Annotated in this window: 203 protein-coding genes, 5 pseudogenes and 1 riboswitch (2 of these 209 cut by a window edge); of the genes and pseudogenes, 117 read left to right on the top strand and 91 right to left on the bottom strand. The window is 73.5% G+C overall.

Annotated elements, in window-relative coordinates:
* The 5 genes from ACH414_RS03785 to ACH414_RS03765 all read left to right on the top strand — a co-directional run.
* Positions 1–310 carry the 3' portion of a pyridoxamine 5'-phosphate oxidase family protein gene (locus ACH414_RS03785; RefSeq protein WP_382544054.1) on the top strand. Its footprint begins 110 nt before the window's first position, so the window shows 310 of its 420 coding nt (coding positions 111–420); its start codon lies beyond the left edge, outside the window; it ends in the stop codon at positions 308–310.
* Positions 307–726, top strand: coding sequence for an ATP-binding protein (locus tag ACH414_RS03780; RefSeq protein WP_386566891.1), 420 nt, complete (start codon positions 307–309; stop codon positions 724–726). Before ACH414_RS03785 ends, ACH414_RS03780 begins: the two co-directional genes overlap by 4 nt.
* 154 nt (positions 727–880) lie before the next feature.
* Entirely contained in the window at positions 881–1,225 is a 345-nt protein-coding gene (locus tag ACH414_RS03775) for an ArsR/SmtB family transcription factor (RefSeq protein WP_382544048.1), read from the top strand.
* A 64-nt stretch (positions 1,226–1,289) separates the two neighbouring features.
* On the top strand, positions 1,290–1,661 hold the full coding sequence (locus tag ACH414_RS03770) for a PadR family transcriptional regulator (protein ID WP_398940727.1): 372 nt from the start codon (positions 1,290–1,292) through the stop codon (positions 1,659–1,661).
* Positions 1,658–2,212 carry an HAAS signaling domain-containing protein gene (locus ACH414_RS03765; RefSeq protein ID WP_398940726.1) on the top strand — a complete coding sequence of 185 codons (555 nt, stop codon included), beginning with the start codon at positions 1,658–1,660 and terminating at the stop codon, positions 2,210–2,212. The genes ACH414_RS03770 and ACH414_RS03765 overlap by 4 nt, the downstream gene beginning before the upstream one ends.
* Before the next feature lie 60 nt (positions 2,213–2,272).
* Here ACH414_RS03765 and ACH414_RS03760 read toward each other — a convergent pair whose 3' ends face one another.
* Positions 2,273–3,463 carry an alginate lyase family protein gene (locus tag ACH414_RS03760; RefSeq protein ID WP_398940725.1) on the bottom strand — a complete coding sequence of 397 codons (1,191 nt, stop codon included), beginning with the start codon at positions 3,461–3,463 and terminating at the stop codon, positions 2,273–2,275.
* 1,116 nt (positions 3,464–4,579) lie between these two features.
* Between ACH414_RS03760 and ACH414_RS03755 the strand changes: the two genes are divergently transcribed.
* The 5 genes from ACH414_RS03755 (at position 4,580) to ACH414_RS03735 (ending at position 7,403) form a co-directional block, all read left to right on the top strand.
* Complete coding sequence (locus ACH414_RS03755; RefSeq protein ID WP_398940724.1) at positions 4,580–5,770, top strand: cytochrome P450; 1,191 nt, start codon at positions 4,580–4,582, stop codon at positions 5,768–5,770.
* Positions 5,771–5,784: 14 nt separating this feature from the next.
* Positions 5,785–5,991, top strand: a complete 207-nt coding sequence (locus tag ACH414_RS03750) for a ferredoxin (RefSeq protein ID WP_382544035.1) — start codon at positions 5,785–5,787, stop codon at positions 5,989–5,991.
* Between the two features lie 84 nt (positions 5,992–6,075).
* Positions 6,076–6,390, top strand: a complete 315-nt coding sequence (locus tag ACH414_RS03745; RefSeq protein ID WP_382544033.1) for an ArsR/SmtB family transcription factor — start codon at positions 6,076–6,078, stop codon at positions 6,388–6,390.
* Entirely contained in the window at positions 6,387–6,803 is a 417-nt protein-coding gene (locus tag ACH414_RS03740; protein WP_382544030.1) for an SRPBCC domain-containing protein, read from the top strand. The genes ACH414_RS03745 and ACH414_RS03740 overlap by 4 nt, the downstream gene beginning before the upstream one ends.
* A gap of 141 nt (positions 6,804–6,944) precedes the next feature.
* On the top strand, positions 6,945–7,403 hold the full coding sequence (locus ACH414_RS03735) for a GNAT family N-acetyltransferase (protein ID WP_386566887.1): 459 nt from the start codon (positions 6,945–6,947) through the stop codon (positions 7,401–7,403).
* A gap of 10 nt (positions 7,404–7,413) precedes the next feature.
* On the opposite strand, the gene ACH414_RS03730 is transcribed toward ACH414_RS03735, so the two are convergent.
* Positions 7,414–7,563, bottom strand: a complete 150-nt coding sequence (locus ACH414_RS03730; RefSeq protein ID WP_398940723.1) for a hypothetical protein — start codon at positions 7,561–7,563, stop codon at positions 7,414–7,416.
* Positions 7,564–7,645: 82 nt separating this feature from the next.
* Positions 7,646–8,857 (bottom strand): MFS transporter, encoded by a 1,212-nt coding sequence (locus ACH414_RS03725; protein ID WP_382544024.1) that lies wholly within the window; start codon positions 8,855–8,857, stop codon positions 7,646–7,648.
* A 78-nt stretch (positions 8,858–8,935) separates the two neighbouring features.
* Between ACH414_RS03725 and ACH414_RS03720 the strand changes: the two genes are divergently transcribed.
* Positions 8,936–9,514: a CGNR zinc finger domain-containing protein gene (locus ACH414_RS03720; protein WP_382544626.1), complete on the top strand. Its 579-nt coding sequence runs from the start codon at positions 8,936–8,938 to the stop codon at positions 9,512–9,514.
* A 151-nt stretch (positions 9,515–9,665) separates the two neighbouring features.
* Here the strand turns inward: ACH414_RS03720 and ACH414_RS03715 are convergent, their stop codons facing one another.
* Positions 9,666–10,130, bottom strand: a complete 465-nt coding sequence (locus ACH414_RS03715; RefSeq protein ID WP_398940722.1) for a hypothetical protein — start codon at positions 10,128–10,130, stop codon at positions 9,666–9,668.
* 545 nt (positions 10,131–10,675) lie between these two features.
* Here ACH414_RS03715 and ectA point away from each other — a divergent pair.
* The 8 genes from ectA to ehuA all read left to right on the top strand — a co-directional run bounded on the left by ectA (position 10,676) and on the right by ehuA (position 17,157).
* The gene (gene ectA, locus ACH414_RS03710; RefSeq protein WP_382544018.1) at positions 10,676–11,203 is read left to right on the top strand and encodes a diaminobutyrate acetyltransferase; all 528 of its coding nucleotides are present in this window, start codon (positions 10,676–10,678) and stop codon (positions 11,201–11,203) included.
* A gap of 92 nt (positions 11,204–11,295) precedes the next feature.
* Positions 11,296–12,585, top strand: a complete 1,290-nt coding sequence (ectB, locus tag ACH414_RS03705) for a diaminobutyrate--2-oxoglutarate transaminase (protein WP_382544015.1) — start codon at positions 11,296–11,298, stop codon at positions 12,583–12,585.
* Between the two features lie 51 nt (positions 12,586–12,636).
* On the top strand, positions 12,637–13,041 hold the full coding sequence (locus ACH414_RS03700; protein ID WP_382544013.1) for an ectoine synthase: 405 nt from the start codon (positions 12,637–12,639) through the stop codon (positions 13,039–13,041).
* Positions 13,042–13,097: 56 nt separating this feature from the next.
* Complete coding sequence (gene thpD, locus ACH414_RS03695) at positions 13,098–13,997, top strand: ectoine hydroxylase (protein ID WP_382544010.1); 900 nt, start codon at positions 13,098–13,100, stop codon at positions 13,995–13,997.
* A 57-nt stretch (positions 13,998–14,054) separates the two neighbouring features.
* The gene (ehuB, locus tag ACH414_RS03690) at positions 14,055–14,975 is read left to right on the top strand and encodes an ectoine/hydroxyectoine ABC transporter substrate-binding protein EhuB (protein ID WP_398940721.1); all 921 of its coding nucleotides are present in this window, start codon (positions 14,055–14,057) and stop codon (positions 14,973–14,975) included.
* Positions 14,976–14,988: 13 nt separating this feature from the next.
* On the top strand, positions 14,989–15,711 hold the full coding sequence (gene ehuC, locus ACH414_RS03685; protein WP_398940720.1) for an ectoine/hydroxyectoine ABC transporter permease subunit EhuC: 723 nt from the start codon (positions 14,989–14,991) through the stop codon (positions 15,709–15,711).
* A complete protein-coding gene (ehuD, locus tag ACH414_RS03680; RefSeq protein WP_382544623.1) occupies positions 15,711–16,346 on the top strand; it encodes an ectoine/hydroxyectoine ABC transporter permease subunit EhuD in 636 nt (211 codons plus the stop codon). The genes ehuC and ehuD overlap by 1 nt, the downstream gene beginning before the upstream one ends.
* On the top strand, positions 16,336–17,157 hold the full coding sequence (ehuA, locus tag ACH414_RS03675) for an ectoine/hydroxyectoine ABC transporter ATP-binding protein EhuA (RefSeq protein WP_398940719.1): 822 nt from the start codon (positions 16,336–16,338) through the stop codon (positions 17,155–17,157). Before ehuD ends, ehuA begins: the two co-directional genes overlap by 11 nt.
* A gap of 105 nt (positions 17,158–17,262) precedes the next feature.
* Here the strand turns inward: ehuA and ACH414_RS03670 are convergent, their stop codons facing one another.
* Both ACH414_RS03670 and ACH414_RS03665 read right to left on the bottom strand, forming a co-directional pair.
* The gene (locus tag ACH414_RS03670; RefSeq protein ID WP_398940755.1) at positions 17,263–18,120 is read right to left on the bottom strand and encodes a SigB/SigF/SigG family RNA polymerase sigma factor; all 858 of its coding nucleotides are present in this window, start codon (positions 18,118–18,120) and stop codon (positions 17,263–17,265) included.
* 348 nt (positions 18,121–18,468) lie between these two features.
* Positions 18,469–19,062 carry a TetR/AcrR family transcriptional regulator gene (locus ACH414_RS03665; RefSeq protein WP_382543997.1) on the bottom strand — a complete coding sequence of 198 codons (594 nt, stop codon included), beginning with the start codon at positions 19,060–19,062 and terminating at the stop codon, positions 18,469–18,471.
* 47 nt (positions 19,063–19,109) lie between these two features.
* On the opposite strand from ACH414_RS03665, the gene ACH414_RS03660 reads away from it, so the two are divergent.
* Positions 19,110–19,664 carry a GNAT family N-acetyltransferase gene (locus ACH414_RS03660; RefSeq protein ID WP_386567164.1) on the top strand — a complete coding sequence of 185 codons (555 nt, stop codon included), beginning with the start codon at positions 19,110–19,112 and terminating at the stop codon, positions 19,662–19,664.
* Positions 19,665–19,730: 66 nt separating this feature from the next.
* Here the strand turns inward: ACH414_RS03660 and ACH414_RS03655 are convergent.
* From ACH414_RS03655 to rpmG, 3 genes and pseudogenes are all read right to left on the bottom strand, one after another.
* Positions 19,731–20,478 (bottom strand): annotated as a pseudogene (locus ACH414_RS03655) (chitosanase).
* Positions 20,479–20,528: 50 nt separating this feature from the next.
* Positions 20,529–20,954: pseudogene (locus tag ACH414_RS03650) on the bottom strand (discoidin domain-containing protein); the annotation flags it as partial.
* A gap of 244 nt (positions 20,955–21,198) precedes the next feature.
* Positions 21,199–21,363, bottom strand: coding sequence for a 50S ribosomal protein L33 (rpmG, locus tag ACH414_RS03645; RefSeq protein ID WP_382543994.1), 165 nt, complete (start codon positions 21,361–21,363; stop codon positions 21,199–21,201).
* Between the two features lie 173 nt (positions 21,364–21,536).
* Between rpmG and ACH414_RS03640 the strand changes: the two genes are divergently transcribed.
* Positions 21,537–22,781, top strand: coding sequence for an MFS transporter (locus tag ACH414_RS03640; protein ID WP_382543991.1), 1,245 nt, complete (start codon positions 21,537–21,539; stop codon positions 22,779–22,781).
* On the opposite strand, the gene ACH414_RS03635 is transcribed toward ACH414_RS03640, so the two are convergent.
* Together ACH414_RS03635 and ACH414_RS03630 are read right to left on the bottom strand one after the other, a co-directional pair.
* On the bottom strand, positions 22,738–23,799 hold the full coding sequence (locus tag ACH414_RS03635; protein WP_398940718.1) for a CU044_5270 family protein: 1,062 nt from the start codon (positions 23,797–23,799) through the stop codon (positions 22,738–22,740). The genes ACH414_RS03640 and ACH414_RS03635 overlap by 44 nt on opposite strands.
* The gene (locus ACH414_RS03630) at positions 23,796–24,557 is read right to left on the bottom strand and encodes an RNA polymerase sigma factor (protein WP_398940717.1); all 762 of its coding nucleotides are present in this window, start codon (positions 24,555–24,557) and stop codon (positions 23,796–23,798) included. Before ACH414_RS03630 ends, ACH414_RS03635 begins: the two co-directional genes overlap by 4 nt.
* Positions 24,558–24,677: 120 nt before the next feature.
* On the opposite strand from ACH414_RS03630, the gene ACH414_RS03625 reads away from it, so the two are divergent.
* A complete protein-coding gene (locus tag ACH414_RS03625) occupies positions 24,678–26,285 on the top strand; it encodes a serine protease (protein ID WP_398940716.1) in 1,608 nt (535 codons plus the stop codon).
* A gap of 86 nt (positions 26,286–26,371) precedes the next feature.
* Here ACH414_RS03625 and ACH414_RS03620 read toward each other — a convergent pair whose 3' ends face one another.
* Entirely contained in the window at positions 26,372–27,358 is a 987-nt protein-coding gene (locus ACH414_RS03620; protein WP_398940715.1) for a sigma-70 family RNA polymerase sigma factor, read from the bottom strand.
* 328 nt (positions 27,359–27,686) lie between these two features.
* On the opposite strand from ACH414_RS03620, the gene ACH414_RS03615 reads away from it, so the two are divergent.
* Positions 27,687–28,613 (top strand): diiron oxygenase, encoded by a 927-nt coding sequence (locus ACH414_RS03615; protein ID WP_382543978.1) that lies wholly within the window; start codon positions 27,687–27,689, stop codon positions 28,611–28,613.
* Between the two features lie 37 nt (positions 28,614–28,650).
* Complete coding sequence (locus ACH414_RS03610) at positions 28,651–30,291, top strand: FAD-dependent oxidoreductase (RefSeq protein ID WP_398940714.1); 1,641 nt, start codon at positions 28,651–28,653, stop codon at positions 30,289–30,291.
* Positions 30,292–30,297: 6 nt separating this feature from the next.
* Here ACH414_RS03610 and ACH414_RS03605 read toward each other — a convergent pair whose 3' ends face one another.
* The 6 genes from ACH414_RS03605 to ACH414_RS03580 all read right to left on the bottom strand — a co-directional run bounded on the left by ACH414_RS03605 (position 30,298) and on the right by ACH414_RS03580 (position 37,145).
* Positions 30,298–31,266: an anchored repeat-type ABC transporter permease subunit gene (locus ACH414_RS03605; protein ID WP_398940713.1), complete on the bottom strand. Its 969-nt coding sequence runs from the start codon at positions 31,264–31,266 to the stop codon at positions 30,298–30,300.
* Positions 31,263–32,009 (bottom strand): anchored repeat-type ABC transporter ATP-binding subunit, encoded by a 747-nt coding sequence (locus ACH414_RS03600; RefSeq protein ID WP_382543969.1) that lies wholly within the window; start codon positions 32,007–32,009, stop codon positions 31,263–31,265. The genes ACH414_RS03605 and ACH414_RS03600 overlap by 4 nt, the downstream gene beginning before the upstream one ends.
* The gene (locus ACH414_RS03595) at positions 32,006–33,619 is read right to left on the bottom strand and encodes a choice-of-anchor M domain-containing protein (RefSeq protein WP_398940712.1); all 1,614 of its coding nucleotides are present in this window, start codon (positions 33,617–33,619) and stop codon (positions 32,006–32,008) included. The genes ACH414_RS03600 and ACH414_RS03595 overlap by 4 nt, the downstream gene beginning before the upstream one ends.
* A complete protein-coding gene (locus ACH414_RS03590; protein ID WP_398940711.1) occupies positions 33,616–35,181 on the bottom strand; it encodes an anchored repeat ABC transporter, substrate-binding protein in 1,566 nt (521 codons plus the stop codon). The genes ACH414_RS03595 and ACH414_RS03590 overlap by 4 nt, the downstream gene beginning before the upstream one ends.
* The gene (locus ACH414_RS03585) at positions 35,178–36,299 is read right to left on the bottom strand and encodes a choice-of-anchor M domain-containing protein (protein WP_398940710.1); all 1,122 of its coding nucleotides are present in this window, start codon (positions 36,297–36,299) and stop codon (positions 35,178–35,180) included. Before ACH414_RS03585 ends, ACH414_RS03590 begins: the two co-directional genes overlap by 4 nt.
* 171 nt (positions 36,300–36,470) lie before the next feature.
* Positions 36,471–37,145 carry a choice-of-anchor M domain-containing protein gene (locus ACH414_RS03580; RefSeq protein ID WP_398940709.1) on the bottom strand — a complete coding sequence of 225 codons (675 nt, stop codon included), beginning with the start codon at positions 37,143–37,145 and terminating at the stop codon, positions 36,471–36,473.
* 133 nt (positions 37,146–37,278) lie between these two features.
* Between ACH414_RS03580 and ACH414_RS03575 the strand changes: the two genes are divergently transcribed.
* Together ACH414_RS03575 and ACH414_RS03570 are read left to right on the top strand one after the other, a co-directional pair.
* Positions 37,279–38,205: a universal stress protein gene (locus tag ACH414_RS03575; RefSeq protein ID WP_382543954.1), complete on the top strand. Its 927-nt coding sequence runs from the start codon at positions 37,279–37,281 to the stop codon at positions 38,203–38,205.
* Between the two features lie 144 nt (positions 38,206–38,349).
* Complete coding sequence (locus ACH414_RS03570; protein ID WP_382543951.1) at positions 38,350–38,772, top strand: STAS domain-containing protein; 423 nt, start codon at positions 38,350–38,352, stop codon at positions 38,770–38,772.
* A 319-nt stretch (positions 38,773–39,091) separates the two neighbouring features.
* On the opposite strand, the gene ACH414_RS03565 is transcribed toward ACH414_RS03570, so the two are convergent.
* The 6 genes from ACH414_RS03565 to ACH414_RS03540 form a co-directional block, all read right to left on the bottom strand.
* On the bottom strand, positions 39,092–39,817 hold the full coding sequence (locus tag ACH414_RS03565; protein ID WP_382543948.1) for a GNAT family N-acetyltransferase: 726 nt from the start codon (positions 39,815–39,817) through the stop codon (positions 39,092–39,094).
* 262 nt (positions 39,818–40,079) lie between these two features.
* Entirely contained in the window at positions 40,080–40,781 is a 702-nt protein-coding gene (locus ACH414_RS03560; RefSeq protein WP_382543945.1) for a ribonuclease H, read from the bottom strand.
* A gap of 29 nt (positions 40,782–40,810) precedes the next feature.
* On the bottom strand, positions 40,811–41,743 hold the full coding sequence (locus ACH414_RS03555) for a PfkB family carbohydrate kinase (protein ID WP_382543942.1): 933 nt from the start codon (positions 41,741–41,743) through the stop codon (positions 40,811–40,813).
* Between the two features lie 119 nt (positions 41,744–41,862).
* Positions 41,863–43,179 (bottom strand): radical SAM protein, encoded by a 1,317-nt coding sequence (locus tag ACH414_RS03550; protein WP_382543939.1) that lies wholly within the window; start codon positions 43,177–43,179, stop codon positions 41,863–41,865.
* 223 nt (positions 43,180–43,402) lie between these two features.
* Entirely contained in the window at positions 43,403–44,317 is a 915-nt protein-coding gene (locus ACH414_RS03545; RefSeq protein ID WP_382543936.1) for an AAA family ATPase, read from the bottom strand.
* A 2-nt stretch (positions 44,318–44,319) separates the two neighbouring features.
* A complete protein-coding gene (locus ACH414_RS03540) occupies positions 44,320–45,537 on the bottom strand; it encodes an RNA ligase (RefSeq protein ID WP_391768293.1) in 1,218 nt (405 codons plus the stop codon).
* 301 nt (positions 45,538–45,838) lie between these two features.
* Between ACH414_RS03540 and ACH414_RS03535 the strand changes: the two genes are divergently transcribed.
* From ACH414_RS03535 to ACH414_RS03525, 3 genes are all read left to right on the top strand, one after another.
* On the top strand, positions 45,839–46,030 hold the full coding sequence (locus tag ACH414_RS03535; RefSeq protein ID WP_382543930.1) for a hypothetical protein: 192 nt from the start codon (positions 45,839–45,841) through the stop codon (positions 46,028–46,030).
* Between the two features lie 50 nt (positions 46,031–46,080).
* Complete coding sequence (locus ACH414_RS03530; protein ID WP_398940708.1) at positions 46,081–46,767, top strand: class I SAM-dependent methyltransferase; 687 nt, start codon at positions 46,081–46,083, stop codon at positions 46,765–46,767.
* A gap of 100 nt (positions 46,768–46,867) precedes the next feature.
* A complete protein-coding gene (locus ACH414_RS03525) occupies positions 46,868–47,050 on the top strand; it encodes a hypothetical protein (RefSeq protein ID WP_386567185.1) in 183 nt (60 codons plus the stop codon).
* Between the two features lie 69 nt (positions 47,051–47,119).
* On the opposite strand, the gene ACH414_RS03520 is transcribed toward ACH414_RS03525, so the two are convergent.
* Together ACH414_RS03520 and ACH414_RS03515 are read right to left on the bottom strand one after the other, a co-directional pair.
* Positions 47,120–49,150 carry a prolyl oligopeptidase family protein gene (locus tag ACH414_RS03520; protein ID WP_398940707.1) on the bottom strand — a complete coding sequence of 677 codons (2,031 nt, stop codon included), beginning with the start codon at positions 49,148–49,150 and terminating at the stop codon, positions 47,120–47,122.
* A gap of 59 nt (positions 49,151–49,209) precedes the next feature.
* Positions 49,210–49,635 (bottom strand): ester cyclase, encoded by a 426-nt coding sequence (locus tag ACH414_RS03515; RefSeq protein ID WP_382543918.1) that lies wholly within the window; start codon positions 49,633–49,635, stop codon positions 49,210–49,212.
* 229 nt (positions 49,636–49,864) lie between these two features.
* On the opposite strand from ACH414_RS03515, the gene ACH414_RS03510 reads away from it, so the two are divergent.
* Positions 49,865–51,910, top strand: coding sequence for a phosphocholine-specific phospholipase C (locus ACH414_RS03510; protein ID WP_382543915.1), 2,046 nt, complete (start codon positions 49,865–49,867; stop codon positions 51,908–51,910).
* A gap of 24 nt (positions 51,911–51,934) precedes the next feature.
* Here the strand turns inward: ACH414_RS03510 and ACH414_RS03505 are convergent, their stop codons facing one another.
* Positions 51,935–53,515 (bottom strand): aspartate:alanine exchanger family transporter, encoded by a 1,581-nt coding sequence (locus ACH414_RS03505; RefSeq protein WP_382543912.1) that lies wholly within the window; start codon positions 53,513–53,515, stop codon positions 51,935–51,937.
* Positions 53,516–53,692: 177 nt separating this feature from the next.
* Here ACH414_RS03505 and ACH414_RS03500 point away from each other — a divergent pair, with 177 nt between their 5' ends.
* Positions 53,693–55,060, top strand: a complete 1,368-nt coding sequence (locus ACH414_RS03500) for an NAD(P)/FAD-dependent oxidoreductase (RefSeq protein WP_382543910.1) — start codon at positions 53,693–53,695, stop codon at positions 55,058–55,060.
* A gap of 57 nt (positions 55,061–55,117) precedes the next feature.
* Here the strand turns inward: ACH414_RS03500 and ACH414_RS03495 are convergent, their stop codons facing one another.
* Positions 55,118–55,945 carry a L,D-transpeptidase family protein gene (locus ACH414_RS03495; RefSeq protein WP_382543907.1) on the bottom strand — a complete coding sequence of 276 codons (828 nt, stop codon included), beginning with the start codon at positions 55,943–55,945 and terminating at the stop codon, positions 55,118–55,120.
* Positions 55,946–56,091: 146 nt separating this feature from the next.
* Between ACH414_RS03495 and ACH414_RS03490 the strand changes: the two genes are divergently transcribed.
* The 5 genes from ACH414_RS03490 (at position 56,092) to ACH414_RS03470 (ending at position 60,659) form a co-directional block, all read left to right on the top strand.
* Entirely contained in the window at positions 56,092–56,553 is a 462-nt protein-coding gene (locus ACH414_RS03490; RefSeq protein WP_398940706.1) for a GNAT family N-acetyltransferase, read from the top strand.
* 73 nt (positions 56,554–56,626) lie between these two features.
* A complete protein-coding gene (locus tag ACH414_RS03485) occupies positions 56,627–57,088 on the top strand; it encodes a hypothetical protein (RefSeq protein ID WP_398940705.1) in 462 nt (153 codons plus the stop codon).
* Positions 57,089–57,184: 96 nt separating this feature from the next.
* Entirely contained in the window at positions 57,185–59,038 is a 1,854-nt protein-coding gene (locus ACH414_RS03480) for a hypothetical protein (RefSeq protein WP_398940704.1), read from the top strand.
* A gap of 65 nt (positions 59,039–59,103) precedes the next feature.
* Positions 59,104–60,183, top strand: a complete 1,080-nt coding sequence (locus ACH414_RS03475) for a dihydrodipicolinate reductase (protein ID WP_382543896.1) — start codon at positions 59,104–59,106, stop codon at positions 60,181–60,183.
* On the top strand, positions 60,180–60,659 hold the full coding sequence (locus ACH414_RS03470; protein WP_398940703.1) for a carboxymuconolactone decarboxylase family protein: 480 nt from the start codon (positions 60,180–60,182) through the stop codon (positions 60,657–60,659). The genes ACH414_RS03475 and ACH414_RS03470 overlap by 4 nt, the downstream gene beginning before the upstream one ends.
* A gap of 58 nt (positions 60,660–60,717) precedes the next feature.
* On the opposite strand, the gene ACH414_RS03465 is transcribed toward ACH414_RS03470, so the two are convergent.
* Positions 60,718–62,340, bottom strand: a complete 1,623-nt coding sequence (locus ACH414_RS03465; protein ID WP_391768286.1) for a GMC oxidoreductase — start codon at positions 62,338–62,340, stop codon at positions 60,718–60,720.
* 385 nt (positions 62,341–62,725) lie between these two features.
* On the opposite strand from ACH414_RS03465, the gene ACH414_RS03460 reads away from it, so the two are divergent.
* Positions 62,726–65,749: a protease pro-enzyme activation domain-containing protein gene (locus ACH414_RS03460; protein ID WP_382535027.1), complete on the top strand. Its 3,024-nt coding sequence runs from the start codon at positions 62,726–62,728 to the stop codon at positions 65,747–65,749.
* Here ACH414_RS03460 and ACH414_RS03455 read toward each other — a convergent pair.
* Positions 65,740–66,054 (bottom strand): hypothetical protein, encoded by a 315-nt coding sequence (locus ACH414_RS03455; protein ID WP_382535025.1) that lies wholly within the window; start codon positions 66,052–66,054, stop codon positions 65,740–65,742. The two genes, ACH414_RS03460 and ACH414_RS03455, sit on opposite strands and share 10 nt — an antisense overlap.
* A gap of 76 nt (positions 66,055–66,130) precedes the next feature.
* A complete protein-coding gene (locus ACH414_RS03450; protein WP_398940754.1) occupies positions 66,131–66,895 on the bottom strand; it encodes an alpha/beta fold hydrolase in 765 nt (254 codons plus the stop codon).
* 160 nt (positions 66,896–67,055) lie between these two features.
* Between ACH414_RS03450 and ACH414_RS03445 the strand changes: the two genes are divergently transcribed.
* Entirely contained in the window at positions 67,056–69,569 is a 2,514-nt protein-coding gene (locus ACH414_RS03445) for a SpoIIE family protein phosphatase (RefSeq protein ID WP_391768285.1), read from the top strand.
* Positions 69,570–69,576: 7 nt separating this feature from the next.
* Here the strand turns inward: ACH414_RS03445 and ACH414_RS03440 are convergent, their stop codons facing one another.
* Positions 69,577–69,798, bottom strand: a complete 222-nt coding sequence (locus tag ACH414_RS03440) for a hypothetical protein (RefSeq protein ID WP_382535021.1) — start codon at positions 69,796–69,798, stop codon at positions 69,577–69,579.
* 195 nt (positions 69,799–69,993) lie between these two features.
* Here ACH414_RS03440 and ACH414_RS03435 point away from each other — a divergent pair, with 195 nt between their 5' ends.
* The 3 genes from ACH414_RS03435 to ACH414_RS03425 all read left to right on the top strand — a co-directional run bounded on the left by ACH414_RS03435 (position 69,994) and on the right by ACH414_RS03425 (position 72,052).
* The gene (locus ACH414_RS03435; protein WP_382535019.1) at positions 69,994–70,242 is read left to right on the top strand and encodes a type B 50S ribosomal protein L31; all 249 of its coding nucleotides are present in this window, start codon (positions 69,994–69,996) and stop codon (positions 70,240–70,242) included.
* A gap of 133 nt (positions 70,243–70,375) precedes the next feature.
* On the top strand, positions 70,376–71,215 hold the full coding sequence (locus ACH414_RS03430) for an NAD(P)H-binding protein (protein ID WP_398940702.1): 840 nt from the start codon (positions 70,376–70,378) through the stop codon (positions 71,213–71,215).
* A gap of 81 nt (positions 71,216–71,296) precedes the next feature.
* On the top strand, positions 71,297–72,052 hold the full coding sequence (locus tag ACH414_RS03425) for an alpha/beta fold hydrolase (RefSeq protein WP_398940701.1): 756 nt from the start codon (positions 71,297–71,299) through the stop codon (positions 72,050–72,052).
* Positions 72,053–72,145: 93 nt separating this feature from the next.
* Here the strand turns inward: ACH414_RS03425 and ACH414_RS03420 are convergent, their stop codons facing one another.
* Both ACH414_RS03420 and ACH414_RS03415 read right to left on the bottom strand, forming a co-directional pair.
* The gene (locus tag ACH414_RS03420; protein ID WP_382535014.1) at positions 72,146–72,643 is read right to left on the bottom strand and encodes a peptidylprolyl isomerase; all 498 of its coding nucleotides are present in this window, start codon (positions 72,641–72,643) and stop codon (positions 72,146–72,148) included.
* A 75-nt stretch (positions 72,644–72,718) separates the two neighbouring features.
* Complete coding sequence (locus ACH414_RS03415; protein WP_382535012.1) at positions 72,719–72,955, bottom strand: hypothetical protein; 237 nt, start codon at positions 72,953–72,955, stop codon at positions 72,719–72,721.
* 171 nt (positions 72,956–73,126) lie between these two features.
* Here ACH414_RS03415 and ACH414_RS03410 point away from each other — a divergent pair, with 171 nt between their 5' ends.
* Complete coding sequence (locus ACH414_RS03410) at positions 73,127–73,648, top strand: hypothetical protein (protein WP_398940700.1); 522 nt, start codon at positions 73,127–73,129, stop codon at positions 73,646–73,648.
* A 72-nt stretch (positions 73,649–73,720) separates the two neighbouring features.
* On the opposite strand, the gene ACH414_RS03405 is transcribed toward ACH414_RS03410, so the two are convergent.
* Positions 73,721–74,221 (bottom strand): NUDIX domain-containing protein, encoded by a 501-nt coding sequence (locus tag ACH414_RS03405; RefSeq protein ID WP_382535009.1) that lies wholly within the window; start codon positions 74,219–74,221, stop codon positions 73,721–73,723.
* 209 nt (positions 74,222–74,430) lie between these two features.
* Between ACH414_RS03405 and ACH414_RS03400 the strand changes: the two genes are divergently transcribed.
* Both ACH414_RS03400 and ACH414_RS03395 read left to right on the top strand, forming a co-directional pair.
* The gene (locus ACH414_RS03400) at positions 74,431–75,342 is read left to right on the top strand and encodes an ABC transporter ATP-binding protein (protein ID WP_398940699.1); all 912 of its coding nucleotides are present in this window, start codon (positions 74,431–74,433) and stop codon (positions 75,340–75,342) included.
* Positions 75,339–76,169, top strand: a complete 831-nt coding sequence (locus ACH414_RS03395; RefSeq protein WP_398940698.1) for an ABC transporter permease — start codon at positions 75,339–75,341, stop codon at positions 76,167–76,169. Before ACH414_RS03400 ends, ACH414_RS03395 begins: the two co-directional genes overlap by 4 nt.
* A 2-nt stretch (positions 76,170–76,171) precedes the next feature.
* Here ACH414_RS03395 and ACH414_RS03390 read toward each other — a convergent pair whose 3' ends face one another.
* Positions 76,172–77,062 carry a YhjD/YihY/BrkB family envelope integrity protein gene (locus tag ACH414_RS03390; RefSeq protein WP_382535003.1) on the bottom strand — a complete coding sequence of 297 codons (891 nt, stop codon included), beginning with the start codon at positions 77,060–77,062 and terminating at the stop codon, positions 76,172–76,174.
* Positions 77,063–77,144: 82 nt separating this feature from the next.
* The gene (locus ACH414_RS03385; RefSeq protein ID WP_382535000.1) at positions 77,145–77,618 is read right to left on the bottom strand and encodes a winged helix-turn-helix transcriptional regulator; all 474 of its coding nucleotides are present in this window, start codon (positions 77,616–77,618) and stop codon (positions 77,145–77,147) included.
* 126 nt (positions 77,619–77,744) lie between these two features.
* On the opposite strand from ACH414_RS03385, the gene ACH414_RS03380 reads away from it, so the two are divergent.
* The gene (locus ACH414_RS03380) at positions 77,745–78,233 is read left to right on the top strand and encodes a PaaI family thioesterase (protein ID WP_391768281.1); all 489 of its coding nucleotides are present in this window, start codon (positions 77,745–77,747) and stop codon (positions 78,231–78,233) included.
* A gap of 30 nt (positions 78,234–78,263) precedes the next feature.
* Here ACH414_RS03380 and ACH414_RS03375 read toward each other — a convergent pair whose 3' ends face one another.
* Together ACH414_RS03375 and ACH414_RS03370 are read right to left on the bottom strand one after the other, a co-directional pair.
* The gene (locus ACH414_RS03375; RefSeq protein WP_382534996.1) at positions 78,264–78,632 is read right to left on the bottom strand and encodes a luciferase family protein; all 369 of its coding nucleotides are present in this window, start codon (positions 78,630–78,632) and stop codon (positions 78,264–78,266) included.
* Between the two features lie 83 nt (positions 78,633–78,715).
* Complete coding sequence (locus ACH414_RS03370; protein ID WP_398940697.1) at positions 78,716–79,852, bottom strand: PP2C family protein-serine/threonine phosphatase; 1,137 nt, start codon at positions 79,850–79,852, stop codon at positions 78,716–78,718.
* Positions 79,853–80,046: 194 nt separating this feature from the next.
* On the opposite strand from ACH414_RS03370, the gene ACH414_RS03365 reads away from it, so the two are divergent.
* The 7 genes from ACH414_RS03365 to ACH414_RS03335 all read left to right on the top strand — a co-directional run bounded on the left by ACH414_RS03365 (position 80,047) and on the right by ACH414_RS03335 (position 86,279).
* A complete protein-coding gene (locus tag ACH414_RS03365; protein ID WP_382534992.1) occupies positions 80,047–80,916 on the top strand; it encodes an AAA family ATPase in 870 nt (289 codons plus the stop codon).
* On the top strand, positions 80,913–82,307 hold the full coding sequence (locus ACH414_RS03360; protein WP_398940696.1) for a VWA domain-containing protein: 1,395 nt from the start codon (positions 80,913–80,915) through the stop codon (positions 82,305–82,307). Before ACH414_RS03365 ends, ACH414_RS03360 begins: the two co-directional genes overlap by 4 nt.
* Before the next feature lie 48 nt (positions 82,308–82,355).
* Positions 82,356–82,940: a nucleosidase gene (locus tag ACH414_RS03355; protein WP_391768279.1), complete on the top strand. Its 585-nt coding sequence runs from the start codon at positions 82,356–82,358 to the stop codon at positions 82,938–82,940.
* A 235-nt stretch (positions 82,941–83,175) separates the two neighbouring features.
* Complete coding sequence (locus tag ACH414_RS03350) at positions 83,176–83,304, top strand: hypothetical protein (RefSeq protein ID WP_382534986.1); 129 nt, start codon at positions 83,176–83,178, stop codon at positions 83,302–83,304.
* 131 nt (positions 83,305–83,435) lie between these two features.
* Positions 83,436–84,566 (top strand): LLM class flavin-dependent oxidoreductase, encoded by a 1,131-nt coding sequence (locus ACH414_RS03345; RefSeq protein WP_398940695.1) that lies wholly within the window; start codon positions 83,436–83,438, stop codon positions 84,564–84,566.
* Positions 84,563–85,927 (top strand): NtaA/DmoA family FMN-dependent monooxygenase, encoded by a 1,365-nt coding sequence (locus ACH414_RS03340; protein ID WP_382534982.1) that lies wholly within the window; start codon positions 84,563–84,565, stop codon positions 85,925–85,927. Before ACH414_RS03345 ends, ACH414_RS03340 begins: the two co-directional genes overlap by 4 nt.
* A gap of 133 nt (positions 85,928–86,060) precedes the next feature.
* Positions 86,061–86,279, top strand: coding sequence for a heavy-metal-associated domain-containing protein (locus ACH414_RS03335; RefSeq protein ID WP_382534980.1), 219 nt, complete (start codon positions 86,061–86,063; stop codon positions 86,277–86,279).
* Between the two features lie 54 nt (positions 86,280–86,333).
* Here the strand turns inward: ACH414_RS03335 and ACH414_RS03330 are convergent, their stop codons facing one another.
* The 4 genes from ACH414_RS03330 to ACH414_RS03315 form a co-directional block, all read right to left on the bottom strand.
* Positions 86,334–88,196: an alpha/beta fold hydrolase gene (locus ACH414_RS03330; RefSeq protein WP_398940694.1), complete on the bottom strand. Its 1,863-nt coding sequence runs from the start codon at positions 88,194–88,196 to the stop codon at positions 86,334–86,336.
* A 199-nt stretch (positions 88,197–88,395) separates the two neighbouring features.
* The gene (locus ACH414_RS03325; protein ID WP_382534976.1) at positions 88,396–89,541 is read right to left on the bottom strand and encodes a PP2C family protein-serine/threonine phosphatase; all 1,146 of its coding nucleotides are present in this window, start codon (positions 89,539–89,541) and stop codon (positions 88,396–88,398) included.
* 39 nt (positions 89,542–89,580) lie between these two features.
* Positions 89,581–91,101, bottom strand: a complete 1,521-nt coding sequence (locus tag ACH414_RS03320; RefSeq protein WP_398940693.1) for an MFS transporter — start codon at positions 91,099–91,101, stop codon at positions 89,581–89,583.
* Entirely contained in the window at positions 91,098–91,715 is a 618-nt protein-coding gene (locus ACH414_RS03315) for a TetR/AcrR family transcriptional regulator (protein WP_382534972.1), read from the bottom strand. Before ACH414_RS03315 ends, ACH414_RS03320 begins: the two co-directional genes overlap by 4 nt.
* 330 nt (positions 91,716–92,045) lie before the next feature.
* Between ACH414_RS03315 and ACH414_RS03310 the strand changes: the two genes are divergently transcribed.
* The 8 genes from ACH414_RS03310 (at position 92,046) to ACH414_RS03275 (ending at position 99,769) form a co-directional block, all read left to right on the top strand.
* A complete protein-coding gene (locus tag ACH414_RS03310; protein WP_398940692.1) occupies positions 92,046–92,630 on the top strand; it encodes a TMEM165/GDT1 family protein in 585 nt (194 codons plus the stop codon).
* Between the two features lie 143 nt (positions 92,631–92,773).
* A complete protein-coding gene (locus tag ACH414_RS03305; protein ID WP_398940691.1) occupies positions 92,774–93,298 on the top strand; it encodes a hemerythrin domain-containing protein in 525 nt (174 codons plus the stop codon).
* A gap of 43 nt (positions 93,299–93,341) precedes the next feature.
* Positions 93,342–93,983 carry a TetR/AcrR family transcriptional regulator gene (locus ACH414_RS03300; RefSeq protein ID WP_391768273.1) on the top strand — a complete coding sequence of 214 codons (642 nt, stop codon included), beginning with the start codon at positions 93,342–93,344 and terminating at the stop codon, positions 93,981–93,983.
* On the top strand, positions 93,967–95,619 hold the full coding sequence (locus tag ACH414_RS03295; protein ID WP_398940690.1) for an acyl-CoA dehydrogenase family protein: 1,653 nt from the start codon (positions 93,967–93,969) through the stop codon (positions 95,617–95,619). Before ACH414_RS03300 ends, ACH414_RS03295 begins: the two co-directional genes overlap by 17 nt.
* Positions 95,620–95,712: 93 nt before the next feature.
* Complete coding sequence (locus ACH414_RS03290; RefSeq protein WP_386562673.1) at positions 95,713–97,083, top strand: M20 family metallopeptidase; 1,371 nt, start codon at positions 95,713–95,715, stop codon at positions 97,081–97,083.
* 94 nt (positions 97,084–97,177) lie between these two features.
* Positions 97,178–97,456, top strand: a complete 279-nt coding sequence (locus ACH414_RS03285) for a polyprenyl synthetase (RefSeq protein ID WP_398940689.1) — start codon at positions 97,178–97,180, stop codon at positions 97,454–97,456.
* Positions 97,449–98,519, top strand: a complete 1,071-nt coding sequence (locus ACH414_RS03280) for a polyprenyl synthetase family protein (RefSeq protein WP_398940688.1) — start codon at positions 97,449–97,451, stop codon at positions 98,517–98,519. The genes ACH414_RS03285 and ACH414_RS03280 overlap by 8 nt, the downstream gene beginning before the upstream one ends.
* 83 nt (positions 98,520–98,602) lie before the next feature.
* Positions 98,603–99,769 carry an oxygenase MpaB family protein gene (locus ACH414_RS03275; RefSeq protein ID WP_386562667.1) on the top strand — a complete coding sequence of 389 codons (1,167 nt, stop codon included), beginning with the start codon at positions 98,603–98,605 and terminating at the stop codon, positions 99,767–99,769.
* A gap of 17 nt (positions 99,770–99,786) precedes the next feature.
* Here ACH414_RS03275 and ACH414_RS03270 read toward each other — a convergent pair whose 3' ends face one another.
* Both ACH414_RS03270 and ACH414_RS03265 read right to left on the bottom strand, forming a co-directional pair.
* The gene (locus ACH414_RS03270; RefSeq protein WP_382534955.1) at positions 99,787–100,677 is read right to left on the bottom strand and encodes a DMT family transporter; all 891 of its coding nucleotides are present in this window, start codon (positions 100,675–100,677) and stop codon (positions 99,787–99,789) included.
* A 4-nt stretch (positions 100,678–100,681) separates the two neighbouring features.
* Positions 100,682–101,596: a LysR family transcriptional regulator gene (locus ACH414_RS03265; protein ID WP_386562662.1), complete on the bottom strand. Its 915-nt coding sequence runs from the start codon at positions 101,594–101,596 to the stop codon at positions 100,682–100,684.
* 89 nt (positions 101,597–101,685) lie between these two features.
* On the opposite strand from ACH414_RS03265, the gene ACH414_RS03260 reads away from it, so the two are divergent.
* Both ACH414_RS03260 and ACH414_RS03255 read left to right on the top strand, forming a co-directional pair.
* Positions 101,686–102,924, top strand: a complete 1,239-nt coding sequence (locus ACH414_RS03260) for an MFS transporter (RefSeq protein WP_398940687.1) — start codon at positions 101,686–101,688, stop codon at positions 102,922–102,924.
* Positions 102,925–102,994: 70 nt separating this feature from the next.
* On the top strand, positions 102,995–103,327 hold the full coding sequence (locus ACH414_RS03255) for a cupin (protein ID WP_382534950.1): 333 nt from the start codon (positions 102,995–102,997) through the stop codon (positions 103,325–103,327).
* A 107-nt stretch (positions 103,328–103,434) separates the two neighbouring features.
* On the opposite strand, the gene ACH414_RS03250 is transcribed toward ACH414_RS03255, so the two are convergent.
* Complete coding sequence (locus tag ACH414_RS03250) at positions 103,435–103,746, bottom strand: hypothetical protein (protein ID WP_382534948.1); 312 nt, start codon at positions 103,744–103,746, stop codon at positions 103,435–103,437.
* A 216-nt stretch (positions 103,747–103,962) separates the two neighbouring features.
* On the opposite strand from ACH414_RS03250, the gene ACH414_RS03245 reads away from it, so the two are divergent.
* Together ACH414_RS03245 and ACH414_RS03240 are read left to right on the top strand one after the other, a co-directional pair.
* Complete coding sequence (locus ACH414_RS03245; protein ID WP_398940686.1) at positions 103,963–104,448, top strand: DUF2975 domain-containing protein; 486 nt, start codon at positions 103,963–103,965, stop codon at positions 104,446–104,448.
* The gene (locus ACH414_RS03240) at positions 104,448–104,684 is read left to right on the top strand and encodes a helix-turn-helix domain-containing protein (RefSeq protein ID WP_382534945.1); all 237 of its coding nucleotides are present in this window, start codon (positions 104,448–104,450) and stop codon (positions 104,682–104,684) included. Before ACH414_RS03245 ends, ACH414_RS03240 begins: the two co-directional genes overlap by 1 nt.
* Positions 104,685–105,072: 388 nt before the next feature.
* Here the strand turns inward: ACH414_RS03240 and ACH414_RS03235 are convergent, their stop codons facing one another.
* Together ACH414_RS03235 and ACH414_RS03230 are read right to left on the bottom strand one after the other, a co-directional pair.
* Entirely contained in the window at positions 105,073–105,792 is a 720-nt protein-coding gene (locus tag ACH414_RS03235) for a cache domain-containing protein (RefSeq protein ID WP_386562807.1), read from the bottom strand.
* Between the two features lie 196 nt (positions 105,793–105,988).
* A complete protein-coding gene (locus ACH414_RS03230; protein WP_398940685.1) occupies positions 105,989–106,828 on the bottom strand; it encodes a FadR/GntR family transcriptional regulator in 840 nt (279 codons plus the stop codon).
* A gap of 125 nt (positions 106,829–106,953) precedes the next feature.
* Between ACH414_RS03230 and ACH414_RS03225 the strand changes: the two genes are divergently transcribed.
* From ACH414_RS03225 to ACH414_RS03195, 7 genes are all read left to right on the top strand, one after another.
* Positions 106,954–108,039 carry an ABC transporter ATP-binding protein gene (locus ACH414_RS03225; protein ID WP_391768267.1) on the top strand — a complete coding sequence of 362 codons (1,086 nt, stop codon included), beginning with the start codon at positions 106,954–106,956 and terminating at the stop codon, positions 108,037–108,039.
* Between the two features lie 95 nt (positions 108,040–108,134).
* Positions 108,135–109,334 (top strand): ABC transporter substrate-binding protein, encoded by a 1,200-nt coding sequence (locus ACH414_RS03220; RefSeq protein ID WP_398940684.1) that lies wholly within the window; start codon positions 108,135–108,137, stop codon positions 109,332–109,334.
* 10 nt (positions 109,335–109,344) lie between these two features.
* Entirely contained in the window at positions 109,345–110,238 is an 894-nt protein-coding gene (locus tag ACH414_RS03215) for an ABC transporter permease (protein ID WP_382534937.1), read from the top strand.
* 40 nt (positions 110,239–110,278) lie between these two features.
* Positions 110,279–111,094, top strand: a complete 816-nt coding sequence (locus tag ACH414_RS03210) for an ABC transporter permease (RefSeq protein ID WP_382534935.1) — start codon at positions 110,279–110,281, stop codon at positions 111,092–111,094.
* A 90-nt stretch (positions 111,095–111,184) separates the two neighbouring features.
* Positions 111,185–112,597: a threonine/serine exporter family protein gene (locus ACH414_RS03205; RefSeq protein WP_386562646.1), complete on the top strand. Its 1,413-nt coding sequence runs from the start codon at positions 111,185–111,187 to the stop codon at positions 112,595–112,597.
* 157 nt (positions 112,598–112,754) lie between these two features.
* The gene (locus ACH414_RS03200) at positions 112,755–115,277 is read left to right on the top strand and encodes an ATP-dependent Clp protease ATP-binding subunit (RefSeq protein ID WP_398940683.1); all 2,523 of its coding nucleotides are present in this window, start codon (positions 112,755–112,757) and stop codon (positions 115,275–115,277) included.
* Positions 115,278–115,397: 120 nt separating this feature from the next.
* On the top strand, positions 115,398–115,895 hold the full coding sequence (locus ACH414_RS03195) for a DUF6069 family protein (protein WP_386562640.1): 498 nt from the start codon (positions 115,398–115,400) through the stop codon (positions 115,893–115,895).
* A gap of 9 nt (positions 115,896–115,904) precedes the next feature.
* Here ACH414_RS03195 and ACH414_RS03190 read toward each other — a convergent pair whose 3' ends face one another.
* The 5 genes from ACH414_RS03190 to ACH414_RS03170 all read right to left on the bottom strand — a co-directional run bounded on the left by ACH414_RS03190 (position 115,905) and on the right by ACH414_RS03170 (position 119,616).
* Entirely contained in the window at positions 115,905–116,240 is a 336-nt protein-coding gene (locus tag ACH414_RS03190; RefSeq protein ID WP_382534927.1) for a CU044_2847 family protein, read from the bottom strand.
* 51 nt (positions 116,241–116,291) lie between these two features.
* The gene (locus ACH414_RS03185) at positions 116,292–117,662 is read right to left on the bottom strand and encodes an Ig-like domain-containing protein (protein WP_398940682.1); all 1,371 of its coding nucleotides are present in this window, start codon (positions 117,660–117,662) and stop codon (positions 116,292–116,294) included.
* 153 nt (positions 117,663–117,815) lie between these two features.
* Complete coding sequence (locus tag ACH414_RS03180; protein ID WP_382534923.1) at positions 117,816–118,379, bottom strand: MBL fold metallo-hydrolase; 564 nt, start codon at positions 118,377–118,379, stop codon at positions 117,816–117,818.
* Positions 118,380–118,461: 82 nt separating this feature from the next.
* The gene (locus ACH414_RS03175) at positions 118,462–118,947 is read right to left on the bottom strand and encodes an SRPBCC family protein (RefSeq protein ID WP_382534921.1); all 486 of its coding nucleotides are present in this window, start codon (positions 118,945–118,947) and stop codon (positions 118,462–118,464) included.
* 123 nt (positions 118,948–119,070) lie between these two features.
* On the bottom strand, positions 119,071–119,616 hold the full coding sequence (locus ACH414_RS03170; protein WP_398940753.1) for a TetR/AcrR family transcriptional regulator: 546 nt from the start codon (positions 119,614–119,616) through the stop codon (positions 119,071–119,073).
* A gap of 197 nt (positions 119,617–119,813) precedes the next feature.
* Here ACH414_RS03170 and ACH414_RS03165 point away from each other — a divergent pair, with 197 nt between their 5' ends.
* The 3 genes from ACH414_RS03165 to ACH414_RS03155 are packed head-to-tail and all read left to right on the top strand — an operon-like array spanning position 119,814 to position 122,122.
* A complete protein-coding gene (locus ACH414_RS03165; protein WP_398940681.1) occupies positions 119,814–121,013 on the top strand; it encodes an FAD-dependent monooxygenase in 1,200 nt (399 codons plus the stop codon).
* Positions 121,014–121,053: 40 nt separating this feature from the next.
* The gene (locus ACH414_RS03160) at positions 121,054–121,632 is read left to right on the top strand and encodes a PadR family transcriptional regulator (RefSeq protein WP_382534917.1); all 579 of its coding nucleotides are present in this window, start codon (positions 121,054–121,056) and stop codon (positions 121,630–121,632) included.
* A gap of 34 nt (positions 121,633–121,666) precedes the next feature.
* A complete protein-coding gene (locus ACH414_RS03155; RefSeq protein WP_382534915.1) occupies positions 121,667–122,122 on the top strand; it encodes a peroxiredoxin in 456 nt (151 codons plus the stop codon).
* A 6-nt stretch (positions 122,123–122,128) separates the two neighbouring features.
* Here the strand turns inward: ACH414_RS03155 and ACH414_RS03150 are convergent, their stop codons facing one another.
* Together ACH414_RS03150 and ACH414_RS03145 are read right to left on the bottom strand one after the other, a co-directional pair.
* Positions 122,129–122,503 carry an SHOCT domain-containing protein gene (locus tag ACH414_RS03150; protein ID WP_398940680.1) on the bottom strand — a complete coding sequence of 125 codons (375 nt, stop codon included), beginning with the start codon at positions 122,501–122,503 and terminating at the stop codon, positions 122,129–122,131.
* Between the two features lie 5 nt (positions 122,504–122,508).
* On the bottom strand, positions 122,509–122,955 hold the full coding sequence (locus ACH414_RS03145) for a DUF6325 family protein (RefSeq protein WP_382534911.1): 447 nt from the start codon (positions 122,953–122,955) through the stop codon (positions 122,509–122,511).
* Positions 122,956–123,139: 184 nt separating this feature from the next.
* Here ACH414_RS03145 and ACH414_RS03140 point away from each other — a divergent pair, with 184 nt between their 5' ends.
* From ACH414_RS03140 to ACH414_RS03125, 4 genes are all read left to right on the top strand, one after another.
* A complete protein-coding gene (locus tag ACH414_RS03140) occupies positions 123,140–123,544 on the top strand; it encodes an SHOCT domain-containing protein (protein WP_382534909.1) in 405 nt (134 codons plus the stop codon).
* Between the two features lie 59 nt (positions 123,545–123,603).
* Positions 123,604–124,494, top strand: a complete 891-nt coding sequence (locus tag ACH414_RS03135) for a hypothetical protein (RefSeq protein WP_382534907.1) — start codon at positions 123,604–123,606, stop codon at positions 124,492–124,494.
* A 36-nt stretch (positions 124,495–124,530) separates the two neighbouring features.
* Positions 124,531–124,977, top strand: coding sequence for an RrF2 family transcriptional regulator (locus tag ACH414_RS03130; RefSeq protein ID WP_382534906.1), 447 nt, complete (start codon positions 124,531–124,533; stop codon positions 124,975–124,977).
* A gap of 93 nt (positions 124,978–125,070) precedes the next feature.
* Positions 125,071–126,258, top strand: coding sequence for a globin domain-containing protein (locus tag ACH414_RS03125; protein ID WP_398940679.1), 1,188 nt, complete (start codon positions 125,071–125,073; stop codon positions 126,256–126,258).
* Positions 126,259–126,334: 76 nt separating this feature from the next.
* On the opposite strand, the gene ACH414_RS03120 is transcribed toward ACH414_RS03125, so the two are convergent.
* From ACH414_RS03120 to ACH414_RS03105, 4 genes are all read right to left on the bottom strand, one after another.
* A complete protein-coding gene (locus tag ACH414_RS03120) occupies positions 126,335–126,703 on the bottom strand; it encodes a peptidase inhibitor family I36 protein (RefSeq protein ID WP_382534902.1) in 369 nt (122 codons plus the stop codon).
* On the bottom strand, positions 126,700–127,395 hold the full coding sequence (locus ACH414_RS03115; protein WP_382534901.1) for a hypothetical protein: 696 nt from the start codon (positions 127,393–127,395) through the stop codon (positions 126,700–126,702). The genes ACH414_RS03120 and ACH414_RS03115 overlap by 4 nt, the downstream gene beginning before the upstream one ends.
* Before the next feature lie 399 nt (positions 127,396–127,794).
* Entirely contained in the window at positions 127,795–128,580 is a 786-nt protein-coding gene (locus ACH414_RS03110; protein ID WP_382534899.1) for a polysaccharide deacetylase family protein, read from the bottom strand.
* A 195-nt stretch (positions 128,581–128,775) separates the two neighbouring features.
* Positions 128,776–129,177: a hypothetical protein gene (locus ACH414_RS03105; RefSeq protein WP_382534897.1), complete on the bottom strand. Its 402-nt coding sequence runs from the start codon at positions 129,175–129,177 to the stop codon at positions 128,776–128,778.
* A 119-nt stretch (positions 129,178–129,296) separates the two neighbouring features.
* Between ACH414_RS03105 and ACH414_RS03100 the strand changes: the two genes are divergently transcribed.
* The gene (locus ACH414_RS03100; RefSeq protein WP_382535074.1) at positions 129,297–129,773 is read left to right on the top strand and encodes a DUF6328 family protein; all 477 of its coding nucleotides are present in this window, start codon (positions 129,297–129,299) and stop codon (positions 129,771–129,773) included.
* Between the two features lie 20 nt (positions 129,774–129,793).
* Here ACH414_RS03100 and ACH414_RS03095 read toward each other — a convergent pair whose 3' ends face one another.
* From ACH414_RS03095 to ACH414_RS03060, 8 genes are all read right to left on the bottom strand, one after another.
* Positions 129,794–131,341, bottom strand: coding sequence for an ATP-dependent DNA ligase (locus ACH414_RS03095; protein ID WP_382534895.1), 1,548 nt, complete (start codon positions 131,339–131,341; stop codon positions 129,794–129,796).
* A gap of 260 nt (positions 131,342–131,601) precedes the next feature.
* Positions 131,602–132,741: a DUF6397 family protein gene (locus tag ACH414_RS03090; RefSeq protein WP_398940678.1), complete on the bottom strand. Its 1,140-nt coding sequence runs from the start codon at positions 132,739–132,741 to the stop codon at positions 131,602–131,604.
* Positions 132,742–132,799: 58 nt separating this feature from the next.
* Positions 132,800–133,222 (bottom strand): roadblock/LC7 domain-containing protein, encoded by a 423-nt coding sequence (locus tag ACH414_RS03085; RefSeq protein ID WP_382534891.1) that lies wholly within the window; start codon positions 133,220–133,222, stop codon positions 132,800–132,802.
* A gap of 117 nt (positions 133,223–133,339) precedes the next feature.
* Positions 133,340–133,954 (bottom strand): ATP/GTP-binding protein, encoded by a 615-nt coding sequence (locus ACH414_RS03080; RefSeq protein ID WP_382534889.1) that lies wholly within the window; start codon positions 133,952–133,954, stop codon positions 133,340–133,342.
* On the bottom strand, positions 133,935–134,351 hold the full coding sequence (locus ACH414_RS03075) for a DUF742 domain-containing protein (RefSeq protein ID WP_382534887.1): 417 nt from the start codon (positions 134,349–134,351) through the stop codon (positions 133,935–133,937). The genes ACH414_RS03080 and ACH414_RS03075 overlap by 20 nt, the downstream gene beginning before the upstream one ends.
* A gap of 13 nt (positions 134,352–134,364) precedes the next feature.
* Positions 134,365–134,799: a roadblock/LC7 domain-containing protein gene (locus ACH414_RS03070; RefSeq protein ID WP_382534886.1), complete on the bottom strand. Its 435-nt coding sequence runs from the start codon at positions 134,797–134,799 to the stop codon at positions 134,365–134,367.
* Positions 134,796–137,621, bottom strand: a complete 2,826-nt coding sequence (locus ACH414_RS03065) for a nitrate- and nitrite sensing domain-containing protein (protein ID WP_398940677.1) — start codon at positions 137,619–137,621, stop codon at positions 134,796–134,798. Before ACH414_RS03065 ends, ACH414_RS03070 begins: the two co-directional genes overlap by 4 nt.
* Positions 137,622–137,739: 118 nt before the next feature.
* Positions 137,740–138,642, bottom strand: a complete 903-nt coding sequence (locus tag ACH414_RS03060; RefSeq protein ID WP_382534882.1) for an MHYT domain-containing protein — start codon at positions 138,640–138,642, stop codon at positions 137,740–137,742.
* 193 nt (positions 138,643–138,835) lie between these two features.
* On the opposite strand from ACH414_RS03060, the gene ACH414_RS03055 reads away from it, so the two are divergent.
* The 5 genes from ACH414_RS03055 to ACH414_RS03035 all read left to right on the top strand — a co-directional run bounded on the left by ACH414_RS03055 (position 138,836) and on the right by ACH414_RS03035 (position 144,449).
* The gene (locus tag ACH414_RS03055) at positions 138,836–139,438 is read left to right on the top strand and encodes a class I SAM-dependent methyltransferase (RefSeq protein WP_391768250.1); all 603 of its coding nucleotides are present in this window, start codon (positions 138,836–138,838) and stop codon (positions 139,436–139,438) included.
* 122 nt (positions 139,439–139,560) lie between these two features.
* On the top strand, positions 139,561–141,720 hold the full coding sequence (locus tag ACH414_RS03050; protein ID WP_398940676.1) for a zinc-dependent metalloprotease family protein: 2,160 nt from the start codon (positions 139,561–139,563) through the stop codon (positions 141,718–141,720).
* Between the two features lie 119 nt (positions 141,721–141,839).
* Positions 141,840–142,712 carry a hypothetical protein gene (locus tag ACH414_RS03045; protein ID WP_382534876.1) on the top strand — a complete coding sequence of 291 codons (873 nt, stop codon included), beginning with the start codon at positions 141,840–141,842 and terminating at the stop codon, positions 142,710–142,712.
* Positions 142,713–142,811: 99 nt separating this feature from the next.
* Positions 142,812–143,729 carry a MurR/RpiR family transcriptional regulator gene (locus ACH414_RS03040; RefSeq protein ID WP_382534874.1) on the top strand — a complete coding sequence of 306 codons (918 nt, stop codon included), beginning with the start codon at positions 142,812–142,814 and terminating at the stop codon, positions 143,727–143,729.
* Positions 143,730–144,062: 333 nt separating this feature from the next.
* Complete coding sequence (locus ACH414_RS03035; RefSeq protein ID WP_382534873.1) at positions 144,063–144,449, top strand: hypothetical protein; 387 nt, start codon at positions 144,063–144,065, stop codon at positions 144,447–144,449.
* Positions 144,450–144,494: 45 nt separating this feature from the next.
* On the opposite strand, the gene ACH414_RS03030 is transcribed toward ACH414_RS03035, so the two are convergent.
* Together ACH414_RS03030 and ACH414_RS03025 are read right to left on the bottom strand one after the other, a co-directional pair.
* Positions 144,495–146,087 carry a phospholipase D-like domain-containing protein gene (locus tag ACH414_RS03030; protein WP_386562593.1) on the bottom strand — a complete coding sequence of 531 codons (1,593 nt, stop codon included), beginning with the start codon at positions 146,085–146,087 and terminating at the stop codon, positions 144,495–144,497.
* Positions 146,088–146,243: 156 nt separating this feature from the next.
* Positions 146,244–147,347: a fatty acid desaturase family protein gene (locus ACH414_RS03025; protein WP_398940675.1), complete on the bottom strand. Its 1,104-nt coding sequence runs from the start codon at positions 147,345–147,347 to the stop codon at positions 146,244–146,246.
* A 256-nt stretch (positions 147,348–147,603) separates the two neighbouring features.
* On the opposite strand from ACH414_RS03025, the gene ACH414_RS03020 reads away from it, so the two are divergent.
* Together ACH414_RS03020 and ACH414_RS03015 are read left to right on the top strand one after the other, a co-directional pair.
* Complete coding sequence (locus tag ACH414_RS03020) at positions 147,604–150,660, top strand: SNF2-related protein (protein WP_398940674.1); 3,057 nt, start codon at positions 147,604–147,606, stop codon at positions 150,658–150,660.
* Positions 150,657–152,099, top strand: a complete 1,443-nt coding sequence (locus tag ACH414_RS03015) for an SWF or SNF family helicase (RefSeq protein ID WP_398940673.1) — start codon at positions 150,657–150,659, stop codon at positions 152,097–152,099. Before ACH414_RS03020 ends, ACH414_RS03015 begins: the two co-directional genes overlap by 4 nt.
* Before the next feature lie 16 nt (positions 152,100–152,115).
* Here ACH414_RS03015 and ACH414_RS03010 read toward each other — a convergent pair whose 3' ends face one another.
* Both ACH414_RS03010 and ACH414_RS03005 read right to left on the bottom strand, forming a co-directional pair.
* On the bottom strand, positions 152,116–152,904 hold the full coding sequence (locus ACH414_RS03010) for a hypothetical protein (protein ID WP_391768243.1): 789 nt from the start codon (positions 152,902–152,904) through the stop codon (positions 152,116–152,118).
* A 212-nt stretch (positions 152,905–153,116) separates the two neighbouring features.
* The gene (locus tag ACH414_RS03005) at positions 153,117–153,971 is read right to left on the bottom strand and encodes a bifunctional 5,10-methylenetetrahydrofolate dehydrogenase/5,10-methenyltetrahydrofolate cyclohydrolase (RefSeq protein ID WP_382534861.1); all 855 of its coding nucleotides are present in this window, start codon (positions 153,969–153,971) and stop codon (positions 153,117–153,119) included.
* Positions 153,972–153,999: 28 nt separating this feature from the next.
* Positions 154,000–154,106: riboswitch (ZMP/ZTP riboswitch) on the bottom strand.
* Between the two features lie 132 nt (positions 154,107–154,238).
* Here ACH414_RS03005 and ACH414_RS03000 point away from each other — a divergent pair.
* Complete coding sequence (locus ACH414_RS03000) at positions 154,239–155,564, top strand: GAF domain-containing protein (RefSeq protein ID WP_398940672.1); 1,326 nt, start codon at positions 154,239–154,241, stop codon at positions 155,562–155,564.
* Positions 155,565–155,610: 46 nt separating this feature from the next.
* Positions 155,611–157,134: an aldehyde dehydrogenase family protein gene (locus ACH414_RS02995; protein ID WP_382535071.1), complete on the top strand. Its 1,524-nt coding sequence runs from the start codon at positions 155,611–155,613 to the stop codon at positions 157,132–157,134.
* Positions 157,135–157,370: 236 nt separating this feature from the next.
* On the opposite strand, the gene ACH414_RS02990 is transcribed toward ACH414_RS02995, so the two are convergent.
* On the bottom strand, positions 157,371–158,159 hold the full coding sequence (locus tag ACH414_RS02990; RefSeq protein ID WP_398940671.1) for a YqjF family protein: 789 nt from the start codon (positions 158,157–158,159) through the stop codon (positions 157,371–157,373).
* A 740-nt stretch (positions 158,160–158,899) separates the two neighbouring features.
* On the opposite strand from ACH414_RS02990, the gene ACH414_RS02985 reads away from it, so the two are divergent.
* The 7 genes from ACH414_RS02985 (at position 158,900) to ACH414_RS02955 (ending at position 168,863) form a co-directional block, all read left to right on the top strand.
* Complete coding sequence (locus ACH414_RS02985) at positions 158,900–160,885, top strand: ABC transporter ATP-binding protein (RefSeq protein WP_398940670.1); 1,986 nt, start codon at positions 158,900–158,902, stop codon at positions 160,883–160,885.
* A gap of 357 nt (positions 160,886–161,242) precedes the next feature.
* A complete protein-coding gene (locus ACH414_RS02980; RefSeq protein ID WP_398940669.1) occupies positions 161,243–162,715 on the top strand; it encodes an NUDIX domain-containing protein in 1,473 nt (490 codons plus the stop codon).
* Complete coding sequence (locus ACH414_RS02975; RefSeq protein WP_398940668.1) at positions 162,703–163,494, top strand: class I SAM-dependent methyltransferase; 792 nt, start codon at positions 162,703–162,705, stop codon at positions 163,492–163,494. The genes ACH414_RS02980 and ACH414_RS02975 overlap by 13 nt, the downstream gene beginning before the upstream one ends.
* 779 nt (positions 163,495–164,273) lie before the next feature.
* The gene (gene cseB / locus ACH414_RS02970) at positions 164,274–164,996 is read left to right on the top strand and encodes a two-component system response regulator CseB (protein WP_382534849.1); all 723 of its coding nucleotides are present in this window, start codon (positions 164,274–164,276) and stop codon (positions 164,994–164,996) included.
* Positions 164,997–165,019: 23 nt separating this feature from the next.
* Complete coding sequence (locus tag ACH414_RS02965; protein ID WP_398940667.1) at positions 165,020–166,252, top strand: ATP-binding protein; 1,233 nt, start codon at positions 165,020–165,022, stop codon at positions 166,250–166,252.
* 557 nt (positions 166,253–166,809) lie between these two features.
* The gene (locus tag ACH414_RS02960) at positions 166,810–167,763 is read left to right on the top strand and encodes a D-alanyl-D-alanine carboxypeptidase family protein (RefSeq protein ID WP_398940666.1); all 954 of its coding nucleotides are present in this window, start codon (positions 166,810–166,812) and stop codon (positions 167,761–167,763) included.
* Positions 167,760–168,863: an endonuclease/exonuclease/phosphatase family protein gene (locus tag ACH414_RS02955; RefSeq protein ID WP_398940665.1), complete on the top strand. Its 1,104-nt coding sequence runs from the start codon at positions 167,760–167,762 to the stop codon at positions 168,861–168,863. The genes ACH414_RS02960 and ACH414_RS02955 overlap by 4 nt, the downstream gene beginning before the upstream one ends.
* Positions 168,864–169,109: 246 nt before the next feature.
* Here ACH414_RS02955 and ACH414_RS02950 read toward each other — a convergent pair whose 3' ends face one another.
* The gene (locus ACH414_RS02950; protein WP_382534843.1) at positions 169,110–169,424 is read right to left on the bottom strand and encodes a TraR/DksA family transcriptional regulator; all 315 of its coding nucleotides are present in this window, start codon (positions 169,422–169,424) and stop codon (positions 169,110–169,112) included.
* 324 nt (positions 169,425–169,748) lie between these two features.
* Between ACH414_RS02950 and ACH414_RS02945 the strand changes: the two genes are divergently transcribed.
* On the top strand, positions 169,749–170,168 hold the full coding sequence (locus ACH414_RS02945) for a hypothetical protein (protein WP_398940664.1): 420 nt from the start codon (positions 169,749–169,751) through the stop codon (positions 170,166–170,168).
* Positions 170,169–170,342: 174 nt separating this feature from the next.
* On the top strand, positions 170,343–171,560 hold the full coding sequence (locus ACH414_RS02940) for a phosphatidylserine/phosphatidylglycerophosphate/cardiolipin synthase family protein (protein WP_382534839.1): 1,218 nt from the start codon (positions 170,343–170,345) through the stop codon (positions 171,558–171,560).
* On the opposite strand, the gene ACH414_RS02935 is transcribed toward ACH414_RS02940, so the two are convergent.
* Entirely contained in the window at positions 171,551–172,474 is a 924-nt protein-coding gene (locus ACH414_RS02935; RefSeq protein WP_398940663.1) for a YihY/virulence factor BrkB family protein, read from the bottom strand. The two genes, ACH414_RS02940 and ACH414_RS02935, sit on opposite strands and share 10 nt — an antisense overlap.
* 217 nt (positions 172,475–172,691) lie before the next feature.
* Positions 172,692–173,210 carry a peptidylprolyl isomerase gene (locus ACH414_RS02930; RefSeq protein ID WP_382534836.1) on the bottom strand — a complete coding sequence of 173 codons (519 nt, stop codon included), beginning with the start codon at positions 173,208–173,210 and terminating at the stop codon, positions 172,692–172,694.
* A 463-nt stretch (positions 173,211–173,673) separates the two neighbouring features.
* On the opposite strand from ACH414_RS02930, the gene ACH414_RS02925 reads away from it, so the two are divergent.
* The gene (locus ACH414_RS02925) at positions 173,674–174,279 is read left to right on the top strand and encodes a dihydrofolate reductase family protein (RefSeq protein ID WP_382534834.1); all 606 of its coding nucleotides are present in this window, start codon (positions 173,674–173,676) and stop codon (positions 174,277–174,279) included.
* 152 nt (positions 174,280–174,431) lie between these two features.
* On the opposite strand, the pseudogene ACH414_RS02920 reads toward ACH414_RS02925, so the two are convergent.
* The 10 genes and pseudogenes from ACH414_RS02920 to dnaK form a co-directional block, all read right to left on the bottom strand.
* A pseudogene (locus tag ACH414_RS02920) lies at positions 174,432–176,658 on the bottom strand (FUSC family protein).
* Positions 176,639–177,772 (bottom strand): hypothetical protein, encoded by a 1,134-nt coding sequence (locus ACH414_RS02915; RefSeq protein ID WP_398940662.1) that lies wholly within the window; start codon positions 177,770–177,772, stop codon positions 176,639–176,641. Before ACH414_RS02915 ends, ACH414_RS02920 begins: the two are co-directional and overlap by 20 nt.
* Before the next feature lie 32 nt (positions 177,773–177,804).
* Positions 177,805–179,559: an FAD-dependent oxidoreductase gene (locus ACH414_RS02910; RefSeq protein WP_398940661.1), complete on the bottom strand. Its 1,755-nt coding sequence runs from the start codon at positions 179,557–179,559 to the stop codon at positions 177,805–177,807.
* Positions 179,559–179,822 carry a UBP-type zinc finger domain-containing protein gene (locus ACH414_RS02905; RefSeq protein ID WP_386562305.1) on the bottom strand — a complete coding sequence of 88 codons (264 nt, stop codon included), beginning with the start codon at positions 179,820–179,822 and terminating at the stop codon, positions 179,559–179,561. Before ACH414_RS02905 ends, ACH414_RS02910 begins: the two co-directional genes overlap by 1 nt.
* A gap of 34 nt (positions 179,823–179,856) precedes the next feature.
* Positions 179,857–180,297 (bottom strand): thioredoxin, encoded by a 441-nt coding sequence (gene trxA, locus ACH414_RS02900; protein WP_398940660.1) that lies wholly within the window; start codon positions 180,295–180,297, stop codon positions 179,857–179,859.
* Positions 180,294–182,933: an ATP-dependent chaperone ClpB gene (gene clpB, locus ACH414_RS02895; protein WP_398940659.1), complete on the bottom strand. Its 2,640-nt coding sequence runs from the start codon at positions 182,931–182,933 to the stop codon at positions 180,294–180,296. Before clpB ends, trxA begins: the two co-directional genes overlap by 4 nt.
* Entirely contained in the window at positions 182,924–183,331 is a 408-nt protein-coding gene (locus ACH414_RS02890; RefSeq protein WP_398940658.1) for a chaperone modulator CbpM, read from the bottom strand. Before ACH414_RS02890 ends, clpB begins: the two co-directional genes overlap by 10 nt.
* Positions 183,328–184,281: a DnaJ C-terminal domain-containing protein gene (locus ACH414_RS02885; RefSeq protein ID WP_386562290.1), complete on the bottom strand. Its 954-nt coding sequence runs from the start codon at positions 184,279–184,281 to the stop codon at positions 183,328–183,330. Before ACH414_RS02885 ends, ACH414_RS02890 begins: the two co-directional genes overlap by 4 nt.
* 6 nt (positions 184,282–184,287) lie before the next feature.
* A complete protein-coding gene (locus tag ACH414_RS02880; RefSeq protein ID WP_386562288.1) occupies positions 184,288–184,905 on the bottom strand; it encodes a nucleotide exchange factor GrpE in 618 nt (205 codons plus the stop codon).
* A gap of 8 nt (positions 184,906–184,913) precedes the next feature.
* A complete protein-coding gene (gene dnaK, locus ACH414_RS02875; protein ID WP_386562285.1) occupies positions 184,914–186,812 on the bottom strand; it encodes a molecular chaperone DnaK in 1,899 nt (632 codons plus the stop codon).
* Positions 186,813–187,140: 328 nt separating this feature from the next.
* Between dnaK and ACH414_RS02870 the strand changes: the two genes are divergently transcribed.
* The 4 genes from ACH414_RS02870 to ACH414_RS02855 all read left to right on the top strand — a co-directional run bounded on the left by ACH414_RS02870 (position 187,141) and on the right by ACH414_RS02855 (position 196,914).
* Positions 187,141–188,925, top strand: a complete 1,785-nt coding sequence (locus tag ACH414_RS02870) for a PucR family transcriptional regulator (RefSeq protein ID WP_398940657.1) — start codon at positions 187,141–187,143, stop codon at positions 188,923–188,925.
* A 307-nt stretch (positions 188,926–189,232) separates the two neighbouring features.
* Positions 189,233–195,694 carry an amino acid adenylation domain-containing protein gene (locus ACH414_RS02865; RefSeq protein ID WP_398940656.1) on the top strand — a complete coding sequence of 2,154 codons (6,462 nt, stop codon included), beginning with the start codon at positions 189,233–189,235 and terminating at the stop codon, positions 195,692–195,694.
* Positions 195,695–195,820: 126 nt separating this feature from the next.
* On the top strand, positions 195,821–196,030 hold the full coding sequence (locus tag ACH414_RS02860; protein ID WP_382534794.1) for an MbtH family protein: 210 nt from the start codon (positions 195,821–195,823) through the stop codon (positions 196,028–196,030).
* The gene (locus tag ACH414_RS02855) at positions 196,027–196,914 is read left to right on the top strand and encodes a methionyl-tRNA formyltransferase (protein ID WP_382534792.1); all 888 of its coding nucleotides are present in this window, start codon (positions 196,027–196,029) and stop codon (positions 196,912–196,914) included. The genes ACH414_RS02860 and ACH414_RS02855 overlap by 4 nt, the downstream gene beginning before the upstream one ends.
* Before the next feature lie 67 nt (positions 196,915–196,981).
* Here the strand turns inward: ACH414_RS02855 and ACH414_RS02850 are convergent, their stop codons facing one another.
* Positions 196,982–199,030 carry a protein kinase gene (locus ACH414_RS02850; RefSeq protein ID WP_398940655.1) on the bottom strand — a complete coding sequence of 683 codons (2,049 nt, stop codon included), beginning with the start codon at positions 199,028–199,030 and terminating at the stop codon, positions 196,982–196,984.
* Positions 199,031–199,286: 256 nt separating this feature from the next.
* On the opposite strand from ACH414_RS02850, the gene ACH414_RS02845 reads away from it, so the two are divergent.
* The 9 genes from ACH414_RS02845 to ACH414_RS02805 all read left to right on the top strand — a co-directional run bounded on the left by ACH414_RS02845 (position 199,287) and on the right by ACH414_RS02805 (position 210,895).
* Positions 199,287–200,441, top strand: a complete 1,155-nt coding sequence (locus ACH414_RS02845; RefSeq protein ID WP_398940654.1) for a PP2C family protein-serine/threonine phosphatase — start codon at positions 199,287–199,289, stop codon at positions 200,439–200,441.
* Positions 200,442–200,729: 288 nt separating this feature from the next.
* Positions 200,730–201,263 carry a (2Fe-2S)-binding protein gene (locus ACH414_RS02840; RefSeq protein WP_382534786.1) on the top strand — a complete coding sequence of 178 codons (534 nt, stop codon included), beginning with the start codon at positions 200,730–200,732 and terminating at the stop codon, positions 201,261–201,263.
* Positions 201,260–202,261: an FAD binding domain-containing protein gene (locus ACH414_RS02835; RefSeq protein ID WP_386562270.1), complete on the top strand. Its 1,002-nt coding sequence runs from the start codon at positions 201,260–201,262 to the stop codon at positions 202,259–202,261. The genes ACH414_RS02840 and ACH414_RS02835 overlap by 4 nt, the downstream gene beginning before the upstream one ends.
* Before the next feature lie 205 nt (positions 202,262–202,466).
* Positions 202,467–204,590 (top strand): xanthine dehydrogenase family protein molybdopterin-binding subunit, encoded by a 2,124-nt coding sequence (locus ACH414_RS02830; protein WP_398940653.1) that lies wholly within the window; start codon positions 202,467–202,469, stop codon positions 204,588–204,590.
* A 377-nt stretch (positions 204,591–204,967) separates the two neighbouring features.
* A complete protein-coding gene (locus tag ACH414_RS02825) occupies positions 204,968–206,083 on the top strand; it encodes an LLM class flavin-dependent oxidoreductase (protein ID WP_382534780.1) in 1,116 nt (371 codons plus the stop codon).
* Positions 206,080–206,991, top strand: coding sequence for an ABC transporter permease (locus ACH414_RS02820; protein ID WP_398940652.1), 912 nt, complete (start codon positions 206,080–206,082; stop codon positions 206,989–206,991). The genes ACH414_RS02825 and ACH414_RS02820 overlap by 4 nt, the downstream gene beginning before the upstream one ends.
* 226 nt (positions 206,992–207,217) lie before the next feature.
* Complete coding sequence (locus tag ACH414_RS02815) at positions 207,218–208,261, top strand: glycine betaine ABC transporter substrate-binding protein (RefSeq protein ID WP_382534776.1); 1,044 nt, start codon at positions 207,218–207,220, stop codon at positions 208,259–208,261.
* Positions 208,248–209,054, top strand: a complete 807-nt coding sequence (locus ACH414_RS02810; protein WP_382534774.1) for an ABC transporter ATP-binding protein — start codon at positions 208,248–208,250, stop codon at positions 209,052–209,054. The genes ACH414_RS02815 and ACH414_RS02810 overlap by 14 nt, the downstream gene beginning before the upstream one ends.
* A gap of 395 nt (positions 209,055–209,449) precedes the next feature.
* Positions 209,450–210,895, top strand: coding sequence for a hypothetical protein (locus ACH414_RS02805; RefSeq protein ID WP_398940651.1), 1,446 nt, complete (start codon positions 209,450–209,452; stop codon positions 210,893–210,895).
* Between the two features lie 69 nt (positions 210,896–210,964).
* Here the strand turns inward: ACH414_RS02805 and ACH414_RS02800 are convergent, their stop codons facing one another.
* The 3 genes and pseudogenes from ACH414_RS02800 to ACH414_RS02790 all read right to left on the bottom strand — a co-directional run.
* Positions 210,965–212,938 (bottom strand): acetoacetate--CoA ligase, encoded by a 1,974-nt coding sequence (locus tag ACH414_RS02800; RefSeq protein WP_398940650.1) that lies wholly within the window; start codon positions 212,936–212,938, stop codon positions 210,965–210,967.
* A pseudogene (locus ACH414_RS02795) lies at positions 212,935–214,446 on the bottom strand (bifunctional 3-(3-hydroxy-phenyl)propionate/3-hydroxycinnamic acid hydroxylase); the annotation flags it as partial. The gene ACH414_RS02800 and the pseudogene ACH414_RS02795, both read right to left, overlap by 4 nt.
* Positions 214,442–214,687 (bottom strand): annotated as a pseudogene (locus tag ACH414_RS02790) (EamA family transporter); the annotation flags it as partial. The pseudogenes ACH414_RS02795 and ACH414_RS02790, both read right to left, overlap by 5 nt.
* Positions 214,688–214,794: 107 nt before the next feature.
* Here ACH414_RS02790 and ACH414_RS02785 point away from each other — a divergent pair.
* A complete protein-coding gene (locus tag ACH414_RS02785; protein WP_398940649.1) occupies positions 214,795–215,745 on the top strand; it encodes a LysR family transcriptional regulator in 951 nt (316 codons plus the stop codon).
* A gap of 75 nt (positions 215,746–215,820) precedes the next feature.
* Here ACH414_RS02785 and ACH414_RS02780 read toward each other — a convergent pair whose 3' ends face one another.
* Positions 215,821–217,488, bottom strand: coding sequence for a M4 family metallopeptidase (locus ACH414_RS02780; RefSeq protein WP_398940648.1), 1,668 nt, complete (start codon positions 217,486–217,488; stop codon positions 215,821–215,823).
* Positions 217,489–218,028: 540 nt separating this feature from the next.
* On the opposite strand from ACH414_RS02780, the gene ACH414_RS02775 reads away from it, so the two are divergent.
* From ACH414_RS02775 to ACH414_RS02760, 4 genes are read left to right on the top strand one after another with little or no spacing between them, the layout of a single operon-like run.
* Positions 218,029–218,955 carry an ABC transporter permease gene (locus ACH414_RS02775; protein ID WP_398940647.1) on the top strand — a complete coding sequence of 309 codons (927 nt, stop codon included), beginning with the start codon at positions 218,029–218,031 and terminating at the stop codon, positions 218,953–218,955.
* 58 nt (positions 218,956–219,013) lie between these two features.
* The gene (locus tag ACH414_RS02770) at positions 219,014–220,804 is read left to right on the top strand and encodes an ABC transporter substrate-binding protein (RefSeq protein WP_398940646.1); all 1,791 of its coding nucleotides are present in this window, start codon (positions 219,014–219,016) and stop codon (positions 220,802–220,804) included.
* Positions 220,805–220,816: 12 nt separating this feature from the next.
* The gene (locus tag ACH414_RS02765; RefSeq protein ID WP_382534747.1) at positions 220,817–221,809 is read left to right on the top strand and encodes an ABC transporter permease; all 993 of its coding nucleotides are present in this window, start codon (positions 220,817–220,819) and stop codon (positions 221,807–221,809) included.
* Positions 221,806–223,563 carry a dipeptide ABC transporter ATP-binding protein gene (locus ACH414_RS02760; RefSeq protein ID WP_398940645.1) on the top strand — a complete coding sequence of 586 codons (1,758 nt, stop codon included), beginning with the start codon at positions 221,806–221,808 and terminating at the stop codon, positions 223,561–223,563. The genes ACH414_RS02765 and ACH414_RS02760 overlap by 4 nt, the downstream gene beginning before the upstream one ends.
* Before the next feature lie 37 nt (positions 223,564–223,600).
* On the opposite strand, the gene ACH414_RS02755 is transcribed toward ACH414_RS02760, so the two are convergent.
* Entirely contained in the window at positions 223,601–224,299 is a 699-nt protein-coding gene (locus tag ACH414_RS02755; protein ID WP_398940644.1) for a RimK family alpha-L-glutamate ligase, read from the bottom strand.
* 489 nt (positions 224,300–224,788) lie between these two features.
* Here ACH414_RS02755 and ACH414_RS02750 point away from each other — a divergent pair, with 489 nt between their 5' ends.
* Positions 224,789–225,734, top strand: the 5' portion of a protein-coding gene (locus ACH414_RS02750) for a catalase (RefSeq protein ID WP_398940643.1). It continues 515 nt past the right edge of the window; the window shows 946 of its 1,461 coding nt (coding positions 1–946); its start codon is at positions 224,789–224,791; its stop codon lies off the right edge, out of view.

Here is a 225,734-nt window from a genome sequence, read left to right as displayed (position 1 = left end):
CCAGGCCGTCGTACGGCCCGCCCTCCACGTCCTGGAGTACGGGCGGCTGATCGTCCGCGCGCCCGTGCAGGCCGACGTACTCGCGGACCGGCCGGTGCTCACGTACCAGGCCGACGCCGTCCGACTGCCCGCCGGGAGCGGCTGGAGCGTCACCGTCTCGGGGCCCGCGGAGGCGATCGCCGACCCCGCGGAGGCCGCTCACCACGCGCGCACTCTGCCCGGCTGGGCGTACGGTCCGCACGACACGCTGCTGCGCATCCAGCCGCGGTCGGTCGCCGGGCACCGGCTCGGAAATGACCCGGCCCCGTGAGCAGCGCCCCCGAGCCCCTCCCGCACCGGCACGTGCTCACGCTGCCGACGCTCCCCGCTTCGGTGCGGCTCGCGCGCCGGACCGCCGAGATGACGTACGCCTCGTGGGGCATCGACGGCTCGCACCCCACGATGGGCCCGGCGCTGCTCGTCCTGGCCGAGCTCGTGACCAACAGCGTCCGGCACGCGGCCGCCCTCTCGCCCTCCCTGACGGTCACGTTCGTCGCCGGGGAGTACGCGCTCGCCTTCGGCGTCCATGACCGGCACCCGGACCACCCGGGGCTCATCGGCGTGCCGGCCTCCTCCCGCGGACTGGCCCTGGTGGCACAGGTGACCGCGGAGAGCGGCGGGACCTGCGTGCTGCGGCGGGACGCGGACGGCGGGGGCAAGAGCGTCTGGGTCACCCTCCCCCTGTGACGACCGCTCCCGCCCGGCGCCGGGGACTTTCCGGATTGCTAATGTGAGAAATTCCCGATGTCGTCATGTCGATGTCAGGGGGCGAGGATGGAGTCATGGCGATGACAGCACGACGGACAGGGTGCACGACCGGGGCGCGGCGGGGGTGGCGCGGGTGAGTGCGCCGCTGTACCAGCTGAAGGCCGAGTTCTTCAAGACGCTCGGGCATCCGGTGCGGATCCGCGTGCTGGAACTGCTCAGTGAACGCGAGCACGCCGTCGGCGAGATGCTGCCCGAGGTCGGCGTGGAGCCCGCGCACCTGTCGCAGCAGCTCGCGGTGCTGCGCCGGGCCAATCTGGTGGTCGCGCGCCGCGACGGCGCGACCGTGCACTACTCGCTGGTGGACCCGAAGATCGTGGATCTGCTGGCGGTGGCCAGGTCGATCCTCTCCGGGGTGCTGGCCGGCCAGGCCGAACTCCTCGCCGACCTGCGGGCCACGGCGACGCCGTCCCGCGACTGAACACGCCCCTCCGAGGCACGGACCGTCCTTGCGGGGGACGCGCCGCCGCACTATCTTGCATTGCATGGTTCCTGGTAACGCAAAGAACGACGCGGGGGGCAGGGTCCCCAGCCAGCTCCGCAAGGGGGTGCTGGAGCACTGCGTGCTCGCGCTGCTCAGGGACGGGCCGCGATACGGCGTCGAACTCCTCTCGGAGCTCGCCGAGGTCAGCGTCATGACCACCAGTCAGGGCACGATCTACCCGCTGCTGTCACGACTGCGCCGGGAAGGGCTCGTCGACACCGAGCTGCGCGAGTCCCCGAGCGGGCCGCCGCGCCGCTACTACACGCTCACACCCGTCGGCCGCGCGGCCCTCACCGAGTTCACCCAGGCGTGGCCGCTGTTCCGGGACGCCGTCGACCACTTTCTCAACGACCCACAGGGGGAAACCGCATGAACGCCACCGACCATCCGCTGGTGACCGCCTATCTCGACGCCGTCGCGCGCGAGACCGCCGAACTCCCCGCCGAGCGCCGGGCCGAGCTGCTCGCCGACCTGCGCGAGCACGTCGAGGTCAGCGGCGCCGTGGAGGACGACCAGGTCCGCGAGGTCCTGGCCGCCCTCGGCGAGCCCCGTACCGTCGCCGCCTCGGCGCTGGCCGAGGAGCCCGCCGCGGCGGCGCCGGCCCCGGCCGGCCACCCCTGGCGCGCCCGCCTCACGGTGGTGCTGCTGGCCCTGGCGGGCCTGCTCGTCCTCTTCAACGCGTTCCTCGGGACGGCGGCCCTGATCGCGGGCCTGGCGCTGCTGTGGTCCTCCCCGCTGTGGGACACGCGCCGCAAGGTGATCGGGACGCTGGCCTGCGCGGCCGCCCCGTTCGTCGTGGTCGTCGGCGCCCTGACCCTGTCCGGCTCCCGGATCGGCCCCACGGAGCTGCTGCTGATCGCGACCCTGTCGCTGGCCGTGCCGGTCGCCGGCGCGCTGGCCCTGCTCCGCGCCGTACGCCGCTGACGCGGGCACGGGAATCCCGCCGGGCCGCCCGCGGGCCCGGCGGGATCTCCACGCCCGCGGTCAGCGGGGGTTGGCGGCGTGGGTGAGGGTCTCCCAGGCGACGAAGAGGTTGTTGGAACCGGCGGGACGGTTCCGCTCGGTGAGCGCCTGGGTGTTGCTCATCGCGTAGCCCATGCGCTGGTGCAGCGCGTTGAAGCCGACCTCGGTGACGGGGCCGAGGTGGTCCTTCAGGGTGCCGCCGCAGAGCCAGCCGGGCGGGGTCTCGCCCAGCTCGTAGCGCGACTGGAGACCGAGGGCGTGGCGCAGCCGGTCGGCGACCTCGGGGTAGAGGTCCTGGCCCTGGATGCGGCTGGTCTCGGCGATGTGGGAGATGGCCGAGAGGCCGTATCCGGTGTGGGTGAGGTCCCGGCAGGTCTCCTGGGTGAGGCCGTCGACGAAGGTGGTCTGCCCCTGCCAGTAGCGGACGATCTCGTCCCGGGTGTCCAGGCCGCTGCCCGGCGCGGTCTTCGGCAGGCTGCCGTCGCTGCTGAGGTAGATGTACGCGGGGACGCGCCCGCGGAACTTCGCGACCGCCTTGTCGTACGCGGCCCGGTCCTCCAGGAAGACCGCGATGCCGATCGCGGCCTCGGTCATGCTCAGCTCCCAGTTGCCGTTGGACTGGGAGCCGCCTGCGACCTCGGGGAGGTACACGGTGCGCAGCATGTTCTTGAACCGGTCCACCCGGTCCTGCGGCCAGCCGCCGTAGGTGTAACGGATGATCTCCGCCGCCCGGGGCCACGAGGAGCCGGCCCAGCCGGTCTGGAGCGGGGCGTTGGAGTTGGTGTGGTCGGTGATGACGCCCGACCAGGCGTCCATGATCTCGATCGCCTTCTGCGCGTAACGGCTGTCCCGGGTGACGTACCAGGCCAGGGAGAGCGTGTACGCGGCGATGGCGTCCTCGCGCTCGTCGGTGCACCCGTGGTTGGGGTTGGAGTACGAGCCGCACTCGACGACGGAACGGGGCTTGGGCGTCCGCGCCAGGGAGGCGTAGGGGCTCGCCATCATCCGGTCGTAGGCCCCCTTCCACGGCTGGGCACCGGCCTGGACCCGCTCCCGGGTGAAGTCCAGTTGGCCTCGGGAGACCAGCACGCCGGGATGCACGAACACGGCGGGCGCCGCCTCGGCGCGGCCGGCGGAGGGCAGGCCGGCGAGGGCGACGAGGAGGGCGAGCAGCAGGGCGGATATGAGGGCCCGGTGGGGGTTGGTTCGCATCGGGACTCCGTTCGAGTATGTGAACTCTGGTCGGGGTTCTCGCGCTGCGAAGGTAAAGGTCTGAACCAGCACCGTCAACCGTTGTCGGCTAACTACCCTGCGATGGAGCAGCCCTGAGTCGACAAGGAGGCTGCAGGTCCCCACATGAGTCCCGTTCATGGATATGAACAGGACTCATGTTCACGGCTCAGCCTGCGACGATGCAGAAGGGGTGCCCCGCCGGGTCGGCGAGAACCCGCCACCTCTCGCCTGCGATGCGAGTTCTTTCCGCAGTGGCTCTACGTACCCGTGGGCTCCCTGCTGCACCTCGCCACGCTCCTTCTCGGCGGCGGCGCCTCGGCGCCCTTCGGCGGGCACCCCAGGGGTGCACAGAAGGGGGCGGTGTTCCTGACGCCGCGCCAGTACGAGCTCGGAGTTGCGCGGGACACCCGAACAATTTCGGGAGCGCGCCGAGTTCGCCCTGCGGAAGGCCATCGGGAGGGGCCCCGCGGGGCCGGGCGAACCGGTCGTCGTCGGCGCCCACACCTGTCGCGGCCCGGTACTTGACGGTCTGGACGAGCCGGCCCGGCCCCTAGGGTGGCGGGTCGACCGGGCCCGACTGCGGTACACGCCGGGGAACGACGCTCCCCCTCGTTCCGATGAGCTCGTAGCGGCACGGGGGCGGCGGGCAAGGAGCAGACCGTAGCGTCGGTTTCCGGAAGGGTGAGGGCGATTTGCCGCCAACGCACCACGAAAGGGAGATTCGACGGTACTGTGGTCTCAGGCCCGGCCCCGTACCTCCCCCGTGTACGAGGCCGGGCCGTTGTCATGCCCCGACGCGCGGCGCCGGCAGGGCGCGGACGCGGTCGGCCGCCAGGTGGAGTCCGCACGGGCAGCAGCGGTCGGAGGAGAGCGTCGCCACCAGGGCACCGCAGGCCGCACGCGAAGACCGTGCGGCCCTGGTGGGAGTGGTCACTCACCGGGGGCGGGAGCGCACCTTCCCGGGGCGGCCGCCGAATGGACGCCCCCGTTCCGGTGGATTGGCCGAACTGTGCGTAGACCAGATAGGTGCCTGAGGCATGTAGTGGAGACGGCAACCAACGTCAGAGCCACCGATTCGCCCTTGCGAGGCCCCCCATGACGGAAGCCGTGGCGTTCCCCCAGGACCGAACCTGCCCCTACCACCCGCCCACCGCCTACGCCCCGTTGCGCGAGGAACGCCCGCTGTCGCGGGTGACCCTGTGGGACGGGCGCCCCGTGTGGATCGTCACCGGGCACTCGACCGCCCGGGCGCTCCTCTCCGACCAACGCCTGTCCACCGACTCCACCCGACCCGACTTCCCCCTCCCGACCGAGCGGGCCACGAATCTGCGCCGGCGCCGCCGCGCCGCGCTGCTCGGCTGGGACGATCCCGAGCACAACGCCCAGCGCCGGATGCTGATCCCCAGCTTCACCCTGAAGCGCGCCGAACGGCTCCGCCCCCGGATCCAGGAGACGGTGGACCGGCTCCTCGACGCGATGGAGGCAGCGGGTCCGCCGGCCGAGCTGGTGAGCGCGTTCGCGCTGCCGGTGCCGTCGATCGTGATCTGCGAGCTGCTGGGCGTGCCGTACGAGGACCACGAGTTCTTCGAGGAGCAGTCCCGGAGGCTGCTGCGCGGCCCGACGGGCGCGGACACCGAGGACGCGCTCGCCCAGCTGGAGGGCTACCTCGGCGACCTCATCGAGCGCAAGCGGGTCAAGCCGGGTGAAGGGGTGCTCGACGACCTGGTGGCCCGACAGCAGGAGGACGGCGGGCCCAAGCCCGCCGAACTGGTCCAGCTCGCCACGATCCTGCTGGTCGCGGGACACGAGACCACCGCGAACATGATCTCCCTCGGTACGTACACGCTGCTGCGCCACCCCGAGCGCCTGGCCGAACTCCGCGCCGACCCCGGCCTCGTACCGACCGCCGTGGAGGAGCTGCTGCGGTTCCTGTCGATCGCGGACGGCCTGCTGCGGGTGGCACGCGAGGACGTGGAGATCGACGGGGTGGTCATCCGCGCGGGCGAGGGCGTCGTCTTCTCCACCTCCGTCATCAACCGGGACGAGGCCGCCTACGCCGACCCGGACAGCCTGGACTGGGCCCGACCGGCCCGGCACCACCTGGCGTTCGGTTTCGGGATCCACCAGTGCCTGGGGCAGAACCTGGCCCGGGCGGAGATGGAGATCGCCCTCGGCTCGCTGCTGCGGCGGCTGCCCGGGCTCCGGCTGGCCGCGCCGGCCGAGGAGATCCCGTTCAAGCCGGGCGACACGATCCAGGGGATGCTCGAACTCCCCGTCACGTGGTGAAAGGACCAGCACGGATGCGCATCTCGATCGACGGGGACGTCTGTATCGGCGCCGGGCAGTGCGCCCTGACCTCCCCGGACTTCTTCACCCAGGACGACGACGGCTTCGGCACGGTCGTCCCGGGGCGCGCGGAGGGCGCCTCGGGGCCCTTGGTGCGCGAGGCGGCGCGGGCCTGCCCCGTACAGGCGATCACGGTGGAGGAGGAACAGGCGCAGGCGTAGCGCGGGGCGGCGGAGCGGGGGACATGCCACGCGATGCGTCGGGAAAGTTTGACGCGTCGGATTTTCCCGACGTAACGTGGTGGCATGCCTACCGACGTGTTCGGCGTACTGGCCAATCCGGTGCGCCGCCGACTGCTCGACAGCCTGCGCGAGGGGCCTCGCTCCACGGGTGAGCTGGCCGGAATGTTCGAGCTCGGCAGGCCGGCGGTCTCCGAGCACCTCGCGGTGCTCAAGACCGCCGGGCTGGTGCGCGAGGAACCACGGGGCCGGCACCGCTTCTACCACCTCCAGCCGGCGCCGCTGGCGGAGGTGAGCCGGTGGCTGCACCCGTTCGAGCACTACTGGAACCAGCGCATGAACGCCCTGGCCGACCTTCTGGACGAGGAGAACCCCACATGACCGGGACCGCACACGACACGATCCACCTGGACACGTTCCTGCCCCACCCCCCGGCGGCGGTCTGGCGGGCCCTGACCGATCCCGAACTGCACGCCCGCTGGTGGGCCGCCGGCGACGTCAAGCCGGTCGTCGGCCATCGCTTCACCCTGGACATGGGCAACTTCGGCAGCCAGCCCTGCGAGGTCACCGAGGCGGAGGAGGAGCGGGTGCTGGCCTACCGCTTCGCCGAGGGCACGCTCGACACCACGATCACCTGGCGGCTCCAGGCGGAGGGGACCGGCACCCGCCTCTTCCTCACCCACGCGGGGTTCGACCTCGACTCGCCGATGGGACGACAGGCCTTCCAGGGCATGGGCCACGGCTGGCCGCGCGTCCTGGACCGCCTCGCCACGACGCTGGACGAAACGGCCTGATCAGCCGGCCCGCACCTGTCCACTCGGTAGTGCGTCGGTCGCGGGTTTGGACGTGGCGTCGAAAGTCGTACGGTCGGTGGACCCGCATGATCGACTCTGTGCCGTAGCGGTCACCCCAGCAGAGCCAGAAAGTGTGAGTCCATGTCTGCCGACATCAAGGTCCGTGCCGTCACCGCCGACGACTTCCCGCAGTGGCGGGCCCTCTACCGCGGCTACGCCGACTTCTACCGGGTCGAGCAGACCGAGGAGGCCGCGGCGCTGGTCTGGTCGTGGGTCAACGACCCCGCCCACGAGGTGAACGCCCTCGTCGCCGAGGACTTCGACGGCCGGCTCGTCGGTCTCGCGCACTACCGCCCCTTCGCCCGCCCGCTGTCGGCGACCACCGGCTGCTTCCTGGACGACCTGTTCGTCGCCCCGGAGAGCCGCGGCTCCGGCGCCGCCGACGCCCTCCTCGCGGCACTGCGCGAGACCGCCGCCGAGCGCGGCTGGAGCGTGGTGCGGTGGATCACCGCCGACGACAACCATCGCGCCCGCGCCAAGTACGACCAGGTGGCGACACGCACGATGTGGGTGACGTACGACATGACGCCGGGGGTTTAGGAGCCTGCCCCTAGCCGAAGAAGCGCCTGAGGCCCGAGGGGGCCGCCTGGCCGCCCTCGCCCTCGGCCTCCTCCTGCGAGGCGACCAGCTCGCCCACGCTTACCCGGAAGTGGGCCTCTCGGTGGCGTTCCACTCGGACCAGCAGGGCGCCGTCGGGCATGCGGTAGACCTGGCGCCCCGGTCGTCCCCCGGGATTCAGGAGTCGGGCGATGTGCTCGGGGCCCTGGCCGGCCCGGCTCGGCCTAGCCCGCCCCCGACCGGCTGGCGTCGCGGAGCCGGGGTCGGGTGGCCGCGTCCGGTGCGGGGCGGGCGAGGAGGGGTGCGACCAGGAGGGGCTGGGCGGCGGCGAGGGCCAGGCAGAGGGCCGCCGTGGCCGTCCAGAGGGTCGTCGGGCCGAAGTGTTCGAGGAGTTGGGTGGCGGTGACGGGGGCGGCGGTCGTGGCGATGCCCCAACTGATGCCGTACGAGGCGAGATAGCGGTCGGATCCGCCCGGCGGGGCCAGGGCCGCCACGACGCCGAACACGCGGCCCAGGACGAGCACTTCGCCCAGGCTCCACAGCGCGGTGCCGACGAGGAACGCGGGCAGCGAGGAGGCCAGCGCGTATCCGGCCAGACCGAGTGCGAGGAGGCCGTAGCCGAGGGCCAGCGCCGCGGTGTCGGAGAGCGCGGCGAGGCGGGGCAGGCGCAGCGCGGGCTGGGCCGCGACGACGGTGACGGCGGAGGCGGTGAACAGCAGCCCCGCGTCGGCCGGTTCGAGCCCGCGGCGGGCGAGGGTCAGCGGCAGGCCCATCGCGACCTGCATGGCCACGAGCGCGAAGCCCGTGCCGCACACGAACATGGCCCACAACGCACGGTCCCGCCAGGGGTGCACCCCGTGCTCGCTCTGCCCGCCGCCCTCGCCACCGGCCGTCCGGTCGGCGGGGAGCACGAGACGCAGGGCCACGGCGCAGCCCAGGCAGGTGAGTGCGTCGACGACGAAGAGCCAGCGCAGGTCCCAGCGGCCCACCGCCGCCGCGATCAGGCCCGCGACCGTCCCCGCCACCGCCAGCGCGGCGTTGAGCAGGCCGAACGCGCGGACCCGCTCGGTGGGACCGACGGCTTCGGCGATCAGTGCCTGGCTCGGCGGCTCGTACAGCTCGTAGGCGAGCCCGAGGAGGATCGCGAACACCGCCACCTGGAGCAGGGAGTCGGCTGCGGCGATCGCCAGTTGCGCGACGGCGCAGCCCATGAGGCCGAGCACGATCGTCGGGCGGCGTCCGATGCGCCCCGCGAGGCGGCCGCCGGCCAGTCGCGAGGGGATCGTCGCGAGGCCGAAGGCGGCCGAGACCAGCCCGGCCGTGGTGACGCCCGCCCCGAAGTCGGTGCTGATCAGGACGGTCAGGAAGGGAAGGGAGAAGGCCCCGAGACGGTTGATCGCCCGCGCGACCACCAGCGCCCACACGATCCTCGGCATCGCCGCTCCCTCGCGTAACCGTCGAATCAAGTAATGTCAGTCACGTATCAGACCATCGAAGGGGTGACTGGTCAAGTGATGTTCGACAGTCACGTGGCGGTGCTGCTGGATCAGGCGGTGGCGCTCGTCAACACGTTGACCGCAGGGGAAGCGCGCGGACGCGACTACGCGGCGCCGCGCGGAGCGGAGCTGGCCGCGGCCGTCGACGCGGCGATGCCGCCCGCCTCGTTCTCACTCCCGCGCACCCTGGACGCCGCGGAGGCCGAGTACCTCGCGGCGGCGGCCCGGCGCATGCGGGCGGTGTTCCAGGCCGTGCAGGACGAGGATCTGGACGCGGCCGCCACCACCGTGAACGACCTGCTCCGGGACAGCGGCGCCCGCCCGCACCTGGACCGGCGCGAGGGCGAGCCCTGGCGGCTGCACTTCCACGGCGCGGACGACTCCTTCGCCGCGGGCAGCACCGCGAGCTGCGCCACGGCACTCGCGCTGGCGGTGGGCGGCAGCCTCGCCGGGCGACTGGGGGTCTGCCGGGCCGAGCGCTGCGACCGGGTCTACGTCGACACCTCCCGCAACGCCGCCCGCCAGTTCTGCTCCACCGCCTGCCAGAACCGCACCAAGGCGGCGGCCTTCCGCGCCCGGAAGGGCGCGGGGGGATGACGGGGCGCCGGGGACAGTAGACCCCGAGGCCCCCGGCGCCGCTCCCGCGCCGACACCTACACCGGCACCGGCACCGACACCGACACCGACACCGGCACCGACACCGACACCGACACCGACACCGACACCGACACCGACACCGACACCGACGTCAGAACGAGCCGCGGCCCGGGCGGTTTCCGCGGGGGCGGCCGCGGCCGGTGCGGCGGCGGCCCGACGGCGGGGTGGGGACCTCTCCCCCGGCAGCGCCCGGCGACGAGAAGCCGACCGCCACCGGCGGCGGGCCCGCGGGCGCGGCGGGGGCGGTCCGGGTGGTGCCCGCACCGGGCTGGGCGGTCACGGTGCGGCCGCCCGCGAGGACGGTGGCGTGGGTGATGAGGGGGGCGCAGGCCTGGCAGATCTCGGCGAGCGTCCAGACCTCGGCGACGGCCGGGTTGTGGATGAGGACCAGCAGGGTGGTCCCCGTGCAGGTGGCGCGGGCCGTGTGGTGGCGGCAGGCGGAGGCTCCGCACGCGCAGGCCGCGTTAGGGCGCGGGGTGGCGAGGCGGGCGTGGGCGCGGGCGTGCTCGCCGGCGAAGGCGCGCAGGGCCGCGATGTCCCTGGACCGGGCGGGCATGCGGCAGCCCTCGGTCGTGCAGGTGACCGTGGCGGAGTGGTCCGGGTGGCCGGTGAGTCGGACGGTCCAGGTTCTGCCTGGGACACGGGATCCGGGAAGCATGCTCAACGCGCGCGTGTCCGTTCGAATGAGAGGGGTGTTGGTCATGGTTTTACCCCGAAGGCGGCGCGGGTTCACATCCGGGGCCGGGTCAAGCGCGCCTGAATGGCCCGGTCGGCCGAGTCCGGACGGGTCGAGGGGGAGGAACGGCGAGGCGGTGCGCGGTGGCGGACCGTGCCGCCGAACCCGTACGCCTCACCCCGTCAGCGGCGCCCAAACCCGGATCGCGGGATTTTGCCACACCCTTGGCGGGCTCCGATCGAGACCGCAGAGCCGTTACCCAGCCGTTATAAACGGGTAGTTCGTGCATCTATGGGGGCTTTTCAACCGGCGGCCGACGTGCATTCCCGCCGCCGGGAACCGTCGCGCGGCTATCACACCGTCCTGGCCCGCACAAGCCCTCAGGTCGAGGCAGTTCGCTGATCATCTCGGTAGCTTCGGCGCCCATGACCACTGCCTACGCGACATCACCGATCAAGGGCCTCACCTTCGGACGCGCCGAGGCGGCGGACGGTGCCGAGCTCTGGCGCATCGCCCGTGGCACGGCGGAACTCGACCTCAATTCGCCCTACACCTACCTCCTGTGGTGCCGGGACTTCGCCGACACGACCACCGTCGCCCGTGACGCGTCCGGGCGGCCGGTCGGCTTCGTCACCGGATACCTGCGGCCCGGGGCGCCTCGCACCCTCTTCGTCTGGCAGGTCGCCGTCGAGGATTCGCACCGCGGATCGGGGGTAGCCGGAGCCCTGCTCGACGCCCTGTCCGCCCGCGTGGCGCAGGAGCACGGGCTGAGCCTGGTCGAGGCGACCGTCACTCCGGGGAACGTGGCCTCCGACCGGCTGTTCCGTTCGTATGCGCGCCGGCACGGCGCGGCCGTGACCCGGGAGGTCCTGTTCCCGTCCGCCGCGTTTCCGCCCGCCGACGTTCCCCACGAGCCCGAAGTCCTCTACCGCATCGCCTCGCCCGCGCTCTGACGCGCCCGGGCAGCCGCGCCCCGGCGCCATGGCGCCGGGCGGCACCGACACACGCCGCCTACCCGCACCGCACCACCACCTACGGGAGAACCGTGACCACCCTCACCGACATCGCCGCCCCGTCCGTCTTCGAGACCGTCGAATCGGAGGTGCGCAGCTACTGCCGTGCCTGGCCCGTGGTCTTCGAGCGGGCCCGCGGCAGCCGGTTGTACGACGAGCACGGGCGGCCCTTCCTCGACTTCTTCGCCGGCGCCGGCTCGCTGAACTACGGCCACAACAACCCGGTCCTCAAGCGGGCCCTGCTCGACTACCTCGCGGGTGACGGGGTCACCCACGGCCTCGACATGTCGACGACAGCCAAACGCGACTTCCTGGAGGCCTTCCGTACGACGGTCCTGGAGCCCCGCGCCCTCCCGTACAAGGTGATGTTCCCGGGGCCCACCGGCACGAACGCCGTGGAGGCCGCCCTGAAGCTGGCCCGGAAGGTCACCGGCCGCGAGCAGGTCGTGTCGTTCACCAACGCCTTCCACGGCATGTCGCTCGGCTCGCTCGCGCTGACCGGCAACGCCGCCAAGCGGGCCGGGGCGGGGGTGCCCCTGAACCACGCCACCCCCATGCCCTTCGACCACTACCTCGGCGGCCGGGTGCCGGACTTCCTCTGGTTCGAGCGGCTCCTCGAGGACCCGGGCTCCGGCCTCGACCACCCGGCGGCGGTGATCGTCGAGACGGTGCAGGGCGAGGGCGGCATCAACGTGGCCCGGGCCGAGTGGCTGCGCAAGCTCGCCGACCTGTGCCGGCGCCGCGACATGCTGCTGATCGTCGACGACATCCAGATGGGCTGCGGCCGCACCGGCGACTTCTTCTCCTTCGAGGAGGCCGGCATCACGCCCGACATCGTCACCCTCTCCAAGTCCATCAGCGGCTACGGCCTGCCCATGGCGCTCTGCCTCTTCCGTCCCGAACTCGACCTGTGGCAGCCGGGCGAGCACAACGGCACGTTCCGCGGCAACAATCCCGCCTTCGTGACCGCGACGGCCGCCCTCGGCGCGTACTGGGCCGACGGCGCCCTGCGCGAGCGCACCCTGAGCCGCGCCGGGCGCGTCGAGAGCGCCCTGCTCGACCTGTGCGGCGAGGACGGGCGGGCGGCGCTCTCCTGCCGGGGCCGCGGTCTCGTGTGGGGGCTGGAGTTCGCCGACGGGGAGCGCGCCGAGGCGGTGTGCCGGCGCGCCTTCGAACTGGGGCTCCTCCTGGAGACCTCGGGCCCGCGCGGCGAGGTGGTCAAGCTGCTGCCGCCGCTGACCGCGACCGACGACGAGCTCGACGAGGGCCTCGGCATCCTGGCCCGTTCCGTACGGCACACGGCCGGCCGCCACACCGTCTGACTCCGTCCGCCCCTTCCCGACCAGAAACGTTCCCTCACCGAAAGGCGACCGATGATCGTCCGTACCTTCGACGAGCTCGACGGCACCGACCGGCACGTGAAGGCCGCGTCCGGCACCTGGGAGAGCCGGCGCATCGTCCTGGCCCGCGAGCGCGTCGGCTTCTCCCTCCACGAGACCGTGCTCTACGCCGGCACCGAGACCTCCATGTGGTACGCGAACCACGTCGAGGCCGTGGTCTGCACCGCCGGAGAGGCCGAGCTCACCGACCACGAGACGGGCCGCACGTACACGATCGTGCCCGGAACCATGTACCTGCTCGACGGGCACGAGCGGCACAGCCTCCGGGTCAAGCACGACTTCCGCTGCCTGTGCGTCTTCAACCCGCCCGTCACCGGCCGCGAGGACCACGACGAGAACGGCGTCTACCCGCTCCTCACCGAGCCCGGCCTGGACTGATCCCGGCCGCCCCGCACACCCCGTACAAGAGCCGCGAAAGGAAGGCACCCGCCCTCATGACCTCCGCACCCACGCGCCCCGTCGACCTCTACCCCACCCGCGGCCCCAAGGAGGTGCTGGTCGGCCGCAAGGACCCGGTCGTCTGGTCCTCGCCCGGCACCCCCGGCCCCTTCTGGGCGCGCGAGCTGGACGCCTACGAGCGCGACGGCTTCGTCACGGTCGACGAGCTCGTCTCGCCGGACGAGGTCGTGGAGCTCCGCGACGAGCTCGACCGGCTCCTGGCCGACCCGGGGGTCCGCCAGGACGAGCGGGCCGTCGTCGAACCCCGCTCGCAGGAGATCCGCTCCGTCTTCGAGGTGCACAGGATCAGCCCGGTCTTCGCCCGGCTCGCCGCCGATCCGCGGGTCGTCGGACGCGCCCGGCAGATCCTCGGTTCCGATGTGTACGTCCACCAGTCGCGGGTCAACGTCAAGCCCGGCTTCGGCGCCAGCGGCTTCTACTGGCACTCCGACTTCGAGACCTGGCACGCCGAGGACGGCCTGCCGCGCATGCGGACCGTCTCGGTCTCGATCGCGCTCACCCCGAACCACACCACCAACGGCAGTCTCATGATCATGCCGGGTTCACACCGGACCTTCCTCGGCTGCGCGGGCGAGACACCCCGCGACAACTACAAGAAGTCGCTGCGGATGCAGGACGCCGGCACGCCGTCCCAGTCCTCCCTCACCACCTTCGCCGACGCCTGCGGCATCCGTCAGTTCACGGGCCCGGCGGGGTCGGCGACCTGGTTCGACTGCAACGCGCTGCACGGCTCGGGCGACAACATCACCCCGTATCCGCGCAGCAACGTGTTCCTGGTGTTCAACAGCGTCGAGAACGCGCCGGAGGCTCCGTTCGCCGCCCCGGTCCGGCGGCCCTCCTTCATCGCGGCGCGGGACCTCACCCCCGTCGGCTGACGCCCCGCGCCCTCACGACCGCACACCGCTCCCCCGCCACCGAAGAAGAGGACGTCCATGCCCAGTCCCGCGCCGCTCGACCGCCGCGGCTTTCTCACCAGGTCCGTGCAGTTCGGCTCCCTCGCCCTGGCCTCCGGGCTCGCCGTGGCGGCCTGCAGCCGCACCGAGGCCGGGACGGGCGCGCCCAAGGACGACGGCGAACTCCTGGCGCGGCTGCGCGAGCGGGGCTTCGTCCGGGTGGGGTTCGCCGGCGAGGCGCCGTACGGGTTCCAGGACGGCGACACGCTGGCCGGCGAGGCCCCGACGCTCCACCGGGAGGTCTTCAAGGCGCTCGGCGTGGCCGAACTGCGTCCCACCCTCACGGAGTTCGGCACGCTGATACCCGGGCTGCTCGCCGACCGGTTCGACGTGGTGAGCGCGGGCATGTCGATCACGCCCGAGCGCTGCGCCAAGGTGCTCTTCTCCGAGCCGGAGTTCGTCTCCGCCACCGCGCTGATGGTCCCCGAGGGCAATCCGAAGGGGCTGACCGACTTCCGGTCCTGCGCGGCGAAGGGCGCCACGGTGGGCGTGCTCACCGCCGCGGTGGAGGCCTCGTACGCGAAGGCGGCCGGCGTGCCGGAGGGGGCGGTGAAGACGCTGGCCAAGCAGCAGGACGGCCTGGACGCGCTGCTCGCCGGCCGGATCGACGCCTTCGCGCTGACCGCCATCTCGCTGCGGTGGCTCGCGCGGACCAACCGGCGCGCCGCGGTCGAGGTGGGTGCGCCGTTCACCCCGGAGATCGACGGCGTACGCCAGTTCAGCGCGGGCGGCGCCGTGTTCCGGCCGGGGGCGGCGGCGCTGCGGGACGCGTTCGACCGCGAGCTCGCGAAGATCACCGGCAGTCCGGCCCGCTACGTGCGGCTCATCGGCCGGTACGGCTTCACCGAGCGCGAGGTGCCGCCCCGGACCCTGCGCACGGCCGGCCTGTGCGCGGCCTGAGCGGGTGACCGGCATGACCGAGTTCCCCACCCGTCTCGTCGCGGTGCTGCCCGACGGCTTCGCCGCGGACTTCCTGCCGCAGCTCCGACAGGCCCTGCCCCGCCTCGGCGAGGGACTCCTCGTCACCGTGGAGGCCACGGTGCTGGGCGCGGCGCTCGCCCTCGTCCTCGCCTACGCGCTCGGGCTGCTGTCGCGCTCCGCCCGGTGGCCGGTGCGCGGCGGGGCGCGGGTGGTCGTCGAGTTCTTCCGCGGCACCTCGTTGTACGTACAGCTGTTCTGGCTGTTCTTCGCGCTGCCCATTCTCGGCTTCCGCCTGGAGCCGCTGGCCTGCGCGGTCCTCGCGCTGGGACTCAACTACGGTGCGTACGGCGCCGAGGTGGTGCGCGGGGCGATCGCGGCGGTGCCCCGGGCGCAGAGCGAGGCGGCCGTGGCGCTGGGCATGGGGCCGGGGCTGCGGCTGCGCCGGGTGGTCCTGCCGCAGGCACACGCACTCATGGTGGCGCCGTTCAAGAACCTGCTGGTCCAGCTCCTGAAGGCGACACCGCTGCTGTCGCTGGTCACGGTGCCTGATCTCACCTTCGCCGTCGACCAGCTGAGGTCCGCGACGGGCGACACGGCGGCGGCGTATCTGCTGCTCCTGGTGGTGTACGGCTTGCTCGCCATGGTCCTGAGCCTGCTGATGAACGCGCTGGAGCGGGCCGCGAAGGCCCGGCTCGGGCAGGGTGGGGGTGCGTGATGTGGGACGGGGAAGCGGCATGGGCCGCACTGCCCGCCGTGCTGAAGGGCTTCGGCGTCACACTGGCCGCGACCGTGCTCGCCTTCGGCGTGGCGGCGCTGCTCGGGCTGGTCATCGCCCTCGTCCAGCGGGCCGGCCCCCGGTGGCTGGCGCTGCCCGTGAGCGGGGCGAGCGCGTTCGTCCGGTCGACCCCGCTCCTGGTGCAGCTGTTCGCCGCCTGGGTGCTGGTGCCCGCCCTGGACGCCCTTGCGCTGGGCGTCCTGGTGCTCGGCGTCCACTACGCGACCTATCTCTCCGAGGTGTACCGGACGGGCATCGACGCCGTGCCCCGGGGCCAGTGGGAGGCGTGCACGGCGCTGTCGCTGCCGCGCCGGAGGGTGTGGCGCGCGGTCGTGCTGCCGCAGGCGGTCCGCAACGTGCTGCCGCCGCTCGGCAACTACGCCGTCTCGATGTTCAAGGAGACGCCCCTGCTCTCGGTGATCACGGTGCACGAGATGGTGCACGAGGCGAACACCTTCGGCAGCACCCACTTCGCCTACCTGGAGAGCCTCACCCTGGCCGCCGCGGTGTTCCTGCTCGCGAGCTGGCCCACGTCCCTGCTGGTACGCCGACTGGAGGCACGCCTTGCCCGCTGAGACATCCGTCCCCGACGCACCCGCCCCGGACCGCTCCGCCGTCCCCGACGCCGTCCGGTTCGACCGGGTGACGAAACGGTACGGGGAGCAGACCGTGCTCGACGGGCTCGACCTGACGGTCGGGCGCGGGGAACGCGTGACCCTGATCGGGCCCAGCGGTTCGGGCAAGACGACGATCCTGCGGCTGCTCATGACCCTGGAGCGGGTGACCGACGGCGTCATCCACGTCGACGGCGAGCCCTACTCCCACATGCCGGGCGGACCGGGCGGGAAGCTGGTGCCCGCCAGCGAGCGGCATCTGGCGGCGCGGCGGCGGCACATCGGCATGGTCTTCCAGCAGTTCAACCTCTTCCCCCATATGAGCGTGCTCGAGAACGTCGTCGAGGCGCCGGTGCACGTGCTCGGCGAGAGCAGGGAGGCGGCGCGGGCCCGGGCCCGGGACCTGCTCGACCTGGTCGGGCTCGCCGACCGGGCGGACGCGCGGCCGACCCGGCTCTCCGGCGGGCAGCAGCAGCGGGTGGCCATCGCCCGCGCGCTCGCGATGCGCCCCGGGATCCTGCTCCTCGACGAGGTGACGTCGGCGCTCGACCCGGAGCTGGTGGCGGAGGTGCTCGACGTGCTGCGGGACATCGCGCACGGCAGCGACATCACCCTGCTGTGCGTGACGCACGAGATGGGTTTCGCGCGGGACGTCTCGGACCGGATCCTGATGTTCGACCGGGGCCGGATCGTGGAGTCGGGGCGGGCCGACCAGCTCCTCGACTCGCCCGAGCACGAACGGACCCGGGCGTTCCTGCGGACCGTGCGGTGAGGTGGTCGTGTCGGGGCGGGGGCGGCGGTCCGGAGCACCTCCGGCCGGCCGCCCCTGGCCCTGCGGCCCGGCCTGGCCCGGTCTGACCCTGCGGTCCGCACCGGATCAGGCCGGGCCGTCGACGAGCATGCCCGCGCGCAGTCGGGCGAGGCTGCGGGCGAGCAGCCGGGAGACGTGCATCTGGGAGACGCCGACCCGCCTGCCGATCTCCGCCTGGGTCAGCTCCTCCACGAACCGCAGGTGCAGCAGGAGCCGTTCGCGGTCGTCGAGGAGTTCCATCAGCGGGGCGAGGGTGTGGAAGTCCTCGAACAGTTCCAGGGCCGGGTCCTCCTCACCGAGGAAGTCGGCGAGGGAGGCGTCCGCGTCGGAGTCCTCGCCGTCGACCACGGCGTCGAGGGACGCCGAGTGGTAGCCGTTCGAGGCGATCTGGGCCTCGACCACCTCGTCCTCCGACACCCGCATCGCCTCCGCGAGTTCCGCGACCCGCGGCGACCGGCCGAGCCGTGAGCCGAGCTCCTCGTTCGCCTTGGCGAGTTCGACCCGTGCCTCCTGGAGCCGGCGCGGGACGTGGACGGCCCACGTGGAGTCGCGGAAGAAACGCTTGATCTCGCCCACGATGTACGGCACGGCGAAGGTGGAGAACTCCACCTCGCGGCTCAGGTCGAAGCGGTCGATCGCCTTGATCAGCCCGATGGTGCCGACCTGGACGATGTCCTCCCGCTCGTCGCTGCGGGTCTTGAACCGGCCGGCCGCGTACCGGACCAGCGAGCCGTTCATCTCGATCAGGGTGTTGCGGGCGTACTGGTACTCCTCCGTGCCCTCCTCCCGCTCCGCCAGCGCGCGCAGGAACAGCATCGACAGGGCTCGCGCGTCGCGGGGCGCGACCTCGCTCGGGGTCTCGATCAGGGGCAGCCCACTCCCCGCGCTCTCCTCGTACGTCGTCGTCACCTTGGCCACATCGATCCGCACGGGAACAACCTCCTGCCGCTCGCGGAACGTTCGCCTGCTCGTGCCTGTGCCTGTGCCTGTGCCTGTATGCGCCTACCCTCGCTTCGCGTGCGCACGCGGCACCGGTGCGTCCGCCCGGGCGCGGCGGGGCGGCGGGGGCGCAGCCCGCCCGCGCCGGAACGTAGGACGAAGCATCGGCCCCGGGACAAATCGGCGTTCTTCGTTGGGAGTTACGCGGGCTCGTGAGAGCGCGGGTCCTCCCCGACTTCTTCGGCCAGGCGGTCCCGCTGACGCGGCTGCGCCGGCAGGGCCTGCGGCCGCGCCTCTTCCTTGGTTACGCAAGGGGGCGCGGACGTCGTGCCGTCAGGGGCGCGGGGCGAGGCCGTGCAGATAGGCGTCCAGGAGCTCGACCTGCCGCTCGGGGGTGAACTCCGCGGGCGCGAAGAGTGCCTGCACGACCAGACCGAGGACGAAGGACTGGGCGCCGGCGGCGAGGGGCGCCGGGTCTCCCGGCGGGAGTTCGCCGCGTTCCTGGGCCGTCGCGACGAGTGCGGTGAGCCGGGCGCGGCTGCGGCCGTACTTTCCCGCGTAGTCGTCGGTGAGGGCGGGGTCGGCGAGGGCGGTGTCCCAGGAGGAGACCCAGATCCGGTTGCTCGCGGTGGCCTGCGGGGTCAGCGGCAGGATGTCGAGCAGGGCGGCCCGCAGGGCGGCGAGGCCCTCGCCCCCGGGGGCGCGCCGGGGGCGGGCGGCGGTGCGTTCCTCCAGGAGGTCGAGGGCGTGTGCCACCAGGTCGCGCTTGGCCGGGAAGTAGTGGGTGAGCAGGCCGGTGGTGGCGCCGAGCTCCGCGGCGACGGCGCGCATGGTCAGACCGCCGAAGCCGTGCGCGGCGAGGACGCGCCAGACGGCCTCGGAGACGTCGCGGCGGCGGGCTTCGTGGTCGCCCTTGGTACGTGGCATGCTGCTACGGTAATAGCCATAACGCTTGTTGTGTGAATGGGGTCACCATGTTCTCCCTCCCGTTGCGGGACGGCGCCGCGCTCCGTCCGCTCGAGGTCCGGCACGCCGAGGAGTTCGCCGCCCACATGGACCGGGCGCGCGAGCACATCCGGCCGTGGGTGGGGGCCGGCTTCATCACGACCGACGTGGAGGGCGCCCGCGGCACGCTGGGCCGCTACGCCGAGCGGCAGGCCGCGGACGGCGGCCGCCTGTTCGGCATCTGGCTCGACGGCACGCTGGCCGGCGGCGTGATGTTCACGGACTTCTCGGCGGCGGCGGAGTCCTGCGAGCTCGGCTGCTGGCTGGAGCCGGCCGCGGAGGGCAAGGGCCTGATCACCCCGGCCTGCGAGGTCCTGCTCGACTGGGCGCTCGTCGAGCGGGGCGCGCACCGCGCCGAGTGGCACTGCCGGGCCGACAACGAGCGCAGCTCCGCGGTGGCGCGGCGGCTCGGGATGACGATGGAGGGCGTGCGGCGCGAGGCCTGGGCCTACGGCGGCACCCGGCACGACAAGCAGGTGTGGGCGGTGCTGGCGCCGGAGTGGCGGGCGCGCCGGGGCCTGTAGCGAGCTCCGGCGACGCGGACGGGACCGCTCGCGAGGGAGCGGTCCCGTCCCTGTGCGGGGGCGGGGTCAGTTGGTGATGGAGAAGGCCTCGCCGTAGACGCTCCAGTAGAGCGGGGTGTTGAGGTCGAGGTTGTTCTCGTTGAGGAAGCGGCGCTGGGCGGTGCTGACCCGGGTGGTGTCGCTGTGCGCCTCCTCCTTGCGCATCTCCTCCTCGCGGGCGTCGAGGAAGGCGTTGAGGTACGTCTTCTCGTTGCCGCCGCGGGACGGCGGAAGGGCGCGGGAGAGGGCGACCGAGCGGATGCTGCGGAAGCCGTCCTCGCCGTGCATCACGGCCGCGTCGTAGTAGGCGAACTGGCCGAGCGCCCGCAGCCCGTCCTGCTTCGCCTGGGAGACCGCGGGGTTGAAGTAGACCCGGTCGCGCTCCTCCTCCTGCGTCTGCTGGAACACCGAGTCCTGGGCGGCCTGGCGCCAGGCGTTCGGGAAGCCCGGGTCGAGGCCCTGGTGGGAGTCGGTGCCGTTCACCGCGCGGAGCGCGTTGAGGTAGGGGGCGAGCGGGTTGCCGGGCTTCTTGGCGGTGTAGCGCTCGACGAGGTCCAGCATGTCGCCGGTGCCGGAACAGAAGCCGATGATGCCCGCGGTGTAGCCGCGGCCGTCGTCGATGTCCTCGATGTAGGCGAACTGGGCGCGCCAGTCGAGGGAGGAGTTCTCGAAGGAGGAGACCAGCTTCATGGCGACCTCCTTCTTCGCCGGGTCGTCGAGGTTGGTCCCGGTGGACGGCGGGGTGGTGCCGGAGCCGTACGCCTCGACCTCCCAGAGCGAGTAGCCGTACGGGGTGGCGCGCTGGGTGCCGAAGACCCGCAGGTAGCGGCCCGTGCCGTTGACGGCGAGGTCGTCGGTGCCGCCGTCGCCGGTGCTGGTGGCGAAGACCTGCCGCCAGGTGGAGCCGTCGTCGGACAACTCGACGCGGTACGCCTTGGCGTAGGCGGCCTCCCACTTGAGGACGACGCGCTTCACGGCGGTCGAGGAGCCGAGGTCGACGCGTATCCACTGGTTGTCCACGCCTTCGGCGCTGGCCCAGCGGGTGGAGGTGGAACCGTCGACGGCCTTGGCGCCGGCGAGCGTGCTGCTCTCGACGGACGAGGTGGTGACCGGCCGCCCCTGCGCCAGATTGCCCGCGGCGGCGGAAGCCGGCGTGAGACCGGACAGGACGGGGACCAGGACACCGGTGGCCACGGCGACGACGAGCGCGGCCGTGCGGCGGCGCCGAAGCGCGTTGATCGTGGGGGGCATGTCACTCCAGTTCTCTGCGCGGACTAATAGGAAAGCTTCCTAACTTTCGGTGAGGCGAGAGTAGGGGGCCGCTTCCGGTGGCGCAAGGGGGCGGGCGGCAAAGGGAGTTGGAGGAGCGAGGGGAGGAGGACGGCGCAGCGGGGAGGGGCGAGGAGTGAGGGGGATCGCCCGGAAGCCGGAACAAGGGAAGGGCACGACCACCGAGGTGATCGCGCCCTTCCCTGACCGGGGGCTTCGCGCTTCGTCAGCGGACCTCGCGGAACTCCACGTGGGCCGCCACGACCGGGTCGTACTTGCGCAGGACCAGACGGTCGGGGTCGTTCTGACGGTTCTTGCGGGTCACATAGGTGACGCCGGTGCCGGCGGTGGACCGGAGGGTGACCACCGGGCGCTGGGTGATGCGGGCCATGCTGTGCTCCTTCCGGCCGACAGCCCGAGATCGTTTGAGTCGGGCATGTCAGCTTCGGTCGGTGTAACAGAGACCTCGCGCCCCCCATTCCCGCACACCTCTTGCTCTTGCGAGTAATAAGCAACAAGCTATGCGAGTCCTTACGCCGCACCGCCCTGGACTCGGAGCCCGCCATGCCCAAGCTCGTGCCCGACACCGCGCCGCAACGCGTCATCGCCGCCTCCAACCTCGTCAACACGATGGGCAGCGGGCTCTATCTGACCGCCGGCGTCCTGTACTTCACCCAGGCCGTGCACCTCCCCGCCGCGCAGGTCGGGCTCGGGCTCGGGGCCGCCGGCCTGGTGTCGCTGGTCGTGGGGATCGCCGTCGGGCACCTCGCGGACCGGCGCGAGGCGCGGGGGGTGTACGCGGTGACGCTCGTGGTCAGGGCGGCGGCGACCGGGGGCTTCCTGCTCGCGGACCGGCTCTGGCTCTTCGTCCTGACCGTCTGCGCCGCCTCCGCCGCACAGGCCGCCGGTCTCGCGGCGCGCAGCCCGATCATCCGGCGACACGGCGGTGAGCGCCCGCAGGAGTTCCGGGCCTATCTGCGGGCGGTCACCAACGTGGGCATCTCCCTGGGCGCGCTGCTCGCGGGCTGGGTGGTCCAGGTCGGCACCCTGACCGCGTACCAGCTGCTGATCGTCGGCACCACCGTCGCCTTCGCCGCCTCGGCCGTCGTGCTCCTCCCGCTGCCGCCGGTGCCGCCCGTGCCCGCCGCGGGCGGTCCCCGCCGACTCGCCCTCAAGGACCGGCCGTATCTGCTGATCACCGCCATCGACGGCGTCATGGCCGTCCAGTTCAAGGTGCTCACCGTGGCGATCCCGCTGTGGCTGGTGGAGGCGACGAGCGCGCCGCGCTGGCTCATCGGCGGCAGCATGCTCGTCAACACCCTGATCGTCGTCGCCCTGCAGGTACGGGCCAGCCGCGGCATCGACTCCCCCGCGGCCGGCGCACGGGCCTACCGTCGGGCCGGAGCCGCCTTCCTGGTGTCCTGCGCGCTCGTCTCCCTCGCCGCGGGCACGCCCGCGTGGGCGGCGGCCGTGCTCGTCCTCACCGCCGTGGTCATCCACACCGTCGGCGAACTGTGGCACGCCGCCGCGGGCTTCGAGCTCTCCTTCGCGCTCGCCCCCGAACAGGCCACCGGCCAGTATCTCGGCGTCTTCGGCCTCGGCGCCGGGCTCGCCGAGGGCTTCGGCCCCGCCCTGCTCATCGCCCTGTGCATCGGCTGGGGCCGCCCCGGCTGGTACGTCGCCGGGGCGATGTTCGCCCTCACCGGCCTCGCCGCCCCGCTCGCCGTCCGCTGGGCGCGACGGACCCGGCTCACCGCGGGCGCGCTCACGCCCCCGGTGCCGGCGGGAGCTCCCCTGGGCGGTTCGTGACCGCCCTGGCCAGCACGGCCGAGCTGCCGAGGACGGTCCCGGCGGCGCCCGCGTCCGTCGAGCGGGTCAGGACCGAGCGGGCGCCGAGGAACGCCGAGCTCTTCCGGTCGAAGATCCACTGGGTCTGTTCGCCGTGGGCGGTGCGGGCCACGGCGACGCCCTCGCGGCCCGCGGCGTCCTTCGCGGACGGCAGCACGACCGTTCCCGGGATCCGCGCCGCGGCCTCGTACAGCGCGGCCGTGACCCGCGGGGGCGCCCAGGTCTCGGTGAGCAGGGTGCCGATGGCGTCGAAGGCCCGCTGGTCGGGGTCGCCGTCGCCGTGGCCGCGCTTCGTCTCGGCGTAGACGAGGCCCAGCAGGGTCTCCGGGTCGGTCGGCAGGGACGCGACGTAGGTGTGGGTCGGGTCCGTGACCGACGCGGACGGCGCACCCCCGGGCGCCCGGCGGGGCGTGGCGCCCGGGTGGTCGAGGGTGTACACGGGCGCCCGGACGCCGAGCGGGCTGTCCGGGGCGCCCGCTTCGCGCAGCAGGCCCTCGCGGCTGCCGTCGGCGGAGAGCCAGACCTGGCGGCGGTGGGCCGGCGGCAGCACGGCGGGGCCGCCGGAAGCGCTGCGGGCGGCGTGGGCGACCAGGCTCTCGATGTAGACGAACTGCTCCGGGCGCGCCTCGGCCCGCGGACTCGCCGCCGCCGCGAGCGCGGCACGGGCCAGGATCCGACCGGGCTCCGTCCCGGTCCCGGTCGCCTCGACCCCGGCGTGCGGGGCGGGGGCGGGTGGTGCGGGCGACTCGCCGGCGATCACGGTGACCGCGACGAGGGCGACGGCCGCGGTGCAGGCCGCTGCCGGAATCGCGAAACGCGGGAGACGGAGCGGGCTACGGCCGCCCCTGCGCCCCTCGGCGGCGTTCAGGGTCCGGTGCTTCAGCGCCTGGTGACGCGACGCAGGCAGCTCCGGCACCTCGGGCGGCGGCAGCAGACCCGCCAGCTCGGCGTGGAGGGCGTCGTCGGCAGGGGTGTTCACAGCGAGTTCTCCGGGGTGGGTCGGCGCAGCAGGGCGGGGCGGACGGCGGGGGCGGAGACGTGGAGGGCAGGGGGTGCGGAGGCCTGGAGGGGGGCAGGGGCCGGGGCCGCGCGGGAGGTGGGGATGCGGGCGGGGGCCAGACTCCCGGCGGCGCGGGCCGGGGCGGCGGCCGCGACCCCGGCACCGGCCATCACGGTCGCGCGCCCGCCCCGCGCCTTCCGCAGCGCCCGCAGTTCCGCGTCCGCCAGCGTCCGCAGCCGGTCCCGGGCGCGGGAGAGGCGGGAGCGGACCGTGCCGACCGGGATGCCCAGGGCCTGGCCGGCCGCCGCGTAGTCGAGCCCTGCCCACACCACCAGGGCGAACACCTCGCGATCGCGGCGGCGCAGGCGCTTCAGCGCGGCGCGGGCCGCGTTCAGCTGCTCGGTGTCGTACAGGCGGGTCACGACGTCGTCGGCGAAGTCCGGGAGCACTCCGCGATCCGCGAGCCGGGCCAGGGCCGTGTCGCGGCGGCGCGCCTCACGGGTGGTGCTGCGCAGGATGTTGGTCGCGATGCCGAGCAGCCAGGGGCGCAGGCCGTCGCCCTCGGGGCGCAGCCGCTCGCGGCAGCGCCAGGCCTCCAGGAAGGTGGCCGAGACGACGTCCTCGGCGGCCGCCCAGTCGCCGCAGACGCGCAGCGCGTACCGGAACAGGATGTGCGCGTGCTCGTCGTAGGCCTCGCCGAGCGCCGTGGTGTCCCCGGCACGGAAACGATTCCTCATAGGTGATTCCACATGGAGTACTGGGCGCCGGTTCGCCCTGGTTCCCGTGACCCGCACCACATTCGCCCCCTGTGGCGCAGGTCACGGGAACGGAGCCGGCCGTTTCGCCCAGTGCTGGTCATGAACAACCCCGCCACGAACCGCACCACCCGCCGCACCCTGCTGCGCGGGCTCACCCTCGCCGCCGCCGGCGCCTGCCTCCCGACCGCCGTCGCCCACGCCGCCGCCCCCACCGCCCCGGCCCCGGCCTCCGACGACACCGAGACGTACGCGGTGACGCTCACTCACCTCGGCCGCGACGGCGCCCCGACCACCGCCTACTTCACCCATCTGGTCGGCGTCTCCGGTGCCGCCGCCGCGGTCAAGGAGGCGTTCCAAGACGGAGCCGCGAGCGTCACCCTCCGCGTGCCCAGGGGCCGCTATCTGCTGGACTCCCAGATCACCACCTACGCCGCCGAGCCGGAGACGGACTGGCTCGTCCAGCCGCGGCTGGACGTCGACGGCGACACGACCGTCGTCCTGGACGCCCGGCTCGCCGCGCCGGTCGACATCCGCCCGCCGGAGGCCGGGGCCGAACACCGGCTCGGCGGCGTGTTCGTCGAGGTCGAGCACGAGGGCGGCACCGCGTTCGCGAACGTGGTCAAGGCCAATCGGCACCTGCGGGTGGGCCATCTCGGCCCCGCGGCCGAGCCCGGGTCGGTGCGGCAGTGGATCGACACGTTCTGGAAGGGGGAGCGGCAGGGGTACGCGCTGGGCTACACCTTCACCTCCGACCGTGCGCTGACCGGACTCGTCCGGCACCCCGCACCCGCCGAGCTCGGCACCCTCACGGTCCGCGCCGTCGCGCCGGACTCCGGTGCGGGGTACGGCTCCCTCGACCTGATGCCGACCGGCCCGTCCGCGGTCTCGCTGCCCCACCCGTTCCGGGTCCCGGGCGCCACCACCTTCCTCATGACGCCCGAGCGCGGCTCCTGGGACCTGCTGTACACCGCCCCGGTCGCGTCGGACGAGGCGACGCCCAATCGCTACCCCGCGTCCGGCGTCTCGGTGCGGGCCGGCGCCACCACCACCGTCACCTTCGACGGACCGGCCTTCGGCCCCGCCCTCGACCCGGCCCCCGGCGCCCGGCCCGCCGGTCTGCGCTCCGGCAACACGCTGAGCCTCGCCCTGGCCCTGCTCGCGGACGGCGAGGGCCACCTGCCGAGCGCGCCGCCGCACGAGGGCGCGACCACCACCCTCCACCGCAACGGCGCCCTCGTCGGCACCCGGCGGGGCGCGCCCGGGCACGCCGAGTTCACCGTGCCGCCCGCGCGGGCCGACTACCGGCTCTCCACGACGGCGGCCCGCCCCGGCGGCCGGGTCACGGCGGCCTGGACCTTCACCTCCTGCGTGAGCTCCCGCCCCGTGGAACTCCCGCTCAGCGTGGTCCGCTTCGTCCCGGCCGGCCCGGCGCCGGGCCCGGACGGCACGCTCCCGCCGGGCACCACCTCCCAGGTGCAGGTGACCGTGCAGGGGGCAGCCGCGGCGTCGGGCATCCGGAGCCTTGCCGTCTCGGTGTCGACCGACGCGGGTGCCACCTGGAGCCGGGTGCCCGTGGTCGCGGGGCGGGCGGCCGTCCGCACGCCCGGGCCGGGCGGAACGGTCTCCTTGCGCACCGAACTCACGGACACCGCCGGCAACACCCTCACCCAGACCCAGATCGGCGCCTATCGCGTGGCCGCCGCCTGATCCCCGGGCGGGGACCCGGGCAGGCGTACGGAGGCGGCGAGGGAGCGGCCGTCCACGGACGGCGACCGGCCCCTCGCCGCCCCCGCTCACGCTCCGGCGGGCAGGTCGGGCGCCTCGTCGTCCGCGTGACCGTCCTCGTCCGCGTGACCCTCGTCGTCCGCGTAGCCGTCGTCGTCGACGTAGCCGAGGACGTCCAGCCGCATCTCCGCCAGCCGGTCCCGCTCCGCGATGACCTCGATCCCGGTGATCAGACCGTCCGTCACGGCGAACCTCAGCACCAGGGCGAGGCGGCCCATGGGCGCCATCGCGAGGCCGACGGTGCCGTCGATGAGCGCCACCCCGGTGAAGCGGGCGCGGCCCATCGCGGCCATCGCACCCTCGGCGACGGTGCGGCCGCCCTGGACGACGATCGGCTCGGGGGTCGGGATGACCATCCGGTCGGCGTGCAGCACGACGTCCGGGTGGAGCAGGGAGACCAGGGCCGCGAAGTCGCCGCCCCGGGTCGCGGCGAGGAAGGCGTCGACGACGCTCCGCCGGCGCGCCAGGTCGGCCGCCCCCGTCGGACCCGCTGCCGCGCCGCCCTTGACCCGGCGGCGGGCGCGGCTCGCGAGTTGCCGTACGGCGGCGGTGTTGCGCTCCAGCAGGGGCGCGATGTCCTCGAAGGGGACGGCGAACATGTCGTGCAGGACGAAGGCGAGCCGCTCGGCCGGGGCGAGCGTGTCGAGGACGACCAGGAGGGCGACGCCGACGGAGTCGGCCATCAGGGCCTCCTCCTCGGGGTCGTGTCCGGGCCGGTCGGGCTCCGTCTCGCGCAGCAGGTCGTCCAGGGCGTCCTCGCGGCGCCGGTCGCGGGACCTCAGCATGTTGAGGCAGACCCGGGACACGACGGTCGTGAGCCAGCCGCCGAGGTTCTCGACGCCCTCGATGCCGGCGTTGTTCGCCCGCAGCCAGGCCTCCTGGAGGGCGTCGTCGGCCTCGGCGAGCGAGCCCAGCATGCGGTAGGCCACCGACCTGAGGTGGCTCCGATCCTGCTCGAAGCGCTTGGTCAGCAGCTCGCTGGCGTCCTTGTTCATCGTCCCCCGCTCGGTCGTGCACCGCGATGCCCGCGCAGTCCGCGACGGCCGCGGTCTCCGCGATTCCCGTGATTCCCCGTCAGGCGTTCATGATCACGCCCGTCCGGCAGAACGCATCATGACAGTGGGGGCGTCCGGTCGCTGCGAGCGGGGTGCCCGGGCGGAGCGGTCGCGGAGCGTCGACCGGCCCCCTCCCGAGGGAATTTCGTACCGATGGGTAGGCGGGCGGACGCTCTTGCTATACCTTCCGTCTAATAGCTTGCTAGACGAGACGTCTAATAAGCGCGCGTTCCCGCCCCCTCCCCCGAGGTCACGAAGGAGCAGCACCATGGCGAGCAGCACTGTCCGGCCGGCGGACCAGGCCGTGCCCTCCGAGTCCCCCGCCGAGCGCGAAGCGGCCCGGCGGCTGCTCGAGTCCTCGGCGAAGCTGTCCTACGACCCCGCCACCGAAGTGGACTGGGACACCCCGCTCGACGAGGACTTCCACGGGATGAGCCCCGAGTGGAGCACCCTCTACGGCACCCGCTACTGGCAGGAGCTGACGGAGGCCCAGCGCCGGGAGCTCACCCGGCAGGAGTCGGCCTCGGTGGCCAGCACGGGCATCTGGTTCGAGATGATCCTGCAGCAGATGGTGCTGCGGGACATGTACGCCAAGGACCCGACCGACCCCCGGTTCCAGTGGGCGCTGACGGAGATCGCCGACGAGTGCCGGCACTCGATCATGTTCGGCCGCGGCGCGGCCAAGCTCGGTGCCCCCGCCTACCGGCCGGCCCGCTTCGTCCTGGAACTCGGCCGGGCGTTCAAGACCCTCGCGGTCGGCGAGGCCGCCTATGCCTCGATCCTGGTCGCCGAGGAGGTACTCGACGTCATGCAGCGCGACTGGATGCGCGACGAGCGGGTCGCCCCCTTCGTGCGGACGATCAACAACATCCATGTCGTCGAGGAGTCGCGGCACATGAAGTTCGCCCGCGAGGAGACCCGCGCGCGACTGCGGAACGCCGGGCCGCTGCGCCGCCACGTCCAGGCGCTGGTCGTCTCCATCGCGTCGTACTTCATCGTCACGAGCATGGTCAACCGCGAGGTGTACGCGAACGCCGGGCTCGACACCGAGCGGGCCCTCGCCGAGGCCCGTGCCAACGAGCACCACAAGTCGCTGATGCGGTCGAGCTGTTCGGGTCTGATGGAGTTCCTGGCCTCGTGCCGTCTGCTCACCCGCCCCGCACTCGCCTTCTACAAGCGCGCCCACCTCATCTGACCTGCCCCAGCCGACGAGCGGACGAGCCGACGACGACATGACGTACGCCATCACCCAGACCTGCTGCAACGACGCCACCTGCATCGCCGTCTGCCCGGTCAACTGCATCCATCCCACGCCCGACGAGCCGGACTTCGGCCGCACGGAGATGCTGTACATCGATCCCCGGTCGTGCATCGACTGCGGGGCGTGCGCCGACGCCTGCCCCGTCGACGCGATCTTCCCGGCGGACGCCCTGGCCCCCGGTCAGCAGGAGTACGCCGCCGTCAACGCCGCCTACTTCGAGCAGCGCGCTCCGCGCACCGCGCCCACCGGGGGACCCACCTTCCACGCCTGGGGGCAGCCGTCGTTCCCGCGCAGCCTGCCGTCCGACTTCGCGCCCCTCCGGGTCGCCGTCGTCGGCACCGGGCCCGCGGGGATGTACGCCGCCGAGGACCTGCTCCTGCACACCAACGCGGAGGTGACCCTGGTCGACCGGCTGCCGGTGGCGGGCGGTCTCGTCCGGTACGGAGTCGCGCCCGACCACCCCGCGACCAAGCGGATCGGCGACACCTTCGCCCGGTTCCACACCCACCCGCGGGTACGCATGTACCTCGGCGTGGACATCGGTACGGACGTGTCGGCGGAGGAACTGGCCGCGCACCACGACGCCGTCGTCTACGCGGTGGGCGCGGCGAGCGACCGGCGGCTCGGCATACCCGGCGAGGACCTTCCGGGCAGCCTCTCGGCGAGCACGTTCGTCGCCTGGTACAACGCCCACCCGGAGGTCGCCCCGGACGCGATCGACCTCTCGGGCACCGAGCGCGTCGTGGTGGTGGGTTCCGGCAACGTCGCGCTCGACGTCGCCCGCATCCTCGTGACCGACCCCGAGACCCTCGCGGGCACCGACATCGCCGAGCACGCGCTGGCCGCCCTGCGCGCCTCCTCCGTAAGGGAGGTCGTGCTGCTCGCCCGGCGCGGCCCCGAGGACGCCTCCTGCACGGCGCCCGAACTGCTCGCCCTCGGCAAGCTCCCCGGGGTCAGGCTCGTCGTCGACGCCCACGACCCGCGGGCCTGGGCCGCCGTCGAATCCGCCGCACCGCACGAGAAGGCGGGCCTGCTGCGCGACGCGCTCCGCGAGCGCGTGGACTGGGCGGCGCCTCCGGGCCCGGAGCGCCGGATCGTCTTCCGCTTCCACTCCGCACCCGAGGAGATCCTGGCCGGCGCGGTGCGGGTGACGGGTCCTGCGACCAGCACCGACATCCCCGCCGGCACGGTGCTGCGCGCCGTCGGCTACCGGGGCATGCCGGTGGCCGGGCTCCCCTTCGACGAGGCGACGGGCACCGTGCCGCACGAGAACGGACGGGTGGCGGGGCGCCCCGGCACGTACGTCGTCGGCTGGATCAAGCGCGGCCCCTCGGGCGGCATCGGCGCCAACCGCACCTGCGCGGCGGAGACCGTGGGCACCCTCCTCGCCGACGCCGTCGACGGCGCCCTGCCCGCGCCCACCGGCAGCGCCCGCGCCTTCGACCGGCTGGCCCGCAGCCGGACCGGGACGGTCGTCGACGCGCGGGGACTCGCCGCCATCGAGCGGGCCGAACTCGCCCTGGGCGGGGCGTCCGGACGCCCTCGGATCAAGCTGGGCACGGTCCACGAGCTGGTCGCGGCGGCGCGGGGCCGCCGCCGGCTGCTGCGCTGAGCGCCCTCACGCCGCCGCGCCTCCGCCCGCTCCGCCTCCGCCCGTTCCGCCTCCGCCCGCCACTCCTGCGGCCGCTCCGGCTCCTGCCGTTCCGGTCGCCGGGGTGCGCAGGGGGCGGCGGAGGGATCGGCGGAAGCGGAGCCCCGTGGCCAGGCCGTGGCGCGGGGCGAGCAGCCAGGTCAGCACGAACAGTGCGGTCAGCACGACCACGACCGAGCCGCCGGCCGCGAGGTCGTACGCGTAACTGACGTACAGACCGGCCACACTGCCCGCGCAGCCGAGCAGCGAGGCCAGCAGGGTCATCGCCCACAGCCGCTCGGTCAGCAGCCGCGCGGTGGCCGCGGGCGTGATGAGCAGGGCCAGCACCAGGATGTTGCCGACGGCCTCCAGCGACATCACGATCGTCGCGGTCACGACCACGTACAGCGTGAGGTCGAGCGGCAGGACCGGCAGTCCGGCCGCCCTGGCCGTCTCCCGGTCGAGGGCGACGGCCATGAGCTCCTTGCGCAGGGCCAGCAGGACGGCGACGAGGACCGCGCCGACGCAGGCGACCCGCCGGATGTCGGCGCCGTCGACGGCCAGGACCTGTCCGAAGAGGAACGAGGACAGGTCGGTGGTCCAGCTGTCCCGGGTGGAGACCAGAACGATGCCGAGGCCGAAGGCGAAGGCGAAGAAGACCCCGATGACGGTGTCCTCCTTCAGCCGCCGGTTCTGCGACACGAACGCGATCAGGACCGCCGTGGTGACACCGGCCGCGGCACCGCCGAGCAGCAGGTTGCCCTCGAAGGCGTACGCGAGGGCGACGCCGGGGAACGCCGAGTGCGCGACGGCGTCGCCGATGAACGCCATGCCGCGCAGGACGACGTGGACGCCGACGACTCCGCAGACCAGCCCGACGATCGCGGCGACCGCGAACGCACGCCGCATGAACGGCAGTTGCCAGGGTTCGGCGAGCAGGGCCAGGAGCTCGCTCATGCCGCCACCTCCAGGCCGAAGGCGCGCAGCATCCGCTCGGCGTCCGCGAGCAGCTCCGGGCCGCCTTCGGCGACGACCGTACGGTTGAGCAGGACGACCCGCGAGCAGCTGCGGGCCGCCGCCGCGAGGTCGTGGGTCGTCATCAGCAGGCCCCGCCCCTCGGCCGCGAGCCGCCCGAACAGCTCGCCCAGCAGGTCCTGCGTGGGGACGTCCACCCCGGTGAACGGCTCGTCCAGGAGCAGCAGTCGCGGCTCGGCCGCGAGGGCGCGGGCCACCAGCACCCGCTGGCGCTGCCCGCCGGAGAGCTCGCCGACCGGCCGGCGACGCAGGGCCGTCAGCCCGGCCCGCTCCATCGCCTCCTCCGCCGCCGCCCGGTCCTGGGCGCGCGGGCGACGCAGCCAGCCGACGGTGCGGGTGCGCCCGCTGAGGACCGCTCCGGCGACGTCGACGGGGAAGTCCCAGGCGAACTCGTGCCGTTGGGGCACATAGCCGACGGGGCCAACCGTCTCGACGGAGCCGGTGGTCGCGGCGGTGCCGGTGAGACCCAGCACGGCGCGCAGGAGGGTGGTCTTGCCCGCGCCGTTCGGCCCGAGCAGACCCACGAGTTCGCCGGGCGCGACGGTGAGCGAGGCGTCCTGGACCGCCTGCCGGCCGCCGAGGACGACGGACAGGGAGGACGCGCGCAGGAGAGGCCCCGTGGGGGTGGGGACCGGCACGGGGGCCGCGGTGGAGTCGCTGGTCATGCCGAGCGCCTCCGGGCGACCCGGACGGCCGCCGCACCGGCGGCTGCGAGGGCCACCGCCGCACCGCCGAGGAGCAGCGGGGTGCCGGCGCCCGTGGAGGCCATGGCGCCTCGCGAGGCCGGGTCACTGCCGGACGTGGGCGTCCCGGTCGTGCTCGTCGGCGCCGGCGCACCGGCCGAAGGCCCCGCGTCCGCCCGTCCGCCGCTCGCGGTCCCGCCCGTCGAGGTGCCGTCCGTGGCGCTTCCTGTGGCGCCGCCGGTGGCGCCGGGCGTACCTCCCGACGTCTCCCCCACCGCGAACGCCAGCGTCTCCGTGTCGCTGACCCGGGCCCCGTCCGCGCGGGTCCCGGACATCGTCACCGTCAGCCGGTAGGCACCCTCCTTCCCGAACGCCCAGCCACCGTGCGCATGGGTGTTCTGCGGCACTCCGAACGCGTCCGGGACGCCGTCCGCGCTGTTGAAGCGGACGGTCGCGCCCGACAGGCCGTCGTAGTTGTAGAGCGCGAAGCCACCGGGGCCTTCCGCCTTCACCAGCTTGAACTCCACGTCCCCGCGCAGGGCCCCCGCGGGCACGTTGTCCGTGGACCAGCCGGGCCACAGCAGGCCCGGTTGCTGGACCTGGTCGAGCAGCCAGACGGGCCCGCCCGCCCGGCCGAGGAACGCGAAGTCCTTGTGGGCCGGGATCGTCTTCCTGGCCTGCGGCTTGACCCGGAGCACGACGGAGGAGGGCTCGCGCCAGACGCTCTTCCCGGGGACGGTGCCGTCCTTGACGTGGATCTGCAGCCTGCCCCCGACGAGCCGGGCGGCGATGTCGACATGACCCTCGTCGAGCACCTTCCGCGACGTCTCCACGGGCTCGTCGGCCGCGAGGGCGCGCGCCGTACGGCGCCCCTGGGCGGGGCGCGCGGTGGGAGCGGGAGCGGGTGGGGCGGCGACCGCATCCGGCAGCTCCGGCCCCGTCTCCGGCCCAGGCCCCGGTCCCGTCTCCGGTCCCGTCTCCGGCTCCCCGCCGACGACCACGGTGTGGTGGACCTCCGCGGTGGCGGGGCTCCCGTCCACCGCGCCGCGTGCGGCGAACGTCAGCCGGTAGGTGCCGGGCGCGTCGAACTCCCAGCGGGTGGCGCCCCTGCTGCCGGCGGGCAGCTCGCGCCCGTCGGGCAGCCCGTCGCCGCTGTCGAACCGTACGAGGGACTCCGCTGCCCCGGCGGGCACCTCCAGGACCCGGACGGCCCCCGGGCCCTCTACCGCGGTCAGCGCCCAGTGGACGGGGGCACCGGTTCCGACACCGGTCGTGTCCCAGGCGGCATCGGTCTCCCAGCGCGTGACGCCGTCGGGTCCGGTGACGCGGTGACTGTCGTCGAGGTCCAGGGTGACGTCCGGGCCGAGGTTTAGGGCGTTCCCGGTGACGGTCACGGGCGCCAGGACGGGGATCGCGGCGGGACCCGCGGCGGGACCCGCGGCGGGACTCGCGGCGGGACTCGCGGCGGGACTCGCGGCGGGCGGCACCGTAGCGGAGGCGCTCGCCGGCGGGATGGCCGCCGCGGTGCCCGCGAGGGCCAGGGCGCTCGCGGCGGCGAGGGCGGTCGTCGTGCCGTGGTGGACGGGCCTCATCGGGCTCCACTCCCCTTCCGGCCCAGGCAGCGGGCCAGTTCGTTCGCGTTGTGGCGCATCATCGCGACGTAGTCGTGGACCTTGTCGTCGAAGGAGTCGCCGTAGACGGTGCAGATGCCGATGCCCTCGTCCTCGGCGACCCGGCGCAGGACGTCGGCGCGGGCGGCGAGGTTCGGTTCGAGGAACACGGCCGGGATGCGCTGCTCGCGGATCGTGGCGCGCAGCCTTCTGACCTCGGCGGCGCTGGGCTCGCGGCTGGGCACGGGCACGACGAACCCGGCGACCTCCATTCCGTAGGCGTGCGCGAGATAGCCGAAGGCGTCGTGGGTCGTGACGAGTCGCCGCCGCGCGGCGGGAATGCCGCCGAGGGTACGGGCGACCTCCTCGTCGAGGCGGCCGAGGCGCCCCAGGTAGGCGGCCGCGTTGCGCTCGTAGGCGGCGCGGCCGGCCGGGTCCGCCGCGGTGAGTTCGGCCTGGATCCGGCGTACGTACGCCTCGGCGTTGCCCACGTCCTGCCAGGTGTGCGGGTCGAGGTCGCCGTGGACGTGCTTGCCGACGACGGCCTGCGGGAGGAGCCAGAGCGGTGCCCCCGGGGAGCCGAGGAAGCGGTAGGCGCCTTCGGCGGGCACCGTCTCCCTCGCCCGGTCGGGCACGGACAGGACGACGGAGTCGAGCGGGTGGTGGGTGCGCCGCCCGGTCGCGGGGTCGTCGGCGCGCACCCGGACGGTCCGGGTCCGCGCGTCGAGGGCGATGTCGGCGTGTCCCCCGTCGAGCAGGGTCCGCCCGCCCGCGCCCTCGGCCGCCGCCGCGCCCACGGCGAAGGTGACGGTGCCGCCGCCGATCGGCGCACCGGTCCCGTCGAGCGCCTCGGTGCGTCCGGTCACGGTGAGCCGGTACGTACCGGGGGCGCTGAACGCCCAGTTGACGTGGGTGTGGGCCTCGGGCGGCAGAGCAAAGGAGTCGCGGGCGTCGAAGCCGTCGGCGGAGTCGACGGTGACGGTCGGGGTGCCGAGGGTGTCGGTGAGATAGACGCGCAGGTCTCCGGGGCCCTCCAGGCCGGTCACGGTCGTCCGCACCTGACTGCCGTCGCCCGCCACCTCGCCCTCCACGGCCCAGCCGAGCCAGAGCACGTCGAGCCCGAGGTCCTCCTTCAGCTCGATGACCGATCCGCCGTACGGTTCGAGCTTCTCGCCGAGGGCGACCTTGGGCGTGCCCTCGGGAGCGTTGGTGTGGATCATCTTCAGGATGCCGGGCTCTTCGAGGAGCAGTCCGTTGCTGAAGACGAGGTCGGAGCGGGCGACGCGGGCGGCGTCGCCGGGGCTCGGCTCGTACGAGTGGGGGTCGCCGTGCGGCGGGACGACGGAGGTGACGTCGACGCGGTCGCCGCCGACGTTGCGGACGAGGTCGGCGATGACGGCGGTGGTCGTGGAGACGTGGAGAGCGGCGTCGCCCGAGCGTCCGCCCGCGGGGGCCGAGCATCCGGTGCCGACGGCGGCGAGCAGCAGTCCGGCGAGTCCCGCGGCCGCCCCCGCCGTACGCACGCGGCGTGCGGTCCGGCTCATCCCGTGGCCTTCTTCCGGCGTACGAGGAGGAGCGCGACCCCGCCGGCGAGCAGTGCGGCGCCCGCGAGCCCGGCGGGCAGCGCGAGGCCCGCGCCGGTGGCGGCGAGCCGTCCGCCGCCACCGGACGGGGCGGAGGCGGAAGGGGTCGGGGAGGGCGTTCCGGTGGGCGCCGCGGCGGAGGTTCCGCCGGGCACGGAAGAGGGGGCGGAACCGGCACTGGCGCTGGCACCGGAGGTGGAGGTGGAGGTGGGCGTGGCCGGAGGAGCCGGAGGAGCGGTGGGGGAAGGCGATGGGGGCGAGGGGGTCGGCCTGGTCGTGCTCGTCGGGGAGGCGGAGCCGGTGGGCGTCGGCGTCCCCGGGGTCCCGTCGCCCGGGACCACCGTGGACGCGTCGACGTGCCCGACGGCCACGGCGAGCGTTTCGCGGTCGGAGACGCGCGCGCCCGAGGGCAGGGTGGCGCTCATCTCCAGGGTCACGCGGTAGACGCCCTCGGCGTCGAGGATCCACAGCGGGTGGGAGTGGCTGAAGGGCCGCAACTCGACGCCGCCCGGGTCGGGGTGCTTGGCTCCGTCCACGGTGACGCCGATGCGGACGCCGAGTTCGGGGTCGTCGGCCCACTGCCCGAGGACGAGACGCCCGGGCCCCTCGATCTTCGGGAAGGTCACCTTCACGTTCCCGCCGAGCTCGGCCGGGAGGATGTCCATCGTGCTCCAGCCGGGCCACAGGAGCCCTTCCTCGGAGGCGAAGTCCTTGTCGACCCAGAGGCTTTCGCCCGGCTCGCCGAAGCCCTCGAACTGCGGGACCTCCTCGCGCGGGGGGATGACGATCTCGTGGCGCGGGTCGAAGTGCAGGATCACGTCGGCGGGTTGACGCCAGACGGTCCGGCCGGCGACGGTGCCGTCCTTGATCATGAAGTCGAGGCGGCCGTTCCGCAGCCGGGCCGCGAGGTCGAGGTGGCCGGCGTGGAGGACGGCCCGCTCGCCCGCGGGTGCCTCGACGGCCGGTGCGTCGGCGGCGAGCGCGTGCGGGGGTGCGGCGAGCGGGACGAGGGTGGCGGCCGCCAGGACGGCGGCCGAAGCGGCGGTCCTGGCGGGGCGTGGGGCGAGTGGGGCCCGCATGGCGGGGCGGCTCCTTCGGGCGGTGGGCGGCGAGCGGGTACGGGCGGGCGAGGCGGCCGGGACCGCGCCGGGGGCGGGCGGGAGCGGCGGGCGGGGCCGCCCCCGGCGCGGGACTCAGGGCACCTCTGCGGTGGTGGCGGAGGTGGTACGGGAGGCGGTACGGGTCCCGGGTCAGCCGACCTGGAAGGTGTAGGTGGCCGAGGCGGGACCGACCTGGGTGCCGTTCGCGAGCGTGCCGCTCACCTGGAACGTGGCGGTGTACGTACCGGCCTTCGTGAAGGCCCAGTTGGCGTGGTCGTGCTCGCCGGCGGCGACGTCCCGCGTGTTGGCGAACGTGGCGTCGCCGCTGTCGTAGGAGCGGTTGCTCTTCGGGCAGAGCCCGTTCTTGTAGACGGTGATCTTGCCCGGGCCGCTCACCGAGGCGAGCTTGACCTTGACCTTGTCGCCCTGGAACACGCCCGCGGCGAGGTGCTCGCCGGAGATTCCGGGCCAGAGCAGTCCGGCGGCCTCGACCTGCGGGAGCCGGTAGACCGTCGAGCCGGCGGTCCCGAGGTGGCTGTAGCAGGTGCCGCTGGGGACCGTGTACGCGGAGGCGGGCAGGGCCCGCAGCACGACGTCGGCGGGGGCGTACTCGACGGCCGGGGCCGCGGAGTGGTCGTGGACGTGGAGCTGGAGCGCGGTGCCGTCGTACTCGACGTCGAGGGCGTCGACGTGCCCCTGGGACAGGGTGGTTCCGGCGGCGTGGGCCGCGGTGAGCCCGCCGAGCGACAGGGCCGCGGCGACGGCGCCGGCGACGGTCAGGGAACGCGTGAGGGTGCGCGTGGAAGGACGCGTGGAGGTACGCAAGAGAAAGCCCCCCTTGGGCTGCATGGAGTGTGCGCGAACAATCGAGACGATAATCATTTTCATTAAGAACACGCAAGGCGCTTCCGGCGTGGCACCCGAAAGCCGGTGAATGATCCCGATATGAGTGCGAAGTATGAGTGAGAAGACAGCTGTTGTGGTGGGTGTGGACGGTTCCGAGCACAGCCTGCGCGCACTGGACTGGGCGCTGGCGACCGCCCACAGCCTGGAGGCGCCGCTGACCGTCGCCCACGTCCGCCCGGAGGCGCTCCAGCTCGGCAGCGCCCGCATCGCCTCCCTGGGCAAGGCCCCGGACATCCCCGACACCGTCGTGGACGCGCTCGCGGCGCACGTCGGGATGAGGGCCGAGGGACTCGACGTGCGCTACGCCTCGCTCGACGGCTCGGTGGTGGACGCGCTGACCGCCGCGGCGCGTGACGCCCGGCTCCTCGTGGTCGGCTCCCGGGGACGCGGCGGCTTCGCGAGCCTGCTCCTCGGGTCCACCGGCCGCACCCTGGCCGCGTCGGCGCCCTGCCCGGTCGTGGTCGTGCCGCACGAGGCACGGGCCGCGTCGCTGGAGGGCGGAGCCGAGGCGGGGCGCGTGCTGCTCGGACTGCACCCCGACGAAACCCCGGACGAGGTCCTCGCGTTCGCCTTCGAGGCGGCCGAGCGGCGCGGGGTGCCGCTGGAGGTCGTGACGGCCTATCCGGTGCCGCCCTCCCCCGCCCTGCTCATCGGCGCTCCGGCGCCCGCACTCCAGGTGCCACCGCCCCTGCCGGACGAGACCCCGGAGCTCGTGGACACGACCACCCGCCGCCAGGAGGAGCGGCTGCGCCCCTTCGCCGAGCGCCATCCGCAGGTCGAGGTCATCCCCGCCGTCACCCCCGTGGACGCGGCGGCCCGGCTGGTGGAGGACTCCGAGGAAGCCGGGCTCCTGGTGGTGGGCCGGCACCGCAAGCACCGGGTCGAGACGCTTCTCGTCGGGTCCGTCGCGCACGCCGTCCTGCACCACGCGGCCTGCCCGGTCGCCGTCGTGCCACCCGCGGAGGCGGAGTCCGCCTGACCGGCGCGCCCGCCGACGGAGCACCGGCGGGCCGAAATGATCCGGATTCACCTCTTCGGGTGATGGCGGATGTGGAGAAACGTGTCTGCCTCAGCTAGGGCCGCGACCCTCGTCTCACGGGGGCCGATCCACTGGAGCGTGTCCATGCATCTGATCCGACGCCGCGAACCGGACATCGCCGTCCGGGCGGGCGAGGGCCTGACCACCGTCGAGCTCTACGGCGAGCTCGACCTGGTCCTGGTGCAGCGCGTCCGGCCCGAGCTGGACGTCCTCACCCGCGAGGCGCTCGCGCTCACGGTCGACCTGCGCCATCTCGGCTTCTGCGACGCGTCCGGGCTCGGACTCCTGGTGCGGTGCGCGCAGCGCGTACGGGAGCGGGGCGCGGCCTGGCGGCTCGTGTGCGAGCAGCCGACGCTCCTGCGACTGATCCGGCTGGCCGCCCTCGACGACGTACTGCGCCCGGAGCCCTCCGTCCCGCCGCAGAACGGGCCGGAGCCCGGCGGCCCCACGGGTCCCGCCGGCCCTCCGCCGCCCCGCACGGAGCGGCCGGGGCGACTGCCGGTGTGACCCCGACGCCCCGCTCGCGCACGTCACCGCGAGGCACCCGGGCGCCGGGCGCCGGACTCGGGGGCACCGATGCCGGGAGCCGGCCTCGGGGGGACCGGCGCCGGGCGCCGGCCTCGGCGGTCACCGGCGCGAGGCACCGGACGCAGGGCTTCGGACTCCGGTGCTCCCGGACCCCCGGAAGCCGGCCTCGGCGGTCACCGGCGCCCGGCACCGGACGCAGGGCTTCGAACTCCGGGGCCCCCAGGCGCCGGGCTCACGGCTCCGGACCGAGTTCCGGAGCTCGGGGCTCCGGGGCTCGGGGCTCCGGATCGCGCCTGCGCTACGCCGGCAGCAGCTCGCCCGCGCCGCCGTGTTCCCGCGTCTCGCCCGGGAAGGAGTGCCCGAGGACGCCCTGCGGGCGCAGCCCCGGTAGCCGGAGCTCGATGATGCCCCGTACGGCCGACCACTCCTCGTCGAGGATGGAGTAGAACGCGGTGTCGCGGACCACCCCGTCCAGGCCGCGGGAGTGGGCCCGGCGCACCCCCTCGCAGGTCGCGCCCAGGCGTTCGATCGCGGCCCGGGAGCGGCTGTTGCGGGCGTCGGCGCGCATCGAGATCCGGCGCACGCCCCAGGTCTCGAACGCGTGCCTGAGCATGAGGTACTTGGCCTCGGTGTTGACGCCGGTGCCGCGCGCCTCGGTGGAGATCCAGGTGTTGCCGATCTCCACCGCGTCGGGCACGGCCGTCAGCGGGTCGCCGTGGGGCGTGCCGGTGGTCGGCGGCCACACGAGGGGCCCGCGCCAGTAGTCGAGTTCGAGGAACCTGGTGGATCCGAGAACCCGGCCGTTGCGGGGATTGACCAGGGCGAAGGGCAACGCCCTGCCCGCCGCCTGATCGGCTAGGGCACGGGCGATGTAGTCGCAGGAGGCGTCAAGGCCGTGGGGCACGGCGGTGTAGGCATAGGCCGCACGATCCAGTGCGCCCGCCCAGGCGATGCCCTCGGCGTGGCGCATGGCCAGCGGCTCCAGGCGCACGGTGCGCCCGGCAAGGACTACAGGTACTGGCACGGAACCTCGGGTCTTTCACGGGCAGGGGACATCCCACGCCGGATCACGGCGGGAATGACGGGGTGAGGTTCGCGCCGGATGCCGACCACTTCGCCGGATGGGCAAAACGGACAGTGAAACGGTTCGTCACCGGTGCGAGGAGGACAGTATGCAGCCCCGAGCGCCTCGTGAACAGAACCCCACACGAACCCGAGCGCACAGCTGGGTGAATGTCCGGTTCACCCCGATCCCTCACACGGCCCAAACAGGCCTCCGACCCCCGCTAGGAAACGGCTTCCGCGCAGGTCGGATGCCCCCATCCGTCGGGGTTCTTGGTGATCGTCTCGCCCTTGCCGTACGGCTTGCCGCAGCGGCACCGCCCGGGGAACCGGGCCTTGAGCGTGGGGCTGCCGGAGGAGCCCGCCTTCCGGGGCCCGCGGGCGGCACCACCGGCTGCCTTGGGGGCACGCTTCGCGGCCGGGCGGGCGGAGCCCGGCTCCGGGGGCGGCAGGGGGGAGCCGGCGGCGGATCCGGCCGGCTCCTGGGTGCGTGCGGTGTGGCTGGCGGCGCGGTCGGCGGCGTCGTTGAGCGGGTCGCCGTCGACCTGGTGGGCGGGGGTGTACACGAACTCCACGCGTCGGTCGGCGAGCAGCTCGTCGATCCGCACCACGAGGTCCTTGTTGGCGACCGGGGTGCCGGCGGAGGTCTTCCAGCCCTTGCGGCGCCAGCCCGGCAGCCAGGTGGTGACGGCCTTCATCGCGTACTGCGAGTCCATCCGCACCTCCGCGGGCACGGCCGGGTCCATGTGCTCCAGGAGCCTGAGCAGCGCGGTGAGTTCGGCCACGTTGTTGGTCGCGGTGCCGAGCGGTCCGGCCTCCCAGTGGGCGACCCCACCGTCCCCGTTGCCGATGACCCAGGCCCAGGCCGCGGGTCCGGGATTGCCCTTGGACGCGCCGTCGCACGCCGCGATGATCTTGTCTGTCATCCTTCGATCCTGACATGTCCCCCGACGGTTCAGTGACCATCGGGGGCGGTCGCGCGCAGCCGTGCCACCTCCGCCCGCAGTGCGTCGCGCCCGATGGCGTCGGCACGGGTCGCGGGCACGGTGCAGGCGTAGGCGCCGGCCACCGAGCCGTGCAGCGCGCACTCCCGTACGGGCGCCCCGGAGAGCCAGGCGGCCAGGAAGCCCGCCGCGAAGGCGTCGCCCGCGCCGTTGCTGTCGACGACGGGGGCGGGCGGGGTGACGGCGGGCACATGGACGAGTTCGTCATCGGCCCCGGTCAGGAGGTAGGCGCCGGCGGCGCCCGCGGTGGCGACGACGACGGAGGCCCGCCCGCGTGCGGCGATGCCGCGCATCGTGCGCTCGGGGTCGTCCAGGGCCACGGTGGAGAGGAAGACGACGTCGGCCTCGTACGCGAACGCCTCGTGGTACGCCGCGGTGCCGTCCCAGTCGTGCAGGTCCGTCGAGAGCGTCACGCCGGCCTCGCGCAGCGCGGGCAGGGCGTGGGCGCAGGGCTGGGTCAGCGAGACATGGGCGTGGCCGCTGCGCGCGGCGAGCGCCTTGACGGTCTCCTCCGGCAGCCGGTCGTCGTCGTGGCCGCGGGTGGCGTCGTACAGCGAGAGCCTGCGTCCGTCGGGGCCCACGAGGTTGACGGCCCGCTTGGTCCCCGCGGGGTGCGGCACCTCGGTGAACGGGATGCCCTGCTCGTGGTGGAACCTGCGCACGAGGTCGCCCTCGGGGTCGGCCCCGACCAGGTCCAGGTGGTGGGTCCGCAGTCCCAGCCGGTGCAGCCCGAGGGAGACGAAGTCGCCGGTCTGCCCGGCGCGGGTCTCGATCCCGGGCCGGATCATATGGCTGTCGGCGAAGGGCAGGGGCAGTTCGGGGACGTACACGATGGTGTCGACCCCGGCCCCGCCGAGGACGAGGACGTCGATGTCGCTGCTCATGCGCGCAGTCAAACAGCGGCCGACGCGCGCCTGCAAGATCCTGCAAGGACTTTCCGCAAGAGGCGGCGAGGGGGTGGGGCCGGAGAGGGTCCGGCCCCACCGCCCCTGCGGGGTGGACGTCAGTCGGCGGCCGGGAGGCTGTCCATGAAGGAGCTGACGGAGAAGACCGCATTGCCGGGGCCCGCCGGGCCGTAGCCGGGGGGCGAGCTGAGGCCGTGGGCCTCCATGGTCGCGCGGTAGGCCTCCAGCAGCCGGATGTGGTACTCCAGCGGCGCGCCCTCGGGGTTGGCCTTGCCGAGCGGGGTGGTGGGCTCCGGGCACCAGGTGGTGAAGCGGGGCGTGATGCCGCGCGACATGAAGTACTCCAGGCCCTCCGTGGTGGAGTCGATCGCCTCGCCGACCGTCGTGAAGCCGAAGGGCTCGGCCATCTCCACGCCGGCCACGAAGTTGGGGATGACGTTGCGCGGGCCGAAGACCTCGGCCGAGTCCAGGATCCGGCGGTGCCACTCGTCGCGGCCCACGTAGCGCTCCTTGCCGGGGCAGTACAGCTCGAACAGCCGGCGGTCCCACACCTCGTAGTTGGGGTGGTAGATCTGGATGCCGTAGTCCTTGAAGCGCTGGACGTCGGCCTTGGGCAGGGCCTGGGCGACGACCTTGCCGATCCAGCGCCCGGGGAAGCGGTCCTCGATGGCCTGCGCGTACTGGCCGTAGAAGTCCGCCTCGTCCTTGCCGCCGACCTGCGAGGTGACCGCGCCGCCGGTGAGGGTGTACGCGGTCGAGGCGCCGGTCGTGTCGTACTTGTCGATGATCGCCAGCGCCTCCAGGACCTCCTCCACGTCCTTGACGCCGGTGTAGGGACGTCCGGCGGCCTTGTGCTGGCGCCAGTTGTGGTTGATGTCGCAGTACTGGCACTCCTCCTTGGCGCCGAAGTACTGGCAGACGCGGAAGACCGTGAGGTAGATCAGGTAGCCCCACTGGATGGTGGGCGCCACCTCCATCACGGACTTCCCGCTGGAGAGGGTGTGCCGGTAGTACTCCGGCATGGGAGGCAGGCCGACGTCCGAGATGCGGCGCCCGTCGAGGTAGAGCCCGAGCATGCCGTCCTCGCCCGCGGCGACGCGGTACGGCGACGACGGGTTGACGCGGACGGAGACGACGGTGCGGCGCAGCTCGTAGGGGCCGCCGGTGAGCACGATCTCCTCCGGCGGGCGGCGCAGCGCGGCCTCGCCGAGCTCCGGCAGGGTGCGGTGGTCGAACGAGAAGATGAAGTACGACTTGGGCTTGACCTCGCCGGACGCCTCGTTGGCGCTGTCGGTGAGGGCCGAGTCGTCGAAGGCGATGCCGCCGCGCAGCAGATCTTCCTTGATCACCGCCTCCCGGGGGACGTGCGGGAAGCGGTGCATGAGGTCTTCGACCTCGTCGGTGCGGCGGATCATGCGCGGGTACATCTCCTCGGTCGTTGCGGTCGCGAGCCGTGAGGGCCACCTGCCACCCTAGGACGGCACGACCGGGCGCGGCATCCGACCCCGGGCGCGAGCCGTCTAGGTCTCGGGGCGGAGGCCGGCGGCGGCCTTCGTCCCCTTCTCCTTCCGGCCTCCTGCCGGTCTCCTTCCTGCCTCCTGCCGGCCCCCTGCCGGCCTCCTGCCGGTCTCCTGCCGGTCAGAAGTTGCCGTAGTTGACCTGCCAGGTGGGCAGTCCCATCCGGCGCCACACCGCGACCACCCGGTCCCGGTCGTCCAGCGAGACGCGGACCGCGTAGCGGTCGCGGACGTGCGCGTCGAAGAGCTCGGCCTTGACGAGGTCGTCGGAGCGGCCGTCGTCGGAGGCGCGCATCCACAGCTCGTCGTAGGGCACTTCGTACCGCTCGAGCCAGGCCTCGGTGAGCGCCCTGTGGTCCTCGCTGCGGCCGGACAGCAGCACGATCCGGTCCTGGTGGGCGCGCTGGAAGGCGCGCAGGGCCTCGCGGACCGAGACGTTGAGCAGGTCGAGGTCGCAGCGGCTGAAGTCGTACGGGCCGCGGTCGCCGCGCAGCGCGAGGGTGCCGTCGATGTCGCACATCACGGCGGAGGGCAGCGCGGGGTCGGCGACGTACGGGGTGACGGCGGGCCGGTCGTTGAGCCAGTCGTCGGTGAGCCGCCAGCCGCCGCGGGTGGCCTTGGTGTGCTTGTCGGCGAGGATCCGGATGATCTCCTCGCCGACGGGCCGCCGGCGGGCGGCGTCGCGGCGGACGCACTCCTCGACGGGCACGTGGGTGAAGTCGTGCACGACGAAGGTTGCTTCGCGGCCCGCGACGGCGGCCTTGAGGCGCTTGGGGATGTGCGGGGTGAGGTGGGTGTTGTCGACGACCACGTCGAAGCCGTCGTCGACGGCGGCGCGGACGGCCGCGTCCTGGATGCCGAGGACGGTCTGCTCGTGGGCGGGCGAGCGGCCGTCGCCGCCCGGCAGGTCGAGCATGGTACGCAGGTCGTCGAGGTTGACCCGGCGCATCCGGCCCTCGGACCGCTCCTGGAGTTCGCGGGCGGCGGTCGTCTTGCCCGAGGCGGGCAGTCCGGTCATGACGTGGACCACGGGCACGGTCAGTTCTCCTCGTCGGTGGTGAAGGGGTCGGCGGTCTCGGGGCGCAGCGACCGCCAGGTGAACAGCTCGGTGGAGCGCCCGTCGAGGCGCAGGAAGAGGGCGGAGCGCAGGCTGGGGTCGGGCAGCCGCTTGGCCGCCCGGGCGAACGCGCCCCGGTCGTGGGCGAGCGGGGCGAGCGCGGCGTACGCCTCGTCGATGGCGCGCTCGCGCTCGGCGAAGGCGTCCTCGAGGCGGGCGATGACGGACCGCACCCAGGCGTCGAACTCGTCCGGCACCTGCTCCAGGAGGGCGTCCAGCGGCCGTCCGCCCTGGGCGCGCACACCGCCGAGCTCGGCCATGGACAGGCCGAGGCCCTGGGCGAGCCGCTTGGCGGAGGTGCCGGCGAAGCGCTGGATGCCGTGCCCGCGCCAGATGTCCCGCTCGGTGACGCCGGTGAGCACCTTGTGGAGGCGCACGTACTCGGCGATCTTCGCCTTGGCGCGTACGCCGGAGGCGAAGCGGAGCACGAAGCCCTCGGCGTCGGTGCCGGTCGCGGGGGCGCCGTCGGGCAGCGTGCTCGACTCCGTGAGCTTGACGAGGGCGTCGAGCGGCATCGGCGGGTGGAGCGTGACGACGGACCCGATGCCCGTCCAGGCGTCCGCGGCCTCGGCGAGGGCGAGTTCGGTGCCGTCCGGGCCGAAGGCGGCGAGCAGGACGAGGTCGCGGCGGTCGCCGTAGTCGACGACGATCCGGTTCTGCGGGTAGACGATCTCCGCGAGGTACGTCACGCCGGGGACCAGCGCCGAGGTGTCGGCGGAGTCGAGGCGGCGCTGCGCCCACGTGGCCTGGGTGCTGATGAAGGAGCCCTTGGAGGCGACCCGCCACCGGCCCTCGTAGTGGAAGACCACGCCGAGGCTGCCGTCGACCTTCTCGTACACCTCGAACGGCTCTTCGGGCAGAGCGGGCGCGTAGGGGCGGCCGGTCTCGTGCTCGGAGACGTTGAAGAACTTGGGCAGCGGCAGGGCCACGATCCGGCCGGTGGTGTCGTCGGCGACGAGGCCCCGGCAGCGGACGGTGACCTCGTTCCAGACGCCTTCGTACTGACAGACCCGCGTGTACGTGTAGATCGACAGCGGCAGCTCGGGGTGCGACTTCCGGGTCACATGCCCGGCTTCGACGGCCGCCGCGAGCTCCTGCGCCGGCAGCAGCGCGTCGAGAGTCAGGTACGCCTGGCTCATGGGTTCCCTCCCGGTTTCAAGGAGCCTCATTCTTCCGGCCCGCGACGGGGCTGACCAGCGATTTCCACGGCGTTCCCCGCGTCCGGCGGGCCTGCCGGGCACCGCCGGCCTCCGCGTGGTCCGGAGCGCGGGGCCCGGTCCGAGGGGTGAGCCCCTACCACGGGGCGCGACCGGGGCCCCGTAGACTCGCCGTCTTGTGGCCGCCGTCGGGGCCCCGGCGCCGGCCGGCCACGCCTGCACCGCCCCGTACGAGTCCCCAGCACGCCCGAGCACGTCCGAGCACCCCGAGGAAGCGAACCCGATGAACCACGCGGACACCACCGCCCCCATCTACTCCGAGCTGATACGCGAGCAGGGGGACGTGCCCGGTGACGTGCGCCGGACCGCCGAAGAGGTGCTGCGCGACCTCAGCCGGGTGATCCAGATGCCGCCGGCCGGGATCGCCCCGGCGCGCGGGCCGATGCAGCAGCCGATGCAGCACCCCATGCAGTAGCGGGCAGGACCACGAAGACCGCGGACCGTACGACGGAGGGGGCCGGAGAGATGACGGGTGCGAATGGTGCGACGGGGGCCGGGGAGCCGGGCCACGAGCGGGTGCGGCGCAGCTACGACGCCGTGGCCGGCGAGTACCTCGCGCGGATCGGCGACGAGCTCGACGGGAAGCCGCTCGACCGGGCCCTGATCGGCGCGCTCGTGGAGCAGGCGGGCGAGGGCGCGGTCGTCGCGGACCTGGGCTGCGGGCCCGGGCATGTCGCCGCCTGGATCGCCGGCCGGGCCGAGGCGCCCCGCGTGGTGGGTGTGGACCTGTCCCCCGCCATGGTGGCCCTCGGCCGCGAGCGGCACCCCGAGGCCGAGTTCCGCGAGGGCGACCTGCTGCGGCTTCCGGCGCGCGACGGCGAGTTCGACGCGGCCGTCGCCCTCTACTCGCTGATCCACCTGGCGCCCGGCGAACTGGCTCCGGCCCTCGCCGAGATCCGGCGGACGCTGCGGCCCGGCGGCCGGCTCTTGGTCTCCTTCCACATCGGCGCCGAGGTGCGGAACATGACCGAGTGGTGGGGGCACGAGGTGGACGTCGACTTCCACTTCCTGCGGCCCCCCGACGTCGCCGAGGCCCTGCGCGCGGCCGGTTTCGGCATCGAGGCCGAGCTGGTGCGGGGACCCTATCCGCACGAGGCCGAGACCCGGCGGTGCTGCCTGCTGGCGCGGCGCGAGGACGGACAGCTCGCCTGAGTCTCGTCTCGCCCCTCCGCGCGCCCGTGCGTGGTACACCAACCGGCTGGTATACCGAGCGGCGTCCGTTCGTTCGCCGTACGAGCCCCGGTGACCCGCCGTGTCCTCACCGCGGACCGCCGCGCCCGCCGCGCCGTCCGCCGTCGTCTTCCGGGAGCTGCGCCTCCTTCGCGCGCACAGCGCCCAGGGCGAGTGCGTGCCGCAGGCCGTGGTCGACGTGCCGCGCCGGGAGCTCGTGGTGCGGGCGGGCCGGGTCGTGGCCCGCGACGGCGCCCTGGTCTGAGCCGCCGGGACCGTGGCCCGCCGGAGGCCACGGTCCCGGCGGGGCTCAGCGGCTCAGGGGCTCAGCGGCTCAGGGGCTCAGGGTCCGCCAGAGGAAGGTGTGCTCCAAGGCGCTGTTGTACGCGGTCTGCTCGTGGTCGGTGGCACCTGCGTGGCCGCCGGCGAGGGTCTCGTGGAGCAGCACCCGGTGGCCGAGCTCCCGCAGCCGGGCGGCGGCCTTGCGGGCGTGCCCGGGGTGGACGCGGTCGTCGCGGGTGGAGGTGGTGAGCAGCACGGGCGGGTAGGCCGGACCGGCTTCCAGGTGGTGGTAGGGGGAGAGCGCCGCCAGGTGCGGCCGGTCGGCCGGGTCATCGGGGTCGCCGTACTCCGCGATCCAGCTGGCGCCGGCCAGCAGGGTGTGGAAGCGCAGCATGTCGAGCAGCGGGACGTGGCCGACGATCGCGCCGAACAGCTCGGGGCTGCGGACCAGCATCGCGCCCATCAGCAGGCCGCCGTTGCTGCCTCCGGTGATGCCCAGCCGGTCGGGGGTGGTGATGCCGCGGGCGACCAGGTCGCGGGCCACGGCCTCGAAGTCCTCGTAGGCGCGGGGCCGGTCGGCCTTGAGGGCGCTGCGGTGCCAGCGCGGGCCGTACTCGCCGCCTCCTCGGATGCCGGCGACCACGTAGGTGCCGCCGCGGGCGAGCCAGGCGCGGCCGCGGACGGCGTTGTAGGACGGGGTGAGGGAGACCTCGAAGCCGCCGTAGCCGGTGAGCAGGGTGGGACCGGGGAGTGCTCCGTGGCGGCCGACGACGGTGTAGGGGACGCGGGTGCCGTCGGCGGAGGTCGCGAAGTACTGGCGGGCGTCGAGGCCGGTCGCGTCGAAGCGCGCGGGGGCCTGCTTGATCGGCTCGCCGGGGCCGCCGATCTCGCCGCGGTGCAGGGAGGGCGGGATGAGGTGGCCGGTGACGGAGAGGAAGTATTCGTCGCCGGAGTCGGGGTCGGTGTCGATGAGGCCGGCCGAGGCCAGCGGCGGGATGTCGGCCAGCTCCTCGCGCTTCCAGTCGCCCGGGCCGGTGGGCGGGGTGAGGACGTGGATCCGGGTGGCGACGTCCTGGAGGGTCTCGACGACCAGGTGGTGGCGGGTCCAGGAGTGGCCGGCGAGGGCGGTGCGCTCGTCGGGCGTGAAGAGGACGTCGGGCTCGCGCCGTCCGGCGAGGAAGGCGTCGAAGCGGAAGGCGAGCAGGGTGCCCGCGGGCTGTCCGAGCCAGGGCGCCTTGGGGGTGACGAGGAGCCACTCGCGGTACACGGAGCGCTCGGCGTCGTCGGGGACGTCGATGCGGCGCAGCTCGCCGTTCTCGGTGAGGAGGTGGGTCTCGTGGTGCCAGAAGTCCCGGTAGCGGGCGACGAAGTCGCGCTCGTAGCCCTCGGTCGCGTCGTGCCAGGCCGAGACGACGAGGTCGGACTCGGCTCCCTCGTGGACGAGTTCGGCCTGGTCGAGCGGGGTGCCGCGGCGCCAGCGGCGCACCGTGCGCGGGTAGCCCGAGGCGGTCATGGAGCCGGGGCCGTGGTCGGTGCCGACGTAGACGTGGTCCTCGTCGATCCAGCCGATGTCGGTCTTGGCCTCGGGCAGCCGGAAGCCGTCCTCGACGAAGGCCCGCTCCACCAGGTCGTACTCCCGCACCACGACGGCGTCGCCGCCGCCGCGGGCGAGGCTCACGAGGGCGCGCCGGTAGGCGGGCCTGAGCACCTGGGCGCCGGCCCAGGTCCAGTCCTCGCCCTCGGCGGCGGCGAGCGCGTCGAGGTCGAGCAGCACGTCCCAGTCGGGCTCGTCGGTGCGGTACTCCTCCAGGGTGGTGCGGCGCCAGACGCCGCGGGTGTGCTCGGCGTCCTGCCAGAAGTTGTAGAGGTGGGCGCCGCGCCGGCGGGTGTACGGGATGCGGTCGGGGGCGTCGAGCACTTCGCGCAGCTCGGCGACGAGCGCGTCGAAGCCCTCGCCGCCGGCGAGCTCGGCGCGCGTCTCGGCGTTCCGCTCGCGCACCCAGTCGAGGGCGCGCTCGCCTTCGACCTCCTCCAGCCAGAGGTAGGGGTCGGTGGTGCCGGTGTCCGCGCTCGTCTCGGTCATGCCGACGATTGTGGACCACGCGACCGACAGCGCGCGGCCCGCCCCGGCTCGGCGGCGGTTCAGTCCTGCGGCAGCAGGCCGAGCTGGTCCAGGAACTCCCACTGGTCGAAGTAGAGCCGGTAGCTCCGGATGCGGCCGTCCGCGACCTGCGCGAGGTCGATCCCGCGGAGGGTGACGGTCTTGCCCGTCGGCGGCAGGGTCTCCCCGTCGGGCATGGGGATGGGGCCGGTGTTCCTGCCGCTGAAGATGCCTTCGTCGATGGCGGTGTCGCCGATCTCGAAGCGATTGCGGTAGGTGAACGTGGCCTCGGGTATCGACGTGGTCATCGAGCGCCAGTACTCGACGATCGCGTCGCGTCCCCGGATCTCGCCTTCGTCGGGTGTGAGGGCGACGGCGTCCTCGGTGTAGAGGGCGCCGATCGCGTCGAGGTCCCCGTGGGTCACTGCTTCGGTGAGACGGTCCATGACGTCGCGTGCCTCGCCCATGATCCACCTCCATGGTGGTCCGGATCCGGGTGCGTGTCGTCTCTCATTCTTCCACCGCATCGCATTGGTCCGTATCCGGACCAATCGGAGGCGGGTACCAGCCGGAGATCTGAGCATCCCTCGTAAGTTCACCAATCGATTACTGCACGGCCGTATACCTTTGGCTCCCGTTCCCCCATCCTGTCCATCGGCGCGCCACCGGGGCCGCCAGTGACGTGAGGGGCGGGGCATGCTTCCCATCAGCCGCAGAGGGTTCGTCGGGATAGGCGCGGGGCTCGCCGCCGGAGCGGCGCTGCCGGCCGGGCGGGCCGCCGCCGCGGGGGAGACCGTCTCGGCGGCCGCCGCCGCGGCGACCGGGACCCTGACCGACGTGAAGCACGTGGTGATCCTCATGCAGGAGAACCGCAGCTTCGACCACTACTTCGGGCGCCTGCGCGGGGTGCGCGGCTTCCGCGACCGCGCCGCGGGCAACATCCCGGGCGGCTGGGGCACGTTCAACCAGCCCAACTGGGGCGGTCGGCAGTACCCGTGGAAGCTCAGCTCCACTCCCCCGGCCGGCGGGGTCGACGGCGAGACCCTGGCCCAGTGCAACGGCGACCTGCCGCACAGCTGGACCTCGCAGCACGCCGCCTGGAACAAGGGACGGATGGACAACTGGGTCACCGGTGTGGGCAACACCCGCACCCTGGGCCACCTGGACCGCGGCGACATCCCGTTCCACTACGCCCTCGCCGACGCGTACACCATCTGCGACGCGTACTTCTGCTCGACGCTCAGCGCCACCGGTCCCAACCGCACCTTCCTGTGGAGCGGGAAGGTCGACGCCTCCAGCAAGGACGGCGGCGACGAGTCCGGGCTGACCTGGGAGACCTACGCGGAGGCCCTGCAGCGCGCCGGGATGAGCTGGAAGGTCTACCAGAACGCCCAGGACAACTACGGCGACAACGGCCTCGCGTACTTCAAGAAGTTCACCGACGCCAAGCCCGGCGACCCGCTGTACGACCGGGGCATGGCATCGGTGCCCAAGGTCACCGGCTCGACCCCGGACGACATCGCCGCGGCGATCCGCGCCGACGTCGTGGCCGGCACCCTGCCGCAGGTCTCCTGGGTGGTGGCCAGCGAGGCGTTCTCCGAGCACCCCTACGCCCCGCCCGGCGACGGCGCCCACTTCGTCGACCTGGTCTACCGGGCGCTGGCCGCCAACCCCGAGGTCTTCGACTCGACCGTGCTCTTCCTCAACTACGACGAGAACGACGGCTTCTTCGACCACGTGCCGCCGCCGGTCGCGCCGCCCGGGACGCCCGGCGAGTACATCGACGGGGTGCCGATCGGCCTCGGCTTCCGCGTCCCGATGATCGTCATGTCCCCGTGGACCCGCGGCGGCTGGGTCAGCTCCGAGGTCTTCGACCACACCTCCGTCCTGCGCTTCATGGAGACCTGGACGGCGGCGCTCGGCACCCCCGCCTCCTGCCCCAACATCAGCGCGTGGCGCCGCAAGGTGGTCGGCGACCTGACCGGTGTCTTCGACTTCGCCCACCCGGTGTACGGCGTCCCCGCGGGCCTGCCCTCCACCGCCAAGGTCATCGGCCAGGCCACCTGCGGCCCGCTGCCCAACCCGGTCCCCCAGGACAACGCCCTGCCCCCGCAGGAGCCGGGGACGCGTCCCGCGCGGGCCGTCCCGTACCAGGTGAACGGCAACCTGGACCGCTTCGAGTTCGGTGCCGCCGGGAAGATCCTCGCCTGGTTCTCGATGACCAACCAGGGCACGGAGGCGCGCCGTCCCGCACACTTCTCGATCCATCCGCACCAGTACCGGGACACCGCGGCCTGGCAGTACACGGTCGACCCGGGCGGCACCGCGAGCGACTACTTCAACATCGGGCTCGGCTCGGGCTCGGGGAAGTACGACATCTCGATGATGGGACCCAACCGCTTCCTGCGCCGTTTCATCGGCGACGCCTCCAAGGCGGGCAAGGACATCGAGGTGGCGGCGCGGTTCGCGACGGAGCCCGGCACCGGCAAGACGGCGATCTGGTTCAAGATGACCAACGCCTCGGCCTCCGCGGTCACCTTCACCATCCGCTCCGACGCCTACCGCACCGACGGCCCGTGGACGTACACGGTGCCGGCCGGCTCCTCCCGCGAGGACTACTTCAACGCCGTGGCGTACAGCGGCGGCTGGTACGACTTCACGATCCTCGCCGACCTCGACGGCACCTGGTCGCGCCGCTACACCGGCCACATCGAGACCGGAGCGCCCAGCGTCACGGGGTGACGGGACGGGTCCGCCGGGCGCCGGTCACAGCCCGACGATGAGCTGGATGCAGACGATCTTCACCAGGATGGCGAGGGCGAAGAGCGTCGCGTAGCCGGTGTTCACCCTGCTGTCGGAGACCCTGCTGTTCGCGTACGCCGTGATGGCGGGGTTTCCGACGTAGCCGGCCAGCAGGCCCATCGTCCGGGGACGGCTCTGGCCCAGGAGCCGGGCCACCAGGACCATCAGGGCGTAGCTGAGGACGGCGCTCGCCAGCAGGACGAGGGCGAGTTTCAGGCCGAAGACGGAGAAGGCCTCGCGGCGGAAGGCGTAGCCCGAGGTCAGCCCGACGCAGGCGAGGAAGACGAGCAGGCCGATCTGGCGCAGGGTCAGGTTGGCGCGGGTGGGCAGCACCCACACCAGCGGGCCGGTGCGGCGGAGGCGGCCGAGGACCATCGCCATGACGAGGGGGCCTGCCGCGGTGCCGAGGGAGAGGGTGGTGGCGCCGAGGGTGAGCTTGGGGATGCCGATGAGGAAGCCGGCGGCCAGGCCGAGCCCCATGCTGACGGCACTGACCTCGCTCACCTTGGCCTCCGTGTCGCCGAGGTAGGCGGTGACCTCGGCGGTACGGGCCCGTGGCATGACGACCCGGATCCGGTCGTCGAGCTGGAGCAGCAGGTCGTCGTGGGCGAGGAGGTCCTGGTCGCCGCGGCGGACCCGGGTGGCCATGGCCCCGTACCGGTCGGACAGCGCGAGCTCGCCGAGGGTGCGCCCGGCCAGGTCGGGGTTGGTGAGCAGGATGCGCCGGTAGTCGACGGTGTCGCGCCGGTCGAGCAGATGGTCGGCGTCCTCCCGGCCGAGCGCGGCGGCGCCCTCGGCGACGGCTTCGGGTCCGCCGACGAGGACGACCCGGTCGCCCGGGGCGAGGGCGCCGAGTCCGCGGGCGACCCGCGGGGCCGCGCCGACGGCCTGGTGGACGCTGGCGAGCAGGCGCCCGTCGGCGACGCCGGGGACCTCGCCCCACTTCTGGGCGCGGTCGACGGTCACGGTGCGGGTGACCAGCCGGTCGGGCAGGCCGCTACCGGGGTCGCGGCGGCCGGGCCAGGCGCGGACGGCGGCGATGGCCGAGACGAAGAGGATGGTGAGGACGACGGCGAGCGGATAGCCGATGGCGTACCCGGTGGCCGGTTCCGTGGGGTTCGCGGCGGAGGCCTGGGCGGCGGCGAGGCCGGGGGTGGTGGTGCCGATGCCGGCGTAGCCGCCGGCCAGGTAGGTGCCGGGGATCCCGAGGACCTTGTTCCCGAGGAGCCCGACGGCCACGGCGGTCACGACGAGCGCGGCGACCGCGCCGAGCATCACGCCGAGCTGGGGGCGCAGCTCGCGGAAGAAGGCGGGTCCGGCCTCCAGGCCGACGGTGTACACGTACAGGGCGAGGCCGAAGACGGCGAGCCCGGCGGGGACGGCGGGGCCGATGTCCTGGTCGAGGGCACCGAGCAGCAGACCGACGAAGAGCACCCCGGCGGCGCCGAGTTTGACCGGTCCGAAACGGACCATGCCGAAGAGGGAGCCGGCCGCGATGACGAGGAACAGCGTCAACCAGGGGTTGTCCGCGAAGAACTGCCACATGCTCCCACTGAGCCACAGCCGGGGGCGGGCCGCATGCCGTCGGCGTCCCCGGCCGGCCGAGCCTCACCCCTCCCTTCGCCCATTCGGCGCATATGAATGGTTTCAGGATGATGCGCACGGTTAGTCAGCCTTCAAGGGCCGTCGACGGCCAGGAACGTGGAAGGGCGGGCTGACACCGTGTCTCGACCGAGGATCCTCGTGGTGGGCGCCGGTTTCGCAGGGATCGGGTGCGTACGGCGCCTGGAACGGCGGCTGACCGCACGGGAGGCGGCGATCTCGCTCCTGTCGCCCTTCTCGTACCAGCTGTACCTGCCACTGCTGCCCCAGGTCGCCTCCGGCGTGCTGACCCCGCAGTCGGTCGCGCTGTCGCTGCGCCGCAGCGAACGGCACCGCACCCGGATCATCCCGGGCGGCGCGGTCGGCGTGGACACCGCCGCCAAGGTCGCCGTGGTGCGCACCATCACGGGCGAGCTGGAGACCGAACCGTACGACCACCTGGTCCTGGCCCCGGGCAGCGTCACCCGCACCTTCGACATCCCGGGGCTCGCCGAGCACGCCCGGGGCATGAAGACGCTCGCCGAGGCGGTGTACATCCGCGACCACGTGATCGCCCAGCTGGACCTCGCCGACGCCAGTCAGGACGAGGCGGAGCGGGCGGCACGCCTGCAGTTCGTGGTGGTCGGCGGCGGATACGCCGGCACGGAGACGGCGGCCTGCCTGCAGCTGCTCACCCACAACGCGGTCAAGCGCTATCCGCGTCTCGACCCGAAGCTCATCAAGTGGCACCTGGTGGACATCGCACCGACGCTCATGCCCGAGCTCGGCCCCAAGCTGGGCGCGTCGGCCCTCGAAGTGCTGCGCAAGCGCGGGATCGAGGTCTCCCTCGGGGTGTCGGTGGCCTCGGTGGACGAGGAGAACGTGACCCTCACCGACGGGCGGGTACTGCCCTGCCGGACGCTGATCTGGACGGCGGGGGTCGCGGCGAGCCCGCTGATCGGCACGCTGGGCGCCGAGACCGTCCGCGGCCGGCTCGTGGTCTCCTCGCACATGTCGGTGCCCGGTCTCGACGGGGTGTGGGCCATGGGCGACGCGGCGGCGGTGCCGGACCTCGCCAAGGGCGAGGAGGGCGCGATCTGCCCGCCCACCGCCCAGCACGCGATGCGCCAGGGCAAGGCGCTCGCCGACAACCTCGTGGCCGCGCTCAGGGGCGAACCGACCCGGCCGTACGTCCACAAGGACCTGGGCCTGGTCGTCGACCTGGGCGGCCTGGAGGGCGTGTCGAAGCCGCTGGGCGTCGAGCTGCACGGCATGCCGGCCCAGGCGGTGGCCCGCGCCTACCACTGGGCGGCGCTGCGCACGAACGTGGCGAAGACCCGGGTGATGACCAACTGGCTGCTGAACGCGGTGGCGGGCGACGACTTCGTGCGCACCGGCTTCCTCGCGTCGAAGTCCGGCACCCTGCGGGACTTCGAGTACACGGACGCCTACCTCACCGCGGAGCAGGTCCGCTCCCACACCGCCTCCCTGCGGGCCGCCGGCTCCTGACCGGCGGCGCCGCGCAGCGGCGCGCGGGGGCGCGCGGACGGCACGCGGGGGGCCCGCTCAGCGGGCGAGCTCCCCCGCGGGTCCCATCACGACGACGGGCTCGCGCGCCGGGTCGAGGGCGCGCAGCAGCTCGGCCATGTCCTCGCGGGGCAGCGAGACGCAGGCCTGGGTGGGGCCGCCGTGGTCGACGTGGATCCAGACCCCGCCGCCCCTCTCCGAGCCGAGCGGGCGCTCCTTGTTCAGCGGCGTCGTCCCCGGGATCCGGTTGTAGTCGATGGCGACGACGTAGTCGAAGGAGCCTTCCAGCGACTCGCCGAGGAAGCCGGTGCCCGAGACCGCGAACTCCTCGTCCTGGTCGTACGGGATCCGCGCCCCGGGGTCGGGGAGCCGACCGCCCGCGTCGCCGATCCGGAAGACGCCGGTGGGCGAGCGCAGATCGCCGGCGACGTGGTCGCCCGTCCAGCCGCGCAGGGCGTTGTGGCCGCTCCAGGGACCCGCGACCGGCCGCCAGCGCCCGTCGGGGCCCCGCTCGTGGAGCACGGCCGTCACCACGTTGTCGTCGGCGCCCTTGCCGCTGACCACGAGTGCCTGGCTCGTTCCGTCGGGGACGCGGGCGTACGTCAGCGGCCCGATGCCGGGCAGCCGTCCGGCGGTCCGCAGCGGCTGCTGCCGCGGGGCGGGGCGGGCCCCTTCGCGCCGATCCCGCCCGTCCTGGCCGTCGTGGCCGCTCTGGCCGTCCCGCCCGCCCCGCCCGTCGGCTGCGTCCTGGACGGACGGCGGCGCGGTCCCCGAGGACGGGCGGGCGAGGGTCGTGCAGCCGCTCAGCGCCAGGGCCGCGGTCAGGGCACAGGTCAGCACCGTTGCGGTGCCCTTGCGGACGGGCATGGTTCGGCCACCTCCGAGGCTCGGGGCAATGCCGGGATCCGTACCCGGTCGCGCGCGGCCCTGTCGCACCGCCCCGGCCTCCTCACCCGTCCGGGCCACGAGGCAAAGGAGTTGACGCCCCGACACCCACCCGCTTTCCTGCCCCCATGAACGATCTTCGTATCGAGACGGCCGGACCGGACCTCCTGGAGGACTGGCGCCTGATCCACAACGCGATCATCCCCACCGCCCCGCTCTCCCCCGGGGGCGTCCGCGAGCGCGCGACCCGCAACCGCCTCGACGTCGCCTACGCCGACGGCGTCGCCGTCGGCTGCTCCACCGTCCGCCCGCCCGACGAGGACACCCCCGCCGCCACGGTCATCGCCCGCGTGCTCCCCGAATATCGGGGACGCGGCTACGGCACGGCCCTGTACGAACACGGCCTCGCCCACGCCCGCACCCTGAGCGACGAGGGAGTGGAGACCGTCGTCCTCGCGAGCAACACCGAGGGCCTCCGCTTCGCCCTGTCCCACGGCTTCGTGGAGACCGAGCGCTACGTCCTGCCGGGCGACACGGTGCCGTTCGTGACGCTGCGCCTGGACGAGGAGGGACGGGCACCCGCCGCGTAGGGCCCGCGCGCGACCGCGCCGCCCTGCGTCGTTACGCTGGGCGCGGGCGCGACCGGGAGAACAGGGGGCGACGATGGGACGAAGGACGCAACGGGCCGCGGGGACAAAGTCCTTCACGGATCTGCTCCGGCATCCGGGCCGGCTCGTCGGACAGCTCACCGGGTCCGCCCGGCAGCGCGCCGAGGCGGATGTCGCCGCGTGGCGCGCCGGGCAGGCGCGCGAGGTCACCGCCTTCGTCCGCGACGGCGACCGCTTCCGCCAGGGCTCGCTGATCCTCGATCCCGCGGCGGCGTCGCCCGTGGTGTGGCGGCCGTTCCGGGTCCTCGCCGGACCGGGCGCCGAGGTCACCCTGGTCGCTCCGTTCCACGTGCACGGCGCGGGCCCCGTCACCGGAGCGGGAAGCGCGGCGGTGGCCAGGGGAACGTTCCGCCTGCTGTCCCTGCAAGCCGCCGACCGCTACTGGGAACTCGCCGTCCCCGCCACGGACGTCCCGCTGGTCCGTGCCGCCCTGGCCGGGCGGATCGCCGGACGCTAGCCGGCAGCCTGACGCGGGCGCCGTCCCCTGGACGGGCCGCCCCTCCGTGGGGCAGCATCGGGGCATGATCGACGGAATCGAGTACACCCCCGCCCGGTGAGCGCCCCGGAAGAGCGCCAGACGCTCGCCTCCCGGCCCTCCTTGTACGCCTATGCCCGTGCCAGGCTCGACGCCGAGCCGGACGGGCGGACGCCCGCGGGCTGCTACCCCGCCCCGGAACACACCCGCTCCCAGGACACGGCGGATCCGCCGGACGACTCCGAGCCGCTGCGGTATCACGAGGCCCTCGCCGCCGCCCGGGACGCCCTGGCGCCGCTGCTCGCCGCTCCCGGCGACGCACCCGGGTCGACCGCCGAGTCCCTTCGGCGCCGTCTTGCCGAACTGCCCGTGAGCCGGCGCGTGGTGGCCGCCGCCGTCGCCGGACTGGCCCTTCCCGACGAGCCGGCCGCCCGGGCCCTCGGGCGCCATCTGGTGCGTACGGGGACGGAGACGGGGCCCGTCACCGTAGGGCTCGCGCTGCTGCTGCGGCTCGGCGAGCCCGCGGACGTGCCGGACCTGCGGGTGGTGGGCCTGGTGCGCGGGCTCACCACCCCGGCGGTCTCCGCCCTGGAGCGCCTCGACCGGCGTGCCGCCGCCCTGTTGCAGCTCACCTCCCAGGCCGACCGGTACGGAGTGCGGGCCCTCGTGGACGCCTTCTCCTGCGGCGACCGGCGCGCCGCGGCGACCGCCCTGATCGAGGCGCCGCTGGACATCGGGCACGTCCGCCCCGCCCGGGCCCGGCTCCTGGCCGAGGCGTCCGGACTGGCCGCGCTCGTGCGGCGCGACCGGGTCGACCCGCGGCTGCTCGACCAGACGGGGCGGCTGCTCGTCCGGATGGCCAACCGGCAGGACTACCGCTCCGAGATCCTGCGCTACGCGGACGCGGTGGAGGTCTACGAGGCCCTGGTGCGGCGCGCCTGCGCCCTGGAGCCGACGGGCCGGCGGGGCGCCGTGCTGCTCTCGCTCGCCCTGGACCTGCACAGCGGGTCCTCCCACCTCCTGCCCTGGCAGGAGGGGCAGCGTGAGCAACTCCTCGACGCGCTGGGCGGCTTGCTCACCTCACCCGAGTGGGCCACCCTGCCGGACCGGGTCGACGCCACGGCGCCGCCCGCCGTGCGGCACCGGGCGGCCTGGGTGCGCGGCACCACGGATCGGCTCTTCGCCTCGCGGGCACGGCCGGCGGGACGGCTGCGGATCGAGGTGGTCGCGACGGACCCCGTCGAACGGGAGCCGGTCGAGACCCGCTTCCTGCTCGACGGGCGACCCCTCGTGCCCGAGGCGTTCGGGCGCGGCTTTGGCCACTCCCCCGAGCACCTGCTCGACAGCGGCGAGCTGAGGGCGACCGAGGAGCCGCGGGAGGTGCAGCTCGCGGAGGCCTGGTGCACCGAGGGCTGCTGCGGTGCGCTGTGGGTGACGGTCGTACGGGAGGGCGACGAGGTGGTGTGGCGTGACTGGCGCCGCCCGCCCCGGCTGCCCGACGGCACGGAGCCGCCCCGGCTCCCCGCGTACCGCTTCGACGCCACCGCGTACGACGCGGAGCTCGACCGCGCGGGCCGCGAGACCGGCTGGTCGTGGCCGGCCAGGGAGACCGGGCGGCTGCTCGCCGGGGAGCTGCGCCGCAGGCCCGAGCTGCTCGCCCGCTGGGACGCGCGGCTCACCCACGCCGGGGTGGACACCCGCGACCCGTACACGACGGTGCTCTGGTTCCTCTACCGGCCGGGGATCTTCGAGGGCGAGGCGGACGAGGACGGGCCGTGGCTCCAGTTCGCCTGGCGGCTGCCCGACGGCGACGGCGACCCGCGCGAGCGGGTGGCGGCGGCACTGCGCCGGCTGGCCGAGGACGACCCGCGGGGGTACGCGGAGTGTCGCGGCGGCAGCAGGCCTCCCGTGCCCCCGGACACCGCAATCTGAAAGACCGTCAGCAAATTGGCGTCACGGCTCTGGGAACCTCACATCCCCGGCGCTACCCTCCGCGCATGATTCCGACGGTGGTGTGGGGAACCGGAAATGTCGGGCGCGCGGCCATCCGCGCCGTCGCGGCCCACCCGGAGCTCGAACTCTCGGCCGTCCTCGTCGCCAACCCGGACAAGGTCGGCCGCGACGCCGGCCGGCTCGCCGGGCTCGGGCACGACCTGGGCGTCCTCGCCCGGGACGACGTCGAGGCGGTCCTCGCGCAGTCACCGGGCGCCGTGGTGTACGCGGCCTCCGGTGACCTGCGCCCCGACGAGGCGCTCGCCGACGTCGTGCGCGCGGTGCGCGCGGGCGCGGTGGTCGTGACGCCGGCGCTGTATCCGCTGTACGACCAGCGGGGCGCGCCCGACGAGTTCCGTGAGCCGGTGCTGGCGGCGGTGAAGGAGGGCGGCGGCTCGCTGTTCGCCTCCGGGGTGGACCCGGGCTGGGGCAACGACGTGCTGCCGCTGCTCGTCAGCGGGCTGGGCAGCACGGTGGAGGCGATCCGCTGCCAGGAGATCTTCGACTACTCGACGTACGAGCAGGAGGAGTCGGTCCGCTATCTCGTCGGCATGGGGCAGCCCATGGAGTACGAGCCGCCGATGCTGCTGCCCTCGGTGCCGACCATGGTGTGGGGCGGCCAGCTGCGGCTGATGGCGCGGGCGCTCGGGGTCGAGCTGGAGGAGATCCGCGAGACGCTCGACCGGCGCCCCCTGGAGGCGACGGTGCGCACGAGGACGATGGGCGAGTTCGCGGCCGGCACCCAGGGCGCGGTGCGCTTCGAGGTGCAGGGCATCGTCGACGGCGAGCCGAGGCTGGTGATCGAGCACGTGACCCGGATCCACCCGGACTGCGCCCCGGACTGGCCGGTCCCGCCCGACGGCTCGGGGGCGCACCGGGTGATCGTCGAGGGGCGCCCGCGGATCGAGGTCACGGTCGAGGCGACGGACGAGGGTGAGAACCGGTCCGCGGGTGGCAACGCCACCGCCGTGGGCCGGCTGGTGGGGGCGATCGACTGGCTCGTGGCGGCCGAGCCGGGTCTGTACGACGCGCTGGACGTGCCGCTCAGGCCGGCGGTCGGGAAGCTGGGAAGGAGACTGCGGTGATCATCGACATTCCCGGGGGGCAGGAGCCGATCGGGTACGTGTGGGGCGACATGGTGCCCGGCATCGGGATGGCGGCGGCGAACTTCTCGCTGTCCGTGTACTCCCATACGACTCTCGGACTGCGGGAGTTCGAGGCGGCGCGGCTGCGGATCGCGCAGATCAACGGCTGCCGGTTCTGCCTGGACTGGCGGACCGACCGGGACGGGGAGAAGGTCGAGGAGGAGTTCTCCGAGGCGGTGCTGGCCTGGCGGACGACGGACGCCTTCGACGAGCGCACCCGGCTGGCCGCGGAGTACGCGGAGCGGTACGCGCTGGACCACCACAACCTGGACGAGGAGTTCTGGGCGCGGATGACGGCCGCGTACAGCCAGGTGGAGATCGTGGAGCTGACGATGAGCCTGGGCTCGTGGCTGGCCTTCGGCCGGCTCAACCGGGTGCTGGGCCTCGACACGGTGTGCGTGCTGCCCACCCACTGAGCGCCGGAGGGGGCCGGCCGGGCTGCTGCCCGGCCGGCCCCCTCCTTTCGGCGCCCCGTCACAGGTCGGTGGCGATGATCTTCTCGATATTGCGTTCGGCGAGCGCGGTGATGGTGACGAACGGGTTGACGGTGGTGCTGCCCGGGATGAGCGCCCCGTCGATGACGTACAGGCCGTCGTAGCCGTGCAGGCGGCCGTAGTTGTCGGTGGCCTCGCCGAGGACGGCGCCGCCGAGCGGGTGGTACGTGAGGTGGTCGCCCCAGATCTTGTAGGAGCCGAAGAGGTCGGTGCGGTAGATCGTCCCCTCCTTGGCGTTGATCTTGTCGAAGATGGTCTTCGCCGCGTCGATGGAGGTCTGCTTCCAGGCCCGGTCCCAGGTGAGGTCGACGCTCCCGGTGGCCGCGTTCCAGCGGAACTCGGCGCGGTGCGGGGTCTTGGTGATGGAGAGGTAGAACGAGGCGTAGGTCTCGATGCCGGTCGGCAGGGGCGCGACCTCGGCGAAGGCTCCGCCGGCGTCCCAGTTGTCGATGCCGGCGGTGGGCATCGACGACTGGAGCTTTCCGGTGGCGTCCCACATGTGGTTGGCGCGCCCGCACATGACGTTGCCGTTGTCGCCCCAGTTCTTTCCGATCCGGTCGTTGAGGGCGGGCAGCGCGCCGGTGGCCTTGAGACGGGTGAGCAGCTTGCTGGTGCCGACGCTGCCGGCTGCGAAGAAGACCCGGTCGGCGGTGACGGTCTTGGTCTCGACGGTGGCGCCGGTGTTGTCGAGCCGGTCCATGGCGACCGTGTAGCCGCCGCCGGACGCGGGGGTGACGGTGGTGACCCGGTGCAGCGGCGAGACGCAGACCCGGCCGGTCTCGGCGGCCCGGGCCAGATAGGTCTTCTGGAGGCTCTTCTTGCCGTGGTTGTTGCCGTAGATGACCTCGCCGGTCAGCGCGGACTTGGGGACGGTGCCGATGGCCTCCTGCTTCATGTACTCCCAGTCGTAGACGTTGGGCACGAAGACGAAGGGGAACCCGGAGCGTTCGGCGTGCTTGCGGCCGACCCGCGCGTACTGGTAGCAGTCGGCGCTCTCCCACCACGACTTGTCGACCTGGGTGACGCCGAGCCCGGCGTTGGCACGCGGGTAGTAGGTGCCGTACATCTCGGCCGGGTCGACGGTGGGCAGGATGCCCGGAAAGAGCTCCCTGCGGGGGGTGACGGCCATGCCGCCGTTGACGAGCGAGCCGCCGCCGACGCCGCGGCCCTGGTAGACGGTGATGCCGGCGAAGTCCTCGGCGTCGAGGATGCCGGTGTACCGGGGGACGTCCTTGTCGAGCGGGAAGCCCAGGAAGTTGCTGAGGGGCTGCTTGGTGCGGGTGCGCAGCCAGAAGGAGCGGTAGTCCGGACTGGTGGTGTTGGCGAAGATGTTGCCGTCCGGTCCCGCGGTGTCCCAGGCCATCCCCATTTCGACCAGATGGACGTCGACGCCGGCGAGGGCGAGACGGAGGGCGGCGACGGAACCTCCGTAGCCGGAGCCGACGATGAGGACGGGGACGTGGGCGCCGGGCGGGATGGACGCGGCGGCCGCGAGTCCGACGGGGGCGGGGGGCGTGGCGGCGCTCGCCGCCGAGACCTGTCCGGCGAGGGCGAGGCCGCCGAGAAGAGAACCGGTTCCACTGACGAACCGACGACGGGTCATGCCTCCGGAGGGGGAGGCCGAAACGGGTGTGTCACTCACGTGATGTTCCTCACTCTTGAGCGAATGGGAACATGTTCTACTGGCGCGTTCTCGCGAAGTCACGAGAAACCGCCCGGTAACTTACGGCCGAAAACCACCTTTGTGATCACGGTCGGGTAAAGAAGACCACCCCGCCGCGCCGCACACACGTACGGCCCTGATAAATCTTCACTTCTGGTCGTCGTACCACCGCGTGCACGCGCGGGGACGGCACCGGGGGGGTTCACGCATGTCGGGCCGCGGCGTCACCACGCCGCGCCCTGAGATCTGCCTTTTCACGTCTCCTTCCCGGGCTGCTCCCTGCCCGCGCGGCCGCGCGACGCGGAACGTGAAAGGGAGCGTGTGCATGGGCCGAACCGCCCGTGAGAAGGCATTCAAATGGGGTGCGGCCACCGTGGCCGCCCTGGCCGTCGCCACGGCCGCCGTCCCGGCGACCGCCGTCGCGGCGCCGGTCGCGGACGACCCGGGCCCGCAGCGGGTCGGCGCGGCGCCGCGGATCCCGCAGGGCGCCGTCCGCACGGCGGACCCGGCCGCCGGCAAGACGCTCGAACTGAGCGTCGTCCTCGAGCCCCGTGACCCGGCCGCGCTCAAGCGCTTCGTCGCCGACGTCTCGACGCCCGGATCCCCGCGCTACCGCCAGTACCTCGGTACCGGCGAGTTCGCGAAGGTCTTCGGCGCCGAGCCGGCGACCGTCGAGCGCGTGCGCGCCGAGCTGGAGGCGAAGGGCCTGACCGTCGGCGCGCTGGAGGCCGACGGCCTCACGCTGCCGGTCACCACCACCGTCGCCAAGGCGGCCAAGGCGTTCAGCACCGAGTTCGACGGCTACCGCCTGACGGACGGCTCCACCGGTCTCACCAACACCGCCGCCCCCGCCTTCGACGGCCGGGTCGCGGACGAGGTGCGCACGGTCGTCGGTCTGAGCACGCTGGGCTCCTACAAGCCGCGCAACACCGGTGCGAAGGGTGCCGCGCGCAAGAAGGGCACCGCCGAGACCGGCGCCGCCCTGACCGGCCCGCAGCCGCGCCTGACCGGCACCACGCCGGCGATGTGCGCCGACGTCAAGGACCTGTACGCGACGGAGTTCCCGGGCTCCCCGGCCATGTACGACACGCAGGACTACTGGTCCCCGCGCTCGCTGGCCACGCAGTACAACATGGCGAACCAGCCGAACGTGCAGACCGGCACCACCATCGCGGTCTACTCCCTGGAGAACTACGACTACCGGGACAACGCGGAGTTCCAGCGCTGCTTCGGCACCAAGGTTCCCGTGACCCCGGTCAAGGTCAACGGCGGCCCGACCGAGCCGGTCACCGAGACCAACGGCGTCGGTCTGGAGACCGCGCTGGACGTCCAGACCATCATCGGCCAGGCCCCGCAGTCCAAGATCCTCGTCTACCAGGGCCCCAACACCTGGAACGACAGCACGGCCGTCTACCGCCAGATCGTCAACGAGAACCGCGCCAAGGTCATCTCGGTGAGCTGGGGCCTGTGCGAGCTGAACACCCCGACGTCGACGCAGGACGCCGAGAACCTCGTGTTCCAACAGGCCGCCGCCCAGGGCCAGACGATCGTCGTCGCCTCCGGTGACAGCGGCTCCACCGGCTGCTTCGTGCCGGACGAGAACGGCAACCCGACCTCGGGCGTGCCGAACCAGAACCAGCTGGCCGTGGACTTCCCGTCCTCCTCGCCGTACGTCCTGAGCGTCGGCGGCACCACGATGAAGGGCTCCGTCTCCGCCCAGACCACCTGGGTGGGCTCCGGCGGCGGCGTCTCCAAGCGCTTCACCGTCGCGGCCGACGGCTTCCAGGCCGGCACCACCGGCGCCGGCTACTCCAACGTCTGCAACACGGCCTCCGGCAGCTGCCGCCAGGTCCCGGACGTCGCCGGCGTCGCCGACTACTACACCGGCTACCCGGTCGCCTACGGCGCCGGCCAGAGCTGGATGGTCATCGGCGGCACCAGCGGCGCCGCCCCGGTCTGGGCCGCCCTGATGGGCCAGGCCGACCAGGACCTCGCCTGCCAGGCCAACGGCTCCGTCGGCTACGTCCACTCGGCGCTGTACAAGCTGCCCTCGACGGCCTTCAAGGACGTCACCACCGGCCACAACAACATGACGCAGTCCGGCTACTCGGGCGGCCTCTACAAGGCGGGCGCCGGCTACGACCTCGCCACCGGCCTCGGCGCGCCGAACGGGCGCGAGATCGTCGCCGGCCTGTGCAAGGCCGTCGCGCCCTCGCCCGCCGCCACGTTCAACGCGCTCACCCCGGCCCGTGTCCTCGACACGCGCTACGGCATCGGCCGCGCCGGCACCTCCCCGGTCGCCGCGAACGGCACGGTCAAGCTGAAGGTGACCGGCGTGGGCGGTGTCCCGACCACCGGCGTGACCTCGGTCGTCATGAACGTCACGGCCGCCTCGCCGACCGCGACCGGCCACCTGATCGCGTACCCGAGCGGCACCACCCGCCCGTCCTCGTCGAACATGAACTGGCTCAAGGGCGAGATCGTCCCGAACCTGGTGACCGTCCCGGTCGGCAAGGACGGAACGGTCTCCCTGTTCAACGCCGGCAGCGGCACGGTCCACTTCATCGCCGACATCTCGGGCTACTTCTCCACCGAGACCGGCGGCGGCACCTACGTGCCGACCGGCCCGGCCCGCATCCTCGACACCCGCTACGGCGTGGGCCGCGCCGGCACCTCCCCGGTCGCCGGCCAGGGCACGGTCTCCCTGGCCGTCGCCGGCCAGGGCGGCGTCCCGGCCACGGGTGCCACCGCGGTGGTGCTCAACGTCACGGCCACCGCGCCGAAGTCGACCGGTCACCTCATCGCGTACCCGGGCGGCGCCACCCGTCCGACCTCGTCGAACATCAACTGGCTGACCGGCCAGACCCGGCCGAACATGGTCGTCCTGCCGATCGGCCCCGACGGCACGGTGAACCTGTACAACGCCGGTCTCGGCACCGTGCACTTCATCGCCGACGTCTTCGGCTACTACACGGCCGGCGCGGAGGGCGCGACCTTCCACTCGGCCGGTCCGGCCCGACTGCTCGACACCCGCTACGCCCTCGGCGCGGCCTCGGCCACCCCGATGAAGGGCGGCGTCACCCAGGTCCTGAACCTGAACGACGGCCACACCCTCTCGAACGCCAAGGCGGTCGTGCTCAACGTCACCGTCACCGCCCCGACCTCGGGCGGCTTCCTGACGGTCTGGCCCGACGGCACCTCGCTGCCCAACGCGTCCAACCTCAACTGGACCTCCGGGCAGACGGTGGCCAACCTCGTGACCGTTCCCGTCGTCAACGGAAAGATCGACTTCCGTCCGAACGCCGGAAACGTGCACGTCATCGCCGACCTCTTCGGCTACTACTCCTGATTCCGGGACCCTTCGGGCCCCGTCCCCGGCGCGCGAGCGCCAGGGGCGGGGCCCTTCCCGTTGCCGTACAACGCGGCCACCAGGACTCCGACGAGCAGCGCCCAGGCCAGGGCCCCGGGTCCCGCGGCCCGCCAGCCGAGGCCGGCCAGCAGCACGCCCGCCACGAGCCCCGCGGACCAGGAGCGCCGGTCCCGGGCGAAGGCCAGGGTGCGGCGGGCGGTGCCGGGCTCACGCAGTTCGAGCAGGGCGAGACGGCAGACCAGGGCCGCCGCCGCGACCGCCGCCGTCAGGATCATCAAGGTCACGTCCGCCTCCGAGCCGCGTTCGCCTCGTCCGCCGTACGTCCCCATGGTCCCCCCGCGGACGGCGGACCGCCCCCGGTCAGGCCGCCAGGAACGCCTCGATGGCGTCGGCGAGGGCCTTCGGGGTCTCCTCGGGGGCGTAGTGTCCGGCGTCGGGCAGCACTTCGAGCCGGGCGTTCGGATACCAGCGCAGCCAGGTGGCCTCCATCGCCTCCGCGCCGAGCGCCGGGTCGTGGGCGCCGACGACGAGGAGGACGGGGGCCGGGTTGTCGCGCACCCGCTCGTGGAAGTCGGTGCGGGACCAGGAGTCCAGGTAGGCGCGGAAGGCCGTCGCCGAGGAGCGCCGCACGGAGCGGTCGACGAGGCCGCCGAGCCACTCGTCGCCGTGGCGGCCGCCGGTGGTGTTGTCGATGATCGCCCGGCGGTTGCCGTGGTTCTCGGCGGCCCCGGCGAAGAGCTCCCAGGTCTCGGGGTCCAGCGGGAAACCGGCCGCGGAGACCGGCGAGATCCCGATGATCGAGCGCACCCGCTGGGGTGCCTCCAGCAGCATGAGCTGGGCCGCCTTGCCGCCCATGGAGTGGCCGATGACCGAGAAGGAGTCCCAGCCGAGGTCGTCCGCGACGGCCAGGGCGTCCGCCGCCACCTCCTCCATGGTGAACGCGCCCTCGGCGTCGATCGCCTCGCCGTAGCCGCGGTAGTCGAGGAAGGCGTAGGAGCCGGCGTCGTCGTCGAGCTCGGCCCGCAGCGGGGCGAAGCTGGTGCGGTCGCCGAACCAGTTGTGCAGCACGAGCGCGCGGTGCGGACCGCTGCCCTGTACGTCGTACGGAAGAACCCGGCCGGTCATCATGCCCCCTGGTGACGAGGTGGTCACGCTGCGCGTCCGCCGCGGCAGCCGAGGACCGAGTCTGGCGAGCCCCGGTGGAGGGGTCAATGGGTCCGGTGGGCGGTTCACACGTTCGCACCTCCGGATGCGTCGCGCTTCCGGGCAGGAGCATGCTGGCTGTGTGACCTCGTACGGCGCGGCCGGCTCCGCCCCGTCGGCCGAGACCGGAGCCTCTTCCCGGGACCCCGGTGGCGACGGGTCGACTCCTGACGCCCTGGCTCTGGTGCTCGCGGAATCCGCGCTGCGCGCGGTGGAGGCCGTCGGCGGGTACGCGGGCGGGGTCTACCTCCAGTCGGGGACACCGGGGCTGCTGCGGCTTGCGATGCTCGCGGGGCTGCCGGGACCGCTGTTCCGCCCATGGTGGCGGATGCATGTGAACCGTCCCTTCCCGGTGGCGGAGGCTCACCGGTCCGGGCAGCCGGTGCACCTGGGGGACGTCGAGGAGGCCATGCGCCTCTTCCCCCAGCTGGTGGCGAGCCTGCCGTTCCCCTTCGCCTCGATGTACGCGCCGGTCGTCGGCGGCCGGGAGCGGTACGGGGTCCTGGTGGTGCTCCGGGCGCCGACGCCGGGAGTGCCGGTGACCGCGACGGACCGGAGCCGGATGCTCGCCGAGGCCCGCCGCCTCGGGACGGAGCTGGCCGGGCTGGAATCGGGCGGGACGCCCGTCGCGTGGCACGGCGAGCCGGTGTGCGTGCAGCTGCCGGCCAAGACCTCGCCACCGGTGCGGATCGGCTACTTCGACTGGGACCTGGAGACCGGTACGGTCACGGCCGACGAGGGGCTGCGGGCGATCCTGGGCGAGACCACCCCCTTCCCGTGGACCGTCGACGCGCTGACCGCACGGCTCAGGACGGAGGACGCGTACGCGCTGTGGGCGCTGGCCCGGCAGGCGGCCGGCTCGGGCGGCGCGGCGGCGCGGCGGATCCGGCTGAAGGGCCCGGACGGCGGGCTGCACCTGCTGGAGGTGACCGCGCGCACGGTGCCCGGCGGCGGGGGCGGGAAGGTTCTCACGGGCTCGCTGGTCGACCTCGGCACCGGCCTCGTCGGCTCGGACGCGACCGACCGGCTGCCCCGGGCGATCCTGGCCATCGACCGCCTTGGCCGGATCACCTACCTCAACGACCGCACCGAGACCCTGCTCGGCATCCCGCGCCACGCCTTGGCGGGCAGACCGCTGTGGGAGGCCCTGCCCTGGTTCTCGCACCCCTACCACGAGGACCAGCTGCGCGGCGCGCTCCTGTCCGACCAGCCGACGCACTTCCTGGCCCACCCCGGGCACGGCGAGTGGCTCTCGGTCTCGCTCTACCCGGGGCACGACGGGGTCACCATGGTGCTGGTCCCGGAGAGCGATCCGGCCCGCCTGCCGGCCGGCGCGGAGGCCGGCGACGCCGACGGGCTGGCCCCCGAGGGGCGCGCCGACGCCCTCTACCGTCCGGTGGCGCTCGCCATCGCCCTGTCGGAGGCGGTGACGGCCCGCCAGGTGTCGGCGGTGGTCACCGAGGAGCTCCTGCCCGCCTTCGGCGGCCGGCAACTGGCGATCTACCTGCTCAGCGAGCGCCACCTCTACCTGGCCTGGGAGACGGGTTTCCCGACGGGCTTCCTGGAACCCTTCGACGGGGTACGGCTGGACGCGCGGTTGCCCGGCGTGGAGACGCTGACCACCGGCCGCCCCCTCTTCTTCGAGTCGATGGAGCAGTTGGGCGCGGCCTACCCGGGGGTGCCGCTGGACGCCGAATCGGGCGCGCGGGCGTTCCTGCCGCTGATCGCCTCGGGGCGCCCGGTGGGCTCGTGCATCCTCGGCTTCGACCGGCCGCGGGGCTTCACCGCCGAGGAGCGGACCGTGCTCACCGCCCTCGCCGGTCTGATCGCCCAGGCCCTCGAACGGGCCCAGCGCTACGACTCGGAGTCCGCGCTCGCCCGGGGCCTGCAGGACGCGCTGCTCCCCCACCGGTTGCCGGTGCACGAGGGCGTGGACACGGTCGGCCGCTATCTGCCGGGCACCGAGGGCATGGACGTGGGCGGCGACTGGTACGACGTGATCGAGACGGGCCGCGGGCAACTCGCCCTGGTCATCGGGGACGTACAGGGCCACGGAGTGTCCGCCGCCGCCACGATGGGGCAGCTGCGCAGCGCGGTACGGGCGTTCGCCCTGGGCGGCCACCCGCCGCAGGACGTCGTGCGGGGCACCAACAGGCTGCTGATCGACCTCGACCCCGGCCAGTTCGCCAGCTGCTGCTACGTCGTGCTCGACGCGGCGACGGGCGAGGCTCAGGCCGCCCGCGCCGGCCACCCCCAGCCGCTGCTGCGCCGGGCCGGGGGAACCACCGAGGTGGTCGAGCTGGCGGGCGGCGTGGTCCTCGGAGTGGACAGCGCCGCCACCTATCCGGTGACGCACCTGCGCCTGGAACCCGGCGACGTCCTCGCCCTGTTCACGGACGGTCTGGTGGAGCGCCCCGGCACCGACATCGACGAGGGCATCGAGCACCTGCGCCGCACCTTCGCCGGCACCGGCGCCCGCCCGCTGGCGGACACGGCCGACCGCCTGATCCGCGAGGCCCGCCAGTCCACCGACCGCCCGGACGACATCGCCCTCCTCTTGGCGGCCCGCTGGCGACCGCACGAACACGACGCCTGAGCAGGGGTCAGGGGCGTCGGTGCTGGTGGTCGCTGATCGTCGGCATGCTGCCGTGCTGCGCCGCCGCGGAGAAGGTGGAGCGGTCCAGGTGGGCCTGCTCCCGGTGTGCCTGCTCGGCGATCAGGCCGTCGGCGTTCTCGGTGTGCCCGTTGCCGCGGCGCAGCAGGGTCACGATGAGCAGAACGGCGCAGGCGGCCAGGACGCCGAACAGGACGAGCAGCGCGGTCATGGCGGATTCCCCCCGGTCTCCGAAGCGGCTCCTGACGTGGAGCCGTCCCTCACGTCACCGTATCCCGCCCGACGATCACAGCGGAACACCCTGTGCGCCGTCACCCGGTCGGGTGTGCGGCGCTGGTCGCGCGGTCGGGGCGCGGGGAGGCTGGGACAGACCGGGGGAACCCGCCAGGCCGTCCGAGGAGGACACATGCAGCAGGACAAACAGCCGGAGTACGGGCCCGTGGTCTTCCGGGACCGGTCCGCCGGGTTCGCGTTTCTCACCCGGTCCACGGCGAGCAGCGACCAGACCATCGAGTGGGACGACGGCAACACGTACCCGGTGGTGGACGTCGAGATCTCCTCCGAGAGCCACCCCTTCTACACGGGCAAGGCGCGGACGGTGGACACCGAGGGGCGGATCGCGAAGTTCGAGCGCCGCTACGGCGAGGAGAGCTGAGTCCTCGGCGGATTCGCCTCTGATAACTGGCCAGAGGATGGCCTGTTCGCCTTCCAGGATGAGTGTCACGACCGCGGCGGGGCCTCCCGCTCCGCTCCGGTCGGCTCTTCGCTCTCCTCGGAAGGAATGGATCATGATCGTTGTCACCGGAGCGACCGGGAACGTCGGGCGGGCGCTGGTGGAGGTGCTGGCCGCGGCCGGCGAGGAGGTCACGGCGGTGAGCCGCCGGGCCGCGCAGGCCCCGCAGCCCGCCGGGGTAGGGCACCGGCTGGCCGACCTGGGCCGCCCGGAGGAGCTGAAGGCGGTATTCGAGGGCGCCCGGGCGGTGTACCTGCTGGTCGCCGGTGTCGGCGACGGGCTGCGTCCGCGGGAGATCGTGGACGCGGCCGTGGCCGCCGGCGTGCGCAGGCTCGTCCTGCAGTCCTCGCAGCTCGTCGGCACCCGGCCGGACTCGGAGTCGCACGGCCCGCTGCGGGAGTTCGAGGCGGCGGTGCGCGGTTCCGGTCTGGAGTGGACCGTCCTGCGCCCCTCCGGCTTCGCCTCGAACGCCTTCCTGTGGGCCGAGGCGGTGCGGACCGTGCGGACCGTCGCCGCGCCCTTCGTCGACGTGGCCCTGCCGGTCGTCGACCCGGCCGACATCGCGGACGTGGCGGCCGCCGCCCTGCGCGAGGACGGCCACCAGGGGCGGACGTACGTGCTGACGGGCCCGGCGGCCGTCACCCCGCGCGAGCAGGCGGCGGCGCTGTCGGAGGCGGTGGAGGCTCCGGTGCGGTTCGTCGCGCAGTCGCCGGCCCAGGCGCGCACCGAACTGGTGCGGTTCCTGCCCGCGCGGGCCGTCGACGGGATGCTGGCGGTGCTGGGCGAGCCCAGCGCGGAGGAGCGGCGGGTCAGCCCGGACGTGGAGCGGGTGCTCGGACGACCCGGGCGCCCGTTCTCGGACTGGGCGCAGCGCAACGCCTTCGCCTTCGTCTGAGGCCGTTGTCAGTGGTGCCTCGTAGGGTGATCGGGGCCGGTGGGAAGCCGGTGCGACACGCGTGACGAGAGGCGAGGGGCCATGCGGGAGCTGTTCCTGACGGAGGCACAGGGTCATGTGCGCTGGATCGACCTGCCCGGCGAGGGCCCGGCCCGGGTGTACGTCCACGGCCTCGGGTGCACGGCGGGCTCCGACTTCGCGCACATCGCCGCCCATCCGGCGCTCGCGGGCCGCCGCTCCCTGCTGGTGGACCTGCTGGGATACGGGCTGAGCGACCGTCCGCGGGGCTTCGACTACCGGATGGAGTCGCAGGCGGCGGCCGTCGCCCGGATCCTCGACCACGAGGGGCTGACCGGCATCGAGCTGATCGGGCATTCGATGGGCGGCGCCGTCGCGGTCCATCTGGCCGCGTCGCGCCCGGACCTGGTGGATCGACTGGTGGTGGCCGAGCCCAACCTCTATCCGGGCGGGGGCGCGTTCTCCTCCCCCGTCGCCGCGCAGGACGAGGAGAGCTTCGTCCGTGCGGGCTTCGCCGCGATGCTGGCGTCCCAGGACCGTGCGGACTACGCGGCGCGGCTCCGGCTCGCCGACCCGCTCGCGGTGCACCGCAGCGCGGTGGCGCTGGTGGAGAGTTCGGTCCCGGCACCGGGCGAGCTGCTCGCGGCTCTGCCGCGGCCGAAGGCCTTCCTGGTCGGCGAGTTGAGCCTGCCGGACGCCGACGCCGAGAAGGTGGCGGCTCTGGGCATACCCGTGCTCCAGGTACCGGCGGCGGGTCACAACATGATGATCGACAACCCGGACGGTTTCGCCAGGGCCCTGGCCCGCGCCCTGGCTTGAGGGGCGGCCGCCGCGGGGACCGCGCACGACCGCCCCCGGCCGGGAGGCACGGGGGCGGGTCGGTGACTGCGCGGCGTGGGCCGTGCGGTCGGGTCAGGCCTTGACGACGCCGGACTCGGCGACCTTGATGGCAGCGCTGGTGCGGCCGGACTGCGAGCCCAGGGACTCGATCTTCTTCACCAGGTCCTCGCCCTCGACGACCTCGCCGAAGACGACGTGCTTGCCGTCGAGCCAGGGGGTGACGACGGTGGTGATGAAGAACTGCGAGCCGTTGGTGCCGGGGCCCGCGTTCGCCATCGACAGCAGGAACGGGCGGTCGTGCTTGAGCTGGAAGTTCTCGTCCGCGAACTTCTCGCCGTAGATGCTCTTGCCGCCGGTGCCGTTGCCGTTGGTGAAGTCGCCGCCCTGGAGCATGAAGGCGGGGATGACGCGGTGGAAGGGGGAGCCCGCGTAGCCGAAGCCGTGCTCGCCGGTGGCCAGCTCACGGAAGTTGCGCGCCGTCTTCGGGACCACGTCGTCGAAGAGGCGGAAGACGATCCGACCGGCCGGCTCGTCGTTGATGCTGATGTCGAAGTAAACGTTCTCGCTCATGGGGACATCCTGTCATTCCCCCCGCACTCCTCGCGCACGGGCCACCCCCGCTCGGGTGGTCGGGGGTGGGATCCGTCAGACGAGGTCACCGGCGGCAGGAGCCTGGACGGCGCCGTCGCCACCCTGGACGGCCCCGTCGAGGAGCCCGCCGATCCCCTGGTCGTCCTGCAGGACCTGGTCCTCCTGGAGGAGGCCGGTGACGGCGTCGGCGGGGCCGGGCTCGGCGGCGTCGGCGTGCGGGGCCGGGGAGACGAGGGCGGTGACGACGCCCGCGGCGAGGGAGGCGATGGCGAGCATGCTGCGCTTCTTCATGGCCTGGACAACTGCCGGAGCGCGCGGAGGTTACGGCTCCGGCGCGGATTCCCGCGCGCATACTGAATCAAGTCCGGAAAATACGCAAAACGGGCGGAACCATACGGCCGGGGTGAATGTCCTTCCCAGTGACACCACTGTCCCCATCGCAGGAGAAGTTCGGGGGACGCCATGCTTCACCGTCAGAGCCTCGCGGCCGCGGCCGCCGGCATCCTTCTCGCCGCCGGGGTCGGCGCCACGATCCCGGCCGGCGCCGCCGCCCCGTCCCGTACGGCGAACCCTCCGGCCACGGCCCGGGTCGTCGACGTGCGCTGGGGCGGCCACTCCACCTTCGACCGGCTGGTGGTCGACGTCCGGGGCAAGCTGCCTCCGGTGAGCGTCACCACGGTCAGGGTGCTGCGCTACGACGGCTCGGGCCACAGGGTCCCGCTCGCCGGGAAGTTCTTCCTGGAGATCAGGCTCTCGCCCGCCGCCGCCCACGACGAGTCCGGGCGGTCGGTCTACCAGGGACCCCGGCTCCTGAAGATCCACCTGCCCGCGCTCAAGGGCGTCGCCCTCACCGGCGACTTCGAGGGCGTGGTGACCATCGGAGCGGCCTTCGACACCAAGCCCGTGTACAAGTCCTTCGCGCTGCACTCGCCCGAGCGCTTCGTGCTCGACATCGCGCACCGGCCGGCGGCCTGCTGGAGGTGAGCTCGCCCCGTCCGCCGCGGGGCGGGGCCGTCCACGGTGACGGCCCCGCCCCCGTGCCGTGGCGCGGGTCCGTCAGGCGTCCGCCGCGCTCTCCACGTACACGGTCGTGCCGGTCCTGCGGGCCCGGTCGATCTCGGCGAGCCGCCTGAAGTTGCGCGGGCTCATCTCCCGCTCCCACTCGGCGAGGGTGCGCAGCCGGTACTCGCTGTGCTCCTCGGGGTCGAGGACGACGGAGGCGATCTGCGCGTCGGTCAGTTCGCCGCCGTCGAAGATGAAGCCGATGTGGTTGGCAGGCCAGTGATCGCCGCGGTCGGAGGTGAAGTGGGCGCCGAGGAGCCGCGGTTCGCCCTCGTACACCAGGCCGGTCTCCTCGCGGCATTCGCGCACCGCCGTCTGCCAGGGGGTCTCTCCGGGGTCCATGTTCCCGCCGGGCCACTGCCACAGCTCGGTCTCGTAGGTGGCGCGCAGTTGGAAGGGGCGGCCCTGGGTGTCGGTGAAGTAGAGGCATGCGTACGCGGTCGCTCGCGGCAGCGTCGCGATGTACTCGGCGGGCGGCAGCCAGGTGTTCGCCATGGGCGGCTCTCTCTCGACGGAGCGATGTGGATCACCTCCCATCCAAGCGGTCCGCGGGGCCCGGCCGGGCCCTCCGCGCGGGCGTCACCGGATCGTGTGATCACCGCGCCTGGTCATCCTGAGGAGTACCCCCTGGGAGGACTGCGCCGGGCGCGAATGCCGTCCCCGGTGCGATGCGGGCGGGGGGACCGGGGCGGCACGGTGGTCCCATGATCGAAGTCAGGGACCTCACCAAGCGGTACGGCGCCACGACCGCCGTCGACTCGCTCAGCTTCACCGTCCACCCGGGCCGGGTCACGGGCTTCCTCGGGCCGAACGGGGCGGGCAAGAGCACCACGCTCCGGATGATCCTCGGGCTGCACGCCCCCACCAGCGGCTCGGTGACCGTCTCGGGCCGCCCGTTTGGCGAACTGCCCCGCGGCCTGCGCCATGTGGGCGCCCTGCTGGACGCGGCGGACGTGCACGGCGGGCGGACGGCCCGGGCCCATCTGGGGATCCTCGCGCGCAGCAACCGGATCCCGCGGGCCAGGGTCGAGGAGCTCCTGGAGGAGGTGGGTCTCGCGGGCGCCGCCCGGCGCCGGATCGGGGGCTTCTCGCTGGGCATGCGGCAGCGGCTCGGGATCGCGGCGGCACTGCTCGGGGATCCGCCGGTGCTGCTCTTCGACGAGCCGCTGAACGGACTCGACCCGGAGGGTGTGAAGTGGCTGCGGGGCCTGTTCCGGCGGCTGGCGGCACAGGGCCGTACGGTCTTCGTCTCCAGCCATCTGATGAGCGAGATGGAGCACACGGCCGACGACCTCGTGGTGGTCGGCCGCGGCTCGCTGATCGCGGCGGAGAGCCTCTCCGCGTTCGCCGCGCGCGGCACCCGCGCGAGCGTCACGGTCGGCACGCCCTCGGCGGCGGCCCTGAGCGCCCTGCTCCTCGCGGAGGGCGCCGCGGTGGAGCCGGAGGAGGGCGGCCTCCTCACGGTGACGGGGCTGAGCGCCGCCCGGATCGGCGACATCGCCCTGGACCACCGCCTCCCGCTGCACCAGCTGACCACCCGTACGGCCTCCCTGGAGGAGGCGTTCATGGAACTGACCGCCGACAGCGTCGAGTACCTGGCAGGAGAGGCCCGATGACCGCGCTCGCCCGTCCCGTGGCGGAGCCCCGCGCCCGCTTCCGCGATCTGCTGTCGGCGGAGTGGGCCAAGCTCTGGTCGCTGCGCTCGACCGGCTGGTCGCTGCTGCTCGCCGCGCTGGCCGTGGTGGGGTTCAACGTCGGCCAGGCCTGGGACCACTACCGGTACTGGACGTCGTACGACACGGAGAGCCGGGTCCGGTTCGTCCGCGACGGCATGGCCCTGGGGGACGCGTTCACCGGGAACGCGGGCCTGGTGCTGATCCTGGGGAGCGCCGCGATGGGCGCGATGACGGTCGTCGGCGAGTACGGCAGCGGGCAGATCCGTACGACGTTCGCGGCGGTGCCGGCGCGGCGTTCGGTGATGGCCGCGAAGGTGCTCGTGGTGACGGCGGTGATGACCGGCTTCGGCCTGACGGTCGCGGGGGCGTCGTTCCGGGCGAGCCAGGCCGTCCTGTCGCTCCGTGGCGTCGGGCTGCCGGTCGGCCACCCGGGGGCCGTCCGGGTCGTGATCGCCTCGGCGCTGCTCGCGCCGGTGTGCGCTCTGGTGGGAATGGCGCTCGGCACGCTGCTGCGCCGCGGCGCGGCGACGATCCTGGGGAGCGTGGTGCTGCTGCTGGTGGTGCCGGCGGTGATCAGCGAGAAGCGCCACTGGTCGGCGGTGCTCGCGCATCTGCAGCCGCGGTCGGCGTGGCAGCGGCTGCTGCAGATCGGGGACTGGCCGGCGCCCTTCCCGTGGACGGTCGGCGGGGCCTGGCTGGTGTACGGGGTCTGGGCACTGGCCGCGGCCGCGGTGACGGTGTGCGCGGTGCGGTACCGGGACCAGTGAGGTCACCCGCGCCGGGGGCCGGGGCCGACGGTGCGGCGCGCCTCGCGGCGCAGTCGGCGCAGGACGCGGCGCTCGTGGACGAGGCGTCCGACGAGGGCGCCTCCGTAGACGACGAAGCCGACGCCGACGAGCCAGGACTGCAGGACGAGGACGGTGCCGAACTGTCCGTAGGTGACGGCGTTGGAGGCGATGAGCGGGGAGAAGACGAACTGGGAGAAGATCCGCAGGCCGAGGAGGCCGACGGCGGTCAGGACGGCCCCCGGGAGCAGGGCGCGCCAGCGGATGCGGCCGCAGAGCAGGAAGCGCTGGGACCACCAGAAGAAGACGAAGGTGCCGACGACGTCTCCGGCGGCGACGAGGACGGTGCCGCCGGCGGGCGTCCCGTCGGCGGCCGGGTTGGCGACGAAGAGGAGCAGGGCGGCGACGAGGACGGCGAGCCAGACGACGTGGCGCCACATGGTGTGCCAGCGGGCGGTCGGCAGGTCCCAGACGCGTTCGTAGCCGGTCTGGACGGCCGAGCCGAAGGTCACGCCGAACGCGGCGAGGGCGGCCAGGCCGAAGGCGGTGGTGCGTTGCAGCGCCTGGCCGGGCTGGCCGAAGAGCCGTTCCACCTCTTCCTGGGAGACCTCGGAGACTCCCAGGCCCTGGACGAGCCAGCGGGCGAAGCCCTGGCCGCTGGCGAGGTCGGCGGCGGCCACGACGATGAGGAGCGGGACGAGGGTGAGCAGGCTGAGCGCCGCGAACCCCATGGCCCGGTGCATGAGCTCCATCTCGCGCCCGCGGTTCCAGGCGAGTCCGGCCGGTGAGGCGATGACGCGCGCGTGGAGCCGCTGGAACCAGTGGCCGTGCTCGGCGGGGGCACCGTCGTGCGGCGCACCGGAATTGGGGGGCATGCCTCGTCGAGTACCCCGCTCGTCGGCCGAACCCGTCCGGGATGCCGCCGAACGGGTGCAGGTGACGGTCCCGTTCCGGGGATCAGTCCTTGCGGGGGCGGGCGGCGGGGCCGGGACGGACGGTCACCTCGTACGGGGTGAGGGTGGCGTGTTCCTCGTCGGCGCAGACGACCTCGACGCGGACCGGGGCGCCGCATTCGGCGTGCCGGATGTCGAGCGGGGTGCCCTCGGGTTCGCCGGCGTGGCTGTCGCCCCACTGCTTGAGGGCGAGCAGGACGGGCCACAGGTCGCGCCCCTTGGGTGTGAGGCGGTACTGGGAGCGGGTGCGGGCGCCGGGTTCGCGGTAGGGCTCGACGCGCAGGATGCCGGCGGCGACGAGCTTGCGGAGCCGGTCGGCGAGGACGGCCTCGGAGAGCCCGAGGTGGCGGCGGAAGTCGTCGTAGCGGCGGACCCCGTTGAAGGCGTCCCGCAGGATCAGCAGGGACCACTTCTCGCCGACCAGGTCGAGGGTGCGGCGGACCGGGCAGTTCTCGGTGTCCATCTCCAGGTACTGCATCGTCACACTGTAGGCGGCTGGCTGCGATGTTGACAGTCAGCCGCGGATCCCTCTAGCTTCGATCTTCGAAGTCAGATCACGGGCGCGGCGGACCACGGACACGGGCCCAGGGCGGAAGGAAGCGCGATGGAGCGGTCACGGACGGTGCACTGGCAGGACGCGGCGGCCACCTCGGGCGCGGCGAGGACGATGGCGGGCCTGGACTTCCTCCGCGAGATCGCCACGGGCCGCCTCCCCGGCGCCCCGATCGGCGCACTGCTCGGCTTCGCCCTGGAGGAGGTCGAGCACGGCCGGGCCGTGTTCACCTTCGAGCCGGGCGAGGAGCACTACAACCCCATCGGCAGCGTGCACGGCGGTGTCTACGCGACGCTGCTCGACTCGGCGGCCGGCTGCGCGGTGCACTCCACGCTCCCCCAGGGCATGGCGTACACGTCGCTGGACCTGTCGACCCGGTTCCTGCGGCCGATCACCGTGGAGACGGGCAAGGTCCGCGCCATCGGCACGGTCCTGAGCCAGGGCCGGCGCACGGCGCTGGCCGAGGCGGGCCTCTACGACGACCAGGACCGGCTGCTCGGCCATGCGACGAGCAGCTGCATGATCTTCCCGATGGGCTAGGCCGCCGGGCCCGCCCGCCGGGACGGGTCGTCAGCAGCGGGTGCGGGTACGGGTGCAGTGGTCCGGGGCCGGGTCGTGGGCCGGATAGGGGGCGCCGGTGGCCTGGAGGGCGGCGCTCACCAGGGTCGCCAGCAGGTCGATGTCCGAGCCCATGTCCAGACGGACCGTCACCCAGCCGGACCCGGCCCGCAGCCGTAGCGCGCTCGACCCGAGGAGGGCCGGGCGCAGCCGGGCGATCATGGCACGGGTGAGGTGGACGTCGGCCTCGTGTTCGCCGTGGAAGTGCACGATCTCCTGCGTGGCGGTGCGCAGTCCGAGCCCGCCGCCACAGGGCGCGGGGTCGGCGATCAGCGAGGGCCAGCTCATCAGGCGTTCACTGGCGTGCCTGGCTGTGTTCATACGAGGAGCGTGCCGCTCCCCGGGAACGTGCACAAGCGTCCTGGCGAAAGAATCCCGCCGAGGCGTGAAACAGCCGACTCGGTTCAGGGCGCGGGGCGTTCGCGGACCCGGGCGGCGAGCACCGCGACGTCGTCCTCGGCGGTGTGGGCGTCGAGCCGCCGGAGCACCTCGTCGACGGCCGCCTCGGGCCCCGACCCGGGTGGCAGCCGCAGTGCGGCGAGGCGGGCCAGGGAGTGGTCGATGTCCTCGCCGCGCCGTTCGACCAGGCCGTCGGTGAACATCAGCAGGGTGTCGGCGGGGGTGACCGTGCGCACGGCCGGCTCGTAGCCGCCGAGGCCGGTGCCCAGCGGCGGGCCCACGGGGAGGTCCACCAGTTCGGCGGTGCCGTCGGCGGCGAAGACGACCGGCGGCAGATGGCCCGCGCTGGCGAAGGTCGCGGTGGAGCGGGCCGGGTCGACCTGGATCAGCAGGCAGGTCGCGGGGCGGCGGCCCTCGTCCTCGGCCACGACGGCGTCCAGCTGGCGCAGCACCCGGTGCGGGGGCAGATCGGTGGCGGCCACCTCGCGCAGGGCGCCGCGGTAGGCGTTCATGTCGACGGCGGCGTCCAGACCGTGCCCCATGACGTCGCCGACCACGAGCAGGCTGCGCCCGAAGTGCAGCCGGACCGTCTCGAACCAGTCGCCGCCGACGAGGGTGCGGGCACCCGCGGGGAGGTAGCGTCCGGCGATCTCCAGATTGGGGTGGGGCCGGCCGGGCTCGGCGACCAGGGCGCGCTGCAGGTGCAGGGCGGTGGCCTCGGTGGCCGCGAGCCGGCGGGCGTGGCCGAGGTGGACCGCGGCGAGCCGAACGGCGTGGGCGACCACCGCGCTCTCGTGCGCGGTGAAGGCGCGGCCGGTCCTGGCCACCCGCACCCGGCCCAGCTCCCGTCCGTCCCGCGCCGGCATCGGGAGCACGAGCACCGCGGGGGCGGCCGAGTCGTCCAGGAGCGCGGTCTCGCCTGCCGCGGCCCGCAGGGGCGGGGCGCCGTCCGGCATCGCCAGCTCGACGAGGGCCGCGTCGGCCGTCCACCGGGCGAGGAAGGCGGCCAGCTCGGCGCAGACGGTCCGTTCGTCGAGCGCGGTGCCGATCTCGGCCGCCGCGTGTTCCAGCGCGTCGAGCCGGGCGAGCACGGCCTCGTACTCCTCCGCGGGCACGGCCCGCTCCCCTGCTCGCTCCGCCACCACACCTCCACCGCCGATCCCCTCGACCCCATTCCATCAGCGGCCCGCCGCCGGCGCGCGCGGCACCCCCGGACCAGCGACGGGTCACCGTCCGTGAGGCCCTGGGCGGCTCCTGACCCGTCGACCTCCCGGGCCGCGGCCGGTACGCTGCGACTACTCGCCGGTAACTCACCTTGCACCTCGGGGGAACAGCAATGACGACCGGGTACTTCCACTCCGTCGACGAGGTCGCCGAGCGGCTCGCCGCCACCGGTTATCTGGCCTCGCCCGCCGTCGCCACCACGGTCTTCCTCGCCGACCGGCTCGGCAAGCCGCTGCTCGTCGAAGGACCCGCCGGCGTCGGCAAGACCGAGCTCGCCAAGGCCGTCGCCGAGGTGGCCGGCGCGCGACTGGTGCGGCTCCAGTGCTACGAGGGCGTCGACGAGTCCCGCGCCCTGTACGAGTGGAACCACGCCAAGCAGCTGCTGCGGATCACCGCGGGCCGCGGCGAGAGCTGGGACGAGACCCGCACCGACATCTTCGGAGAGGAGTTCCTGCTCCCCCGCCCGCTGCTCACCGCGATCCGCTCCGAGGAGCCGACGGTCCTGCTCGTCGACGAGACCGACAAGGCCGACGTCGAAGTGGAGGGGCTGCTCCTGGAGGTGCTGAGCGACTTCCAGGTCACCGTGCCCGAGCTCGGCACCGTCTCCGCCACCCGCCGCCCCTTCGTCGTCCTCACCTCCAACGCGAGCCGCGAGCTCTCCGAGGCGCTCCGCCGGCGCTGCCTCTTCCTCCACATCGGCTTCCCCGAGGAGGAGTTGGAGCGCCGCATCGTGCGCAACAAGGTGCCCGGCATCGACGAGGCCCTCACGGCCTCGGTGGTGCGGGTGGTGGGCGCGCTGCGCGCGATGGACCTGCGCAAGGCGCCCTCCGTGGCGGAGACCGTCGACTGGGCCCGCACCCTGCTCGCGCTCGGCGCGGACACCCTCTCCGAGGAGGTCGTCCGCGGCAGCCTGGGCGTGATCCTCAAGCACCAGGAGGACATCCTGAAGGCCGCCGCCAAGCTCGACCTGGACGCGCTGTGACCGTCGCCGACCGGGTCACCGACCTGGTGCGGGCGCTGCGCGAGCACGGCTTCGGGATCGGCACGGGCGAGACCGTCGACGCGGGCCTCGCGCTCGAAGCGGTCGGGTTCGAGGACCGGGAGCGGATGCGGGCGGCGCTGGCCGCGACGCTCCTGCACGGCGAGGACCGGCGCCCGGTGTTCGACCGGGTCTTCGACGTGTACTTCCCGCTGGTCGACGGCCCGCCCACGGCATCGGGCGCGGAGGACGGCGCCCCGGCCGGCGATCGCCCCGCCGATGCCGCCCGGCTGCGCGAGCTGCTGCGCGAGCGGCTCGTGGCCGCGCTGGCCGCGGACGACGGCGCGGCACTGAACCGACTGGCCGGTGAGGCGGTGGGACAGCTCGGCGGATACGGCTCCTCGCCGGGGTCCGACGGCTGGTCCTCGTACCAGACGCTGTCGCGGCTGCGGCCCGAGACGCTGCTCGCCCGGGTCAGGGCCGCGCTGCGGGAGGGCGGCGACGGTGCGCCCGCGTTCGCGGACCGGCTGACCGACGACGAGATCCGCCGGCGCATCGAGGCCTTCCGCGCCCGTGTGCGCACCGAGGCGCGCCGCCGGGTGGCCGAGCGCCGGGGCCGCGACCAGGTGGCCCGCCGGGCGGTCGGCACGACGCCCGACCGCGTCGACTTCCTGCTCGCCGGGCGGGACCAGCTCGACGAGCTGCGGCGTACGGTACGGCCGCTGGCCCGCCGCCTCGCCACCCGGCTCGCGGCCCGCCGGCGCCGGGCCGCGCGCGGCGAGATCGACCTGCGCCGGACCCTGCGCCGCTCGCTGTCGACCGGAGGCGTGCCGATGCGCCCGGTGCTGCGGCAGCGGCGGCCCGGGCGTCCCGAGCTGGTGCTGCTGTGCGACGTCTCCGGCTCCGTGGCCGGTTTCGCGCACTTCACGATGCTGCTGGTGCAGGCGCTGCACGACCAGTTCAGCCGGGTCCGCGTCTTCGCCTTCGTCAACCGCACCGACGAGGTGACGGACCTGGTGGCCCGGGGCCGGGCGGATCCGGCCGGTCTGGGCGAGCGGATCCTCGCGGAGGCGACGCTCACCGGCTGGCACGGGCAGAGCGACTACGGGACGGCGCTCGACGAGTTCACCGAGCGGTACCTGGACGCGGTGGGCCCCCGTACCGTCGTGTTCGTGCTCGGCGACGCCCGCACCAACAACAGCGACCCGCGGCTCCCCGCGCTCAGGCTGATCGCCGAGCGGGCCCGCCGGGTGTACTGGCTCAACCCGGAGCAGCCCTCCCTGTGGTCGACGGGCGACTCGGTCGCCCTCGCCTACGCCGAGCTCGTCGACATGCGCCCCTGTCGCAACGCCCGCCAGCTCGGGGAGCTCATCGGCCGGCTGCTCCCGGTCTGACCGGCATCGAGCGTCTCTCCGTCCGCCGCACCGGGTAGCGTGAGCCGCATGGAACTCATCGGTGAGATCACGGCCGACCGCCCCCTGTTCGTCCTCGCGGTCAAGGAGGAGGCGCAGCACCTCGACACGGACCTGCCCGTCCTGCTCACGGGCATGGGCAAGGTCAACGCCGCGACGGCGCTCTCGACGGTGCTGGCCCGCGGACCGCGTCCCTCCGAGGTCGTCAACCTGGGCACGGCGGGCGCGCTGCGCCCCGGCTGGACCGGCACCCACGTCGTCGGCACGGTGATCCAGCACGACCTGGACGGCGAGCTGCTCGCCACCCTCACCGGCGAGACGTACGGGGCTCCGCTGACCCTGCCCGCCGGCGGCGACGTGGTCCTCGCCACCGGCGACGCCTTCATCTCCGATGAGGCCGCGCGCGCCCGGCTCGCGGCCCGTGCCGCCCTGGTGGACATGGAGGGCTACGCCCTGGCGACCGCCGCCGCCCTCGCCGGCGTACCGGTCCGCCTGGTCAAGCACGTCAGCGACGAGGCGGGCGAGGGTGCGGCCCGCAGCTGGCGCGAGTCGGTCGCCGACTGCGCCCGCGCCCTCGCCGACTGGGCGGCGGCCAACACGCCGTACCGAGCCTGAGCCGACCCGCCTGCCTGCTTGCCTTCCTGCCTGCTTGCCGGTCGGCCTGCCTGCCTGCCGGCTTGCCTGCCTGGACACGGGTGTCCCTCCGCCGGGCCCCGGCCCCGTCCCGCCGCCCGCCACGGGCCGCTGGCCGCGGACGAGTTGGCCGTGTCCACCAGGCAGAAGCACCTTGACAGTCCGGAAGCGTGCCTGCCTAAGCTGAGGCCTCCCGTTCCGGACCCTGGAGGCTCCCGTGCACGCACCGATCGCCGCGCCGCGCCGCGCGCGTGGTGACGTGTGGGCGGGCGCCCTGCTGAGCTGCCGGCGGCACGTCGACTTCTGCCGCACCGCCTCCGCCATCTGTCCTTCCGCACAGCGCTGAATCCCACCCCGTCGCCGCGCCCGCGCGCGGCCTCGGGCCGCCGCGTGCCCTGCCGTGTCCTGCCACGACCCTTCGTCGTGGAGAGGTCCCGCGCGCCGCCGCGTTCCGCCGTGTCTTCCGGAAGGACCTCCATGCCTCACCCCGCCCTGCACCTGGCCGTCGAGATCGACGGTGACGGTGCCCATCCCGCCGCGTGGCGCCGTGCCGCGCACGCGCCCGGCGAGCTGCTCACGCCCCGCCGGATCGCCAAGGTCGCGGCCGTCGCCGAGAACGCCGGGTTCACCCTGGTCACCCTCGACGACTCCGTCCTGCCGCCCGCGTCCGCCGCCGTCGGCGGGCCCGCGGGACGGATCGGGGCGGTCGAGCGGGCCGCGTTCATCGCCGCGTCGACCAGCGTGATCGGCGTGGCGCCCGTCCTGGCGACGACCTACGCCGAGCCGTTCCACGTCTCCACCCGGCTCGCCTCGCTCGACCACGTATCGGTGGGCCGGGCCGGCTGGGTGCTCGGTCTGGAGGGGAGCCCGGAGGCGGCCCGCGCCTGGGGGCGGCCCCGCGTCGAGGGCGAGTCGGCGCTGCGCCGCGAGGCCCTGGACGGCCTGCAGGTGGTGGGGGACCTGTGGGACTCCTGGGAGGACGACGCGGTCATCCGGTCCGTCGCCACGAGCCGCTACCTCGACCGCGAGCGGCTGCACTACATCGACTTCGAGGGCGAGACGTACAGCGTGAAGGGCCCGGCGATCGTGCCCCGCCCGCCGCAGGGCCGCCCGGTCGTCCTCGCGCCCGCCGGCCTCGTCCCCGCCGGTCTCGTCGACGTGGCGCTCGTCGAGGGCTCCTCGCCCGCGCAGCTGGGCTCCGCGGCGGCCGCCTCCGGTGCGCCGCTCGCCTTCGCCGAGATCGAGGTCGCCCTGGACACCCCCGGCGAGACGGCCGCCGAACGGATCGCCGACCTCGACCGGTTCGCCCCCTGGGACGAGTCCACGGGCCGCCCACCGGGCCGGCTGCGGTACACCGGCTCCGCGGCGGGACTCGCCGATCTCCTGGAGGAGCTGAGCACCCTCGTCGACGGCGTGCGGCTGCACCCGCTGGTGCTCGACGAGGACCTGGCCGTGCTCTCCCGGCTGGTCCTGCCCGACCTGTTCGTACGCCGGGTCGCCGCGCGGCCCCTGCCGGGCACCACCCTGCGCACCACCCTCGGGCTCCCCCGCCCCGAGAGCCGTTACGCGACCGCCACCGCCGCCACCACCCGGGAGGGGAACCGATGACCGGCACCGACCCGTACGACGTCCCCCGCCCCGACGCCCAGCTGCACTTCGGCGTCTTCTTCCAGGGCGTCAACCACTGGACCATCTGGTCCGACCCGGCGAGCGGCTCCCAGATCGACCCGGCCTCCTTCCGCAAGGTCGCCCAGACCGCCGAACGCGGCCTGTTCGACGCCTTCTTCCTCGGCGACGGACTGCGGCTGCGCGAGACCGACGGGCACATCCACGACCTGGACGTCGCCGGGCGTCCCGACTCCCTCGCGCAGCTCTCCGCGCTCGCGGCCGTCACCCACCGGATCGGTCTGGTCTCCACCTCGAACACGACCTTCAACGAACCGGGCGACCTCGCGCACCGGCTGGCCGGTCTCGACCTGCTCTCGCAGGGCCGGGCCGGTTGGAACGTCGTGACCACGGACAACGCCTGGACCGGCGCCAACTTCCGCCGTGGCGGCTTCCTCGACCACGCCGACCGCTACCGCCGCGCCGAGGAGTTCCTCACCGTCGCCCGCGCGATCTGGGACGGCTGGGCGGACGGCGCGGTGAGCGAGTCCGTCGACGCCCGCACCTGGTCCGTGCCGGGCACCATCGGGCGGGTCAGCACGGCGGGGGCGCAGTTCGACGTCGACCTGGTGCCGGCGCTGCCGCGCAGCCGCCAGGGGCACCCGGTGATCTTCCAGGCCGGCGACTCCCCCGACGGCCGGGACTTCGCGGCCCGCAACGCGGACGTCATCTTCTCCGCGCACGGCACGGACTTCGACGACGCGCTCGGCTTCGCCGAGGACGTCCGCGGCCGACTGCGCGCGGCCGGGCGTCCCGAGGACGCGCTGCGCATCCTGCCGGGCACGGAGATCATCATCGGGGCGACCGAGAAGGAGGCGGAGGAGAAGGCCCGCTGGGTGCGCCTCGAACAGGTCACCCCGGCGACCGCCCTGGCCGTCGCGAGCCGCCTGTGGAACCTCGACCTGTCGGAGCGCGACGCGGACGGGCCGCTGCCCGCCGAGGACCCGGTGGTCGTGGAGAACACCGGCGCGTTCGGCTCGGCGCGGATCGCCGACCCGCGGGGCGTGGTCGCCCGGTGGCGGGAGAAGGCGGAGGCCAACGGCTGGTCGCTGCGGGAGACGGTGATCGAGCTGGGTCCGCAGCGCGGGCACGTCGGCACGCCGTCCGGACTCGCCGACCGGTTCGCCCACTGGGTGCGGCACGGCGCCGTGGACGGGTTCAACATCTCGCCGTACCTGATCCCGGACGGCCTGGACGACATCGTGGAGCTGCTGGTGCCGGAGCTCCAGGAGCGCGGCGTGTACCGCACCGCGTACACCGGGACGACGCTGCGGGAACACCTGGGTCTCGCCCCGCTGGCCTGACGCCTTCGACCGGGTCCGGCCGCGTGGCCGGACCCGGTCGGCCGGAACTCCTCCTTGCGCGGTATACCCCCCGGGGGTACAAAGGATCACGGAATACCCCCACGGGGTATCGCGCCACGCTCAGGAGGTTTCCATGTCCGCCTACTCCACCACCTACAAGGTCTCCGGCGTCAACAGCGGTCACTGCAAGGCGATCGTCTCGGAGGCCCTGCGCGGCCTGGACGGCGTCGACACCGTGCACGTGGAGATCTCCACCGGCCTGGTCACCGTCAACACCGGCGCCGAGCCGGACGACGCGCTGATCTCCGAGACCATCGACGACGCCGGCTACGACTTCCACGGCCGCGTCTGACCCCCGAACCTCCGGCGGAGGGGTCGGGCAGCGCGCGCGGCTCCTCCGCCGCGCTCAGCCCAGCGGGAGTTCGAGCAGCGCCGGCGCGTCCTCGGCCGAGGAGACGACCGTCCCCGTCCACACCACCGACACGTCCGCGTACAGCGGGTCCTTGCTGTCGATCACCAGCATCAGCCGGTGCCCGTCCGGGAGGTCGTAGGCGGCGGCCTGCAGCCGCCAGTCGACGCGCCGCTCCCGGCCCGGCGTCAGGCCGTCGACGTTGAGCGGCTCATGGGTGATGATCCGGGCCGTCTCGTCCTCGGCGACGTCGAAGAGATAGGCGAAGAGACTCGCCGACGGGGCCGTGGAACGGACGGTCAGCCGCAGCCGCGGGATGCCCCGGATGCGCCGTGCCGCCGCCCCGCCGCCGGCAGGGGCACCGGACAGCGGCTCCGAGACCCACACCAGGGCGTGGGTGCGGTCGACCTTGCGGGTGTCGTAGACCTTCGGACTGCCGGCCCACTCCTTCTTGCCGGTCTCCATGATCCGGTCCATCGCGGTGGCCACGGTGTCGACGCCGGCGACGAAGGAACGCTCCCAGCCCACCGGGCCCGCGACGCCGGCCGGGACGAGCCCGCCGTCGGCCCCGCCCCCGCCGCCGGGCGTCAGGGCGAGCAGTTCGGTGCCGGTGGTCACGTCGCCCCACTCCGCGCGGCTCTCGCGCAGCGCCGGTTGGACGATCTCGTGGACGCCGGTGGGCTGCCCGGTCTCCGGGTCGCGCACGGGGACCGTCCGGTACGTGAACATCACCTGGTTGACGATCGCGGGCCAGTCCTCCACCCCTTTGCGCTCGCCCTTGAGGTGGTGGTCGAGCCAGGCGTACGCCTCCTGCAGGGGGATGTTGACGTCGCCGGGCTTGGCCGGCGGGGCGATGAGACCCGCTCCCTCGGGGGCGGCGTGGTCGCCGATCCACATGTTGAGCCGCTTGGGCACCCGGAGCACGTCGAACGTCTCCACGACCTGGTTGGCGGCGAACAGGCCCTCGTGCCAGGTGTTGCTGTAGAACGTCGGCGTGCCGTGCTCCTCGGTCTGCGCGACATACGACCGGGGCGCGCGCAGGCGGCCCCACGCCACCACGGCGTCCATGTTCCGCCCGGCCAGGAAGTCCTCCAGGATCGCCCGGTTGCGGTCGTCGAACTTGTCCTCCGGCGAGCCGCCGGTCAGCTTCAGCAGGGCGTTGACGGCCGCGACGTGGCGCACGCCGTTGTCGTAGAGGGCGGTGGCGAGGTCGCCCCAGGTGCTGAGCGCGACGACCGCCTGGACCCGGTCGTCGTGTGCGGCGACGAGCTGGCTGATGCCGGAGCCGTACGACTCGCCCAGGAAGCCGATGGCGGTGGGGCCGAAGTGGTCGACGGCGTAGTCGATGACGGCCGAGCCGTCCGCCCAGTCGTTCGGCCCGGCGACGTCGACGAACCCCTGAGAGGTGGAGGGCAGGCCCGGGAGACCGAGGCCGCGGGGCGTGTACGCGATGACGTGGTAGCCCTTCATCGCGAGGGTGAGGTACGCGTACATGAAGGGCGCCCAGCCGAAGGGCGACCAGCCGGCCGGGAGGACGACCAGGGGGTGCGGCCCGGGGGCGAGCTGCCGGAGCGTGAACGCGGAGAGCCGGATGCCGTCGTCGGCCTCGATCGCGGTGAGGTGCGGGAGGGCGATCCCCCGCACCTGGCCGACGAGTTCGGCGAGCTCGTGGGTGAGCAGGTCCGTGCTGCCGCCGGGCTCCATGGCGGCGGCCAGGGTCTGGCCGATCCGTACGGCGTCGGGGTCGACGGTCCCGTCGGCGGCCCACAGGCCGTTGGCGGCCACATGGGCGAGGTCGGCATCCGTGACGGCCTCGGTGACGAGCGAGCTGAAGGTGTTGTCCGTGGTGTCTTCGGGCACGTGCACCCGTTCCTCTCGTCTGGTCCGGTGGTTCCGTACGCCGGGTGTCCGCATTGCGGACGGATGACGCACGGCCAGCAAGCCTGGTCCATTGCGGACAGAGCCACCAGAGAGCGCATGAAGGGCGCTTGAGACACCCAACCGGGGCACCGGCGACACCGGCCGCCCGAATTCCCACGTTTGAAACGGCCCCGGCCCGCTACCGCAGAGCCGCGACGGCGGGCGCGCCGGTCGCGGCGGCCGGTTCCGGCAGGCGTACGAGGAGCAGCGCGGCCACGTCGTCGTCGAGGCCGTCCGCGCCGTAGGCGGCGAGGTCGTCGTGGAGCAGCGGGAGGACCCGGTCGCCGGGCTCGTCGGTCCAGCCGCCGAGCCGTTCCTCCAAGGGATAGAAGACGCCCGCCCGGTCCCGGGTCTCGCTCACCCCGTCGGTGAACAGCAGCAGTCGGTCCCCGGCGCCGAACGGCACCTCCTCCACCCGGTGCCGGGAGGCGTACAGGCCGGCCAGGTTGACGGGCAGCGACGGGTCCGTGAGCTCGACGGTCCGCACCCGCCCGGCGTGCTGGAGGAGCGGGGCGGGGTGGCCGCAGCTGAGCAGCCGGACGACGTCCTCGTCGTCGGGGAGTTCGAGCAGCAGGACGGTGGCGAAGCGCTCGGCGGCGTCGGAGTCGGGGTCCCAGGCGCCGTAGCGGGCCAGGCCCTCTTCGAGGCGGTCGGCGAGTGCCGGGAGGTCGGGCGCGTCGGTGACGGCGGCACGGTAGGCGCCGAGCAGCACGGAGGCGCTCTCCACGGCGCCGAGGCCCTTGCCCTGGACGTCGCCGAGCATGACGCGGACGCCGCCGGGGACCCGTACGGCCTCGTAGAAGTCGCCTCCGATCCGGGCCTTGGCGGCGGCCGCGACGTACAGCAGGTGCAGTTCGACCCGGCCGAGCCGTGGCGCCAGCGGGCGCAGCACCACCCGCTGGACGACCTCGGCGACGGCCATCACCTCGCGCATGTCCTGCTCGTAGCGGGCCCGGACCCTGCTGACCCAGACGGCGGCGGCGGTGACGGCCGCCAGGACGGCCTCCGCCGCGATGATGTCCTGTGCGGGATCCCCCTGCGCCACGGCCAGCACGAGGCGCAGCGCCATCCCGAGGATCCCGATGGCGATCGTGCCGCGCGTGTTCCAGGTGACGGCGGCGAGCGCGGGCCCGACGACGAGCAGCCGGTCGAAGTGCTGCCCCTGCGAACTCACGAGATCGGCGACCACCACGAGCGCGAGGGCCAGCAGCGGCAGCACGAGGCCGATGGTGACCTGCGCACGCGCCCCCTTGGGCGGAGGGAGACGGTGACGAGCTGTGGGCATTGCCCGATGGTACGTAGCGTGCGGGGGCCGGGCCGGGCGTTACGGCGCCGGTGGCGTGTCTGCGCGCCGGGGCGTACGGGGCCGGGCACCCGGCAGGCCGAGCGCGGCCGGCACGGCGAGCGCGGCGACGGCCGCGAGTGCGGGCAGTGCGGTGCCGGAGGCGAGGAGCAGCGTGGCGAGGGCGACTCCGAGGACCGGGCCCGTGTTCATCGCGGTCTGCTGGAGCCCGCCCGCGACTCCGGCGTGCTCCCGCGGCGCCCGGTGGACGACGACGGAGGTCGCGGTGACCATGACGGCCCCGAAACCGGCACCGATCAGCGCGGCGCACCCACCGGTCGCCGGACCGGAGGCGGTCACGCTCGGCTGCCCCAGCAGGAGCACGCCGGCGGCGGTGAGGACGGCCCCCGCGACGGCCGTGGCCCGCGCGCCCAGGCGCCGCTGGACGAGGGCGCTGAGCGGCGCCGCCGCCACCATCACCAGGGCGAGCGGCAGCATCCGCAGACCGGTGTCCAGCGGGTCGAGGCCGAGGGTGTCCTGGAGGAGGTAGGTGGCCACGAACAGCGTGCCCGAGAGGGCCGCGGACACGGCGAGCAGCGCCCCCAGCCCGGCCGTCACGGGCCCGGGCCGCATCATGCCGGGCGGCAACAGGGGGTAGGGAGCCCGCCGTTCGTGCCGTACGAGGAGCCCGGTGGCGCCCGCGGCGACCACGAAGGCGAAGGGGGCGCCGGTGACGAGCCCGTGGACGAGCCCGGCGAGGGCGAGCCCCAGGAGGCAGGCGCCGGGGAGGTCCAGGGCGGTGAGGGCGGGAGGGAGGCCGGCACGAAGGCCGGGGCCGGGGCCGGTGCTCGGGCGGGCGTGGGGGGCGGGGCCGGAGAGAAGGTCGCCGGCCCGGGCGGGGCCCGCGGTGGACCGCGATCCCCCGACGGTCGCGGCCCCGGCCGGCACCGCACCCGCCGGGACGGGCGTGGACCGCCGCGCCTCCGGCACCGCCAGGCACAGCAGGGCGAGGGCCGTCGTCGGGGCCACGCCGAGCAGGAACACCGCGCGCCAGCCGTACGCCCCCACCAGCGCGCCGCCGACCAGGGGCCCCGCGGCCGCGGCCAGGGCGATGGCGCTGGTGCGCAGGGCGACGGGCATGCCGAGGCGGTCGGGCGGAAAGGCGCCGCGCAGCATGCCGAGCGTGGCGGGCTGGAGCAGGGCGCCGGCGGCTCCCTGGGCCACTCGCAGGGCGATCACCCAGCCGATTCCGGGCGCGGCGGCGATCCCGGCGGAGGCGCCCGCGAAGCCGAGGCAGCCGAGCGCGAAGACCCGGCGGTGCCCGTACCGGTCGCCGAGTCGGCCCGCGAAGACCAGCAGGCTGGCGACGGCCACGAGGTAGCCGGTGCTGGTCCACTGCACCTGCCCCAGGTCGGCGTGCAGGTCGCGTTGGAGGGCGGGCTGGGCGATGGTCAGCACGGTTCCGTCGAGGGCGACGACGGCGGCGCCGACGACGCTGCAGGTGAGGGCGAGGGCGCGGTGCCGGCCGGCGGCCGTGGTGGCCGTGCTGGTCGTGGTGGTCACCGGGCGTCCCCCGCCGGGCCGAGGTGCGCGAGGAGCGCCGCGGCGAGCAGCGGCTCCACGTCGTCCGCACCGGTCGCCAGGCGCAGGCTGCCCCAGCGCCACAGTTGGGCGATGCCGTGCAGATTGGCCCAGAGCGCACCGGCGGCGACGGCGGGATCGGCGTCCGGGCGGGCCTCGGCCACCAGGGCGCCGAAGTGCGCGAAGAGCGGCAGGCTCGTGTCGCGGAGTCCGAGCCGGCCGCTCTCCAGCAGGTCGTGGCGGAACATCAGCTCGTACATCCCGCCGCGGGTCCGCGCGAAGTCGAGGTAGACGCGGGCGAGGACCTCGATGCGCGCCCGGGCGTCTTGCACCCCCGCCGCCGCCCCCGTCCCGGCCTCCGCTCGCGCCACGCGTTCGCCCAACTCGCGGAATCCCTCCCGGGCGATCGCCGAGAGCAGGTCGAGATGGGTCGGGAAGTGGCGGCGGGGCGCGCCGTGGGAGACGCCGGCCCGGCGGGCGATCTCGCGCAGCGAGAGGGCTTGGACGCCTTCGGCGTCGACGAGCTCGACACCGGTCCGCACGAGCCGGTCGCGGAGCCCCGTGTCGGAGGCGTTCTCGCGGAGGGGAGAAGTCATGAGGTCCTGTGTAGCCGATCTTCGTAGACAGTGCCTACCCTTTCCCTACAGGGAAGTAGACAGCGTCTACGAAGCTGGTCGGCTGATCCGTTACACTGGTCGGCAGCGAAGGGGAGTAGCCCTGCGAACCGGTCGTCGACACACTGGAGCCTCCGGGTTCCCGGTGACCGGGTCCGTGCGCGTGCACGGACGGGCGAGACCTTCGGCCAGGCATCATCGCCGCGTCCGCACCTGTGGGCGTGGTTCGTCATGCCGGGCCGAGTGGTCCTCCCGTCGCCCACCGAGGCACTGTGGAGATCCCGGGCCCGGTCCGAGCAGAGAGCTCCCGGTATGCACCTCGACCCCTTGGCGATCGTCACCGCCTTCGGGCTGATCTTCCTCGCCGAGCTTCCCGACAAGACGATGTTCGCGTCCCTCGCCATGGGCACGCGCATGCGTCCGCTGTACGTGTGGTTCGGCACCTCGACCGCGTTCATCGTGCATGTCGCCATCGCCGTGGGCGCGGGCAGCCTGCTCGGGCTGCTGCCCGGCTGGAGCGTCAAACTCGTCTCTGCCCTGATGTTCGGCTTCGGCGCGTTCATGCTGCTGCGGGGCGGGGACGACGACGCGGAGGACGACACCGGCGGCAAGACCGCGACCGGTTTCTGGCCCGTCTACTCCACCGCGTTCATGGCGGTGTTCATCAGCGAGTGGGGCGACCTGACGCAGATCACCACCGCCAACCTGGCCGCCACCAACGGCACCTGGTCGACGGCGATCGGCTCCGCCGCCGCCCTGATGACCGTGTCGGCCCTCGCGCTCGTCGCCGGCCGTTTCATCGCCAAGCGCGTCCCGCTCAAGACCGTGCAGCGGATCGGCGGCCTGTGCATGGCCGCGCTCGCGATCTGGTCGCTCGTCGAGGTCTTCACGGGCTGAGGCCGCCCCCTCCGAGGCTTCTTGGCGGCCCCGGGTCCGGTCCCCAGCCGCTTCCGGTCAGGCCCGGACCCGCTCCCGATCCGGCCCTGACCGGGGCCCGAATCCGGCCCCGACGGGCATGCCCGCGCGCCTACGATCCGGGTATGCCCCTCGACCCTCCCGATCCCCGCAGCCGCCTCGCGGCTTTCGGCAACCAACTCGTCGACGTCCACCTCCACCTCCGCGAGGAGCTGGCCCGCCTCCGCTCCGACGTGGCCGCCCACCTCGTCTCCGGCGGGGAGCGCCCGCGCGAACTGAAGGCGCACTGCCTCGCGTTCTGCACCGCCCTGACCCGGCACCACACCGCCGAGGACGAGGGGGTCTTCCCCGTCCTCGCCCGGCGCCACCCCGAACTGCGGCCCGTGCTCGAGGAGCTCTCCCGGGACCACGAGCAGGTGACCGAGATCCTCCGGGCCGTCCAGAAGCTCGTCGACGGGCTCGGCACCGGGCCCGAGCCGGATCCCGCGGAGGTGCGCCGGATCAGCGGGGAACTGGACGGTCTCGTCGCCCTGGTCGAGTCGCACTTCACCTACGAGGAGCGCAAGCTCGTCACCGCCCTCAACGGACTGGAAGGAAGGCTTCCCGAGGGCTTCGCGGACTTCGCGCTGCGCGACCTGACAGGGACGTGAAGCGCGCCTTGCTGAAGGAATGAATCACTGCTTCACTCCTTCCATGGCCTACCGACGCACCCCCGCGGTCCAGGCCCGGCTCGACGCACAGCGCACCGCCGTCGTCGAAGCGGGCCTCGGGCTGCTCTCGGAGCACGGCTACGCCGGCTGCACCATGGCCGCCGTCGCCGCGCGGGCGGGAATCGCCACCGGCAGCGTCTACCGGCACTTCCCCAGCAAGGCCGCGCTCTCCGTCGAGCTGTTCCGCACGGTCGTCGGACGCGAGGTCGGCGCCGTTTCCGGGGCGGCGAACCTCAGGGCGCACCGGACCGCCGCCGACCGGGTCGTCGCCGTCATCGAGACCTTCGCGACCCGGGCCCTGAAAGCGCCCCGGCTCGCCTACGCACTGCTCGCCGAGCCGGTCGACCCGGCCGTCGACGCCGAGCGGCTCGTCTTCCGGCGCGCCTTCCGAGACGTGTTCGCCGGGCTGATCGCCGCCGGCGTCGACAGCGGCGAACTCCCGCCCCAGGACGCCCGGCTCACCGCCTCCGCGCTCGTGGGCGCGGGCGCCGAGGCGCTCATCGGCCCGCTGACCGGCCCGTCCGCCGGGGAGGCGGCCGGCGAGGCGGCCGGGCCCGGCACCGTACCCGCCCTGGTCACCTTCACCCTCCGAGCCCTGGGAGTCCCCGATGCCGACCACGCATGAGGTCACCAACCAAGTTCCCCCGCTGACCGGGTACGACGTCTCCGCCGACCCGGCCCTCCTGGAGGCGCTGGGCCGCGAGGGCGCGGGGTGGGCGGAGCCCGACGTCCGGGAGCTCGGCGTGATGGCCGGCGGTCAGCAGGCGCAGGACTGGGGGCGGCTCGCCGAGCGGCACTCCCCCGTGCTGCACACCCACGACCGGTACGGGCACCGGATCGACGAGGTCGAGTTCCACCCCGCCTGGCACGAGCTGATGAACGTCGCCGTCCAGCACGGCCTGCACGCCGCCCCCTGGGCGGACGCCCGGCCGGGCGCCCATGTGGCGCGCGCCGCGAAGGTGTTCGTGTGGGGGCAGGCCGACCCGGGGCATCTGTGTCCGATCTCGATGACGTACGCGGCGGTGCCCGCGCTGCGCGCCGCGCCGGAGCTCGCCGCGGTCTACGAGCCGCTGCTGACCTCCTCGTACTACGACTTCGGTCTCGAGGTCCCGACCGCCAAGCGCGGGATCATCGCCGGGATGTCGATGACCGAGAAGCAGGGCGGCTCGGACGTCCGCGCCAACACCACCCGGGCGGTGCCGACCGGCGAGGACGGGGTGTACGCGCTGACCGGGCACAAGTGGTTCACCTCGGCCCCCATGTCGGACGTGTTCCTGACCCTCGCGCAGGCTCCGGGCGGTCTCTCCTGCTTCCTGGTGCCGCGGGTGCTGCCGGACGGCTCGCGCAACGCGATCCGCTTCCAGCGCCTCAAGGACAAGCTCGGCAACCGCTCCAACGCCTCCGGCGAGATCGAGTACGAGGGTGCCGTCGGGCATCTCGTCGGCGAGGAGGGCCGGGGCGTCGCCACCATCATCCGCATGGTGAACATGACCCGGCTCGACTGCGCCGTCAGCTCGGCGTCCGGGATGCGCCAGGGTCTCGTCCAGGCGGTGCACCACGCCACGTACCGCAGCGCCTTCGGGGCCCGGCTGGTCGACCAGCCGCTGATGACCAACGTGCTCGCGGACCTGGCGGTCGAGGCCGAGGCCGCGACGACGGCCGCGATGCGCCTCGCGGGCGCCGTGGACCGTGCGGCGGCCGGGGACGCCGAGGAGGAGCAGCTGCGCCGCCTCGGCCTCGCCGTCACCAAGTACTGGGTGTGCAAGCGGGCACCGGCGCACGCCGCCGAGGCGCTGGAGTGCCTGGGCGGCAACGGCTACGTCGAGGACTCCGGCCTGCCGCGCCTGTACCGGGAGTCCCCGCTGCCCTCGATCTGGGAGGGCTCGGGCAACGTGGCCGCGCTCGACGTGCTGCGGGCGATGGCCCGGCAGCCCGAGGCGGTGGAGGCCTTCTTCCGGGAGGTCGACCGCGCGTCCGGTGCCGACCGGCGCCTGGACGCGGCGACGGCCCGGCTGCGCAAGGAGCTCACGGACCTCGGCGACCTGTCCGCGCTCCAGTACCGCGCCCGCCGCGTCGTCGAGCACCTCGCCCTCGTCCTCCAGGGCTCGCTCCTGGTCCGGCACGGCCACCCGGCCGTCGCCGACGCCTTCTGCGCCTCCCGGCTCGACGGCGACTGGGGGATCGCCTTCGGAACCCTCCCGCCGGGCCTCGACACGGCGGCGATCATCGAGCGGGGGGCGCCGGGCTTCCCGTCCTCCTGACCTGCCGGGGCGCGGTCGCCCTCGTCCGGCGAGGGCCGTCGCGGCGTGGCAGTCTGGTTCCCGCCCCACCCTCATGGCGAGACGGAGGCCTTCGTGAGCACGGAACGGACGCACGACGAGGACGCCGACGGGAACGCCGGGGAGGACCGGGGAACGGTCCCGGGGCCGGACCAGGGGAACGACCACGGGGAGATCCGCGGGCGGCTCGACCGGAGCGCCGCCGAGACGGCGCCCGACGTGATCGCCTGGCGCCGGCATCTGCACCGTCACCCCGAGCTGTCCAACCGCGAGGTCGAGACCGCCCGGTTCGTCGCGGACCACCTGCGGGCGCTCGGTCTCGACGAGGTCCGCACCGGCATCGCCGGGCACGGCGTGGTCGGGGTGCTGCGGGGCGGGCTGCCGGGCCCGAACACGGTGGCGCTGCGGGCCGACATCGACGCGCTGCCCGTCGAGGACCTGTGCGGTGCCGACTTCGCCTCGGAGACGGTCGACACGGCGTACCCGGGCGGCCCGTTCCCCGTCTCGCACGCCTGCGGACACGACTGCCACACCGCGATGCTGATGGGCGCGGCCACCGTCCTGGCCGGGGAGCGCGAACGGCTCCCCGGCACCGTGCTGTTCGTCTTCCAGCCCGCCGAGGAGGGGCCGCCGGTCACCGAGGACGGCGGGGCGCGGGCGATGGTGGAAGCGGGCGCGTTCGCCGACCCGGCGCCGACGATGGTGTTCGGCATGCACGTCACCCCCTACCCCAAGGGGTACGTGGGCTATCGCGTCGGCAACCAGTACGCGGCGTCCACGCTCGTCAGGATCGTCGTCACCGGCGAGCAGGTGCACGGCTCGACCCCCTGGCAGGGCGTCGACCCGATGCCCGCGGCCGGCGCCGTCATGACCGGGATCGGACAGATCTACCGCCAGGTCTCCGCCTTCGACCCGATCACCGTCACCATCGGGCACGTGGAGGACGTCGGCCGGTTCAACATCATCGGACAGACCGTCACCCTCTGGGGCACGGTCCGCTGTGCGGTGGAGTCGGACATGGCGGAGGTCCAGCGGCGGCTGACGACGCTCGCCGAGCACACCGCGGCGGCGTACCACGCGACCGCCGCCGTGGACTACCTCCAGGCCGTGCCGGCGGTGCGCAACACCGCGGCCTGGGTGGAGGCGGCCCTGCCGACGCTGCGCCGGGTGGTCGGCGAGGAGCGGCTGCTGGAGACCGGCGCGACGCTGGGGTACGACGACGTGTCGGAGTTCGTGAACCGTTTCGGCGGTCTGTACGTGATGCTCGGCGTCCAGGACGCGACCCTGGACGCCGCCGGGCGCCCGGTCCCGGTGCCCGGCGGACGCGGTCTCGTCACCAACCACAACCCGCACTTCTACGCCGACGACGACACCTTGGTGACCGGGGTGCGGCTGCACGCGCAGGTGGCGTACGCCCATCTGACGGGTGCGCTGACACCCTCGTAGACGCGCCGTTCACTCGTTCGTGAGTTCCGTGGATCTTCCGCCGTGCGCCCCGCCACGCTGAGGCGGACGGATTCGAGGGCGGGGAGGCGACGGCATGGCTGGTGGCGGGCGTGATCGCGAGGGTCTGGACGAGCAGGCCGTCTTGTTGGTGGCGGGGCTCGCCGATCTGGCGGTGAGCACGCTGGGCTCGGCGCTCGGCACGGTCCGCGGCCTGCTGCGCCGTTCGGACGCCGCGGAGCTGGCCGCCGAGGCGGAGCGGGACCTGATGGCCCGCGGCCGGCTGGCCCTCGACCGGTACGCGGCCGCTCCGCCGCCCCATCTGGAGGTGCTGGCCCGGCACGTCGTGGACCGGCGGGCCGGCGGCGATGGCTGAGGCGTGGGACCCGGCCGCCTTCAAGGCCCGGGTCGACGAGGTGCTGCACCGGTTCGTCGCCCGTGAGGCCGACCTGCTGGCCCAGGTGGATCCGGCCCTGGACCCGGTGGCCGTCCAGGTGGAGGCGGCGGTCGCGGCGGGCAAGCGGCTGCGGGCGGCCTTCTGCTACTGGGGCTGGCGCGCGGCCGGACAGCCGGACAGCGACGCCCTGGTGCGGGCGGCGGGCGCCCTGGAGCTGGTGCACGCGGCGGCGGTCGTGCACGACGACCTCGTCGACGACAGCCCGCTGCGGCACGGCCGCCCCACCGCCCACGTGGCGCTGCGCGCCGCCGTCCCGCGCCATCCGCGGGCCTCGGAGGCCGCCCGGTCGCTCGCGATGCTCGCCGGGGACCTGCTGATGTCGCTGGCCGGGCAGCTGTTCGTCACCAGCGGGCTGCCCGCCGCCTATCTCGGCCGGGCCCGCCCGCTGTGGGCGCTGCTCGCCCGGGAGCTGATCGCGGGCGAGTGCCTGGAGATCCTGCACACGGGAGCCGCGCCGGACACGGACGCCTCGCTCAAGGTGATCCGCTACAAGACCGCCAAGTACACCGTGGAGCAGCCCCTGCTGATCGGCGCCGCCCTGGCCGGGGCCCCGGCGCGCCTGAGCGAGGGGTTCACGGCGTACGGTCTGCCGCTGGGCGAGGCGTTCCAGCTGCGGGACGACCTGCTCGGGCTCTTCGGCGACCCGGAGCGCACCGGCAAGGCCAACGGCGACGACCTGCGCGGCCACCGGCCCACCGCGCTTCTCGCCGAGACCTGGCGGCTCGCCGGCCCTGGCGAGCGGGAGCGGCTGCGCGCCCTGATGGGCCCGGACGGGCCCGCCGGGGACCCGACGGGAGAGCACGGCGCGCTGGACGAGGTCCGCGAGCTGATGGTGCGTCTGAAGGCTCCGGACCGGGTCGAGGAGATGATCGCCGCGCGCGTCGAGGAGGCGCTCGGCGCGCTCGGGACCCTCGACGTGCCCCCGGCGGGCGCCGCCGCGCTGACGGCCCTGGCGCACTCGGCCGCCGTCCGCCCGTCCTGACCCCGCACACGGCCGGCGTACGGCCTGCGTACGGCCGGCCGCTCGCCCCCCGAACCCCGCCCAGCAGCCCGAAGGAGCCCCGCATGCCCTCCCCCACCGACGCGTCCGCCGACGCCCTGCGCCGGACCGGCGACGAACTCGCCGACGCCACCGTCGCCACGCTCTTCGAGCGGGGCGAGGTGGGCACGTTCAACACGCTCATGCGGTACGTCTCCGTAGCCGGCGCCCCCCTGCCCGACGGGCTGCCCGACGTGGCGCGCGAATACCTCCACGTGACGAGCGCGGCCCCGTCCTGGGTTGACTGGGAGGAGATGGAGCGGGCCAGGCTCTTCTTCATGGACAACGACGTGCACATCTCGACCGCGCTGTCCTTCGCCGCCATGCCCGCCTGCTACGTCGTGCCGCACATGGCGAAGCTGCTCTCGACCACCCACGGTCTGAACTACCCCTCCAAGCGGATGGCGGAGACCGGCCAGTTCACCGTCCACCTGATGCGGCCGGACGCGTTCGAGGCCGGCGGCCGCTTCGTCCCGGCCGCCCAGAAGGTGCGCCTCCTGCACGCGTCGATCCGGCACCACCTCACCCGCGAGGAGCGCTGGGACACCGCGGCGCTGGGGGTGCCGATCTGCCAGGAGGACATGGTCGCGGGGCAGATGTTCTTCTCCCTGCTCGTCCTCGACAGCCTGCACCGCCTCGGCATCCACATGTCCACGGAGGGGGCGGAGGCCTACTACTACGCGTGGCGGGTGGTCGGCGCCATGCTCGGGGTCGACCAGGAGACCGTCCCGAAGGACCTCACCGAGGCCCGGAAGTTCCTCGACGGCTATCTGCTCCGGTTCATGGGGCCGTCGCAGGAGGGCGCGGTCCTGACCCGGCAGCTCATCGACCTGTACGAGGAGGTCGTGCCCGGCACCTTCTTCGACCCGATCGTCTCCGCCCTCATCCGCTTCCTGATCGGCGAGACCTGCGCCGACTGGCTCGAAGTGCCGCGCACCCCCTGGGACACCGTGGTCAAGGCCGTTCCCCACCTCCTGGGCGTCCTGGAGACGATCGAGGACCGCTCCCCGCTGGGCGCCTGGGCGCTCGACCGGCTGGGCCATCTCACGACGGTCTTCGAGCTGTCCTCCCTCACCCGCGGCCGCGTCATGCACTACGCGATCCCCGAGCACCTCAAGGCCGACTTCGGGGTCTCGTCCTCGGTGCCCCGCACCCGTCGCTGGACCCCGCCGGCCCCCGTTCTCGGCGGGTAGCCGCACCGGGCCCGGGGCTACGCCGGCTCCGACGCCCGGGGCCGTCGCCACAGCGCGCCCACGTACACCCCGGCCAGGATGAGCGGGGCTCCCAGGAGCAGGGAGGCGGTGAGGGGTTCGGCGTCGAGCCAGGCGGAGAGCACGATCGTGACGACGGGGACGACCACGAAGACGTACGCGGCGCGGGACGCGTCCCAGCGGTGCAGCACGAAGAGGTAGAGCACGAAGGTGAGGACGGAGCCGGCCACGACCAGGTAGGCGAGCGCCCACCAGGTGGCGGGGCGCTCCGGCAGGCGCCAGGTGTCGCCCGCGGCGGCCGAGCCGGCGAAGAGCAGGACGGAGGCCGCGGTCATGGCGACGGCGTTCATGGTGACGGGATGCACCTCGGGGAGCCGCCGCACCAGGACGGCGGCCTGCGCGAAGCAGAGCATGCTGCCGAGGATCGCCAGGAAGGAGAGCAGGGGTACCGAGCCGCTGAGCGGGGCGCGGGAGATGACGGCGACTCCGGCCGCGGCGAGGACGGTTCCGACGGCGGCGGAGGCCCGGAAGCGTTCGAGGCGCTGGGCGACGGCGAGCAGCAGGGTGACGAGCGGGGTGAGCGCGAGGACCGTCTGGGCGAGACCGGCGTGGACGTGGACGAGGGCGTAGTAGGCGAGGGCGAAGGTCACACCGAAGTCGAGGATCCCGAAGAGTGCCGCCCCGGCCAGTGCCTTTCCGCGCGGCGGGCGCAGCCGCATGGCGGCCATGACGCCGATGAGGACGACGGAGGAGGCGCCGAAGCGGAGCGCGGCGCCCCAGAGGGGGTCGAGCTCACGGTTGCTGAAGCGGACTCCGACCGCGTTGCCGCCGGCGAGGAGCGCGGTGGCCGCGAACGCGGCGAGCGTCAGCCGGTCCTCGGCACGCTGCATCGCATCACCGTAGCTCCGGCGTCCCGCCGTCCCCGGCCGGGACACGCGCCGCCGTCTCGGCGAAGGCCCTGATCAGGGCGGACTCGGCAGCCGTGGCCCAGACGAGGCCGTACTCCAGGGGCGGGGCGTCGTGGAAGGGCACGTAGGCGATGCCGGGACGCGGGTGGTAGCGGGCGCCGCGGGCCGCGCCCGGGGAGACGCCGCGTCCCGCGCCGACCAGGGAGAGCACCTCTTCCCAGGTGGCGGCGTCCGGTCCCTGGGTGATGGGCGCGCCGGAGGGGGTGCGGGTCGGGTAGTGGGCCTCGCGCCAGGGGCGGGGGTGGGTGGCGCCGGTGGTGATCAGGGTCTGCCCTGCGAGGTCCTCGATGCCGATGGAGGGGCGCCGGGCGAACGGGTGGGCGGCCGGGACGACCAGCACCCGGTCCTCGCGGACCAGGACCGGGCCCGCGGTGAGTCCGGGGACGCCGACGGGGAAGGTGGCGTACTGGAGGTCGAGTTCGCCGTCCTCGACGGGCCGCGTGGCGGCGTCGAGGGGGACCTCGCGGAGGGTGATCTCGCAGCCGGGGTGGCTCGCGAGGAAGGCGTCGGCCGCGGCGATGAGCAGGGCGCCGCCCCAGGGGGAGGCGAACCCGATGCGGAGGGTGCCGAGCATGCCTCGGCCGGCGGCGGTGGCGTGTTCCAGCGCGGCGAGGATCAGGCGGTGGGCGGGGCGGAGCTCCTCGTGGAGGCGGCGGCCGACCGGGGTGAGGCGGACGCTGCGGCTGGTGCGTACGAAGAGCGGGGTGCCGATGCGGCGCTCCAGCTTCTTGACGGTCTGGCTGATCCGGCCGGTGGAGACTCCGAGGATTTCGGCGGTGCGGCCGAAGTGCAGCTCGTCGCCGAGGGTGAGGAAGGCTTCGAGTTCGTGCCGTTCGAGCACCGGACCGACTCCGATCGTTTAGTCTCGCTCAACGCCGCTTGCATTGTTGCACCTTGATGGGCCGCGGGTGCGACGGGAGCCTGAGGGACGTGACGCTCCTCTTCCTCCGCTCCCGCACCTCCGCCGGGCCCGCGGCGCACGGCCCGGTGGGCCAGGCCGCCGCCCCGGTGAACGTCCTCGTGCTCACGGTCGCCGGGGCCGTGACCGTCGCGAACATCTACTTCCCGCAACCGCTGCTCGCCGCCCTGGCCCGGAGCCTCGGCGTCTCCGACCGCACGGCGGGCCTGGTCGCCACCGCGGCGCAGCTCGGCTACGCCCTCGGCATCCTGTTGCTCGTCCCGCTCGCGGACACCGCCCGGCTGCGCCGCCTGACGGGCACGCTGCTCGCCCTGACCAGCGTGGCGCTGCTGGTGGCCGCCGCGGCCCCGAACGTCCTGACCCTCCTCATCGCGACCCTCGCGCTGTCGACGACCACGGTGCTGCCGCAGATCCTCACCCCGGTCGCGGCGGCCCTGGCGGGCCCCGGGCTGCGGGGCCGGGTCGTCGGCGTCATCGGTCTGGGGCTCACCCTCGGCTCGACCCTGTCCCGAACGGTCTCGGGCGCGGTGTCCGACGCGACCGGCAGCTGGCGGGCGCCGTATCTGGTCGCGGCCGCGGCGACGGCGGGTCTGCTGTGCGTACTGCCGCGCGCTCTGCCGGAGCGGCTCGGTGCGCCGGGCGGGCGCCGGGTGCCGTACGGGCGGATGCTCGCCGGACTGCCCGGGCTGCTCGGCGCCCACCGCGCCCTGCGCGTCTCGGCCCTGGTCGGAGCCTGTGTGTTCGCCGCGTACAGCGTCTTCTGGGCCGCGCTCGTCTTCCATCTGGCGGCTCCGCCGCTCGGGTACGGGCCGGGGGCGGCCGGGCTGTTCGGGCTGCTCACCGTGCCCGCCGCGCTGGCGTCGGCGTACGCGGGGCCGCTCACCGACCGGTTCGGCGCGGGACCGGTCGGCCGCTGGGCGCTCGCGTGCGTGGGCCTCGGGCTCGTCCTCGCGGCGCTGGTGCCCGCCTCGCCGCCGGCCCTGGTGGTGGGCGCCGGCCTGGTCGTCCTGGGTACGAGCGCCTGCCAGATCGCGAACCAGGCGCGGGTCCTGGGCCTGGGCCGGGACGTGGCCGCCCGGGTCAACACCGTCTTCATGCTCGCCACCTTCGGCGGGGGTGCCTTCGGCTCGTTCACGGCGGCCTGGCTGTACGGGGCGTACGGCTGGCCGGAGACGCTGCTCGGCGCGGCGGGCTTCACGGCGCTCGGCGCCCTCGCGGCCTCGCGACGGCGCGACCCGGTGCCGGCCTGACCCCGAGTTGCGCCGCGCCCGGCACGCGCCAGGCTGGGGGTACCGGTCCGCGACCCCGCAGGGAGACACGATGCAGGAGCCCGCAGCCCTCGACCTGGCCGCCCTCGCCGACGAGCACCTGTCGAAGGCCCGTGCCGCGGCACACGGCCGCAGTGCCCACGTACTGGTGCACGACGGGGTGCTCCGGCAGAGCGTGATCGCCCTGATCGCCGGCATGTCCCTCGACGAGCACAACGCCCCGCCTGCCGCGAGCCTCCAGGTGCTCCGCGGCCGGGTGGAGCTGACCGCCGCGGGCCGGGCGGAGGAGCTGGCGTCGGGCCATCTCCAGATGATCCCGAAGGAACGGCACGGGCTCACGGCCCTGGAGGACGCGGTGGTCCTGCTGACGGCGGTGAACGACTAGGCCGTCTCTCCCGGATCACCGCCGGACGCCCTGTCGGGCGACGCCCGGCGCGCTCGTTCCGGCGGCTCAGGACGGATCGCAGCCGGCTCCGGTCCCGCGAACGCCCCTCAGATCTCCTCGACGACCAGCGAGGACGTGGTGCCGTCGACACCAGCGGCCAAGGCCATGGCGTCGGCCGTGACGACGGTGCTGCGGCCGGAGAATCCGGCGTCCTCGTAGAGGGTCACCCGGAGACCCTGGTCGACGACCAAGGAGCTGATGGTGTCGTTCAGGGCTCCCAGAGCCTCGCTGTCGTAACGGCCCACGGCCAACCGGCGGTAGTCCCCCCGCATGTGGGGCTCCGTGTAGACGACGACGCATCCGCCTTGGGACTTGGGAGGGACATTGCCCTCGTAGACCTTCACGTACAGCGTGGCCACGCTTTCGCCTCCACGGATCTTCCAGCTCGGGCCGACCGCCGCATTATGCCCATGCGACGGGACGAATCGCGGCTTTGGTGGCGCGATGTCCGGGACGCCGAATGTCCCGCAGGGAGCGAGTGTCTCCGGTCTGCCGCGGGAACGCGTCAGAGCCCACTCTTGCCTCACCTATCGAGAAACGATAGATTTCGATCGCTGATCGACAGGAGGAGAGCCATGGGAAGGCTGACCGTGCAGGCGCTGCGCACCGTGCTCGTGGTGGGGCTCGTCGGCACGCTCTTCGTACAGGTGCTGATGGTGTGGGCGCTGTTCGCCGACCCGGAGGACGGGACGCTGCCGCTGCCCCCGATCCGGGTGGTCGTGATCCTTGGCGCCGGGGCCGTTCAGGTCGTCCAGGTCTGCGTGTGGCGACTGGTGGCGATGGTGCGGCGCGGGACCGTGTTCTCGCACGCCGCCTTCCGGTACGTCGACGGCGTGGTCGGCGCGTTCGTCGCGCTCGGGGTCCTGTGGTTCACGCTCGCGGTGCTCATGGCGTGGGGCCAGGAGATGGAGCCGCCGGGCAAGCTCTTCCTGGGCGCGGTCGGCGTGGCGATCCTGGGCGTCGCGCTCATCGTGCGCGTGCTGCGGATGCTGCTCGCCCAGGCCGTGGCACGCGACATCGAGGCGGCGCGGATGCAGGCCGAGCTCGACGAGGTGATCTGATGCCGATCGTCGTCGACATCGACGTGATGCTGGCCCGGCGCAAGATGTCCGTCGGCGAGCTGGCGGAGCGCGTGGGCATCACCCCCGCCAACCTCGCCGTACTCAAGAACGGGCGCGCCAAGGCGGTGCGCTTCGCGACGCTCGCCGCGCTCTGCGAGGCGCTCGACTGCCAGCCCGGCGATCTGCTGCGCTGGGAGGCGGAGACCAGACAGAGGGCAGTCGAGCCGACGGGATGAAGCGCCCCAGGGCGGCGCGAAGGCGCCCGCCCCGCCCGCCACCTCGCTTCCCCGCGGACGGCGGGAGCTCCGGCGCGAACCCGAGCTCCCGCTCGGTGCGCTCCAGCCGGCTCAGGCACCACTCGGCGAAGTCACGGCCCGTCGGCGGGGAAGCTCCGGTACTGCGCGGGCAGAGCACAGCCCAGTTCCGCCTCCAGGGCCGGAGCTGCTCCTCCCGCATGACCGGTCCGAGGCGGGATCCGTGCCCTTCGCCCCGAAGACCCCGTCCGCGCCGGGACGTCCGGCGAGCCCGAGCACCCCGTACCCCCGCCCGCGCCTCCCTGCTCATGGGCCCACGCCAGTCGAGGCGCCCACCGCTTGGGCATCGGGTTTTCGGGGCCGCGGGGTCTCACCCCTCCGGCGTCACCAGTACCAAAGGAGTGCCCGCGCAGGGCGTCAGACGCAGGGCACCGTGGCGGTGCACGGCCGGCGGGGCGGCGAGGACGGCGGCGAAGTCGGGGCCCTTGGTGAGCGAACCCGCCAGGTGGCAGGGGTCGGTGGAGGCGGCGACCCGGCCGCGGGCGTTCACCAGGCGCGCGGGGGCCGGCAGTGCCTGCAGCACGGGCAGGACGGCCGCCTCGAAGTGCCGCAGATAGACGTCCGCCGCGGCGACGCCGACGAAGCGCCCCTCGACGTGGACGGGCGCGGAGAGGGTGAGGCTGTACTCGTCGGAGCAGAGGTAGTCGACGTAGGGACCGGCCACGGCCCGCTGTCCGGTCTCGCGGGGCAGCGCGTACCAGTCCCAGTGGGTGTAGTCGGAGTACGCGGAGTGGGCGGGGTCGAGGTCCAGCAGGAGCGGGCGGACGCCGCCGTCGGGACCGCGCTGCCACCACTCCAGCCAGGCCGGTACGTCGGCGAGGAGACCGGGCGCCGCGACGAATCCGACGCCCGAGACCAGGTCCTGGGTCGCGAGCCGGCCGTGCAGTCCGGGCCGGAGGGCGGCGAGGTCGGCGGAGACGGGGCGCCGGCCCGGGGAGCCGAGCAGCGCCGCGGTGTCGACACGGGTCGCGGTGACTGCGGCGAAGACGTCTTCGAGGGTCTCGCGGACACGGTCGCGGACGGCCCCGATCGGATCGGCCGCGGTGTCCCGTCCGGCAGCGGCCGCGGTGCCGCGTCCGGCAGCCGTTCCGGGGTCGCGGAGGGCAGCCGTTCCGGAGTCGCGGAGGGCAGCGGCTCCGGAGCCGTCTCCGCCGGCGGGTCCGTTCCGGGGCCGGCGGCCCGGCCGCGCGTCCCCGTTCGCGTCCGCCCCGTCGGCGCGGGCCGGTTCAGGTGCGGCGGCCCCCGTGGGGCGGGCGAGCCCGGTGCTCCTGGCCATCGGTGTCCTCCTCGGGACGGGGCTCGGGTGCGCGGGAGGGAGCGAGCCGCAGGGCGATCAGTCGGCCCACGGACTCGCGTACGCACCGCTCGGCCAGCATTCTGGCCCGCTCGTCGGCCTCATCCTGCACGGCGGAGATCACGGAGCGGTGACGATCCGCCACGCAGGCGAGATACCCCGGGTCATCGAGGACGAGGACGAGCAAAGCGCCCAACTCGGTCTGGAGCGCGATCTCCTCGCGGGTGAGGCGGGCCGACTGGGCCGCGGCGGCCAACTCGACGTGGAAGCGGCCGTAGAGACGGCTGCGCGCCGCGGGGTCCTCGGCGAGGGCGAACTCGTCCACGGTGCGGGCGAGCTGGCGCAGCTCGCCGGGCTGGGTGCGCCGGGCGGCGAGCAGGGCGGCTGCTCCGGAGACGGCGGCCCAGTGGTCGCCGAGGTCGCGCAGCTCCTCGGTGGACCAGTCGGCGAGGCGGGCGCGCAGCCGGTCCTCCGGCGGACCCTCGGGGAGGGTGACGAAGCTGCCGCCGCCGCGGCCGCGGCGGGTGGTGACGAGTCCCTGCTGGCGCAGGGCCATGAGCGCCTCGCGCAGGGTCACGGTGGAGACGCCGAGCTGGGCGGCGAGCTCGGTCTCGCCCGGGAGTTGCTCGCCGTCGGCGAGGAGCCCGAGCTCGATGGCGTCGCCGAGGCGGCGCACCACGGTGTCGACCCGCGCGCGGGTGTCGACGGGGGTGAACACGGTCCTGCGGGCGCTCCCCGGCGCGCCCGCGCCCTGTCTGCCGTCTGGCCTCACGGTGTACCACCTCGCGCGTTGACTCAGCCTTTACCTTAAGGGGGTCTTGAGATTTGAACTATGACTTCATATGTTTACGCCCACGCTCGTGAGAACGCTCCACCGCACCAGAAAGGTTCCCGACCATGGAGGGAATGGCGATCCGGCTCTCAGGACTGCGCAAGAGCTACGGCCGGACCGAGGCAGTGGCGGGGGTGGACCTGGAGATCGCCGACGGGGAGTTCTTCTCGATGCTCGGCCCCTCCGGCTCCGGCAAGACGACCGTGCTGCGGATGATCGCCGGGTTCGAGACGCCGAGCGCCGGCGCCGTCGAGCTGGCGGGCCGGGACGTCACCCGGCTCGCCCCGTTCGAGCGGGACGTCCACACGGTGTTCCAGGACTACGCGCTCTTCCCCCATATGACGGTCGAGCAGAACGTGGCGTACGGCCTGAAGGTCCGCAAGGTCGCCAAGGCCGAGCGCCTCGTCCGCGCCCGCGCCGCGCTCGCCCAGGTCCGTCTGGACGGCCTCGGCAAGCGCCGCCCCGGCGAGCTCTCGGGCGGCCAGCGGCAGCGCGTCGCGCTGGCCCGCGCCCTGGTCGGCCGCCCCCGGGTGCTGCTCCTCGACGAACCGCTGGGCGCCCTCGACCTCAAGCTGCGCGAGCAGATGCAGGTCGAGCTCAAGGCGATCCAGCGGCAGGTCGGCATCACCTTCGTGTTCGTCACCCACGACCAGGAGGAGGCGCTCACGATGAGCGATCGGATCGCCGTCTTCCACCAGGGTCGGATCGAGCAGGTCGGCTCCCCCGCCGAGATCTACGAGCGCCCCGCCACCCCCTTCGTCGCCGGCTTCGTCGGCACCTCGAACCTGCTCAGCGGAGAGACCGCGCGGGTGGTGCTCGGCTCCTCCGGCACGTACAGCATCCGGCCGGAGAAGATCCGCGTCGTCAAGGACCCGGCCGCGCCCGCCGAGCCCGGGCACACGAGCGCCGCGGGCACCGTGGCCGAGGTGGTCTACCTGGGCGATGCCACCCGTTTCCTGGTCGACCTCGACGCGGGCGGTCGGCTCACCGCCGTCCAGCAGAACCTGGAGACCTCCTCCGCCGACCTCGCCGGCTACCGCGGCGCCCGGGTGGGGCTCCAGTGGCACCCCCAGCACGCCGTGAGCGTCCCCACCCCCGTGCCGGCACAGGCCGCCGCGGCGGCACAGCCGCAGGCCACGCCCCGGGCGTGAGCCCGCACACCGGCTGCCCTCCCCCCTCACCCCCCTCGTTCGGGCCCGCCCCGTTCGCGTCCCCGTCCCGCACCCTCACCGCAACGGAGAACCCCGTGCGCCTGCACCGCTCGCTCCTGACGGCCGCCGCCGTCTCCGGACTGCTCCTCGTCACCGCCTGCGGCTCGGCCGACCAGGCCGGCTCGGGGAAGTCCGGCGGCCTCAACCCGCCCGACCTCAAGGCGCCGACCTCCCTCGGCGCACCCGAGGGCCAGGTCAACCTGATCGCCTGGGCCGGCTATGTCGAGGACGGCTCCAACGACCCCAAGGTCGACTGGGTGACCCCCTTCGAGAAGCGGACCGGCTGCCAGGTCAACGCCAAGACCGCCGCCACCTCCGACGAGATGGTCGCGCTGATGAAGACCGGCGAGTACGACGCCGTCTCCGCCTCCGGCGACGCCTCGCTGCGCCTGATCGCCTCGGGTGACGCGGCGCCCGTGAACACCGCGCTCGTACCGAACTACGCCGACGTGTTCGCCGGGCTCAAGAACAAGGAGTGGAACTCCGTCAAGGGCGTCCCCTACGGCATCCCGCACGGCCGCGGCGCCAACCTGCTCATGTACGACAAGGAGAAGGTCACCCCCGCGCCCGACTCCTGGTCCGCGGTCTTCGACCAGGCGTCCGCGCACAGCGGCAAGGTCACCGCCTACGACTCCCCGATCTACCTCGCCGACGCCGCGCTCTACCTCAAGGCGACCAAGCCCGAGCTCGGCATCAAGAACCCCTACGCGCTCGACCAGAAGCAGTTCGACGCGTCCGTCGAGCTCCTCAAGGCGCAGAACAAGCACGTCGGCGAGTACTGGAGCGACTACCTCAAGGAGATCTCCGCCTTCAAGAGCGGTGACTCCGTGGTGGGCACCAGCTGGCAGGTCATCGCCAACCTGGCCAAGGCCGAGGGCGCCAAGGTGGAGGCCGTGCTGCCCAAGGAGGGCTCCACCGGCTGGTCGGACACCTGGATGGTGTCCGCCAAGGCCAAGCACCCGTCGTGCGCCTACAAGTGGCTCGACTGGATCGTCTCGCCGAAGGCCAACGCCCAGGTCGCCGAGTACTTCGGCGAGGCACCCGCCAACGCCAAGTCCTGCGCCGAGACCGCCGACAAGACGCACTGCACCACCTTCCACGCGACCGACGAGGCCTACTGGAAGAACGTCCACTTCTGGACCACCCCGATCGAGCAGTGCCTCGACGGACGCACGGACGCGAGGTGCGTGCCGTACGCGAAGTGGGTGCAGGCCTGGAACGAGATCAAGGGCTGACCGGCGTCCCATGACCACGCTCTCCTCCGCCACCCGAGCCGCCGGTCCCGTCCGGCGGCTCGCCGGGGCCCTGCACCGCAGGCCCCGGGTCCGGCTCGCCGCTCTGCTCACCGCTCCCCTGCTGTGGCTGGTCCTCGCCTATCTGGGCTCGCTGGCCGCCCTGTTCCTCTCGGCCTTCTGGACCACCGACTCCTTCACCTCCGAGGTGGTCAGGGTCTGGTCGGCCCAGAACTTCCAGGACCTCGTCTCCTCGCCGGTCTACCGGACGGTCGCCCTGCGCACGGTCGGCGTCGCCCTCACCGTGACGGTGCTGTGCGCAGTGATCGCCTTCCCCCTCGCCTTCTACACGGCCCGGGTGGCGAGCCCACGCCGCCGGCCGCTGCTCGTGGTCGCGATCCTCACCCCGCTGTGGGCCAGCTACCTGGTCAAGGTGTACGCCTGGCGGCTCATCCTCTCCGAGGGCGGACCGCTCGACTGGGCGCTGCGCCCGCTGGGCCTGAGCGGTCCCGGGTACGGACTGACCGCCACGGTCATGGTGCTGACCTACCTCTGGCTGCCGTACATGATCCTGCCGGTGCACACGGCACTCGAACAGCTCCCGGACAACCTGCTGCACGCCTCCGCCGACCTCGGGGCGCGGGCCGGACGGACCTTCTTCTCCGTCGTGCTGCCGATGGTGTGGCCGGCACTCGCGGCCGGGTCGGTGTTCACCTTCTCGCTCAGCCTCGGCGACTACATCACCGTCCAGATCGTCGGCGGCAAGACCCAGCTGATCGGCAACCTCGTCTACTCCAACGTCACCCTCGACCTGCCGCTCGCCGCCGCGCTCGGCACGGTGCCGGTGGCCGTGATCGTGCTCTACCTGCTCGCGGTGCGGCGCACCGGGGCGCTGCGCAGCCTGTGACCGGGCCGCGGAACCGTAACCTGCGGAAGGACCGCCCCCGATGAACCTCTCCCGTCCCGCCCGGATCGCGCTGCGCACCGCGGCCGGGCTCGGCTTCGCGGTGATCTATCTGCCGCTGCTCCTCGTGCTCGTCGGCTCGCTCAACCCCGACCGCTCGGCGAGCTGGCCCCCGCCCGGCCTGACCCTGCGCTGGTGGGCGGCCGCGTGGTCCAACGAAGGGGCGCGCGAGGCCCTGTGGACCTCGGTCCGGGCGGGCCTCGCCGCGACCGCGGTCGCCCTGGTCCTCGGCACGCTGATCGCCTTCGCCGTGCAGCGGCACCGGTTCTTCGGGCGCGAGGCCGTCTCCTTCGCGGTGGTGCTGCCGATCGCGCTGCCCGGCATCGTCACCGGCATCGCCCTCAACTCCGCCTTCGGCACGGTCCTCGCGCCGCTCGGCGTGGGCCTCGGGCTGTTCACGGTGATCGTGGGGCACGCGACCTTCTGCATCGTGGTCGTCTTCAACAACGTGACGGCGCGGCTGCGCAGGCTGCCGGGCTCGTACGAGGAGGCGGCGATGGACCTGGGCGCGCACACCTTCCGCACCTTCTGGGACGTCACCTTCCCGCTGCTCCGCTCGGCGCTCCTGGCCGGCGGGCTGCTCGCCTTCGCGCTCTCCTTCGACGAGGTCGTGGTGACCACGTTCACGGCCGGGCCGGGGGTGCGGACGCTGCCGCTGTGGATCTTCGACAACATGACCCGGCCTCAGCAGGCGCCGGTGGTGAACGTGGTGGCGGCCCTGCTCGTGCTGCTGTCGGTGATCCCGATCTACGCGGCGCAGCGGCTGTCCTCGGACACCGCGGGCGGCGGGCGGGTCTGACGCCGCGTCCGGAGCGGCTCCGGCGCAGCGTCCGGCGTCGGCGGTCCGTCACGACCCGCGCGTGCGGCGGAGCGCTGCTAGGTTTCCGGGATGCGGCAATTGTTCCCGTTCGACCTGCGGGCTCTCACCCGCAAGGCGGCCTCGCTCCGACCGCTGCGCCGCCGCGCCTCCGGCACGGTCACCGTGCCGGAGGCCGAGGACGCCGGCCGGGAGTACCTGCGGGACCTCGCCGCGCTGTTGTGCGAGCTCGGCTCGGAGCTGCTGCGCGCCGGGGAGCGGACCGCGGAGGTGGAGGCCGTCGTCCACGACGTCGCGGCCCGCTACGGGATGCGGGCCCGCTGCTTCGTCGTGCCGACGGGCCTGTTCGTACGGGTCGGCGGCGGGCCCGACGGGCGCGGCGGTGAGCTGGACTTCGCCCCGGTCGAGGGTCCCGACCTGCGCCTGGACCAGGTCGAGGCCCTGCAGTCCCTGGTGGAGCGGCTGCGCGCGGAGGAGCTGCCGTTCGCGGAGGTGCGGGCGGCGCTGCGGGCCGAGCGGGAGCAGCCGGAACGGTTCAGCCCGGCGACCACCGTGCTGGGCTACGTCCTGCTCACGGTCGGCCTGGGCGCGATGCGGCACGCGACCGTCGCCGCGGTCGTCGGATACGCGGTCCTCGGTCTCGGGGTCGGCCTGCTGCGCCTGTTCGGGGACCGGCTGCCGGCCGCCCGCTCGGCGCTGCCGGTGGTCGCCGCGATCCTGGTCACCGCGGTCGCGCTGCGCTGGGCGGGCCCGATCCTGCACGAGGAGGCCGCCCTCCTCTACATCCCGCCGCTGATCGCCTTCCTGCCCGGTGCCGCGCTCACCCTCGGCGCGATCGAACTCGCCACCGGCGCCGCCCTGTCCGGGATCGCCCGGCTCGCGGGCGCCGTCAACGTCCTGTTGCTGCTGGCCCTCGGCATCCTCGTGGGCAGCGAGCTCGTCCGCGCCCGGCCGATCGGCAAGCCGCCCTCCGAGGCGCTCGGCGCCTGGGCGCCCTGGGTCGGGGTGCTGCTGCTCGGCTTCGGCTTCCTGCTCTACTTCTCGGCGCCCCCGCGGATCACCGGCTGGCTGCTGGCCGCGCTGCTCGCCGAGCGTCTGGTGCAGACCACGGCGGGCGGGCTGGGCGGGGCGACCTTCGGCGCGTTCGCGGCCGGGATGCTGCTGCCGCCGATGGCCGGCTGGATCGAGCGCCGCTCCAGGACCCCGGACCAGGTGGTGTTCCTGCCGTGCTTCTGGCTCCTCGTACCGGGTGCGGTCGGGCTGACGAGCGTCTCGGAGATCATCGTCGAGGGCGACACCAACGGCGGACTGTCCAGTCTGGTGGACACCATCGTGACCGTCGCCGCCATCGCGCTGGGCGTCGTGGTCGGCGCGGGGCTCCAGCGCAGGACCCGGCTGCGGATCGGCGAGCCGACCCCGGCCGGGCTGCTTGACCCGGATGGCGGAGGGAGCGGAACGGATTCCGCGCCGGGCCACGAGCGCTGAAACCCCGCGGAAACCCCCGTTGGGGCGCCTGCGCACGGTGTCCGGATCCGGCTCGCGGACACCGTGCGTGACCGGCGTCCGGCGGGTCGCCGGCCGGGGATGCTGGTCCAGTGGAGGAAGACCTGCCCGCCAAGTCGACGCATACGGACGGCACTCCATGACCATGTCCCCCTTCGGATCCTTCGGCGGCTCTGACCCCTTCGGAGGCGCAGACCCCTTCAACGACCTGCTCAACCGCTTCTTCGGCATGTCGCCCGCGGCCTCGCCGCCGGCCGTCCAGCGGGTCCCGATCGGCCGCCTGCTCACCGACTCGGCCCGCGAGCTGCTCGGCCGGGCGACCGCCAAGGCCGCCGAGGAGGGCAGCGCCGACCTCGACACCGAACACCTGCTGTGGGCGTGCACCCAGGTCGACCCGGCCCGCGGCCTGCTCGCCCGTGCCGGCGCCGACCCCGACGAGCTGGGCAAGGCCGTCGCCCTGGCTCTGCCGGGCGAGAGCGGCGTCCCGTCCGCGGAGCCGGGGCTCACCCCGGCCGCCAAGCGGGTGCTGCTGCGCGCCTTCGAACGCTCGCAGGAGGCGGGGGTCTCGTACATCGGCCCCGAGCACATCCTCGGTGCCCTCCTCGACAGCCCCTCATCCGCCGCCGCCAGACTGCTCGGCTCCTACGGCACCGACGTCGGGGCGCTGCGCTCCACCGCCGACCGGCAGTCCCGCTCCGAGGCGGCGCCGGCGGCGAAGCCGGAGTCGAAGACGCCCACCCTGGACGAGTACGGGCGCGACCTCACCGAGGAGGCCCGGGCGGGCAAGCTCGACCCGGTGGTCGGCCGGGCGGACGAGATCGAGCAGACCATCGAGATCCTCTCCCGCCGGTCCAAGAACAACCCCGTGCTCATCGGCGAGCCCGGTGTCGGCAAGACGGCCATCGTCGAGGGCCTGGCCCAGCGGATCGTGGCCGGCGAGGTGCCGCGCACCCTGGAGGGCAAGCGGGTCGTCGCCCTCGACCTGTCGGGTCTGGTCGCCGGCGCGCAGTACCGCGGCCAGTTCGAGGAGCGTCTGAAGAACGTCATCGACGAGGTGAAGGACGCCGCCGACTCCACGGTCCTGTTCATCGACGAACTGCACACCGTGGTCGGCGCGGGCGCGACCGGCGAGGGATCCATGGACGCCGGCAACATGCTCAAGCCGGCCCTCGCCCGCGGCGAGCTGCACGTGGTCGGCGCGACCACGATCGACGAGTACCGGCGGTACGTGGAGAAGGACGCGGCCCTGGAGCGGCGCTTCCAGCCGGTGCTCATCCCCGAACCGACCGTCGAGGAGACCGTCGGCATCCTGGAGGGCCTGCGGGACCGTTACGAGGCCCACCACCAGGTGCGCTACGGCGACGACGCCCTCGCCGCCGCGGCCGAGCTGTCGGACCGCTACGTCCGGGACCGCTTCCTGCCCGACAAGGCGATCGACCTCATGGACCAGACGGGCGCCCGGGTGCGGTTGCGCTCGCTCGGGCGGTCCACCGAGGCCGTCGAGCGCGAGGACCGGCTGGCCAAGCTGCGCCGCGAGAAGGACGAGGCGGTCGCGGCGGAGGACTTCGAGCGGGCCAACGACCTCAAGCAGGACATCGTCCGGCTCGAGGGCGAGCTCGCGGGCATCGAGGAACGCCGCGAGGGCGTCCTGGAGGTGACGCCCGGCGACATCGCCGAGGTGCTGTCCCGGCGCACCGGCATCCCCGTGACCCAGATGACCGAGAACGAGAAGGAACGGCTGCTGAAGCTGGAGGACGCCCTGCACAGCCGGGTGGTCGGCCAGGACGAGGCGGTCGTCGCGATCGCGCAGGCCGTGCGCCGCAACCGGGCCGGCATGGGCGACCCCAAGCGTCCGGTGGGTTCCTTCCTCTTCCTCGGCCCGACGGGCGTCGGCAAGACGGAGCTGGCCAAGGCGCTGGCGGAGCTGCTCTTCGGCGACGAGGACCGGCTGATCCGCTTCGACATGAGCGAGTTCCAGGAGAAGCACACGGTCTCCCGGCTCGTCGGGGCCCCGCCCGGATACGTCGGCCACGAGGAGGCCGGCCAGCTCACCGAGAAGGTGCGCCGCCAGCCGTACAGCGTGCTGCTGTTCGACGAGGTGGAGAAGGCGCACCCGGACGTCTTCAACACGCTGCTCCAGGTCCTCGACGACGGGCGGCTCACCGACGCGCAGGGCCGCACGGTGGACTTCCGCCACTGTGTGGTCGTCATGACCTCGAACATCGGCGCCCAGCGGATCCTGGCCCATCACGGGGACGTGTCGGAGATCCGCGAGGACCTCAAGCAGGACCTGCGGGACTACTTCCGGCCCGAGTTCCTGAACCGGATCGACGAGACGATCATCTTCCACGGGCTCGGCGAGGAGGACCTCTCGCGGATCTTCGACCTGCTGATCGACCACAGCAAGCGCCGGGTGCGGGCGCAGGGTTTGGAGCTGGAGGTGACCGAGGCGGCGAAGAAGCTGCTCGTCGCCCACGGCCACCAGCCGGAGTTCGGCGCCCGGCCGCTGCGGCGCACGATCCAGACGGAGCTCGACAACCGGCTCGCCTCGCTGCTGCTGGGTGGCGAGGCCGACCCCGGGGACACGGTGGTCGCGGACGTGGAGAACGACGCGCTCGTGTGCCGGATCAGGAAGCCGGAGCAGGCCGCGGCGGCCGCCTGAGCCGGCGCCCGCGTCCCCGCCGTCCGTCGTGGCGACCCGTACGGACCCTCCCGGCTTGCGGCGGGCCCGTACCGGGCGACGATCGGAGGGACTCACCGCCACCGCACCGGAGGGGATCCCATGGACCCGCAGCAGTCGCCGTACGGCCCGCCGTCGACCTGGGAGGCCGCCCGGGGCCCCGTGGCGGAGCGCGCGCGGGGCCCCCGGCTCGACCCGGTCCGGCTGTGGTCGGGCGGGGTGATGACCGCGGTCGTGGCCGCGCTGATGGCGGTGGTGGGGGTGCTCCTGGTGCGCGGGGTGCTCGGCATCCCGGTCTTCGCGCCCGAGGGTGACGGCGCCATGGGCGACGCCTCCACCGGGCTGCTCGCGGGCGGCGCCGCCGTCGCCGCGCTGGCCGCCACGGCCCTGCTGCACCTGCTGATCCTGGGGACGCCGCAGCCGGGCCGCTTCTTCGCCTGGATCGTGGGGCTCGCGACGGTGGTGATGGTGCTGCTGCCGTTCACGACGGGGCTGCCGCTGGACGCGCGGATCGGGACGGCGGCGGTGTACCTGGCGATCGGCGTCACGATCGGTTCGCTGCTGTCCGCGGTCGCCCGGGGCGCCGTCCGGGCGGACTGAACGGGTCGTTCAGCGTGCGTTCTTGTCCCACTCCAGGGTGACCCGCAGATTGGCGCTCGCGCTGCCCTGGACGACGAGCGCGGTGAGCCGGCCGGCGTCGAGGCCGAGCTGGCAGCCGAACTCCACGACGGCCCGGTCGGGCGCGGCCCGGTGCAGGGCGTCGCCGAGCTGTCCCGCGAAGGAGGCCAGCGCGGTGGTGACCCCCGACAGGTCGGGCAGGTGCCCGCCCCGCCCTTCGGGCTCGTAGGGGCCTTCCAGGTCTTCGGGCGCTTGACCGGGGCCGATCGGCTCGGCCTCCACGTACAGCACGCCGTCGGCGAGTTCGACCTTGGCGATCTCCGGCATCGTCACTCCTCGGTACGGGGCGGGGACCCGGCCGCCGGTGCGGCCGCGGGCTCAGAGCTCAGGGCGGAGCGCTCCGGCGGCGTTCCGGGCTCCGGGGCCGCCAGGGGCACCGGAAGCTCCGGGGCCTCCGGGGCCGAGGGCGCTGCCCCGGCGCCACTCGGCCCAGCTGAGGTTCCAGTCTCCATAGCCGTTGTCGAAAGGGCTCATCGGCTCGCCGTAGGCGTTGACGACCCGGACCAGGTCGCCCTCACGGACGGTGCGGAAGAACCAGGCGGCGTCCTCGGTGCTCATGCCGGTGCAGCCGTGGCTGACGTTCTCGCTGCCCTGCGCGTCCAGCGACCAGGGGGCCGCGTGCAGGTACTCGCCGCTCCACGTCACCCGGGTGGCCCAGCGGACCTTGAGGTCGTAGAAGTCCTTGCTGCCGCGGGCGATGCCGATGGAGTCGCCGCGCATCCGGACGGTGGGCTCCTTGCCGAGGACGACCTTGGTGCCGCCACGGGTGCGGTAGCCGGCCTTGCCGGTGGTGACCGGGATGCTGCGGATCAGGGTGCCGTCGCGGAAGACGTCCATGGTGTGGCGGGCGACGTCCGTGACGGCCTCGATCCGGTCGCCGGTGGTGATCGTGAGCGGCTCGGAGGGCCCGCCGTAGAGGCCGTCGCCGATCCGGACCCCGTCGAGGGCGCTGTGCACGCGGATGGTGGCACGGGCCGGCCAGTAGGTGCGGGGCCGGTAGTGGAGGGTGGTCGGGCCGACCCAGTGCCAGGCGCCCTCGGCCCGGGGCGTCGAGCGGACGTCGAGGGCGCGTTCGACGGTGCGCCGGGCCTCCGGGTCGCCGGCGGGGACGGGGTGGCTGAGTTCGGCGGTGAGCGGCTGCCCGACGCCGTAGGTGCCGTCGTCGACGGGGCCTTCGCGCCTGGGGCCGAGTTCGGCGGTGAGCCGGTCGCCCCTGGGGGCGGCTGCGGTCCGCAGGTCGAGGCGGGCGCGGTGGCGGCGGAGCCGCCCCGTGTCGGTGCGCTCGACGACGAGGCGGGCGGTGTAGCGGCCGTCGGCCGGGAGCGGTGCGGCGCTGGTCCAGCGGCCGCCGTCGGCGGTCACGGCTCCGGCGACGCGGCGGCCCTTCTGGTCGGTGACGGTGACGTCGGCGAGCCGTCCTGGGGTGCGCAGGGCGAGGTCGAGGGGTCCGAGCGCGGCGCGGGCGTCGAAGGTGATCGGGGCTCTGCGGGCCTCGAGGAGGAGGGTGCGGCGCGGGACGGTGCACAGTCCGCCGTGGGCGGCGGGGCAGGCGTCGACGGTGAGGAGCGTGGACCCGGTGGGGGTGATGGGTGCGCCGACGGCCGCCGGCTGGGCTGCGTTGAGGGCGAGCACGGCCCCGGCGGCGAGCGAGAGCGCGCCCCACCCCTTGATGCTGTTGCGTGACGCCACGTCGGACACCCACCCCTTCTCGCCCGTGCTGACCTGGTCTGATGGGTGCATCAAAGCCGATCGAAGGCAGAAAAGATGATCAACTGACCGGGCGTGGCGCCGGAAGGGCCGTCGAGACGACTCGAAAGCACCAACGCGGCCGGGCGCGCGGGGTCAGTGGGGCGTCGCCGCGCCGGGAACGAAGGGCTCGCCGTGGCCGGGCACGACGAGGACCGGGCCGAGGCCGAGGATCGTCCGGCGCGAGGCGTGCAGAGCCGCGGGGTCGGTCGCGTAGGGGTCCTCGGGCGGGCCGTCGGCCGACCACCACAGGTGGGTGAGGACGACGAGCCCCTCGGCGGTGTCGACGAGGGTGCTGATGTCCTCGGGGGTGTGCCCGGGTGTGGCGGCGAGGCGGATCGACGGGGAGAGGGCGAAGCCGTCGGCCGGGCGGTCGGTCCAGAGGTCGTCCTGGTAGATCGCCCAGTGGTCGTGGTAGCGGGCGGTGGGGAAGAGTGCCGCGTTGAGCGTGTGGTCGGGGTGGTGGTGGCTGAACACCACGTCGGTGACCTGCTCGGGCGTCACGCCCGCGGCGGCGAGCGGCGCCAGGATGAGGGCACGGTCGGCGACCATGCCCGGATCGACCACGACGACCGTGTCCCCGTCGCGCAGCAGGGAGACGGTGGAGGCGGTGCGCGGCCCGACGTAGCCGGCGGTCAGAACGGTCACGGTGGCGGTCATGCGCGCACGCTAGCGCCCCGCGCCGCTCCGTTCGGGTGCTTTTGAAGGTCCGCCGTGCGTGCGGGCGCCCGGTCCCGGGGGTTCAGCGCGGGACCTCGGGCAGCTCCTCGCCCGTCTCCAGGAGGGACTTCAGGCTGGAGACCAGCGCGGGCCAGCCCTCGCCCACCAGCCCGCGGATCGTGCCGTCGGGCTCCAGGTCGTCGTGGACGACGGTGAGCTTGACCATGTCCCCGGCGGGCTCGATCTCGAAGGTCACCTTCGACCGGCGCTCCCCGGCGAGGCGGGCGTACGTCTCGGCACCGATGCGGACGGCCTCGGCCCAGGCGGGTGTGAAGGTGTGCCAGGTGTACGCGAGCCGGCGGCCGGGCTCCGCCTCGAGGACGACCTGCTCGGGGTCGGCGGTCTTGCGGCCGCCCTCCTCCCAGACCATGCCGGAGCCCACGGACCAGTCGGTCTCGAAGGCGACCCCCCAGTAGCGGCGGGTGAGGTCGGGTTCGGTCAGCGCCTTCCACAGCTCGTCGGGGGTGGTGCGGATGTAGGTCGTGTAGACGAACGCGTTGCTGTCCATCGGGGCTTGCTCCATTGCTGACTTCAGGTCGGCGGGATTCGAGCGGGTGGCGGCCTTCGGATGGTGCAGCTTCTCGCGCCCCCGTCTCCACCGCACCGTGGCGGGCGGCCATTCGGCCGTACGTCAGCGGAGCGCGGCGGTCACGAGCCCCTCGATCTCCTCCCGCGTCCCGCCGGGCGCCCGTCCCGGGGCCACGACCCGGTCGAGGACCAGGCCGTCCACGCAGGCGAGCAGCGTCAGGGTGCGGCTCTCGGGGTCCGCCACGCCGCGTTCGGCGAGGAAGGTGCTCACCGCCTCGCGCGCCGGGTTCCTCCTCGGCACCAGGATGGCCCGCAGCTCGGGGTCGCGCACGCTCTCCAGGACACACGCGTAGCGGGCGAGGGAACGGCGCCGCCCCTCGCCGCTGGTGCGGGCCGCGACGAGGGTGGCGAGGCCGCGGACGAGGTCGGCGGGGGTGCGGAGCGCGGGGGCGTGCTCGGCGGCGGCCCGCAGCTCCGCCTGGTCCAGCTCCACGAGCCGCCTGACCAGGCCGGAGAGCAGGGCGGAGCGGGTGCGGTAGTAGGCGGAGGTGGTGCCCGCCGGCAGCCCGGCCGCGGCGTCCACGGCCCGGTGGGTGAGGCCCCGCATCCCCGCGTCGGCGAGGACGCCGAGCGCGGCGTCGGCGAGCAGGGTGCGCCGGTCGGCGGCGGCCGCGGGTCGCGGGGCGGGAGCCCCGGGGGGACTGGGAGCTTCGGGGGGAGGGGTGGGAGCGTCGGGAGTCACCCCCTCTTTCTACACCTGTAGAGGGTGGGGCTACGCTCCCTCCCATCGCCTTCTACATCTGTAGAAGGCGATGGGCATCGGCCGTACGGGAGTGAGGACGCGTCATGGGACACACCGCCGTCGTCGTCGGGGCGGGCATCGGGGGGCTCGCCGCCGCCATCGGACTCCGGCGCGTCGGATGGGAGGTGCGGGTCGTGGAACGGGCTCCCGCCCTCGCCGACGCGGGCGCCGGTATCTCCCTCGCCGCCAACGGCATCCGTGCGCTCGACGCCCTGGGGCTCGGCACCGAGGTACGGGCCGCCGGTCGCGGCCAGTACACGGGCGGCACCCGCACCCCGCGCGGCTCCTGGCTCGCCCGGATGGACGGGGCCGCGCTCGAACGCGCCCTCGGCTCCCCCATCGTGGGGATCCCGCGCGCCGAGCTCCACCGGCTGCTGCGCGCCGCGCTGCCGCCCGGGGCGCTGCGCACGGGCGTGACCGTCACGGCCGCCACCCCACCCGGGCCCGGGAGGCCCGACGGCCCCGTCCGCCTGGCGTACGCCGCGCCGCCGGACGGGGACCTGCCCCTGGAGGCGGACCTGGTGGTCGCGGCCGACGGCGTCGGCAGCCGGCTGCGCCGCGCCCTGTTCCCCCACCACCCCGGCCCGGCGTACAGCGGCTCGACCGTACTGCGCGCGATCACCGCCCGGCCGGTGGACCTGCGCACCGACTTCGAGATCACGTGGGGCCTGGGGGCCGAGTTCGGGCACATCGCCTTCGCCGACGGGCGCGCGGAATGGCATGCGGTGCTCAACTCGCCCGCCGGGGTGCGCCACGCGGATCCGCTCGGCGCGCTGCGCCGGCGCTTCGCGGGCTGGCACGCGCCGGTCCCCGAACTCCTCGCCGCGACCCGCGGCCAGGACGTGCTCCACCACGACATCGCCGAACTCGCCACTCCCCTGCCGTCGTTCGTCTCCGGCCGGGTGGTCCTGCTCGGCGACGCCGCCCACGCCATGACCCCGAACCTCGGCCAGGGCGCCTGCCAGGCACTGGAGGACGCGGTGGTCCTGGCGGCCGCGCTCGACGGCGAGCCGGAGGTGGCCACCGCGCTCGTCCGGTACGACGCCGAACGGCGCCCGCGGGCCGCGGCCGTGGCCGCCGCGGCCCGAGGGGCCGGGCGGATGGGGCAACAGCTGGCCCACCCGCTCGCCGTACCCTTGCGCAACACCCTGCTGCGCCTGACGCCGTCGGGTGTCGCCCTGCGGATGATCCTGCGCCACGCCGACTGGACCCCGCCCCTCACCAGGGCTTTCACGGGTGAATAGGTGTGGAGGAAACTATTCAACGAACTGCTAGTTTGTCCGGATGTCTCTCAAGCACGCGGTCCTCGCAGCCCTCCTGGAGGGCGAGGCATCCGGATACGACCTGGCCAAGCTCTTCGACGTGTCCGTGGCCAACTTCTGGGCGGCCACGCCGCAGCAGCTCTACCGCGAGCTGGACCGGCTCTCCGAGGCCGGACTGATCGAGGCCCGCGTCGTGCAGCAGGAACGCCGCCCCAACAAGCGCATGTTCACCCTCACCGAGACGGGTCGCCGGGACCTGATCGCCTACACCACGCACCCGCCGAAGCCGACGGCGGTCCGCGACGAGCTGATGGTGCAGGTGCAGGCCTGCGACGAGGGCGACTCCGCCGCGGTGCGCGAGCACGTGCGGGAGCGGATGGAGTGGGCCCGCGGCAAGCTCGCGCGCTACGAGCGGCTGCGGGAGTGGATGCTCGACGGACGCGACGAGGAGACCTACCTGCGGGAGGCCGAGCGGATCGGCCCGTATCTGACGCTGATGCGCGGCCGGGCCTTCGAGGAGGAGAACCTGCGCTGGGGCGAGCGGGTCCTCGCCGTCCTGGCGGGACGCGAGGCGGCGCAGCCGGTCCGGCAGGGGCGGTGACGGCCGCGGCTACCGTGCGGTAGCGTCCCTGCCCATGAACGTCGGTGACATCGTCGAGGACTTCACCCTTCCGGATGAAACGGGGACGCCCCGCTCCCTCTCCGGTCTGCTTTCCGAAGGCCCCGTCGTCCTCTTCTTCTACCCCGCGGCACTCACTCCCGGCTGCACCGCGGAGGCGTGCCACTTCCGCGACCTGGCGGGCGAGTTCCGCGCGGTCGGCGCCGGCCCCGTCGGCATCAGCACGGACGAGGTGGAGCGCCAGCAGGAGTTCGCCGACCGCCACTCGCTCGGCTATCCGCTGCTCTCCGACCCCACGGGCGCCATACGGGACCGGTTCGGGGTGAAGCGGGGCTTCTCGCTGGCGCCCACGAAGCGGGTCACGTTCGTGATCGACCAGGACCGCCGGGTGCTGGAGGTCGTACGGAGCGAGCTGCGGATGAGCGCCCACGCGGACCGGGCGCTGGCGGCGCTGCGGGGGCGCAAGGGCTGAGGTGGCTCAGACGCCCAGCAGCTTGGCCTTGGCCGCCGCGAACTCCTCCGGTGTCAGCAGCCCCTGCTGCGCGAGCTCACCGAGCCGCGTCAGCTGGTCGATGACGTCGGACTGCCCGCCCGCGGGCGCGGGTGCCACGGGCCGGGCCGGCTGCGGGGCCTGGTGGAGCGGTTGCGCCGGCTGAAGCGGTTGCGCCTGCTGCTGAGCCTGTTGGGCCTGGAGGTCGGCGATGGCCTCCTCCTGGTCCTGTTCGCGGCGGGCGCTGCGGGCGGCGCTCCGACCCGCGGCGTAGGCGGCGCCGCCGACGAGCGCGCCGCGCGGCAGCGGGGCTCCGGCGGGCCGGACGACCGGGCGGACGAGGGGGCGACGGCGCAGGAACATCGCGGTCAGCTCCTTCCGGCCGTGGCGGCCGCCGCCGCGACGGCCTCGCGATAGGCGGCGTGCGCCTGCTCGACGTACTCGTGCGGGATCGGCACCCGGGCGGCGACCCGCCCTTCCGCCCCGCGGATCGCGTCCGCGGCGCGACCCGCCCAGAGGTGTTCGACGAGCAGCATCAGCGCACACGATCCGGGTTCCATGGTCTCGGCCGCCTCGGCGGCGTCCTCGGGGCCGAGCAGGTTGGCCTCGGGGCCGATCTCGGCGGCGGCCGCCGCGTACTCCTCGTACTCGACGAGTTCGGAGCTGGACACCTCTCCGGTGGGCGACTTGGTGACGACCAGCGAGTCGATCAACCGCACCTGCCCCGCCCTGCGCAGGTCGGCGATGGCCGTGACCGCCGCGACCCCCAGCCGCTCCCCGGGAAAGGCGAGCACCGGACATTCCACCGGCCCCATGTGACTCCCTCGTGTGGCTCCCTCGTCCACAGCCGTTCAACGCCGACACGTACCTCCCCACCATCCGAACACGAGGGCGCCGGCGACGCATCACGAAAAATCACGACATGCGAGGGGGCGGGGCTTCGGCGAGACTCGCTGCAGCGCGAGGCCGATCGTGGCCCGCGGGAAACGGAGTTCAGGCATGGACGACTACCCGCTGCTCAACCTCTTCTGGACCATGCTGTGGTTCTTCCTCTGGATCATGTGGTTGTTCCTGCTGTTCAAGGTCGTGAGCGACATCTTCCGCGACCACGAACTCGGCGGCTGGGGCAAGGCGGGCTGGCTGGCCTTCTGCATCCTGCTGCCCTTCCTCGGCGTGCTGGTGTACGTCATCGCGCGCGGCAAGAGCATGTCCCAGCGCGACATCAAGCAGGCCCGGGACACCGAGGCCGCGTTCCAGGACTACATCCGCAAGACCGCGGGCTCCGCTCCGGGCGGCGGCACGGGCGGCAGCGCGGACGAGCTCGCGCGGCTCGCGGAGCTCAGGGACAAGGGCGCCATCACGGACGAGGAGTTCGAGAAGGCGAAGGCCAAGGTCCTGTCCTGACCGGAGTCCACGGCGAGGAGCCCCGGCGGCCCGAGGTCCCCGCGGACGCGCCCCGTTCCGTGCTGCGCGCGGCGGCGGCCGAGCCGGGCCGGCTGCCGGAGCTCCTCGCCGACTTCGCCACCCGTCGGCTCGGCCATGGGGCCGCCCGGACGGTCGAGCGCCTGCGCGCCGCCCACCCCGACGCGAGCCCGGCCGAGCTGCGCGCCAAGGTGGTGGCGCGCGGCAGCCGGGCTGCGACGTCGGAGGGGGCGTTCGTGGGCGGGCCGTTCATGCTGTTCGTCCCCTTCGCCTTCTGCGCGGCGCTCCTGTCGCAGGCCCGGATGATGCTGGAGCTGGCCGGGCTGGAGGGCCGGGATCCGGCCGACCCGGAGCGGACCGCCGAACTGCTCGTCCTGCAGGGCGTGTACGAGGACACGGATGCCGCGCGGGCCGGGCTCGCCGCCCCGCACGCCCCGGTCGCGAAGCGGCCGGGACGGACCGCTGCCCTGTGGCAGCTGACCATGCGGATGGCACGGCTGCTCGGGCTCGTCACCCCCTCGGACGACGAGGGCACGAGGCTGCTCGTACGGATCGGCCAGTGGCTGCTGGTCGGCGTCGTGTTTCTGGTCGGTCTCGTGGCGCCGCTGGTCTGGCTGCCGTACTTGGCGTTCTCGTACCACCGCGGCACGGCCAAGGTGGCGGACCGCGCGATCCTGTTCTACTCCGGTGCACCCGGCCCGGCCCGCACCTCGCGCCTGGACGCCGCGATGGTGCTCTCGCTGCTGCGCGCGCTCTTCTCCCTCCTCGTGCCCGCGGTGGCGCTGGCGGTGGTGGTGTTCACGGACACGCGGATCGCCGACCGGCAGTGGCCGGTGCTCGGCATCGTCCTGTTCACGGCGTCGATGGCGATCGGCGGCGCCTGGACATGGCGCCGCTGGAAGCGCCACCACCACCGGCCCTCGGACCCTTAACACGAATCACAAATGCGCCTTTGATACGGTCGCGGCGTGCGGTTGACGAAATTCACCGACCTGGCGCTGCGTGCCGTGATGCGCCTGGCGGTCTCCGAGCAGGGCGACTCCCCCACCACACGCGAGGTGGCGGAGTCCATGGCCGTCCCTCATGCCCATATGGCGAAGGTGGTCACGCGCCTCCGGCATCTCGGCGTCGTCGAGGCGCGACGCGGCCGGGGCGGCGGACTGACGCTGACCGATCTCGGCCGGCGCTCTTCGGTGGGCTGGCTGGCCAGGACCCTGGAGGGAGAGGAGGAGGTCGTCGCCTGCGAGGGCGATGCGCCGTGCCCCCTGCGGACGGCCTGTCGACTGCGCGGCGCGCTGCGCCAGGCACAGGAGGCGTTCTACCGCACCCTCGATCCGCTGACCGTCGCGGATCTGGTCGAGGCGCCCACCGGTCCCGTGCTCCTCACCCTGTCCGCGGGCCCACGCACCGACTGAAGCCACTACCTCCGCACCCCCGCGCACGCCGCGGGGGTTCCGCAGCACTTTAAATACGTAGATCGTCTACCAGATTGAACATGGGAGCCCGTCATGCTGTCCGAGCAGGCCACCCCGGTCGTCCGCGCCACGCTTCCCGCCGTCGGTGGCGCGCTCGACGAGATCACCGAGCGGTTCTACGCGGGGCTGTTCACGGCCCACCCGGAGCTGCTCCGGGACCTGTTCAACCGCGGCAACCAGGCCACCGGCGACCAGCGGAAGGCGCTGGCCGGCTCCATAGCCGCCTTCGCCGGCGCCCTGCTCGCCCAGCCCGAGGCACGCCCGGACGCGATGCTCTCCCGGATCGCCCACAAGCACGCCTCGCTCGGCGTGACCTCCGAGCAGTACAAGGCGGTCCACGAGCATCTCTTCGCCGCGATCGCCGCCGTGCTCGGGGATGCGGTGACCCCCGAGGTCGCCCGCGCCTGGGACGAGGTGTACTGGCTGATGGCGAACGCCCTGATCGCCATCGAGGCCCGCCTCTACCAGGAGCGGGGCCTCGCCGAGGGCCAGGTGTGGCGGCCCATGGTGATCGCCGAGCGCCGTACGGAGACCCCCGACACCGTCTCCTTCGTGCTGCGCCACGCCGACGGGCGTCCGACCGGCGGCTTCCGGCCGGGCCAGTACGTCAGTGTCCAGGTCACGCTCCCCGACGGCGCCCGGCAGATCCGCCAGTACAGCCTCTCCGCCGCGCCCGGCCGCCCCGAATGGCGGATCACCGTCAAGCGCGTCGACGGCGACCCCGCGGGCGAGGTCTCGTCCTGGCTGCACGCCCACGCCGCCGTCGGCGACCGCCTCACCGTGTCGGCCCCGTTCGGCGACCTCGTGCTGCCCGAGGGCGAGGGCCCGCTGCTGCTGGCCTCGGCCGGCATCGGCTCGACGCCCATGCTGGCGATGCTCGACCACCTCGTTGCCACGGGCTCGCAGCGCCCGGTGACCGTCGTCCACGCCGACCGCTCGCCCGCGGACCACGCGCACCGCGAGGAGCTGCGCCGACTGGTCGACGCCCTGCCGCAGGGCTCGCTGCACCTCTGGTACGAGGAGGAGGGCACCGCGGACGCGGGGCACGGCCGGGCAGACGTGTCGGCGCTCGACCTGCCGGACGACGTCACCGCGTACCTCTGCGGCCCGCTGCCCTTCATGCGGGCGGTCCGCGGGGACCTGCTCGCCCGCGGGATCGCCCCTGCGGACGTGCACTACGAGGTCTTCGGCCCGGACCTGTGGCTGGGCGCCGCTGCCTGAGGGCGGCTCGCGCAGCACCAGGGCCCCGCCTCGCCGGTGTCGCCGGCGAGGCGGGGCCTGACCTGTGGTTCGCGCTTCAGCAGCCCGTGGCCCAGATGTGGGAGTCGCCCCGGTCGTTGGCCGCGCCGTTGTACCCGACCTCCTGGCCGGGTGCGAGACAGATGGTCATCGCGCCGCCCTGCCAGGCGGACTCGTAGACCCGGACGTAGTCCTTGATGCCCGGGCCGGAGATGCCGTGGTTGGCCCAGGAGGAGTCGGTGTCGGCGATCCAGCTCTCCCACCAGCCGTCGTCGCCGCTCCAGTTGGCCCGCTGACCGCCGAAGTTGGCGTCCTGCCAGACACAGAATTCACCGGACGGGCATTCGGCGGCTGCGGCCGGCGCGGTCAGCGCGAGCCCACCGGCGAGGGCGAGCAGGGCGGCGGCGGAGCCGAGGAGTCGCTTCATGGAGCGTGGTTGCCTTTCGTTCGGATGACGGGCGCGGACAGCTGGGCCGCCCGCCGCAGCGCGCGGGCGCGCAGCTGCTCGTAGGTGGTGACCTGGTCGCGGTGCAGGGTGCGCACGGTGGCCAGCTCGGTGGGCTCCAGCCGGGCACGCACGTCGGCGAGTCCGCTCTCGCGGGAGCAGCGGTCGGCGACGACCGGGTCGGGGCGGCCGTGGCGCGGCCCGCCCTGGGGGGCGGCGCACCGGGTCCAGCGGTCGAGGGCGGCCCGGTGGGCGGGGTCGTCCTTCATCCGGGCCTGGGCCTCGGCGCGCAGGTTGTCGACGGTGACCTGGGCCCGGAACCAGCGGGTCTGGTCGCCGTAGAGGCTCGCGCGGGCGTGGGCGACGCAGCCGTCGCTGTTGGCCGTGACCGTGAGCCCGTTGGCGAGGGTCAGGGACAGTTCGCGGGGGTCGCTGCCGAAGAGCGCGGCCTGGAGCCGACGGTCCTGGGCAGGGGCGCGCGCCCTGGTGAGCGCGAGGCCCTGGGCGCCGAGGCAGTCGGCGACGATCCGCTGCTCGGCGGCCTTGAGGATCCGGTCCTGTTCCTGCCGGGAGACGGCGGCCGGTCCTGACGGTCCGGGGCGGACGGTGGCGCAGCCGGCGAGGACGAGGGCGGCGGCGGCCGTCACAAGAGCGCGGCGGGTGGTGTGACGCATGGGTTCCCCCTGGTGGCGGGCCCGATCGGGGTGGTCGGGCGGCGCGGTCGCCGCCGTTCGTGGCGATCAATGCCCGGTGCCCGACGGGCCATGCGGGGGTCCCCTTCGACTCACCCGAAGGGGTCCAACGCGCCGGAGCGCGCGCCGCCCGAAGGGCGGCAAGGAGGCGTGCGGCGGTACGACAAAGCCCCGGTTGGACGGGGGATTCCAACCGGGGCCGTTTGCCGTGACGTGGGAAGAGCGGTCACCTCACGGGGGGGGGGGAACCTTGGGGACCGGGCCCCTTCGCCGTCACATACTGATGAACGGTAAACCTTCACCCATTGTTCCGGGGTGTCCCCTGTGCCGGATGTGAGTCACCTCACCCGGTTTGGTGCGCTCTCCGACTCCTCCGGCGCTTCAGTCGTCCTTCTCGGGGCGGTAGACGACGCCGGGCTCGGCCTTGCCGGGAGCGAGGAGCTCCGGCACGGTCACGAAGGTGTAGCCCTGGCGCTTCAGCTCGTCGATGATCCCGGGCACGGCCGGGACCGTTCCGTCGTAGATGTCGTGGAGCAGGATGATCCCGTCACGGTGCGCCTGCTCGAGCACGCGCTGGCGGATGAGGGCCGTGTCGTCGGTCGAGTAGTCCTTGGCGGTGATGCTCCACAGGATCTGGGCGAGGCCGAGCTCGCGGCACACGTCGGAGACGGTGCCGTCGGTGCGGCCCTGCGGCGGGCGCATCAGGGTGGGCTTGCGCCCGGTGATCTTCGCGATGGCGTCCTGGGTGCGGGAGAGCTCGTCGCGGACCTCGGCGGCGTCCAGATCCGTGAGGATCCTGTGACTCCAGGTGTGGTTGGCGACCTCGTGCCCCTCGTCCGCGATGCGCTTGACGACCGCCGGGTAGCGCTCGACGTGCTTCTTGCCGAGGAGGAAGAAGGTGGCGTGGACCTTCTTCTCCTTGAGTACGTCGAGGAGGTGCGGGGTGTCCTTGCCCGGTCCCGCGTCGAAGGTCAGGGCGATGCACTTGGCCTTGGCGCAGTCCACGCCGCCGGCCGCCGCGCCCTTGGCGTCCACCGACGCCTCGCCGCGCGCGTCACCGGGGGTGACCGTGTCGGCGGAGCAGCCCGCGAGCGTGAGGACGAGCGTCGCCGCGGCAAGGAGGGCGACGGCCGGTCCCCGGCGTCGGCCCGACGTGGTTCGGAACATGTGCAACCCGCTTTCCCCGAATGGTTCGACTGGCCGCGGCCCTCGCTGGTCATGGCGGGACCTTTCGGCACGACACGCACTCTACACACGGTGTATAGCCGGCAAGTGGGCGGGTCCCGGCCGCGGACCGCGTGCGGGCGCGGCGGCCCCGGGCGGCGCCCGTCCGCTCCGCCCGGGGGTCCGGGGGCCGCGGGGTCAGCGGGACGCGAGGAGGAGCCGCGCCTCGGTCTCCTGGTCACCGGAGACGGATTGCAGGGATTGGATGTCGAAGCTGCGCGCCAGCGTCTTCTCGACCTCGTCGACCGCGTGGTAACCGCCGGTGAGCAGCGCGCCGACCATGGCGGTCAGCCGGACCGGCGGGGTCTCCTCGCGACGGCCGCCCGCGGTGTCGAAGGTGGCCATCCAGACGGTGGTGGCGGGCCCGGTGGCCGCCTTGGGGCCTGGGGCCGACATGTCCTCCAGCTGGTAGGCGTGGTCGAGGACCTCGAACACGGCCTGGGCGTCCTCCCGGCAGCACTCGCTCAGCTGCACGGTGACGTCGGTGTCGATGTGCAAGTCGTACACGTCGCTCATCTCCTCCTGTCCCGCTTCCAGCATGCCTCCCGAGAGTGCGTCCCGCGAGGTTCGTGCCACCGTGGAGGGAGAGCGACACGGGAGGACGCGTGGCGGGAGCAGCGGAGGGGTCGGAGGAACCGGAGCGGCAGGACGCCGCCGGGATGATCCGCGGGCGTCACGAGACGCCGGAGGAACGGGCCGACCGGCGCTGGAGCGAGCTGATGCAGGAGATCCGGGTCGCCCAGACAGGCGTACAGATCCTCTTCGGTTTTCTTCTCACGGTGGTCTTCACCCCGCGCTTCCCCGAGCTGCCCGACGGCGACCGGACGATCTACGTCATCACCGTCTCGGTGGGGGCCGCCGCGATCGGGGCGCTGATCGGTCCGGTCTCGTTCCACCGGATCGTGGCCGGCCGGCGCATCAAGCCCCGCGCGGTGACCTGGGCCTCACGGCTGGTCTCCGTCGGTCTCCTGCTGCTCCTCGCGACGCTGACCACCGCCCTGCTGCTCGTGCTGCGGGTGGCGACCAGGGCGACGTACGTGCCCTGGCTGGTCGCCGCCCTGTCCCTCTGGTGCCTGGTGTGCTGGTACCTCCTCCCCCTCTGGGTCCGCCGCCGCCACACCTCCGACGGCCGCTGACCACCGACACCCGACGGCGCTCAGTCGCCGGCGAGCACCCGCTCCACGGTGTCCGCCTCGGCGGCCGCCTTGTCCGGGCGGTGGCGTACGACCCGGGCGAAACGCAGCGCCACCCCGGCCGGATAGCGGGTGGAGCGCTGCAGCCCGTCGTAGGCGATCTCCACCACGAGCTCGGGCCGCACCCGGACGGTGAAACCGTCGTCCGACACGGCCAGTTCACCGAGCCGCTCGGTCTGCCAGCGCAGCATTTCGTCCGTGAGCCCTTTGAAGGTCTTCCCCAACATCGCGAACGAGCCGTCGGCCGCCCTCGCTCCCAGATGCAGATTGGAGAGCAGCCCCGTGCGCCGCCCGTGCCCCCACTCGGCGGCGAGCACCACCAGGTCCAGGGTGTGCACCGGCTTCACCTTCAGCCAGGTCCGCCCCCTGCGCCCGGCGACGTAGGGCGCGTCGAGCGCCTTGACCAGCACGCCCTCGTGGCCACGGGCGAGCGTGTCCCGGAAGAACCGCTCGGCGCCCTCGACCGCTGCGGGATCCTCGGGGGCCGCCACGACACACCGCCGCACCCGCAGCGGCTCGGGCAGCAGCCGGGCGAGGACCTGGTGCCGTTCCAGGCCGGGCCGGTCGACCAGGACCTCCCCGTCCGCCGCGAGCACGTCGAAGAAGACCGGCGACAGGGGCAACGCGGCCTGCGCGGTGGCCACGTCGAGCCGGGAGCCGACCCGGGAGGCGATGTCCTGGAACGGCATCGGCCGGCCCGTCCCCGGGTCGAGCGCGATGACCTCGCCGTCCAGGACGAACCCGTCGCCTCGCGTCTCCCGGGCCACGGCGACGACCTCCGGGAGCCGCTGGGTGATGTCGTCGAGGGAGCGGGTGTAGACCCGGACCTCGTCGCCGAGCCGGTGCACCTGGATCCGGATGCCGTCCAGCTTCTCCTCCACCACGCAGGGCCCGAGGGCCCGGACGGCCTCGCCGACGCCGGCCGCGGTGTGGGCGAGCATGGGCTGCACGGGGCTGCCGACCCGCAGGGTGTACGTCCCGAGCACCGCGCCGCCCTCCGCGAGCACGGCCCGCGCGACCCGCGGCAGCGAGCCTTCGAGCATCACCGCCCGCCGCAGCTCCCCGGAAGCCACCCCGGCGGCCTTGGCGACCCCTTCGAGAGCGATGGCGTCGAGCGCCCCCTGCCGCACCTCCCCCGACAACAGCCGGATCAAGAACTCCTGCTCGGGGAGGGTGGCGGCGGCCACGAGCCCGCGCACCAGCTCCGCGCGCCGCGCCTGCGCGCCCGGGCCGGAGACCGCGGCGAGCTCGTCCATCACCGCGTCGGTGCCGGCCAGCGTCAGCGTCGGCTGTTCCGCGGGCTCGACGGCAGGCGGGACGACGTGCTTGAGCACGCTCCAGCCGACTCCGATCCGCCCCTGGGGAAGCCGTCCGGAGAGATAGGCGATGACCAGGGGGCTCTCCTCGGGCGCCGCCTCCGCGAACAGCTCCGCCAGCAGGCCGATCTTCCGCGACCGCGCGGACGTGGCCGCCACCTGTCCCGACACTTCCGCGACACGGGCCAACAGCATGCGCCCATCGTGCCCGTGCCACCGCCCGCCCGCACCCCGGCCGTTCCCGACGCGCACCCGACCCGGCGGCGCCACGTGCCCACCGCTCCGGCGAACCGAACCGGCACACCGCCCGCCCACCCACCGCCCCAGGAGCGATCTGGCCGCTCCGCCCAACCACCTGCCCGCCCGCCGGCTCAAGACCGACAAGGCCCCAACCACCTGCCCCCGCCCGCCGTCTCAAGACCGACCACGGCCGAACCACCTGCCCGCCCGCCGGCTCAGGACCGATCGCCCCCTACCGGGAGTGCACCCCCCTTCCGCCTCCTCAACCGGTCGAGCAGACCCCGCCGGGTCCGCCTCCCCGGCGGCCGGGTGACTCCCACGGGCCGCCCCGGGGCGAGGGCGAGGGCACCGCCCGCGGGACCGGTCCCGCTACCGCCTCCCGCGCGCACCGCCTCCGGCCGTACCGCCGCCGGGGCCGCCCCCGTGCGCCCGTCCGGCCGAGGGGCGTGGCGGTCGGCCCGGGCCTCGTCCAGGGAGAGGGCGAGGCTCATCCGATGCCAGAGGATCTCGTCCGGGTCGTCGGCGAGCATCAGCCGGTCGGCGATCTCCCGGGCGGTCGGCCCGGCCGGGCGCCACGGGGGCGGCGCGGGTCGGAGCCGGTCCAGATAGACCCGCTCGTACGGATCGTCGACGACCTCGGCCACCTGGAGCGGGTCGAGCAGCGAGGCGATGGCCGCCGTCCGCACCCAGGGATCCTCGCTCGCCCGCAGCAGCGCTCCGAGCCGCCTGGCCCGCCAGTTCCGCGGCCGCCAGTCCTCGTACCCGTCGGCGTCGGTGCGCACGTCGAGCGGGAGGCGGCCGGAGAGGAGCCCGGGATGGTTGAGGGCGAACTCGGCGAGTTCCGCGGCCGGGTAGAGCCAGACGACCGACCGGTAGCGGTTGACGTAGAACCGGAGCGGACTGAAGTGGCCGGTCCTGGCGAGCCGGGTGAAGCGGGTCGGGGTGACGCCGAGCAGTCTGGCGCCCTCCGCGGAGCCGACGACGCGGACCCGGTCGCGCAGCCCGTCGGGGAAGTCCGGGGCGGCTCTGAGCCGTTCGATCTCGCGCCGGTGCACCCGCAGACGGCCGGTGCCGCCGGTGCCGTCCGGGCCGGTGCCGGGCACGGAGCCCGTCACGGGCCCCTGCCCCGGCACCGTCCGGACGATGCCCAGCTGGACGGCGAGCTGGAACTCGTCGCGCCGTAGTTCCAGTTCCTCCGCCGCGCGCGCCGGCGCCACCGTCGGTGAGCCGCCGTCCTGCCCTGGCTTACGGTCGTGCGTCGTCGTACCGTCGTGCGTGGAAATGCCGTCGTGCGTGGAAGTGCCGTCGTGCGTGGACGTGCCGTGCTGCTCGGTCACGCCTTCGTGCTTGGTCATGCGGTCGGTCCTCCCCCGAGTCGTGAATACTCTCGGTGATGACCGTAACGCTTCGTGACTACCCTTCGCCCGGCCTGTGGATAACCTCGCCGCCGGGCTGCCGCGCCGCCACGCCCAGGTGTTCGCCCACCCGGTTCACCAGCAGCGTCATCTCGTAGGCGACCTGGCCGACATCGGCCTCGGCGGCGCTCAGGACGCAGAGGCAACTGCCGTCGCCCGCCGCGGTCACGAAGAGCAGCGCCTCGTCGAACTCGACCATCGTCTGCCGGGCCCGACCGGCCTTGAAGTGCCGACCGGAGCCGCGGGCGAGGCTGTGCAGACCGGAGGAGACCGCGGCCAGGTGCTCCGCGTCCTCCCGGGCCAGTCCGCTGCTCGCGCCCGTCACCAGGCCGTCGTTCGAGAGCACCAGCGCGTGCTGTATCGAATCCACCCGTCCGGTCAGGTCGTCGAGAAGCCAGTCGAGTCCTCGGTCCAACGCCATCGTGCGGTCCTCCCCCTGTTGGTGCGTGTCTCCGGTCAGCCTTACGCACTGTCGTGGACAGGGCAAGCACCCGTCACGACCTGCGCGCCGCGAGGAGGGCGCCGCCCGGCCGGGTCCTCAGCCCACCGTGTCCAGGAGCCGTGCCGTGTGCATCCGGCCGGCGTACTCGACCAGCCGGATCAGCACCTCCTTGCCGGAGTCGCGATCGCGGGCGTCGCAGAGCACCACCGGGGTCCCGCGGTCCAGGTCGAGGGCGCGCGAGACGTCGTGCGCCCCGTACGTACGGGCGCCCGCGAAGCAGTTGACGGCGACGACGAAGGGGATCTTGCGGTGCTCGAAGTAGTCCACCGCCGGGAAGCAGTCCTCCAGGCGCCGGGTGTCCGCGAGGACGACCGCGCCGAGCGCCCCCTGGGACAGTTCGTCCCACAGGAACCAGAAGCGGTCCTGGCCGGGCGTCCCGAAGAGGTAGAGGGAGAGACCGGAACGGATGGTGATGCGGCCGAAGTCCATGGCGACGGTCGTGGTGGTCTTCTGCGCCACCCCGCCGGTGTCGTCGACCGACTCCCCCGCCCGGCTGAGCAGTTCCTCCGTCCGCAGCGGCCGGATCTCGCTCACCGCGCCGACGAGGGTGGTCTTGCCGACCCCGAACCCGCCGGCGACCAGGATCTTCAACGCGAGGGCCGTGGTGTCCACGTCACCCGCCGGGGTGCTCTCAGAGCGCTCGTAGGCCATCGATGACTTCCCTCAGGATGCGTTCGTCAGGGAGCTGCGCGGGCGGTACGGGCCTGCTGACCCGCACGAATCCCGCTTCGAGGAGGTCGCCGAGGAGCACCCGCACGACGCCGACCGGGAGGTCGGCGTCGGCCGCGAGTTCGGCGACCGACTGGGTCTCGGCCCGGCACAGGGCGAGCAGGGACCGGTGTTCGGGGCCGAGCAGGGACTCCTCGGCCGGGCCCGGGGGGTCGTCGTCGACGACGACGAGCGCGATGAGGTCGAACCGTACGTTGCTCGGCCCCGGTTTGGTGCGGCCGCCGGTCATGGCGTACGGCCGGACGAGCGGCCCGGCCTCGGCGTCGTACCACCGACTGCCCGGCTCGGCCTGGACCGGGCCGGTGCTGTCCTCGTTCATGGGGTTTCTCCGGTCAGCCGGCGGCCGGCGGGGTCACGGTGAGCCGCGGCGGGGTGTGCAGGTGTTCGCCGACCCGCTTCACCAGGCGGGCCATCTCGTAGGCGATGAGGCCGATGTCGGCGTGGACGGAGCTGAGCACGGCCAGGCAGGAGCCGTCACCCGCGGCGGCGACGAAGAGGAAGCCGTCGTCCATCTCGACCATGGTCTGGCGCACCCCGCCGGTGTGGAACTGCCGTCCGGCACCCTTGGCGAGGCTGTGGAAGCCGGAGGCGATGGCGGCCAGGTGCTCGGCGTCCTCACGGCTGAGCCCGCTGGAGGCTCCGACGGCGAGGCCGTCGTTGGAGAGGACGACGGTGTGGCGGACCTCGCGGACCCGGGTGACGAGGTCGTCGAGGAGCCAGTCGAGTTCGCCGGAGCGGTGGTGGGCAATCCTCTCGTGGTCGATCATGCGTCGTCTCCTTCACTGCCGGGGGCGCTGGATGCGGGCCGGCCGTGGTGGCCGGGGCCCAGGGGGCGTCTGCTGCCGAGGGGGGTGCCGTGGGCGGGGGTGCCGGGAGCGGGTCCGCCGCCGCGCTGCCAGCCGTCGCGGTAGGCGGCCATGCGGTCCCGCACCTGCTCGGGGGTGCGTTCGGCCGGGCCGGGCGCACTTGCCTGGGCCGGGTACGGGTCGGCGGCGGGGGCCTCGCGCAACTGCGGCACCAGGCTCGCCTGGCGGACGCGTCGCGGCAGGTCGGCGTGCGGGTCGGGTGCCCCGTGACCGTCCGCCCCGGGCGGCCCGCCGTCGGCGCCGTGGGGCGTCGGGGCGGCCGGCGACGGGAGGACGGGCGCCGTCCTGGCCGAAGGCACCGGCGCCGGCGCCGGCGCCGCGGTGGCCGAGCGGGTGCGCTGGCGGATGGCCGTGACCCCGGCGGGCGGTGGCCCCTGCCGGTCGGCCGCGTCGCCCGCCCCCTCCTGCTCCCGGGGCGCCGCGAGGGCGGGTATCCGGGGCGGTCGGGGCGCGTCGGGGCCCTGCGCGTGGCCCGTCTGGGGAGCGAGGGCGATCGGGGCGGGGCGCTCCGCGCGGGCGGCTGCCTCGGCGCCGTACCCGGATTCGGTGCCCCGCGGGGGAGCGGCGCCGTACGCGGCTTCGGCGGGCCGGTCCGGGGCGGTGCTGCGGCCCGGCGGGAGGGCGGCCTGGAGCACGTCGGTGGGGAGCAGGACGACCGCGGTCGTGCCTCCGTAGGGCGAGGTGCGCAGCTGGACCCTGATCTCGTGCCGCGAGGAGAGGCGGCTGACGACGAAGAGTCCGAGCCGGTCGCTGTCGAAGAGGTCCAGGGCCTCGGACTGGGCGATGCGGGCGTTCGCCTCGGCCAGGCTGTCCTTGCCCATGCCGAGCCCGCGGTCCTCGATCTCCAGGGCGTAGCCGTTGCCCACGGGTTCGCCGCTGATCCTCACCTTGGTGTGCGGAGGGGAGAACTGGGCCGCGTTCTCGATGAGTTCGGCGAGCAGGTGGGTGAGGTCGGCGACGGCTCCGCCGACGACGGCGGTCTCGGGGAGCTGGCGCACCTCCACGCGGGCGTAGTCCTCGATCTCGGAGACGGCGGCGCGCACGACGTTGGTGAGGGGGACGGGCATGCGCCAGGCGCGGCCGGGTGCGGCGCCGGAGAGGATGATCAGGCTCTCGGCGTGGCGGCGCATGCGGGTCGTGAGGTGGTCGAGCCGGAAGAGGTCGCCGAGTTCGTTGGGGTCGTCGGCGCGTCGCTCCATGCTGTCGAGCAGGTTGAGCTGACGGTGCACCAGGACCTGGCTGCGGCGGGCGAGGTTGACGAAGACGCCGGAGATGCCGTTGGCGAGTTCGGCGCGCTCGACTGCGGCGGAGAGCGCGGCCTGGTGGACGGTGGTGAGTGCCTCGCCGACCTGGCCGACCTCGTCCTGGGGGGCGGGTCCGGGCGGCGCCTCGGCCTCGACGTCGATCTCCTCGCCGGCGCGCAGCCGGCGCATGGCGGAGGGGAGTTTGCGGCGGGCGATCTCCAGAGCGGTGTTGCGCAGGCTGACGAGCTCGATGACGAGGCCGCGGCCGATGCGTACGGAGATGACGAGGGAGGCGGCGACCGCGGCGAGGCCGAGCAGGACGGCGGCGCCGCCGGTGCTGAACGCGCCGCCGCCGAAGGGGTCGGATCGGTCGGCGGCGGTGCGGTGGGCGGCGGTCTCGACGTCCGTGAGGCCCTCGCGTACGAACGCGTGGACGTCGTTCCAGTCGGTGGAGGAGACGGCCTGGGCGGCCCGGCGGCCGGGGGCCGCCGCGCGCACGCTCTCCTCGGCCGCGGTGAGCTGCCGGTAGCCGGGCTGGCGGGTGAGTTCGCGCCAGGCGGTGCGCTGGGGCGCGGGCAGGTCGGCGGTGGCCGACTCGACGAGGGTGCGGCGGGCCTCGACGGCGCCGCCGAAGGCCAGCAGGTGCTCGGCGTCGAGCTGTCCGGTGAGGTGGGCGGAGCCGAGGAGGGCGTCCTCGCGGGCGAGCATCTCTCCCGCGCGGGCGAGTTCGAGGAGGACGCGGGCGTCGGAGCCGGCCTGGGCGTCCTGGATGGTGGTCAGCGCGCCGCCGACGGCGAAGCCGGCGGAGATGGCGGAGGTGTACTCCTCGTAGACCCGGTCCCAGTCGGCGCGCCCTTCGGCCGCCGCGGTGCGGAGCCGGCCGAGGCCCTCGGCCTTCGTCACGAAGGCGGCGACCCGCTCGGAGACGTCCGCGGGGAGGTTGCCGGTGTCGCCGACGGTGTGGCGGGCGTCGAGGCGGAGCCGGCCGACGGCGGTGTCGGTGCGGGCGATGAGGTCCTTGAGCTCGGCTGCGCGCCCGGTGCCGGGGGCGGCGATCTGGCGGACGGCGGCGCGGCGTTCGTCCTGGAGGGCGGCGACGGCGGCGGTGACGGGCTGCCGGATGTCGGCGTCGACGGACTGCAGGAGGCGCAGCCGGGCGATGTCCTGGGCGGTGGTGACGGTGGCGAAGCCCCACAGGGAGAGCAGCGAGACGACCGGGACCATCAGGAGGGAGACGATCTTCGCGCGGACGGTACGGGGTCGCAGGGCACGCAGACGGCCGCGCGCGGGGGCGGCCGCGGTCCGGGACGCCGGGTGTCCGGCTCCGGGCGTGGGGCCCGGAGCGGCGGGTGCGGCCGGGGCGGGCTCGCTCCGTGGCGTCTCGTCGGCGGGCCGGCCGGCGTGTGCGCGGCGCCCGCGGGCCGCCGCCGACGGCTGCGCCGGGTGCTCGGCCTCCGGGGTCTTGCGGGGAGTTCGCATGGCCTCCTCGTTCCTTCGTTCACGGGCCGGCCGGTAAGGGTCGGTCCGCCTGGTGCTCGGGGCTTACGGTGCGGAGGGCGGCGCCCTGGGTGTTCCGCCTGGACCGGTCGGAGGGGCCCTAGGCCCGCACGTGGCGCGGGTCCGCCGGGGCGTCGTCCACCGGACCGGACGGGTGCCCGTGGCCGCGCGGGCGGATGTGCTGTTCGGTCGGCGGCTCGGGGTGGAAGCCGGGGGGCGCGACGTCCACGGCGCGTTCGTCGGGTTCGGTGAGGCGCCCCGCGGAGGCGTAGGCGGCGCGTTCGCCCGCCGTCGGGGAGAGCGCGACGAAGGCGGAGGTGATGAAGAGGTAGGAGCCGAGGCCGACGGCGAGCGGGAAGATGAACTGCATGACGGAGGCCCCGGAAAGGGGCGCGGCGGAGGGGGCGACCTCGACCCGCACGGCGAACATTCCGGTGTAGTGCATGCTGCTGACGGCGGCGCCCATGACGAGGGAGGCGAGCGCCACGGCCGCCGGCGCGTGGATGTTGAGCGCGGCCCACAGGGCCGCGGTGGCGGCCACGACGGCGATGACGACGGAGAGCGCGACGAGCATCGGGTCGTACCGGACCTGTCCGTGCAGCCGGAGGGCGGCCATGCCCATGTAGTGCATGCTCGCGACTCCGATGCCGGTGGTGAGGCCGCCGATCAGCAGGGAGCGGACGCGGTCGCGTCCGTATCCGACGGAGAAGACTCCGATGCCCACGACGGCCATGGCGATGAGCAGGCTGAGGAGGGTGAGGGGCACGTCGTAGCGGATGTCGGTGCCGGTCACGCCGAAGCCGAGCATGGCGACGAAGTGCATCGTCCAGATGCCGGTGCCGATGGCGGAGGCCGCGGTGAGCAGCCAGTTGCGCCGCGAGCGCCCCGTCGCGTCGAGGGCGCGTACGGTGCAGCGCAGCCCGAGGGCGGCGCCGATGCAGGCCATCACGTATGACAGCGCGGGGGTCAGCCAGCCGAAGGTGGCGTGGTCCAGGTGTCCCATGACTCAGGGACGCTAGTGCGCCCCCAGGGGCGCACCAGGGGCGCATTTCGAAAGCTGATGGAATATGACAAGGAGATGTTCCCGAACGATCGCGACTGGCTCGAACGTGCGCACAGATCGTTCACTCTTCCGGGGAGAAATCGGGGGGAACCTCACGCCTGCGAGTGAGTTGCACGTGCGGGATCATGGACGCATGAGCGATGACCCCACACAGGTACGGGAGTTCTTCGGCGTCCGCGCCGCCGACTGGGACGCCCGCTTCCCCGACGACGGCCCCGCCTACGCGGCTGCCGTGGCCGATCTCGGCCTGCGCCCGGGCGACGCGGTGCTCGACGCGGGCTGCGGCACCGGCCGCGCCCTGCCCCCGCTGCGCGAGGCGGTCGGTTCGACGGGCACGGTGATCGGCGCGGACCTGACGCCCGAGATGCTCGCCGAGGCGGTCCGGGCCGGGCGCGACAAGGCCGCCGCGCTGGTCCTCGCGGACGTCTCCCGTCTGCCGCTGCGCGACGGGGCGCTCGACGCGGTGTTCGGTGCGGGCCTCGTCTCGCACCTCGCAGATCCCGCCCGGGACCTGCGCGAGCTGGCCCGAGTGGTCAGGCCCGGCGGGCAGCTCGCGCTGTTCCACCCGATCGGCCGCGCAGCGCTGGCCGCCCGGCACGGCCGGCAGATCACCGAGGACGACCTGCGGGCCGAGCCCAATCTCCGCGCCGTGCTGGACCGTTCGGGCTGGGAGCTGCGCAGCTACGTGGACGAGGACGACCGCTATCTGGCACTCGCCGAGCGCCGCGCGCAGTGACCGACGGGTGACGGTGCGGGCGATCCGGTGATCACACTGACGCCGGGAGGAAGCCTTCTGACGATCCGACAGCAACGGGTCCGGCCGGGCGGTCGGACCCCAGGACGGCAGGAAGGCGACAGATGGCCCGCAACAGATGGACGGGCGGCGGCGCGGCGCTCGGAGCGATGGTGCTCGGGGCCACCGCGATCACCGGTTTCGCACCCCCCGCGGACGGCACCGAACGGGACGGCCCGGCGTCGACCCGCGACCGGGAGGTCCGCGCGGCGGTCGCCGCGGGGGTGTTCGGCGCGGACCCGGCGGACCGGACGCGGGCCGGGGGCGGCGGCCGCACCACCCCGGCCCCGGGCGACGCCGCAGAGGACTTCGGGGCCGACTACGTGCGCCACCGGGTCGCCCGGGTCCTGCCCGCCGCGCTCGCTCCGATCTGCAGCAACGCCTACGGGCAGGAAGTGACGTTTCCGCTCTTCGACGACGTCACCGTGCAGGCGGTCGAGACGAAGCGCAGCACCGTCGGCTCGCTGCTGGTCTGGCACGGCACGGTCGCCGGCACCGCCGACCAGGACGTGGTGCTCACCCTGGAGGGCGGCTGCGACCGGAAGCCCGGCAACGAGATCCTCAGCGCGCAGTTCCTGCTGGGCGGCGACCTGTACGCCGTGGAGCCGCTGTCCGAGGGCCGGGTCCAGGTCACCCAGACCACCCCGCTCACCGACGAGGACGAGCCCGTCGCGCCGACGCCGCCCGCCACCCGCCCGGTCACGGGTGGCCGGGCGGCACCGGACACCGCACTCGCGGGCGCGGTGCTCTCCTCCGACGAGGCCCAAAGGGCGGCGGCCGCCTGCAAGGGCGGCCAGGGCTATTCCCTGGTCGACGTCCTGGTCGGCTACACCCCCGGCGCCCGCACCGAGGCCGGCGGCGACGCCCAGATCAGGGCCGCCGCCGCACGCGGCATCGCCCTCGCCAACGAGGCCTTCGCGGAAAGCGGGGTGAAGACGCGGGTGCGGCTGGTCGGCACCGCACTCACGAGCGTTCCCGCCGCCCAGGACGGCGTCACCGACTCCCTGCTCGCCGCCGTCGCCAGGACCGACGACGGCGTCGCCGACAACATCCCCCAGCTGCGCGAGCAGTACGGCGCCGACCTCGTCTCCGTCATCGCCGCGGGCCGCGCCGCTGGCGGGCTCGGCTACACCCCGGCCGACCCCGGCCCCTCCACCGCCCCCTGGGGGTACTCCGTGGTCGGCCAGAAGGCCGTGGCCCGCTTCTCCATGGGCCACGAGATCGGGCACAACCTCAGCGCCGACCACGACCGGGTCACCCAGCCGGTGCAGCACGAGAACGGTGCCACCGGCTACTTCCCGCCCGGGGGCGACTGGTCCTCCGTGATGGCGTACGAGTCGAGCTGCCGCAAGGCCACCAAGGGCGGCTGCACTCGGATCAACCGTTTCAGCAACCCCGGGCAGACCTATCGCGGCGAGCCGCTCGGCGTCCCGATCGGCAGGGCCGACTCGGCCGACAGCACCGATGTGCTCAGCCGCACCGGCAAGGCCGTCGCCGCCTACCGCGCGGCGAAGGCCTCCGACGCGCTGTGCGCCGTGACCACCTCGGTCTCCCCCAGGGGCGCCGGAACGGTGACGGCCGGCACCCCGGGACCGTACCCGCAGGGCACCGTAGCCACCTTCGACGCGGCGGCGCACAAGGGATACGTCTTCTCCGGCTGGAAACTCGACGGCAAGGCCGCGAAGGGTGGCGCCACCGGCTTCCGCGTACCGTCCGGCGACCACACGCTCGTCGCCGAGTTCAGGAAGGGCACCACCCCCACCTCCACCGTCACCACCACGGTCTCCGGCAGCGGCACCGTGCAGAGGGCCCCCGCCGAGCGGGCCGAGTCCGAGGGCGCCGACCTGCTCTACGAGGCCGTCCCCGCACCCGGGTGGGACTTCGCGGGCTGGGTGCTCGACGGCTCGTACGCGGGTGACGCCGACGCCATCGCGCTCCACGGCGGCACGGACGACATGCGGCTCACCGCCCTGTTCGAGCAGAAGCGCCACCGGCTGACCGTGGTCCGCCAGGGCCGGGGGACGGTCGGGCTCTCGCAGGACGGGCCCTACTCGGACGGCGACACCGTCACCGCGACCGCCACGCCGTCCCCTGGGTACGTCTTCAAGGACTGGCTGCTCGACGGCGAACCGTACGGCGGTGACGAGGAACGCTCCAGGGGCGAGACCGCGATCCTCTTCGAGCAATCGGGCCACACCCTGACGGCCGTCTTCGAGCGCGCCTGATCCCGGGTACGGCGCTGATGCCTCCTCGCGCCCGCCCGTCGGGATGTTCCGGCGACAGCTCTCGACGGGCGGGTTACTCACTGGTTAGGGTGCGCCGACGACCAGATGGGGAGGCTGCCGTGGGTGAACCGGAATCCGCCGTGCCCGGCGCGGAGGACGGCGACGAGGATGCGCTGTTCGTGCTGACGGCGGCGCTGCTCACGCCCGCGCGCTTCCCGACCGTGCTCGGTGACGACTACCCGGCGGCGTGCGCCGCGCTGAACCTGGAACCGTACGCCGAGGGCTACGGGCTCGTCTTCGGGCAGGACGGCACGGGCGCGCGCTGGACCGTCATCGTCGACGACGTGTCGCTGGTCGCCGTGGCCATCTCCTCCTGGGACTGCGGGATGGAGTACGACCTGTCCCCCGACGAGCAGTCGGTCGTCTCCGCCCTCCCCGGCTGGCCGCTCGCGGTCGCCACGGCCGCGCCCGGCGTGCCCGCACCCCACGATCCCGCGCCCGAGGAGGGCGCCCCGGCCCCGCTCGCGCCCCCGGACGGCAGCAGATGGGGACCGGCCCAGCGCCGGCTCGGCGCGGACATGGTGGCCCTGCAGTGGGCCGAGTGGCGTGGGCGGATGGACGGCGACGGCGACGCCGCCGGGGGCGGGGCCGGCGACGGCGCCGTGGCCGGGGCCGGAGGGGCGGCAACTCCCGGCTCGGGTCCCGACGGTGCGGCTCCCGGCCCGTACGACGGTGTGCGCCGGGCGCTCGCCGAGCTCGACGGGTACCTGACGCAGGCGCCGCCCGTAGGACGGGTGCGGTCCAGTTTCGCCGGGGGCGAGGCGCGGATGCTGCGGGCCGACGGGCCTGGCTGGTCGCTCGTCGCGCGGACCGACGACATGGCCTTCGTCCTCCTCGACTCCGAGCCGAACGAGGTGCTTCCGGTGGCCCGCGGCCCGAAGCTGCCCGCCCTCCTGGAGGCCCTGGACGCGATGGCGGTCCGCCCTTCGTGACTCCCGCTCGGAGGTTCCACCCCGTGCCACGCAATGATCATCCGACTGCGGAGCGTGGGCTATGTTGGAACACGAGTGACGTTCGAGGGAGGTTCGCCGGTGTCATCGGGGCAGCAGGCACGCGCGCAGGCGGCCGCGATCACGCCCGGCGGGACCCCGCCGGACCAGGAGAAGGCGCCCGCCGACCGACTGCTCGCGCTCTTCGACGGACACCGCCTCTCCCCCGGTCAGCGGCGGATCGCCCAGTATCTGATCGACCACCTCACCGAGGCCGCCTTCCTCTCGATCACCGAGCTCGCCGAGCGGGTCGGCGTCAGCCAGCCCTCGGTGACCCGTTTCGCGGTCTCCCTCGGCTTCAGCGGCTATCCCGCGCTGCGCGAGGTGCTGCAGCCCATCGCCCTGAGCGCGGTGGCCGGCACCCCCGACAGTCGCGAGCAGATCCGGCAGAACGAGCTCCAGGCGGCCGTCGACGCCGAGATCGAGAACCTGGAGAACGTGCGCCGGCTCCTCGCCGACACCAACCAGGTGCTCGAGATCGGGCGCGAACTGGCCCACTCGGTCCCGCTGACCGTTCTGGGCCTGCGCATCTCGGTCTCCCTCGCGGAGTACTTCGCGTACGCCGCCCGCCGCATCCATCCGGACGTGCGCGTGGTGACCCGCGGCGGCAGCGTGGCCTACGACGCGCTGCTCCAGGCCCGCGCGGCCGGCGGCGGCTGGGTGCTGGCCTTCGCCATGCCGCGGCACGCCAACGAGACCCTGGCCGCCCTGCGGGCCGCCCGCAGCACCGGTCTGCGCGTGGTGCTGATCACCGACCCCACCGTCGGTCCGCTCGTCGAGGAGGCCGACGTGGTGCTGACCGCGGGCGCCGGCTCACGGCTCGTCTTCGACTCGTACGCGGCCCCGGGCATGCTCTCGGCGGCCCTTCTCCAGGCGATGGCCGATGCCGATCCGGAGCGGACCCAGGCCCGCCTCGAACAGTACGAACAGGTCGCTGACCAGCACGGATTCTTCCTCTAGGGGCCTGCCGCAGGGGTGTCGGGCCGCCGTCGCCGCAGAGCGATATTCAGCCTCGCCGTATGCATGAAATTTTTCATACCCTTGCGTACTCGACGGTATATATATTTACTGACTGCGGCGTTCCGGATCCGGACGGGCCAGGGAGGACGACCCCATGTCCTCGTCGAACAGCCACCCAGCGTGCCGCTCCTCCTCGCGGTACGACCGGGTGACGGTCAAGGCCCGCGGATCTGACGGGACGCCCGTGGCGGCCTCGGCCAACCCCCCCCCTGGGCCGAGGCCGCCTCCTCACTGTCTCGATCAAAGCTTCGACACCCCTCGGAAGTGACGAGAATGTCCCAGACGGCCACCCTCACGCGCAGCCCGGACTGGCCCCTCCAGGTCAAGGCCCCCGGCACGCACGACTGGGAACGCAGCGCCACCCGGTGGCTGCGGGACCTGCTCCCGGCCCGCTACGGCGGCTACGCGACGCTGACCCGTCACCCCGCCCTGCTCACCCGGCACGTCCAGCTCCAGCTCCAGCACGAGATGCGCGCCGTGCGCGCGGCCCTGCAGACCAGCCGTGCCGAGCTGCCCAGGATGGGGGTGGCCGAGGTGCTCATCGAGAACTCGATCAGGATGTACGCCACCGAGCTCGAACAGCTGGGCAGGCTCTCCCGGGGCGTCCGGCTGGTCTCCGAGGCCCTCCTCGTGGGCCCGCCGGGGCAGCGCAGGCGCTGACGCCCGGGGCGGTGCGCGGCGCACCGCCCCGAGCCGCCCGGCACGTCAGCCCTGGCAGACGCCTCGCGCGTAGTCGTACGTGGCGGTCGCCTGGGAGTACGTCCACTGCGGGGCGAGCAGTCCGTCCGCGAGCTGGCGCGCGGCGGCGGGGCTCTCGATCACGTAGCCGAAGTCCTGCAGCCAGGACGAGTACAGGTTCTTCGAGCCGATGTAGAAGGCCGAGTCGTCCACCGAGACCAGCTTGTGGTGCTGGGCGTACGGCTTGCCGTCCGCCCAGGTCGCCTTGTCCGAGGCGCGGAACGAGGCGAGCTGCAGACCCGAGCACATGGCGGCCTCCGCCTTCCGCTCGTCGCCCGTCAGCGCCTTCAGGCGGCCGCGCAGGACGTCGCTCACCTCGGACAGGGACTTGATCTGGGAGTAGCCGCCGCTGCCGACGGCACCCCGGTTGGCCGGGTCGCTGACCACGATCCGCACCTTCACGCCGGCGGCCAGCTTCGCGGCCAGGGTGTCGTAGAGGCGTACGTCGTAGCGGGGCAGGATCGGGCAGAACGCGTTCAGGTCCTGCTGCGAGATCTCGATGTGCCGGGTCGCGCTCGCGACCAGCGCGCGCAGGGCGCTCTCCTCGGGATTGACCGTGTCGTAGTCCCGGTCGGCGTTGGTGTAGTCGTGGACGCCCACTCCGCACTTGGCGGCGGAGGCGTCCGGCAGCACGGGCTTGAACGCCGAGGCCGGGTCGTTCTGCCGGATGCCGACGCCGAGACCGCCCACCGCGAGGGCCGGCACGTCGCCGTCGGCGGCCGGGGCGGCGGTCCTGGGCAGGGTGGGCAGGCACCCCGCGCCGTCGGAGGAGGCGAACCAGACGCTGCTCCAGGTGCTCTTGTTGCGGCAGGTCCAGTCCCACAGGGTGTCGAGGTAGCGGCCCGCGGAGCCGGCCGCCGGGCCGGACAGGGCGAGGTCGACGTCGTTCACCGGGTGGGCGGTGTCGAGGTAGTCGTCCTTCCAGCTGTTGACGCCGCCGGTGATGACCGTCTCGCCGTCGACCACCACCAGCTTGGAGTGGTTCCAGGAGAGGCCCGTCTTCGAGGCGGTCATCGAGGCCACGTTGAGGGTGACGCGGGCGGCGTCGGGGCCCAGCTTGGCGACCAGCTCGTCGCGGTAGGAGGACGGGATGACGTTGGCGTGGTAGACCGGCGCCGCGCCGACCAGGACGCGCACCTTCAGCCGGTTGCCCTTCTGTGCCGCCTCCTTCAGGCCGGCCACGATCGCGTCCTGGAAGCCGCCGTTGGGAAACGGCGCCAGCGTGGATATGTCGACGCTCTGCCGGGCCCGGGCGATGTCCTCGCGCACCTTCTCCAACAGGCGGCGGGAGCCGGGGCGGTCGGCGCAGGAGGGGTCGCCCCAGCAGCCGGGGGTCTGCAGCAACCAGTCGGAGCCGCCGGGAGCGGAGGCGCCGAGGCGGTTCCCGGCGGTGCGCTCCCAGACCGAGCCTTCGAGGCCCGGGGAGACCTGGCGCAGGGTCTGCTCCACCGCGTCCAGGTGCGGGGTGGGCGACGACGCGTCTGCGGACGCCGGGGTGGCGGGCAGCAGGACGAGGGAGAGTGCGAGGGCTGTGGCCGTCGTACGGACGGTGCGTGCCAATGTCGTTCCTTGCATGGGGAGTGGCTCAGGCCGGGCGCGGCGCGTGCAGCGGGGCGCCCCGACCTTGATCAACTCCGGCAAGTTACCAGCACGTAGCGACCCGTTCGCCCTGGTTGGGCGTCTTCCGGCCAGTCCCGGCCCCGCGGCGCCCCGGCTCTACGCGATGCCCTCGGTGCGCAGCGGGGCCCCCACCTCGTGCAGGTGGCCGAGCGCCTGGCGGTACGACTCCACGAAGCCGGTCTCCGTGTAGGGGATGCCGAGCTCCGCGCAGTGCGCGCGTACCGCGCTCTGGGCGAGACGCAGGTGCGGCCGGGGCATGCTGGGGAAGAGGTGGTGCTCGATCTGGTAGTTGAGGCCACCGAGAAACCAGTCCGTGAGCACCCCGCCGCGGATGTTGCGGGAGGTCAGCACCTGACGGCGCAGATGACCCCAGGAGTCGCCGTCCGGGTGGGCGTCCGGCATCTCCATGCCCTTGTGGTTCGGGGCGAAGGCCATGCCCAGGTGCACCCCGAGCAGCATCTGGTGGACCAGGGCGAAGGCCAGGGCCTGGAGCGGGGTCAGGAGGGTCAGGAGCAGGACCGCGTATCCGACCAGGTGGCTGAGGAGCAGACCGCCCTCGACGAGCCGTTCGCGACGGGTGCGGTAGGGCCCGTCCGCGGAGAGCAGCGCCTGGACGCCGTACACCTTCAGGGCGATGCCCTCCAGGGTGGTCAGGGGGAAGAAGAGCCAGGCCTGGTGGCGGGTGAGCCAGCGGCGCAGTCCGGTGCGCTCCGTGGTCTGGTGGGCGGCGAAGACCAGGACGTCGGCGGCCACGTCCGGATCCTTGTCGAGGTGGTTGGGGTTGGCGTGGTGCCGGTTGTGCTTGTCGTTCCACCACTCGCGGCTCATGCCGAGGAGCAGGTTGGCGTGGACGAGCTGGATGGCCCGGCCGAGTCCCCGCCGGTCGGTGATCTGGGAGTGCCCGGCGTCGTGGCCGACGAACGCGACACGGGCGGAGAGCAGCGCGAGCGGCACGGCGAGCAGCAGCGCCCACCAGGACGGGCCGATGAGCGCGAGGCCGGTGACCACGGCGGCGATGCCGAGGAGGTTGACCAGGATGCCCCGGGCGTACCAGCCGGGCCGGCGCCCGAGGAGCCCCTGCTCCCTGACGGTGCGCAGGAGGGGGGCGAACTCGCTGCCGCCGCCCTTGCCGTGACGGCGGACGGGGTGCGGGTCGGGCGCCGCGGGGGGCGCGGTGAGCGTCGCGGTGGCCTGGGACATGGCGGTCTCCGGGATCCGTGGAAGGGGCTGCCGCGCGGGCCGCGCCGGCTTGTTGAAACGTACGGATCGGCCCTCACCCCGGGCCATGGCGGCACCACCCGGACCCGGTCGGGGGTCGCCCGGGGGGCGGGGGTGGGGTCTTCCCCAGCAGGTGCCCTCGGGGTGACGTGGATCACGGTGTCGTTCGACGCGTGGGGGTGGCCGGTTCGGGTACCCTCGGCCGCTCGAAGCTCAAGTAGTCAAATTTGAGGAATGCGTGTTGTCGCTGTCGCCGTCGTCCTCGTTGCCGCCCGCTCCCCCGTCGCCCGCCGATGAACTCGCCCGCTGCTCCGTCGTGTTCCTCCCCGCCGATCCGCCCCGAGCGGGCCGCGTCGCCTTCTGGGACCCGGACCTCGGGGCGCCGGCGAACCCGGCCGCGTCCGGCGGAGCCGCCTCCCCCGTGGCCGCACCCCCTGTCATCGAACCGACCGCGGCCGAACCGGTCGTCGCCGAACTGACCGTCGTCGGCGACGACCTGCGGCCGGTACCCGTACCCGCCCTCCTGCTCCCCGTACGCGAGGCCCTGCCCGTCCTCGTCCGGGCGCGGACGGCCGAGGGCGCCTCGCCCGCGGCCGCCTTCTGGGGAGCCGCGGCCCTGTTCTCCCTGGAGCTGGTCTCCCGCGGCCTGCTCCTGCCCGGCCTCACCGCCACCGACCTCGACGCGTGGCGGGCCGGGCCGCTCGGCGCAGAGGAACTGGCAGCGCTCCGCGACCTCGCCGCCTCCATGCCGCCCTCGGCCCACGCCGTACCGCTGCCCGCGACGACGGTGGACGCGCCACTGCTCCTCCCCGAACAGGAGGGGCTGCTCCGGGCGTTCGCCGACGCCGTCGCCGACGTCCTGCCGCGCACCCCGGCCGCTCCCCTGGCGGCGGGCGGCCCCGCCTTCACCGCCGACGAGCGCAGGGAACCGCGGGCACTGCCGCACCAGCGGGCCTGGGCGGCGGATGTGGCGGCGGGTCACGACGCCGGCGTACGCCTGTCGCTGCGCCTGGAGCTCCTGGGGGCTGAGGGCGCGTACGGGGCCGACGAGGCGTACCGGGGCGATCAGGACTCCGGGTCCGCCGCCGCCTCCGCTCCCGCCTTCCGCGCCGTCCTGCAGATGCACGCCGTCGCCGACCCCGCTTCGGTCGCGGACGCCGCCGAGGTGTGGGCCGGCACCTCCCCGGCCGGTGCCGCCTTCGGGCCCCGCGCCCGGATGGACGCCCTACTCGCGCTGCGCCGGGCGGCCCGGGCCTGGCCACCGCTCTCCCCGCTGCTCTCGGCGGCCGTCCCCGACGCCGTCGAGCTCGCCGACGAGGAGGTCGCCGAACTCCTGGGCCCGGCGGCCCGCGCCCTGGCGGCGACCGGGGTGCGCGTCCACTGGCCGCGCGAACTCGCGAACCGGCTCACCGCCCGCGCCGTCATCGGACCACCCGGCGCATGGGACCGGTCCGGCGAGCCGGACGCCGCGAACGACGACGCCGACCGGCCGGGCGGGCGCGCCACGCGGGACCGGGGCGGCGACGCCCTGCCCTCCTTCCTCTCCCCCGACGCGCTGCTCTCCTTCGACTGGCGCTTCGCCGTGGGCGACGAGGAGCTGACGCGCGCGGAGCTCGACCGGATCGCCGAGGCCGGCCGGCCCCTCGTCCGCCTCCGCGACCAGTGGGTGCTCGTCGATCCCGAGGAGCTGCGGCGAGCCCGGACGTCACGGGACCGCAAGCTCACCACGGTGGACGCGCTGGGCGCCGTCCTCACCGGAACCACCGAGATCGACGGGCGTCGCGTGGAGGTCCAGGCGACCGGCTGGGTGGAACGCCTGCGGGCCCGGCTCTGCGAACCCGAGGGCGGCGAGCCGGAGATCGCCCAGCCCGCCGCGCTCGCCGCGACCCTGCGCGACTACCAACTGCGCGGTCTCGGGTGGCTGCACCGGATGACCTCGCTCGGGCTCGGGGGCTGTCTCGCCGACGACATGGGCCTGGGCAAGACGATCACTTTGATCGCCCTCCATCTGCACCGGCAGACCGACCCCGGCACCGCCGGCCCCACCCTGGTGGTCTGCCCGACCTCCCTGATGGGCAACTGGCAGCGCGAGATCGAGAAGTTCGCGCCGGGCACGCCCGTGCGCCGCTTCCACGGCCCGGCGCGCGACCTGGAGGGCCTCGCCGAAGGGGAGTTCGTCCTCACCACGTACGGCACGATGCGGCTCGACGCGCCACGACTCGCCGAACGCTCCTGGGGTCTGGTCGTCGCGGACGAGGCGCAGCACGTCAAGAACCCGTACTCGGCGACCGCCCGCGCGCTGCGCACGATCCCCGCCACGGCGCGGGTCGCGCTCTCGGGCACGCCCGTGGAGAACAACCTCTCCGAGCTGTGGGCGATCCTCGACTGGACGACGCCCGGGCTGCTCGGCGGCCTCGGCGCGTTCCGCAGCCGGTACGCGGCGGCCGTGGAGGGCAGCCGTGACCCCGCGGCGGCCGAACGGCTCGCCGCGCTCGTGCGCCCCTTCCTGCTGCGGCGCCGCAAGTCGGACCCGGGGATCGCGCCCGAACTCCCGCCGAAGACCGAGACCGACCGGGCGGTCGCCCTGACCAGGGAACAGGCGGGGCTCTACGAGGCCGTGGTCCGCGAGACGCTGGCCGCCATCGCCGAGGCCGACGGCATGGAGCGGCGCGGCCTGGTGGTCAAGCTGCTCACCGGCCTCAAGCAGATCTGCAACCACCCGGCGCAGTTCCTCAAGGAGGACCGGCCGCGGGTCGGGGGCCGCTCGGGCAAGCTGGAGCTCCTGGACGAGCTGCTCGACACGATCCTCGCGGAGGGGGCGAGCGTCCTCGTCTTCACGCAGTACGTGCAGATGGCGCGGCTGCTGGAGACGCACCTGGCCGGCCGGGGCGTGCGCACGCAGTTCCTGCACGGCGGCACCCCGGTCGCCGAGCGGGAGGCGATGGTGGCCCGCTTCCAGGCCGGCGAGGTGCCGGTCTTCCTGCTGTCCCTGAAGGCGGCCGGCACCGGGCTCAACCTCACCCGGGCGGAGCACGTCGTGCACTACGACCGCTGGTGGAACCCGGCCGTGGAGGCGCAGGCCACCGACCGCGCGTACCGGATCGGGCAGACCCAGCCGGTGCAGGTCCACCGGCTGATCGCCGAGGGCACGATCGAGGACCGGATCGCGGACATGCTGGAGCGCAAGCGCGCGCTGGCCGACGCCGTGCTCGGCGCGGGCGAGGCGGCGCTGACGGAACTGACCGACGCGGAGCTCGCGGAGCTGGTGCGGCTGCGCGGGGAGGACGGACGATGAGCGGGTACGGGACCGGGGACGAGCGCACCTTCGCGGCACTGCCGCCGGTGCGGGGTTCGGTGTTCGCCCGGACCTGGTGGGGCCGGGCGTGGCTGAAGGCGCTGGAGGACACGGCGCTCGACGGGCAGCAGCTGAAGCGGGGGCGGCGACACGCTCGGGCCGGGGCGGTCGGCGCGGTGTCGGTGCGGCCGGGCCGGATCACGGCCGTGGTGCAGGAGCCCGACGGCACGGCGTACCGCGGCGACGTGCTGCTCCAGGAACTCTCCGATCAGGAGTGGGACCGCTTCGTCGACCTGGCGGTGGACAGCGCGGGGCACATCGCGGCCCTGCTCGACCGGGAGATGCCGCCCCATCTGGTGGAGGACGCGGCGGCGGCCGGCCTCGACCTGCTGCCGGGCATCGGCGACCTGGAACCGCGGTGCGGCTGCGAGGCCTGGGACCACTGCCCGCACACGGCGGCCCTCTGCTACCAGGTGGCGCGGCTCCTCGACGAGGATCCGTTCGTGCTGCTGCTGATGCGGGGGCGGGGCGAGCGGGCGCTGCTCGACGCGCTCCAGGAGCGCAGCGCGGCCCGGGCCGCCGGGGCCGCCGGTGCCCAGGGCTCGGAGGACGACGCCGGGAGGCGGGGTTCGGGAGCGCCGGGCTCGGCGGGCGTGGGCGGTGCGTCGGACGCGGCCGGTGCACCCGGGACCTCGGGCGTCCCGGGTGCGTCGGGTGCGGGTGGCATCGCCGGCGCATCGGGCGTGCCCGGAGTCGCGGGTGCCTCCGGTACGCCGGGCGTGCCGGTTGTGTCCGGCGGTTCGGGCGGGGCAGGCGTGTCGGCGGCGGAGGCGTTCGCCGCGGGCGGCATCCTGCCGCCCCTTCCGGCCGTGCCCGTCCCGCCCGCGGTGCCCGGCGAGCCGCCGTCGCTGGACACCGAGAACGGCCCGGAGCCGGGCATCGACCCCGCGGCGCTGGAGTTCCTCGCGGCGGACGCCGCGGCCCGGGCGCATCGGATGCTCTCGGGGGCGCTCGACGACACCCCGCTGACGGCGGCGCAGGATGCGGTACGGCTCGCCGCGGGGGACCCCGTGTCGTGGATCGCGGCGCGGCTCGCCGAGGGCTCGGGGCGCGGCCCGACCGGGCTCGAACTGGGCGTACGCGCCTGGCGGTTCGGCGGCGCGGCCGCGCTGTCGGTCCTGGAGGAGGAGTGGGAGCCGGGCCCCGAGGCGCTGGTGCGGGCGCACGCGCAGCTGGCCGAGGCCTGGGAGGACGGCGAACGCCCCGACCTCCGGCCGGCGGGCGCCGCGCGGTGGACGCTCGCCGGCGCGGACGCGCAGCTGCGGCTCGGCGCGGACGGACGCTGGTGGCCGTACCGCAAGGAGCACGGGCACTGGGCCCCGGCGGGCCCGGCGGAGCAGGACCCGGCGGCGGCGCTCGTGGCCGCGGAGACGCCGTGACGCCGGGCCGGGCGTGTCACTGCAGGGGCGCTGTCAGCTTTCCGGCCGTGTCGGAGGGGGCGGCGAGGCTGCAGGCGACGGCGTCGTCGCCGAGGAGATAGCTGGTGCGGTACGGGTAGTGGACGAAGGTCGTCCAGCGGGTGCCGAGCGGCTGCTCGGCGGCCTTGCTGCGGAGCGGGGCCCGGCACAGCGCGGCGGCCGCGTCCCGTACCGCCCCGTCGTCGGCGTAACTTCCGGTGAGCCGGAGGCGGACGACCAGCTCGGCGTCGTGCGGCGTGTCGCAGGGACGGGGGACGACGGTGCCGGGCGCGTCGCGGTTCATGTCGAAGCAGGCGCCGGCGCGCAGCACGTCATAGGGCGTCCGCGCGGGCCCGGCCGTCCGGCTCGCGCTGGGCCGGGGGCTCACGCCGCCGGTCGCCGGCGCGGAGGCGGAACCGGTCGGCGCGGTGGCGGCGCCGGTCCGGTGGGCCGTGCGGGGCTGTGCCGTCCGGTCCCGGCCGGCCGCCGTCCGGCTCGGCCGCGGCGAGGAGCTCTCGCCCGGGCCCGAGGGGTCCTGTCCGGGCGTCTCGTAGGGCGTGTCGGCGCGCCCGCCGGCGGGCCCGGCATCCGGCGGTGCCGTCGTGTCGGACCGGGTCGGGACGGGCGTCGCGGCGCGCGGGGCGGGGGTGTCGGTGCCGCCTCGCGCGGTGAAGGCGACGGAGAGCAGCAGGACCGTGGCGAGGGCCGCGACCAGCAGGGCGACGGCGCCCGGCCGTCGAGGGGCGCGGGCGCCGCGGGACGGGGGTGCCGTCGGCGGGTGGAGCATAGGAGACAGGTTCACCCGGAGCCGCTCATGTGGCGAGTGATATCCGGGACTTGGGCCGCGCTCGTACAGAACCGTGACAATCCCGCGGCTCGGGCGAGACCCTGATCACCGGCGGCTCGGGCGCGCAACGGACATGACGGGGCGGGAGGCGCGAATCGGGGATCACGGACCGGTGGCCGGCAGCCGGGACCCCGGCACGCACCTGTCCGCCGTCACAGACCGAGCTGGCGCTCGGCCCCCTCGACGGTCTGGGCGAGCAGCACGGCGATGGTCATCGGGCCGACGCCGCCGGGCACGGGGGTGATGAGGGAGGCCCGCTCGGCGGCGCTCTCGAAGTCGACGTCGCCGACGTTGCCCGGGTTGTAGCCGGCGTCGATGACGACGGCGCCCGGCTTGATGTCCTCGCCCTTGATGAAGCGGGGCTTGCCGACGGCGGCGACGAGGATGTCGGCCTCGCGGACGGCGGCGGAGAGGTCGGTGGTGCGGGAGTGGCAGTAGGTGACGGTGGCGTCGCGGCCGAGCAGGAGCAGACCGGCCGGCTTGCCGAGGATGGCGCTGCGGCCGACGACGACGGCCCGCTTGCCGCTGAGCTCGACCTCGTACTCGTCGAGCAGGCGCATGATGCCGCCGGGCGTGCAGGAGACGAATCCGGGCAGACCGAAGCCCATGGCGGCGAAGGAGGCCATGGTGACGCCGTCGACGTCCTTCTCCGGGGCGATGGCCTCGAACGCTGCGCGCTCGTCGATGTGCGGGCCGACCGGGTGCTGGAGCAGGATGCCGTGGACCTCGGGGTCCTCGGAGAGCGCGGTGATGGCCGCGACGAGCTCCTCGGTGGTCGTGCTCGCGGGCAGCTCGACGTGCTTGGAGCGGATTCCGGCCTTCGCACAGCGGTTCTGCTTCATCTTCACGTACGTGACGGAAGCGGGGTCCTCGCCGACGAGGACGGTCGCCAGGCAGGGGGTGACGCCGGTGCGGCGGGTGATCTCGGCGGCGCGGGCCGCGGTCTCCTCGACCGTGCGGCGGGCGAGCGCGGTGCCGTCCATGAGGCGGGCGGTGCTGGTGGACATGGGCCACTCCTGGGCGTCGTCGATGACCGGTGGATGCCCAGGCGCACGGCTGCGACACGGCCGCGCGGGGTGAGCGCGTCCGCCGGGCCGCTCCCCGGTGGTGATCCACCTCAAGCGCCAGTCACGGCCCGGGTCCCACTGTACGTGACGGCTCGCATGACGGGTACCGGACAGGGGCACAGGCGAGGCCGTCGGGACGCTTGTCGGCGCCCCGCCCGCGCACGACGATGACGCCCATGAGGCGAACGACCTCGCGGGGAGGCCGAGTTGAGCATGGCGCGGACGGGCACGGCGGGCACGGCGGGCACGGCGGATGCGACGGGGGCGGCGGCCTGGGCGGGCGGCTCCGGTGCGGTGCGCCGGGCGCACGAGGCGTTCACGACCGGGGGCCCGCTCGGGGGCCCGCCGGTGCGGCCGCTGGTCGCCGAGTCCTGGCGCCGCTCGATGCGGGCGCGGGTGAGCCCGGACGGCGGGGCGCGGGTCGAGCTGGACGAGGAGGAGCTGGCGGGGCACCGGGAGGAGCATCCGCTGGCGGCGGCGATGCCGGTGGTCCGGGAGCTGATGGGGGCGTACGCGCGGGACGGGGAGCACCTGCTCGCGGTCTGCGACGCCGCGGGGCGGATGCTGTGGGTGGAGGGGCACCCGGGGACGCTGCGCAGTGCGCGCCGGATGAACTTCGTGCCGGGGGCGCGCTGGTCGGAGGCCGCCGCGGGGACCAACGCGCCGGGGACGGCGCTCGCCGTCGACCGGCCGGTGCAGGTGTGCGCCGCGGAGCACTTCCAGCGCCCGGCGCAGACGTGGACGTGCGCGGCGGCACCGGTCCACGACCCGCGCAACGGGCGGCTGATCGGCGCGGTCGACATCACGGGTGGGGACGGCCTGGCGCATCCGCACAGCCTGGCGTTCGTGCAGGCGGTGGCACGGGCGGCGGAGTCGCAGCTGGCCCTGCTCTCCCCCGCGCCGGCCGCGGGCCGGCCCCGGCTCTCGGCGCTCGGCCGGGACGAGGCGCTGCTGCACGTGGCGGGCCGGCGGCTCCGCCTCAGCCGCCGGCACAGCGAGATCCTGGTGGTCCTGGCGTACCGGCCCGAGGGGGTGGGCGGCGACGAGCTGCTGACCCTGCTCTACGAGGACGAGTCGGTCGCGCCGGTGACGTTGCGCGCGGAGATGTCCCGGCTGCGGGGCCTGCTCGGCGCGGAGCTGCTGGCCTCGCGCCCGTACCGGCTGACGGCTGAGGTGGACGCGGACTTCGTGACGGTGGACCGCCGGCTCGCCTCGGGGGCGGTGGCGACGGCGCTCGGGGACTACGCGGGCCCGCTGCTGCCGGGGTCGCGGGCCCCTGCGGTGGTACGACTCCGGGAACGGCTGGCGGGGCGGTTGCGGGCGGCGCTGGTGGACCGGGCCGATCCGGGGCTGCTGGCCGACTGGGCGTACAGCCCGTGGGGCGAGGACGACGTGGCGGTGTGGCGGGCGCTCGCCTCGGCCGTGCCGGCGGCGCAGGCTCCGGCCGTACGGGCGCGGCTGACCGCGCTGGACGCCGAACTGGCAGCGGGTGCAACGGGGTTGCAACGTCGGGCGGCGCAGACTCGCCGCTGAGCGCCGGCCAAGGACGGTCGGCGCGGTTCGAGGGGAGGCCATGCCCATGACCCGTTACGCCGCGCCCGGCGCCGAGGGTTCGCTCATGTCGTACGGGGCCCGCTACGACCACTGGATCGGCGGCGAGTACGTCGCCCCGGCCCGCGGAGGGTACTTCGAGAACCCGAGCCCGGTCGACGGCAAGCCGTTCACCGAGGTGGCCAGGGGCACGGCGGAGGACGTGGAGCGCGCGCTCGACGCGGCGCACGCGGCGGCCCCGGCCTGGGGCCGCACGGCGCCGGCGGAGCGCGCGCAGGTCCTGCTGCGGATCGCGGACCGGATGGAGGCGAGCCTGGAGGCCCTCGCGGTCGCCGAGACCTGGGACAACGGCAAGCCGGTCCGGGAGACGCTCGCCGCCGACATCCCGCTCGCGATCGACCACTTCCGCTACTTCGCGGGCGCGCTGCGCGCCCAGGAGGGCTCGCTCAGCGAGATCGACGAGGACACCGTGGCGTACCACTTCCACGAGCCGCTGGGGGTCGTCGCCCAGATCATCCCGTGGAACTTCCCGATCCTGATGGCGGTGTGGAAGCTGGCCCCGGCGCTGGCGGCGGGCAACGCGGTCGTCCTCAAGCCGGCCGAGCAGACCCCGGTCTCCGTCCACTTCTGGCTGAGCCTGGTCGCCGACCTGCTGCCGCCGGGCGTGGTGAACATCGTCAACGGCTTCGGCGAGGAGGCGGGCAAGCCGCTGGCCTCCTCTCCCCGGGTCGCGAAGATCGCCTTCACCGGCGAGACGACGACGGGCCGGCTGATCATGCAGTACGCCTCGGAGAACCTGAAGCCGGTCACCCTGGAGCTGGGCGGCAAATCCCCCAACATCTTCTTCGACGACGTGTGGGCGGCGGACGACGACTTCCGCGACAAGGCACTGGAGGGCTTCACCATGTTCGCCCTCAACCAGGGCGAGGTCTGTACGTGCCCGTCCCGCGCCCTGGTCCAGCGCGGCCACTACCGCGAGTTCCTGGAGGCGGCGATCGCCCGTACGGAACTGATCGTCCCGGGCCACCCCCTCGACACGGCGACGATGATCGGCGCACAGGCCTCCGACGACCAGCTCGCCAAGATCCTCTCGTACCTGGAGATCGGCCAGCAGGAAGGCGCCAAGATCCTGACGGGTGGTCAGCGCATCGATCACGACGGCGAGCTGGCGGGCGGCTACTACGTCCAGCCGACCATCTTCGAGGGCGACAACCACATGCGGATCTTCCAGGAGGAGATCTTCGGCCCGGTCGTCGCGGTCACCTCCTTCACCGACTTCGACGACGCCATCCGCACGGCGAACGACACCCTGTACGGCCTCGGCGCCGGCGTCTGGACCCGCGACACCACCACCGCCTACCGCGCGGGCCGCGCCATCCAGGCGGGCCGCGTCTGGACGAACTGCTACCACGCCTACCCGGCGCACGCGGCGTTCGGCGGCTACAAGCAGTCGGGGGTGGGCCGCGAGACCCACAAGATGATGCTGGACCACTACCAGCAGACGAAGAACATCCTTCAGAGCTACTCCCCCAGGAAGCTGGGGTTCTTCTAGCAGCTCCAGTCCGGACATTCGGGGGGAAGGCGCTCCCAGGACCGTCAGCTCTCGCAGGGCCAGGGGGTGCGAGCCTGGAGGAGCACAGACTCGCGTCCGGCGGAGTCCGTGGTGACCACTCCCTCTCGCCGGGTCCACGGTCTGGTTGGGCTGACATCGACGGACGGCCCGCGCGGGCACCGGTCGGCAACGGCTCGTTCGTGGCCCCGGCGTCCGCGAGGGCACGTCGCGGTCGCCTAGCAGATCCAGAACGGACGGCCGAAGCGTACAGACAGGCCTTGCGAGTAGAGCAGGCTCGCCGGTGAGGACGCGGCTACCGTCAGACCCGTGGCGGCCTCCACGAGTTCGTCCTCCAGCAGGAGCAGCGCCGCGTCCTTGAAGCGCCATGGCTCGTGGTGGAGCGGCCAGTAGAACGTCCGCCCCCAGGCCCGGGCGTGGAGACCCCATCTGGCGGTCAGGAAGTTCTCCCGCGCGTCCGGGCTGCGCTCCTCGCCCTCGACCGCAGCCCAGAGGCGGGAGCGAGGATGTTGCGGGCCCTTACGGCGAACGGCGTAGAGGATCCTCTCTTCGAAGCGGTCGCAGCGGGCGGACGCCCAGCGGTAGGGAAGCCCGAACACTCCGTTCGCCGCGATGACGGGAAGCAGACGGTTGCAGTCCAGGCTCAGGAACACCACCCCGCGCCGGCCGGCGGCATCGACGCTGTAGAGGCGTACGTTGATCTCCTCGAACCGGCCCGCGAAGGGCAGGACGGGACCGCGCGACAGACGGAGATCCCTCATGCCGAAGAAGACGAGGCCCACGTAGGTCTTCCCGTCGAGCACGTCCGGCCGCGTTCCCGGGGGAAACAGGCCGGCGACGTCGTCAGGCGACACCTCCCAGTGCGCGAACACCAGGTCGGTCCACCGCTGGCGGAAGACGCTGCCGGAAGACAGCGGGGGACCGACCGCCGACACCGGTCGCGGCGCCGTGTCACGCTCCTCCCGGTGCACGGGTGGGCCCGCGGAACCGCGGCAGGACGTCGCCATGGCTTCCTTCTCCTCTCCATCCGGAAACGCGGACAGAGGCCGAGCCGGGCCCCGTGGCGCAGGCTCCTCGCCCTACGCCCCAGCGTTCGGCAAGCACGGCGCACCGACAAGTCGCATCGTTCATGCATTGAAGTCGCCAGGCTTCCCCTGACCACCGTGCGTGATCATCCGGGCGCCACCGTGCGACGCGAAGACCCCCGTGCGCGGTGAAGCCGGACGGCTGACTCGCTCGTAGCTCCGGCCCGCGCGACGAGCGCATTCCGCCGGGTCCACCCCGAAGGCTTTCTCCTCGACCGCGGCCTGGTCCTCCTCGAGCGCTTCGCAATCGAGGAGCTCGTCACGCGCCCGCCCACGGTGGTCGGCGGCCGCCTCGCGCGGCAGAGCCGTGACTCGGTGGCCACTGAACTCCCCTGCGGACAAGCCCCCTTCGATGTCGGCGTTTCGGCCACTTCCGGCATCGAGGAGGCCCCCTGTCCCGTACGGGTCGATGCACCACGCACGAACGCGCTTTCGCCTATTTCCGGGGTTCGAATGCCGTCCGATTTAACTGTGCTCGCATCACGTCCTCGCGTCGTTGAGCCATCCGACACCCCCACACGACCTTTGGAGACCGTGATGTCCCCTCTTCCCACCTTCCCTGCTCAGGTCAAGCAGCCCAGGCCCGGAGCCTCCCCGGCGGGGTCCGTGCGCATGGCTGACGAGTCCCGCCGCACAGCACGCCCGGATACGAGGTGGGGGGCATGACGAGTACGACGGAAACCGGGCCGACGGCCGATGAGGAGGCCTCGGAGTCGGAGCAGTTGCTGTTCGGGGGGAGACTCACCTACGACCAGGGCTTCGCCGCACACTCCGGCGCCTGGGCGGCTCTCGGGCTGTGGGAGATGGGCCGCTCGCTGCCGCGGCAGGTGCTCCTCGCCATCCGTCTCGCGCGTGAAGCCGACCGCCGGGCGTTCGTCACAGTCGCCCTCAGCGAGATCACCCGCGGAATCACCCAGGCCGTCTCCCTGATCTCGGTCAACGCGCTGCTCATGGCGCTCCTCGCGCCCGGTGACATCCCCGGTCGGCTGCAAGCCGCGCTGCCGGCCGTCGCTGTCGTCGCGGTCCTGTCCGTGATCGGCTCGGTCTGCACGTCGGCCTCGGCCGCGGCCACCGGGATTCTGGAGCCGAAAGCGCAGCGGGTCGCGACCGAGCGGTACCTCGGACTGGTGGCGAGGGTCGAGCTCGAGGCGATCGAGGACGACGCCTTCCACCGGCTGATGGACACCGCGCAGTGGGGCGCTGATGCGGCCCGGCGCATGGTCGGCTACTGCACCGCCGTGGTGACCTCGCTGATCTCGCTGACTGCCGCGGCCGGGGTGCTGACGGTGCTGCACCCCGTGCTGCTTCCGCTTCTGGTCCTCATGGCTCTGCCGAACGCATGGGGCTCGCTGACCATGACCCGGCACCAGTACACGAGCTGGCACCGGTTCGTGCAGCACGTCCGCGCCGCGAAGTTGCTCAACCAGCTGCTGATCGACCAGAAGGCCGCCGCCGAGGTCCGCGTCCACGGCGTCGCTCCCCTCCTGCTCACCCACTTCCGGCTGATGGCGGAGACCAGCGAGGTGGAGCAGACCCGGCTGGCCTGGACGGGCGCGCGCGTGAATCTGATCGCGGACTCCGCCCGCGGACTGGCCACCATCACCACGTACGGCGTGCTCGGATTCCTGCTGTGGGCGGGGCGGATGGACCTCGCGATCGCCGCCACGGCGGTGTTGGCGATCCGGACCAGCTCGGCGAGCATCACCGACCTGGTCGTGCGCATCACCGACGTTCAAGGCGAGGCCTTGTTCATCGCCGACCTCGAGCGCCTGTGCGAGGAGGCCATGGAGCGCGCGGTGCCCGACGGCGGACTGGACCTTCCGGACGTGGCGGATGAGATCCGGTTCGAGAAGGTCACCTACGCCTATCCCGGCAAGGACACGCCCTCCCTGCACGATGTCGACCTGGTCATTCCACGCGGCAAGACCGTTGCGCTGGTGGGGAAGAACGGATCCGGCAAGTCGACCCTGGTCAGCCTGCTCAGCGGGGTCAGGCTGCCGAACTCCGGGAAGGTCCTGTGGGGCGGTGTCAGCACCGCCGAGGCCGACCGGACGCAGGTCTTCAGCCGGGTGGCGATCGTCGCCCAGGACTTCTTCCGCTGGCCGTTCACCGCTCGCGTCAACGTCGGCATCGGCCGCAGCGACGTGCGGTGGGACGACGGGGCCATCCAGGACGCGGCCGCCTACGCGGGCGCCGATGAGGTGATCGCAGGGCTGCCGCGCGGTCTGGACTCGCTGCTCGGCCGCGGCTACAAGGGCGGGCAGGAGATCTCCGGTGGTCAGTGGCAGAAGCTGGGGCTCGCTCGCGCCAGGTTCCGGCACGGCGAGGTACTGATCGTCGACGAGCCCACCAGCGCCCTCGATGCGGCAGCCGAGCAGCGTGTCTTCGACCAGATCCACCGGCTCGCCGACCAGGGCCAGACCACCGTCCTGATCACCCACAGGCTCGCCAGCGCTCGCCACGCGGATGTCATCTACGTCCTCGACGAAGGCCGCGTGGTCGAGAGCGGCACCTTCACCGAGCTCATGGACCCCGCCACCGGGACCGGCGCGTTCCGCGACGCCTACGGACTTCAGGCGCGCCAGTTCGAACCTGCCCCCGTGCCGGCCCAGTCCGCCCGCGTCGACGAGCCGGAGGCGCGCCGATGACACCCACGCTCCGCGAGCGGGAGCGGATCGAGCTGGTCACGCTGCTTCTGGCCGGCGAGTTCGGCATCATGGCGACCGCTGTCGAGGCCGGCCCCACCGGGACGGTCACGCACAACTACCTCGCCTCCGGGCAGGACGACAGGCAGTGGTTCGTCAAGACCCCGCGTCGCTGCAGGCCTACGCTCGCGCCCGCTTCGACGCCGCGGCCGTACTGCGCGGGCGCCTTCACGAGGCCGAGGAGGTCTTGCGTGCACACCCCTCCCGACGCTCCCCCCGCGGGCCGCCGACCCCCGCACACCCTGGTTGGCCCCGCCCCGTCCTCTGCTGCCGCCCGTCTCGATCCGGTGAGGTGCCGACATGCCGCCGTCCGCTGACCACATCCGCGACCTGGTCGCCGACTACCTCGACCGGCACCCCGCCGAGCGGAGCGCGCTCAGCGGACTTCTGTCCGCGCTCGACTCCGGCGCCGACCCGACCAGCCGGACCGCGCTGCCCGGGCACATCACGTGCAGCGCGGTCGTCATCGACGCCGCCGGGCGCGTCCTGCACATCGCCCACCGGGCCAGCGGGCTCCTCCTCACCCCCGGTGGTCACGTCGACGGCGGTGACGCCACGCTGCTCGCCGCCGTGCTCCGGGAGGTCCGGGAGGAGACGGGCATCCCGGCCTCCTGCCTCGTGCTCACGCCGGAGTTCGGGCACGCGCCCATCGACATCGACGTCCACGACATCGAGGCGCGGCCCTCCACAGGCGAACCCGCCCACCGGCACTTCGACGTCCGGTTCGTCTTCCGCCTGACGCCGGGCGCACCGGAACCGACCCTGCAGGACGACGAGATCGCGGGAGCCGTGTGGCTGGCGCAGGACGAGGTCCGCTCGCCGACTCTGCACGCGAAACTGAGCGCCGCCGGCCTGCACGGCACGATCACCCCGGTGAACGCGTCCGCCGTGATTCGCGACGCGGCCGGCCGGTATCTGCTGCATCTTCGAGACGCGAACAAGCCGGACATCTGGGCGCCGGGCTGCTGGGACCTGCTCGGCGGCGGCCGCGAACCGCACGACGCCACGCTGCTCGACACGGTCACCCGCGAGCTCCAGGAGGAGGCAGGTCTCGTCCTCACCGGCCTGGAGCCGTACCGCGTCGACTCCGTCATCGGCACCCACGGCACGAGCGTGCCCGTCGCGCTGTTCGCCGGCGAGTGGCAGGGGGACCCGTCGGAGCTGACGCTGACCGAAGGCGTGATGCTCGCGTGGTTCCGTCCCGAGCAGCTGCCCTACCTGACCATGCTGCCCGACACCCGGAGCCTGCTCGAGACCCACGCCGCCGAGCATCCCGCCCCTGCCGCCGACCAGCCGGAGAAGTCCGCTGCCGCGGTGGCGGGCGCGCCGGCCGGGACCGAGCCGCACATCGTCGGCGTCCACCTCTACCTCGAACGCGACGGCAAGGTCCTCCTGGGCCTGCGGCACCCGGACTCGGCGTACGCCGGCGACACGTGGCATGTCCTCGCGGGTCACTGCGAGTACGAGGCCGCCACCGACTGCGCGGTGCGCGAGTCCCGCGAGGAGGCCGGGCTGGTCATCGATCCGGCCGATCTCGACCTCGTCCACACCGTCCACATGATCGACAAGCCGGGAGACCGTCCGCGCATCGGTCTGTTCTTCCGCCCCCGGTACTGGGAGGGCGCGCCGGAGGTGCGCGAGCGGGACAAGTGTGTGGCCTGGGAGTGGATCGGGGTCAAGGACCTGCCCGAGCGGATCGTGCCGTACACGCGGGCGGCGATCGAAGGCATCCAGGCCGGCCGCACCTACACCGAACTCGGGTGGCAGCGGTGACCGACTTCGCCGCGGTCGGCGCCGCGTACGACGCGTACTCGACAGGCGGGCGGGGCCGGCTCCGGCACGACCTCGTCTTCCGCCGGCTGCAAGCCGAGCTTCCGGACCGGCCGGTCCGAGTCCTGGACGCCGGCTGCGGAACCGGCGAGATGACGCTCCGCCTGGCCGCCGCCGGGCACCGGGTGACCGCGGCGGACGCGTCCGACGGCATGCTCGCCGCCGCCACGAGCCGACTGTCCGCCCGACCCGAACTCGCCGCACACGTCCGCTTCCTGCGGGCGGATGTCGAGGTTCTGGAGTTCGGCGGCGAGAGGTTCGACCTGGTCTGCTGCCACGGGGTGCTGATGTACCTGGACGAACCGGCGACCGCGGTCGCCCGGCTGGCGGGGATGGTCGCGCCCGGCGGGGTCCTGAGCATTCTGGCGAAGAACCGTGCGGCGTCCGGGTTCCGTGAGGCGCTGCGCGGCGAGTACGCCCTCGCGCGCGACCTGATCGAGAGCGGCACCGGCGTGAGCGTCGGCCACCTCGGCGTCCGCACCCGCGGGGACACTGCCGAAGAGCTCGACCGCCTGGCCACCGAGCACGGTCTGACCCCTCTGCCCTGGCAGGGAGTACGCATTCTCAACGACCACCGCGCCCAGGAGTGGTCACCGGAGCCCGACGAGTACGCGTCGGCACTGGAGACGGAGTGGGCCGCCTCGACACGCGACCCGTACCGGCACCTCGCGCCCCTCGTGCACACGCTGGCCCGCCGTGCACCGGACGGGAGCGGCGGATGACGGCCCCCAGCGTCGCCCCGGCGCCCCGGCCGCCGTGACATCAACCGCCGTGGCAGCCGCGTCGCTACGGCGCCACCGCTCGTCCCGCGCCTGCTGACTGGGCGAGGAAGGTGCCCTTGCGGCAGCAGCGTTCACGCCGGCGGCGCTGCCCGTCGTGGCCGTAGGGGAACTCAAGGCGACGCCGGGCCAGGTGTCCTTCCCGGCCGCATCGAGGCCGACAGCGGTCTGACCGACCCCGTCTACGCGAGGCCTTCCTCTCCGTGCGCCGGGAGGTGCTCCTCCCCCACGCGTACGTCCGGGTCAGCGGGCGGGGCGCGGATCCGATCGACTCGCGCCTACTCGACGGCTCCCACCCCGACCACCGCGAGGAGTGGCTGGAGCTGATCCACCCCGACGAGTCGACCCCGACGCGGAGGGACGGCCGCGGCGCCGTGACGAGAGAGGCGAACTGGCCGCGCCGCGGCACCGCGGACGCACGGCAATGCGCGTGGGGACGGCGCGGCGAGCGCGCCTCCCCCCAGGGTGACGACGCCGTCGGAGCAACCAGCGCCGCTTGTCCGGTGATGGTGGGCGCCGGAGCGGCTGCCGCGCCAGCGGTGTCAGTCGCGCCGCCTCCGTCTCCATACCCGCCCGGATGGGTGTCGGCCACCACGCGGTGGTGTATCAGGCGGGTATCAGCCCAGGTCGGAGGCGTGCTCACAGCCCTCCGGCGGCGCCGGGGGTGCGTGAGGGTGAGGCATGATGGAGGGCCCGCCCTGTCCCGTGCCCGAGAGATGTACATGTCTGATTCCGTGTCGGCACCCGCGCCCGCGCCTGTGACCGTCCTGCTCGTCGAGGACGACGAGGTCATCCGGCGGTCCGTCGCCATGGCCCTGGAGCGCTACGGCTACCGCGTGCTCGTCGCGGCCGACGGCCTGACCGGGCTCGAACTCTTCCGGGAGGGGCGGCACGACCTGATGCTGATCGACGTGATGCTGCCGGGCCTGGACGGCATCGGGCTGTGCCGGCGCATCCGGGAGACGGCCACGGACCCGATCCTGATGATGTCGGCGCGCGGCGACGCCCTCGACGTGGTGTCCGGCCTGGAGGCGGGGGCCGACGACTACGTGGTCAAGCCCGTCGACACCGCCGTCCTGGTGGCGCGGATCCGTTCGCTGCTGCGCCGGGCCGCCTTCGTACCCCCGGCAGCCGAACCGGCCGGCCCCGCGGAGCCGGCCGCCCCGCTGGTCTTCGGCGACCTCTCCCTCGACCCCGCGGCCCTGGAGGTCCGCAGGGGCGGCGAGCGGATCGCGCTCGCCCCGACCGAGCTGCGGCTGCTGCTCGAATTCGCCGCGCACCCAGGAATCGTGCTGGACCGCCAGACCCTGCTGCGCGAGGTGTGGGACTACGGCTGGGACGGCGACACCCGGGTCGTCGACCTGTGCGTGCAGCGACTGCGCAAGAAGATCGGCTCCGAGCGGGTCGAGACGGTCCGGGGCTTCGGCTACAAGTGGAAGCGGTGAGCCGGGGTCCCCGGGGAGCGGTCGTGGGCCTGGTGCCGCACTCCCGCTCGCTGCGCTGGAAGATCGTCCTCCTGGTGGCGCTGGCCTGTGCCTCGATGGCGCTGACGGTCGGCCTGCTGGTGCACGACTCGGTGCTGCGGCGGTCCATGCACGAGGGCGCGGGCAGGGCCGTCACGGCCCTGGCGAAGGCCAGGGAGGAGGCCACGGCCGCGGGTGAGGATGGCCCCCGGGCCTCCCCGGGGGAGCTGCCCGATGCCCTGCTGCGGCAGGTCGAGCACGACGGCGAGGCCACGCTCTACGAGAACAGGCCCCCGGCCCCCGTGTTCTGGGCGGCCCGCAGGGAGGGCGGGAAGTTGTACGCGGTCAAGGTCGACATGACCGCCGACCTGCTGACCCGGCAGGCCCTGGACCGTCACATGTGGAAGTACTCGCTGCTCACCCTGGGCGTCGTCGTCCCCGCCACGGCCCTGGCGACGGAACTCCCCGCCCGGCGGCTGCGCAGGGTGGCCCGCACGGCTCGCCGCATCACGGCGGGCGACCTCGACGCCCGGACGGGGACGGTCCGCGGGGGCGACGAGGTCGCCGAGATCTCGGCCGTGGTGGACTCGATGGCCGACAGCCTCAAGCAGCGGATCGACACCGAGCAACGCTTCACCGCCGACGTCGCACACGAGTTGCGCACCCCGCTGATGGGTCTGGTCACCTCGGCGGACCTGCTGCCCGAGGGCGAGGTGACGGACATGGTCCAGAGCCGGGTACGGGTGCTGCGGGACCTGGTGGAGGATCTCCTGGAGATCTCCCGTCTCGACGCGGGCGCCGAGACGTCCCAGCCGGGACCGGTCGACCTGGCCGCCCTCGTCCGGGACTCGGTGGCGCGGACGGGCCTCGCGGCGCGGGTGACCGAACGGGAGACGGCGGTGGTCGAGTCGGACCCCCGGCGCCTGGACCGTATCGTCTCCAACCTCGTCGTCAACGCCCACCGGCACGGCGCGGGCCCGGTGGAAGTCGCCGTCGACGCCGGGACGGTGACCGTCAGGGACCACGGCCCCGGCTTCCCGGCCGACCTGTTGTCCCACGGCCCCCAGCGGTTCCGTACGGGCACGGCCGAGCGGGGGCACGGGCACGGCCTGGGCCTGACGATCGCGTCCGGCCAGGCGAGGGTGATCGGGGCGACCCTGGGCTTCGCCAACGCCCCGGACGGAGGGGCGATCGCGACCCTGACCCTGCCCCAGGACGGGCCACCGTCCCAGGCGTGACCGCGTCCCTGGACCGCCCGCCGGCGCCGGCGGGCGACCCGGCCGTAGCGGGACGGCCTGCCCGCCGCGGGACGCTCCTCGGCGTCCCGGGAGGCCCGCCTGCAGGGGTACGTACCGGTGCGGCCTGCACGCCGACGCACGGTCCTCGACGGTCGCCTGTCGGCGTGCGTCCCCGCGCTTCGGACGGCCCGCCGGCGCGTGGCTCCGCCGTCCGGGGGGGGGCGGCTCCGTCCGCCGACGAGGCCGTCCCGTATCGCTCGCGTTCGCCGGGTCGGCCGCCCGGCGCGATGCGCACCCCCTCCGTTCTTATCGCTCGCGTTCGCCGGGTCGGCCGCCCGGGGCGATGCGCACCCCCTCCGCTCTTCCGGCCGGGCCCCGACCCACTCCCGCCGATGCGTCGAACGCGCCCGCTGACGCACGTCCCCTCGCCGCCCCGTTGATACACGACCGATGGGTTCCCGAGCGCGGGCAGCGCTCTTCCGACCGTGGGCCGGAGACCTCGTCCCCGGAGTCTTGCTGCCGTACCGATCCCGTACCGCAGCCCCTGGAGGCGGCCCGTGCCCGTTCCCCGTACCCCCCGTCACCGCCTCCTCGGCGGTGCCCTGTCCCTGGCCCTGCTGACGGCCTTGGGCATCGCCGTCGTCTCCCCCTCCGGCGCGCCTTCGACGCCGGGCGACGAGCGAAGGCCGGTTTCCGACATCGGCCCGCTCCCGTGGCCGCGGGACGGCCAGAGCGCCGTCGACCTCGAAGGGACCGGTTCGCTGGGCGAGCGGGGCGGGCGGCGGCCGGTGCCGATCGCGAGCCTGACGAAGGTGATGACCGCCTACGTCATCCTCAAGGAGCACCCGCTGCGGCCTGACGAGGAAGGCCCCCTGATCGAAGTGGACCGGACGGCCGCACACGAGGCGGGGGTCGGCGGCGAGTCGACCGTCCCCGTACGGCCCGGCGAACGCTACTCGCAGCGCCGGCTCCTGGAACTGCTCCTGATCCCCTCCGGCAACAACGTGGCCCGTCTGCTGGCCCGCTGGGACTCCGGCAGCCAGGCTGCCTTCGTGGCGAAGATGCGGCGCGCCGCCGGACGGCTCGGCATGAAGGACACGGTCTACACGGGGGCGAGCGGCATCGAGCCGACGACCACGAGCACCGCGGCCGACCAGGTGCGGCTGACGCGGGCCGCGATGGAGGACCCTGTCTTCCGGGCGGTCGTGGCCACCCGCGAGACCACCGTCCCCGGCCTCGGGACGATCACCAACACCAATCCCCTGCTGGACACCCCGGGCGTCGTCGGCGTGAAGACCGGCTCCAGCACACCGGCGGGCGGGAACCTCCTGTGGGCCTGCGAGGTGCGCGTCGGCGGTACGCCCCGACTCCTGGTGGGCGCCGTCCTGCACCAGCGGGCGAACACGACGCCCGCCGAGGGACTCCGGGCCGCCGTCGACGCCAGCCGCGGGCTGCTCGCCGCCGTCCGCGACCGGCTGGCCGCGGCCGGAACGGAGGGCGGGGCACGATGACGGCGACGACACGACCGGGCTCCGCCGCGGCGCCGCACGGCACGGCGGCAGAGACCCTTCCCACCCCCGCGACAGCGGCAGAGACCCGCCCCTCCCGCGCGGAGGACGGCACGGCGGCCGGCACGGACCGCGCTCCCGGGGCCTCGGACGCCGGGTCGCGCCGGTGGTGGCGACGCCGCGGGGCGGCGGTCACGGGCTGCTCCGTCCTCCTCGCGGTGGGCGTCGCGGGCCACCGGCTGCTCCCCAGGCTGCCCGGACGGCTGAGCAGTCTGGCCGAGACCCTGCTGCCTTGGAGCGCGCTGCTCGTGCCCGTGCTGGTGGCCGCGGCCCTGCTGCGGCGGGCGCGGGTGGCGGCGGCGGTGGCCCTGGTGGTGCCGGCGGCGGCCTGGCTGGCGGTCTTCGGCGGAGTCCTCGCCGACAAGACCTCCCCCGGCGGGGACCTCACGCTGGTAAGTCACAACGTCAACCAGGCCAACCCCGACCCCGCCGGTACCGTACGGAGCCTGCTCGCCGCCGGGGCGGACGTGCTGGCGCTGGAGGAGCTGAGTCCGGACACGGCGCCCGCCTACGAGCAGGCCCTGGCGAAGACCTACCCGTACCACTTCTACCAGGGCACAGTGGGCCTCTGGAGCGTCCATCCACTGAGCGACGCGCGGGCCGTGCCGATCATGCCGTGGACGCGGGCGATGCGGGCGACGGTGGACGCGCCCGGCGGGCCGCTGGCCATTTACGTCGCCCACCTGCCGTCCGTCCGCGTGGGCCCGCGCGGATTCACCGCCGGGGCGCGCGACGAGGCGCTGGGCCTGCTGGCGGCGGAGGTGCGGGCGGAGCCCGCCCGGCGCGTCGTCGTCCTGGGCGATTTCAACGGCTCCACCGACGACCGCGGACTGCGGCCCCTCACCGACCGTCTCGTCTCCGCACAGGCCTCGGCGGGCGCGGGCTTCGGCTTCACCTGGCCGGCGCGCCTGCCGGCCGTCCGGATCGACCAGATCCTTCTCGGGGGCGTCCGGGCCGCTTCGGCATGGACCCTCCCCGCGACGGCCAGCGACCACCTTCCGGTCGCGGCCAGGATCCACCTTTCCCCGGACCCCGCTCCCTGATGATGGGTGGGTCGTCGTCGGGTGCGATGCAAGGCGAAGCGGCGACCGCTTTTCACGGTACGGCTGCCCGAGTCCGTGCCCGCCGACCTGGCGGTGCGTCCGGCCCGGGCGGTGCCCCGGGTGGTGGGCGTCTCGGCGGGGTTCACGGGCGCGGCGTAACCGCCTTCCCGCCGGGGTCCGGGAAGTCCAGAGCCGACGCGTTTTCGACGGCTCGGTCATGACCGAGCGGGGGACGGACGGCGGCGATCAGTGCGCGGGCCGCCGGGGACGGTGACGGCCGGGCTCGGCACACGACACGCACGTCGTTGCCGCCGGTCGGATCTCCAGGCGCTCGGGCGGGATCCTGCTGCCGCAGCCCTCGCACTGCCCGTAGGTGCCGCGTTCAAGCCGCTGGAGGGCTTCGTCCAGCTCGGCGAGGTGTCCGTGTGCCTGCTCCATCAGGGAAGCCACATGGGCGCGCTCGAAGGCTGTGGTCCCTCCTTCGGGGTCGTGCTCGTCGTCGACCGCGACCAGGGCGTTCGCCGCGACGATCCCGTCGAAGTCCCGGCCCAGAGCCGCCATTCGCGCCAGCGTGTCGGTACGGTCGGCCGCCAGGCGTTCACGGACGGTCGCCGGACCGGAGCGGCCGTGCCCGGCAGGAACAGGACCATAAGGACGGGAATCGCTCATATGTACGGCAACTGAATCGCCCGGTCCGGTCATTCCCGCTGCACTCCGGCGGATTCGGACCCCGGCCCCTCACGTCCTCCGAGTGCCCGGCCTGCCCCGGGCTCCCGTCGTGAGAGCGATCCGTTAGCGGGGCGTAAGCGGCGCGGGGAACGATGGGGGCTGCCTCAGGGCCTGGCCCGTCTCGTCGGCCGGTCTCGTCAGCCATGGGAGAACGTGGTGAAGTTCCGGAAGTACCGAAGGCTCAAGGCCGGCGTCATGGCGGTGGTCGCCGTCGCGACCCTGGCGGTGGCCACCGCCCCGGCGGCGGAAGCGTCGAACTGCAAGTTCGGCGGTGTCACCATCAACTGCGACTACCCGGTCTCCGAGCACGTCTTCAGCGACGGCGCGCTGCAGCAGTTCGTCATCGGCACGGACGCGGCGGTGTGGACCCGCTGGACCGACCCGCAGCGGACCGGCTGGTCCGGCTGGGAGTCGATGGGCGGACAGGACCGCTCCGGCGTGGCGGTCAAGCAGCACTACACGCAGGACTCCATCCTCATCGGAGTCATCGGCACCGACGGGTACTGGTGGTCGAAGTACCGCCGGCCCAGCGGGACGTGGAACGCTTGGCAGCGGTACGGGGTGAGCTTCCCGTAGCCCTTCCGAGGCCACCGCAGGGCGAGGCGTCACTCACCGATGTGCCGGCGCCTTCGGCGTTCAGCCCGGCGCCGACGCCCCCTCCTTCCTCCCCTTCCCCCCTCCTTCGTCCCCGTCCTGGATGCCGTCGGATAAGGTCCTGGTCGCCGATGGCCCGACCGAGGGGGGACTGGGATGTCCGACAGAGAGCAACCGCAGGGCGGCGCGACCACCGCCTCCGCCGACAGCGGTGCCGTGGACGAGCGGATCCACCGCATACGCCGGCGGCTGGAGCGGCTCATCGGCGTCGCGGCGACCGAGGGCAACTCCGTACGCCCCCTGCGCAACGGCGACGAGATCTTCGCCGCGATGCTGGACGCGATCGGCAACGCGCGGCACACCGTGGACATGATGACCTTCGTCTACTGGCGGGGCGACATCGCGCGGCGTTTCGCCGAAGCCCTGACCGACCGGGCACGTGCCGGGGTGAGGGTGCGGCTGCTTCTCGACGGCTTCGGCAGCCGCCTGATCGAGAAGGACCTGCTGGACCGGATGAGCACGGCCGGAGTCGAGGTCGCGTGGTTCCGCAAGCCCCTCTACCTCTCGCCGTTCAAGCAGAACCACCGCTGCCACCGCAAGGCCCTCGTGGTCGACGAGCTGACCGCCTTCACCGGAGGCGTCGGGATCGCCGAGGAATGGTGTGGCGACGCCCGCAATCCCGACGAGTGGCGGGACACCCACGTCGAGGTCCGCGGCCCGGCCGTGGACGGCATCGCCGCCGCCTTCGCCCAGAACTGGGCCGAATGCCACACGGAGCTCTTCGACGAACGCGACCGGTTCGTCGTCCACCCCCCGAGCGGGAGCGCCATCGTGCAGGTGGTCCGCGGTTCGGCCAGCGTCGGCTGGCAGGACATGCAGACCCTGATACGGGTGATCCTCGAATCGGCGGAGGAACGGATCCGGCTGGCGACCGCCTACTTCGCCCCGGACGACTACTTCATCGACCTGCTCCGCGCCACGTCCCGCCGCGGCGTGGAAGTCGAGATCCTGCTGCCCGGCCCCCACACGGACAAGCGGGTGTGCCAGCTGGCGGGGCAGCACCACTACGAGGCGCTGACCGCCGACGGAGTGCGCATCCACCAGTACCAGCCGACCATGATGCACGCGAAGGTCATCACCATGGACGGCGTCGTGTCCCTGATCGGCTCCACGAACTTCAACCGCCGCTCCCTCGACCACGACGAAGAGGTCATGCTCGCCGTCATGGACTCCGAGTTCACCGCCGCCCTCGACGCGCACTACGACGAGGACCTCGCCGTGAGCGAGCTGATCCGCCCGGGCCGCTGGAAGCGGCGGTCGCTTCTGCAGCGGGCCCGGGAGACGGCGGTACTGCCCATCCGCCGCTACCTGTAGGAGGCGGCTGCCTCGACTTCCCGAGGCTTGTCGTCGGACCGTGCCGCCCGCCGTGCGCGCACCGCGTTGAACTGCGCGCCGGCGAGCAGGGCCAGATTGCCGAACCACAGCCACACGAGGAAGACGATGATTCCCGCCAGCGAACCGTAGAGGCGGCTGTAGGTCCCGAACTGCGTGTAGAGGGTGAAGAGCGCCGAGGCCCCGAGCCACAGGAAGGCCGCAAGGGCTCCACCCGCGAACCCCCGGCGCAGGCCACGGGCCTGGACGGGCCCCGTCCGGTAGAGGATCAGGATCAGCGCCGTGACGATCACCAGCAGCACCGGCCACCGCAGCAGGGTCATGACGTCCGTGCCCGGGCGGCCGGCGGCCGCCGCGAGTCGCCGGGCCACCGGGCCGGTCGCGACGAGGCTCGCGGCGCCCGTGACGAGCAGGGCCAGCAGCGCGCCCGAGGTGAGAAGGAGGACGTGGGCGGCACGCAGGGGCCGGCGCGTGTCGGGCAGACGGTGCATCGCGTGCAGGGCGCGCCGGAAGACCGACAGGTAGCTGGAGGCCGACCACAGGGCGCTCAGGACGCCGCTGACGAGCAGCGGCCACAGTGAGGAGGGCGAGGAGGTGATGCCCTCCAGGGCCTCGCGGAGCACCTGGGCCGACTGGGGCGGAGCGTAGGAGGTGAGGTCGCGGATCAGATGCTCGCGCGTATCGGTCCCGGCCAGTCCCACCAGGGAGACGGAGACGAGCAGCGCGGGCACCAGTGCCAGTACCGCGTAGTAGGTGAGGGCCGCCGCGTGGTCGGCGACGTTGTCCTCCCACAGCCGCACGGCGGTGGTCCACAGGCGGGTGCGGATGCGTTCGAGCAGCTCGAAGGACCGGTTCCCGGGCGTGCTCCGGCAGGTGCGGGGACTGTTCGACGTCACGGAAGTCTCCTGCCCTGCATGATCGCTCCCACCCTTCTTCCACGCGGTCGATCGCGGCCGGCTGAGGAGTGAGGACCGGGGAACGGGGTAGCGGAGGTGCCCAACCGATGTCTCGGTGACCTGGGCGGCCCTGGTGCAGGGCATTCGCGTGTCGCCGCGGGCCGACCCCGCACACCGCCAGGCAGGGTCATCGTGGACGCGGCGACATCGCGGTGCGTCAGTGCCCGCAGGACGGCCGGACGCGGAACAGCTCGGTCCGCAGTACGGGTGTGCCGTCGACCGGTGCCGGGTTCTCCGCGGTCGGCTCGATGCCTCCGGCGGCCACCTTGTCGAGTGTCGCCAGACCGGCGGTGCCGACCGTGCCGAACACCGTGTAGTTCGGCCGCAGGGCGGAGTCGCCGTAGACGACGAAGAACTGAGAACCGTTCGTGTTCGGGCCGGCGTTGGCCATCGCCAGCAGGCCGCGTCCGTAGAGCCGGCGCGTACCCGTCGGATCGGTGGCGGCGGGCGGCAGGTCCACCGGCAGTTCGTCCTTGTACTTGTACCCGGGCCCGCCCTCACCGGTGCCGGTCGGGTCGCCGCACTGCAGGACCTTCAGCGTCGGGTACGCCGTCAGACGGTGGCACACCGTGCGGTCGTAGAAGCCGTGCCGCGCGAGGTGCAGGAAACTCTGGACGGTGCACGGCGCCTTGGCCCGGTCCAAGCGCAGCGGGAGCGCGCCCTGACTGGTCGGCACCGACAAGTCGACCGTGCCACGAGCAGGGGTGCGCCGTGCGTCGGGCGGCAGCGGAACAGGGCGCGCCGGCGGCTCGTCCGGGGTCTGGGTGTACTGGCAGGGACCGTGCGTGGTGCGCGGCGGAACGCTGTCGGAAGCGGTGGCGACACTCCCCCCGGACACCACTAGCGCCGCGGCCGCGAACGCACTGACCAGTGCTCGTCTCATCTTGCACGCCCTCCCGATGATCTCCAGGTCTTGGAGCGGTCGCAGTCTAGGGCGCGGTGTGGCCTGCGGGAGTGGGATTTCCGGCCGATCAGCGTGGCCGGAGCCCCGTCAGTCGGGCCCCATGTCACGGTCGGTGTCGCACGGCCACCGGATCCGGTGTCGCGGTGCGAGCCCGTGGTGCCGTGCCGCGGAAGCGGCGCGATGAGTTTCCGGCGGTTGTGCGGTCTACCCGTAAACGAAACGAAGGGAGCGCACCATGCGCAAGATCATCGTCTGCACGTTCCTGACGCTCGACGGCGTCATGCAGGCACCGGGCGGTCCGGACGAGGACGCGGAGAGCGGCTTCGAGCACGGCGGCTGGCAGAAGCCGGTGGACGACGACGAGGTCGGCGCGGCCATCGCCGACTGGTACGAGCGCTCCGACGCGATGCTGCTCGGGCGCAAGACGTACGAGATCTTCGCGTCGTACTGGCCGACGGCCGATCCCGACAACCCGTTCACCGAGCGGATGAACAGCATGCACAAGTACGTGGCGTCTCGGACGCTGACGTCCCTCCGGTGGCAGAACTCCACCCTCTTGGAGGGCGACACCGTCGACGCCGTACGGGCGCTGAAGGCGTCCGACGGCGGCAACATCAACGTCGTCGGCAGCGGCGACCTCGCCCAGACCCTGATGCGGCACGACCTGGTCGACGAGTACCGGCTGACCATCCACCCGGTGATCATCGGCACGGGCAAGCGGCTGTTCGCCGATGGCGCGATCCCCACGGCGCTGGAGCCGGTCAGCGTCTCGACCACGAAGGGCGGCACCGTGGTCGGCGTCTACCGGCCGACCGGCCGCCCCCGCTACGACAGCTACTGAGGGCGGTTGCCGCGGTTGCCGCACCGACGAGACGGAGCCCGCCTGGCGCGCCCCGCGCAGCAGGATCCGGAGCGATCCGGGTCGGGGCACTTCCCGTTTCAGGAGGTGCGACGCTCCCTTCGCCGGCGCCGTCACCCACCCCGGCGGCATCCTCAACCGTCGCCGTCCTCCGTCGCGGCCGCCCGCACCCGCCGCTCCTCGCGAGCAGAGCCGATGTCCCGTTCCAGGGGTGTACGGCTCACGGCCGTCGCGAGCTTCTCCAAGGCCCGCCTCTGCAGTTCCGCGCCGCGCCGTAGCACCGGGCTCCCGTCCCCGGCCGGGGAGCCCCGCCACGCATGGAGTGCCTCCTCCATGCGTTCCCACTCCGGGTTCCTGTGCTCGCGCACATCGACTGCCGCCTGTGCGGTGTCCGCCTCCAGTGCCCCGGCGAACCGCTCCGCCTCCGGTGCGGAGCGGCTGTCGGCCCGCGGGACGAGGCTCTCCATGAGCGTCGCCGCCCTGTCGAAGCCCTGGAGGGCCTCCTGCGCCTCGGCCGCCTCGCGCCAGGTCAGACCCCTCGGGGGGACCGGTTCCTGTCTTGCCTGGTCGTACGCCTCCTGCCAGGCGGCACGTGCCTCCCTGCTCGCCAGTTGGGCCCGGCGCATGTCGGCGCGATGCTCCCTGGTCGGTTCGGCGTGGCTGCGGAGCACTGCCGCCGCGTAACGGCCGTTCGCCGCGAGCCAGTCCGCGAGCCGGCCCCGCAGCCGGGGTGTCTCCCACGCGGGAAACACCGCGTACGCCAGCATCGCCAGGGCCCCGCCCAGCAGCGTGAGCACCATCCGCTCCGGGACCGTCTGCTACCATGCCTGGCCTCCCATGGCGAGCAGGAAGACGACGTACGCGGCGGTGAAGCACTGCGAGTAGGCGTAGCCCGTACGGATCATCGTGTAGGACAGGCCCGCCGAGACCACCGCCAGCACGCCGAACAGCCGGGTGACCGGGCTCAGGGCCCGCACCATCCCGGTGGCGAGCGCGACCCCCGCCAGGGTCCCCGCGAGACGGGCGACCGCGCGCGCGTACGTCCGGTGGAAGTCCGGACGCATCACCATCACCGCGGCGACGGGCACCCAGTAGCCGTGGCCCAGGGGCAGCCCGGCGACGATGAGACAGCCGAGTACTGCTACCGCCGCCAGGCGGACGGCGTGCCGGAACACGGGTGAGTCCCGGCGGAACTCCTTGCGGACCGCCCGCACGACGACCGGGACCAGCCGCAGCATCGTCGGGCGCACCAGGAACGGGGCGCCCGCAGGGCCGTGTGGGGTGGGCGTCCTCCTGCGCGTGCTGCCGCTCCCCGCGAGCTCCAGCGCCTCGCCGAGCAGTTTGACGAGCCGCTCGGCGGCCTGCCGCGCGGGACCCTCCAGTACCTCGTGTTCCTCGTCGAGGCGCAGGACGTCCGAGCTTGCGGGCGGCACCTCTGCCGGAGTGCCCCGGCGGATCGAACGGGCGGCCGTGTCCAACACGTCGGCGGCCGCGCCGAGCAACTCCCGCGCGCGGTCCCGCCCGGCCCCCTCCGCCGGGGCGCCGACGTCCGGGTCGGCGAGCGCGGCCACGGCCGGCAGGATGCGCTCGGCGAGGCCCCGGGGGCCGTGGAGGACGAGGGGACGGGTGCGCGCCTGTGACGGCGTCACGGCAGCCGCGTCCCGGGCCGTCATCAACGGCTCCGGGTCGAACGCGGCGGTCGGGTCGTGCCGCAACCGACGGGCGTGGTCCGCCACGGCGGCCAGGGCATCGGCCAGCGCGTCACGGTGCGCCCCCCATCGGCGGATCGGAAAGAGCAGGATGAGCGCGGCCTGAACCACTCCCCCGAGCGCGATGACCCCGGCGTGTTCCAGTGCTCGCCCGACGCTCGTGGGCAGGGTGACGGTCACCAGCATGCTGCCGCCCGTCGTCGCCGCGACGATCCCGGCGGTCGAACCGACGGCCCACGCCATGCCGGCGGCAAAGGCCCATACGGCCAGCAGCGGGAGGAACGTCACGAGTCGCCCCGCTGCCGGATAGCCCACGAACGTGCTGAGCGCCAGTCCGCAACCCGCGCCGAGCGCGATCACCTTGCGTCGACGCCAGGTGCGCTGGAAGGTGGCCGCACCAGCAGAGTAGGCACCGAGGGCGGTGGACGCGGCGTAGGCCGGGGAGGCCAGCCACAGCGCCGCCCCGATGATGATGGCCATCCCCGCGGCTGTGCGCAGCGCGAGCAGGGGCTCCAGTCGCCTCCTCGATCGTGAGCCCGGAGCGCACGACCACCCGGAGGGCCCGCAGCCACGCCCCTGACCCGAGCCGGGTCGGAACGCCCTGCCGGGTCGCGCCGAGCCGGTCCTCCGCCTCAGGCCGCCCGCTGGTCATCGTGGTCGTCCTTCGCCATCCGGCGTCGTTCCTGTTCCCGCTTGGAATAGGCGGCGGCCCGGATAGCCTCGTCGCTCTCCAAGCCGGAGCCCAGCGCGCCGCCCACGGTCGCGGTGGAAGCGACGAACCATGACAACGTCCAGTAGTCCGTCGCGTCCAGCGGCTCTCGTGTCGTGGAGGCGAACACCTGGTCGTTGAGGATGAACAGCGCCCACACGACGTTGACGAGCAGCAGACCCGCATAGCAGACGAGCACCCCGATTCCCACGGTCAGGACGGTCGACGTGTTGTAGAGCCTCGTCCGCTGCCTCGTCTCCGGCGAACCCTCCGCCGAGCGGTGCCACAGCTCCGCGTCCACGATCAGCCAACCGATCATGAGCGCGACGGAGCCGACCATGGCGATGACGAGGCGCGGTGCGCTCAGTGCCTCGGCGACACTCCAGACGGTGGAGTTCACGGTGGCGACCGCTCCGGTGGCGAGTGCGGCCGCCAGAGCTTTCGACAGCCCCGGCACCAGGCGCCACGGCCGATTGGCGCGGACCATGCCGGCGAGGACCCGCAGGTAGCCGCGCGGCCCGCTGACCACGTACCGCGGCTCGGTGGTCTCCTCCTCGCCCTGCCGGCCCGGTCGAGGGGGTGCGCGACGGACGGCAGGCATGCGTGGACCACGTTGACTTCGCGGCCGCCCCTCGGCACCGGTGTCCCGCAGTCCCGCCAAGCCCAGCACGGCTTCCTCAACGACCCGCCGGGCCCTCGCCTGCAGGCGCAGAGCCCCCAGTGAGGGCAGCGAGAGCAGCGCCGATCCGTGTTCGTGACTCAGGTCCACGACGAGCCTGCGCCCGTGTGAGTGCAGCGGAAGGTCGGTGAGGCCCACGACGATGTCCCAGTCCTCCGCGCTTGCGCGGTCCTTGATCCGGCGCATCAAGGTGCGCGGATCCTCGGTCCCCGCCGTGAAGGGCTCGCTGACCACCTCGACGTCGAACCGCCGCCCCTGGCCCGACTTGTCGGCGAGCCGGCCGGAAAGGGACCGGGCCATGCGCCGCGCGATCTCCGTCGGCGCGTCCGGGTCCGCCAGGAGGGCTACGACCGTGACGTCGTGGGGCGACACACGCATGACCCGACCTTTCTCGTCGGCTGGAGCAGCCCTCAGGGGCGGTCACTTTCAGGCACCGCCACCGACGGAGGCCCGCCGGAACCCGCGGGGCGGACCAGGTTGCCCGCCACCTCCCGGTGCTCGTGCACGAAGCGAATAGCCATGGCTCCCTCACCGGCGGCCGAGGCCACGCGCTTGACCGAGCCGCTCCTGACGTCGCCGGCGGCGAAGACCCCCGGAAGGGTCGTCTCCAGCAGCAGCGGCCCGCGACCGAGCGCGTCCCACCGGGCCGTGTCGGCCGCCGCCCGGGCGTCGGCGCCGGTGAGCACGAAGCCCTTCTCGTCCAGGGCCAGCACGCCCCTGAGCCAGTCCGTGCGCGGCCGGGCCCCGATGAACACGAACAGCGCCATGGCCCGCAGCGCGCGGCGCTCACCGCTCGCGTTGTCCTCCACCATCAGCGACTCCAGACTCTCCTCCCCGGAGACTCCCCGGACTTCGGTGTGGAGCGACACCTCGATCTTGGGGTGCCGTTCCACCTGATCCACCAGGTAGCGCGACATGTCGGCGTTGAGATCACCGCCCCGGACGAGGAGATGGACCCGGGACGCGTGGTTCGCGAGGAAGAGCGATGCCTGCCCGGCGGAGTTCCCGCCGCCCACCACGGCGACCGGATCCGCCCGGCAGAGGCTGGCCTCGTGGACGGTCGCCGCGTAGTAGACGCTGATGCCCTCCAGGCGGTCGATGCCCGGGACCTCGAGCCTGCGGTACCACACGCCCGAGGCGAGCACCACGGCGCCCGTCCGCGCGCTGGACCCGTCCGTGAAGGTGACGACGTACTCGTCGTCCTGCGGGGTGAGCCCGGCGACCTGGGCCGGCACCATGAGGCGGGCGCCGAACTTGTGTGCCTGGAGCACCGCGCGTTCGATGAGCTCGCCCCCGGAGATGCCCGACGGGAAGCCGAGGTAGTTCTCGATGCGGGACGAGGTGGCGGCCTGGCCTCCGGTGGCCACCGCGTCGACGGTGACCGTGACGAGGCCGTCGGATGCCCCGTACACGGAGGCGGCGAGTCCCGCCGGGCCCGCGCCGACCACCATCACGTCGCACCGCGCGGCCTCCGGCGACGGGGCGGGCAGCCCGATGAGCCGGGCGAGTTCGGCATTGCTCGGATTGCGCAGCACCCGCTCGCCCTTCCAGAGGACTACCGGGGTCTCCTCGGGGCGAATCGAGAACCGGCGCAGCAGCGCATCGGCCTCCTTGTCCTTCTCCAGATCCACCCATCGGTGGGGCAGCCGGTTACGGGCGGCGAACTCTCGCAGCCGCAACGTGTCCGGTGAATAGCACGACCCCAGGATCCGGAAGCCGACTCCGAGGCCGATGAGCAGATACCTGCGGCCCAGATAGGCGCGGAGGATGAGGTCACCGAGGACGGGGTCACGGTCGACCAGGGCGCGTTGCCGCTCCACCGGCACGGCCAGGATCTCGCCGGCCCGGCGCATCACCGCGGTGTCGAAGGCGGCTTGGCCCTCCAGCAGCCCGAGTTCACCGAGGAACCTGCCGGGCCCGTGCACGGCCACCGTGCGCTCCTCGGGCCCCCCGTGGTCGTGGAGGATCTCGACGGTGCCGCCGAGGATGGCGAGGAACTCCCGGAACGGCTCGCCCTCGCGGTACAGCACCTCGCCCTCGGCCACGCTGCGGCGGTCACCGTGCGCGGCCAGGTCCTGGAGCTGCTCCGGTGCCAGACGCGGAAACGCCCCGTACCGGTCCGGTGTCTCGCGGACCGCACCCTGCTCGTGCTCGGTCGTGCTCATCAGACCAGGGCCTCGTGAACGAAGCACCAGCGCCAGTCCTCTCCCGGCTCGAAGGACCGCACGATGGGGTGACCGATGCTCCCCGCGTGCCGCCTGGCGTGCCTGAGAGGCGAGGAATCGCAACAGCCGACGTGTCCGCAGGTGAGACAGAGGCGCAGGTGCACCCACGGGGAGTGCTCCTCGAGGCACTCCTCGCAGCCCTGCGGGGTACGTGGAGCGACTGGGCGCACCATCGCCAGGTGCGGGTCGGGAATCGTGGCCATGAGGGTTCTCCTTCCGTGAACCTCCGGCAGCGGCCTATCGGCCTGCCATCGCTTGCTCGACCCAGGCGCGCAGCACGTGTGCGGGTGCCGCGCCGGCCTGCCGGGCGATCGTCTCGCCCTTGTCCAGGACGAGGAGGGTGGGAACGGCCTGCACGTCGAACCGACGGCTGAGCTGTGGGTTCCTGTCGACGTCGACCTTGACGAGCTTGATCCGTCCGGCGAGGTCGCGGGCGACCTGTTCGAGGGCGGGACTGACCATGCGGCAGGGACCGCACCAGGTGGCCCAGAGGTCGACGACCACGGGCACGGCGGCCCGCTCGACCACCTCGGCGAAGTCGTCGTCGCCGGCGTCCACGAGCCAGGGCAGGGGCTGCTTGCAGTGGCCGCACCTGGGCCGCCCTTCGGCGGCCTCGGGAATCCGGTTGCCGCGCCCGCAGTTCGGGCAGGTCACCGTCGTCGTCCGGGTGGTGTTCACGCCGCCCTCGCTTCCCGCGCCGGCTCCTGCTGGTCATAGGTGACCACCAGCTCTCCGTGCTCGGCATCGACGCGTACCGTCGCTCCGTCCCGGACGTCGCCGCGCAGCAGCGCGCGTCCGACCAGCGTCTCGACCTCGTGGGAGATGAAGCGCCGCAGCGGCCGGGCCCCGTACACCGGGTCGTATCCCTGGTGGGCTATCAGCTCCTTCGCGAGGGAGGTCAGTTCGACGGTGATGCGGCGCTCGGCGAGCCGCTGCCGCAGCTCGTCGAACTGCAGCTCCACGATCCGCTCGATCTGCCGCTCGCCGAGCGGCCTGAACAGCACGATGTCGTCGACGCGGTTGAGGAACTCCGGGCGGAAGTGTCCGCGCAGCTCGCCCATCACCAGGGCACGGGCGTCGGGCTTGATCTCGCCCTCGGCGGTGACGCCGTCCAGGAGGTACTCGGAGCCGATGTTGGACGTCATGATGATCACGGTGTTGCGGAAGTCGACGGTACGGCCCTGGGAATCGGTGATGCGGCCGTCGTCGAGGATCTGCAGCAGGGTGTTGAAGACATCGGTGTGCGCCTTCTCGACCTCGTCGAACAGCACGACCGAGTACGGCTTGCGGCGTACGGCCTCAGTGAGCTGGCCGCCCTCCTCGTAGCCGACGTATCCGGGCGGTGCGCCCATGAGCCGGCTGACGGTGTGCCGCTCCTGGTACTCGCTCATGTCGAGCCGGACCATGTTCTCCTCGGAGTCGAACAGGGCCCGGGCCAGGGTCTTGGCCAACTCGGTCTTACCGACACCGGTTGGGCCGAGGAAGATGAACGAGCCGATGGGGCGGCGGGGGTCGCGGATGCCGGAGCGGGCGCGGATGATGGCGTCGGCGACGAGCTTGACCGCCTCGTCCTGGCCGATGACGCGCTCGCGCAGGATCTCGTCGAGGCGCAGCAGTTTCTCGCGTTCGCCCTCCTGGAGGCGGGCGACGGGGACGCCGGTCCAGGCGGCGACGATCTCGGCGATCTCCTCCTCGGTGACGACCTCGCGCAGCAGCCGGTTCTGTCCTTGTTTGGCCGCCAGTTGCTCCTCCTCCGCGGCTAGTCGGCGCTCCAGGTCCTGGAGGCGGCCGTAGCGGAGTTCGGCGGCGCGGTTGAGGTCGTAGGCGCGTTCGGCCTCCTCCGCCTCGAGCCGGACCTGCTCCAGTTCCTGGCGCAGCTCCTGCACACGGCGGATGGCCTGCCTCTCGGCCTCCCACTGGGCGTGCTTGGCGTCGGCCTCTCCGCGCAGGTCGGCCAGTTCCCTGCGCAGCTCCTCCAGGCGGGCCTGACTGGCGGGATCGGTCTCCTTCGAGAGGGCGGCGTCCTCGATCTCCAGACGGGTGACGCGGCGGGTGATCTCGTCGAGTTCGGCGGGCATGGAGTCGATCTCGGTACGCAGCCGGGCACACGCCTCGTCCACGAGGTCGATGGCCTTGTCGGGCAGGAACCGATCGGTGATGTAACGGTGGCTGAGGGTGGCCGCGGAGACCAGCGCGGTGTCCTGGATCTTCACTCCGTGGAAGACCTCCAGGCGCTCGCGCAGTCCTCGCAGGATGGAGATGGTGTCCTCCACGCTCGGCTCGTCGACCACCACCTGCTGGAAACGGCGCTCGAGGGCGGCGTCCTTCTCGATGTGCTTGCGGTACTCGTCGAGGGTGGTGGCGCCGATCATGTGGAGTTCGCCGCGCGCGAGCATCGGCTTGAGCATGTTGCCCGCGTCCATGGCTCCTTCGGCGGCTCCCGCGCCGACGACCGTGTGCAGTTCGTCGACGAAGAGCAGGATGCGCCCCTGGGCGGCCTTGACCTCGCTGAGCACGGCCTTGAGCCGTTCCTCGAACTCACCGCGGTACTTGGCCCCGGCGACCAGGGAGCCGATGTCGAGGGCGAACACCGTCCTGTCGCGCAGCCCCTCGGGTACGTCGCCGCGGACGATGCGCTGGGCGAGGCCCTCGACGATGGCGGTCTTGCCGACGCCGGGGTCGCCGATGAGGACCGGGTTGTTCTTGGACTTGCGGCTGAGGATCTCGGTGACGCGGCGGATCTCGGCGTCCCGGCCGATGACCGGGTCCAGGCTGCCGCTCCTCGCCTCGGCGACGAGGTCGCGGCCGTACTTCTCCAGGGCCTCGTAGGCCACTTCGGGGTTGGCGGAGGTGACGCGCTGGTTCCCGCGGATCTGGGTGAGGGCGCTCAGGAACGAGTCCCGGGTGAGGCCGGCCTCCTTGAGCAGACGCCCGGCGGTCGTCGACGAGCCCTCTTCCGCGAGGGCGAGCAGGAGGTGCTCCACGGACACGTACTCGTCCTTGAGGCGTTTGGCCTCCCGTGCGGCGGCATCGAGCAGGCGGGTGAGCCGCTGGGTGACGAAGACCTGGCCGGGGGCCGCGCCGGGGCCGGTGGCCCGCGGGCGCCGGGAGAGCTCTTGGCGCACGGCCGCGCGCAGTTCGTTCGGCTCGGTACCGGTCTGCTGCACCAACCGCGGGATCAGACCGTCCTCCTGGTCGAGGAGTGCGAGCAGCAGGTGTTCCCCGTCGACCTCGGTCTGCCCCATGCCGATGGCCGCGGTCTGGGCTTCCTGGAGGGCTTCCTGGGACTTCTGGGTCAGACGATTCATGTCCATGGGGGGTTCTCGCTCCTCGTGCTGCGCGCTCGCAGGGCGGCTTCGAGCAGGCTGATGCGGTCGAGCAGGTCGAGCACCAGGCCGATCGAGGCGTAGTTGAGGCAGAGTCCGGAGCGCAGCCGCTGGATGCGGGCGAGCGCGGCCGGGGCCGTGGGGTCGAACAGCAGGTGTCCCGCGGCGTCGCGGTCGGCGTCGACCAGGCCGAGGGCGACGAACCGGCGGATCAGGTCGGGGTGGAGGCCCGAGCGACGGGCCACGGTGTCCAGGGAGAGTCTGCGGACGGGCGCGAGCGCGTACCGGACGGCCGTCGCGGCGCTGAGGCCGACGCCCGTTCGTGCCGGACGGTCGCCCGTGCCGGCCCGGCCGGTGCCTGCCGCTCCCGCGGGTCGGTCGTTCATCGTGTCCTCCTGGGGTCGAAGGAGGAGGTGGCGGCGAGTTCCTCGAACAGTTCGCGCTCCCGGTCGCCCAGGGTGGGCGGCACCATGACGCGGAGTTCGGCGTACAGGTCGCCGTCGGCGCCGCGCGGGTCGGGCATACCCTCGCCGCGCAGCCGCAGCCGCCTGCCGCTCGACGAGCCCGCGGGCACGGTCACCTTGGCCGTGCCACCGCCAGGGGTGGGCACGGGCACGGTCGCACCGAGGGCCGCTTCCCAGGGGGTGACCGGGACCTGGACGTGGACGTCCCGGCCCTCCAGCCGGAACTGCGGGTGGGGCCGGACGCGCACCCGCAGGTACAGGTCGCCTCCGGGGGCGTCACCACTCCCCCGGCCGCCCTCACCCGCCAGCCGGATGCGCTGTCCGTCGGTGACGCCGGGCGGGACGTCGACCTCGTACCGCCGCGGCTGCCCGGTCGGCCCGGCGAGCGTGACGCTGCGACGACCGCCCCTGAACGCCTCCTCCACGGTGAGGGGCAGCTCGGCCTCCTGGTCGGCTCCCGGTACACCGCCGCGGGCGGCGCCGCGGCTGAAGAACGAACCGAACAGGTCCTCGATGTCGATGTCCTCCGCTGCGAAGTCGTCGCCGAAGCCGGTGGCGTACCGGACTCGGGGGCCGCCCGCGCCCGCGGTCCTCCGGGCGCGGAAACCGCCACCCGCGCCGGCCGCGACGCGTTCGTCGAAGTCCTCGGGGATCTTGCGGAAGTCCTCGCCGAAGCGGTCGTAGCGGGCCCGGTTCTGCGGGTCCGACAGGACGCTGTACGCCTCGTTGAGGTCCTTGAAGCGTTCCTCCGCCCCCGGGTCCTTGTTGACGTCGGGGTGGTACCTGCGGGCGAGCTTGCGATACGCCTGCTGGATCTCGTCCTGGCTCGCGCTTCGCGACACGCCCAGCACCTCGTAGAAGTCCTGTGCCATCGCCGGTCACTCCCGCTTCGCGACGGTGACGGCGGCGGGCCTGAGCTGCCGTTCGCCGTCCCCGTAGCCCGGACGCAGCACCTCGACGACCGTGCCCGGCGAGGCGTCGGGGTCCTGAACGACGCCGATCACCTCGTGCCGGGCCGGGTCGAACGCGACGCCGGTCTCCGCGTGCCTGGGGTAGCCGAGCAGTTCGAGGACGTTCACCGCCTGGTCGCGGACCGCCCGGACGCCCTCCACGATGGCACCGGGATCGGCGCCGGCATGGGTCAGGGCGAGTTCGAGGTTGTCCAGCACGGGCAGGAACGCGGCGGCCGTCCGGGAGCGCTCGGCCTTCCGCTCCCGTTCCAGTTCCCTGACGTGGCGCTTGCGCAGGTTGTCGAGGTCGGCGAGGGCGCGCCGCCAGCGGTCCTGCAGCTCCTGGAGCTCTGCCGTGTACTCGTCCTCCGACGGTGCGCGGCCGCCGTCGGCCACGCCGAGGCCGCGTTGCCCGCCCGTGGCGGGCCCCCGTCCTGTCGGGGGGTCCGAGGACGGCAGATCCCCGCGGGGCTGTTCGGCGCCCTCCTGTGCCGGGCCTGCCTGGTCCGGTACGGCCGGGTCGGGTTCCCTGGGGTGGATCGGCATGACGGTCCTCAGTCCTTGTCGAACTCGGCGTCGATGACGTCGTCGTCCTCGTCGCTCCCGCTCATGGGTCCACCGGTGGTGGCGTCCTGCCCGGGGCCGCCCGTGCCGGCGGCCCCCTGGTGTGCCGCCAGTCCGGCCAGCGACTGCTGGAGTTCGGAGGTCAGGGGCCGCACGCGCTCGACGTCCGCCTCTTCCTTGACCGCCGCCCGGGCGTCTGCCACGAGCATCTCGGCGCGTGCCCTCTCGTGCGCGGGTGCGGCGTCGCCCAGCTCGGCGAGGCGCTTCTCGACCTGGTAGGCGACGGCGTCGAGTTCGTTGCGGGCGTCGACGGCCTCGCGGAGTGCCTGGTCCTGCCCCTGGTTCCGCTCGGCCTCCTGGACCATGCGTTCGACCTCGCTGCGGTCCAGGTTGGAGCTCTCGCTGATCGTGATGCCCTGTTCCCTGCCGGTGTCCCGATCGCGGGCCGTGACGTTGAGGATGCCGTTGGCGTCGATGTCGAAGATGACCTCGACCTGGGGTTCGCCCCGCGGCGCCGGGCGGATGTCGGTGAGCTGGAACCGCCCCAGCACCCGGTTGTCGGCAGCCAGCTCGCGCTCGCCCTGGAGGACGACGATGTCGACGGCGGGCTGGTTGTCCTCGGCGGTGGAGAAGGTCTCGGAGCGGCGCACCGGGATGGTGGTGTTCCGCTCGATGATCTTCGTCATCACGCCGCCACGTGTCTCGACGCCCAGCGACAGGGGGGTGACATCGAGCAGCAGGACGTCCTTGACCTCGCCCTTGAGCACCCCGGCCTGGATCGCGGCACCCAAGGCCACGACCTCGTCGGGGTTGACGCTCATGTTGGGTTCCTTGCCGCCGGTCAGCCGGCGCACCAGGGCCTGGACGGCGGGGATGCGAGTGGAGCCGCCGACGAGGATGACCTCGTCGATGTCGCTCTCGCCGACCTTGGCATCGGTCATGGCCTGCTGGACCGGTCCGAGGCACCGCTCCACCAGGTCACCGGTGATCTGCTCGAAGGTGGAGCGCATGATCGAGTCGGTGAGGTGCTTGGGGCCCGAGGCGTCGGCGGTGATGAATGGCAGGCTGACCTGCGTCTGCGTCACCGAACTCAGCTCGGTCTTCGCCTTCTCCGCCGCCTCGAACAGTCGTTGCAGCGCCTGCGGGTCCTTGCGCAGGTCGATGCCGTTCTCCTTCTGGAAGTCGTCGGCGAGGTGATCCACCAGGCGCCGGTCGAAGTCGTCGCCGCCCAGGTGGCTGTCACCGGCGGTGGAGCGCACCTCCACGACGCCGTCGCCGACGTCGAGGATGCTCACGTCGAAGGTCCCGCCGCCGAGGTCGAAGACGAGGACGGTCTCGTGCTGCTGCTTGTCCATGCCGTAGGCGAGGGCTGCCGCTGTCGGCTCGTTGATGATCCGCAGCACCTCGACTCCGGCTATCCGACCGGCGTCCTTGGTCGCCGTGCGCTGGGCGTCGTTGAAGTAGGCGGGCACCGTGATGACCGCCTCCGTGACCCGCTCCCCCAGCTGTTTTGAGGCATCCTCGGTGAGTTTGCGCAGCACCTGGGCGCTGATCTCCTCGGGCGCGTACAACTTGTCGCGCACCTTGAAGCGGGCCGCCCCGCCGTCGCCCTCGACGACGTCGTACGCGACCGCCCTGGCCTCCTCGGAGATCTCGTCGAAGTGCCGGCCGATGAACCGCTTGGCCGAGTAGATGGTCCCCTTGGGATTGAGGATCGCCTGGCGCCGGGCCATCTGGCCGACCAGCCGCTCTCCGGTGTCGGTGAAGGCCACTACGGACGGTGTCGTGCGGTTGCCCTCGCTGTTGGGCACCACGGACGGCTCGCCGCTCTCCCACACGGCGATCACCGAGTTCGTGGTACCCAGGTCGATACCCACTGCCTTGGCCATGAGACATCTCCTCCCGGTGCGGCGGTCCTGCGCCGACTCTCCGGATCACGTTCGGGTACGAGGAATCTCCGCCGGTGGTACGCAGCGCGCCGAGCGGCCGTACGGCCTCGTCGGCGACCCCGGTGCCCGCGGAGGCTGCCAGACCCTCCCCAGAGTCGCTGGCCGCGCGGCTTCGCGCCTGCCCCTGACGAGTCAGAAGTGCACGGGCCCGGTAGCCCCACGAGCACGAGAGGAAAGAACCAGGACATCTCGGATGAGCTGCTTCCGAGTGGGTAGGCGTGAAAAGGATCGCCACCCCGGGGCTCTCCGGGGGGAATGGAGTGATCCCATGGACGGCAGCCGGTCACACCCCGTGTACGGTCGCTGCTCCGACGGGGAGGGCGGCCTACCGCCGGGCAGTGCCGGGCGGCACCCCACGGAGGCGCGGAGAGAGCCGCGCCCCTCCCCCACAGGTCCGGGCGCCCACGCCCTCCACGACATGACGGAACTCTCCCGAGCCCTGTTCGAAGCTCCCGGCCAAGGCGCGATCCTGCGTCTGGCCATGCACCACGTAGCCGTCGCCGGGCCGTACCGCGCCGAAGCCGGATACCTCCAGGTCGACGGGGACCTGGTCCCCAGCCCGAGGAACGATCACGCCCATGCCGCTTTTGTGGACCGGAGGGTTCGACAACTGGAGGGGCGGGACGGGCCTGTGACCGTCCCCAACAGGTCCTGGGGCTGGGCGTTGGGGCTACGCGGGACGGAGAGGCTCCACGGGTACCTGGTGGTGACCTCCCGAACCCGGCCCACGGAGGCCCAGCGGTCCCTGCTCGCCACGCTCGTCTGGCACACCGCCGCCGCTCTGTCAGTCGCCTTCGCGCAGCACCGCCAGCGCGAGGACGCGCTGGAGCTCCGCCGGGTCAGGAAGGAACGCACCCATCTTCAACAGCAGCTGATCTCCGTGCTGGCCGAGTTGGGGAACCAGCAGGCGGTTCACGCGCTCATGGCCGACATCGCCGCCGCAGGCGGCGGTGAGGAGGCCGTCACCCGTGCCCTGCACGAGCTCACCGGGCTTCCGGCGCTCGTCGAGGACCGTTTCGGACGGCTGAGGGCCTGGTCGGGTCCCGGCCGGCCCGACCCGTACCCGGAACCGGATCCCGCTCGCCGGCACGACATGCTGCACGTGGTCGCCCGTGAGGCGGGGCCTGTGCGGATAAAGGACCGGATGATCGTTGCGGTCCGCCCGCACGGAGAGATCCTGGGCGTGCTGGCACTGGTCGACACCCTCGGTGAGGCCGACGAACACACCGTGTTCGCGCTGAGACACGCCGCCGCGTCCCTCGCCCTGGAGCTGACGCACCTGCGCGACCTGGCCGAAGTGGAGCTGCGGCTGCACCGTGAGCTGGTCGACGACCTCCTGGCCGGGGCGGACGCCGCGAGCGCCTACGCCCGGTCCGAGGCGGTCGGGCACGACCTGCACCGCAGCCACTACGTCGTCGTCGTCGTGGAGTGGTCGAACCGGTCCGCGGACGATTCGTTCGCCCGGATCGTGGGCCGGGCGGCCTCTGCCGTCGGCATGCACTCGCTGGTGACCCGACGCTCCGACCACGTGGTCCTGGTCGCTGACGAAAGGCCGCACGCTCGGGCGCTGCACGACGCGCTCGCCCGGGAGACCGGAACGCGGTCCGGGACGATCGGGGTGAGCGCCCCCTCCGACTCCGTGCCCGACATCCCCCACCGCTACCAGGAGGCGCGGCGCGCTCTCGAAGCGCGCCTCAGCTCCCGCGAGCGGTACGGCACGACCTTCTTCGACGAGCTCGGCCTCTACCGCATCCTGGGACCTGGCGCCGATCACCAGGAACTGGAGTCGTTCGTCCACGAGTGGCTCGGGCAGCTCATCGACTACGACTCCCGACATGACGCAACCATGGTGGAGACCCTCTCCCGGTACTTCGACTGCGGCGGCAACTACGACGAGGCCGCAGCGTCCCTCGCGATCCACCGCAGCACGCTTCGCTACAGGCTGCAGCGCATCCGCGAGATCAGCGGCAACGACCTCGCGAACGTCGAGGACCGGCTCAACCTCCAGGTGGCGACCCGAGTGTGGAAGATCGTGCTGGGCGGATCCGGCTGATTCCCCACGACAGTCGGGAACGGCAGGCGGCGCTGCCGCACGCGAGGGGTTGCGGGGGCCGCCGCGCCTGGAGTCGTCGCATCCCAAGCCTGGGTCACGGGCCATTGGCCGTCCCAGGAGCGGGAGCGCACAGTAGAGGGCGCGCGCCCCCTTGACGGTGGAAGCTGTCGAACTTCGCGGCCGAACAAGCGAGTTACCAGGCTCGCGGGGGGCGCAAAGATCTTGTGCACCCGATCGGATGGACCGGTTGCGCCATCCGGGTGGCGACCGGACGGGGGGCCGCTTCGGTGCCTCTTGGATGGCGTCCATGATCTTTTCAGCAGCGACTCGGGCACCCGCCCACCCGTTCGGCGACACCGGTGCCCCCCTGCCCGTGCACCGCGCCGTCGCCACAGCAGCACTCCGCGAACCGGACCGGACCGCGGTCGCGGAAGAGGGTGGCAGGAGTTGGTCGTACAGCGAACTGTGCGCCTGGTCAGGCCAGTTGGCCGACCGACTGCGTCAGGCCGGGGTCGCTCCGGGAACCACCGTCGCCCTGCGGCTGCCGCGCTCGGCCCGGCTGATCGTCGCCTTGCTCGCGGTCTTCGAAACCGGCGCCGCCGCCGTGGTGCTGGACCCGCGTACGCCGGCCGAGCGGCTGGCGGCCGTGGAGGCCGACGCGGGATGCGTGGCGGTGCTCGTGCCGGAAGGGGAGACGGGGCGCCCGGGCGGTCCGCGGCCCGTCGCCGTGACCGCTCCTCCCGCTGCGGCGGCCTTCTCGGCCGAGCCGCTGCGTCCGGCCGTACCTGAGGGCGAACTCGACCGCGTGGCCTGCGTGTTCTACACCTCCGGGTCCACCGGCCGCCCCAAAGGCGTCCAGATCACCCACCGCAACCTGGGGCGCTTCGCCGCCGATCCGCACTGGGACGGGCCCGGGCACCGGGTGACGGCACTTGTCTCCGCGCTCGGCTTCGACGCGCTCAGCCATGACCTGTGGCTGCCGCTCACCCGAGGCGGGACGGTGGTCGTCCCGGGCGAGGACCGGGTGGACGCGCACCGGCTGGCCGCGCTGGTCGCCACGTACGGCGTCACCGGCGTCTTCCTCACCACCGCCTGGTTCAACCAGATCGCCGCGGACGATCCGGGCGCCCTGCGCGGGCTGCACACGGTCCTCACCGGTGGCGAGGCCGCCGACCCGCGGGCGTTCGCGCAGGTCCGGGCCGCCTGTCCGCGGGTGGCGCTCGGCCATGTCTACGGCCCGACGGAGTGCACCACCTTCACCACACTCCACCCCCTGCCGCCCGGGCGGCCGGTACCGGAGGCCCGGGTCCCGATCGGCGCCGGCCTGCCCGGGACCGCCGTACGGCTGCTCGGCCCCGATCTGGGCGAGGTGCCGGCCGGGGAGGCCGGCGAGGTGTACGTCGCGGGGGAACAGGTCGCCCGGGGCTACCTGAACCGGCCCGGCCTGACCGCCGAGCGCTTCGTCGCCGACCCGTACGGCCCGGCCGGTGCCCGCATGTACCGCACGGGCGACCTCGCCGTGCGTGGCCCCGACGGCGCCCTCGAGTACCTGGCGCGCGACGACGACCAGGTCAAGATCCGCGGCCACCGCGTCGAGCCGGGTGAGGCACGCGCCGCTCTGGCCGCCCTGCCCGGGGTCGCCCGGGCGGTCGTGGTCGCCCGGGAAGGTCGGCTGATCGGTTACGCGGTCGCCGAGCGCGACGCCCCGGGCGTCACCGGGGAGGACCTCCGCGAACGGCTCACGCGCGCGTTGCCCGAGTACCTGGTGCCCAGCGCCGTGCTGCTGATCGACGACATCCCGTTGACCGTGAACGGCAAGGTGGACCGGGCTGCGCTGCCCGCCCCCGCCGCCGTCCACGCGGGATCCGGCACGGCGAGCACGCCCGCCGAGCGGGCCCTGTGCGCGGCCTTCGCCGAGGTGCTCGGCCTGCCCGGTGCGGGTACCGACGACGACTTCTTCGCGCTCGGCGGCGACAGCATCACCGCGATGCGCCTGGTCAGCCGGGTACGCCGGGAGAACGTGGCCATCAGCTCGCAGGACGTCTTCCGGCTGCGCACCCCGGGCGCCCTGGCCGCCGCCGCGCAGGCGGCCGCGCCGGCTGCCGACCTGCTGCACCAATCGGCCACGGGCAACCTCGGCCTGCCCCCGATCGCGCTGTGGCTGCGCGAACAGGGCGACGGTGTGGCCGAGTTCGTCCAGTCGGTGCTGGTCGAGACGCCCGCCGGTCTGGAGCGGGGGACGCTCGTGACGGCCCTGCAGGCGGTTCTCGACCGGCACGACGCCCTGCGCACCAGGCTCCCCGACCCGTCCGCCGAGACCGTGTGGCAGCCCGACGTGCTGCCACCCGGCGAGGTCGCGGCGAGCACGCTCCTGGAGGTGGTGGACGTGCGAGAGCTGCCCGACGCCCCCTCCGCCCGCACGGTCCAAAGGGCCGTGGGGCGCGCGATGCGGTCGCTGGACCTGCCCGCGGGGCGGACCCTCCGCGCGGTGTGGTGGGACGCCGGGCCCGCACGACCGGGCCGGCTGCTGCTGGCCGCGCACCACCTCGTGGTGGACGGGGTCTCCTGGCAAGTGATCGCCCAGGACCTTGCCCGGGCCGCCGAGGACCCGCGCGCTCTGGGCGCCTGGGGGACGGCCACCCCGTACCGCCGCTGGGTGGAGACGCACAACGCCCGGGCAGCCGACGCAGAGGTGGTGGCGACGCTGCGGCACTGGCGGGCGGCGAGCGCCCGCGCGGCCACGCCGTGGCCCGCGCGCGGGCCGCTCGACCCCGATCTGGACACCATCGCCACCTCCCGCACCCTCGATTCGGTGCTCCCGCCCGAGGTCGGCCGAGCCCTGCTCACCACGGCCCCGGCCCACTACGACGCCACGACGCAGGAACTCCTGCTGGCCGCGCTGGTGGTGGCGGCAGCCCGCCGCGGCGGCCCCCGGACGCTGGTGCTGGACACCGAGGGCCACGGCCGGGACGCGGTGGCGGGCGCCGCGGACGCCGAGGTCTCCGCAACCGTCGGTTGGTTCACCTGCATGTTCCCCGTCCGTCTCGGGTGCCCCGCGCGGGCCGCCCGTCCGGCGGCGGACCCGGGTGCCGAGGAGTCGGCCCTCGCCGAGGCGGTGCGCTCCGTCCGGGAGCAGTGGCGGCGCGTGCCGCAGGACCGTGCGTCGTACGGCCTGCTGCGCCATCTGCACCCCCAGGCGGCCGGGCTGCTGGCCGCCGCCCCGGGCCGCCCGGTGCTCTTCAACTACCTGGGCCGGTACGCCGTTCCGGGCCGCGATCCGTGGCCGTACGCCGCCGAGGCGCCCGTCCTCGGCATCCACCGGGCCGCCCGGCAGCCCTTGTCCCATCCGCTGGAGGTCAACGCCGTCGTCGACGAGCGCACCGGACAGCCGTTGCTGACCGCCGTCTGGCGCTGGTCGACCCGGCTGGTGGACCACGACGACGCGGCGGCCCTGGCAGCGGAATGGGCCGGGGTGCTCGCCGCACTCGCCCGCGCTGCGGACGCCGGCACGCGAAAGGGGGAACGAGCCGGTGCACCGGCCGTGCCCGCGCAGCGCACGGAGGAACGCTGGCCGTGCTCCCCGCTCCAGGAAGGGCTGCTCTACCACGCCCACCAGGGCGACGGAGCCGCGGACCCGTACCACGTCCAGACCGTGCTGGACCTGGAAGGGCCGGTGGACTCGGCCGCCCTGCGCACGGCGCTGTCCGCGCTCACCGACCGGCATCCGGCTCTGCGGGCCGGCTTCCGGTGGGACTGCCAGGGGCGGGCCGTGCAGTTCGTGCCGGGGAGAGTCGAGGTCCCGCTGAGGGAGGCCGACCTCTCCCGGCTGCCGAAGCCCGACCGGGAGCGTGCCGCCGACGAGGAGACGCGCAGGGACCGGGAAGAACCGTTCGACCTGGCCGTGCCGCCGCTGCTGCGGGCCGTGCTGCTGCGCCTGGGCGAGGGGCGGTCCCGGCTGTTGCTGAGCTACCACCACATCCTCATGGACGGCTGGTCGATGCAGGTGGCGCTCGCCGACCTGGCCGACCTGTACGGCCAGGCCGCCTCGGGCGCCGTGCCGAGGCTCACGGCCCGACCCTCCGCGCTCGCCTATCTGCGCCATGTCGGCGATCAGGACGGGGAGTTGGCGGGCAAACACTGGCAGGCCCTGCTCGGTGACGCGACCGAACCGACGCTGCTGACCCCACCCGGCGGCGAGGGCCGGACTCGTCCGCACACCGTGCGGCTCGAACTGCCGGCCGAGCGCACGGCCGCCCTGCGGGCCAAGGCCCGCGAGCGGGCACTCTCCTTGAACACCCTGGTCCTGGGCGCCTGGGCACTGGTCCTTGCCCAGCTGACCGGCCGCACCGACGTGGTGTTCGGCACCGTCGTCGCCGACCGCCCGCCCCACCTGGCCGGCGTCGAGTCCATGGTCGGACTGATGAACAACGCCGTGCCGGTACGGGTGGACACCGCGTCGGCCGACGACCGGGGCGGCCTGCTGGCGGCCCTCCAGGACCAGCGGACCGAGATGATGCCCTTCCAGCACCTCGGCCTGGCGGAGATCATCCGGGCGGCCGGGCTGCGCGAGCTCTTCGACACCGTCGTGGTGCTCGAGACGTACACCGACTCCTTCGCCACGCGGTGGGGAACGGATCTCCGGGTGACGTCCAGCCGGGTCGAGAACGGCACGCACTACCCGCTGTGCGTGCTGGTCTCGCCGGGTGAGCGGATGCGGATCCGCGTGCAGTACCAGCCGGACAAGTTCGGCGAAGAGGGGGCCCGGGAGATCGGCGCACGGTTCGTCGAGGCGCTGGACGCGCTGGCCGGCGATCTGTCCGTGCCCGCCGCCCACCCGGTCGCACCCGCGACCCCGCAGGTCCGGCCGCGGACGGCCGAACGGCTGCCCGACGCGGTGCCGGTGCTGGAGCGGTTCGCGGCGCACGTGCGCACCGCCCCCGAGCGGGCGGCCGTGGTGGACGGGGACGGGGTCCTGGACTACCGGGGCCTGGACGCGGCCTCGGAGCGGCTGGCAGAAGAGCTCGCCGGCCGGGGCGTGGGGGCCGAGGACGTGGTGGCCTTGTGCCTGCGGCGCGGTCGGAACGCGGTGACCGCGATGCTCGCGGTGCTCAAGGCCGGTGCCGCCTACCTCTGGCTGGACCCCCGCCATCCCGCTCCCCGGGTGGCGGCTCTGGCCTCGGAGGGGCGCCCCGCGCTCCTCGTCCATCAGCCGGAGTTCGACGAGGCCCTGGCGCTGGTCGACGCCGCCGTGCCGCGGATGCGTCTGGAGCCCCGCCATGTGTCGCCCGAGCCGCCGGTCCACGACCGCCCGGTACGGCCGGCGCGGCTGCCCGGCCACCCGGCCTACGTGGTGCACACCTCCGGGACGCAGGGCACGCCGAAGGCGGTGGTGATGCCCGGCGCCGCCGTGGACCGGCTCGTGGACTGGCACGAACGTCGCTTCCCCGCCGAACCGGGCGCGGTGACGGCCCAGTTCACCTCGATGGCCTTCGACGTCGCGACCCAGGAAGTCCTCACCGCGCTGTGCACGGGGCGGACGCTGGCCGTCCCGGACGCCGACACCCGGGCCGACGCCGCCGCGTGGACAGAGTGGCTACGGACCCACCGGGTGACCGAGTTGTTCGCCCCGACGCCCGTGCTGGCGGCCCTGTGCGAGTTCGCCGACGGTGAGCGGGAGCTGCTGCCCGACCTGCGCCATCTGGTGCAGGCCGGCGAGGCGCTGGTGGTCGGTCCGCAACTGCGCGCCCTGTGCGCCCGCGGCGACAAGCGCCTGCACAACCACTACGGCCCTGCCGAGACGCACGTGGTGACCGCCGGCGAGGTCACCGGGCAGCCCGCCGCATGGCCGGCGCGCCCCGGGATCGGCGGCCCGGTACCCGGATCCCGGGTGATGCTGCTGGACGCGGGGTTGCGACCGGTCCCCGACGGGCTGGCGGGCGAGCTGTACCTGGCGGGCGACCAGGTGGCCCGCGGCTACATGGGCCGGCCGGGGCTGACCGCCGCGCGGTTCGTCGCCGATCCCTGGGGGCCGCCCGGATCGCGGATGTACCGCACGGGCGACCTGGCCCGCAGGCTGCCGGACGGCACGCTGGAATTCACCGGCCGCAACGACGACCAGGTCAAGATCCGCGGGCACCGGATCGAGCCGGACGAGGTACGGGCCGCGCTGGCCGCGCTCCCCGGCGTGGTGCAGGCCGCCGTGGTGGCCTGGCCGGACGGACGCGGCGGCAAGGAGCTCACCGGCTACGCGGTGGGCGCGTCCGAGACCGGTGCGCCTCTGGAGGGCGGGGCCCTGCGCGACGCGCTGGCCCAGGCGCTGCCGGACTACATGCTGCCCGCCCGGGTGATCGTCCTGGCCGGCATGCCGCTGACCGTCAACGGCAAGGTGGACCGCCGGGCCCTGCCCGAACCGCAGCGCACCCCGGCCCGGATCCGGGAGCCGCGCACACCGGCCGAGCGGGTGGTGACCGAGGCGTACGCCGACGTCCTGGGCCTGGAGCGGGTGGGCATCGACGACAACTTCTTCGACCTGGGCGGGCATTCGCTGCTCGCGGCCCGCCTGCTCCAGCGCCTGCGGGAACACCTGGGCCCCGAGGTGACCTTGGACCAGGTGATGCGGCGCGCCACGCCGGCCGCCCTGGCCGCGACCCTCACCGCACCACCCGCACCCCCCGCACCGGCGGGGAAGCCGGGCACCGGGCCGGCCGCGTCCACCAGGCGCACCGTGCCGCCCGCTCCCGGCGGAGTCCCCGCGTCCCCACGCCACTGACCGGGAGCCGGTCCCCGCCCGCGGCGGCGGGGACCGGCCGTGCCCGCCGGCAGCATGACGCTCCTCCCATGACCAGTCCCCGCACCCACCGATGGCGGAACGAGCCGCCCCCGACCAAGGAGACGCATGAACCCCTTCGACGACCCCGACGGCACGTTCCTCGTACTCGCCAACGACGAGGACCAGCACAGCCTCTGGCCGGCCCACATCACGGTCCCGGACGGCTGGCGCGAGGTGCACCCCCGCGCCGACCGGACGACCTGCCTGGCCTGGATCGAGACGTCCTGGACCGATCTGCGGCCGCGTTCCCTGCGGACTGCCGAGGCCGCTCGATGACCGCCCCGCAGACACCGCGGGCGGCGACGCGGCACGATCACGGCACCCCCGCGCTGAACGTCGCCGTCGTGGCGGCGCTCCCGCAGACGGCTCCTCCGCTCGTCGAGGCGCTGCGCACCCTGGGACACCGGGTCCCGGTGGTGATCGGCTACCGGCGTCCCGCCGACTGGCCCGGGCACGTACTGGGCGAGCACGACCTGCCCACGGGAGTGGACCTGGCCGTACCCTCCCGCATGGAATCCGTGGCCGGGCTCCTGCGTGCCTACGGGGCGGACGTGGCCGTCAGCTACGGCTATCCGAGGAAGCTGCCCGCCTCGGCGGTAGCCGCCCCGCGGCTCGGGACGATCAACTGCCACCCCTCCGACCTGCCCTCCTACCGGGGCCCGAACCCCGTCGGATGGGCCGTTCGCAACGGCGAGCGGACGATCGGCGTGACCTGGCACCGAATGGACGCGGAACTCGACACCGGCTCCGTGCTGGCCCGTACGACGATCTCCCTGGACGAACGGATCTGGTCGTTCACCGGAGTCAACTCCCGCGTGCTGGAGGCCGCTTCGGAGTTGCTGCCGCAGGTGCTGCGGCGACTGGTGCGCGGCGAGGCGGGCGAACCGCAACCGCAGCGCGAGGCCAGCTGGGCCGGGTTCTTCTCGGAGGACTACGCCACGGTGGACTGGTCCGCTCAAGCCGCGCACATCCACACCCAGGTGCGCGCGTGGAACATCGCGGGCCACAACCCCCGTGTGCAGGGCCCGGTAGCGGTGATCGACGGAACACGCTGGCGGCTGCGCCGCACCACGCTGGAACAGCCACCGGCCGGCACCGGGCGCCGCATCACGTGCGGCACCGGTGACCTCTGGGTCCTGGCCGCCGACCCACTGGACTAGAAAGCTTCGTCAGTACGCCGCGGGACCCTCCGAGCGCATGGCCGTCACGCCGCCGTGCACCAGCTCGTCAGGTGCCCGCGGCGGTCAGCTCTCCCACCCAGCGCCCCGCTTCGACGAGGGGGGAGTCGGCGCCGCGGAGAGGTCCGGACGACAGCTTCCGCCTTCCCTTGTCCTCGCTCGCCCAGAACGTCAGGGCGGGGGTGCTCCTGGCACAGCCCGACGGCTGCTCGCCGTCGGCGAGCTCGGCGGGCGCGGTGCGGAGCCTGGCCGTCTCCTGGGAGAACACCTCCGCCTTGTACACGCACCTCTCCCCCATCACGCTGATGGACACCAGACGAATGTCGCGTTTCGCCGCGTCCTGGCCCATCGTGACTTCGAAGCGGTAGGTGCCGTCCGCTCCCCGGCCGCGCCACGAGCCCCGGAACTGCTCCGGCAGCGCGCCCTTGGCGGGCGGCACCTTCTCGAACATCTCGGGACGGTAGGAGGTGCGGCCGTCGTCGTGGTAATCGTAAAAGCCCGGATCGCGCGCCCACTGGAACGCGCCGTTCCATTCTGCTACGAACGCCCCCGTACCGTCCGGGGTGGAAGAACCGTAGTCAGTGGTGTTGCCCTCGCAACGTTCCGCCTCCAGCTTGGGGCTTGCCCTCTTCAGCCGACTCGTGCCGAGCTTGATCGCGTCGTTTCTGGAGCCGGTGATGGTGCTTTCCCAGACGCACAGCCGCTCCTCGTTCAGCAGGGAGTACTGGGCGGTGCCCGTGGCATCGATGACAAGGCGTGCGAGCGTCCCCTCGTCGCCGTCCCTCAGGCGCGCCTCCCAGCTCCCCTGCAAGACCTTCGGAGCGCTCAGCGACGGTGATTCCCCCGCCCCGCCCCGCCACGGGCGGAGCGCGAGCAGGCCGCCGACGGTGACGAGCACCACGACGGCCGCCGTCCCCGCCACGACGGCCGGGCGCCGCCGCCGTTCCGTGGTCTGGGCGGGAACGTGCGGGCGTGCCGTCCCGTCGTATCCCGGCCCCACCGTGGGCGCGTACGCGAGCGCGTCCGACGGGGACGCGGCAGGCGCGTGCACGGGCTCAGGTGCGGCGGGCGCTTGCACGGGCTCAGGTGCGGCGGGCGCGTGCACGGCCCGGGGCGTGGGCTCGGGCCGGGCAGGCGCCGGCGGGGTGGGAGCCGGCGGGGCGGGAGCCCGGCCCGTCACGAGGGCCGTGTGCGGGCGCAGCGGATCGAAGTCCAGCAACTGTGCCGCGTGCCGACCCAGTTGACCGAGCAGCGCGCCTGGCAGCCATTCGTCGGCGAGGTCCGTGGCGGTGCCGGCGGCGATCTGCTCCGGCGTGGGGCGTCGGGCCGGGTCTTTCCGGAGGCACGCCCTGACGAGTTCGAGGAGCGTCTCCGGCAGCCCGTCCAGGTCGGGCTCTTCCTCGGCGACCCGGAACAACTGGGCGTGCAGCCCGTTGCCGGCCGCCCCGAAGGGCTGGCGTGCCGTGGCGGCGTAGGCGAGGACCGAACCCAGGGAGAACACGTCGGAGGCGGCGGTGACGTGGAGCCCGCGTACCTGCTCGGGCGACATGAAGCCGGGCGATCCGATCACCATGCCGGTGCGGGTCTGCAGGCTGTCCCCGCTGATGCTGTCCAGCGCCCGGGCGATGCCGAAGTCGATGACCCGGGGCCCGTCGACGGTGACCAGGACATTGGACGGCTTGAGGTCGCGGTGGACGAGGCCTGCCTCGTGGACGGCCCGCAGGGCGAGCGCGAGCCGGTTGGCCAGGACCCGCACCGACTGCTCGGGCAACGGGCCGTGCCGCTCGGCCACGACGGCGTGCAGATCGGGTCCGGGAATGTACTGCGTCGCGACCCAGGGCGTCTCCGCGTCCGTGTCCGCGTCGAGCACGGCCGCGGTCCAGGCTCCGCCGACCCGCTTCGCGGCGGTGACCTCGCGTGCGAACCGCGCGCGGAATTCGGCGTGCTGGGCGAACTCGGTCTGCACGACCTTGACCGCGACGGTGCGCCCGCCTTCGGAGCGGGCGAGGTAGACGCGGCCCATGCCGCCCGCTCCTAAGCGGGCGATGAGCCGGTACGGCCCTATGTGCGGCGGGTCTTCGGCGGTCAACTGGTCCACGAGGAAGGAGGTTAGCCGAACCGCACGTGAACGGTGGGTCCGACTGCTTCGTTCCGGAACGGGCGCCGCGGGAAGGCCGCTGGGCCCCCTCGTCGCGCGACGGCACCGGCATCGCAGGGGTGCATCGAACAGGCGTACCCCGGCGAAGATGGACTGGACGTGCTGCCGGGTTCCCGTCCCGTCCCGCACCACCACGGACAGCGTCCCCCGGAGCGCCGCGTCCTCGCCGTGCGCAGGCAGGTGGAAGGCTTGGGGCATGGCCCTTCGAGCATGGTTGGACGCCCGGCGTTCCTGGCAGCCGGGGCACGCGCCCGCGCTGCTGGTGATCCCGCTCGGGCTGATCGTCACCGTGTGCCTGGTGGACGTACTGTCTCCCCCGCACGTCCACCTCGGCCCCCTGCTCGTGGCGGCGCCCGCGATCACGGTGGCGCTCGCCGGCCCCCGCACAACGGCGGCCATGGGAGCTCTCGCGGTGGCGGCCCAGGTGCTGATCGGCGCGCTCAGGGGTGTCTCGGGCACCGCCAACATCCAGGCGCAGATCGCTGCCCTGATCGTCGTCTCGGCCGCCTGTGTCACCCTTTGCGTGCTGCGGGGCCGACGCGAGCGGCAGCTGCACCACGTGCAGTCGGTGGCCGAGGCGGCCCAGAGGGTGCTGCTGCAGCCGCTGCCCGCACGCGCCGGCCCGCTGCGGATCGCCGGCTTGTACATCCCCGCCGAGAAGGAGGCCGAGCTGGGCGGAGACCTGTACGCGGCCGCACGCACCGCCCACCACAGCACCCGGCTCCTCATCGGCGACGTGCGCGGCAGTGGTCTGGGCGCCATCAGCAACACGGCCCTGCTGCTGGGTGCCTTCCGAGCAGCCGCCCACCGTCAGGCCACCCTTCCCCGCCTCGCCGTCCACCTGGACGCCGCCTTCCGCTGGGACACCAGCCAGTGGCGGTCACAGACGGAGCAGGACACCGCCGAGGACTTCGCCACGGCCATCCTGCTCGACATCCCCGACCACGATCCGGTCGTCCACCTCATCAGCTGCGGCCACCCGCCACCGCTCGTCCTCCGCGGCGACCGGCTCCTCCCGCTCGTGGCCGAGGCGAGCCACCTCCCCGTGGGGCTCGGCGGGGCCTTCGGCATCGTCGAGTACGACGTCCAGACGTTCCCGTTCGAGGCCGGCGACACGATGCTCCTCTACACCGACGGCGTCATCGAGGCGCGCAACGCCGACGGACGCTTCTACCCCTTGGCCGAGCGCGTGCCGCAGTGGACCACGGACGACCCCGAGGAACTCCTGCGCCGTCTCAGGGCCGACCTGCTGGCCCACGTCCACGCCCACCCCGACGACGACGCGGCCGTGGTCGCGATCCACCGCACGGGGTCCGCCCCGCCGCGAGACGAAGCCGTGGACCGTGCCTAGGCGGCGGACGGCGGTCACGGCCACGCCCGCTCGCGGTGGCCGGTGCTTTCCGGACACTCCACAGCTCCGTGCGCTTGGTTCGCAGGAGGCGGGGGAGGCGGTCCTCGCATAGCGTCGACGCAGGCGCGTACGGATGGCCGCGCCGACCCACACGAGTCCGCATCCGCGTGGGGACAGGCCGGCGAGCGTGTCGAGCGGCGACCCCGTCGGTCGGGCCCGCCCACGTACCGCCACGCGGCGGACGTCGAGCGCGCGTCGGCGAAGACCCCGAGGTGAGGAGGAAGACCGGTGGACCAGACCCTGCCGGAGCGCGCGTCCACGGTGACGCTGCGCGTCAACGGAACGGACCGCTCGCTCACCCTGGACCACCGGACGACTCTGCTGGACGCGCTCCGCGACCACCTCGACCTCACCGGCACCAAGAAGGGCTGCGACCACGGGCAGTGCGGTGCCTGCACCGTGCTCCTGGACGACCGGCGCGTGAACAGCTGCCTGCTGTTCGCCGTCGCGTGTGCGGGCCGTTCCGTCACCACGGTCGAGGGACTCGCGGACGGCGAGCGCCTCCATCCGGTCCAGGAGGCGTTCGTCGCCCGGGACGCCCTGCAGTGCGGCTACTGCACACCGGGCCAGATCTGCTCGGTCGTGGCCCTGCTGGACGAGGCGGCGCGCGGCGAACCCTCGCACGCGACTCCGCCGGAACGACGGCCCGGTGAGCCCGTCCCGCTCACACCGGACGAGATCCGGGAACGCATGAGCGGGAACATCTGCCGCTGCGGCGCCTACCCGAACATCGTGGCCGCGATCGAGGAGGTCGCACGGTGAAGCCCTTCGCGTACGTGCGCCCCGAACGCACCGAGGAGGCCCTCGCGCACCTCGCGGCCCACCCCGGCGCCCGCTTCCTGGCGGGCGGCACCAACCTCGTCGACCTGATGAAGCTGGGCGTCACCGGCCCGCCGCTGCTCGTCGACCTCGGCGCCCTGCCCCTCGACGGCGTGACCGAGACCCCCGACGGCGGCCTGCTGATCGGGGCGACCGCGCGCAACAGCGACGTCGCCGCCCACCCCGACGTGCGCACCCGCTACCCCGTGCTCTCCCAGGCCCTGCTGGCCGGCGCCTCTCCCCAGCTCCGCAACGCGGCCACCACGGGAGGCAACCTCCTCCAACGCACCCGCTGCCCCTACTTCCAGGACACGTCGACGCCGTGCAACAAGCGGCTGCCCGGTTCCGGCTGCCCCGCCCGTGAGGGCGTCCACCGGGACCTCGCGGTCCTCGGCCACTCCGCCCACTGTGTCGCCACCCACCCCTCGGACATGGCCGTCGCCCTCGCCGCCCTCGACGCGGAGGTCCGGCTGAGCGGGGCGGACGGCGAGCGGACGGTGCCCGTCGCCGATTTCCACCGGCTGCCGGGCGACCGCCCGGACCTGGACACCGTCATCGCGCCCGGCGAACTCATCACCGGCGTCAGGCTCCCCGCGCCGCCGGCCGGCGCGCTCAGCGCCTACCGCAAGGCCCGCGACCGCACCTCGTTCGCCTTCGCGCTCGCCTCCGCAGCCCTCGTCCTGACCGTCGAGGACGGCCGGGTAGGGCACGCCGCGCTCGCTTTCGGCGGTCTGGCCCACAAGCCCTGGCGGGCGCGGGCGGCGGAGGAGGTGCTGCGGGGCGCGCCGGCCACCAGCGAGACCTTCCGGCGGGCCGCCGACGCCGAACTCGCCGCCGCCGAGCCCCTGCGCGACAACGGCTTCAAGGTGCCGCTGGCCCGCAACCTCGCCGTGCGCCTCCTGGGCGACCTCGCGTCCCGCGCCGCCACGGCCGCCCCGTGACGCCCCCGGCCCGACCCCCGCCCGCCCGTGAGCAGCCCGGCTCGCCCCCGCCCGTCCGGCGACGCCCACCGCGCGCCCGCACCCGGCTGCCCGCTCTCCCCCGACGCCCTGTCCGGCGTCGCCCCGCTCGCCCGGCATCCGTCCGCCCGCCGGACGTCCGACCGCGCACACCCCGCCGTACGCCGACCGGAGGAGGCACCACGCCATGACCCGCCACGAACCCGTGACCGCGCGGCCCCCGGCGGCCGTCCGGCGTGACGCCCGCCAGAAGGTGACGGGCGAGGCCCGCTACGCCGTCGACCGGACGCCGCCCGGCTGTCTCCACGCCTGTCCGGTGCCCGCGACCGTCGCCCGCGGGCGGGTCACCGCCGTCCACTCCGACGAGATCCTGCGGCGCCCCGGCGTACACGCCGTCCTCACCCACGAGAACGCCCCGCGTCTCGGCGACGCCGACGACCCGACGCTCGCGCTGCTCCAGGAGGACCGCGTCCCCCATCGGGGCTGGCTCGTCGCCGTCGTGGTCGCCGACACGCCCGAGAACGCCCGCGCCGCTGCCGACGCGCTGCGGATCGACTACGCGCCGAGCGAGCACGACGTCCGGCTGAGCGCCGACCACCCGCGGCTCTACACTCCCGAGAAGGCCAACGGCGGCCACCCGGCCGTACGCGAGCGTGGCGACTTCGACACCGCCTTCGCCGCCTCACCGGTCCGCGTCGACGCCACCTACACCCTGGACGCCCTGCACAACCACCCGATGGAGCCGCACGCCGCCACGGCCTGGTGGGACGACGACGGCCTGACCGTGTACGACTCCAGCCAGGGCGCGACGACCGTACGGGACGTCCTCGCGCGCCTGTTCCGGCTGCCCCCGCAGAAGGTCACCGTGGTCTCGGCCTATGTGGGCGGTGGCTTCGGCTCCAAGGGCACCCCCCGGCCGCCGGCCGTCCTCGCGGCGATGGCCGCCCGGCACACCGGCCGGCCCGTCCGGCTCGCCCTGCCGCGCCGTCAGCTGCCCGCCACCGTGGGGCACCGCGCGCCCACCATCCAGCGCGTCCGCATCGGCGCCGCCGCCGACGGAACGATCGCGGCCCTCGCCCACGACGTGGTCACCCAGACGTCCACGGTGAAGGAGTTCGTCGAACAGGCCGCCGTCCCGGCCCGCACCATGTACACCTCACCCCACAGCCGCACCACCCACCGGGTGGTCGCCCTGGACGTGCCCACCCCGTCGTGGATGCGCGCCCCCGGCGAGGCGTCCGGGATGTACGCCCTCGAAGCGGCCATGGACGAACTCGCCGACGCGGTGGGCGTCGACCCGGTGGAGCTCCGGCTGCGCAACGAACCCGACACCGAGCCCGACAGCGGCAAACCGTTCAGCAGCCGGGGCCTCGCCGCCTGCCTGCGGGACGGCGCGCGCCGGTTCCGCTGGGCCGACCGGGACCCGCGCCCCGGCGTCCGGCGGGACGGGGACGTGCTGAGCGGTACCGGCGTCGCCGCCGCCACCTATCCCGTGCTCCTGAGCCCGTCCCGCGCCTCCGCCCACGCCGGCCCGGACGGCCGCTTCGTCGTCCGCGTCGACGCCACCGACATCGGCACCGGGGCGCGGACCGTCCTCGCCCAGATCGCCGCCGACGCCCTCGGCGCCCCGCTGGACTCCGTGGGCGTCGAACTCGGCAGCAGCCGACTGCCCGACGCCCCCGTCGCCGGCGGCTCCTCCGGGACCGCGTCCTGGGGCTGGGCCGTGCACAAGGCCTGTGCCGCGCTGCGCGCGAGCCTGGCCGCCGACCCCGGTCGTCCGCTGCCGCCCGAGGGCGTCACGGTCGAGGCGGACACGGACGAGGAGGCGAGGCGGCCGTCCCCGTACGCCCGCCACGCCTTCGGCGCCCACTTCGCCGAGGTCCGCGTCGACACCGTCACCGGCGAGGTCCGGGTGAGCCGGCTCCTCGGCGTCTACGCCGTGGGCCGGGTCCTCAACGCGCGCACCGCGCGCTCCCAGTTCATCGGCGGCATGACGATGGGGCTCGGGATGGCGCTCACCGAACACAGCACCATGGACCTCGTCTTCGGCGACTTCCGCGAACAGGACCTGGCCTCCTACCACGTCCCTGTCTGTGCGGACGTGCCGGACATCGAGGCACACTGGCTGGACGAACACGACCCCCACCTCAACCCGATGGGCAGCAAGGGCATCGGGGAGATCGGCATCGTCGGCACGGCGGCGGCGATCGCCAACGCCGTGCACCACGCATGCGGCGTCCGCCTGCGAGCCCTCCCCCTGACCCCCGACCGCCTCCTCCCGCTGCTCACCGCCGGTGCGTCCACCTCATAGGCCGTGGCCTCGAACGGCCGCCGCGGCCGCGGGCTGGTCTCGGCAAGCGGGACGGGACGGTCCGGCATACGGACGACGCTTGCGCGCTCCGGAGCCGCCCCGACAGGATGCGGCCATGGCCCCCGTACTCGTATCGCGTCGTCACGTGGATCTGCTGCGTGTTTCGACCATGCTGTGTCGGGCCGATTCCCTTCGTGCGCGCGGCTGTTGACCCGCAGGCCCGCTGAGGCCTACGCGGTCCGCCGCTCCTGATCCCGCACGGAACGACCGAGCGCACCCTCGCGCGCCCCTTCCGTCTTTCCCACTGCTCAACGGACACGTGTCAGCTCCCCTCGGTGGCGGCACGTGCCGTGCTGCTGCTTCGACGAGGCCCCCTCATGCCGGAAAACCCCCTCCTGCTCCACTGGTTCCTGCCCACCGGCGGGGACGGCCGCGACCCCGGCGGTGTGACCGCCGTCCAGGGCCGCACCGGATCCGCCACCCGGCGGCCCGCGGACATCCCGTACCTGGCCCAGGTGGCCCGCGCCGCCGAGCAGGCCGGGTTCCACTCGCTGCTCACGCCCGTGGGGCTCGGTTGCGTGGATCCCTGGATCCTCACCGCCGCGCTCGCGCAGCACACCACCCGGATCGGGTTCCTGGTGGCGTTCCGCGCCGGATTCGCCAGTCCGACACTGCTCGCCCAGCAGGCCGACGCCTTCCGCCGGTTCGCGGGAGGCAGGCTCGCGCTCAACGTGGTGACCGGTGGCGATCCCGCCGAACAGCGGGCGTACGGGGACTGGTTGGAGCACGACGCGCGGTACGCCAGGACCGAGGAGGTGATGACGGTCCTGCGCACCCTGCTGGACGGCAAGACGGCCGACCACCACGGGGAGCACCTGCGGATCGCGGGCGCCCGGCTCACCGATCCGGAACTGCGCCACCCGGTGCCCCTGTACTTCGGCGGGGCCTCCCCCGCCGCCGAGGAGGTCGCCGCGCGGCAGGCCGACGTACAACTGCTGTGGGGCGAGCCGCCCGCCGCCGTCGCCGCACGCCTCACCCGGCTGCGCGAACGGGCCCGGGCGGCCGGCCGCACCGTCCGGTTCGGCCTGCGGCTGCACGTCATCAGCCGGGACACCGCCGCCGAGGCCTGGTCCGAGGCGGACCGGATCCTCGCCGGGCTCGACCCCGAGTCCGTACGGGCGAGCCAGGAGCGGTTCGCCGGGATGGACTCCACCGGGCAGGCCCGGATGACCGCGCTGCACGGCGGGGTCGCGGACGCCGCCCGCCTCACGGTGGCGCCGAACCTGTGGGCGGGCATCGGCCTGGTCCGCGAGGGCGCCGGGACCGCGCTGGTCGGCTCGCACGACGAGGTGGCCGCGCGGCTCGCCGAGTACCGCGCCCTGGGCATCGACGAGTTCGTCCTCTCCGGGTACCCGCACCTCGAAGAGGCGTACCGGGTCGGCGAGGAAGTGGCCCCGCGGCTGCGTGCCCTGACCGGGACGGAAGCCCTGTGACCACTCCCACGACGACGTCGGCGGCGTCCGGTCCGGACCGGCTCCCGCAACCCGCCCCCGAAGCGGCCGGTGGCGGTAGCGGCACCGTGGCCGTGGCCGGTTCCTCCCGGCGGGTCCGCCTGCGCGAGGCCTTCCGATGGGGCGGGCTGCGGCTCGTCGCCCTCGCCGTGCTCCTCGCCGCCTGGCAGGCGGTGGTCTCCGCCGAGGTGTGGCCGCGGGTCCTGGTTCCCTCGCCCGGCGACGTGTGGCGGCAGTTCGTCCTCGCCTCCACGGTCCACGACGGGGTGCGCGGCTACGGCGGCCATCTGCTGGTCGAGCACCTGGGCGTCAGCCTGGGCAGGATCGGCACCGGCTCCGCGTACGCCGTGCTGGCCGGGGTGCCGCTGGGGCTGCTGATCGGTACGGTCCGGCCGCTGGCCGTCGTGCTGGAGCCCGCCGTGACGTTCCTGCGGACGCTGCCGCCGCTGGCGTACCTCTCGCTGCTCGTCATCTGGTTCGGCATCGACGAGGCCCCGAAGATCTGGCTGCTGGTCATCGCGGCCCTGCCGCCGATCGCCGCGGCCACCGCGGCGGCCGTCCGCACGGTGCCCGGCCAGCTCGTCGAGGCGGCTCGGGCGCTGGGGTCGGGGCCGACGGCGCTGCTGCTGTCCGTTCGGCTGCCCTCCGCGCTGCCCGAGATCCTCACCGGTGTCCGCATCGCCGTCGGAGTCGCCTACACCTCGGTCGTCGCTGCGGAGACCATCAACGGTGTGCCCGGCATCGGCGGCATGATCCGCGACGCGCAGCGCTACAACCAGACCGCGCTGGTGATCGCGGGCATCCTCGCCATCGGTCTGTCCGGGATCGTGCTGGACGCGCTGCTGAGGCTCGTCGAGCGGATCGCCGTGCCGTGGCGCGGCCGCGCCTGATCCCCGCTCTTCCTCCTCCCGCTCTCCCGCTCTTCCTCCTCCCGATCCCCCGCCTCTCGCTCCTCCCGATCCCCCGCTCTCCTCCTCCTGATCCCCCGCCTCTCGCGGCCCCTTCCTCTCGCGACCCCCTTCCTCCCTCGTCCCTCCCTGATCCGTTCGCCTTCCTTCGCCTTCCTTCGCCTTCCTTCGTCTTCCTTCTCGTCCGACCTCAGACCGGAGATCGTCCATGCCCGCACGTCTGTCCCGCCGCACCCTCCTGCTCACCGCGGCCGTCGCCCTGACGGCCTCCGTCGCCACCGCCTGCGCAGGTGACGGCGACGCGGCCGGCGGATCCTCGGGGCGGACCACCGTACGAATCGCCTACCAGGCGATACCCAACGCCGACCTGGTGGTGAAGAACCAGCGGCTGCTGGAGAAGGCCCTGCCCGACGTCGACGTGAAATGGGTGAAGTTCGAGTCCGGTGGCGACGTCAACACGGCCGTCATCGCCGGGTCGGTCGACCTGGGTCTGGCCGGATCGAGCCCCGTCACCAAGGGGCTCTCCGCTCCGCTGAACATCCCGTACAAGGTGGTGTGGATCCACGACCTGATCGGGGACAACGAGGCGCTCGTCGCCAAGCGCGGGATCGGTTCGGTGAAGGACCTGGTGGGCAAGAAGGTGGCCACTCCCTTCGGGTCGACGGCCCACTACTCACTGCTCGCCGCACTGACGGCGGCGGGTGTCGAACCGGCGTCCGTGCAGATCATCGACCTCCAGCCGCAGGACGCGCTCGCCGCGTGGAAGCGCGGGGACATCGACGCCGCCTACGTGTGGACGCCGACGCTGAGCGAACTGGCCAAGGACGGCAAGGTGCTCGTCACCAGCCGTGAACTGGCCGGGCAGGGCAAGCCGACGGCCGACCTGGGCGTGGTGACGAACGCGTTCGCGGCGAGGCACCCGGAGGTGGTCACGGCCTGGATCAAGGCACAGGACAAGGCCGTCGCACAGGCGCGTACCGCACCGGACCAGGCGGCGAAGTCCATCGGGGCGGAGCTCGGACTGCCGACGGAGGAGGCGAAGCGGCAGTTGTCTGAACTGGTGCTGCTCAGCGCGAAGGAGCAGACCGGACCCGACTACCTGGGCACGCCGGGCGCCCCCGGCAAGCTCGCGGCGAACCTGCACGACGCCGCCGTGTTCCTCAAGGGGCAGAAGGCGGTCGACTCCGTGCCGGACGTCGCCGTCTTCGGGCGGGCGCTCGCGGTGGAGGAGCTCGGCCGTGCCGCGAACTGACGCGCCTGACACGCGGACCGCGGTCGTCGAGCTGGCGGGCGTGTCGGTCCGGTACGGGTCGGCGAAGGCGCCGGTGACGGCGCTCGACGGCGTGGACGTACGGATCCACGCGGGCGAGTTCGTCGTCCTGGTCGGGCCGTCCGGCTGCGGCAAGACGAGCCTGCTGCGCGTGGTCGCGGGCTTCGAACGTCCCTCCGCGGGCCGGGCCCGGGTCCGGGGCGCGCTTCCCCGGCCGGGCGCGGGGGCGGGGGTGGTGTTCCAGCAGCCCCGGCTGTTCCCCTGGCGCACGGTCGGCGGGAACCTCGCCTTCGCGCTGGCCCGGCTGGGCGTGCCGCGTTCCGACCGGCCCGGCCGGATCGCCGAGCTTCTGGAGCGGGTGGGACTGCCCGGGATGGCGGACCGGCGCACATGGGAGCTGTCGGGCGGTCAGCAGCAGCGGGTGGCGCTGGCCAGGGCGCTGGCCGCGGAGCCCGAACTCCTGCTCATGGACGAGCCGTTCGCCGCGCTGGACGCCCTGACCCGGGAGCGGCTCCAGGAGGAGGTGCGGGCCTTGGCCGGGCGGCTCGGCACGACGGTGCTGTTCGTGACGCACTCGGCGGAGGAGGCGGTGCTGCTGGGCTCTCGGGTGCTGGTCATGGCCGCGGGACCCGGCCGGGTGGTGGCGGAGCTGCCGGTGGACCTGGCGCGGGGGCCCGGCACCGACGTGTCCGCGCTGCGGGCGTCGCCCGAGTTCGCCCGGCTGCGCGGCCGTCTCACCGAGATCATGCGCGGCGGGGACGTTCCCGGCCCGTGACGGCCGATCGCGACACCGGCCGCGACACCCGCCGCCACACCCATCGCGAGAGCGGCGGCGACACCGGCGGATGCCCGCGCCCCCGCCGGGGATTGCCGGGGATTGCCCGCATGCTGCGGGAACGTGAACTGCGTGAACAGTCCGTGGCCGATCGCCGCGGAAGGATCCGCATCGCGGGCGCAGCGGATAGCGTCGCGGCCGGAGCCGTTCCGGGGGCGACATCCCCACCCGGAAACAAGGGCCGGGCCGCACCCTCGGCAGCCGCCCCGTGGGTCGTTGCCATCAGCCGGCCGGCCCCGGGATGCCGCGGTACCCGGAGCGGCCGGCCGCCGGCTCCTCGCTCACCAGCGCCTCCCCAGCACCTCCCTCCCCCCCTCCAGTCACGAGGACCCCTGATGCCGTTCTCCCTGCCCACGGGCGGGCGCCTTGCCGTGCTCGCCCTCTCCCTCACCGTGGCGCTCGGCAGCGCCCCCGCCGCGGCCGACCCGGCTTCCCGGTTCGGGCCGCAGGCGCCGCAGAACCCGGCCACCGCGGCCAACGGCGCCGCGACCATGCACGGCGACAGTGCCTCGAGCGGCACCACGCCCCACCCGGGGCCAGGGACGTCCGCCGTCGACTACTCCCGCACGGCGCTGGCTTCGGCCTGCCCGACCGTGGTCGTGGGCAGCGACGGCTACGTGATCGCGCTGTGCACCACCATCTTCGGCCAGACGCCGACCGCGCACCTGCTCGATCCCGTCACCGGAGCCGACCTCGCCTCCCTGGCCCTGCCCAAGGGCAGCCTCTTCGGCGGCGTGTACGCCTACCTCGACAACGCCGACCGGCTGGTCGTCGTCGACGGGAACGACAACCTCCTGCGCGTCGGCCACCGCCGCGCCGGCTCCGGATGGACCCTCCAGATCGACGAGTACACTCCGCTCGGCAACGCCGTCCCCGCCGGGGACAACATCGTCGGCCTGACCCCCGACTGGCAGGGCAGGGTCTGGTTCGCTACCAGCGGCGGGGTGATCGGGACCGTGGACACCGGCAGCGGGGCCGTGCGCAGCATCAGCACCGGCGAGGGCGTCCAGAACAGCATCTCCACCGTCCCCGGCCGGACCGCCGTCGCCACCGACCACGCGCTCTACCTGCTGTCGGCCGGCCCGGACGGCACCCCCGTGGTGGACTGGCGGGCGCCGTACGACCGGGGCCCGGCCCGCAAGCCCGGCCAGCTCAGCTGGGGCACCGGCACCACCCCGAGCTTCTTCGGGCCCGGCGACGGCACCGAGTACGTGACCATCGTCGACAACGCCGACCCGCACGGGAACCTGCTCGTCTACCGGGTGGCCGGCGGGCCGGACCCGATCTGCCGGATCCCCGTGCTCACCCCGTACGCCCGCAGCGGCACCGAGGACGCCGTCATCGCCACCGGCCGCAGCGTCTTCGTCACCAACACCTACGGCTACCCCTACCCGGCCCTGCCCGAGGGCGCTCCGGCGAGCCGGCCGTCCTCCGCGAACTTCGACGGCGGTCTCAGCCGGATCGACGTCAACGCCGAGGGAACGGGGTGCTCCGTGGTGTGGAACAGCCCGGTCAAGTCCGCCGCCCTGCCCCGGCTCTCCCTGGCCGACGGGAAGATCTACACCGTCTCCGTGACCGGGCCGACGGGCAGCGCCGGTCTGAACACCTTCGCCCAGTACCACCACTCCGTCATCGACCCGGCCACCGGTGCGCAGTCGAGCAGCTCCTTCCTGGGCATCGGGCTGGTCTACAACCCGCTCCAGATGCGGGGGACGGCCGCCCCGGACGGCACCCTCTACCAGGGCACCGAGACCGGCGTGGTCCGCATCTCCAAGCGCTGAGCCGGGCACCGGCCGGCGGCGTGCCGAGGTCTGCCGCCGGCCGGCGCACGAACGGCACCGCCGGGGTCGTCACATCGCCCGGCCCCGGCGTGCGGCGCCCAGCCGGGCGAAGTGGCCGATGAGTTCGGGGGCGTCCACCGCCGCCGGGTTGACGACCTGCTCGACCGCGGCGCCCTGCAGGAGGCGCTTGACGGGGACTTCGAGTTTCTTGCCGGTGCGGGTGTGCGGGATGCCGGGGACCTCGAGGATCTCGTCGGGGACGTGGCGGGGCGAGGCGCCGGTCCGGATCGCCTCCTCGATCTTCTCGCGGAGCGGGTCGTCCAGGGTCGCGTCGGCGGCGAGAACCACGAACAGGGGCATCCAGTAGCCGCCCTCCGGCTCTTCCGCGCCGATGACGAGGGCCTCGGTGATCTCGGGGAGGCGTTCGACGACGTCGTGGATGTCGGCGCTGCCCAGGCGTACGCCGTTGCGGTTCAGGGTGCTGTCGGAGCGGCCGTGGACGATCACGGAGCCGTGTCCGGTGACGGTGATCCAGTCGCCGTGCCGCCAGACGCCGGGGTGGGAGGAGAAGTAGGCGTCGCGGTAGCGGGTGCCGTCGGGGTCGTTCCAGAAGTACAGCGGCATGGACGGCATCGGGCGGGTGACGACCAGCTCCCCGACCTGGTCCACGACCGGGCGGCCCTCGGCGTCGTACGCGGCCAGGGCCACGCCCAGGTGGGGTGCGGAGAGCTCCCCCGCCCAGACCGGTGTGTTGGGGGCGCTGCCGGCGAAGCCGGAGACGACGTCGGTGCCGCCGCTGGTGGAGGCGAGCAGGACGTGCTCGCCGACGTGCCGGCGGACCCAGGGGTAGGCGGAGGCCGGCAGGGCGGAGCCGGTGCAGCCGACCACGCGGATCGAGGACAGCTCGTGCGCCGAGGGGTCGATGCCGTACTTGGCCATGCCCAGCAGGTACTGGGGGCTGGTGCCGAAGACGGTCACCCGGTGGTTCGCGGCCAGCTCCCACAGGACGTCGGGCTTGGCGAGCGGCGCCGGGCTGCCGTCGTAGGTGCACGTGGTGGCGCCGGTGAGCAGCGTGGAGACGACCAGGTTCCACATCATCCAGTGGGTGGTGGTGTACCACAGGAGGCGGTCGCCGGGGCCGAGGTCGGAGTGGAGGCCGAGGGTCTTGAGGTGTTCGAGCAGGACCCCGCCGTGGCCGTGGACGATGCCCTTGGGCAGGCCGGTGGTGCCCGAGGAGAACACGACCCACAGCGGGTGGTCGAACGGCACCGGTGTGCAGGCGAGTTGCTCGGTGCGGGTGGCGGCTTCCTCCCACGGCACCACGTGTGACGGGTACGTGTGTGAGGGCCACGGCAGGCCCACGTGGTCCACCAGCAGCGTGGCCTTCAGCGTCGGCAGCGCGCCGGCGAGTTCGAGGGTGGCGTCGCGGCGGTCGTGGGTGGTGCCGTTGAAGAGGTAGCCGTCGGCCGCGATCAGGACGGTGGGTTCGAGCTGGGCGAAGCGGTCGGCGGCGGCCTCGGGGGCGTAGTCCTGTCCGCAGACCGACCACACGGCGCCCAGGCTGGCGGCGGCGAGGAACGCGACGATCGCGTGCGGGGTGTTGGGGAGGTAGCCGACGACGCGGTCCCCCGTGCCGACGCCCAGGTCGCGCAGGGCGGCGGCGACGGAGGCCACCTGGGCGCGCAGCCGCCCGCCGGTCACCTCGTGACCGGCGCCGGTCTCGTCGAGGGCGATGACCGCCACGGCGTCGTCGGTGAGGTTGCGCAGGGCGTGGTGGGTGTAGTTGAGGGTGGCGCCGGGGAACCAGCGGGCGCCCGGCATCCGCTCCTCCACGAGCACCTGCTCGTACGGGGTGTCCGCGTCGACGTCGAAGTAGTCCCACACCGCGCCCCAGAAGCCTTCCAGGTCGGTGACCGACCAGCGGTGCAGGCCGGCGTAGTCGGTGCCGTCCACGCCGGCGTGGCGGGCGAAGTCGATGATGCGGCTGTCGGCGACGGCCTGCGGATCGGGCGTCGTGAAGGGGTCCGGGTACGGCCTGGTCATCGTGTGGCGCTCCTCGGCGGGCTTTTCTCTGCGGTCCGTGGGGAAGGGTGGGGTCTGCGCGTGGTGTGCAGGAGGGACGCCCAGGCGGCGGTGTCCGTGAAGTCGTGCCTTCCGGCCGGGACGACGTCCATGACGACGCGGTCGGGGCGCAGCACGACGGCGTCCGCCCGGCCGGCGCGCAGCCAGGCGGCGAGGGTGCCGCCGTCACCGAGGTCGGTCACGGGGATCGCCGGAACGCCGAGCCCGGGGGCCAGGGCGCCGAGCGAGGGCCAGGGTTCGGCGGCGGTCAGGACGGTGAAGCCGTCGCCGAGCAGTTCGTCGAGGCGGCTGCGCCGGCCGTCGGGTGCCACCCACGGTTGGGGGCAGTGGGTGCCCACGAGGCTCCTGCGCCCGCGGCGCCGGACGAGGGGCCCGGCGGCCAGGGGCGGACTCAGGTCACGGCCCGCCGCCGCGGTGAGGCCGGGTACGCGGCAGGCGGCGGCCAGGATCCTGCGGCGCAGTGCGGCGGCGCCGTCCTGGCCGCCGGTCATGGCCCAGCCCATGGCGACCGCGAGCCGGATGACGTGCCGTGCGTGCGGCTTGCGCTCGCTCTCGTAGGTGTCGAGGAGGCGCTCGTCGCCGCCCTGGCCCAGGACGCGGGCCAGCTTCCAGGTGAGGTTGTAGGCGTCGCGCAGGCCCGAGCACAGCCCCTGGCCGACGAACGGCGGGGTGAGGTGGGCGGCGTCACCGAGGAGGAAGACCCGTCCGCTGCGCCACCGGTCGGCCACCCGCGCCCGGAAGGTGTACTGCGTCTCCCGTACGACGTCGACGTCCCCGTCGTACGAGGGAGACAGCCACGGGGCGATCAGTTCGCGGACCGGTGGCTGCCCTTCCTGCAGCCGGAACTCCCAGCGGTAGCGGTCCTCACCGACGCGCATGAACGTCGCCGGCCGGTGCGGGTCGCAGACCTGGTCGACGCCTTCCCAGCAGCGGACGTCGGCCTTGGTGCGGACGTCGATGACGGTCCAGCGTTCCTCGAAGCGCAGGTCCTCCCACGCGGCACGGATGGCGGTACGGGTGAGGCTGCCGGCGCCGTCGCAGCCGAGGACCGCCGCGGCCCACAGGTGGTGCTCACCGTCCTCGTCCCGGTAGGCCACCCGTACGGGGCCGGTGGTGTCCGGGCCGACGCCGGTGACCTCGACACCGCCCCGCAGCTCGCACTCCGGGCGCCGGGCGAGGGCGTCGCGTAGCAGTCGTTCGAGCTCGGGTTGGTCGAACATGCTGGTCTGCGGGTAGCCGTGAGGGCCGTGTTCGGAGCGCCGGAACTCGGCCATGACCCGGTGCCGGGCGTCCAGCAGCCGAAGTCCGTTCGCGGGGCGGGCGATCTCGGCGAACTCCTCGCCCACGCCCGCGGCCTGGAGGATGCGGCGCACCTCGTCGTCGGTGGCGACGGCGCGCGGGAGCGGGTAGACGTCCCGGTGGCGTTCGAGGACGACGGTGCGGATACCGCGCCGGGCGAGGAGGAGCGAACGGCAGGGCGTTGCAGAAGAAGGCGGCGACGACGATCCGGCCCCAGACGGCCGAGCCGCGGGGCAGTCGCCGGCCGGAGAGCCGGCAGAGGGCCAGCAGGGTGACCGCCCCGAGCAGGCACCGGGCGAACGTCACCTGCACCGGTGTCAGTGCCTCCAGGGCCACCTCGATCCAGAGGAAGGTCGAGCCCCACAGCAGGGCGAGCACACCGATGCGCACCCCCGTCCGGCCTCTGTCCATGATGCCGTTCACCGCTGCCTCCCGATGGGTCCGTGTGGCATGAACGCTGCCGCACTCTTCTCGGAAGGACAAGAAACAGGTTCTGCACTTCTTTTAAGCTGTGCTACATGATCGATGTGAGACGTATGCAGGTCCTGCGCGCCGTGATCACCAGCGGCTCGGTGACGGCGGCGGCCGCGCATCTCGGCTATACCCCGTCCGCGATCAGCCAGCAGATCACGGCCCTGGAGAAGGAGGCGGGGATCGCGCTGCTCGAACGGGTCGGCCGGGGAGTACGGCCGACGGAGGCCGGGCTGCTGCTCACCCGGTACACGGCCGTCATCAGCGAGCGCCTCGCCGAGGCCGAGACCGCGCTCGCCGATCTGCGCGCCGGGCGCGAGGGCCGGCTGACCGTCCGTTACTTCGCCTCCGTCGGGCCGACGCTGCTGGCGCCCGCCCTGGCCCGGGTGCGCCGCGAGCACCCGGCGGTCGCGATCGACCCGCGGCTGGCGGACCCTGACGACGCGGTGGCGGAGGTGTACGAGGGCGACGCCGACCTGGCCCTGGTCGTCCGGCCGCCGGCCGAGGCGCCCCGGCGGGGCCTGCAGGTCGTGCACCTGCTCGACGACCCGTACCGCGCGGTGCTGCCCGCCGGACATCCGCTCGCCGCCAAGCGCGTGCTCGACCTCACCGATCTCGCAGGTGAACCCTGGGTCCTCAGCGAGCCCCCCGGCCCCTGCCTCGCCCCGGTCACCGACGCCTGCGCCGCGGCGGGCTTCAGCCCCGACTTCGCGTCCACGTCGCAGGACTACGCCACCGCACAGGGCTTCGTCGCCGCCGGGCTCGGCGTCACCCTCGTCCCCCGGCTCGGGCTGAGCGCCCGTCATCCCGGCGTCGCGGTGCGCCGCCTCAGGCACCCCGAGCCGCCCAGGGCGATCCACGCCGTGGTCCGATCCGGTTCCCTGGAACGGCCGGTGCTGCGCACGCTCCTCGACGCCTTCCGCGAGGCGGCCGGGGCAGGACGGAGGATGCCAGGGGCGGAAGGACGCGTGGCCCGGCGTACCCGGAGCGGCAGCTGAGGCGACGCGCCGGCGGGGCGGTGGCCGGCAACCCGGCCACCGCCCCTTGTGCACCCGTGTTCACCGTCGTACGGGTCAGCCCTTGACGTTCACCCCTGCCCAGGCGGCGTCCACCGCACGGACCTCGGCGCTGCCCGCGCCGTACAGGTCGGCGGCCGCCTTCAGTGTGCCCTCACGGGCGCCGTGGTAGTCGGTGGTGGAGGTGAAGTACGCGGTCAGCGCCTTGTACCAGATCTGCACGGCCTTGTCGCGGCCGATGCCGGTGACCGTGGAGCCGTCCACGGTCGGGCTGTCGTAGTGCACGCCGTTGATGTCCTTCGCGCCGCTGCCCTCGGACAGCAGGTAGAAGAAGTGGTTGGCGACACCGGAGGAGTAGTGCACGTTGAGGTTGCCGACGCCGGCGCTCCAGTAGTCGGCCGAGCCGCGGCCGTCCTTGCTGGGCTGGTCCTGGTAGCGCAGCGGCTTGCCGTTGCCGAAGATGTCGATCTTCTCGCCGAGCAGGTAGTCGCCCGGGTCCTGGGCGTTGTTCGCGTTCCACTCCACCGCGGTGCCGAAGATGTCCGAGGTGGCCTCGTTGAGGCCTCCGGACTCGCCGGAGTAGGTCAGGTTCGCGGTGGCGGAGGTGACGCCGTGGCTGAACTCGTGGCCGGCCACGTCGAGCTGCGTCAGAGGGTGCTGGTTGTTCGCGCCGTCGCCGTAGGTGATGGTGAAGGACTGGTCGTTCCAGAAGGCGTTCTGGTACGCGTTGCCGTAGTGGACCCGGGAGACCGGGGCACGGCCGTCGTTCTTGATGCCGTTGCGGTGCAGGACGTCCTTGTAGAAGTCCCAGGTCTTGGCGGCGCCGTAGGCGGCGTCGACGGCGGCGGTCTGGTTGTTGCCGGGGGTGCCGTCGCCCCACGCGTTGTCCGCGTCGGTGAACAGCACGCCCTTGCCGCCCGTACGGTGCTGGAGGTCGACGACGCTCGCGCCGCCGCGCACGGTGTCGACGAGGTCGAAGCCCTTCGACGACGTGGTGGAGTCGAGCGGGACGGGGCCGCTGTACTGGCTGGCTCCGGTGCCGACCGCGGCGACCTGGGGGCTGCCCGGCTTGGCGGCCGCGGAGCCGGCCTTGGCGGTGATGCCGCCGGCTATGTCGTCGATCAGCTGCTGCTCGTACAGCTTCTTGCCGGTGTTCGCGTCGGTGACGACGCGCAGCAGGCTCGGCGTGACGCCGTCGTCCTGGATGCCGCTGACGACGGTCTCGTAGGCGAGGGCGGGCTTGCCGTCGGCGGCCCAGATGACCTTGCGGGGGGCGTCGTCGGTGGCGGCGTCCGTGGCCCGTGCGGCCTTGGCGGCCTTGACCGCGGCGGACTTGGCGGCGGTCGGAGTGAGCTTCGGGGTGAGCGAGGCGACCTTGATGGCCGCCTTGACGGCCTTGGTGACCTCCTTGACGGCGCCGTCGGCGGCGCGGTGGACGATGAGGTCGCCGCCGAGGACGGGAAGGCCTGCGTAGGTGCGCTCGTAGCGCGTGTGGACCGTGCCGTCGGCGTCCTTGACGACGTCCTTGACGACCAGCTTCTCCTTGGCTCCGAGACCGAGCGACGAGGCGGTGGCCGTGACGGAGGCCGCGTCGTGGGGCTGCGGAGCGGCGCCCGCCGACGCGGTGGTGGCACCGGCCGCGAGCAGGGTGCCGGTGAGGACGACGGCACCGGAGGTGAGGGCGAGACGTCGTGCCGAGCCACCGGCGGAGGAAAGCGAGGACATGTGGTTTCTCCAGGGGTACGTGGGGAGTCGGGCGGGATCGCCGCCCACCCGTTCGAGGCGGACTGCCTTGCTGGGCAGGGACATTCGCAGCCCGTCGCGCACATGTCACGCGAGACATAAGGGGATTCGACCGGTCATGACGCATTTGCCGCCCGGCTCTTCACGAGAAGGACGGACCCGCGACACACGGCGACACGCCGGCACGGAATTCCGCAACGCGAGCGAAAGGAGACCGCCGGAGGCGGCACACCGCCCCGTGTGCGCCGCGGAGCCGGCGAGGGGACCGCGCTGTGATGCCCGTCTCCCCCCTTCGGGCGATTGGCGGTGATTGGTGAGCATTTTCATTGCATCGAGATGAACAGGGCAACACTCTAGACATCCAAGGCAATACCCTTAACAAACCTTCAAATCTGGCACATTGCAGCCGTGTCGATCTTTCGATCTAATGCTCGATGTCCGGAGCGGTGACCCCTTCTCCGGATGTGGACCAGGGCGTTCCCCCACAGTCGGCGCGCCCCGAACGAGCAGGAGTGCGGCAGCGTGGCAGCGGTATCGGTGGTGGACGCGTTCCGGCGTGACCGGGTCGGGATCGTCTCGTTCCACGTCGTCGGGTTCTTCGTGCTCCTCGCCCTCGTGGCGCCCCTGGTCACCGCCCTCTACGGCAAGAACCCGACCGAGCACTACGGCCAGAACGTGACCGGCCTCCTGAGTCCGGAGGGCCTGCCCCTGCTGCCCAACGGCGGCATCTCGGCCGAGCACTGGTTCGGCATCGAGCCCGGCCTCGGACGCGACGTCCTCGCCCAACTCCTCTACGGCATCCGCACCTCGCTGCTGATCGCCTTCACCTCGGCCGCCGTCGTCGCCGTCATCGGCGTCGTCGTCGGAGTGGCCGTGGGCTATCTCAGCGGGCTCGCCGACCGGGCGTTCACCTTCGTGTGCAACGTCCTGCTCGCCTTTCCGAGCCTGCTGTTCCTGCTCACGCTGGGCCCGGTCATCCAGACCCGCTTCGTCGCACCCGACGAGAACGAACCCGCCTGGATGCAGTTCACCGTTCTCATCCTGGTCTTCTCCGCCTTCGGCTGGGTGCCACTCGCGATGGTGCTGCGCACGGCCGTACGCTCCCTGCGCGAGCGGGAGTTCGTCGAGGCGGCCCGCGCCCTCGGCGCGAGCCGGCGGCACATCGTGTTCCGCGAGCTGCTGCCGAACGTCTGGGCGCCGGTCCTCGTGCACCTCACCCTCGCCGTGCCCGCGATGGTCACCACCGAGGCCGCGCTGTCCTTCCTCGGGGTCGGGATCAACGAGCCCATCCCCGACTGGGGCCGCATGATCTCCCGGGGCGCCGACGTCTTCCACGACGACCCCACCTACATGGTCTTCCCCGGCGCCTCGCTCCTCGTCTTCGTCCTCGCCTTCAACCTCCTCGGCGACGCCGTGCGGGACGCGCTCGACCCGCACACCCTCCGCTGAGCCCCGCACCTCCCTCCACCCTCATCGGCAACACCCGCACCACACCATGGAGTTCGTCATGCCCGCAATCACCCTGCGCGCCGCAGCCGTACCGGCCCTCGCCACCACCGCCGCCCTGCTGCTGTGCTCGTGCTCCGCGGGTGCGGGCGCCGGCACAGGCGCCGGGCAGGGCAGGAACAGCACCGCCGCCAAGAGCGGCCAGCGCCTGACCACCACCCTCGGCACCGCCAAGGACAGCCGGGGCCCCGCCCCCGAGATCCCCGGTGCCCGCAGGGGCGGCACCGTCACCGTGGCCAACCAGGCGGACTTCCCGCACCTCGACCCGCAGAAGATCTACGCCGGGGAGCGCTACAGCACCTCCCTGCTGTGGGGACGGCAGCTGACGCAGTACCAGATCGTCGACGGCAGGCCCCGGTTGGTCGGCGACCTCGCCACCGACACCGGCACCTCCTCCGACGGAGGCCGCACCTGGACGTACCGCCTGAAGGACGGCATCGCCTGGGAGGACGGCAAGCCCATCACCGCCCAGCAGGTCAAGTACGGCATCGAGCGCACCTTCGCGCCCGGCTTCGAGGTCGGCCCCGCCTACTGGCAGCCCTGGCTCACCGGCACCAAGGACCTCACCGAGGCGGTGAAGAAGTACGGCGGCCCCCAGAAGGACGGCGACCTCAAGGCGATCGAGACGCCCGACGACAAGACCATCGTCTTCCACTTCCCCGAGCCGCAGTCCGACGTGCCGTACATGGCCGCCCAGTCCTCCTCCTCACCGGTCCGCGAGGACAAGGACACCGGCACCGGCTACGACGTGAAGCCCTTCGCCACCGGGCCGTACAGGATCGTCGAGCACAAGCAGAACCAGAGCCTCACCCTGGAGCGCAACCCGTACTGGAAGCCGGAGACGGACTCGATCCGGCACGCCTACCCGGACCGCTTCGAGTTCACCTTCGGCAAGGAGGCCCTCAACACCGCCCAGGAGGTGTTCACCGGCCAGGGCACCGGTGCGACCACGCTCACCACCAAGGACCAACTGCCCCCGGAGCTGATCTCGACGGTCGAACGCGAGCCCGCCAAGCGCGAGCTCGTCGTCTCCGGCAGCAAGGGCGCCTACACCCAGGACCTGTACATCAGGAACGACCGGGTCACCGATCCCGAGGTCCGCAAGGCCATCCACTACCTCTTCCCGCGCGAGCAGGCCCGCCAGGTCCTCGGCGGCCGCTACGCCGGCGACTTCGCGACCACCCTCTCCTCTCCGGCCGTCGTCGGCTGGAAGAAGTACGACCTCTACCCCGTCTCCCCCGCCGGCGACATCGCCAAGGCCAAGGAACACCTGGCCAGGGCGGAGACGAAGGTCACCAAGCTGACGTACGCGTACCCCACCGACAGCCCGGCGGACGACCAGGTCGCCCAGGTCCTCGCCGACGCCTTCGCCAAGGCGGGGATCACGCTCGTGCTGAAGGGCCTTCAGCCCGGCGCCTTCAACGACCAGGTCTTCGGCGGTGAGGACAGCCCCTACGACCTGTTCCTGTCCACCAACTCCGTGGACTGGCCGACGCCGTCGACCCTGCTCCCCCTCGGCTACGAGAGCCACCTGGACGCCGTGTCCAACACCATCCGGTACGCCAACCCGCGGGTGGACGCGGAGCTGGCCCGCATCGCGAAGATCGGCGACGCCCAGAAGAAGGCCGAGGAGCTGATCGCCCTGGAGACGACGGTCATGAAGGACGTCCCCCTGGTGCCGTTCCTCTACAAGAGCGTCTCGCAGTTCCGCGGCGAGAGGATCGGCGGCGCCGCCATCCACCCGATCTACGGCGTCACCGCCCTGGCCGACGTGTACGTCAAGAACTCCTGACCTCCTGCGACCATGACCCGATACCTCTTCAAGAGGGTCGCGCAGGCCGTGGCGGTGCTCGTCGCGATCACCGCCACGGCCTTCGGGCTCTTCCACGCCGCCCCCTCCGACCCCGCCCTGATCGCCTGTGGCCCCAGGTGCACCTCCGCACAGCTCGCGGCCGTGCGCACGAGCATGGGCCTCGACCAGCCGATCGTCACCCAGTTCACCGACTACGTCGGGGGGATCGTCACCGGCCGCACCATCGTGGACGTCGACGGCACCCCGATCCCCTGCCCGGCCCCGTGCCTCGGCTACTCCTACACCCTCCACCAGCCGGTGCTCGCCGCCATCGAGGACCGCCTCCCGGTGACCGTCTCGATCGCGGTCGGCGCCCTCGCGGTGATCCTGGTCCTCGGCGTCGGCTCGGGCCTGGCCGCGGCGCTGCGCCGGGGCAGGGCGACCGATCGACTGCTGTCCGGCCTGAACCTGCTGGGTGCCAGCGTCCAGATCTACTTCCTCGGCTATGTGGTCCTGTTCCTGCTCGTCTACTCCACGGGCCTGTTCGCGCCCCCGCGCTACGTCCCCTTCACCGAGGGGCCCGGCCGGTGGGCCCTGGGCCTGGTCCTGCCCTGGCTGGTCCTCGGCTTCGTCAACGCCGCCGTCTACGCCCGGCTGACCCGCTCACAGATGCTGGAGACCATGCACCACGGATACGTCCGCACGGCCCGCGCCAAGGGCCTGGGCACCCTGCGCACCCACCTCACGTACACGGCGCGGGGAGCGGCCGGCCCGCTGGTGCAGTTGCTCGGCCTGGAGGTCGGGGCGCTGCTCGGCGGCGCCTTCATCACCGAGACCGTGTTCGGTCTCGGCGGCGTCGGCAAGCTGGCCGTGGACGCGGTGACCGGCAACGACCTGCCCACGGTCGTCGGCACCGTCCTCGTGGCCGCGTTCTTCGTCGTCGTGTTCGTGGCCGTGGCCGACCTGGTGGTGGCCTGGCTGGATCCCCGAGTGAGGCTCGCATGAGCGATCGACCCGCATTGAGCGTGCGCGACCTGGCGGTCACCTTCCGGACGCCGCACGGCCCGGTCCCGGCCGTGCGGGACGTCTCCTTCGACGTGGCACCGGGCGAGGTCCTGGGCCTCGTCGGGGAGTCGGGCTCGGGCAAGTCGACGATCGGCCTGGCCGCCCTGGCCCTCCACGACCCGGCGCGCACCCTGGTCCGGGGCAGCGTCCGACTCGGCGGCGACGGCCTCGAACTGGTCGGCGCACCCGAACGCGCCCTGCGGCGGATCAGGGGCGCCCGGGTCGCGATGGTCTTCCAGGACGCCCTGGACGCGCTGTCGCCCTACCACACGATCGGCGCCCAGGTGGCGGAGGCGTACCGCGTCCACCACCCACGGGCCGGCCGCAAGGAGGCGCTGGAGCGGGCGACGGCGATGCTGGAACGGGTGGGCATCCCGGCCGCCCGCGCCTCGGACCACCCCCACCTGCTCTCGGGCGGCATGCGCCAGCGCGTCGTGATCGCCATGGCGCTCGTCAACGATCCGGGCGTCCTGATCGCCGACGAACCCACCACGGCACTGGACGCCCGAGTCCAGCACCAGGTGCTCGACCTGATCCGCGAACTCCGGTCGGAGGCCGGGACGGCGATGCTCCTCATCACCCACGACGTGGGCGTGGTCGCGAGGACCTGCGACCGCATGCTGGTCATGCGCGACGGCGAGGCGCTCGAGGAGGGCCCGACCGACCGCCTCCTGGCCGCCCCCGCCCACCCCTACACCAAGGCCCTCATCGGAGCGGCTCCCACCCTGGACACCGTCCCCGGCACCCGGCTCCCCACGGTCGACGACCCGGAGCCGAAGCCACGCACCGGGGCCCGCCTCCGCGTCGCCCCCGATCCCGGCGTCCTGGCCGAGGTGCGCGAGCTGCGCGTCGACTACCCGGGCCGCCTCCGCGTCGCCCCCGATCCCGGGGTCCTGGCCGAGGTGCGCGAGCTGCGCGTCGACTACCCGGGCCGCCGTCGCGGTCGCCCCCACACCGCGGTGAAGGGCGTGAGCCTGCACGTGGCACGCGGGGAGACCCTGGGCCTGGTGGGCGAGTCCGGCTCGGGCAAGTCCACCATCGCGCGCGTCCTCGCCGGCCTGCGCCGGCCCGCCGGCGGGGAGGTCCGCTTCGACGGCCGGGACGTCTCCGGGGCGGCGACGGACACCCGGCTGCGCCGGGCGCTGAGCCGGGAGGTCCAGCTGGTCTTCCAGGACCCGTACGCGTCGCTGAACCCGCGCCACACGGTGGAGCAGATCGTCACCACGCCGCTGCGCATCCACACGGACCTGGACCGGACGGAACGCCGGAAGCGGGCGGCGGAGCTCCTGGAGCAGGTGGGCCTGTCGCCGTCGCACCTCTCCCGCCGTCCGCACGAGTTCTCCGGCGGTCAGCGTCAGCGCATCGGCATCGCCCGTGCGCTGGCCGTCCGGCCGCGTCTGGTCATCGCCGACGAGCCGGTGTCGGCACTGGACGTGTCGGTCCAGGCACAGGTCCTGAACCTCCTGATGGACCTGCGCGAGGAGCTCGGCCTGTCGCTGCTCTTCATCTCCCACGACCTGGCGGTGGTGCGGCACTTCTGCGACCGCATCGCGGTCCTGAAGCAGGGCGAACTGGTGGAGACGGGCCCGAGGGACACCGTCTTCGACTCACCGGCCGCCCCCTACACGAGGGAACTCCTGGCCGCGTTCCCGCACCACCTTCCGCCTCTCGTCCACCGGACGGAACTCTCGTGACCGGCGGCCAGGACACGGCGGCACCGACACCGCGCGCTCAGGTCACCGGCGAGGCCGTGCCCACCGTGGCGGACAGCCGGTCGTCGACGAGGGCCGCGATCGCGGGAGCGACGACCTCGGTCGCCTCCGGGCGCCAGCCCGGGACGGCGTTGACCTCGCAGATGGTGTAGGAGCCCTCGGCGGTGAACAGCAGATCCACCCCGGCGATGTCCAGGCCCAGGACACGCGCCGCGGCCAGCGCCAGCCGCTCCGCCTGTGGATGGCGGCCCACGCACCTCGTGGCGGTGCCGCCCTTGGCGATGTTGGCGGCGAGAGAGGCGTTGGGGGACGTGTGGACCACGGCGTCCACCACCGTGTCGTCCACGACCACCACGCGCAGGGAACGCCCGTGGGAGTGGGCCACGTGCTCCTGGAACAGGAACGGTGATATCTGCGCGAGGCTGCCGGCCATCTCGTACAGCAGGTTCGCGTCGGGGGCGAGGAACACCTGGGCGCCCTTGGTGCCGCGGACGGACTTCACGACGGACGGTGTGGGCAGGTGGGGACTCCGGACGACGCCTTCCAGGGGCGCGGTCGCGTAGGAGAGCGTGTCCGGCACGGGCAGCCCGGCCAGGGCGAGCTCCTGCAGCTGCCACACCTTGTTCCGGCAGGTCAGCTGGGCGTCCAGTGGGTTGACCAGGCGGCTGCCCAGGCGTTCGAGATGCCGCAGGAGGGTCACCTCGCGGTCGTCGCGCATGGTCCCCGGCAGATGCCGCACGCAGACGACGGCGGGGGCGGCAGGGCCGTGCCGCCCAGGGTGCTCAGCACCAGTCGCCCGCCCCGCACCCCGAACAGCAACTCGTCCGTGTGCCATACGGCGAAACGGCGGCCGTACCGCTCGGCGAACACCGTGGCCAGATCGCGGCTGCAGCGGCGGAGCGCAGTCGGCTGCTGCCGCACCAGCATCCACACATCGGCGGTCCCGGCACCTGCCGACGCGGCAGGAAGGTACGTCACCAAGGGGAGCTCCTCACATGTCCGCGGCCGACCGCCCACTGCGCACCGGCCCCCGGGGCTTCCTCTCACCATGGGCCACGCCCCCGACGCCCTCAAGGGGACCCGTGAGGTGACGGCTACGCAAAGTGGTCGTCGACACGGAGGGTGCACGGGGGTGCCTTCCTCCGAGTAGCGGCTTTCGTCGGGGCGGAAGAGGGTAGGCGTGCGCGACAACGAAAGGCAGGTTGTGATGGCCGAGACCCGACCCGCGACGACGACCGATTCCGGCGCCCCGGTGGAGAGCGACGAACACTCGCTCACCGTGGGACCGGGCGGTCCCATCCTCCTCCAGGACGCCTACCTGATCGAGCAGATGGCGCAGTTCAACCGGGAGCGCATCCCGGAGCGCCAGCCGCACGCCAAGGGCAGCGGCGCGTTCGGTCACTTCGAGGTCACCCACGACGTCAGCCGGTACACGAAGGCCGCGCTGTTCCAGCCCGGGGTCCGCACCGAGCTGGTCGCCCGCTTCTCGACGGTCGCGGGCGAGCGCGGCAGCCCGGACACCTGGCGGGACCCGCGTGGCTTCGCGGTGAAGTTCTACACGTCCGAGGGCAACTACGACATGGTGGGGAACAACACGCCGGTGTTCTTCGTCAAGGACCCGATGAAGTTCCAGCACTTCATCCGGTCCCAGAAGCGCCGGGCGGACAGCAATCTGCGCGACCACGACATGCAGTGGGACTTCTGGACGCTGTCCCCGGAGTCCGCGCACCAGGTCACCTGGCTCATGGGCGACCGGGGTGTGCCCCGGACCTGGCGCCATATGAACGGTTACACCTCGCACACGTACATGTGGATCAACGCGTCCGGCGAGCGCTTCTGGGTGAAGTACCACTTCAAGACCGACCAGGGCGTCGAGTTCCTCACACAGGACGAGGCCGACCGCCTGGCGGGTGCCGACACCGACTTCCACATGCGGGACCTGTTCGAGCACATCCGCGACGGGGACTTCCCGTCCTGGACGCTGCACGTGCAGGTGATGCCGTACGAGGAGGCCGCCGGGTACCGGTTCAACCCGTTCGACCTCACCAAGGTCTGGCCGCACGGCGACTATCCGCTCATCCCGGTGGGCCGGATGACGCTGGACCGCAACCCGACCGACAACCACGCCGAGATCGAGCAGGCCGCCTTCCAGC

Origin of the sequence: Streptomyces sp. NPDC020422, from assembly GCF_044386705.1 — a bacterium.
Classification (GTDB): Bacteria; Actinomycetota; Actinomycetes; order Streptomycetales; family Streptomycetaceae; genus Streptomyces.
The sequence above is the reverse complement of the archived record's forward strand: the minus strand, read 5'-3'. Positions and strand labels throughout refer to the sequence as shown.

Excerpts from the sequence above, each read along its gene's own strand:
- ACH414_RS02830 (WP_398940653.1), top strand. The coding sequence starts at position 202,467 with ATGACCCGCCACGAACCCGTGACCGCGCGGCCCCCGGCGGCCGTCCGG.
- ACH414_RS03070 (WP_382534886.1), bottom strand. The coding sequence starts at position 134,799 with ATGATCGACCACGAGAGGATTGCCCACCACCGCTCCGGCGAACTCGAC.
- ACH414_RS03385 (WP_382535000.1), bottom strand. The coding sequence starts at position 77,618 with ATGCAGTACCTGGAGATGGACACCGAGAACTGCCCGGTCCGCCGCACC.
- ACH414_RS02910 (WP_398940661.1), bottom strand. The coding sequence starts at position 179,559 with ATGAGCACGACCGAGCACGAGCAGGGTGCGGTCCGCGAGACACCGGAC.
- ACH414_RS03075 (WP_382534887.1), bottom strand. The coding sequence starts at position 134,351 with ATGAACGAGGACAGCACCGGCCCGGTCCAGGCCGAGCCGGGCAGTCGG.
- ACH414_RS02865 (WP_398940656.1), top strand. The coding sequence starts at position 189,233 with ATGATCTTTTCAGCAGCGACTCGGGCACCCGCCCACCCGTTCGGCGAC.
- ACH414_RS03570 (WP_382543951.1), top strand. The coding sequence starts at position 38,350 with ATGCATCTGATCCGACGCCGCGAACCGGACATCGCCGTCCGGGCGGGC.
- ACH414_RS02755 (WP_398940644.1), bottom strand. The coding sequence starts at position 224,299 with ATGCGCGACGACCGCGAGGTGACCCTCCTGCGGCATCTCGAACGCCTG.
- ACH414_RS03090 (WP_398940678.1), bottom strand. The coding sequence starts at position 132,741 with ATGACCAAGCACGAAGGCGTGACCGAGCAGCACGGCACGTCCACGCAC.
- ACH414_RS03015 (WP_398940673.1), top strand. The coding sequence starts at position 150,657 with ATGAGCGGGTACGGGACCGGGGACGAGCGCACCTTCGCGGCACTGCCG.
- ACH414_RS03625 (WP_398940716.1), top strand. The coding sequence starts at position 24,678 with ATGAACAACCCCGCCACGAACCGCACCACCCGCCGCACCCTGCTGCGC.
- ACH414_RS02890 (WP_398940658.1), bottom strand. The coding sequence starts at position 183,331 with ATGAACGACCGACCCGCGGGAGCGGCAGGCACCGGCCGGGCCGGCACG.
- ACH414_RS03490 (WP_398940706.1), top strand. The coding sequence starts at position 56,092 with ATGAACGATCTTCGTATCGAGACGGCCGGACCGGACCTCCTGGAGGAC.
- ACH414_RS03295 (WP_398940690.1), top strand. The coding sequence starts at position 93,967 with ATGCCGACCACGCATGAGGTCACCAACCAAGTTCCCCCGCTGACCGGG.
- ACH414_RS02905 (WP_386562305.1), bottom strand. The coding sequence starts at position 179,822 with ATGGCCACGATTCCCGACCCGCACCTGGCGATGGTGCGCCCAGTCGCT.
- ACH414_RS03315 (WP_382534972.1), bottom strand. The coding sequence starts at position 91,715 with ATGACTTCTCCCCTCCGCGAGAACGCCTCCGACACGGGGCTCCGCGAC.
- rpmG (WP_382543994.1), bottom strand. The coding sequence starts at position 21,363 with ATGGCCCGCATCACCCAGCGCCCGGTGGTCACCCTCCGGTCCACCGCC.
- ACH414_RS02765 (WP_382534747.1), top strand. The coding sequence starts at position 220,817 with ATGACCCGATACCTCTTCAAGAGGGTCGCGCAGGCCGTGGCGGTGCTC.
- cseB (WP_382534849.1), top strand. The coding sequence starts at position 164,274 with ATGTCTGATTCCGTGTCGGCACCCGCGCCCGCGCCTGTGACCGTCCTG.
- ACH414_RS03095 (WP_382534895.1), bottom strand. The coding sequence starts at position 131,341 with ATGCTGTTGGCCCGTGTCGCGGAAGTGTCGGGACAGGTGGCGGCCACG.
- thpD (WP_382544010.1), top strand. The coding sequence starts at position 13,098 with ATGACCTCCGCACCCACGCGCCCCGTCGACCTCTACCCCACCCGCGGC.
- ACH414_RS03100 (WP_382535074.1), top strand. The coding sequence starts at position 129,297 with ATGATCCGCGGGCGTCACGAGACGCCGGAGGAACGGGCCGACCGGCGC.
- ACH414_RS03115 (WP_382534901.1), bottom strand. The coding sequence starts at position 127,395 with ATGCGTCACACCACCCGCCGCGCTCTTGTGACGGCCGCCGCCGCCCTC.
- ACH414_RS02780 (WP_398940648.1), bottom strand. The coding sequence starts at position 217,488 with ATGTCCTCGCTTTCCTCCGCCGGTGGCTCGGCACGACGTCTCGCCCTC.
- ACH414_RS03140 (WP_382534909.1), top strand. The coding sequence starts at position 123,140 with ATGGACGACTACCCGCTGCTCAACCTCTTCTGGACCATGCTGTGGTTC.
- ACH414_RS03165 (WP_398940681.1), top strand. The coding sequence starts at position 119,814 with ATGGGACACACCGCCGTCGTCGTCGGGGCGGGCATCGGGGGGCTCGCC.
- ACH414_RS03745 (WP_382544033.1), top strand. The coding sequence starts at position 6,076 with ATGCCTACCGACGTGTTCGGCGTACTGGCCAATCCGGTGCGCCGCCGA.
- ACH414_RS03275 (WP_386562667.1), top strand. The coding sequence starts at position 98,603 with ATGCCCTCCCCCACCGACGCGTCCGCCGACGCCCTGCGCCGGACCGGC.
- ACH414_RS02800 (WP_398940650.1), bottom strand. The coding sequence starts at position 212,938 with ATGACCAGGCCGTACCCGGACCCCTTCACGACGCCCGATCCGCAGGCC.
- ACH414_RS03240 (WP_382534945.1), top strand. The coding sequence starts at position 104,448 with ATGCCGATCGTCGTCGACATCGACGTGATGCTGGCCCGGCGCAAGATG.
- ACH414_RS03535 (WP_382543930.1), top strand. The coding sequence starts at position 45,839 with ATGAACCACGCGGACACCACCGCCCCCATCTACTCCGAGCTGATACGC.
- ACH414_RS03285 (WP_398940689.1), top strand. The coding sequence starts at position 97,178 with ATGGCTGGTGGCGGGCGTGATCGCGAGGGTCTGGACGAGCAGGCCGTC.
- ACH414_RS03300 (WP_391768273.1), top strand. The coding sequence starts at position 93,342 with ATGGCCTACCGACGCACCCCCGCGGTCCAGGCCCGGCTCGACGCACAG.
- ACH414_RS03270 (WP_382534955.1), bottom strand. The coding sequence starts at position 100,677 with ATGCAGCGTGCCGAGGACCGGCTGACGCTCGCCGCGTTCGCGGCCACC.
- ACH414_RS03355 (WP_391768279.1), top strand. The coding sequence starts at position 82,356 with ATGGAACTCATCGGTGAGATCACGGCCGACCGCCCCCTGTTCGTCCTC.
- ACH414_RS03065 (WP_398940677.1), bottom strand. The coding sequence starts at position 137,621 with ATGCGAACTCCCCGCAAGACCCCGGAGGCCGAGCACCCGGCGCAGCCG.
- ACH414_RS02785 (WP_398940649.1), top strand. The coding sequence starts at position 214,795 with ATGATCGATGTGAGACGTATGCAGGTCCTGCGCGCCGTGATCACCAGC.
- ACH414_RS03025 (WP_398940675.1), bottom strand. The coding sequence starts at position 147,347 with ATGTCCCAGGCCACCGCGACGCTCACCGCGCCCCCCGCGGCGCCCGAC.
- ACH414_RS02980 (WP_398940669.1), top strand. The coding sequence starts at position 161,243 with ATGCCGCCGTCCGCTGACCACATCCGCGACCTGGTCGCCGACTACCTC.
- ACH414_RS02855 (WP_382534792.1), top strand. The coding sequence starts at position 196,027 with ATGACCGCCCCGCAGACACCGCGGGCGGCGACGCGGCACGATCACGGC.
- ACH414_RS03730 (WP_398940723.1), bottom strand. The coding sequence starts at position 7,563 with ATGCCCGACGGCGCCCTGCTGGTCCGAGTGGAACGCCACCGAGAGGCC.
- ACH414_RS02985 (WP_398940670.1), top strand. The coding sequence starts at position 158,900 with ATGACGAGTACGACGGAAACCGGGCCGACGGCCGATGAGGAGGCCTCG.
- ACH414_RS03755 (WP_398940724.1), top strand. The coding sequence starts at position 4,580 with ATGACGGAAGCCGTGGCGTTCCCCCAGGACCGAACCTGCCCCTACCAC.
- ACH414_RS03340 (WP_382534982.1), top strand. The coding sequence starts at position 84,563 with ATGACCGGCACCGACCCGTACGACGTCCCCCGCCCCGACGCCCAGCTG.
- ACH414_RS03630 (WP_398940717.1), bottom strand. The coding sequence starts at position 24,557 with ATGAGGAATCGTTTCCGTGCCGGGGACACCACGGCGCTCGGCGAGGCC.
- ACH414_RS03770 (WP_398940727.1), top strand. The coding sequence starts at position 1,290 with ATGGTTCCTGGTAACGCAAAGAACGACGCGGGGGGCAGGGTCCCCAGC.
- ACH414_RS03125 (WP_398940679.1), top strand. The coding sequence starts at position 125,071 with ATGCTGTCCGAGCAGGCCACCCCGGTCGTCCGCGCCACGCTTCCCGCC.
- ACH414_RS03660 (WP_386567164.1), top strand. The coding sequence starts at position 19,110 with ATGTTCTCCCTCCCGTTGCGGGACGGCGCCGCGCTCCGTCCGCTCGAG.
- ACH414_RS03750 (WP_382544035.1), top strand. The coding sequence starts at position 5,785 with ATGCGCATCTCGATCGACGGGGACGTCTGTATCGGCGCCGGGCAGTGC.
- ACH414_RS03280 (WP_398940688.1), top strand. The coding sequence starts at position 97,449 with ATGGCTGAGGCGTGGGACCCGGCCGCCTTCAAGGCCCGGGTCGACGAG.
- ACH414_RS03380 (WP_391768281.1), top strand. The coding sequence starts at position 77,745 with ATGGAGCGGTCACGGACGGTGCACTGGCAGGACGCGGCGGCCACCTCG.
- ACH414_RS03310 (WP_398940692.1), top strand. The coding sequence starts at position 92,046 with ATGCACCTCGACCCCTTGGCGATCGTCACCGCCTTCGGGCTGATCTTC.
- ACH414_RS03180 (WP_382534923.1), bottom strand. The coding sequence starts at position 118,379 with ATGACCGCCACCGTGACCGTTCTGACCGCCGGCTACGTCGGGCCGCGC.
- ACH414_RS02915 (WP_398940662.1), bottom strand. The coding sequence starts at position 177,772 with ATGCGTGTGTCGCCCCACGACGTCACGGTCGTAGCCCTCCTGGCGGAC.
- ACH414_RS03610 (WP_398940714.1), top strand. The coding sequence starts at position 28,651 with ATGACGTACGCCATCACCCAGACCTGCTGCAACGACGCCACCTGCATC.
- ACH414_RS02860 (WP_382534794.1), top strand. The coding sequence starts at position 195,821 with ATGAACCCCTTCGACGACCCCGACGGCACGTTCCTCGTACTCGCCAAC.
- ACH414_RS03425 (WP_398940701.1), top strand. The coding sequence starts at position 71,297 with ATGCGGGAGCTGTTCCTGACGGAGGCACAGGGTCATGTGCGCTGGATC.
- ACH414_RS03505 (WP_382543912.1), bottom strand. The coding sequence starts at position 53,515 with ATGTGGCAGTTCTTCGCGGACAACCCCTGGTTGACGCTGTTCCTCGTC.
- ACH414_RS02955 (WP_398940665.1), top strand. The coding sequence starts at position 167,760 with ATGACGGCGACGACACGACCGGGCTCCGCCGCGGCGCCGCACGGCACG.
- ACH414_RS03085 (WP_382534891.1), bottom strand. The coding sequence starts at position 133,222 with ATGGCGTTGGACCGAGGACTCGACTGGCTTCTCGACGACCTGACCGGA.
- ACH414_RS02825 (WP_382534780.1), top strand. The coding sequence starts at position 204,968 with ATGCCGGAAAACCCCCTCCTGCTCCACTGGTTCCTGCCCACCGGCGGG.
- ACH414_RS03460 (WP_382535027.1), top strand. The coding sequence starts at position 62,726 with ATGGGCCGAACCGCCCGTGAGAAGGCATTCAAATGGGGTGCGGCCACC.
- ACH414_RS03110 (WP_382534899.1), bottom strand. The coding sequence starts at position 128,580 with ATGTTCCGAACCACGTCGGGCCGACGCCGGGGACCGGCCGTCGCCCTC.
- ACH414_RS02940 (WP_382534839.1), top strand. The coding sequence starts at position 170,343 with ATGTCCGACAGAGAGCAACCGCAGGGCGGCGCGACCACCGCCTCCGCC.
- ACH414_RS03575 (WP_382543954.1), top strand. The coding sequence starts at position 37,279 with ATGAGTGAGAAGACAGCTGTTGTGGTGGGTGTGGACGGTTCCGAGCAC.
- ACH414_RS03450 (WP_398940754.1), bottom strand. The coding sequence starts at position 66,895 with ATGACCGGCCGGGTTCTTCCGTACGACGTACAGGGCAGCGGTCCGCAC.
- ACH414_RS02805 (WP_398940651.1), top strand. The coding sequence starts at position 209,450 with ATGCCGTTCTCCCTGCCCACGGGCGGGCGCCTTGCCGTGCTCGCCCTC.
- ACH414_RS03060 (WP_382534882.1), bottom strand. The coding sequence starts at position 138,642 with ATGGGACACCTGGACCACGCCACCTTCGGCTGGCTGACCCCCGCGCTG.
- ACH414_RS02770 (WP_398940646.1), top strand. The coding sequence starts at position 219,014 with ATGCCCGCAATCACCCTGCGCGCCGCAGCCGTACCGGCCCTCGCCACC.
- ACH414_RS03155 (WP_382534915.1), top strand. The coding sequence starts at position 121,667 with ATGAACGTCGGTGACATCGTCGAGGACTTCACCCTTCCGGATGAAACG.
- ACH414_RS03600 (WP_382543969.1), bottom strand. The coding sequence starts at position 32,009 with ATGACCAGCGACTCCACCGCGGCCCCCGTGCCGGTCCCCACCCCCACG.
- ehuC (WP_398940720.1), top strand. The coding sequence starts at position 14,989 with ATGACCGAGTTCCCCACCCGTCTCGTCGCGGTGCTGCCCGACGGCTTC.
- ACH414_RS03530 (WP_398940708.1), top strand. The coding sequence starts at position 46,081 with ATGACGGGTGCGAATGGTGCGACGGGGGCCGGGGAGCCGGGCCACGAG.
- ACH414_RS03365 (WP_382534992.1), top strand. The coding sequence starts at position 80,047 with ATGACGACCGGGTACTTCCACTCCGTCGACGAGGTCGCCGAGCGGCTC.
- ACH414_RS03440 (WP_382535021.1), bottom strand. The coding sequence starts at position 69,798 with ATGACCGCGCTGCTCGTCCTGTTCGGCGTCCTGGCCGCCTGCGCCGTT.
- ACH414_RS03485 (WP_398940705.1), top strand. The coding sequence starts at position 56,627 with ATGGGACGAAGGACGCAACGGGCCGCGGGGACAAAGTCCTTCACGGAT.
- ACH414_RS03150 (WP_398940680.1), bottom strand. The coding sequence starts at position 122,503 with ATGTTCCTGCGCCGTCGCCCCCTCGTCCGCCCGGTCGTCCGGCCCGCC.
- ACH414_RS03430 (WP_398940702.1), top strand. The coding sequence starts at position 70,376 with ATGATCGTTGTCACCGGAGCGACCGGGAACGTCGGGCGGGCGCTGGTG.
- ACH414_RS03605 (WP_398940713.1), bottom strand. The coding sequence starts at position 31,266 with ATGAGCGAGCTCCTGGCCCTGCTCGCCGAACCCTGGCAACTGCCGTTC.
- ACH414_RS03555 (WP_382543942.1), bottom strand. The coding sequence starts at position 41,743 with ATGAGCAGCGACATCGACGTCCTCGTCCTCGGCGGGGCCGGGGTCGAC.
- ACH414_RS02950 (WP_382534843.1), bottom strand. The coding sequence starts at position 169,424 with ATGGCGGCTCTGGGCCGGGACTTCGACGGGATCGTCGCGGCGAACGCC.
- ACH414_RS03215 (WP_382534937.1), top strand. The coding sequence starts at position 109,345 with ATGACCACGCTCTCCTCCGCCACCCGAGCCGCCGGTCCCGTCCGGCGG.
- ACH414_RS03225 (WP_391768267.1), top strand. The coding sequence starts at position 106,954 with ATGGAGGGAATGGCGATCCGGCTCTCAGGACTGCGCAAGAGCTACGGC.
- ACH414_RS03050 (WP_398940676.1), top strand. The coding sequence starts at position 139,561 with ATGGCCCGCAACAGATGGACGGGCGGCGGCGCGGCGCTCGGAGCGATG.
- ACH414_RS03765 (WP_398940726.1), top strand. The coding sequence starts at position 1,658 with ATGAACGCCACCGACCATCCGCTGGTGACCGCCTATCTCGACGCCGTC.
- ACH414_RS02880 (WP_386562288.1), bottom strand. The coding sequence starts at position 184,905 with ATGCCGATCCACCCCAGGGAACCCGACCCGGCCGTACCGGACCAGGCA.
- ACH414_RS03520 (WP_398940707.1), bottom strand. The coding sequence starts at position 49,150 with ATGACCGAGACGAGCGCGGACACCGGCACCACCGACCCCTACCTCTGG.
- ACH414_RS03210 (WP_382534935.1), top strand. The coding sequence starts at position 110,279 with ATGAACCTCTCCCGTCCCGCCCGGATCGCGCTGCGCACCGCGGCCGGG.
- ACH414_RS03540 (WP_391768293.1), bottom strand. The coding sequence starts at position 45,537 with ATGAGCCAGGCGTACCTGACTCTCGACGCGCTGCTGCCGGCGCAGGAG.
- dnaK (WP_386562285.1), bottom strand. The coding sequence starts at position 186,812 with ATGGCCAAGGCAGTGGGTATCGACCTGGGTACCACGAACTCGGTGATC.
- ACH414_RS03105 (WP_382534897.1), bottom strand. The coding sequence starts at position 129,177 with ATGCTGGAAGCGGGACAGGAGGAGATGAGCGACGTGTACGACTTGCAC.
- ACH414_RS02870 (WP_398940657.1), top strand. The coding sequence starts at position 187,141 with ATGGACGGCAGCCGGTCACACCCCGTGTACGGTCGCTGCTCCGACGGG.
- ACH414_RS02925 (WP_382534834.1), top strand. The coding sequence starts at position 173,674 with ATGCGCAAGATCATCGTCTGCACGTTCCTGACGCTCGACGGCGTCATG.
- clpB (WP_398940659.1), bottom strand. The coding sequence starts at position 182,933 with ATGGACATGAATCGTCTGACCCAGAAGTCCCAGGAAGCCCTCCAGGAA.
- ACH414_RS03305 (WP_398940691.1), top strand. The coding sequence starts at position 92,774 with ATGCCCCTCGACCCTCCCGATCCCCGCAGCCGCCTCGCGGCTTTCGGC.
- ACH414_RS03325 (WP_382534976.1), bottom strand. The coding sequence starts at position 89,541 with ATGCCCACAGCTCGTCACCGTCTCCCTCCGCCCAAGGGGGCGCGTGCG.
- ACH414_RS02815 (WP_382534776.1), top strand. The coding sequence starts at position 207,218 with ATGCCCGCACGTCTGTCCCGCCGCACCCTCCTGCTCACCGCGGCCGTC.
- ACH414_RS03715 (WP_398940722.1), bottom strand. The coding sequence starts at position 10,130 with ATGCCCGCCCGGTCCAGGGACATCGCGGCCCTGCGCGCCTTCGCCGGC.
- ACH414_RS03435 (WP_382535019.1), top strand. The coding sequence starts at position 69,994 with ATGCAGCAGGACAAACAGCCGGAGTACGGGCCCGTGGTCTTCCGGGAC.
- ACH414_RS03375 (WP_382534996.1), bottom strand. The coding sequence starts at position 78,632 with ATGAACACAGCCAGGCACGCCAGTGAACGCCTGATGAGCTGGCCCTCG.
- ACH414_RS03515 (WP_382543918.1), bottom strand. The coding sequence starts at position 49,635 with ATGGGCGAGGCACGCGACGTCATGGACCGTCTCACCGAAGCAGTGACC.
- ACH414_RS03405 (WP_382535009.1), bottom strand. The coding sequence starts at position 74,221 with ATGGCGAACACCTGGCTGCCGCCCGCCGAGTACATCGCGACGCTGCCG.
- ACH414_RS03345 (WP_398940695.1), top strand. The coding sequence starts at position 83,436 with ATGCCTCACCCCGCCCTGCACCTGGCCGTCGAGATCGACGGTGACGGT.
- ACH414_RS03005 (WP_382534861.1), bottom strand. The coding sequence starts at position 153,971 with ATGTCCACCAGCACCGCCCGCCTCATGGACGGCACCGCGCTCGCCCGC.
- ACH414_RS03735 (WP_386566887.1), top strand. The coding sequence starts at position 6,945 with ATGTCTGCCGACATCAAGGTCCGTGCCGTCACCGCCGACGACTTCCCG.
- ACH414_RS03760 (WP_398940725.1), bottom strand. The coding sequence starts at position 3,463 with ATGCGAACCAACCCCCACCGGGCCCTCATATCCGCCCTGCTGCTCGCC.
- ACH414_RS03560 (WP_382543945.1), bottom strand. The coding sequence starts at position 40,781 with ATGACAGACAAGATCATCGCGGCGTGCGACGGCGCGTCCAAGGGCAAT.
- ACH414_RS03335 (WP_382534980.1), top strand. The coding sequence starts at position 86,061 with ATGTCCGCCTACTCCACCACCTACAAGGTCTCCGGCGTCAACAGCGGT.
- ACH414_RS03395 (WP_398940698.1), top strand. The coding sequence starts at position 75,339 with ATGACCGCGCTCGCCCGTCCCGTGGCGGAGCCCCGCGCCCGCTTCCGC.
- ehuD (WP_382544623.1), top strand. The coding sequence starts at position 15,711 with ATGTGGGACGGGGAAGCGGCATGGGCCGCACTGCCCGCCGTGCTGAAG.
- ACH414_RS03550 (WP_382543939.1), bottom strand. The coding sequence starts at position 43,179 with ATGATCCGCCGCACCGACGAGGTCGAAGACCTCATGCACCGCTTCCCG.
- ACH414_RS02885 (WP_386562290.1), bottom strand. The coding sequence starts at position 184,281 with ATGGCACAGGACTTCTACGAGGTGCTGGGCGTGTCGCGAAGCGCGAGC.
- ACH414_RS03195 (WP_386562640.1), top strand. The coding sequence starts at position 115,398 with ATGGACCCGCAGCAGTCGCCGTACGGCCCGCCGTCGACCTGGGAGGCC.
- ACH414_RS03200 (WP_398940683.1), top strand. The coding sequence starts at position 112,755 with ATGACCATGTCCCCCTTCGGATCCTTCGGCGGCTCTGACCCCTTCGGA.
- ACH414_RS03120 (WP_382534902.1), bottom strand. The coding sequence starts at position 126,703 with ATGAAGCGACTCCTCGGCTCCGCCGCCGCCCTGCTCGCCCTCGCCGGT.
- ACH414_RS03055 (WP_391768250.1), top strand. The coding sequence starts at position 138,836 with ATGAGCGATGACCCCACACAGGTACGGGAGTTCTTCGGCGTCCGCGCC.
- ACH414_RS03725 (WP_382544024.1), bottom strand. The coding sequence starts at position 8,857 with ATGCCGAGGATCGTGTGGGCGCTGGTGGTCGCGCGGGCGATCAACCGT.
- ACH414_RS03010 (WP_391768243.1), bottom strand. The coding sequence starts at position 152,904 with ATGCTCCACCCGCCGACGGCACCCCCGTCCCGCGGCGCCCGCGCCCCT.
- ACH414_RS03700 (WP_382544013.1), top strand. The coding sequence starts at position 12,637 with ATGATCGTCCGTACCTTCGACGAGCTCGACGGCACCGACCGGCACGTG.
- ACH414_RS03415 (WP_382535012.1), bottom strand. The coding sequence starts at position 72,955 with ATGAAGAAGCGCAGCATGCTCGCCATCGCCTCCCTCGCCGCGGGCGTC.
- ACH414_RS03640 (WP_382543991.1), top strand. The coding sequence starts at position 21,537 with ATGCCCAAGCTCGTGCCCGACACCGCGCCGCAACGCGTCATCGCCGCC.
- ACH414_RS03740 (WP_382544030.1), top strand. The coding sequence starts at position 6,387 with ATGACCGGGACCGCACACGACACGATCCACCTGGACACGTTCCTGCCC.
- ACH414_RS03390 (WP_382535003.1), bottom strand. The coding sequence starts at position 77,062 with ATGCCCCCCAATTCCGGTGCGCCGCACGACGGTGCCCCCGCCGAGCAC.
- ACH414_RS03585 (WP_398940710.1), bottom strand. The coding sequence starts at position 36,299 with ATGCGGGCCCCACTCGCCCCACGCCCCGCCAGGACCGCCGCTTCGGCC.
- ectA (WP_382544018.1), top strand. The coding sequence starts at position 10,676 with ATGACCACTGCCTACGCGACATCACCGATCAAGGGCCTCACCTTCGGA.
- ACH414_RS03620 (WP_398940715.1), bottom strand. The coding sequence starts at position 27,358 with ATGAACAAGGACGCCAGCGAGCTGCTGACCAAGCGCTTCGAGCAGGAT.
- ACH414_RS03720 (WP_382544626.1), top strand. The coding sequence starts at position 8,936 with ATGTTCGACAGTCACGTGGCGGTGCTGCTGGATCAGGCGGTGGCGCTC.
- ACH414_RS03145 (WP_382534911.1), bottom strand. The coding sequence starts at position 122,955 with ATGGGGCCGGTGGAATGTCCGGTGCTCGCCTTTCCCGGGGAGCGGCTG.
- ACH414_RS03245 (WP_398940686.1), top strand. The coding sequence starts at position 103,963 with ATGGGAAGGCTGACCGTGCAGGCGCTGCGCACCGTGCTCGTGGTGGGG.
- ACH414_RS03410 (WP_398940700.1), top strand. The coding sequence starts at position 73,127 with ATGCTTCACCGTCAGAGCCTCGCGGCCGCGGCCGCCGGCATCCTTCTC.
- ACH414_RS03615 (WP_382543978.1), top strand. The coding sequence starts at position 27,687 with ATGGCGAGCAGCACTGTCCGGCCGGCGGACCAGGCCGTGCCCTCCGAG.
- ACH414_RS03035 (WP_382534873.1), top strand. The coding sequence starts at position 144,063 with ATGTCCCAGACGGCCACCCTCACGCGCAGCCCGGACTGGCCCCTCCAG.
- ACH414_RS03080 (WP_382534889.1), bottom strand. The coding sequence starts at position 133,954 with ATGGCCTACGAGCGCTCTGAGAGCACCCCGGCGGGTGACGTGGACACC.
- ACH414_RS02845 (WP_398940654.1), top strand. The coding sequence starts at position 199,287 with ATGGCCCTTCGAGCATGGTTGGACGCCCGGCGTTCCTGGCAGCCGGGG.
- ACH414_RS03590 (WP_398940711.1), bottom strand. The coding sequence starts at position 35,181 with ATGAGCCGGACCGCACGCCGCGTGCGTACGGCGGGGGCGGCCGCGGGA.
- ACH414_RS03255 (WP_382534950.1), top strand. The coding sequence starts at position 102,995 with ATGCAGGAGCCCGCAGCCCTCGACCTGGCCGCCCTCGCCGACGAGCAC.
- ACH414_RS02760 (WP_398940645.1), top strand. The coding sequence starts at position 221,806 with ATGAGCGATCGACCCGCATTGAGCGTGCGCGACCTGGCGGTCACCTTC.
- ACH414_RS03190 (WP_382534927.1), bottom strand. The coding sequence starts at position 116,240 with ATGCCGGAGATCGCCAAGGTCGAACTCGCCGACGGCGTGCTGTACGTG.
- ACH414_RS03595 (WP_398940712.1), bottom strand. The coding sequence starts at position 33,619 with ATGAGGCCCGTCCACCACGGCACGACGACCGCCCTCGCCGCCGCGAGC.
- ACH414_RS03475 (WP_382543896.1), top strand. The coding sequence starts at position 59,104 with ATGATTCCGACGGTGGTGTGGGGAACCGGAAATGTCGGGCGCGCGGCC.
- ACH414_RS03465 (WP_391768286.1), bottom strand. The coding sequence starts at position 62,340 with ATGACCCGTCGTCGGTTCGTCAGTGGAACCGGTTCTCTTCTCGGCGGC.
- ACH414_RS03510 (WP_382543915.1), top strand. The coding sequence starts at position 49,865 with ATGCTTCCCATCAGCCGCAGAGGGTTCGTCGGGATAGGCGCGGGGCTC.
- ACH414_RS03175 (WP_382534921.1), bottom strand. The coding sequence starts at position 118,947 with ATGGACAGCAACGCGTTCGTCTACACGACCTACATCCGCACCACCCCC.
- ACH414_RS03495 (WP_382543907.1), bottom strand. The coding sequence starts at position 55,945 with ATGCCCGTCCGCAAGGGCACCGCAACGGTGCTGACCTGTGCCCTGACC.
- ACH414_RS03205 (WP_386562646.1), top strand. The coding sequence starts at position 111,185 with ATGCGGCAATTGTTCCCGTTCGACCTGCGGGCTCTCACCCGCAAGGCG.
- ACH414_RS02990 (WP_398940671.1), bottom strand. The coding sequence starts at position 158,159 with ATGGCGACGTCCTGCCGCGGTTCCGCGGGCCCACCCGTGCACCGGGAG.
- ehuB (WP_398940721.1), top strand. The coding sequence starts at position 14,055 with ATGCCCAGTCCCGCGCCGCTCGACCGCCGCGGCTTTCTCACCAGGTCC.
- ACH414_RS03160 (WP_382534917.1), top strand. The coding sequence starts at position 121,054 with ATGTCTCTCAAGCACGCGGTCCTCGCAGCCCTCCTGGAGGGCGAGGCA.
- ACH414_RS03400 (WP_398940699.1), top strand. The coding sequence starts at position 74,431 with ATGATCGAAGTCAGGGACCTCACCAAGCGGTACGGCGCCACGACCGCC.
- ACH414_RS03420 (WP_382535014.1), bottom strand. The coding sequence starts at position 72,643 with ATGAGCGAGAACGTTTACTTCGACATCAGCATCAACGACGAGCCGGCC.
- ACH414_RS03665 (WP_382543997.1), bottom strand. The coding sequence starts at position 19,062 with ATGCCACGTACCAAGGGCGACCACGAAGCCCGCCGCCGCGACGTCTCC.
- ACH414_RS02995 (WP_382535071.1), top strand. The coding sequence starts at position 155,611 with ATGACCCGTTACGCCGCGCCCGGCGCCGAGGGTTCGCTCATGTCGTAC.